Raw genomic sequence first — 230,686 nt, 5'->3', positions numbered from 1 at the left:
TACTGGTAGTGGCAAACAAGTACCTTACAGGGTTTGATCAAGCTAAGCTTTGCTCTATGTACGTAGACAAGAAACTTGCAGGTGTTCTGTGTGTTCAAGCATTATCCCGACTCAACCGTAGTGCACCTAAGTTGGGCAAGAAAACCGAAGATTTGTTTGTTTTGGATTTCTTTAATTCAGCAGAGGATATTCAAGCATCATTCAATCCTTTTTATACTGCAACGTCACTCTCTCAGGCTACCGACATTAATGTCCTGCATGAGCTGAAAGATGAAATGGATGATGTCGGTGTATATGAATGGTATGAAGTTGAAGATTTTGTGACTCGTTATTTTAATAATGAGGATGCACAAACCTTAAGCCCTATCATTGATACTGCAGTGGCTAGATTTGATGAAGAACTTGGTCTAGAGCCTGAAGAACAAGTTGATTTCAAAATTAAAGCCAAACAGTTTGTAAAAATTTACGGTCAGATGGCGTCAATTATGCCGTATGAAATTGTGGAATGGGAAAAACTATTCTGGTTCCTCAAATTTCTGATTCCTAAGCTGAAAGTAGATGATCCAGATGCAGATGCTTTTGATAAGCTTTTGGAATCGGTTGACCTGAGTTCATATGGGTTACAACGAGTTAAGCTTAATCAGTCGATTAAGTTGAGTGCAGATGAAACACCGGTTGATCCTCAAAACCCTAACCCTAGAAGTGCTCATGGGGGGGACTCTGAAACTGACGAGCTTGATGAAATCATCCGTACCTTTAACGAGCGCTGGTTCCAAGGGTGGAGTGCTACGCCAGAAGAGCAACGTATCAAGTTTATTAAAATTGCCGAGAGTGTCCGTCAACACCCTGATTTTGAATCGAAATACAAAAATAATCCAGACCCGGTAAACCGAGAGTTGGTGTATAAAAAAATACTGAAGGAAGTCATGCTTCGCCGCCGTAAAGAAGATATGGAGTTTTACAAGCTATTTGCTTCTGATACAGCATTCGAGACTGCGTTGATGCATAGTACGCAGCGTATGGTTGGTGGTTGATGAGAGCCTTATTGAAGATTTTTGTTTTAATGGAAATGAGTTGTTATAGATGGAAAAAATAGAAGATTTTTTAAATGTCTTGAGGCAGAGCTCAGGTACATCTTGGATGGCTGAGGAGATTGAAGATACTTTTTCTCAAGGTATATCAATGAAGGCCCAGGAAGCTGATACCGATAGTAGCTTCTTTAAATTAGTACCTCCCGATCAATTGCCAGCACCAGAAAAGAAGAAACGTCAAAAATATGAAACTAGTAGGCCCTTTACTCCTGATGAGAAAGTTGGTGTGATACTAAAATCTATCGAAGTTGCTTTTTTAGATGTACCTAAAATACGGCATTCTGCACTGGAAAATCTATTGAAGTTTGATGCGACTATTGAATCAATAAAGTTTGTGCCATCAGATAATGATGAAATATATCAAGAGGTTCTTCATGAAATTAAGGCGACTAGCATAAATGGGGATTTGACTGAAAGTCAATTCGCGTACGATGGCTTTAAAAGAATGTTAGAGAATGGCGATGACGACACTGAAAGATCTTGAAAACGCGTATAACCGACATTTAAAAAACAGGGTTCCTGTAACATCTTCTGGTGCGGCAAATGATGCTTTTGAAGTGTATGCGTTATCATTGGTGTTAGAAGCAGCTCGGCAAGAAGGAGCGTCGATATCATTTCAAACAGTTAATGGTACGAAATCTCCTAAGACATTATTTTTCAGATCATCTCCAGGGCGAATTTATTCGAAGGCTAATGATTATGCACATGCGATGATCGATTTTGGCAACGACCTGATTTTTGAAGGTCATGTCGGTGTGTATGTAGAAGGACTTGCCGGCGTTGTTCATGAATGTGATGTTTTAGTTGTTGATGCTTCTGAAGGCGAATTTTGTCGACGAAATATGGTCCATCCAAAGAAAAACCACACTGTTTTAACTGCTGAATGTAAATTTTATTCCGGCAATTTGGGGATCTCACTAGGTCGGGAATTTTTGGGAGCAACATTGGATTTAGGGAAGGAAGATCGGTTTTTCTTAAGTAACCGTGATGGAAAATCTCTTGATAGAGTACTTGCTCATCATAAAAGACAGCGTTTTCTTGGCTTGACGCCTTTAAATCCTGATTCAGAAGCACAAACAATATCACAGTTTAGAACGGCTTTTCGAAATCAAAAATCGCGTAGACGATGATGTTATATTTTTCGCGTTAATGATTAAAAAGAATTAAGTATACTGGTTTAATAAAAATATGAACCCTTTATAGTTTGATTACATTTTTGTCATAAAAAGTATCTATTAGTCTCTGGCTTTACCATACTGCTTTAAAATACAAAATGCCCGATGAAGTACAGTACATCGAGCGTTTTGACTAAAAATTATCATACCATACCAGAACGGTCAGTAAGATAATTTATACAACTTTTAGTTGATTTGTTTCCATTACTGATAAGCTCCTATGTGAAGCTTTTGCAATATCTCGCTCACCAGCACATCATGGGAATGCGATGTTCTAAGTAGTCTGTACGGTTCTACGAACCTGGTTGTCGTCTACGTGGGCTAACGCTGCTTCAACCAAATTTTGCTCATTGAGCATGGTACTGGCTAAAAACTGACTAAACGCCCTGCAAAGCCCATACGTTTTAAAATCATATTGGCAGTTTGGCTATTGCATCGCTTTTTAGGATCACGAGCTGATAGGAACACGTATTCACTGTGACTATGAATCGGCTGCATGACTTCCAGTAAAGTAAGCATCTTGGTTGGCGAGAGGGGCGGTGCTCTCTTTTTTGGATTTCTTTTAAAGCGTTATATAGCTAAACGTTGGGACTAGATAAAACCACAGTTAGCAACATGGCTTATTTTCTCATTCAAGCACTTAATATTTCCAAACTTAGCTTTCGATTCTTTAGTGAGGATTTGGACGCTTTCTTCAGAAAGCCTAACCCGACATTGAAGTGCTTTGTGGTATAATGTGTTTCTAACTTATTGATTTTTATATCTTACAGGCAAGAAAAAAGACGCTCGAAAGCGTCTTTTTTGTATTTGGTGGAGCTGGGGGGAGTTGAACCCCCGTCCAGAACCCTCTTACCCAGTGGCCCTACATGTTTAGTCGACCTTTAAATTCGCGATAATGCTGCGGGTCAACACGCCACACTATCACTAGCTTGAATTAGGTTTAACGGTTCAGCTCTCAAGCGGGAGCATCCACGCGATCCTGTTTGGGTTTGATCCCCTGTTGGTCCCCGTCTTACAGGCAGAAGCTGGGGCAGGAGAGCACTAGCAGGTTATTAAGCTGCTACTGCGTAGTTTTCGTCGTTTGCGACTATTTTTTTGCGGCTTTTAACGAGGCCAACCGCCCCTCGACATGCTCCACTGGACTCATTGATCCTGTCGAATCCTAAATCAGCCCCAGTGATTGAGCGCTAGTCTAGCACAATTACTTATCATGAAACTAGCGGCAATTTTGAGTTCGGTCTTTATTTGACCAATCTAACGATAAAAATACGATTTACCGTTCTTTAAACGTTAATTTTAATATGGGGATAGTTGCAGATTTTGCAATGGGGGCTGATTGACTGCTTTGTAAGCGGCGCAGAATATCGAATAGTTTGAATAAATGACACCTTATCATGCTACCTGATGATTGAGGCCAGACTTGATAGATATGAGCGTAGTTGAATCAGATGATTTCGAGGAAAAAATAAGCCTGTCACATTGGGACAGGCTTATATCATTTTTAACGCATTACATATTGTGTTTCATCACTCGCGCTTTGGCGCGTTGCCATTCACGTTCTTTGATGTCGCTGCGTTTATCATGTTCTCTTTTCCCTTTCGCCAGGCCTATTTCTAGTTTTACCCAAGAACGCTTCCAGTACATGCCTAAAGCGACAATGGTATATCCCTGACGTTCGGTTGAACCGATTAACTTATCTAATTCTCGCTGATTGAGTAACAATTTCCGACTGCGGGTTGGGTCTGCCACAACATGTGAGGAAGCCGCATTTAACGGATGAATAGTCGCGCCAATAAGATAAGCCTCACCGCGATGGATGATGACGTATGTATCACTAATGTTTACTTTGCCCGCGCGAAGCGATTTAACTTCCCAACCCTGTAGTTCAAGTCCGGCTTCGAATTTTTGTTCGATACTAAATTCGTGACGTGCTTTTTTATTGAGGGCGATAGTGTTGCCGCCGGGTTTCTTTTTTGTCGTTTTCTTAGCCATAGGGTGGCTATTATACCCATCTTTAAACACATGAAAACTGATATTCTTCGTCTTTATAGGTGATGATGGTAAAATTACTGTCATTATCGCGATGGGAGAGCTCATGACTAAAATTCAACGAAATGCCTTGGTCAATTATAGTGCTGAGCAGATGTATCATCTGGTCAATGATGTGGAGTCTTATCCACAGTTTCTGCCCGGTTGTGTCGGGGGAAAACTTTTGAGTCTGGAAAATAATGAAATGACTGCAACGGTCTCAGTTGCTAAAGCGGGGATTCGAGGCGAATTTACAACACATAATATCATGCATCCATATGATTGTATTGAAATTATGCTAGTGAAAGGGCCGTTTAAAAAACTCCACGGGGTATGGCATTTTAAGCAGTTTGATGAACATGCCTGTAAGGTGATCTTGGAGATGGAGTTTGAATTTTCGAATCGGCTGGTTAGTTTGGCCTTTGGCCGAATATTTAAAGAGCTGGCAGGGTCGATGGTGCAGGCATTTTGTGCTCGAGCTAAGCAGGTGTATAAGTAAATGAGTGAGCTCAATATCGAAGTGGTCTATGCGTTGCCAGAGAAGCAGACTTTGTTATCCGAAATCGTTGATGAAGGGACGACTATTGAACAAGCGATCGCTCAGTCGGGTATTTTTCAGTATCACCCAGAACTTAAGGGCCAAAAATTGGAAGTTGGCATTTTTAGTCGGGCTGCGAAATTAACCCATCAAGTGCGTGATGGTGATCGCATTGAGATTTATCGCCCGCTATTAGCTGATCCTAAAGAGTTACGCAAACTTCGAGCTCAGCGAGCTAAAAACAATGGCAAAGCGGATAAAGTGACCGGTGGTCGGCCGAATCCTCTGCGCCATAATGATTCTTAAATTAAACTAAATAAGACCGCTATATTGAATTTGCTATAGCTGAAGCAGGTGTTTGCCTCAGCTTGGCACAATTATTAGCTACTAATGTCGGACTGCACTGGCGCGTTAATTGGCGTATTAAACTGTGGGCTTGGCTTATAATCACCGCTCATGCTCGCCAGTTTATTGTCTTTAAAGGTAATAACCAGTTTTTTCTGAGTTAGTTTACCGTTACCCACCTGATAATGGTAAATATAATACCAAGTATGTGGTGTAAACAGATCAACTAGCATTGGCGGCCCCATCACATATTTTACTTGTGCAGGAGACATTCCAATACGTAATTGGTTGACCTCACTTTGTTCAATGTAGTTTCCCTGAGGGATATTAATTTTATAAACGAGCTTATCAAGCATTGAGCAGCCAGATAGCGCAAGTGTGGCCAGCATGGCCGAAAATAGCAATCGCACGCGCATCATTTTCATTCTTTTATCCTGTCTGAGGCTGCTCATAATACCAAGGACTGATTAAAAAAGAAGTCCTGATTGCCTAAATACTTAGACAGTTAAGCTTATTTTACTCATTTGAGGAGTTCTCTGGCATTGGCAAGGGTGACTTCGGTGATTTCATCTCCCGCTAGCAATCTAGCCAATTCTTCAACTCGCTGGTCACCGTTGAGCACATCCATCGTTGTTTCTGTACTCTGTTTCTGTTGTTTTTTACTGACCCGCAATTGCTGATGGCCATTCCCGGCCACCTGCGGTAAGTGTGTGACACATAGAACCTGATTGGTTTGTCCTAATAATCGCAACATCTGGCCAACAATCGCAGCGGTCGGACCGCTAATTCCCACATCAATCTCATCAAATATCAAGGTTGGAACCTGAATATTTTCAGCACAGATCACCTGAATCGCTAAGCTAATTCGTGATAATTCCCCCCCTGAGACGACTTTATTTAATGGTTGTAGCGGTTGCCCTGGGTTGGTCGTAACCAGTAGTTCGGCTTTATCCCAACCATTAGGGGAGGGATGTTCAGGATCAGAGATTATCTCTAACTGGCATTTGGCCTTAGGCATGCTAAGTTGCCGGATCGATTTTTCTAACAGATGGCTGAGTTGTTTTGCTTGGCGTTGGCGGCTTTGACTTAACCGAGCTGCAACGCTTTGATAGCTTTGCCAACTGGTTGTTATTTGCTCATCTATCTGTTTGAGTAACTCATCCATAGAAGCCATTTGCGCCAGCTCTTCGGCGAGTTTTAGGTGCAGATCGGGAAGCTGTTCCGGCGATACTTGATGCTTGCGTGCTAGATCAAGGCTGGTACTTAAACGCTGTTCTAACTGGGCAAATTCTTCAGGGTCAACGTCGAACTGATCGGCTGAATGGCTAAGTTGGTGACTGGCTTCTTCGACCTGAATAATGGCTTCTTGGATAAGATCATAAGCGCTTTGTAGTGTTGGTTCATATTCTAGGAGCTCGCTTAACTTTTTGCTGCCCTGCGAGAGCATCGCTAAGACATTCACTTCATCATCTTGACTGAATAGCATGGCGAGTTGCTGGCAACCATCGAGCAACTCTGAACTGTTTGATAAACGTTTGTGCTGTTGGTCTAATTGCTGATATTCCTCAGGTTGCAGCGCAAATTCATCAAGTTCTTGCACTTGATATTCTAATAGTTGCTGACGAGATTGCTGCGAAGCTTGTTGCGTCAATAAGCGGTCTTTTTCATGGCGCAAACTTTGCCATTGCTGAAAAGCTTGAGCGACTTGCTCTAACTGATTTTGATGGCGGCTATAGCTGTCAATAATGCGTAATTGTTCAGTTGGTTTTAGCAGTTGATGGTGGGCATGTTGCCCATGAATCGCGACTAACTTCGCACCAAGGTGTTTTAACTGACTAACGGGGACGGGGGTGGCATTAATGTATGCTTTAGAACGCCCTTCATGAGTCACTACGCGGCGTAGAATACATTCACCACTGCTGTCTAATTGGTTGTCTAGGAGCCATGTCTGGGCGGCCAGATTTTGGTGAATATCAAAACGAGCTGAGACCTCGGCGCGTTTTTCTCTGGGGCGAACCATTGCCGCTTCGGCGCGATCCCCTAAACATAGCCCCAAGGCATCAATAGCAATGGATTTACCAGCACCTGTTTCGCCGGTGATAGTGGTCATACCACTTGATAAATCAAGTTCTAAAAAACGGACAATCGCAAAATTTTGGACAGTAAGTTGGGTTAACATGCGCAATCCCCTTCGCAAAATAACATGTATATATATACAGTTGTTTTGCGAAAAGGGCAAGTTTTATACAATATTTTTAAAAGAGTGTGCTGCCCCAACCTAGTTTTTTACGCAGAACTTCAAAATAATTGTAGTTAGTCGGGTGAATCAGTCGCAGTCGCTGTGGATGTTGGCGGACAATCACCTCATCGCCCGGTTGAATAGCAATTGGAATATGGCTATCACAACTCATCATGCTGTCTGAGCGATTTTGCGGCGCAAACTTGATTGATACTTGCGATTTACCGTTAATCACCGTTGGGCGACTGCTGAGGGTGTGCGGATACATTGGAACCATGGCAATGGCTTCAAGATCTGGTGTCAAAATGGGGCCGCCGCCAGAAAGCGAGTAAGCGGTTGATCCTGTCGGTGTTGATAAAATCAGGCCGTCGGCGCGAAGGCCGAGCATAAAATTATCGTCAACATAAACATCCATTTCGAGCATATGGGCTACTTTACCCTGATGAATCACAACTTCATTCATCGCCCGGTGAACCTCTAATGTTCGACCATCACGAATGAGCTCGGCTTCTAGTAAAAAACGATGCTCGGTGATGAATTCGCCATCGAGTACTTTGGTTAGCGGCTCTTCAAAGTCGTCTGGATGAAGGTCGGTTAAAAATCCTAAATTGCCTCGATTGACCCCAATCACTGCAACATCGTGACCGCTAAATTCGCGAGCGGCGCCTAGCATATTCCCATCGCCCCCCACAACAATAGCCAAGTCGGCTTTTCTGCCTATTTCGCTGCGGCTTGCAATTTCACTGCAACAAATGGGAAGTTGCTTGGCAACTCGCTCTTCAACCAGTAAATAGTACCCTCTGTTATACAGAAAGTTATGCAACTGATTTAGGGTCTGATTTGCACCCTCATGGTTAGGCTTACCAATTAGACCGATTGTTTGAAAAATTTTATTCATAGGTAAAATTAAAATATGACATGAAGTCAGCTCACTATGAGCTATTGAGCTGACTTTATGTCACATCCTGAGTCATTATATCAAGGATAGATAATAATCAGGATTAAGCTAAGAATCCGACAGGTTTCCTTTTCAAATCGTTAACTTTGGGTTGAAACCCACAATATCATCCCCATAATAAGCCTCAAGTGTAATTTAGGCTAACTTTTTCGGAGTGTCGCATGAGTAGCGAGCAACCAAAGAACCAAACCGACCAGAATGTAGAGACGGCAGAATCTGTCGAACAAGCCACTGAAGCGCAAGAACATGCTGCTGTAGAACCTGAAGTGATCACCAAAGATGAAGCCGCTGAGCTAGATAATGCTGAGTTGGCAAGTGCTCATGCTCGTATCAGTGAGTTGGAATCACAGCTAGAAGCTGCGAACCAGAAAGTTCAGGATCAAAAAGATAGTGTCGTCCGAGCTCATGCTGAAGTTGAGAATATTCGTCGCCGTAGTGCTCAAGACGTGGAAAAAGCTCATAAATTTGCGCTTGAAAAATTCGTCAATGAACTGTTACCGGTGATTGACAACTTAGAGCGTGCTCTAGGTGCTGCGGATCAAGAAAATGAAACACTCAAGCCCATGATTGAAGGGGTTGAATTGACACTGAAATCATTCTTGAATGTGGTCGAAAAATTTGGTGTTCAGGAAATTAACCCGCAAGGTCAGACATTTGATCCGGCTAAACATCAGGCGATGGGGATGCAGGAGAGTGAAGAAGTTGCACCCAATACTGTTCTGTTGGTGATGCAAAAAGGCTATGAGTTGAATGGTCGCTTGATTCGTCCAGCAATGGTGATGATTGCTAAAGCGAAAGCATAAATTGCGGTGCTAAACTTTAAGCAATTAAAAGTGATATTCGGATCTCAGGGGCTTATGTAAGCCCCATTTTTTATGGTGTTGTTTTAGTCTCGTTGGGCTTTTGAGCGGCTTATTTGATTAGCTAGATACCTTTGGTCTGTTTAAGTGCTGAGGTGGTTCTTAGTCGTTGGTGTATTTTGGAAAGTTTCCCCGCCATCTTAAGTTATGATCGTGACCAGTTATTTTGTCGTTGCTGTTTAGTATCGAGTAAACGGATGTATAGATAATTAGAGTTGTCTATCGACTCGATGGTTTGTTATTCTTGAACAATTATTCAAACCGTAAGGAGAATACTTTGTCTAAGTTATTTACTCCATTAAAGCTTGCCGATTTAGAGTTGCCAAATCGAGTGATTGTTGCGCCGATGTGTATGTATAGCGCAGAGCACGGTAAGATGACTGACTGGCATATTCAGCATCTAGGTAGTTTATCGCAGTCCGGAGCAGGGATGCTCATTATCGAAGCGAGTGCTGTTGAGCCGCAAGGACGGATCAGTTATGGCGATGTTGGTTTATGGGATGACTTAACAGAGCAGGCTATGGGCCGGGTTCTTGAAAGTGTCCGTCGTTACTCGGATATCCCGATCGGGGTCCAGCTTGGTCATGCGGGACGTAAAGCTTCATGCGAAGTATCTTGGAAAGGCGGCGCTCAAATTGATCCGAATCATGAGTTGGGCTGGCAGACTATCGCTCCTTCTGACATTCCAGTCAATAAAGGGGATACCCCACCTTTGGCGATGACACTTGAAGATATTGAAGCGGTTAAAACAAACTTTGTGAGTGCCGCACAGCGAGCGGCTAAACTTGGGCTTGATGCGATTGAAATTCATGGTGCCCATGGTTATTTATTGCACCAGTTTTTGTCGCCGTTATCGAATCGGCGCGATGACGAATATGGTGGTTCGCTGGAAAATCGGATGCGTTTCGTGTTAGAGGTTTTTGAGGGGATTCGCGAAGTCTTTCCCAAAGAGAAACCTGTCGGCATTCGTATTTCGGCATCTGACTGGGTTGATGGCGGATGGGATATTGCTCAAAGTATTGAGCTGGCAAAAGCGCTTGAAGAACGTGGTTGTTCATATATCCATGTTTCATCAGGTGGATTAAGTGCAGCGCAAAAAATAGATATTGGCCCTGGATATCAACTCAAGTGTGCGCATCAAATTAAAGCGGCCCTTGAACAGATGCCGGTGATTGCTGTTGGCTTAATTACGGACGCTCATCAGGCTGAAAGCATCCTCATCAGTGGCCAAGCGGATGCCATTGCATTAGCTCGAGGTATATTATATGACCCGCGTTGGGCTTGGCATGCTGCTGCAGCACTAGGGGAGCATGTGACTCCCGCGCCTCAGTATTTGCGCTGTGCGCCGCACAATGCAAAAGATCTATTCAACGCTTAGATTGACGATCACCATTGTATGAGCCGGAAGCGCAAAGTGCTTCCGGCTTTTTTATGACGTTAGTAATGTTAATCGATTATAAAATACGCTAAGTTAAATGGACTGCTAGCCAATTTGTTATAACCGATGATGGGGATGAATGTGGCTCTGCAGCTAGACTGATTCATAAGACGATTCGTCGTAAGCTGAACTAGCCGTAGAGAGGTTGACTTATGCAACAGATCGAAATTTTCCCTATTCCAAGCCCTTGTATTGGCATTTGTCAGGTTAATGAAAAGGGGCTCTGTCGCGGTTGTTTTCGCAATCGCGATGAGCGCTTCTATTGGCAAAAATTAACACCTTCCCAACAACGAAATGTCATCCGTTTAGCGCATAATCGTAAATTGCGGTATCTACGTGCTAAAGCTCAGGCGACGCAATCATCAATACAACCGCATGAGCAGTCACTTGATCTTCCGTTTGATGAGTCATCTTCGTAATCCATTCAAGGGATTTAATTGATCTGTAAATGGGTTCGATACGAATCATTTCTTTTATTGATAGGAATATATCTATGCAAATTGAAACCGATACTCATACGCACACTATTAGTAGTGGTCACGCGTATAGTTCTTTGGCAGAAAATGTCGCAGCAGCAAAAGCTGCTGGTATTAAATTGATGGCTATGACCGATCATGCACCATCGATGCCGGGAGCTCCGCATCTCTGGCATTTTGGTAATTTAAAGGTTGTACCGCGGATTATCGATGGTGTTGGGGTGTTGCGTGGTGTTGAAGCCAACATCTGTCATATTGATGGTGAGATTGACGTCCCTGAGAAGCTCGTTAAACAGCTGGATCTGGTTATTGGTAGTTTACACGAACCTATTTTTGCACCAAATGATGAAAAAACAAATACACAGGCATTGATTAATGCAATGAAAAACGGGCTGGTGGATGTGATAGGCCATCCCGGAAATCCCAATTATCCCATCGATATTAATGCCGTTGTTGAAGCTGCTGCTCATTATCGGGTGCTCATTGAGCTGAACAATTCGTCGTTTTTGGGATCTCGTCGAGGGAGTCATAAAAACTGTTTAGCCATTGCAGAAGCTGCTCGGGATTCTGGAACATGGATTACCTTAGGGAGTGATTCGCACATTGCCTACACGGTGGGGCAGTTTGCTGAATGTATTGATATTATTGAGCAGGTGCAATTTCCCTTAGAGCGGTTGGTCAGTACTCATGCTGGAAAGCTGCTCGACTTTCTCGCTGAACGAGGAAAAACCACTATGGGGGAATATCATCAATTACGCTAATAAAATACAAAAAATGGATTAACTTGCAGTTAAATATAGCTATCTGATTTTAGGTAAAGGTTGGATTAATTTTATTGCGTTAAGTCTCAGGGGCTTGCCAATATTTTTGACTAAAAGTGCGGGAGTTTTAACAGCTATAAATTGGTTTTTAAGCAATATATACAAGCCTATATATAGAGAAAAAAGCTAATCAGTGATGTTGTTAGTCATAATTTTTATGACTGCATTTTATTTGTTGCAGTTTTTCTTAATTACTCAGATTATTTGCGAGCGATTTAGTCAGTGAATCGTGTAGCGCTGAAATAGAACGGAACTTGAGGGTTCGAGGCCATCGGGGAGCTTTTGGCAATGGCTGAGAGAAGCTATTCATCGCATTCATGCTAAACCATAACGGCTTACTCGAACCCTATAGGGCTAGTTCATGGTAGCTTTTTATTAAGGAAAATTACTAAATGAAAAAAACATTGATTGCTGCGTTACTCGGATTGATGGTCAGCCCTTTGGCATTAGCGGATAATGCTCCAGCGACTCAAAGTCAAACACCGGCAACCCCTTCTACCTCTGTTGCAAAAAAAGCAATGGCGCATAAAGCGGTTACTAAACCAACGATGCATAAACATAAAATGCATGCCGAATCACATAAGCTAGTTTCAGAGATCCAGAGTCAATTACATCGCTTAGGTTATAAAGTGGGTAAAATTGACGGCTTCAACGGTAAACGAACTCGGGCTGCTGTTCGTCAATTCCAGAAAGATCACCATCATAAAGTAACGGGTAAAATCAATACTCAATTATTAGCGCAATTAAAAGCAGCGAAATAATCTGACTAGAATTAAGGTGTGTTGTTTACAACACACCTTAATGGCTGAGTGAATGAAGTCAGGTTGGCCGAACAGCGGTGATGGTCTGATCTATGCCTTCAATTTTGCATCGGCATAGCTGATTGCTGTTTGTAGTCCACTCAAATAAGCGCTTAGCAGCGGGGTGATTGCAAGAAGGTGGTTATAAAAACCGAGCCAAATTAACGTGCAAATCGTTATGATCATTAAATCTTTATCGAATACTTTACTTTCGTCTGATACGTGCAGTCGTGCTCGGATCTCTTTTAAGGCGGTTTCTTCCTGAGGTCGGATATCGAGATTATTGAGCGCATCTTCGACATCGTGCATTAATGTGTCGAGTAATTTTTGGTCAAAATCAAACTGAAATCCGAGTGACTCAAAAAGATAAAATGCTGTGCAGGTCCGCAAGTTTTTCTCTTGCTTCGTGAGCCATGACGCTGCATTGGTAAATTCTGTACCGCCAAACTTCAAACCTATGGTGCTGGCAAAAATCTTATACGGATTTAAGCTGGGTTTTACGTTAGAGAAATAGTCACTTAGGATTTGCGAGACGGGCTCACTTTGCTTGTCTGATAGTTGGTAATGGTTAACGATAGTTTGGCCATCAACGTTAGCGATAGTTTTATAACCTGCGCCAAATTGGTCAATGATTTGTTGTTTGGTTTTGTTTTCTTTTTTGTAATCATTAATATAGAAGTTGCCAACAATCTCAGAGAGATCACCGAGCCAACCTGCTGCCATCAATCGATCATCCACCGTTGGCGCAATTTGCTTTAAAAATTTTGCCAAAAGGGTGGTGCTTTCTAATACTTTTTCGGGCAGCGGTGTTAGTGGTCCGTTGTGATTACTGGCATCCATAATGGCAAAGAGATGGGCAAAATCATACGCATCTTGCTTGTTATTAGTGAGGACTTCGTGGCTTCGCTTTAGAGCTTGAGTCGCCTTGCTGGTTGCAAACGGCGGAATATCTTCTGTACCTCGGATTAACTCGTGATTCCAGCCATGTGAATCGTAATATATTTTGCGAAATTTAGTGATCATGATGGCGGTGTTCTCGGTCGCCTTATTATCATTTTCGATGACTTTCATCTGTGCCAAATAATCATTAATCGCTAATGAACGAGCTTTAATGGCGTCGCTGGCTGGACATCCTGATGTCCCAAAGTCAAAGTTCAGTGAGGGATCTAGATGGTTTGCTGGCATAACACACTCCAAATTCTGTATGTCAAAATTGGAAAAGGAATTTAGCGTATGATCTAGCGCGCTAAACTATATTAAAAATTAAAACTCTCATCGAGAGGGCCAATTGAGTTTTGTTCAATGAGCAACGGTTGATTCCTCTTGCGAGAGAATGAATCGCATTTCTATAATTATTTATAACGCAATGTCTGTTGCATTCTTATCTCTTTTCATCTTTTTACTTAAGTTTGTGATGATTCAGAGTGCTTAAACGTCGACTTGGTAAAAAATTCTCCTGCTAAGAGCAAAATCTTTCGGGTCAGTCTGTTTAGCTTATATAGTTGCTTAATGCAGCTATTAAATTCATTTTTAATCAAATAGTTATAATAAAATAAAGAGATCTCTATACCCGCTTAAGCATTGCCTTTTACCATCCCGATGTCGGTTAAGTCTATTTGGTCGCGTTAGGGGAGCAGCATAAAATGAAATTTTTTTAGATTTTCCCTTGAAAAGATAAATCCGGGCCCCATCTTATTTTGCAAAGTCAATTAGTACCGAATTTGGAGACATCAATATGGGTAAAATTATTGGTATCGACCTGGGAACCACAAACTCATGTGTCGCTATCTTGGATGGCGATCGGCCAAAGGTAATTGAAAACGCTGAAGGGGATCGCACTACGCCTTCGATTATCGCATTCACAGACGATGGTGAAACATTGGTTGGTCAACCTGCAAAACGCCAGGCTGTTACTAACCCGCAAAATACCTTGTTTGCGATTAAACGTTTAATCGGCCGTCGTTTTGAAGATGACGAAGTTCAGCGCGATATCAAAATTATGCCTTTCGATATCGTTAAAGCTGATAATGGTGATGCTTGGGTTTCTGCTAAGGGCGATAAAAAAGCACCGCCACAGATTTCAGCTGAAGTGCTGAAAAAAATGAAAAAAACTGCCGAAGATTATCTCGGTGAAAAAGTGACAGAAGCCGTTATTACGGTCCCTGCTTACTTTAACGATTCACAGCGTCAGGCAACCAAAGATGCGGGTAAAATCGCAGGTTTGGATGTGAAACGTATTATCAACGAACCAACCGCTGCTGCGTTTGCTTACGGTGTTGATAGTGTCAAAGGTGATACCACTGTTGCAGTTTATGATTTAGGTGGTGGGACATTCGATATCTCGATTATTGAAATCGATGAAGTTGACGGCGAAAAAACGTTCGAAGTGTTGGCAACCAATGGTGACACTCACTTAGGTGGTGAAGACTTTGATAACCGGATGATTAACTATCTGGTTGACGAATTTAATAAAGAGCAGGGGATTGATATTCGCAATGACCCACTCGCGATGCAGCGCTTAAAAGAAGCGGCTGAAAAAGCAAAAATTGAACTGTCTTCAGCCCAGCAAACCGATGTGAATTTGCCATACATCACTGCTGATGCATCTGGTCCGAAACACTTAAATATTAAAGTGACTCGTGCCAAACTGGAATCTTTGGTTGAAGATCTGGTTCAGAAATCACTCGAACCGATGCGTGTGGCTCTTCAAGATGCTGACTTGTCAGTTTCTGAAGTAGACGAAGTGATTCTGGTTGGTGGGCAAACTCGTATGCCACTGGTACAGAAAGTTGTTAGTGAGTTCTTCGGTAAAGCACCTCGTAAAGATGTGAACCCTGATGAAGCGGTTGCCATGGGCGCTGCAATTCAAGGTGGCGTACTTTCAGGTGATAAAACTGACGTACTGCTGTTGGATGTTACACCACTGTCTCTTGGGATTGAAACCATGGGCGGCGTAATGACCAAAGTGATTGAGAAAAACACCACGATCCCAACGAAACAATCGCAGGTGTTCTCAACGGCTGATGATAACCAGAGTGCTGTTACTGTTCATGTCCTCCAGGGTGAACGTAAACGTGCCGGTGATAACAAATCATTGGGACAGTTCAACCTTGAAGGTATTCGTCCAGCGCCACGTGGGGTGCCACAAATCGAAGTGACCTTCGATGTGGATGCTGACGGTATCTTGCATGTGTCTGCTAAAGATAAAGACACGGGTAAAGAGCAGCAGATTACTATTCATGCATCGTCAGGTTTGTCTGATGATGAAGTCAGCAAAATGGTTTCTGATGCTGAAGCTCACGCGGATGACGATAAGAAATTCGAAGAGCTGGTCAGTGCTCGTAACCAAGCTGATGCATTGGTCCATAGTACTCGTAAACAGGTCGAAGAAGCAGGCGATGCTCTGCCAAGCGATGAAAAAGAGAAAATCGAGAAAGCGGTTAGTGAGCTTGAAAGTGCTTCTCGTGGTGAAGATAAAGCTGAAATTGACGCCAAAGTACAGGCCGTCGTTGAAGTTTCATCCAAACTGATGGAAATTGCCCAGCAGAAAGCGCAGGCTGCTCAAGGTGGTAGCGAGCAAGGTCAGCAACAGCAATCCGCGAATAGTGGCGACGATGTTGTTGATGCGGAGTTTGAAGAAGTGAACGACGATAAAAAATAATATCGCCTGACTTCCCTCTCCTATAGAATGCGGGCGTTGTAGTTTTACAGCGCCCGTTTGCTTTTTCACAACAGTTAAAGTCATTATGTCGAAACGAGATTACTATGAAGTGCTAGGTATCAGCAAAGATGCCAGCGAGCGAGAAATCAAAAAGGCCTACAAACGTATGGCTATGAAGTATCATCCTGACCGCACTAAGGGTGATAAAGCACTTGAAGATAAATTTAAAGAAGTAAGTGAAGCTTACGAAGTGCTCTGTGATCCGCAAAAGCGTGCGGCATACGATCAGTTCGGTCATGATGGCGTCGATCCAAACCGCGCGGGTGCGGGTGGTTTCGGTGGCGGAGCTGATTTCGGTGATATCTTCGGTGATGTCTTTGGTGATATCTTTGGCGGAGGCCGTCGTGGCGGTGGTCGCGGTCCACAACGTGGGGCAGATCTTCGTTACAATATGGAACTCACGCTGGAAGAGGCTGTTCGTGGAATAAACAAAGAGATCTACATTCCAACCATGGTGCATTGTGAACAATGCAATGGCAGTGGTGCAAAATCAGGCTCTGACGTCAAAACTTGCCCAACTTGTCATGGGCATGGTCAGGTTCAGATGCGCCAAGGATTTTTTGCGGTTCAACAGGTGTGTCCAACCTGTCATGGTAGCGGTAAAATTATCAAAGACCCATGTTCGAAATGTCATGGTGAAGGCCGTTATGAGCGGAACAAAAAACTCTCTGTTAAGATCCCAGCAGGCGTAGATACTGGCGATAGAATTCGGTTATCGGGTGAAGGTGAAGCCGGGGAACACGGTGCTCAAGCAGGTGACCTGTATGTTCAGGTAAATGTTAAAGAACATCCTATTTTTACCCGTGATGAAAACAATCTTTATTGTGAAGTGCCAATTAGTTTCACCCAAGCGGCATTAGGGGGTGAACTTGAAGTGCCGACGATTGATGGCCGCGTTAAACTTAAGATCCCCGCTGAAACACAGACGGGACGGATGTTGCGTATTCGCGGTAAAGGCGTGCAGTCGGTACGCTCAAACCGTATTGGCGATCTGATTTGTAAAGTTGTGATCGAAACGCCAGTGAAATTAAATGACGAACAGCGAGATTTGTTGCATCAGTTTGAGGCATCTCTTGATGGAACAGCGACAAAATCTGGCAAAAAACAACAACACAAACCCCGTTCTGAAGGTTTCCTTGACGGCGTGAAGAAGTTTTTTGATGATCTGACTAAATAGTCGCGTCGTGAGTTCATCGCCCATTAAAAAATCCAGCCATCAGTGCTGGATTTTTTATGCCTCAGGTCAGTTATATTTTCTGCAATTTTTACATTGTAAACTAATGTAAAGCCTATCTTGACGTTCACTTTATTGTCATCTTCGAAGACTAGTTTAGTTTGAGCCTCAAACTAATTTATTCTTAAAGACGGACGATTTTCATGAAGCTTTGCAAATTATCATTATTGGCGCTAGCTGTTGCAGGTCTTTTACAGGGATGTGCCGATCCGAGTTCAACCACAAATGCTTGGACTCAACCCAAAAAAACGGCCACACCGATTAAGCATGTGGTGGTGATTTTTGACGAAAATATTTCCTTTGATCACTACTTTGGAACCTACCCACACGCCACGAATCCTAAAGGTGAGCCGGCCTTTCATGCCAAGGCGGATACGCCAGCGGTGAATGGGTTGACTCCGGAGTTATTGACGCATAATCCAAATCAATATAATCCATTTCGGATGGTGCGAAATAAGGAGCCGTGTGATCAAGACCATGGTTATGAAGCGGAACAAGACGCTTATAATGGGGGACTCGTGAATCAATTCGTCAGTGCCACAGGGAACAAGAGTTCTCGACAATGTCAGCGTCAGGTGATGGGCTATTACGATGGGAATACGGTCACGGCACTGTGGAATTATGCTCAGAACTTTGCAATGAGTGATAACTCATACGGTACTATCTTTGGCCCATCGACTCCGGGTGCATTGAACTTGGTTGCCGGGCAAACAGGCCCCACTTATCCTTTGACAACCCCAGGTGTGGAACAGGGCAATCTGGTCACCGATATTGATCCCCGCTTTGATGACTGTTCATATAAAGATGTGGAAAAAGCGAAAGGGGCTGAATTGGCTACATCTGTGCAGAATGGCTTAGTTTATGTCAAAGGGCAGAATGTCGGGAATTTGTTAAATGCCAACAAAGTCAGCTGGGGTTGGTTTGAAGGCGGGTTCGACCCGACCAGTTACCATAATGGTGTGGCCCGTTGTGGCGCTAAAAGTACCAATGTTTTTGGCGGAGAAAAATCCGATTACATACCGCATCACGAACCCTTCCAGTATTATCAGTCCACCGCCAACCCTCACCATTTGCCACCAACGAGTATCGCTAAAGTTGGGCAAACTGACCAAGCTAACCATCAGTACAGTTTAAAAACGTTCTGGAAAGCGGCGCGGATGGGGAATTTACCTGCTGTAAGCTTTTTGAAACCCAAAGGTATTGAAGATGGCCATGCTGGCTATTCAAACCCAATCGATGAGCAGCACTTTTTGGTTCGCACGATTAACCGCTTGGAAAAACTACCGCAGTGGAAAAACATGGCGATTATCATCGCTTATGATGATTCGGACGGTTATTACGATCACGTTATGCCACCTAAAAACCACTTTGCTAATCAAACGGGACGTGCAGGTTATGGTCCACGGTTGCCATTGTTAGTGATCTCACCTTATGCCAAACAGAACTTTGTTGATCACACATTGACAGGGCAGAGTTCAATCATTCGCTTCATTGAAGATAATTGGCACTTAGGTCGTTTGAAAAACTCGATGGATTCACATGCCGGGGTTCTCAATAACATGTTTGACTTTAAAGATGGTGGCAAAGCCAAACCTATTTTCTTGAATGTTAAAACCGGTGAAAAAGCCTCTTAGTTAGTGGTACTGGTTTCAGTCAGAGCTTAACAACTCTGGCTGAAACTTAGGAGGGTCATGTGCGTGTTCTTCAAGCAAAATTGAGCCAGAAATTTGTCCAACTGGCTCGTTATACGCGTTATTTCCAGTTGGTTATGTTAGTTGCTTTGGCGGCGTTATTGATTGTTCCTCTGTTTTTGACGGTGCCTCAGTACGCCTGGCAAACCCCGTGGAATAACGCGCAGCTTTTTAGCGAATGGGCTTTATGGGCGATCTGGTACCCCGGGACATTGCTATCTGTTTTGCTGGTAGGACGACTTTGGTGTGGCTTTTTTTGTCCATTGGGCGCAACCAGCGAATGGGTCAGTCATCTGGGCGCTCATGTTCGTTTACCGCGCTGGCTGAAACATCCAATGACGACCGCTTGCAGCTTTTTAATCGTGACCATTTGGGCTCAGACTCTCGATGTGCGTGATGACCTGCATGCCGCATTGGTGTTGTTTGGCATTATTTTCGCGCTCGCGATTGGCTGTGGTCTGTTATTCGGCTCTGAAAAAGGGCGGGGCCGGCGAGTTTGGTGTCGTCACTTGTGTCCGATTGGTTCAGTCCTTGGAGTTTTTTCTAGGCTCGGTCGGCTGAATGTTTTCGCCAAGCAGCCTAGCGGCGGGGCAGAAGGTTATCGTGATGACGGTATGTGCCCGACCAATATTGAACTGCGCTCGAAACAAAGCTCACGTCACTGTATTAAATGTATGCGCTGTGTTAAGCCGCAATCTCGCGGTGGAATGGCGATTGAGGTGCGAGAGGTCGGCTCTGAGGTCGCCCATATTGAGCAACATGCCCCGTGTTTTTCTGAACTTTGGTTTATCTGGTTAGCGCCAGGGCTTGCTATTGCAGGATTTGTTTGGCCCAGTTCCCCCTGGTTCGTCAGCTGGCGTCAAGCGCTGGGGCATTGGGCATTAGCGCATCACTGGTTATGGGCGTTGAGGCCAGGCCCTAGTTGGTTAATGAATGAAAGTGATGTTCTGGGACAGCACTATATGTGGCTGGATTTTATCGCAATTAGTTCATTTATGTGCTCTGTCGCTGTTTTATTCGCGCTGTTCTTAATTGGGTGTAGTTACTTTGGGGCTAAATCACTAGAGAAGATTCATTCAGGAACCCTGATCGAGCGCATGAGTTTGTTTGGCTATCAGTTGGCTCCCCTAGCGATGCTGGGGATTTTGCTCGGTTTAGGGACTGCATTATTCAGTTCACTGAAAGTGGTTATCGGGCCAAGTGAGATCATTATCTTACTCATTCTGTTGGTCATTGCTTTTTCATTTAATGTGTTTAATGCAAACGGTTGGCTTAAGCAGTATCAGTTACCGGTACGGCCATTACTTTTGGCTTGGGTATCAGTGCTGGCTGGCTGTCTGTTGCTGGCCGTTGCCACGATGTGGACTATTTTTCCTTCGTTTACTATGAGTTGATTGGTTAAATCATGCGTTATTTTATTTATTGCGTCAGTTTCATGTTGGTTTTGTTCTCAAGTGGCGTTTTAGCCAAACAGTCGGTGACGCTTTCATCTAGTGATCAAGATGGTATGCATATTCAATCAGGCATTCGTTTTGAAACTAACCATTGGGTGTTATGGACTCGTCTAAAAGCACAGGCCTATAACCCAAATGGCTTTATTACCAACGATTTTATTCCCTATTGTCAGGTGAGTTATCACTTAAAGCGTTTAGCTACTAAAGCGCAAACTCAGGGACAACTGCCGATGCGACTGACGTTAACTGGGCCCGAGTATGGCCATGTCATTCAGCTCACGCAACCCGGACGTTACTTTCTGACGATTCATTATATTTCGCCTGAGCACAATGGCTTTTATCGCCATATAGATAAAGCCACTGGCGTAGCACCTTGGTGGCATCCATTTATACATAAATATCAGATGCAGGTTGCTGCCAATGGGCAAATCGTCGCTATCACTGCATTACAGGGAGTTCAACAATGATCCGTTTCTGCTTGTTGCTCATCACCGCATTGTTTTCGGGACAGATTATGGCAATGGATGTCGTATTCGGTCCCGATATCGGTATCCATGGGATGAAGGTTGGCGCCAGTTATATTCAAGGGGTCATTATGTCACCTAAGAAAAAAGGCATGCCTAAACACGCTGACATCCATCTTGAAACGGATGTTCATGCGTTGCCAGGAAATCCGCAAGGATTCCCAGCCACAGCTTGGATCCCAGGGCTTAAAATTCACTTTGTGCTCACGAAAGACGGCTCGAATTGGCGCGATGAAGGTGATTATTTGCCGATGGTTGCACAGGGCGGACCGCACTATGGAATGAATATCAAACTCGATGGTCCCGGGCATTACCGGCTGACCAACTATTATCAGCCACCCAGTGATCATGGGATGTTTTTGCTGAGCGAAGCGCAAAAAGGCGTTTATCCATGGTGGCAGCCATTTGTGCGCCATTACCAATTTGATTATTTAGGAACAGGCAAACATGGTGGGTATTAAACGTGGTTGGCTCGTATCGCTGCTCTTGGTTAGCTCATTTGCTAGGGCTGCTATGGCCGAAGCGGTGGCTACGCAGACGCCAATTAAGCATGTGGTGGTCGTGGTGCTCCAAGATGAAAGTTTTGATCGCTATTTTGGTATTTACCCTCATGCGCAGAATAATCCGACTGAAGTGGCTTTTCATGCGCGTAAAGATACACCGGCAGTGGCTGGTTTTACTCCAGCGTTACTGACACATAATCCGAACCTCACCAACCCCTATCGAATGGCGCCTGGTCAGCCGACCTGTGACCTTGGCTATGGCGTAATTGCACAACAGCGTGCCTATAACCACGGTCTCAATAATATGTTTATCTGGCAGGAAGATCAGGGACCGAATGCGATCAATGACGATGGTTGTTTTCCGCAGTCGGTGATGGGCTATTATGATGGCAATACGCTCAGTGCGATATGGGGATATGCCCAACACTATGCATTAGCCGATCACTTTTTTGCCAGCGAGTATGCAACTGTCACCGGAGGGCAGATAGACATTATTGCTGGGGTGAATCAAGGAATCATGCCAAAAGTCTTACCGGGGGTTAGTTATAAAGATGAACTGCTGGGGAATAATCCGCCGCTTTATGATGATGCTTCTAAAGGACGCTTTAAAGTATCATTACAACGCCCTAATATTGGTGATCTATTAAGCGCCCATCAGGTGAGTTGGGGCGCCTTTATTGGTGGATTTAAACCCAGTTCATATCGCGCTGATGGCACAATAGTTATGAATAAGCGAGTCATGAATCAGGCGGGATCCTTAGTAGCGGCTTATCGCAGTAACGACGATCCCTTTCAATATTTCGCATCAACTGCAAATAGGCACCATGTGCCGCCCAAGAGTCATGCTAATTTAGGCAATGATGGTCCCGCACATCACCAATATGATTTGTCACTGCTGTGGTGGGCTACTGAACATAACCAGTTGCCTGCGGTCAGTTTTGTGTTCGCTGATCATGCTCATAACGGTCATGTGGGAACCTCTTCGCCACTAGATGAGCAAGCTTTTTTGCGCCAAGTGATAAGTCATCTTAAAAACACTAAGCAATGGTCTACAACCGCAGTGATGCTGGAGTGGAGCAGTGCCAACGGTTGGTACGACCATATCACGCCTCCTCGCGCCGCTAAATCGATGTTAGGCAATGGCTACGGGCCAAGGTTGCCTTTTTTAGTGATCTCCAAATGGGCTAAACATAACTATGTTGAGCACAAGATGCTCGATCAAAGTTCAGTTTTGCGCTTCATTGAAACGAACTGGCAGCTGGGCTACTTGGGACAAGCTACGCCTGATCGCTATGCTCACTCGTTGCGCTCGATGTTTGATTTTAATCAAAAGCCATGAAGCGATAGATGACTTAGTTGTGAACAAGTGCAAACAGCAAGCTTAAATAGCTTAAGGCGATTGAGAGCAATTTATGTTTGTTCATGAGATTAAGCTTGTTATCATTAGTGCCAATTATTGATATCTTTCTTATTCAAATTGGACGATGTAGATTGCACATGAATACCTTTAAATTTTCGTTGGCTGGCTGCTTATTGGGTGTCCTTTTGCAAGGATGTGCTGCAAAAGATCCAAATGCCCCACAGGTTTGGTCGCAGACTCGTGCTACGACCACTCCCATTAAGCATCTGGTGGTGATCGTGGATGAAGGCACATCGTTTGACCGTTATTTTGCTACTTATCCCAAGGCTCAGAATCGTAAAGGCGAGCGTGTTTTTCATGCACAGCAGAACACGCCCCCTGTCAACGGATTGTCAAAGGCTTTACTGAGGCATAATCCGAATCAAATCGCGCCCTATCGGTTAAGCCGGGCCATCGTTCCTTGCGCGCAAAATAGTCAATATGATGCAAAAATTAGCGCTTATGATGGCGGCTTAGTCGATAAGTTTGTTCAGAATACGGCTAACAAAACATCGAAAGCATGTACGCGTCAGGTGATGGGTTATTACGATGGTAATACGGTCACGGCGCTGTGGAATTATGCACAGCACTATGCCATGAGTGATAACTTTTATACGTTGGATTTTGGTGCTGCTACGACAGGGGCGATTAATTTAATTGCGGCGCGTAGTGGCCCAGCATGGCCCGATGATACCAGAGGGTTAATGGCTAAACAGATCACCGATGATTTTGATCCACGTTTTGATGACTGTTCGTATGATCACATTGAAAATGCGCAAAATGCGCTATTGGCCCCGACGATTCGGGACGGGCGAGTGTACTTAAGTGGGCAAAATATCGGCAATCTGCTCGATAAGCATCATGTGAGTTGGGGGTGGTTTCAGGGCGGATTTGCGCCAACGAGTGTGAAAAATGAAGTGGCCCGCTGTGATAGTAAAAGTAAGAATGCCTTTGGTAAGCGTTCTTTTGATTATCTGCCGCATTTAAATCCATTTCAGTATTTTGAATCTACAGCGAATCCACATCATTTAAGTCCATATCATTTAGCTTCGGTAGGTTCTGCAGATCAAGCCAACCACCAATATGATCTTAAAGTGTTTTATCAGTTAGCTAAAAAGGATCAATTACCAGCGGTCAGCTTTATCAAAGCGAAATCAGCAAGTAATGGGGGCGCTGATTATTCCAGCCCATTGGATGAGCAAAAATTTCTGGTAAAAATAATTAATCAATTGCAGAAGTTACCGCAGTGGAAACACATGGCCATTGTGATTACTTATACTGATTCCGGTGGGTTTTATGATCATGTTAATCCGTTGAAAAATGCCAATAGTAACCAGAAAGGACAACAGGGATTTGGTCCCAGAGTGCCATTTTTGGCGATTTCGCCATATGCCAGAGTCAATTATGTGGATCATCATTTGTTAGATCAGCGCTCTATCATTCGTTTTATTGAGAACAACTGGCGATTAGGAACCCTTTCGCAAGGGGATGTCGCTGATGCTGGCTCACTATTAAGTTTATTTGATTTTACAAAGAGACAGGCTCAGCCACTCATTCTCGATCCGAATACGGGGCAGGTTGTTCAGACGAAAACTCATTCAGCAAACTAATGGCGTTTTGACCCATAAAGTGTGTTGAGTATGAAAAGAGGGCGAAATTACCCGTTAATTTTGTTAGTCTGGCCTTTTTAAAGCGCAAGCAAAGGAAAATTTTATGAGCGAACAGTATAACAGCGTTGAAGCGCAGGCGAGCTATGGCTACGGCATGCAGATTGGTCAGCAGATCAAGCAGGCCGCCTTTGACGGACTTGACGTAGAAGCGATGTTAAACGGGATCCGCGACATGATGACTGGTCAGTCTCCGGCTGTTGATGAGTCTTTAATCGCCGCTGCATTTGAACAGATTACATCCAAAATTGAAGCCAAGCAGGCTGAACAGCACAAAGAAAACAAAGAAGCTGGTGAGCAGTTCTTAGCTCAGAATCAGCAACGCCCTGAAGTGCAGGTAACCGCCAGTGGTCTGCAATATGAAGTAGTTGAATCCGGGGATGGCGCAACACCAAGTGAGAAAGATAAAGTTCGTGTTCATTATCACGGGACTCTGGTGGATGGCTCAGTATTTGACAGTTCAGTGCAACGTGGTGAACCGATTGAGTTCCCAGTTAATGGCGTGATTAAAGGTTGGACTGAAGCACTGCAGAATATGAAAGTCGGTGACAAATGGAAACTGTATATTCCGCAGGAACTGGCTTATGGTTCTCAGGGGGCAGGCGCTGCGATTGCACCTTATTCGGCACTGGTATTTGAAGTTGAATTGTTAGGTGTGATGTAATCCCACCTCGCTTTGAAAGCCGCCTCTTGTCAGGGCGGCTTTTTTATGGGTAAAGAAAATGGAGAATCAGCCTTTGCGCGCACATTACTCTGAGTTTTGGTATGCTCACACGGGTGATTCGGCAAAGGGACGTTATGGTAGATATTTTACAGGTACGGCGGTTAACTAAACGCTTTGACAACAAGGTCGCGGTTGATGGGATCAGTTTTTCGCTGAAAGGGGGCCAGTGTTTTGGCCTGCTCGGGCCAAATGGAGCCGGTAAAACGACGACCATTGAAATGCTTGAAGGAGTTTTAGCTCCAGATGAAGGTGAGATTTTGTTTCATGGTAAGCCTCGCTCATCCACTTTTCGTCAACTGATTGGTATTCAGTTTCAAAATACTGCGTTGCAAGAGCGTTTAAATGTATTGGAAACCTTGAAATTATTCTCTCGTTTGTATGAATCACCGCTACCAGAACGAGAACTGTTGCAGCGTTGTCAGCTCGATGAACTTGCTGAGCAAGACACCCATAAACTCTCAGGTGGTCAGCGCCAGCGATTGCTGCTAGCGATTGCCTTGATTAATGATCCACAACTCCTTTTTTTAGATGAACCAACAACGGGGCTTGATCCTCAGGCTCGGCTTAATTTCTGGAAGCTAGTTGAGCAAATAAAAGCATCGGGTAAGACGGTGTTATTGACGACTCACTACATGGATGAAGCCCATTATCTGTGCGATGAAATTGGCATCGTCGATCAAGGCCAACTTATTGCGCGAGATACACCGCAAAACCTATTGGATCAACATATTCCGGGGATTTATCTCAGTGTGAGTGCTGACTATGAGCCGTTATTGGATACGCTTGGGATTGGTTGTGAGCACCAATATGGTTGGTGTCGCTGGAAGAGCAATAATGTTAAGGCTCAAATTGAGCAGTTGCAACAAGCCGGTTTGCAATTGGGGGATATTCAAATCCAGCGTCCTAATCTAGATGATCTGTTTTTAAATCTTACTGGGCGTTCATTGAGGAGCTAGTATGTTCAATAGAATTTGGGCGCTTTTTCAGGCTCGTAATCTCGAGTCCATTCGTGATCGCAGCTCTCTTATTTGGAATATATTTTTCCCATTGGCATTACTGGTGGGGTTTTCTGTGTTTTTCTCTGGTCAAGGCAAGGTGCAATATCAGATTGGTGTGGTAGGCAAGTGGCAGCAACAAAGCCAATGGCAGCCTCTGTGGAACACCCCTTATCTGAGTTTTGATCATTATACCGACCAGAAGCAAGCCGAAAAACATTTGGCGCGTCATCAGTTGGACTTGGTTGTGGATCCAAGCCATAACCGATATTGGGTAAACCCTAAATCCCCTAAAAGTGTAATGGCCGAAAAAGTATTGGAAGGCGTGGTTAAAGTGCCGCTAACGACAGCTAAACTTTCATCTAGGCCTATTCGCTATGTCGACTGGTTTTTGCCCGGAGTGTTGGGGATGAACGTTATGTTTAGCGGTTTGTGGGGCGTAGGATATGCCATTGTTCGGTATCGCAAAAACGGGGTGTTAAAACGACTGAGCGCGACCCCGGTTCGCCCGATTGAGTTTTTGCTAGCCCAAGTTTGTTCACGATTGGTGCTGATTATGGCCATTACCGTGATCTTGTTTATCTGCGCCACACTGTTTCTGCATTTGACGATGCGTGGTAGTGTGTTGGTGTTATTTGTTATATTTATGTTAGGTGCAACATCCATGATTAGTTTAGGATTGTTGCTCGCCAGTCGCTCAAAAAGTGAAGAGTTAACCGCTGGACTGGTGAATCTAATCTCGTGGCCAATGATGTTCCTTTCACAAGTTTGGTTTTCTCTGGAAGGGGCTCCGCACTGGTTAAAATATGTTGCGGATCTATTGCCGTTAACTCAGGTTATTCATAGTGCCCGCCAGCAGATGCTTTTTGGAACCATGTCAGCCAGCGATTGGCTGGGGCTTGCTTATGTAGCGGTATTTACGGTGGTGTGTTTAGGGCTTGGAGCCTGGCGATTTCGTTGGCGTTAGTGGTGAGTCTAAAAGTTGATTATAAGAGCTGCCAGAGCAATAAATACATGGGCAGATTTTTAGCGATTCTTGAATGAGGAGAAGGATTATGTCGAAGGTGCGCATTGCGATTGTAGGATGTAATGGCCGGATGGGCAGAGTCTTACAGCAGGCAGTATTAGAACACGAAAGTGCGACTTTAGGGGCGGTCGTTGAGCGTCCTGGCTCTGATACAGTGGGTTTAGATGGCCCAGAATTGGCTGGCTTAGGTCAGCATGGGGTGTTGATCGTTGATAATTTAGATGCTGTACAAGACAGCATTGATGTCATTATTGATTTTACGCGTCCAGAAGTGACTATGAATAACTTGCATTGGGCGAAAGCAGCCGGTAAAAAATTGGTGATTGGTACCACTGGTTTTAGTGATGAGCAAAAGGAACAGATCCAGCAAGCGAGCGAGACCACAGCGATCATGATGGCGCCTAATATGAGTATTGGGGTAAACGTGATGCTGCAGTTACTCAAGCTGACCGCCAAAGTGATGGGGGAGTACACTGATATTGAAATTACCGAAGCTCATCACCGCCATAAAGTCGATGCGCCATCTGGGACCGCGTTGGCAATGGGTGAAGTGATTGCGGATGCATTGGGGCGGGATCTCAAAGAGGTGGCGGTCTATGGCCGTGAAGGTCACACCGGGGAGCGCGATAGTCAAACCATTGGTTTTTCGACGATTCGCGCGGGCGACATTGTCGGTGAGCACACGGCTATGTTTGCCGATATTGGTGAACGTATTGAAATTACGCATAAAGCGTCGAGCCGGATGACCTTTGCTAAAGGCGCTGTACGAGCGGCAGTTTGGTTAAGTGGTAAAGGAAACGGTTGCTACGATATGAGCGATGTATTGGGCTTAAAACAGCTTTAATCACACTGCACAGTCATTCCCCCGCAACGGGGGAATAGGCATGTTTTTGTCTCTTTTTTTAGCGGTCTATTTTTATTTTCAGTCTCTCTATTCCACCAGATGACAGGCAATCTTGTGTGTGTCTGGGGTCTCTGTTTTAGAGGTTAACTGCGGCAGAGATTGTGCACAAATTGGCTGAGCAAATCGACATCGGGTGCGAAACGCGCAGCCACTGGGCGGATTAATGGGAGATGGTACATCGCCCGTTAAGATAATCGCTTGTGATGGCTGGTGGGGGTTAGGCACTGGAATCGCTGACAGTAGTGATTGAGTATAAGGGTGCTTGGGATTGCGATAAAGTTCATCGCTATTAGCCTGTTCGACAATATGGCCCAGATACATCACTGCCACTTCATCGCAGATATGTTGAACGACGGCCAGATCATGGGCGATAAAAACAAATGAAAGAGCTCGCTTGTTTTTCAGATCGCTGATTAAATTCAGCACCTGTGCTTGTACCGAGACATCGAGGGCTGAAACTGGCTCATCGGCAATAATCAGTTTAGGTTCAAGCACTAGTGCTCGAGCGATTCCAATGCGCTGACGTTGGCCGCCGGAAAACTCGTGGGGGTAACGAGTTAAAATCTGCGGCCGTAATCCGACTTCTTGCATGATTTGCGCAATTTTTTCTTCGCGCTCTTGGACGGTCCCGATGTGATGGGTATCCAAGGGTTCACGTAAGATATCGTGAATGGTCATTCGCGGGCTTAACGAGGCATAAGGATCTTGGAAAATAATCTGAATGTCTTTGCGCATAGCGGTGAGCGTTTTAGCACTCATTGCGGTAAGATCTTTCCCATCAATAAGAACCTCTCCCGATGAAGGTTCCACCAAGCGTAATAAACAGCGGCCTAATGTCGATTTCCCACAACCAGATTCGCCGACAATCCCCAGTGTTTTGCCTTTTTGTAGCGTGAATGAGACATCATTGACCGCATTGAGTTGGGCGCGGTTGCGTTTTAACAAACTTTTTCCGATCAGAAAATGTTTGCTTAAGTGATTCACTTGCAACAGTGGTGTGCCGTGGCTGGATGGTTGCTCATGACTCATAGTTCACCTCACTGGCATAAAAACAAGCGACCTGATGACCCAATGGTGCAATCGAAGAAGGCTGCTCATCAATAACTTCGGTTAATTGTGGACTTTGCTGGCGGCATTTATCGCTCACATGGGGACAGCGGCTGGCGAAACGGCAGCCTTGGGGAAGATCAAATAGATCCGGTACCATGCCCTCAACGGTTGGCAATCTCGCTATTTTATTCTCTCTGATTACGGGGATAGAACGCAGTAGCCCCTGTGTGTATGGGTGTCGCGGGCTATCAAATATCGCATCAACTGTCCCTTGTTCAACGATTTCACCGCAATACATCACTACTACTCGTTGACAGGTTTCGGCCACAACGCCTAGGTCATGAGTCACCAGTACGACCGCCATCTCAAATTCTTTTTTAAGTCGCATGAGCTCACGCATCACCTGTGCCTGAATCGTCACATCTAGCGCGGTGGTCGGCTCATCGGCCAATAATAATTTAGGATTACACGATAGAGCCATGGCGATCATCACGCGCTGTCGCATGCCGCCAGAGAGCTCATGAGGGTACATGTGAACGCGTTTTTCTGGCGATGGAATACCGACTTTATCCAGCATCTGTATGGCTCTGTTTAGAGCCGCACGTTTAGAGCTTGGATTATGGTTTCGAATCACATCAATCATCTGGGTTGATATCTTTAATACCGGATTCAGCGCGGTCATCGGTTCTTGAAAGATCATCGAAATATCATTGCCACGGATCTTTCGGTAGGCTTTATCACTTAGTGAGCAAAGCTCTTGCCCTTGAAACTTGATACTGCCTTGGACGATTCTCCCCGGCGGCGATGGAATCAGCCCCATGACTGCTAATGAGGTCACTGATTTACCACAGCCAGATTCTCCCACAATCGCGAGAGTTTCACCCGGTTTGACCGAGAAGCTAATGTTGTTAATGGCCCGAGCTACGCCTTTATCGGTGCTAAATTCGACGGCTAAATGATTCACTTCCAGCAGCGAAGTGGTTGTATCTGTTTGAGTCATCACGAAACCTTCCTTGGATCAAGTGCATCCTGAAGTGAATCGGAAAACATGTTAAACGCTAGTACCAATACAAACAGCATGCCGGAGGCTGCAAAAAAGTTACAAAAATGGCCGCCGGTGACTTCTGTGCCAGCCGTGGCTAGCATGATGCCCCAACTCACCCCATTTTTAATGCCAATTCCCAAGAAACTTAATATCACCTCACTTTTGATCGCCGAGATAAACAAGAGTGTCATATCAACTAACAGAATGTGTGAGGTGTTGGGCAATAGGTGCTTAAAGATAATTTTGTACGTTGGAACACCCAATGCTCGAGCGGCTTCGGTAAATTCCATGCTTTTCAGTTTAATGATTTCAGCGCGGATCACGCGTGCCGTCCCTGTCCAGAAGGTGGTAATCATGGCGATATGCATTGAATAAGGGCTATTGGGAAGCGCAAAAGCAATGGCTGCCACTAACAGAAAATAGGGAATACAATCTAAGCAATTCATGATCCATTGGATCAGTTCATCGATGATGTTATTGGTAAAATATCCCATCATCGCCCCCATCAGTGCCCCGAGGATAGTGGCTCCTAACGCGACACTGATGCCTACTTCAAATGCTACTTTGGTGCTATAAATGGCTCGTTCAAAGATATCTTGACCGTTGATGTTGGTGCCAAACCAATGGGCGGCACTAGGTCCTTGGTAGCCGCTGGTCATCATTTGATCCCAGTTCTGGCCAATGACACCTAACCAAACCAGAATTGCGATTGCCAAATATACAAGCACAACAGCTAAACTCAGCATCCCGATTTTGTCGTGGGTAAATTTGGTGAAAGCTTTGCTCCACAGTGATTCGTGCTTTAATTTCATGCCCGAAGCTGTGACTGATGGTTGTAGTTGACTCACAAAGCCTCCTATTTCAGTGAAATTCGTGGATCGACCCATTTGTAGATCACATCTACAACACAGACGATGACAATGAATACCAGCGTGACCAGCGTGATGACCGCTTTGATAATGGGCAAATCGCCGGTTGTGATGGCGTTATAGGTGGTTAAACCAATGCCAGGAATACCGAAGAAACTTTCTAACAGCAATGACCCACCAATCAGCACAAACGGAATGGAAAAGATAATGCGCGTGATAATCGGAATGAGCGCATTTTTTAATATGTGCTTGATGAGAATTCGCACCGGTCCATGGCCAAAGGCTAAGGCGGTACGGACGTGATCTTTGTTCATCTCCTCAACTAAAATGGCACGGTAAAAACGGGTGCTATAGCCAATCGAGACTAAAACTGAGCAGAGTGTTGGGACGCTCACGTAGTAGAGATAGCTAGAAAATGAATGCACATCCCAACCATAGACCGGAAACCAGTTGAGACCGTAACTAGAGCAAAAAATCAGTTGCATGACAATAATGATGATGAGATACGAGATACTCATCCCTACAACCGACGAGGCGATCACTAATTTATCCAGCCATTTACCACGGTGATAAGCAGCGAATAACCCTAACGCCAGACTGACCAGATGACCGATAATAAAGCCAGGCACCCCCAGCTTGATTGAAATGGGAATCGTTCGGGCTAAGATAGAGGTTACTTTTTCGCCGGTTGAATCAGAGTAACCAAAATTAAAGGTGAGCATCTGTTTCAAATAATCATAATAACGTAACCAAAACGGATCGTCGTAGTGCAGCTGATGATGAATAGCCGCGATCTGGGCGGCCGTGGGATTTCGCCCTAGTAAATTGTAGGTTTGATCGGGTCCAAAGTAGACCATCAGCACGAAACTAATTAAGGTGACCCCCAATAATAGGGGGACACCGTAGGCAAGCTTGCGCAAGCAATATTGAAGTGTTTGCATAAAAAACTACTTATTCAGAACATCAATGTATTTAAACTTATCTCCGAGGAAATCATTGTTTGGCCATTGGATAACATTTTTATGCCACACATAGATATGGGTTCTGGAAAAAGAGCCAATTCCGACGCAATCATTGACCAATATCTGATTCATCTTTTTATAAATAGCGGTGCGTTCTGGCCCCGGTTGTAAGGACTCGGTTTTTTCATAGAGTGCGTTGTATTGAGGATTGTTATAGTTCGCCGCATTGGATCCTGGCGAGTGGTATGGGCCATAAAACAGTTGTAATGTATTTTGTGCATCGGGGTAATCTAACGACCATGCCATGGGGACTAACATCGTTTTACTATTTTTGACATCGCGATTAAAGTCGCCAAAACTTGCGTAAGTTTTGATTTTTATTTTATTGCTGGGGTAGCCAATTTTAATTAGGTTTCCTCGGAACTGTTCATAGAATTGGCGATATCGAACGGTGGCCATCGTGGGGTAGTATAATACGGGCAGATTATGAGCGTTCCAGCCATATTTTTTCAAAAGCCGTTTGGCACCTTGAATATCCTGAGTGATGGATGAGCGGTCCATATTTTTATCAAACCCTTCGGTTCCTGGGACAATAAAACCGGGGTAGGCATGTCCAATCCCTAAATAAAAACGGTTAATCCGCTGTGGCCAACTAAACGATTTAATAATGGCGCAGCGCAGAGCCTTATTTTGGGCATTAGTCTTCGGGTTTTTCGAAAAACCAAAGTAGTCATTGTCAAAGTTAAACAGGTTATAGACCATGCCGGATTCGCGTTTGACCAGATAGTTATATTTTTTGGCATATTCGGGTTTGAGTTTAACCGGATCTTTGGAGGCGAGGACTTCATTCATCTGGCTGACATCAACGACGCCATTGACGACTTCGTTACCTTTGGTAAACGAGTTCCAGGCTGCAGATGGCTCCTGAATCCAGTCGACTTCAACGCGGTCAACCATTGGCATGGTTTTGCCCTGCAATTTCTCTGCGCCAGAGCGAGACTCGGTTTTGGGGTCATACCCTTCACGTTTGAGATCAAAGACTTCATGACGATAGTTTTTATTGCGGACTAAAATGGTTTGGGTGCTATTGGTTGAGACCAGTTTAAATGGGCCGCTACCGACAGGATGCAACGCAAATCCTCGGCCATATTTGTCGACCACTTCATGTGGCACGATTCCAGAAAATCCCATCGCCAGGGTATAAAGCATCTGTGGGTAAGGCTGAGTTAGCTTGATTTGAATGGTGTAGCGATCGAGTGCTTTCAGGCCCGCAACGGGTTTTTGATAATCAGCGCCGTCTTTAGCCCATTGATCTAAGCCGACAATTTTACCCGCCCACAACCATTCGCCCTGCGAGTGAATCTTGGGATCAAAGTTGCGTTCTATGGAATAGACAAAATCTTGGGCGGTTACCTCCCGTCCTTTGCCATTTTTAAACGCTGGATCATCGGTAAAATGCACGCCATGTTTGATTTTAATGGTATAGGTTAAACCATCTTTTGATACGGTAGGCATACTCTGCGCTAAATCGGGTTCGAGTTGATAAGGGACTTTAAAATATTTGTATTGATAAAGCGTATCGTAAATCGATGTGACAATGTCATTACTGTACAGGGTTCCCGCTTGGGTTGGGTCAAGGGTACGAGGAGGACTGTCACCGGCATATCTGAGCACTCTGGGAGTTTGGGCAAATGCGCAGCTAGAGGCGACAATAACGGCAAGCGGCAGTAATTTTAATAATTTCATAAGCACATTCCATGTTATGGAACGGATTTATTATCCGTGTATGTTGGGGTTGTAATGATCTGATATTGACTGTTGTTATTAAGCCAGTGTGATGAAAGTGAGAAGAGCTTGAACCAATGGTGCGCAAGCAACAGCACCTTTGAGCAGGTCTCTGTCAGAGACAATGGCATTGCGATAACAATGAGTTATCAGAATTTTATTCTGATACTATTAAGCAAACAGGTTATTAGTTTGTCAATAGCCTTTAATAAAAAAATTAAATATCACTATTGCGCTTAGTCTGAATATGCAAGGAAATGATAACTGAGAGGTCAGTATTCAGCCTGTTTCACTAGGCTGAATACTGAGCAGAAACTAGGAACTAACTTCTGAAGTTGCAGCTGCTGGTTGGTCGGCCATATCACACACAAGCCCGTCAACAATGACAGCCGTTGCCGCATCGCCAGTAATATTAAGCGCGGTTCTGATCATGTCGAAAATCCGATCGAGTGCAAAAAGAAGGGGCAGCCCTTGAATCGGAATGTTGGCGGCCAATAGTACGGCGACGACCAAAAAGGTTGGCCCGGGGACACCGGCTTGGCCGACGGCACCAATGGTGGCGGTGGCAATAATGGCACAATACGCACCAAGGCCTAAGTGAACGTGAAAAAGCTGGGCGAAAAACATGGCGACTAGACCATAATAAATAGCTCCGCCAGTCATATTAATCGTGGCGCCCAGTGGCAGCACAAATGAAGTCGTAGAGTTGGAAACCTTCAGATCTTTTTCAACGGTTTCCATATTCACCGGCAACGTCGCCATTGAAGAGGCGGTTGACAAGGCTACGACCTGAGGTTTTTTCATGGCCTTAATAAATTGAATCGCAGAAGTACGACTGAGTAGTTGCACCATTAATGGATACACGATGAAGGCAAAAATGGCGATGCCTAAGACAAAAACCCAAAAAAGCTGTAAAACATCACTGAGCAGCGAAAATCCATAGTTGCCAACGGCTTTGGCCATCAATCCAAAAACCCCAATTGGGGCCACTAACATGACTTTATTAATCATCCAGATCAAGACATCACAGACCGCTTGAATGCCAGCGGTTAATGGCTCTCTACGTTGTTTGGGTAATTTGGATAGACCAATACCGAAGAACATACAAAAAACCAGAATCTGAATAATTTTGGCATGGCTCATCGCTTGAAATAGATTGGTTGGGATCATGGCGAGAATGGTTGGCCAAAAACCAGCAATCTCACCTTTATCGGCGTATTGTGTTGAAAAATGGGCATTAATCGTATGAATATCAATTCCTGCACCAGGCGTAAAAATCGCTCCCAATGCCAATGCCAGAGCAACCGCTAAAGCAGATGTTACGGCAAAGAATAATAAGGTTGTACCACCTACTTTGCCGGTGTTACTGCCACTACCTAAGCTGGCTGAGCCAACGATGATAGCGACCACAACCAGTGGAATCACCAACATTTGAATTAAGTTAATAAAGAGGGTGCCAAGTGGGGCAAACATTGCTGCTTTTGGCCCCATGACAAAACCGATCAGCGAGCCGACAATCATCGCAATGATGACCTGCACACCGACATTCTTTAAATATTTGCTCTTAAAAAACACAAAAACTCCTAGGGGGGATTTATTTTAATTTTATTCCGATTGACCGTATTGCCTTTCTTTATGTCGAAGGCTCGATAACGGCTTTGATATATTTAATAGTATAAAGCGGCCGAAATTTAGCACATAACCCTGTATAGGGACATGAGTTTCTTCCGATACTGATTAGTATGTTACTTTATCCGTCTTCAAAGTTGCGAACAATTAAACTAAAAATTGATCTGAATAGATGATTTATCGCCAAAGTTATGCATTATCGCCACTAGTTGGCGTTAAATAGCATATTAAATACTCCTTTAAGCGAGATATGGAAGAGCGGTAGATTAGCATTGATCATTTTATTAAAACAGTATATTTTTGACTATATATGCAAAAAAATAGCATTTAAATACATTCCGTCAAAAAAGTTTAAAGGTCTTTATAGGAATAAAAATGAGACAATAGAAGCGAGAAAGAGGTAGATATTTGCCATCTTCTCGTGTATATTCCGCGCAATTTGTCAAAATTTCATAACTGAATTTAGATTCAGTTCCACGTGTCGATGCTCTAGTCAGGAGGTTGCTTTGAGCAAGTCAGCATTGCTGGTCTTAGAAGACGGGACCGTTTTTCACGGCACTGCAGTTGGTGCCGGTGGACATGCGGTCGGAGAAGTTGTTTTTAATACTTCGATGACAGGATATCAAGAAATACTCACCGATCCTTCCTATTCCCGCCAAATTGTTACTCTCACTTATCCCCACATTGGAAATTACGGAACAAATACCGAAGACGAAGAATCCTCCAAAATTGAAGCTTGTGGCCTCGTCATTCGTGATTTACCCCTTCTTGCTAGTAACTTCCGATCTGAACAATCTTTAAGTGATTACCTAAACGAAAAACAAGTCGTTGCCATTGCTGATATTGATACCCGTAAATTGACTCGTATCTTGCGAGAAAAAGGTGCACAGCGGGGTTGCATCATCAGTGATGACAATATTGATGCTGAACAAGGGTTAGCTTTGGCGAAACAGTTCAGTGGTCTTAAAGGAATGGATCTGGCCAAAGAGGTGAGCACCACTGAGCCTTATGTTTGGCAGCAAGGAAGTTGGGAATTAGGTCATGGTTTTAAACAGCCAGAATCATTGCCATATCATGTGGTTGCGTATGATTTTGGGGCAAAGCGTAATATTCTGCGGCTGTTGGTGGATAGAGGTTGTAAATTAACCGTTGTTCCCGCACAAACGAGCGCGGAAGAAGTGCTTAAATTGAATCCCGATGGCATATTTTTATCCAATGGTCCAGGGGATCCAGAGCCGTGTGACTATGCGATTGCCGCGATCCAAGCCTTTTTAGAAAAATCGATTCCGATTTTTGGTATTTGTTTAGGGCACCAGCTACTGGGGCTCGCGAGTGGTGCTCACACCGTTAAAATGAAGTTTGGTCACCATGGCGGCAACCATCCGGTAAAAGACCTAAAAGCAAATCGGGTCATGATTACCGCGCAAAACCACGGTTTCGCGGTAGATGGTGAGCATTTACCAGAGTGTCTTGAGATTACTCATGTGTCATTGTTCGATGGCAGCTTACAGGGGATTCGGCGCAAAGATAAACCGGCCTTTAGTTTTCAAGGACATCCAGAAGCAAGTCCGGGCCCACATGATGCCGCGCCATTGTTCGATCACTTTATCGAGTTGATTGAATGCCATCGTCAGTCTCTGTCAGCTTAATCGAGGATTGCTCTTACTATGCCAAAACGTAATGATTTAAAAACGATTTTGATTCTAGGTGCCGGCCCGATTGTGATTGGTCAGGCATGTGAATTTGACTACTCGGGTGCCCAAGCATGTAAAGCACTGCGTGAGGAAGGATTCCGAGTGGTGCTGGTGAACTCCAACCCAGCGACGATTATGACTGACCCTGATATGGCTGATGCGACGTATATTGAGCCTATTCATTGGGAAGTCGTTGAACGGATTATTGAAAAAGAACATCCCGAAGCTATTCTGCCAACAATGGGCGGGCAGACTGCATTGAACTGTGCACTGGATCTGGAACGTCATGGCGTGTTAGCGAAACATGGCGTTGAGATGATTGGCGCAACCGCAGATGCGATTGATAAAGCTGAAGATCGGCATCGTTTTGATGAGGCGATGCGTCGAATTGGCCTGGAATGTCCGCGTTCTGGAATGGCCCATAACATGGATGAAGCAAATGCCGTGTTAGGGGAAGTGGGCTTTCCCTGCATTATTCGCCCTTCTTTTACAATGGGCGGCAGTGGCGGCGGGATTGCTTATAACAAAGATGAGTTCGAAGAGATTTGCGCGCGAGGACTGGATCTATCGCCAACCAACGAACTGCTGATTGATGAAAGCCTGATCGGTTGGAAAGAATATGAAATGGAAGTGATTCGCGATAAAGCGGATAACTGCATTATTATCTGTTCAATTGAAAACTTTGATCCGATGGGAGTGCACACGGGGGACTCAATTACAGTTGCTCCTGCACAAACCCTATCTGACAAAGAGTATCAGATTATGCGGAATGCTTCGTTGGCGGTTTTGCGTGAAATCGGAGTTGAAACCGGGGGATCCAACGTGCAGTTCGGGATTAATCCTGAAGATGGCCGGATGGTGATCATTGAGATGAACCCGCGGGTATCCCGCTCATCTGCGCTGGCCTCTAAGGCAACTGGCTTCCCCATCGCTAAGGTCGCTGCAAAATTAGCGATCGGCTACACTTTGGACGAACTGCATAATGATATCACTGGGGGACGTACGCCGGCATCATTTGAACCATCGATTGATTATGTAGTTACTAAAATTCCACGCTTTAACTTTGAAAAATTCCAGGGATGTAATGATCGCCTGACGACCCAGATGAAGTCGGTTGGGGAAGTGATGGCGATTGGGCGTAACCAGCAGGAATCGTTACACAAAGCGTTGCGAGGTTTAGAAGTCGGTGCCTCGGGGTTTGATCCCAAAGTGGATTTGAGCAGTGATGATGCCATGAGCGAAATTCGCCATCAGTTAATTGATGTTGGTGCTGAGCGAATTTGGTACATCGGCGATGCGTTCCGTGCCGGCATGAGTATCGAAGATGTCTTTCAACTGACGAAAATTGACCCGTGGTTCTTGGTGCAGATTGAAGATCTGATTAAAGATGAGCTCAAAGTTGAAAAAGCAGGCTTTGCTGGATTGACAGAGCAGGAACTGCGTCGACTTAAACGCAAAGGCTTTAGTGACCTCCGTTTAGGCATTTTAACCGGGGTTAGCGAAGGGGAAATTCGCAAACTGCGGCAACGGCATAGCATCTTGCCAATCTATAAGCGGGTGGATACCTGTGCGGCTGAATTTGCCACTGATACAGCCTATATGTACTCAAGCTATGATGACGAGTGTGAAGCTAATCCATCAGATCGTAAGAAAATCATGGTGATTGGTGGTGGGCCAAACCGCATCGGTCAGGGGATTGAGTTTGATTATTGCTGCGTCCATGCTGCAATGGCCATGCGTGAAGATGGTTATGAAACCATTATGGTCAACTGTAACCCTGAGACGGTTTCGACTGACTATGATACCTCCGACCGATTATATTTTGAGCCGATCACATTAGAAGATGTGCTAGAAATTGTTCGGGTTGAAAATCCAGTTGGTGTGATTGTCCAATATGGTGGGCAGACACCGTTGAAACTAGCGCGCGATTTAGAAGCGGCAGGGGTGCCGATTATTGGAACTTCACCGGATGCGATTGACCGGGCAGAAGACCGAGAACGTTTCCAGCAGGCAGTGCAACGGCTCAATTTAAAACAGCCGCAGAACGCCACGGTTACAGCGATTAGCGACGCTGTGTCTAAAGCGATTGAGATTGGTTATCCGTTGGTGGTTCGTCCATCTTATGTGTTGGGTGGCCGCGCGATGGAAATCGTCTACGATGAAGCGGACCTGCGCCGTTACTTTAACGAAGCCGTGAGTGTCTCTAATGAATCACCCGTGCTGTTAGACCATTTCTTAGATGATGCCATTGAAGTGGATGTTGATGCGGTCTGTGATGGTGAGTTAGTCGTTATCGGTGGCATTATGGAGCATATTGAACAGGCGGGTGTGCACTCTGGCGACTCGGCTTGTTCATTACCTCCTTATACATTGAGCCATGACATCCAAGAGCAAATGCGCGAGCAAGTGAAAGCGCTAGCTCTCGAGCTAGGCGTGATTGGCCTGATGAATGTCCAGTTTGCGGTTAAGAAACAAGATATCTACCTGATCGAAGTCAATCCGCGTGCGGCTCGTACTGTGCCATTTGTGTCCAAAGCAACGGGCGTCCAGCTGGCTAAGGTGGCTGCGCGAGTGATGGCGGGTACGAATTTGACCCAACAGGGCTTTACCAAAGAGGTTATTCCACCTTATTTTTCGGTTAAAGAAGTGGTCTTGCCATTTAACAAATTCCCAGGTGCTGACCCTATCCTAGGGCCAGAAATGCGCTCAACTGGTGAAGCCATGGGAGTGGGTGAAAGCTTTTCTCAGGCTTATGCGAAAGCTGAGTTGGGAATTGGTAACGACAATATGGCGGTTGGTCGGGTGCTGTTATCGGTCCGTAATTCGGATAAGAAACGGGTCGTTGACCTTGCACGCAAACTGCAGGCATTAGGTTATGAGCTTGACGCCACACATGGTACAGCGGTGATATTAGGAGAAGCGGGTATTTATCCACGATTGGTCAATAAGGTTCATGAAGGGCGCCCGCACATTCACGACCGGATTAAAAATGGTGAATATACCTATATTGTCAATACCACCGAAGGTCGTAAGGCGATTCATGACTCTAAGCAACTGCGCGCCGCTGCATTGCAAGGTAAAGTGAACTACTCAACCACGTTGAATGGTGCTTTTGCAACCTGTCTTGCCCATAATGCTGATAATCGCTCATCGGTAATGTCAATACAACAGTTACATCAACGCGTCAAACATCACGAATAAGTGGTGAGACTTGCGAGGGGGGCTTCACCCTCTCGCTGATTCACGCTAAACTAACTATCAAATTAATAAAATTCCATCTGGGGAATGGCAACATTCTCCAGATTTTTTGCATTTACAAGAAAGGGCATAACATGAATCAGATCCCAATGACGGTACGAGGCGCGCAAAAACTGCGTGAAGAGCTCGATCATTTAAAAACTGTTCGCCGTCCTGAAATTACCGCTGCGATTGCAGAAGCTCGTGAACATGGCGACTTAAAAGAAAATGCTGAGTATCATGCCGCTCGCGAACAACAGGGTTTTTGCGAAGGCCGTATTCAGGAAATTGAAGCTAAATTATCGAATGTTCAGGTCATAGACGTGAGTAAAATACCTAACAATGGTAAGGTGATTTTTGGTGCGACCATTTCGTTAGTCAACTTAGATACTGAAAAAGAAGTGGAATATCGCATTGTCGGTGATGATGAGGCGGATATTAAGCAAAATCTTATTTCGGTCAACTCACCGATCGCTCGTGCACTGATAGGTAAAGAACTTGATGATGTGGTTGAAGTGAAAACACCAGGTGGTGTGGTCGAATACGAAATTACCAACGTAGAATATATTGCATAATAAAGCGGCTTCGGCCGCTTTTTCGTGGATGCCTTTTTTTAACGCCATTTTTAATGGCGTTTTTTTATCCCATTATTGATAAGATACGTGACGGTTGAGTGATTCAGTGATTAAGCTAAATACGCTGAATCGTCAGAATTTGAGTTGATATTTAGTCAGTATCTATTAATAATAGCTAAATTGATAGGCTAGTGGAGTGTTTATCATGTCACTATGTCACTAGCTTTAAAGAGAATGGAGTGTTAATCACTTTCTTTTGCCAAAAAACAAATAGCTTCGACTATCTTTGTCATAGTTATATCAGAGTATGTGCGGTGGCTAAGCCACATGGAATATAGGGGACACAGTTGAAACAGACGTATCATCCTTCTGCTCATGAGCAAACTGAAAGTGAAGATGAAGAGTCGCGCATTCATACTGGGCGAGAAAAAGAGCGCTTAGTGGAAGATAGAGATTATGTGCCGGTTATCATTAAGCGTACCGACCAATCGCGACGTCATCCTGATGATATTTTAGAAAATGCGATTGATGAAGGGCTAGAGCAGTTAGAGCGGCCATTTTTCTCTTTGTTTCTGTCATCAATGGCTGCAGGACTGATTCTTGGGTTTACAGCGATGTCGGTTGCTATTTTGCAGCGGCAAGTGGATGAGATCCATTGGCTGATATCTGCTCGGTTGATTACCGCTTTTGTTTATCCGCTTGGCTTTGTTATGTGCATCATGAGCGGAACTCAGCTATTTACTGAACATACTGCAACGGCAGTTTATCCCGTATTGGACAGGCGAAGTAGCTTGATGAGGTTGCTTCGATTGTGGGCTATCGTTTTACTGGGCAATATTGTTGGGGCATTTATCATTGCCTGTATGCTGGATGCTGCAGAACCAGTGATTCAGGCTCATCAAGGATATATCGCCATTGGTCATCACTTAGTAGGCTACAGTGCGGGAGCCTTGATTGTGAGTGCCATTTTAGCCGGTTGGTTGATGGCTTTGGGGGCTTGGTTGATTATGTCTACGGCTCCTATGCTCTCCCAGATAGTGGTGATCTATATCGTTACATTTGTCATTGGCATTGGTGGATTGCACCATTCCATTGCTGGGTCGGTTGAAATATTTGCTGCTTATTTAATTGATCCTTCGTTAACAATTTATGAAGTTGTTCGGTTTATAACACTTGCGGTGTTCGGGAATCTGATTGGGGGTAGTGTTTTTGTCGGGGTGCTTAACTATGCTCATATTCGTAAGACTCAGTCGGTGGAATAATCCGGCCGACTGAGCTGATAAACAGGGCGAAAAATTAGCGAGGAAGCTCGATTTTTGACTCTTCATTCGCACGATAATAAACGGCAATATTGCCAATCGCCTGTACGAGAGTCGCTTGTGTGTTAAGTGCTATGGTCTCAGTAATTTGAGATTTCAGTTCGCGATCACTACTTGGAATTTTGACTTTAATTAGCTCGTGCGTGGTTAAGGCACTATCAATTTCAGCCAGAACGCCTTCGGTCAGACCATTGCTGCCGAGTAGAACAACTGGCTTAAGTTTGTGAGCAAGTGCTTTTAAGAACTGCTTTTGTTTGTTAGATAGTTGCATCTTTTTCCAATTAAGGGTTGAAAAGCGGTATTTTACCGCCATCTAATGAGACATCCAACCGGAAAAATAGCTGTAAGGCTTGAGCTCGACCTGACAAAAACGATAATCTACGACGATATCTGGTTGTATCGTAAAATAAAGGCAGCGGTTATTCGCCGGATGCTATTGATAATGATAAAATATGGCAAAGAAAAAACATTCTGCAAGTTCGCAGCGCTGGCTTAATGAACATCATGATGATCATTATGTCCAAGAGGCAAAACGTCAGGGACTTCGTTCTCGGGCAGTATTTAAAATTGAAGAGATTCAGGCGCGTGACAAACTGATTGCTCCAGGAATGACTATTGTTGATTTAGGGGCGGCTCCTGGCGGTTGGTCGCAGTATGCGGCGGGGACAATCGATGGTAATGGTCGAGTGATAGCTTGCGATCTATTACCGATGGATCCCATTGCAGGGGTTGATTTTCTGCAGGGCGATTTTCGTGAAGAGAGTGTCCTAAATGCGATTTTGCAGCGCGTTGGTGAAAATAAAGTTGATTTGATTATGTCTGATATGGCACCCAATATGAGTGGCAATCAGGGGGTTGATCAATCACGGGCAATGTATCTGGTCGAATTGGCGTTAGATATGTGTCGAGATGTGCTTGCTCCGAATGGCAGTTTTGTGGTCAAGGTGTTTCAAGGCGAAGGCTTTGAAGCCTACCTAAAAGATGTTCGGGACTTGTTCCAAACTGTGAAAACTCGTAAACCTGATTCCTCGCGTGCGCGTTCGCGCGAAGTTTATCTGGTTGCTAGCGGTTTTAAAGGTTGAGCAAGCTTATAAGCTGTTTATTTTAGGTGATTTTTCGCCAGTAATTTTTAGCAGCATGTATTGTTGAATTTAAATGAGTTCCGTCAGCCTGAGGTTTATACTATGGCTAGCGAATTCAATCTATAGTAGGCTACATTAATATTATGTAGTTTTTATTTCTTTACCCACCTACAGAGGTCTTAGTCTTGAGTGACATGGCGAAAAATCTGATTTTGTGGCTGGTTATAGCCGTGGTGCTGATGTCTGTTTTCCAAAGTTTCAGCCCGGATACCTCCAGCTCGCAGCAAGAGGACTACTCAACGTTCGTGAAGAACGTCTCGCAAGATCAAATCCGTCAGGTCCGGATTAATGGTCAGAAAATTCAAGGTGTTAAGCGTACTGGCGAACACTTTACTACCATTATGCCGATGCCCGATCGAGATATTCTTAATGACTTACTTAACCATAACGTGAAAGTGATTGGTGAAGCGCCTAAAGAACAGAGCTTGTTAACATCGATCTTCATTTCATGGTTCCCGATGATTTTGTTAATCGGGGTTTGGATTTTCTTCATGCGTCAGATGCAAGGCGGTGGTGGTAAAGGGGCGATGTCCTTTGGTAAGAGTAAAGCTCGCCTGATGAGTGAAGACCAAATCAAAACGACGTTTGCTGATGTCGCTGGGTGTGATGAAGCCAAAGAAGACGTCGCTGAATTAGTCGATTATCTGCGCGATCCGACACGTTTTCAAAAACTGGGTGGACGTATTCCAACTGGGGTGTTGATGGTTGGCCCTCCAGGTACGGGTAAAACGTTATTAGCCAAGGCTATTGCGGGTGAAGCGAAAGTTCCATTTTTTACCATCTCTGGTTCTGATTTCGTGGAAATGTTTGTTGGTGTTGGGGCTTCTCGTGTGCGTGATATGTTCGAGCAAGCTAAAAAGTCAGCGCCTTGTATCATCTTTATCGATGAAATCGATGCGGTTGGTCGCCAGCGTGGAGCTGGTTTAGGCGGAGGGCACGATGAACGTGAACAAACGCTTAATCAGATGCTGGTCGAGATGGATGGTTTCGAAGGTAATGAAGGTATTATCGTCATTGCTGCAACTAACCGTCCGGATGTGTTAGACCCGGCATTATTGCGTCCGGGCCGTTTTGACCGTCAGGTGACAGTTGGTTTGCCAGATGTGCGTGGTCGTGAGCAGATTCTTAAAGTACATATGCGCAAAGTACCTCTGGGTGAAGATGTCGATGCCAGTGTTATTGCGCGTGGTACACCGGGCTTTTCGGGGGCCGATTTAGCCAACTTAGTTAACGAAGCGGCGTTGTTTGCAGCTCGCGGTAACAAACGAGTTGTATCAATGGATGAGTTTGAGAAGGCTAAAGATAAGATCATGATGGGCGCTGAGCGCAAATCTATGGTCATGACCGAAGATGAAAAAGAGATGACTGCTTACCATGAAGCAGGCCATGCCATCATCGGTCGTTTAGTGCCTGATCACGATCCGGTTTATAAAGTAAGTATTATTCCTCGGGGACGAGCACTGGGTGTGACGATGTATTTGCCTGAACAGGATCGTGTCAGTCATAGCAAACGACATCTGGAAAGTATGATTTCGAGTTTGTATGGTGGTCGTCTAGCTGAGCAAATTATTTATGGCGTCGAAAAAGTGTCAACCGGTGCTAGTAACGATATCGAAAGAGCAACAGATATTGCTCGCAAAATGGTGACTCAGTGGGGGCTTTCAGAAAAAATGGGGCCACTATTATATGCCGAAGAAGAAGGTGAAGTATTTTTAGGTCGCAGTGCTGCGAAGACGAAACATATGTCAGATGAAACAGCGCGAGCCATTGATGAAGAAATTCGCTTGGTCATCGATCGAAACTACAATCGTGCTAAACAACTGCTTGAAGATAACATTGAGATTCTTCATGCCATGAAAGATGCACTGATGAAATACGAAACCATTGATGCTAAACAGATTGATGATCTGATGGAGCATAAAGAGCCGCGGCCACCAGAAGATTGGGAAAAAGATAAGAATAGTAGTGATAATAATCAGCAGCCACCGAGTGCAACGGCTGCTGAGGATAACACTACAACAGAAAAAGAAGATATGGATAAGTCTCATCCGCAGGACAACAGTAAACCGGATGAAACTCCTATTCCTTAAAATGAGTTAAGTAGTATCAGCCCTGTGGTTCTCCACAGGGCTTTTTTGTTTGAAAAGGTTGATCATGAAATTAACAATAGCCGGGAAGGTTTATCATCGCCCAATGGTTATGGGGATCTTAAATTGTACGCCAGACTCGTTTTCTGACGGCGGCAGATATCTTGCGGAAGACAAAGCGATTGAACATGCCCGAGCCATGATAAAAGATGGTGCCGATATTATTGATATTGGCGGGGAGTCAACGCGTCCGGGTTCGGCTGAAGTCTGCATTGAAGAAGAACTCAATCGTACCATTGGCCCAATTAAAGCGATCAAACAGGAACTCGGTTGTTTGGTTTCGATTGATACCCGTCACGCACTGGTTATGACCAAAGCATGTGAAGCGGGGGCAGATCTGATTAACGATATTAATGCCCTGAATGAGCCGGGAGCGATTGATGCGGCAGTGCAAGCCGATGTGGCGGTATGCTTAATGCACATGCAGGGCCAACCTGAGACTATGCAAAATTCCCCTTGTTACAATAATATTCTATCAGAGGTGATAAACTATCTAAATAATCGGGCTCAGATTGCGATCGCTGCCGGCGTGAAGCCCGAAAATATCATTCTTGACCCAGGATTTGGTTTTGGTAAAAACGTTGAGCATAATTTTTCTATGTTGCGCCATCTAGAGGACTTCCAAACGCTTGGATACCCTTTGCTGGTGGGCGTGTCACGGAAAAGTATGTTTGGTAAATTGCTCAACCGAGCGGTTGATGAGCGCCTGGCGGCAAGCTTAGCAGGCGCTTGTATCGCTGCAATGAAAGGTGCGGCTATCCTCAGGGTTCATGATGTCCGTGAAACGGCAGACGTTTTAAAAGTAACTTATCACTCGATGGATCACGAATAATAATATGAGTAGAAAATATTTTGGTACGGATGGCGTGCGTGGTCGCGTCGGCGAATTTCCTATTACACCTGATTTTGCGTTAAAACTAGGTTGGGCTGCAGGGCAAGTATTCAGTCAACAAGGGACCCGTAAGGTTCTGATCGGCAAAGACACGCGAATTTCGGGCTATATGCTCGAGTCTGCGCTTGAAGCAGGATTGGCTGCGGCTGGGATTAACGCCAGTTTTATGGGGCCTATGCCAACGCCGGCGGTTGCCTATTTAACCCGGACATTTAATGCTGAAGCTGGCATTGTCATTAGTGCTTCCCATAATCCATATCATGACAATGGGATTAAATTCTTTTCGGCGCAGGGCACAAAATTACCCGATGAAGTAGAGCATGAAATTGAAGCACAAATTGCTAAACCGGTGACCTGTGTCGAATCGGCTCAGTTAGGTAAAGCGTCGCGAATTGTGGATGCAGCTGGTCGCTATATTGAGTTTTGTAAGAGTACATTCCCTTCGGATATGAATTTGAAAGGGCTCAAAATCGTGGTGGATTGTGCCAATGGGGCAACTTATCATATTGCGCCGAATGTTTTTAAAGAACTGGGGGCTGAGGTCATTGCCTTTGCAGTAGAGCCAGATGGACTGAATATCAACGCTGGATGCGGCGCAACAGATACTAAAGCTCTTAGTGCTAAAGTGCTAGAACATGAAGCTGACTTGGGGATAGCTTTTGATGGTGATGGGGATCGCGTCATGATGATCGATCATCTGGGCCATCAGGTTGATGGTGATGAACTGATGTTTATCATTGCTGCGTTTTATCAGCGTCAAGGGTTGCTAAAAGGCGGTATTGTGGGAACTCAGATGACCAACCTAGCCTTTGAGCAGGCCGTTGAAAAACTGAATATTCCGTTTGTTCGAGCCAAAGTGGGAGATCGTTATGTTATGGAGCAACTACTTGAACATAATTGGATGCTGGGTGGTGAAAATTCAGGACATATTATCTGCTTGAATCACACGACGACTGGCGATGGCATTGTTTCTGCTTTGCAAGTGTTAGCCGCGATGCGTTATCATCATCAGTCGCTTCGCGAACAGCTCGGAGGTTTGCGATTGTATCCCCAGATTTTGATTAATGTTCGTTTTAAAGGTCAACAGGATCCGCTGGAAAGTGCAGCTGTTTTAACGGTAGTTGCAAAAGCTGAGCAGCAGTTAGGTCAAGGTGGACGAGTATTGCTTCGTAAATCGGGTACTGAACCATTGTTACGAGTGATGGTTGAAGGCGATAATCATACGCTGGTTGAACGCTTAGCTAACGAAATTGCAGATGAAGTTCGTCGTCAATGTGCCTAATTGCACATAATTTCAGCGAAAAAACACTAGGATAGAAATTTTCTGCAACATTCACTTGTCAATCTTCTGCGGGTCCGTTAATATTCAGCCCGCTTCGGTAATCAGTGGTCCGCTGATTAAAGTCTTGCTAGTGATAGTGAGCCCAAGGTTAAGGTATAGCAATGTACAACATTTTATTAGGTGTATATCTGCTAGTCGCAATAGGTCTGGTTGGCCTAGTGCTGATACAGCAGGGGAAAGGCGCCGATATGGGGGCCTCATTTGGGTCCGGAGCATCAAATACTGTATTTGGCTCCTCAGGTTCAGGTAATTTCCTGACCCGGTCGACCGCGGTATTAGCAACATTGTTTTTTATAATTAGTTTGGCATTAGGTAATCTATCTGCATCACATTCTTCCAGCAGCAGTAAATGGGAGAATTTAGGAAAAGAGCCAGCAGTAACAAAACAAGTTACGCAAAAAGCTCCAGCTAAGCAAAAAGATGCAGCCAAAGTTGCAAAAGATAAAAAAACAAGCAGCTCACCGGTTGACCAAGTACCAGAGTAATTTTTAGCCGAGGTGGTGGAATTGGTAGACACGCTATCTTGAGGGGGTAGTGCCTAATTGGGCGTGCGGGTTCAAGTCCCGCTCTCGGCACCAAATATATACAACTCTTTAAAAGCGGCTGGGGCAATGTTATAATTTTCCCAGTTTTCGGACGCGGGGTGGAGCAGTCTGGTAGCTCGTCGGGCTCATAACCCGAAGGTCGTTGGTTCAAATCCGGCCCCCGCAACCAATCTCGAGGTAAGCTCGGGTAGGCACAAAGAGTTCGGTTTACTCTAAGCCCCGTATTCGGGGCTTTTTGTTATCTTCATGATGCACTTTGTGTCTTGTCTCTGGGCTTTTAGGCCCTTTTTTCTTTTCTGGAGGGGAATTTGGCAACGATTGAGCAACGCTTGACTGAGATGCTCGAACCGGCTGTTGATGCGACTGGCTATGAATTGCTGGGCGTCGAGTTTGTGAGTGCCGGAAAACATTCTGTGCTGAGGATTTATATTGATCATCCGCAGGGTATCACAGTTGATGACTGCGCTGAGGTGAGTTATCAAGTGAGCGCGATTCTTGATGTTGAGGATCCAATCAGTACTGAGTATAACCTGGAAGTTTCATCTCCGGGAATGGAGAGACCTTTGTTTAAGGCCGCTCATTATGAAAAAGTGATCGGTGATGAAATCTTTTTACAATTGCGCATGCCGGTGGAAAACCAGCGTAAATGGAAAGGGAAATTAATTGCGCTTGAAGGTGAAATTATCACACTTGAAGCTAATAATAAGCAGCAACGTATTGCTCTTTCAAATATCAAAAAAGCGCATGTAATCCCTCAGTTTGACTAAAGAGGCTCGGGAATGAATAAAGAAGTCCTATTGGTTGTTGATGCTGTTTCTAATGAAAAAGCAGTCCCTCGGGAAAAAATTTTTGAGGCGTTAGAAATCGCACTCGCAACAGCTACTAAAAAGAAATATGAAGGTGATATTGACGTTCGTGTTGAGATCGATCGCAAAAGTGGCGATTTTGATACATTTCGCCGTTGGAAGGTCGTTCAAGATCAGGAGTCTTTAGAAGCACCTTATCGTGAAATTACATTAGATGCAGCCCGTATTGATGAGCCTGAACTGAATGTTGGGGATTACGTCGAAGAACAGATTGAATCGGTGACATTTGATCGTATTACGACACAAACGGCTAAGCAAGTGATCGTTCAGAAAGTGCGGGAAGCTGAGCGGGCGCAAGTCGTTGAGCAGTTCATTGATCAGGTCGGTGAGCTGCATACAGGAGTTGTGAAAAAAGTCAGCCGCGATAGTGTTATCGTGGATTTAGGTAACAACGCCGAAGGCGTGTTACATCGTGAAGATCTACTGCCTCGAGAAGCTTTTCGTCCAGGTGATCGAATTCGTGCTTTATTGTATGCTGTTAAGCCAGAAGCACGTGGTGCACAGCTGTTTTTGAGTCGCACTCGTCCAGAGATGCTTACCGAGCTGTTCCGTATTGAAGTGCCTGAAATCGCCGAAGAGATGATTGAGCTGAAAGGGGCTGCCCGGGATCCAGGAGCACGCGCTAAAATTGCGGTTAAATCTAATGATCGGCGTATTGACCCAGTGGGCGCTTGTGTGGGAATGCGTGGGGCTCGAGTTCAGGCCGTTTCTGGTGAATTGAGTAATGAACGAGTCGATATCGTACTTTGGGATGATAATCCTGCACAGTTTGTTATTAATGCCATGGCTCCTGCAGAAGTGTCATCCATTATTGTTGATGAAGATAATCACTCGATAGATATTGCTGTTGAGCCCGATAGTCTGGCACAAGCGATTGGTCGTAGCGGTCAAAACGTGCGCTTAGCCTCTCAATTGACTGGTTGGGAGCTGAATGTGATGTCGCTTGAAGATATGCAGAAAAAACATCAGGCTGAAACGCAAAAATCACTGGAATTGTTCCAAGAACGTTTAGGCGTTGATGAGGATTTTGCTGCCGTTTTAGTTGATGAAGGTTTTAGCAGCTTAGAAGAAGTCGCCTATGTTCCGGTCAGTGAATTGTTAACCATTGATGGTATGGATGAAGATATGGTCAATGAGTTACGTGATCGTGCTAAGGCTGCGCTGGTCACTGAAGCTTTGGCTAAAGAAGAAACTTTAGGGGATAAAAAACCAAGTGAGGATCTGCTTGGCTTAGAGGGTATGACCCGTGAGTTGGCTTATGAATTGGCCGTTCGTGGTGTTTCAACCTTGGAAGATCTGGCTGAACAAGGCGTTGATGATATCGTTGACATCGACGAGTTAAACGAAGCCAAAGCAGGTGAATTAATTATGGCCGCCCGACAAATCTGTTGGTTCGGTGATGAAGAATAATAACGTCGACGGAGGAATTTCGCTATATGACAGCAGTTTCAGTAAAACAACTCGCAGACGACGTGGGTACAACCGTTGACCGCCTGATTAAACAGTTTGCCGATGCCGGTATCAAAAAGCAGGCGGCTGATGATATAGTTGCAGAAGATGAAAAGTCGAAGTTACTTGATCATCTAAAGCAACAACACGGAGAAGAAGGTCAGCCAAGTCGGATGACCTTAAAGCGTAAAACTAAAAGCACCTTGAGTATTCAAGGGACGGGCGGCAAGTCTCGTGACGTTCAGGTCGAAGTACGCAAAAAACGCACTTATGTTAAGCGCAGTGTAATTGATGAAAAATCTAAAGCTGAAGAACAAGAACGTTTAGAAGCTGAAGAGAAAGCTCGTCAGGAAGCCCAAGCGAAACGAGAAGCTGAAGAAAAAGCGCGCCAAGAGGCTCAGGAAAAAGCAGCAGCCAAAGCCAAGGCAGATGCTCAAGCGAAAGCTCAGGCAGAAAAAGCTAAAGCTGAAAAAGAAAAGGCGCACAAAGAAGCACAGGCGAAAGCCGAGAAGGCAAAGGCGGAGGCTGATCCAGAAGTGGCAGCAGCAGAACAAGCGAAACGGGAAGAACAAGAGCGGCTCAAGACTGAACAAGAGCAAGCAGCGATTGTTAAGGCCGAACAGGAAGCTAAACGAAAAGCTGAAGAAGCAAAACGTCTAGCAGAGCAAAATGAGCAACGTTGGGAAGAGGAAGAGAAAAAGCGCAAGCAAGCTGAAGACTCTGACGATTATCATTTCACAACGTCCAGCTATGCCCGAGAAGCAGAAGACGAAGAAGCTCGTAAAGAAGAGCGTCGTCCTCGGCGTAAGAAGAAAAAGGCTGCGGCTAAAGAAGAAAATGGTGATAAAGCAAACGGGAATAACAACCGTCACCAACGGGGGCGTAAAGGCGGCAAAAATCGGCGCAATCGTCAGGTCTCCACACCAACTTCAATGCAGCATGGATTTAATAAACCAGCGCAACCTGTCGAACGAGACGTTCGCATTGGCGAAACGATTACAGTAGCTGAGTTGGCTAATAAAATGGCTGTCAAAGCAACTGAAGTCATTAAAACAATGATGAAGATGGGTGCAATGGCAACGATCAACCAAGTGATTGATCAAGAAACTGCACAATTAGTCGCTGAAGATATGGGCCATAAAGTGGTTCTGGTTAAAGAGAATGCGCTTGAAGAAGAAGTTCTGCAAGAAGCTTCATCTTATCAAAGTGACGCGACTTCGCGTGCGCCAGTTGTAACGATTATGGGGCACGTCGACCACGGTAAAACTTCATTACTCGATTATGTGCGTCGCGCTAAAGTGGCCGCCGGCGAAGCCGGTGGGATTACTCAGCACATTGGTGCATATCGAGTCAAAACTGACGAAGGTCAGATGATTACGTTCTTGGATACCCCTGGACATGCGGCGTTTACCGCAATGCGTGCTCGTGGTGCTCAAGCGACCGATATCGTCGTGTTAGTTGTTGCTGCTGACGATGGTGTTATGCCACAGACTATTGAAGCGGTTCAGCATGCAAAAGCCGCTGGTGTACCTATAGTCGTTGCAGTTAACAAGATTGATAAACCAGAAGCTGACCCTGATCGTGTTAAAAATGAACTGGCTCAGTATGATGTCATCCCAGAAGATTGGGGCGGTGATACACAGTTTGTGCATGTCTCTGCTAAAACTGGGGAAGGGATTGATAATCTGCTCGAATCGATTTTGTTGCAGTCAGATATTCTGGAACTGAAATCAGTATCAACCGGTCCGGCATCAGGCGTTGTAATTGAATCTCGTCTTGATAAAGGTCGTGGTTCGGTTGCTTCAATTCTGGTTCAGCAGGGTGAGTTGAACAAAGGTGATATCATCCTCTGTGGTCTTGAGTATGGCCGTATTCGGGCAATGAAAGATGAGCATGGTCAAGATATCGAAACTGCAGGTCCATCTATCCCTGTTGAGATTCTAGGTCTCTCTGGTGTCCCATCTGCTGGTGATGAAGCCACGGTTGTTCGAGATGAGAAAAAAGCCCGTGAAGTTGCACTATATCGTCAAGGTAAATTCCGCGATGTGAAACTGGCTCGTCAGCAAAAAGCGAAACTGGAAAACATGTTTGCGAACATGGAAGAAGGTGAAGTGAATGAGCTGAACATCGTTCTCAAAGCAGATGTTCAAGGGTCATTGGAAGCGATTGCTGACTCACTGACTAAACTTTCTACTGATGAAGTGAAAGTGAACATCATTGGTCGTGGTGTTGGCGGGATTACGGAAACAGATGCAACCCTTGCAGCGGCATCCAATGCGTTGGTCTTTGGTTTCAACGTTCGTGCAGATGCATCCGCGCGTCGTGTCATTGAATCAGAACACGTTGACTTGCACTATTACAGCGTGATTTACGACCTGATTGACGAAGTCAAAAAAGCAATGTCTGGTCTGTTATCACCTGAATTCCGACAGGAAATTATTGGCTTGGCTGAGGTGCGTGAAGTCTTTAAATCACCTAAAATTGGTGCAATCGCTGGTTGTATGGTGACCGAAGGGGTGGTTAAACGTAACAACCCAATTCGTGTCCTACGGGAAAATGTCGTGATTTATGAAGGTGAACTTGAATCACTGCGCCGTCATAAAGATGACGTAAACGAAGTTCGCAACGGCATGGAATGTGGTATCGGTGTTCGTAACTATAATGACGTTCGAGTCGGCGACCTGATTGAGGTCTTTGAAACCGTAGAAGTTCAGCGTAGTTTATAATTCAATAAAGCAATTGAGCAAAAAATGGGGGCTGATTTGCCCCCATTTATATGTTTGAGGTAAATACCATGGCAAGAGAATTTAGTCGACCACAACGCGTGGCTCAGCAAGTTCAAAAAGAAGTGGCGGTTATCTTGCAGCGTGAAATTAAAGATTCACGCCTTGGTTTGGTGACGGTATCGTCGGTTGATGTGACCCGTGATCTGGCATACGCCAAAGTTTTTGTAACCTTTCTTGATGACAGTGAAGAAGGGATTAAGCAAGGTTTAGAAGCTTTGGAAGATGCCAAAGCTTATATCCGTTTATTATTAGGTAAAGCAATGCGTCTGCGTGCTGTACCTGAGCTGCGTTTTGCTTATGATAAATCACTGGTTGAGGGGATGCGGATGTCAAGTCTGGCCACTCAGGCGGTTAATGAAGACCACCGTAAGCAGCAAAAACATAATCAGCATGATGAGGATAATTAATGGCGCGTAGGACCCGTGGCCGCAAAGTGGATGGTATTTTACTGGTGGATAAACCCACCGGTAAAACTTCAAATGCGGTACTGCAACAGGTAAAACGGATCTATTTTGCACAAAAAGCTGGCCATACAGGGGCGTTAGACCCTCTGGCAACGGGTATGCTGCCTATTTGTTTAGGTGATGCAACGAAGTTTTCACAATATCTGCTTGAGTCTGATAAACGCTATCAGGTTTGCGCAAAACTAGGGCAACGAACGACCACATCTGATGCGGACGGCGAGGTGGTTGAAACTCGTGAAGTCAATGTCACGATCGCGCAAATAGAACAAGCATTGGAGCGCTTTAAAGGTGTGATTGAGCAGGTTCCATCGATTTATTCAGCTCTTAAATATCAAGGCAAGCCGCTTTACTGGTATGCTCGCGAAGGGATTGATGTCCCGCGTAAATCACGGCCAATTACTGTTTATAGTATTGATATTATCAATTTTGAAGACGATTTGTTAAAACTTGATATCCATTGCAGTAAAGGGACCTATATTCGCACTATTGTTGATGATTTAGGTGAGTTACTAGGCTGCGGAGCTCATGTGGCGCAATTGCATCGCTCTCATGTCGGTGATTATCCATCGGATCAGGTGATTAGTTTACAGAGACTTGAAGCATTATTAGAACAGGCAACAGAGCAGGAGATTGTTCCCGCAGAGCTTCTTGACCCATTACTGCTTAAAATGGATAGTGCAGTCAGTTGTTTGCCGACTATCGATGTAAGTGAAGAGTTGGGGTTACTGCTGATGCAGGGTCGAGCTGTTGAACTTGACAATGTTGCTAAAGGGGCTTTATTGCGTCTTTATGTTGGAGATGAACGCCGCTTTATTGGTATCGGGATGGTGAATGAGGATGGCCTTTTAGCGCCGAAGCGATTAATCGCGCTCGATGCTTGATCTGGGCTATATTTATGTCTAAAATGGCGCGTCCTGTTGACGCTGAATTAGTGATTGGCGTTGACATTGTTAGACTTAATTAGGAGTAATTCCATGTCACTAAACAATGAAGAAAAAGCAAAAATCGTTGCTGAATTTGGCCGTGGTGAAGGCGATACTGGTTCACCAGAAGTACAAGTTGCGTTGTTGTCTGCTCAGATTAACCATCTGCAGGACCACTTCAAAACTCATATTCATGATCATCACAGCCGTCGTGGCCTGTTGCGTATGGTTAGTCAGCGTCGTAATTTGCTTGACTACCTCAAAGGTAAAAATGCAGAACGTTATCAGTCTCTGATTTCGCGCCTGGGTTTGCGTCGCTAAGCGTCGCCCCTTTACAGGTTAAAAAGAGGAGCTCAGGCTCCTCTTTTTTAATGAATTATTTTGATATGTATTTCAGTGACGGGTTGAAAACCCAATCAACTGGTACAGTGGACAGTAGTTAAAGACTGCACTGAGGATAGGTACGACGCCAATCCACCCCCATAGACCAATATAGCCAAGCGCCATTAAGCCTATCAATACGACACCGATTACAATCCGCAAGTATTTATCCCAACCACCGACATTTGCTTGTATCATATTCTTGTCCTGTTGTGATGTATCAGTACTATTCAGTCTTCATTATATAAGATTTTTCTAATTTAATGTTTTTATTTGTATCGTTATGGTTAGAAAATGTGCTGTGTGGCATTTATCGTGACAACCACTGTAATGCTGTCAATGCAGCAGAGGGTGTTGATACAATATATGGAAACGGCAATCGTGGTTAAGATTATCTTTTATCCAATAGATGCTTTATACTAGCCGCGAAATGAAAGAAAGATTAAAAAGCGCAAACGAAGGAAATTCACGTGAATCCTATTGTTAAAAAATTCCAATATGGCCAGCATAGTGTCACGCTGGAAACGGGCGCCATTGCTCGTCAGGCTGATGCAGCGGTCATGGTGACCGTTGATGACACAGCGGTCTTTGTTACTGTTGTTGGCAAAAAAGAAGCAAAACCAGGACAAGACTTCTTCCCGCTGACAGTTAATTATCAAGAACGGACATATGCAGCTGGTCGTATTCCAGGTGGTTTCTTTAAACGTGAAGGTCGTCCATCTGAAGGTGAGACTCTGATTGCGCGTTTGATAGACCGTCCTATTCGTCCGTTATTCCCTGAAGGGTTTGTTAATGAAGTGCAGGTCGTTGCAACTGTAATGTCTGTCAACCCTCAGATTCAGCCTGATATCCCTGCTCTGATTGGTGCTTCAGCAGCATTGTCTTTGTCAGGTATTCCTTTCCATGGTCCAATTGGCGCTGCTCGTGTTGGCTTTATCAATGGTAATTATATCCTTAACCCAATGGTTGATGAATTACCTGAAAGCAAACTAGATCTCGTTGTCGCTGGGACTGAAAAAGCTGTATTGATGGTTGAGTCCGAAGCTCAAGAGCTGCCTGAAGACGTTATGCTGGGGGCTGTCATGTACGGTCACGAGCAAATGCAAGTGGTAATTGAAGCGATCAACGAATTCGCGAAAGAAGCTGGCAAACCCGCTTGGGATTGGCAAGCACCTGCGAAAAATGAAGCTCTGAGCAGTAAAGTGAAAGAGTTAGCTGAGCAGAAGTTGGGCGAAGCGTACCGAATTACTGAAAAAGCAGCTCGTTACGATGCTGTTGATGCAATTAAAAAAGAAGTTACAGATCAGCTGATTGCAGAAAATGAAGAGTTAGATCCGATGGAAATCGGTGATGAGCTGGTTAAAATTGAGAAAGCTGTTGTACGAAGTCGTATTCTGGCTGGTGAACCACGTATTGATGGTCGTGAACCTGATATGGTGCGGGCATTGGATGTGGCAACTGGTGTTCTGCCGCGTACCCATGGTAGTGCTATTTTCACCCGTGGTGAAACTCAGGCATTGGTTTCTTGTACATTGGGGACTCAGCGCGATGCACAAATGATTGATGAGCTAACTGGAACGCGCACTGATCACTTCTTATTGCATTACAATTTCCCTCCATATTGTGTGGGTGAAACTGGCATGATGGGGTCTCCTAAGCGCCGTGAGATCGGCCATGGTCGTTTGGCAAAACGTGGTATTGCTGCGGTTATGCCTGATGAGAGTGAATTCCCATACACAGTTCGTGTGGTATCAGAAATCACTGAATCAAATGGGTCTAGTTCAATGGCGTCTGTTTGTGGCTCTTCGCTAGCACTGATGGATGCAGGGGTTCCGATTAAGTCATCGGTTGCAGGGATTGCAATGGGCTTGGTTAAAGAAGGCGATCAGTTCGTCGTCCTGTCTGATATCCTCGGCGATGAAGATCACCTTGGTGATATGGACTTTAAAGTAGCCGGTACCGAAAATGGTGTAAACGCGCTGCAGATGGACATAAAAATCGAAGGGATCACGAAAGAGATCATGCAGATTGCTTTGAATCAGGCCAAAGGTGCACGTATGCATATCTTGGGCGTGATGAATGAAGCAATCGGTGGTGCACGTCAAGATATCTCTGAATTTGCGCCACGCATCCATACCATGAAGATTAGTCCAGAAAAAATTAAAGACGTGATCGGTAAAGGTGGTGCGACCATCCGTGCGCTGACCGAAGAAACAGGAACTACCATCGAGATTGAAGATGACGGTACTGTTAAAATCGCAGCAACTGATGGCGATCAGGCAAAATATGCAATTGCGCGAATTGAACAGTTAACGGCTGAAGTAGAAGTTGGACAAATTTACCAAGGTAAGGTTGTTCGTTTGGCCGATTTCGGTGCTTTTGTTCAGATCCTGCCAGGTAAAGATGGTTTGGTTCATATTTCACAAATTGCCTTTGAGCGAGTCAACAAAGTGTCTGACTACTTGAAAGTCGGTGATGAAGTGAAAGTGAAAGTACTTGAAGTAGACCGTCAAGGACGTGTTCGCTTAAGTATGAAAGAAGCTATGCCTAAACCAGAGCCAAAAACTGAAGAACCAGCAGAAGATGCCAAAGCAGATTCAACCGATAACCAGTAAGGTTAACTCGGAGCGTTTGTTCAGATGAAAAGGCCCGCTTAAAGCGGGCCTTTTTACATTTGTAATTCTTCCAATACAATGAAATTCCCGCTTATAATTTGTTTATGGTAAGCTCAGATTACATCTAATTTGTGAGATAGCTTCATGTTGTTTAGAGTTTTTCTTTTATGCTTGGCCATGGTTAGTTGCAGTGTCTGGGCGAGGACTTATCCATTACCTGCTGATAACGGCCGTCTAGTAGGCCACAATCAGTATTATATTGTTAAGAAGGGGGATACCCTTGCATCTATTGCGAATCACTTTGATATTGGCTTTTTGGCCCTAAAAAGCGCTAATCCTAAAGTCGATCCATTCTTACCGACTCCTGGAACAAAATTATTGATCCCTTTGCTTCAGATGTTACCTGAAGGTGAACGCGAAGGCATTGTTGTGAATCTGGCTCAGTTGCGGCTTTTTTTCTTCCGACCTAAAGCACATGAGGTCGATATCTTCCCGATCGGAATTGGACGAATTGGTTGGAACACGCCCACTACTACGACCTATATTTCGCAGAAAATCCCCCACCCAAGCTGGACACCTACGCAACATATTCGTAAAGAGTATGCGGCTCAGGGCAGACCCTTGCCGGAAGTTGTCCCTGCGGGGCCCAATAACCCATTGGGGGATTATGCGATGCGCTTAGCCTATGGTGCAGGGGATTATTTGATTCATGGCACTAATAAAGATTTTGGTGTTGGGCTTCGGGTCAGCTCCGGGTGTATGCGACTTTTTCCAAGGGATATTAAATATTTATTTTCAAAGGCCAAAAGGGGAATGCGGGTAAGAATTATTAATCAGCCTTTGCAATATACTCGTCAACCTGATGGCAAACTCTATCTGGAAGTCACTCGACCACTGAGTCAAACGACTAATGATCAGAATGGGGTTGTTAACCTTCCTAGTAATCCAAAACTCATAAAATTTATTACGCAACGACAGGTTGATAGTAAGAAAGTGACTGAGGCATTAAGAAGACGAGCGGGTTATCCGGTATTAATTAGCCAGTAATGAGTTATATAAGGCGTGCTGAACTTATATATTGTTCAACACGCCGAGAAGACAACACTACTTGGTGTAAGACTTAGCAATGTGGTCAATACGTTGGTTGGCGCGAGCTGCTTCTGATTTAGCTTCCTGCGCAGCCATTTTCGCAGAGTTTACATCGCTTGATAGGGTGCTCTGTTCTGCTTGTAGTGCAGAAACTTGATCAGACAGAGAATCAAGTTTATTACTTAAAGTTTTGTTACTAGTGTTAGAGCAACCCGCTAATAACAGCGGTGCCGCCAACGCGCCAGCGATTAATAAAGTCTTTTTCATTTTTTCATCCTTTCGTGACTGAATACTTATATTATCGTAATACTATATGCCAATCATAGGTAACCCGCATATTTATTCTGTTCGTTCGAACAGCTACTAAAAGCACTATCACTATATAGTATAGATATAAATAATGGATCACCGAATGTGCTTATATGTAAATTAAAAGCACTGGCATTGATGATGATGTTTAAAGTCGGTAATGTCAATTTTATAGCAACGAAGGCCTTAATTTTCATGAATTAACGCGGGTTTCATCGGGCAATATCAGCAAATATTTTAGGAGAAAACCAACTGCTGACACACCTGTCATTATAGGTAGAACATGAGTGACAGGCTAAAAGGTATTGAAAGGTCTGTTTAAATCGGTAATGATAACGACTTCAATTATTCTCTGGGCTATCCTAAAGTGTCGCTTTGGGGAAGGCTCCGCTGTAACAGTTCATCATGAATCAAAATCGCGTAACGATGCAAAACAAAGCTGCAGGCTGGCTTATTTTATTAACTGCTATTTTCTATCTATGTGCTTCATTCTTGCCTCTTGGTTCGCTTTGGGCTGGTCTTTGTGCTTGGTCAGCCGTGGTAATGTGTTGGCCTGCGTTGACTCGTTCGTCGAAACAGCAATCAAGTATTTTATTTGGGATCGGTGTATTGCTGCTGATTTGGGCTCAGTTGGTCGGCGGTCCGGTTATATTAAAAGAAGCAGCTACCCGTAATTTGCCATTGCTGACAATGTTTGTAGCGGTCTCTTTTTTATCTTTGACTAATCCCAGTGAAGAAGATAAATCTCAGCCAACAGGGCGTAAAGGATTTTGGTCGACTCTTGGCGCTTGTCATCTGCTTGGTTCAGTGATTAACCTTTCTATCGTTTTTGTGGTCGGCGACCGGCTGGCACGTGGTGGTAAACTCTCTCAGCGCCAAACACAAGTTATTATGCGAGGGTTTTGTTCTGGCGCTTATTGGTCGCCTTTTTTTGTGGCCTCTGGTGTTGCGATGACTTATTCACCGGGTGCTCAGTGGCAACATACGATGATCCCAGGGGTGCTCATGGCGGTTGCAATGGCGCTGATCACATTCTGGGAAGTCAAACGTGGTGATATCGAAGCGTTTAAAGGTTATCCACTGAAAGTGGATAGTCTCATTATGCCGATTGTTTTAGCAACTATTGTGATGGTTTGTCATCATTTGTTTACGGGGATCCATATTCTGACACTGATCAGCATTGTGGCACCTATCGGGGCTGTTTTTTTTATGCCTGTTCGTCCGCGAGTTCAGGCCTTAAGTTATTATATCAATGGTCGGCTCTCTAATGTTGCCAGTCAGTTTGCTCTCTTTCTCGCAGCTGGAGTGTTTTCAACTGGGATAGGTTGTTTGATTCAAGTTTATCCATCTATGGTTGCGTTTCATGCTAGTTCATTAACGCCTTTGGTCTTTTTAGTGGTTAGCGGGGGGATGATCCTTATTTCATTGATTGGTGTCCATCCGGTTGTCAGTATTTCCTTAATGGCACCATTATTAGCGCCTTTAGGTGCGAGTGCCAATCAGCTAGCCTTTTTGTTTCTCTCTGTGTGGGGAACCGGAACAGCTTCTAGCCCTCTATCAGGGGTTGGTTTGGCGATGATCAGTCGCTATCAGGCAACCAGCCGTAGCATTCTAAAACTTAACTTCCGTTATATGATTTTATTGTGGTTAATTGCCACTGGTGTCGATTGGGCACTATTTTAATGATGGGATGTTAAATAAGTTTAATGATGGGATGTTAAATAAGAGATTTCTCTAAGAGGTAGGCGAGCTAACTTATAGCTGTCCTATAGCTGTTAAATATTAGCAGTTTGAGCAAAGCCACCTTGCTACTCAAGGTGGCTAATGTCTCTATTTAACGACGCGTAATACAGTTGTTTCTGCAACAACAACTTGGCCGGACATTTTCTGAAGCTCTTTGACTTCATCCATGTTAGAGATAACAACGGGTGTCAAAACTGACTTCGCCTTTTCTTCTAGCAGTGCTAAATCGAACTCGATGATAGTATCACCTTTTTTCACTGACTGGCCTTCTTCAGCGATGCGTTTGAAACCTTCTCCTTTGAGCTCAACAGTATCCACTCCAAAGTGAACAAAAAGTTCAATACCGTTGTCTGATTCCAGCGAGAAAGCGTGGTTAGTTTCAAAAATTTTACCGATAGTTCCATCACAAGGTGCAACCATTTTGTTCCCAGTTGGTTTAATAGCAATTCCATCACCAACAATTTTTTCGGCAAATACAACATCAGGAACTTCTTCAATTGGCACAATTTCCCCTGATAAAGGTGCGCCAATTTCATATCCTGCGTTATCTGAACTATCTTCTGAAACTAGTTTTTTCAGTTTATCGAACAGCCCCATGCTATAAGCTCCTCAAGTCAATGCGATTTTATCAATGGCGACTAGCAAACCGCTTTTTGTTTAATAAATTCATCCATCAGGCCTGCTATTTCATCTGCTGTTGCTGATGCAAGAGCCTGTTCAGCCAGTTGTTTCGCATCTTCAAAATTAATATTGCGAACTAATTTTTTTATGCGAGGGATAGATATCGCACTCATAGAAAATTCATCAAGCCCCATACCTAAAAGCAAAATAGTTGCATTTTCATCCCCAGCTAACTCCCCACACATCCCAGTCCATTTACCAGCCGCGTGAGAGGAATCAATAACCTGCTTAATGAGGTTAAGAACCGACGGCGTCAACGGATTGTACATCTGTGAGATAAGCTCATTTCCTCGGTCAACAGCCAATGTATACTGAGTTAAATCATTAGTCCCAATACTAAAGAAGTCAACTTCTTTGATCAAATGATGGGCAATCACGGCAGCTGCAGGTGTCTCAATCATGATACCCACTTCAATGCCTTCGTCAAACGATTTACCTTCACTGCGTAGTTCTTCTTTAAGTTTTTCAATTTCTTCTTTTAAAAAGCGAATCTCTTCTACAGCAATAATCATCGGGAACATAATCCGGATTTTACCGAATGCTGAGGCCCGAAGTAGCGCACGTAACTGAGTATGCATGATTTCTGGACGGTCAAAGAAGATACGTACAGCACGCCAGCCCAAGAATGGATTCATCTCTTTAGGAAGGTTCAAATAAGGGAGGTCTTTATCACCACCAATATCCATCGTACGAATAATGATTGGGTGATTAGGCATACTTTCAGCGACATCTTTATAGGCCTGGAACTGTTCATCTTCAGTTGGCAGACTCTCACGGTCCATGAATAAGAACTCTGTCCGGTATAGGCCAACGCCTTCGGCACCGTTACGGATAGCCCCTTCAACATCTTTTAAACTACCGATGTTTGAACATACTTCAACCTGATGACCATCTAATGTAAGTGCAGGTAAATCTTTTAACTTAGCGAGTTCTTCTTTTTCAGCTAAGAAGTCACTTTGACGTTGTTTATAGACGTCTAGTTGATTTTCTGTCGGTTTAACGACAATCTCATTATTCACTGCATCCACTACGATGAGGTCACCGTTTTTGACTTTCTTGGTGATATCGTTCGTACCGACAATTGCTGGTAATTCTAATGAGCGAGCCATAATTGACGAATGCGATGTCCGTCCACCGAGATCAGTGACAAAACCCAAAACCTTGTCTAGGTTAATCTGAGCTGTTTCTGATGGTGTTAAATCACTAGCGACAACAATAACTTCTTCTTTAATCCCGCTAAGTGAAACAATTTCAATACCTAAGGCGTTTTTGACTAAGCGAGTGCCGATATCGCGAAAATCGGCAGCTCGTTCACGCAAATAGGGGTCATCTAGATTAGCCAGCATTTCAGCGTTCTGTTCAATAACTTCGTGAATGGCTCGGTCCGCTGAAGCTAACTCATCCCGGATGAAGGTTTTGATATCTTCTTCCAGTTCTTCGTCTTCAAGTAACATGATATGTCCTTCGAAGATCGCCTCTTTTTCTTCGCCGAAAGTCGCTCCTGCCATTGCCTTGATATCTTCAAGTTGTTCGGAGGTCTTTTTTCTGGCGTCTAGGAAACATTGAATTTCCCGGTCGATTTCGCTGGATTTTATAGGGTGTTTGTTAATAACGATTTGATCTTCGCTTAACAACAGTGCTTTACCAAATGCGATACCTGGTGAAGCTGGAATTCCTGATATCATAATTTAAACCTTTTAACTGAGTGATAAAGATGGGCTGATGACTATTCTAATTCGTCCATCAGAGCAACCAATTTGGTTACGGCATCTTGTTCATCAGCACCTTCAGCACGGATAGTAATTTCAGTTCCTTTAGCTAAGCCTAAAGTCTGTAACTTGAATAAACTTTTAGCGCTAGCCGATTTACCTTCACTAATGACACTGATGTCACTGTTAAAGGATTTTGCTTCTTTAACAAACTGGGCGGCAGGACGAGTGTGCAAGCCGTTTTCAGCAGTAATAACAACGCGTTTCTCAAACATAGGTGTACCTCTTTATTTTAACTATGTACTTTATTTTTAGATTTAAATGAGCGATATAAACACTCATTTTGTGATTTAGTTTGTAGTAAAATAACGATCTTTAGCCTTGTAAGATTTAATCTATATCAAACTATAGGTCAGTCTCATACGAGCCAATTTACAATTTTGATACCTTGCCCTACATACGGCCCCAAATCTTAAGCTGATCATGCATTAATTATTTTTATGTCAGTAAGAAACCACTTTTACTTTATATTCTTGTGGCAGTGACGGCTGGGCGAAAAGTATAGTGATTATTGGAGCTAATCTCAAACAGTTTAAACCCGGTCATGTGCCAACCAAGGCTTTATGTTAACACAGCTATCGAGAGTGCGATAAGTGAATATTTTCGGCTGGTGGAAGCCCAAAGTTGCAAATGAAAAAGCCAGCTTAAAAGCTGGCTTTTTGATCATTTGATACAAAATTACTGAACATTTTCAGATTCTGAGAACATGTTGGCAAACAATGGCGTACTTAAATAGCGTTCTGCTGAACTGGGTAGAATGACGACGATAGTTTTATCGGCAAACTCAGGCAATTCAGCGAGGCGAGCGGCGACAGTGACAGCAGCCCCTGATGAAATACCCGCTAAGATCCCTTCTTCTTCCATGAGTCGGTGAGCCATGGCAAATGATTCATCATCGGTTACTGTTTCAACACGATCGACTAAATCAAGATCAAGGTTTTTAGGAATAAAACCTGGACCAATCCCCTGGATCTTATGAGGGCCGGGCTTAATTTCTTGTCCCGCTTTTGCCTGTGTGATCACAGGTGAAGTGGCTGGTTCTACAGCAACACTAATAATGTTTTTACCTTTCGTTTTCTTCAGATAACGGGAGGTTCCGGTTAAAGTCCCGCCGGTACCAACACCAGCAATGAAGACATCAACTTCACCGTCAGTATCTTCCCAAATTTCAGGGCCCGTTGTTTTTTCGTGGATCTCTGGGTTCGCAGGGTTTTCGAACTGCTGCAACATGACATATTTGCTGTCACTGTCAACGATTTCTTGGGCTTTTGCAATTGCTCCTTTCATCCCTTTAGGCCCCTCAGTTAATACCAAATTAGCACCGAGGGCTTTAAGTAGTTTGCGGCGTTCAAGGCTCATGCTTGCAGGCATTGTTAAGGTGATAGGATAACCGCGAGAAGCTGCAACAAACGCAAGTGCAATCCCCGTATTACCACTGGTTGGTTCAACGATCTCTTTGCCGGGCCCTAACAAGCCTTTTTTCTCAGCATCCCACACCATGTTGGCACCAATTCGGCATTTCACACTGAAACTTGGGTTACGCGATTCGATTTTGACTAAAACATTCCCTTTCGTTACCCGATTCAGTTTTACTAGGGGGGTGTGGCCAATGGTTAGCGAGTTGTCTTCAAAAATGTTGCTCATATGGTTTTACCCTTACATTAACGTTTATTGTTTACTCTCTAGGATATAGCTTCAATTATGAAATTGAAGGAAGCTTTAGTTATAATCTTATGTAATTAAGAGATAACCATTTACTCCCAAATACTATTTACCGCTGTGTTTGATCGATTTTTTCGTAAACATCGAGGTTAAGTGAACGATAATGGTCGACCCACAATGCTGTGGCTCCGCAGATAGCGGCTGGCATTACCACCCAATTCACGAGCGGGATGCCTGTTGCAATAGTCACTAATGCACCAAACCCCCAATTCTGAGAGCGGTGCTGTGACAGCTGTTTACGCATCACTCGAAAACTTATTTTATGGTTATCAAACGGATAGTCGATATATTGAATCGCCATCATCCAAGCACTGAAAACAAACCATAAAACGGGAATGACACTTTGACCGATCCCCGGAATGAAAAAAGCCAAAGAAAGAATTAGCACTCGGGGCAGCCAATAGCATAATTTTTGCCATTCTCGGGCAAACACTCGTGGCAGATCGGTAACGAGTTCTTTAAGTTGTCCATCGGGTAGAGGCTGACCGGTAAGTAGTAGTTCGGTGCGCTCGCTCAATAGCCCGTTAAATGGAGCGGCAATCCAGTTGCCAATACTGGCAAATATAAAAGAGAACACTACAATAATGGTCAGTATGGCTAAAGGCCACAATAGCCATTGCAACCAGTGCAGTCCATTCGGTAACCACTGTTCGAACTCTGTTATCCATATCTGCAAGCGCGCATACAGCCAGTAGAAAGCCCCGGCAAATAAGAGGGTATTAACCAATAGTGGGATAATGACAAACAAGCGCAATCCAGGTTGGCTAATCAGTCGCCATCCGTAGAGGAAATAATGAGCACTGTTCATACCGGAACGGGATAAATCCTGCATAATAATACTTTCTGTTAAGTAAAATGAATTATCATATTACAAACCATCAATGGCTTTGGTAAAGTCCATTGCCAATAGCTTACTGTATTAGGAACCGATGCGCTTAAAATCAATTCGATTAGCTGGTTTTAAATCGTTTGTTGAACCAACCAAAATTCCGTTTCCCCAACAACTGACCGGTGTCGTTGGTCCGAATGGGTGTGGAAAATCGAATGTCATTGATGCTGTTCGTTGGGTCTTAGGTGAGAGCTCAGCCCGCAACCTGCGTGGTGATGCGATGACGGATGTGATTTTCAATGGCTCAACTCGGCGTGCTCCGGCGTCTAAAGCATCGGTTGAATTATCGTTTGATAATCAAAGTGGGCGGCTTGGTGGTGAATATGGTGCTTATACAGAGGTGGCTGTTCGCCGTGAAGTGACTCGGGATGGGCAAAATCTGTATTTTTTAAACGGTACTCGCTGTCGTAAAAAAGATATCACCGATCTGTTTTTAGGAACGGGCTTGGGGCCTCGCAGTTATGCGATTATCGAGCAAGGGATGATTAGCCGTTTAATCGAGTCTAAGCCTCAGGAATTACGCGTTTTTATCGATGAGGCCGCTGGCGTATCAAAGTATAAAGAGCGTCGTCGGGAAACCGAAAATCGGATCAGTCATACCCAAGAAAATCTACAGAGACTTGCCGATATTGAAGCGGAGTTGGCCCAGCAGGTTGATAAATTGCGAATTCAAGCGCAAGCCGCATTACGTTATCGGCAATTGCGTGATAAACAGCGAGATTATCGTCGTCGGCAGTCGTTGTGTCAGTTGCAGCAATTAGACCGATCCTTAGATGAAAAATCGCACTCTCAACAAGAGCAAACTCACCAGTTAGAGCTGCTTAATGCTAAATTAACTGAACTTGATGACCATGAATTGCTCCTAAATGAACAAAGTTATGAGCTAGAGCAACAATCAGATCAACTTAGAGCGAAACAGTCGGAGCGAGGCGCACAATTAGCTCGCTTAGAAGAGCAACTCATCCATCACCAACAAGGGCATCAAGCGCGTCAGGCACAAAAAGATGAGTACCTGAGTCAGATCCAAGTGTTAAGTGAAAAGCTAGTTACAGAACGTAACAAATTACCCGTTCAGCAAGCAAAAATGACGCAGCTAGAGACGGAGCTGGAAGTCGCACAGCAGCAATTAGAACAGTTAAGTGAGTATTTGCAAAGTGCCGATGAGTCTTATCAAAGTGCCAGTGAACAATTTCAGCAGGTTCAACGCCAAACGCAACAAAGCGCACAACAAATGACGCAACGTCAAGAACAGTTGCGAGGCAGTCAGCGATTACTAGAACAAACGCGCGCACGTCTGGCTGAACTGGATGAACAGCTTTGCCAAGAGCAAGATGAAGCACCCGATTTAACGGTACTTGAAGCACGCCAACTCAGTCTCGAAGAGGATTTTGAACAGGGTCAAGCGCAAGTTAAGCTGCTGGAACGCCAGCTCAATGATGCGTTAGAGACTCAGGAGCAGTGTGTTCAACGCGTTCATAAACTAGAACAGCAGCAATTTGAAAATCAGACCCGCCAGAAATCCTTAGAGCAGTTAGTCGATTCGATGGCCGAACATCATTACAGTGCTGTGCGGGCGTTGCGGGAACAGCTTACAATTGAACCGGGGTGGGAACGTGCAGTTGAAAAAGTCCTTGGGCCTTGGCTTTATGCTGAAACCGATCCGGCTCGATGCAATGATGCTTTACTCGCCATTTGGTCAACATCGGATTCGGCAACGGTTGATGCCAATACGCTGTTGAGTAAAGTGCAGGGGGCACCTGCCGTGTTATTGGATAAAATTCAATGTGCAACGAATCAATCAGCTGCGCTTAATCTGCGTGCCACGCTTAAACTAGGGGAGTCGGTGATCACTGCTGATGGTGATTGGTTCGGTGCAAATTGGCAAAATTTATTGAAAGATAAACCGGAGCAATCAGTGCTTATTCAGCAACGTCAATTGACGGAATTAGCTGAGGAATCGATTAAACTAGCGGATTGTCTTGAGGATGCTCAGCAGCATGTACAAACTGCGCGCCAAGCCGTCGAGCAGAGGCAGCGACAACTAGCGAGTCAAACAGAAAGTCTGCGTCAAACTCAAATGCAGCTTCATCAAACAGAACAACAGTTGTTGCTTGCTCAACAGCAACTGAAGCACCAGCAAAGTGTGAGGGAAAATTTAGCTGCCCAAAAGAGTAAAGCGACACAAGCCTGTGACGAAGCTTTATCGCAGTGTGAGATGCAATCTGAGCAATTAGAACAGCTTGTTGAGCTTAATGAAGAAAATCAACAGCGACTGCTCGAAGCCGAGGAACGCTTGCAGCAGACGCGGGGAGAAAAAGAGCAGTTGTCTGCGAAAAGTCAACAACTTGAGCGACAGGTTTATCAGTTACAACTAGAGTTACAGAAGTGTTTGAGTGAGCATCAACAATTAAGTGGCTGGCTACACGAGCGTGAACAACAGCTCGCGCAATGGCAACAGCAATTAAAAAAACTAGAAGAAGCAGCTAAGCAGCAACTAGATACCAGTACATTGACCGCTCAGGCTGAGCAATTGCGTCAACAGCAGCTTGAAGCGCAAAAAGAACATGAGCAATTAGAATATCAACGAGCAACATTACGTGAGCAGATCAGTGCGATGGCGGTTGCGCGTAAGACGCAAGAGCAACAAAAAAGTCAATTGCAAGAAGCTTATCAGAATCAGCAGTTGGCGCATCAGGAGTTGTTAACACGGCGACGGATTTTGCTAGAGCAGTTGGCTGAAGACGGTGTGGAGCTCAATCCACAAACTCTGGAACAAGTTGATATGAGTGTTGATTATGCTAGTGAGCTTGAGAAAATCGATCGACAGATTAAACGCCTTGGGGGGGTTAATCTGGCAGCCGAACAGGAATATGATGAGCAGCAAAAGCGATTAACTGAGCTGACTGCTCAAATCAACGATTTGCGACAGGCTCTTGAAATGTTAGAGAGTGCTATCGCAAAAATAGATCGACAAACGCGGTCAAAATTTCGTGAAACTTTTGATAAAGTAAATACGGATTTACAACACTTGTTTCCACAGGTATTCGGAGGCGGAACCGCGTGGCTGGAATTAACCGAAGATGACTTGCTAGCCACAGGGGTGACGATTATGGCTCGCCCGCCCGGGAAAAGGAATTCTACGATTAGTCTTCTTTCCGGTGGCGAAAAGGCATTAACAGCATTATCGTTAGTTTTTGCTATTTTTAGGCTTAACCCGGCACCATTTTGTATGCTTGATGAAGTAGATGCACCATTAGATGAAGTTAATGTAGGACGTTTTGCGGATTTAATCGCGAGAATGTCTGAAACTGTGCAGTTTATTTTTATCAGTCATAACCGAGTTACTATGGAAAAAGCGGATCAGTTAGCAGGAGTCACCATGCACGAGCCTGGTGTTTCTCGATTAGTTGCGGTTGATATAGCCCAGGCAGTCGCACTGGCACAATAAGAGCAGAGAAGATATATGCACCAATTGCGCATTGTTTTAATTATTATCGGTATTATCGCCATCGTCGGATTGTTAGCGCATGGTTTTATGAGCAATCGGCGTAATCGTCCTGAGAGGCTGGTGACTAAAAAAGTCAAACCGCGACGGAAAAAAACGCGTGTCACTGAGCAGAGCATTGATGATGAGCCGTTAGCTGACGATCAGGATGATGGTTTTGCACCGAACACTCAAGAATTTGATGATCTTGGCGTGGGGGAAGTTCGTGTCGTTAATCGGGATGAATCGCAGGATAATTCGCCGCAACGAGTTGAACCACAGGTGAGCTTTGATGAATCAAGTGATGAGCTTGCGGAACAGAATTTTTCTGAAGCAGAGCCAGAGATAGTCGTTTCTGAGCCTGTTCCACAAGATGAGGCTCAAGTTGAACCTCAACCCAAGCAAGCAGCGGATGAGCCTCAAGCTAAACCGCAGAGCAAACCTGCAGCGCCTGATGATGTCTATATCCTTAATGTCGTTGCGCCCAATGGTCAGATATTTGATGGCCAGAAATTGTTGGAGTGTTTAACCGGGCTGGGCCTTAAGTATGGTGAGATGAATATTTTTCACCGCCATCAACAGGCCAATGGGCAAGGGCCAGTGCTATTTAGTGTCGCTAATATTGTTAAGCCAGGAACATTTGATCCGGACCATATGGATGAATTTACCACGCATGGCGTATCATTATTTATGACCGTGCCGTGTCCTGGTGAACCCTCTCGCAACTTCAATGTGATGTATAACGCTGCGGAACGAATTGTCCGAGATATGGACGCTATTTTGCTGGACGGTCATCGTAATCCATTTACTGCCCAAACGCTGCAGCATTATCAACAGCGTATTCGTGAATATGAGCGCCAGCAATTATTGCATTCTAGCCAGTAAACACACCTGTTCACCCTTTAATTGTTCGACAAGCCTCTGCGATAGAGGCTTTTTATTTCGGAAAGAGAGTTATGCCAGCAATTGAGTCGCAACTAGAGCAACTACGTCAGCAGCTAAACGACTACGCCTATCAATACTATGTACTTGATGATCCAACCGTGCCTGATAGTGAATATGATCGATTATTTAAACAGCTTCAGGCATTAGAACATGAGCATCCAGACCTAATTACAGCTGATTCTCCAACCCAGAAAGTTGGGGGGAAAGCCCTTAGTGAATTTACCCAGGTCAGCCATGAAATTCCGATGCTATCGTTAGATAACGTCTTTGATGATGACTCACTTCAGGCGTTCATTTTAAGAGTCTGTGAACGATTAGGGCAGTATGATTTAGCGTTTTGTGCCGAGCCGAAATTGGATGGCTTAGCCGTCAGTATTCTCTATGAACAAGGGCTTCTGGTACAAGCGGCAACCCGCGGGGATGGCCAGACGGGTGAAGATATCACTGAAAACGTTAAAACGATTCGGAATGTGCCGCTTAAATTGCGTGGTGATTATCCAGCGCGTATTGAGATTCGCGGTGAAGTCGTCATGCCTCATAAGGGGTTTGAAAAGCTGAATGAGATGCGGCTGAAAAAGCAGCAAAAACCATTTGCCAATCCACGTAATGCGGCAGCTGGCAGTTTACGTCAATTGGACTCAAAAATTACTGCACAACGGCCATTGATCTTTTATGCATATGCCATTGGTGTGTGTGAAGGGGCTCTGCCTGAGACACACTTTGAGCGTTTAATGCAATTACGCCAGTGGGGAATGTCGGTCAGTCAAGAAGTCCGCTTAGTCGAAGGGGACCAAGGGTGCTTAGATTTTTACCACTCTATTGGCACACGGCGTGATTCACTCGATTATGATATCGATGGCGTCGTTTATAAGGTCAACTCTATTGCAGCCCAAGAGCAACTGGGATTTGTCGCCAGAGCGCCTCGCTGGGCAATTGCGCATAAGTTTCCAGCTCAGGAACAGTTAACGATTCTAAAAGGCGTAGAGTTTCAGGTTGGGCGAACCGGTGCGATTACACCTGTTGCTCGCCTGGAACCAGTTGCTGTGGGTGGGGTGATGGTGAGTAATGCAACATTACATAACGCCGATGAGATTGACCGCCTTGGTGTGAAAGTTGGCGATACTGTAACGGTGCGAAGGGCCGGTGATGTGATTCCACAGATCACTGGCGTCGTGATGGATCGTCGCCCAAATGATGCTCAAGCGGTGGTGTTTCCGACTCATTGCCCGGTGTGTGGTTCTGATATAGAACGGATTGAGGGTGAAGCTGTTGCGCGTTGTGCGGGAGGTTTAAGCTGCGCTGCGCAACGCAAAGAGGCTTTGAGCCACTATGTATCGCGTAAAGCGATGGATATTGACGGCTTAGGCGGGAAGCTGATTGATCAGCTGGTTGAAAATAATTTCATTCATACGCCGGCTGATCTTTACCACTTGCGTGAAAAGGCTGTGGAGTTACTTAACCTTGAGCGAATGGGAGAGCGCTCGCTAGAAAAACTGCTTGATGCAATTGACAAGTCTCGTCAGACGGTTTTTAACCGGTTTTTATACGCACTTGGGATTCGCGAAGTGGGAGAGTCTACGGCACTGAATCTGGCCCAGTATTTTGGTAATCTGGATGCACTCATGCAAGCGCAAGTTGAGCAATTGCAAAAGGTATCGGATGTCGGGGAAGTTGTGGCGAAGCACGTTTATTATTTCTTCCGTCAAGAGGAAAATCTTAAGGTCGTAAGTGCACTGCGCGAAGAGTTGACCTGGCCTGATATGGTGGTTAAAAACGAGCAACAGTTACCATTAGCTGGTCAGACGTTTGTGCTAACTGGGACATTAAACCAGTTTAACCGTTCTGATGCGAAGGCCCGTTTGCAGGCATTAGGTGCCAAAGTGGCCGGGAGTGTCTCGAAAAATACCGATGTGGTTGTGGCTGGGGAGGCGGCTGGTTCAAAACTTGCTAAAGCTGAACAGCTCGGGATTACTGTCTATGATGAAGATCAGCTGGTTGAGTTATTTGCTCTGCATGAAGCTTGATCTTTAAGTTAATTTTAATATGGCATACCGCTTAATTAGCGGTTATGCCATTTATTTTTGGGCGTTTAATTTAATCTGAAAAATTGAGATGTTTAATAAAATAGCTCTTTGTCGATGCTGATTTAATAATCAGGGCGCGGCTTCCCCTCTGTTCAAAGCTCGCTTTGATGGCGACTTACCCAGTAGCCGCTTAAGGCTAATAAAAGCATAATGACGATATACCCCAATTGAACGCTTAACCAACTTCCACTGGTCTGATGTGCCCAACCAGCTAGTGTTGGGCCAACACAGGCAATGAGATAGCCTACTGTTTGCGCCATCGCCGAAAGTTGAGCCGCTGCTTGGCTGTCGTGAGCGCAGACACTCATAAAGGTCAACGCAATAATAAATACCCCACCGGCTAAATAGCCAAGCATCACACACCATAATAATGCCCACTGTGGATAGAAAATTAACCCACCGATAGCAACGATCTGTAACAGTGCATGGCTAACCGCTAGAGTTTTCAGTGAATAACGTTTAAACATAATCGCCATGGTTAGTCCTACTAAGGCACTAACCAGCTGCATGATGCTATCGAGAAAACCTGCTTGTGAATGACTATAGCCACTAGCATTAAGCATTGCTGGAAGCCAATTGACCATGATGTAAAAGCTTAAAGAACTCATTGCCATGTACATGGTGACGGCCCAAGCTAAGGGAGAGCGCCACAGTTTAGGTAGGCTTTTTCGCGTGACATTAACGGGTTGTTTTGGCGTTGGCGAGGGCAACCATGCAAGCAGTGCGATAATGGCGATAATTGCTGGACTCAACAGTGCAATTTGCCAGTTTCCCCAGTGTTCCAGTGGCACTGCTAAGGCGGTGAATACTGACCCAGCGATACCCATCATCATGGCATAGAGCGCTGTGATTGTTCCTAATTGGTGATGGCTAAAATTTTCTTTGACCCAGCTAGGAAGTAAGACATTCGCAATAGCAATACCGATGGCGCAGACTAATGTGCCAATATATAAACTACTGAGTGAACCACTAATCCGGATAAGTAGGCCAAAAACAATGGCCAGCAGTGCCCAACTTAGCGCATTTTTTAAACCTATTCTTTGTGCCAGTTTGGCCGCAAATGGTGAAAATAGGGCAAAGATCAGTAAAGGAATCGATGCAACCAAGCCAATGGATGCACTTGAGACATGCAGAATGTTAGCTAAGTCGCTGTACAACGGACCTATCGCTGTAATGGGAGTTCTTAAATTAGCTGCTAGCAATAACAGCGTTAACAATGGGTAGGAAAAACGCATAAAAAAACCTTCTTAATCACTGCTTAGGTGCTCATGGTAATGTTCTTAGAACATACAGTTGTCTCGGAGCATTTGTTATTGAGCAAGCCAAGTTTGATGTGATGGCCTTCCTCTCTCATTTAGCGCTATGTGCTGCTTCCGTGTCTTGTGGATGTTTTAATTACGGGCCAGAAATTGATTCTGGATTGGTCAAAATGTGCTTAGAATCATCTTACTCACTGGCCTAATTTGAATCAGTATATGCTGCTTGAACTATCTAATTGTGTATAGGGGCTCAGTCTGAGCCCCTTATTGTAAATGATGCCTGGATACAAATCATACCTAAACAAACCAGTGCAATATGTCATAAGGCAATATCGCACAATTATATTTAGTGTTGAGTTAATAGTAAGAGTTAATACTGATTGGTAAAACCTTGTTTAATCAGTGTTGGTGCAACATCTGGATAGTAGATGCGGCTATAATACCCAGCCACTGAATGACTCCAATGTTCACCGTCGCTTCGACCAATATTTTCCCAATGTGCGTTCAATCTCTGATTATACTGGCGGATCTGTTCAATTAAGTTCTCACTATGATAGTGCTCTTCGTGTCGGAAGGTATCAATGGACAAGCGTGGTTTTTGTTGAGCGGGTTGATCAACGTAGCCAATTGACAATCCAGCAATAGCAAATGTATTTTCGGGCAGCTTTAACTCATCAATGACTTCTTGAGGATTTAAGCGAATTCCGCCAATAGGGACTCCTCCCAGCCCTTGTGAGTGAGCAGCCACTAACGCACTATTTAGCGCAATTCCAACGTCGGTTGAGCCCGAGACAATACTTTCAATACTTTGTTGTGCCTTTTGACTTCGATTTTCCATCTGGATGCCTAGTTTGGTTTTATGCATATCAAAGACAAACACTAAAAATATGGGAGCGGTTGCTATCCAAGGTTGACCTCCACACAATTGTGACAGGCGTTGCCGGCGTGCTTTATCTCGAACCACAATCACTGATACTTGTTGAGAGTTAATCGAAGTTGGCGCGTGGTAAGCAGCATTAATCACATTATCTAATATGTCATCGCTAACCGGCTTATCCAAAAAGCTGCGATCACTTTTATGGTTAAATAAAGTGGTGAGTACATCATTCATAAATCTCTTCCCCATCAGGCCAATGTATGTAAGCTTCTAATTAAAGTTGGAAGCTTAGGGATTGTTGACCTTTTGTGATTCGTTTTGCAGAAATCTGAGAGGGATTTAGGCAAGGCAAACGTTGTGCCGTGTAGTTATTGGCCACAAAGAACGTTTAACGCTGGATAAATTCCTCTCAGACACTGCCCTTGGGGTTCATTTAAACGCATCCTGAACTTTGTTGCCCCCTGCTTGCTTCACTCATTAAGCGACGCAGGGGGCGCCGCGTTCAAAATGCGTTTAATTTGAACAAAATTCAACCACCAAAGGTCAACAGTCCCTAGTAGTTTAAATGTATTTAGCTAATAAATCAGCTGACTAGCTCTGATGGCGAAGTTATCAAATGCTAATACATCAAATTCGAAAGAATAAATTTCAGCAAAATTGTCTCACTTTGCAGTGGAATTGCTATCTTGTGTAGATGGGCTATGGGGTTGTTGAGACCCATGGTGTATTGCAATGAACAGCAATGGTTTAATCATGAAGTTATGGATTAATGTGCTCGCCTATCAGCTTTGCTGGTGGTTGTTGGTCTGTTTGGGCGTTTCTGTGTTATCTGTCGTTGCAGTGCTGTTGAGCGTTGGGCTTTATCTTAGTACTGAATCAGGGCGCAGAGCAAAGTGGTGGATTATACTCATTGTGCCAGCAATCGGTATCGGTTGTGACAGTGCTTTAGCTTATTGGGGAATTTATGGCCAAGCTTGGCAAGAGCATGGTATTGCGCTTTGGTTATGCTTATTGTGGGTTGTATTTTCAACTCTACTGAATGTTTCGTTAAAGTGGTTTCAAGAGCATTTATTTTTCGCCGCGTTGTGTGGCGCCATTGGCGGGCCATCAAGTTATTGGGCCGGTGCCAAATTGGCTAATATGACGGAATTATCCTTAGATTCGTTGCAAGTCTTAGCGGTGGTTTGGTTAATATTAACCCCCACTTTTTTGTATTTATGTCGGAGTCTCTTTCGCTTGGAAGACACAGATAGTAACCACAGAGGTGAGCAATGCTCGTGACTTTATTATTGGTGTCGGCAATGGCTGTGAGCACAAATAGCTGCACCGCACCTGCTCAGCAAAACCCCCTCGGCGAATATACATTCAGTAAATGGTGGTTTGACATTTACCAGGCACGCTTATATCAGAGCAAAGGTGCTCAAGCCGCTGTTCAGGCTCAGCAAGGGACTCTCTTACAATTGACCTATTTACGTGATATCAGCCACCAGGATTTGGTGAAGCAGACCCAGGAGCAATGGCAAGCAATGCCACTGGATCCCTCTTTACCTGTCAAGCAATGGTTAAAACGTCTTAATGCTATCTGGCCGAATGTGCAAAAGGGAGATTGTATTGCATTTAAGGTCACTCAAGAGGGGGCAGGGAGTTTCTATCTGGGCACACGATATTTAGGGGAGATAACCGATCCGCGTTTTGCCAAAGCTTTTTTAGCAATTTGGCTGGGCAAGCATAGTCAATATCCTGAGCAGCGAGCCAATTTATTAGGGGAATAACATGCGAATCATATTAATAGTTATATGCAGTGTTCTGTTGGGGTCTTGCAGTACCAGCATTGGGGAATATAAAGGCAGTAAACCCGATTTTGCGTTCCGGGAATTTTTCTCCGGCCATCTCAAAGCGTGGGGAATGGTGACTGACTATTCCAACAAATTAACTCGCCGTTTTACCACAGACATCGTAGCCAGTTGGAATAAAAATACGCTGACTCTAGATGAAACATTTCACTATTTAGATGGCAAACAACAGAAACGAATTTGGCATATTAAGCTCAATGGCCATGAAATTTCGGGGCAGGCTGGCGATGTTGACGGCGTGGCAAAAGGCTCAATCGCCGGTTCAGTCGTTAATTGGCATTATTTGCTAAATGTCCCCATCGATAATAAGCAATGGACATTCAAAGTGGATGACTGGTTATACCGGATTGATCATGAAGTTGTGATTAATACCAGCACCTTGTACAAGTTTGGTTTGCCTGTTGGGCACATCACATTAATGATTAAAAAAGAGAAAGACTAGAAAAATAAGAAAGGGCAGAGAATTTGGTGGTCGTTGCTGGGCTTGAACCAGCGACCCTCGCCTTGTAAGGGCGATGCTCTCCCAACTGAGCTAAACGACCATAATGGTGGTTGCTACTGGGCTTGAACCAGTGACCCTCGCCTTGTAAGGGCGATGCTCTCCCAACTGAGCTAAGCAACCAATTGTGGTGGTCGTTGCTGGGCTTGAACCAGCGACCCTCGCCTTGTAAGGGCGATGCTCTCCCAACTGAGCTAAACGACCACTTGGTGGTTGCTACTGGGCTTGAACCAGTGACCCTCGCCTTGTAAGGGCGATGCTCTCCCAACTGAGCTAAGCAACCACTTGTGGAGGCGTATTATAGGGAGCCTCAGCGTACTGTCAACGCAAATTTTACGAAAATAAGTGTAGTTGCTGGTTTTCTCAGCAAAAATGTCGATTTAGCTGAGTGATTGCCTGTTATATTTGGAGCAAAGAGATGTTCTTTCTACCTAATACTACTCAGAGATGATGATACGCTCCGCTTCATGTGTACTTTTTCTGTTTAGCCTGCCCATCAAATTTACCGGCAAAGATAAACACGATCGCTCTGCTATGGTAAGATTGCTGCCATCTTATATTGTTGAAACTGACTGGAAAGAGAGATTTCATGACTGTTCGAACTCGAGTTGCCCCATCACCCACCGGTGATCCTCATGTGGGGACTGCTTATATTGCACTGTTCAACTATGCGTTTGCTAAATCGCAAGGTGGTGAGTTTATTTTGCGAATCGAAGATACCGACCGCACTCGCAGTACTCGAGAGTCAGAGGCGGCTATCTTAGAAAGTCTGAAATGGACCGGATTGTCTTGGGATGAAGGTCCTGATATTGGTGGTCCAGCAGGGCCTTATCGGCAAAGTGACCGTATTGATATTTACCAAAAATACGCTCAGCAATTGGTGGATGAAGGCAAAGCGTTTTACTGTTTCGCAACGGCTGATGAACTCGCTCAGATGCGTGCTGAACAAACGGCTGCTGGCGTGCAACCGCATTACGATGGTCGTGGTTTGAAATTAAGTGAAGCACAAATTAAAGCGCATCTGGATGCGGGCGACCCATATGTGATCCGGATGAAAATTCCAGAATCAGGTAGCTTTAAATTCAATGACTATCTGCGCGGTGAAGTTGAAATTCCTTGGGAACAAGTGGATATGCAGGTGTTGCTGAAAACAGACGGCTATCCAACTTATTTTCTAGCAAATGTCGTCGATGATCATTTAATGGGGATCACTCATATTTTCCGTGGTGAAGAGTGGCTCAATTCAGCACCCAAATTGATTAAACTCTATGAAGATTTTGGTTGGCAAGCGCCTCAGTTAGGTCATATGCCACTGTTGCGTAACCCTGATAAATCCAAATTGAGTAAACGTAAAAACCCAACGAGTATTTTGTATTACCAAAAAATGGGCTTTTTACCTCAGGCACTCTTGAATTATCTCGGGCGGATGGGGTGGTCGATGCCCGATGGCCGAGAAAAATTCTCGCTTGAAGAAATGGTTGAGAGTTTCGATATGAAACGGGTTTCCCTAGGGGGACCGGTATTTGATGTTGATAAACTTAAATGGCTGAACGGTTTGTGGATCCGTGAAGAACTAAACGATGAACAGCTGGCCGATGAATTGCACAAATGGGCATATAATCGAGAAACCCTGATGAAAATTATTCCTCAGGTGAAAACCCGCATGGAAGTCTTTAGTGATTTAGCGCCGATCGCTGCTCATTTTGTCAGTGGTATTCCAGAATATGATCCAGCGCTGTTACTTCATAAACTAAGTGAAGAGCAGTTCCGCGAAGGAATGCAGTTCTTTATCTGGGAGTTAGAAGCACTGCGTGAATGGAATAAAGATAATATCTTCGTGATTGCGAAAGCCATTGCTGATTATCTGGAAGTTAAAGTTAAAGATTTCTTAGAGCCTGTGTTTGTGGCCATTACTGGCAAAACGAGCTCAACTTCTGTGGTTGATGCAATGGAGATCCTTGGCCCCGATATGTCTCGAGCTCGATTGCGTGTCGCGCTACAGACTGTTGGTGTGAGCAAAAAGGTTGCTAAGAAGCTTGATAAAGCCTTTAAAGCCTACAAAGCAGCGTAGTCAGCCCCAATAGGTGAATTTAATGGGAGCCATTTATTGGCTCCCATTTTTGTATCTGCGCTATTTGACTAAGACTAACGCATGGAGTTTAACAGCGCGTGATGGGGATTTTTTAAAAATTCTTATTAAAATTGATAATCGGCAGGACGGGAAGTGCGCCATTGGCGGCATAGTTCACGAGACCTATTTGTAACCCCTGTAAGTTTTGAGTGGCATTCACAAGGCCCAGTTGAAAATAAGTTTTAGCCGAGTAGTTAACGAGCCCTAAATCAACAGTCGATTGTTGGGTACTGATATTAACAACTCCAAAATTAGCCCCTTTTAAGGAGTGAGTGACGTTTAATAGGCCAATGTTAGCCCCCTGGTCATCGCCTTCATGCCAGTTGACTAAGTTAAATGCGACTCCTCGAAAATGTTGGCGAATATGTCCGATCCCTAGAAACGGCGAGAACTGAACGCCATAAAAATTGTCTATTTCTGAGAGAGATAATAAAGGGACATCGATTCCACTGACATTGTGGGTATTCCCATACAAGATGGATAATCTGGCGCCTTTAACCGTGTTGGCTTGGGGGAGTTGTTTCCCTGCGAAGTTAAATTGCGCATGTGTTGCCCCAATTGCCGAAAAACTAACCAAATAGCTCAACAATAGGGTAAAGCAAGCAATGGCTGACTTTTGCAAGATAGCGTTTCCTTAAGTGGCTCTGAATTTGTTAAAATAAGTTATCAAGTCACGATCACGGTAACTACTCGGGAAAGTCGATATTGCATTGGTTTTTTCCGGTACTGGTCAAGTCGCGCTAAAATTTGTACAATCCGGCGCTTTTTATTTTAAAGGATCGCAACGTTCATGAGTGAGCAAAAAACGAATCTGCTGAACCTCAATCGCCAAGCAATGCGGGATTTTTTCGCCGATATGGGGGAAAAACCGTTTCGAGCTGATCAAGTGATGAAATGGATATACCATTTTGGCGTTAGCGATTTCGAACAGATGACGAATGTCAATAAGCTTTTGCGAGCGAAGTTAACTGAGTGTGCTGAAATTAGGGCTCCTGAAATTTCTAAAGAACAGCGCTCATCCGATGGGACGATCAAGTGGGCGATGTTAGTTCATGGTCAAGAGATCGAAACGGTTTATATTCCAGATCATGATCGGGCGACACTTTGTGTTTCATCTCAGGTTGGGTGTGCATTGGATTGTAAATTCTGCTCGACCGCGCAGCAGGGTTTTAACCGTAATTTAAGTGTCAGTGATATTATTGGTCAGGTTTGGCGAGCAGCTGAGGTCATCGGTTTTAGCAAACAAACTGGTAAGCGGCCGATTACCAATGTTGTGATGATGGGAATGGGCGAACCACTACTTAATTTAAATAATGTCGTACCTGCCATGGAATTGATGATGGACGATCTGGCGTTTGGCCTCAGTAAACGACGCGTGACCATCAGTACTTCTGGCGTAGTGCCGGCGCTTGATATGCTCGGCGATCGAATTGATGTGGCTTTGGCCATTTCACTGCATGCACCAAATGACAAATTGCGTAGTGAAATTATGCCAATTAACGACAAATATAATATTAGCGAGTTTCTTAGTGCCGTGAAGCGCTACATTAGCAAATCAAACGCGAATCAGGGCAAAGTCACAGTTGAGTATATATTGCTAAATAAAGTGAATGATGAAATGGATCATGCTCATGAATTAGCCGCATTACTTAAAGATACGCCTTGTAAGATTAACCTGATCCCATTTAATCCATATCCTGAATCTCCGTATGATAAACCTTCGAATAGCCGAATTGATCGGTTTAGTAAGGTGTTGACATCCTATGGCATTACCGTCGTTGTGCGCAGAACGCGCGGTGATGATATCGATGCCGCATGTGGCCAGCTGGCGGGGGATGTTATCGATAGAACGAAACGAACTTTAAAACGTCGTGAGCAAGGCAAACCGATTGCCGTTTCTATTCAGCAATAGTATTTATCTGAAGGGACTTGTATTTATGCGTAAAAAGCTGGTATTAATGGTCTTCCTTCCTTGGCTATTAAGTGGCTGTGTGACTCAGACACTGGTTGATGGTGTGCCGATTGATCAAAATCAGAACCAGCATAAAAGCAAACAGCAGGCTGCTCGTTCACGTCTGGCTTTGGCGATTAATTATTTGCATGCGGGCAATAGCGATTTGGCTAAGCATAATATTACGCTTGCCCAACAAGATGATCCGAATTTGATTGATGTGGATCTAACCTGGGGGTATTTTTACTCACAGGTTGGTCAGGTTAGTAAAGCTATCACAGCTTATCAGAAGGCGCTAAAAAAAGATCCTAACAATGGGGATGCTCTGAATAATTTAGGCGTGATTCGTTGTCATCAGGGCCAGTATCAGCAGGCCCAAAAACTATTCGAAAAAGCGCTTGATAGCTCCGGTTATACAGCAATTGATAGTACGAATGAAAATGCCGGCTTGTGTGCCTATCGTGCAGGCGAGTATGATAAGGCAAAATCTTATTTTATAGCGGCACTTGCCTATAATGCCGAACGACCGCAATCGTTGTTGGGTTTAGCGAATGTGTTGATTAAACAGCATCAGTATGCAGATGCTCGATCATACTTAAAACGTTATAGCAAGATTGCATCGGCTTCACCGCAGAGTCTGTTAGCGTGGATTAAAGTTTCACGCGGTGAGGGTAACTTAACGCAGCAGGTCCTTTGGGGAAAAGAGTTAATTACACAGTTTCCTGATGCACCTCAAACTAAAAAATACTTAGCCAATGACTACTGAACCAACAAATAGCCATGATGAAGGTTTTTCTTCGCAAGAAGAATCCAATCAGCCTTCTGCTGGACAAAAATTACAGGCAGCTCGAGAAGCTGCAGGCCTGTCGATTCAAGAAGTCGCAACGCGCTTAAATTTGCGCAGGCAAGTTATTGTAGATATTGAAAGCGACAATGCACAGGCAAGTTTATCGCTCACTTATCGCAAAGGATATATTCGCAGTTACGCCAAGTTGCTCAATGTTCCCGAAAATGAAGTGCTAGATACGACTTATCATCATCAAGATGCAGTGAAGCCCATCAAACTTGATAATCTTGCGCAACCTCTTCTTGAAGAGCGGCGCCGTGATGGCAAATTAAAATGGCTCACTATTTTAATTATTCTCGTGGTGCTGGCTTCATTAGGAGCTTGGTGGTGGCAAAATCATTCACTTAAAGATATCTGGCCATCTTCATTGAGTAAGTCAGGTTCATTAAATATCAGTAGCATTTTGCCAGACGATGATAGCAGTCAGTCATCGAATACCAATGGTACAAACAGTGCTGATACACAGCAAGCCAAAAATGAGCAGTTGCCAACGGCTGCGATGCCGAGTCCACCTGCTAATGCCGCAGCCAAAGCGGAAAAAGTTGCTGCAGAGCTTGATAAACCCGGCAGTGATGAAACGCCAACCACTGATCGTGATCCTTCTGCTGAAACAGCATTAACCAGTTCCGTGATTACTTCGAGCAATTCTCAGACATCTGAATCTGAAAGTGCCGCTGGTGATAGCAATGCTGAGCAGGTTGCCGCTAATAAGCCTAATGCTGTTCAGGGCTTAGCTACGCCTGCGCATCAATTGGAATTAAAGTTTAGTAAGGCTTGTTGGATCCAAGTGAAAGATGCCGCAGGTAATCGCTTAGCGGTTGGAGTGAAACAGCCTGGTCAGGTGTTGCAATTAAATGGGCAACCGCCTTATAAACTTATTTTGGGCGTTCCAGATGGTGTTTCAATTAAGTATGGTGGAAAAGAGTTAGCATTTAATAACAACAGTGCCAATGGTAAAGCTGCCCATATAAGTGTTCCAAATTAATTAGAGGTTGATATGAGTGGTGCTAAGCCGATTAAACGGCGTGTATCTAAGCAGATCCACGTTGGATCTGTTGCTGTAGGTGGTGACGCGCCGATTGCGGTGCAGTCTATGACAAATACTCGTACGACTGATGTCGATGCGACCGTTGCACAAATCCACCGCATTGAACAAGCGGGAGCAGATATTGTTCGGGTTTCAGTCCCAACAATGGATGCTGCCGAAGCATTTAAATTGATTCGACAGCGCGTCAACATTCCCTTAGTAGCAGACATCCATTTTGATTATCGTATTGCGCTTAAAGTTGCCGATTATGGCGTAGATTGTTTGCGTATTAATCCGGGGAATATCGGTCATGAAGGTCGGATTCGTAGCGTGGTTGATTCGGCTCGCGACCATAATATACCGATTCGTATCGGTGTGAATGGCGGTTCATTGGAAAAGGATATCCAGGAAAAATATGGTGAACCTACCGCAGAGGCGTTGGTTGAATCGGCGATGCGCCATGTGGATATTCTCGATCGATTGAATTTCGATCAATATAAAGTGAGTGTTAAAGCTTCAGACGTATTTTTGGCAGTTGGGGCTTATCGTTTACTGGCTAATCAGATTGAACAACCGTTACATTTAGGGATTACCGAAGCTGGTGGACAACGCTCCGGTTCAGTTAAATCAGCCATTGGTTTGGGAATTTTACTCAGTGAAGGTATCGGTGACACATTACGAGTTTCACTGGCGGCTGATCCGGTGGAAGAAGTCAAAGTTGGGTTTGATATCTTAAAATCGCTGCGTATCCGCAGTCGTGGTATTAATTTTATTGCCTGCCCGAGCTGTGCCCGCCAGGAGTTTGATGTGATTGGAACCGTCAATCAGCTTGAACAACGCCTAGAAGATATTGCAACGCCAATGGATGTCTCGATTATCGGGTGTGTTGTCAATGGACCGGGAGAAGCGTTGGTTTCGGATATGGGAATTGCTGGTAGCGCCCGTAAAAGTGCTTTTTATATTGGTGGAACTCGGCAAAAAGAACGCTTTGATAATGATAAACTAGTCGATGAATTAGAAGCTAAGATCCGTGCTCGAGTCGCAATGCTTGATGTCAAAAATATTGATTAATTTTTATTGGGTTAGATATTTCGTTTAGGGAAGTCATTGTGTGAGCACAGACAAGCCTGCCCATAATAATTTACCTGATGAGAGTAAGCCCTTATAATCCAAGCATTAAGAAGATTAAAATTTAACAAAAATAGAGAATAACGTGGCCAAACAGATTCAGAAGATCCGAGGGATGAACGACTTTCTGCCTGAAGAAACGACTAAATGGCAGCAGGTTGAAAACTTAATTCGTAAAGTCGTCGCCGCATACGGATATAGCGAAATTCGTACTCCTATCATTGAAAGTACAGCTTTGTTTAAACGCTCTATTGGTGAAGTGACCGATATTGTTGAAAAAGAGATGTATACCTTTGATGATCGCGATGGAGACAGCTTAACTCTGCGTCCTGAAGGGACTGCATCATGCGTCAGAGCCGGGAATCAGCATGGGCTTATTTATAATCAGGAACAGCGACTGTGGTACATGGGGCCGATGTTTCGTTATGAACGTCCACAAAAAGGTCGGTATCGGCAGTTTCACCAATTTGGTTGTGAAGTCTTTGGCTTGAATGGGCCGGATATCGATGCTGAAGTCATTATCTTAACCGCCCGGTTATGGAAAGCCTTTGGGATTGCTGACAAAGTTAAACTTGAGCTTAACTCGTTAGGCTCTAATGAAGCACGGGCTCTTTATCGCGAAAAGTTAGTCGAGCATCTCAAAGCTCACGAAGATCAGCTTGATGAGGACTCAAAACGTCGTCTAGAGAGCAATCCGTTGCGCGTGCTTGATAGTAAAGATGCGAATGTGCAGGCAGCTCTTGAAAATGCACCGAAGTTAATCGATTACTTAGACGATGAAAGTCGCAACCACTTAGATGGGTTGTGTCAGCTCTTAGACGGTGCTGGAATCAAATATGAAATTAACCATAAACTGGTTCGTGGTTTAGATTATTATAACCGCACTGTGTTTGAATGGGTCACCAAAGATCTTGGCTCCCAAGGAACTGTTTGTGCTGGCGGACGCTATGATGGCTTGGTCGAACAACTAGGAGGGCGGCCTACTCCTGCGGTTGGTTTTGCCATGGGAATGGAGCGCATGGTTCTGTTGCTCGATGCATTAGGGCGTTTGCATCAAAGTGATGCAGTTGCTGATATCTACGTGCTTGGCAGTGGTAAACAGGCAGCGGTTGTCACGAATCAATTGGCTGAACAGGTTCGCGATCAGTTGCCACGTTTGCGAGTGATGAATCACCGTGGTGGCGGTAATTTCAAAAAACAATTTAAACGTGCTGATAAGTCTGGAGCACAGGTTGCATTGATTGTTGGTGAAGACGAAATCAACAATGAGCAGGTGACAATTAAGTACCTGCGTACCGGAACCGACCAAGTTACCATCAGTCAAGAGCAGTTAATTGATTACCTGAGCGAATATTTTGTTTAATATGACCGCTTGCTAAAACGCTTAAGCACGTAGCGAGTGTTTGTTAAAAACAAACTGATTTCTATTTGAGGGGGATGTGTGGAGATATATTCCACTGAAGAACAACAAGAGCAGGCGATTATTGGTTTCCTGCAGCGTTATTGGATTGCCTTAGTTGCTGTCATCATAATTGTTATTGCTGCCTCGGTGGGGTGGTTTTTATATCAAGATCATCAAAATAATACAGCGCTCCAAGCATCAACTGCATTTGAAGCAATCATGAAGTCTAGCTCAGATGACAAAGTTGTACAGTTGCAGTCATTTATTGATAAATATCCTAATGCGAAAAGTTATCCATACATGGCGCGGATGGTTTTGGCAAAATTGTTTGTGAATAACAATAAATATCAGCAGGCTGCAGATGCGTTGAGTGTGGTTGCGCAAAAAGCTGATGAGCCACTTCGTTCTTTGGCTATGTTGCGGCTAGCTCGGGTGCAGTTGGCTCTCAAAAAAGACCAAGCTGCATTGGCAACGCTGAATGGGATCACCGGAAAACCCTATAAAGGTTCAGTTGAAGCTTTGAAAGGGGATGTGTATGTTGCCAAGGGGAATATTGGAGAAGCACGCGATGCATACCAACAGGCAATTGCTGACGGTGATGGAAGCGATCCAAGCCTCCAGTTAAAACTCGATAATTTAGCCGGAGAATAGATTTATGGTCAAAGTCTTCCGACTATTATTTGCCAGTGGACTGCTCATGTTAGTTGTGGCTTGTAGTAGCGACAAACCCGTGCATAAGCCGGCTCCTACTCCTGAAGTTGTGAACAAATTTGAGCCACAACAAGTTTGGTCTGCCAGTATTGGTGATGGTGTTGGTAACTACTATTCGCAGCTGCAACCAACCGTCGCGAATAGTACTGTTTACGCGGCTTCTCGTGGCGGAGAGGTGAAGGCCTTCAGTCTGAAAGGTAAACAGCTTTGGGATACCGATGTCACCGAACTTAAAGGTCATAAGCAGTATACTGTTGATGGCTCAGCACGTTTATCGGGTGGAATTTTAGCCGCATTCGATATGGTGTTTGTTGGGAGTGAGAACGCTCAGCTATTTGCTTTGGATGCCAAAACGGGCAAACTCAAGTGGCGAACTGCAATGCCGGGTGAAGTGGTAGCTTCGCCATCGGTAGGCGAAGGAATTTTAGCAGTCGTTACCAATAATGGACACCTTGTTGCTGTCGATCCGCAAAGTGGAAATATTCTTTGGAATATTACACTGGATCTACCTTCGTTAACGTTACGGGGTAAAGCGGTGCCTGTGATTAGTAACGGCGTGGTGATTTTAGGCCGCAGTAATGGTTCCGTGTCGGTCTTTTCGGTGAAAAATGGCCAACAAGTATTTTCAACCCGAATTGGTCAATCCAATGGCAGTACGCAATTAGAACAGCTTGCTGATGTCGATAGTCAGCCGCTATTGTTGGATAATGAGTTATTTGCGATTTCTTATAACGGCTCATTAGTTGCGCTGAACTTGCAAAATGGTCGTACAAGCTGGAAGCGTAGCTATGCCGCGTATCGGGACATGGCTATTGCAGGTAGTGAATTGTTAATCAGTGATCGCAGTAGCCATCTTGTTGATTTGGATCGCTTTAGTGGTAGTGAAAACTGGCAGCAGACGCAACTTTCTTATCGTAATATTACCGCGCCAGCTGTGGTAGGAAATTATGTCTTAGTCGGTGATTCTGAAGGTTATTTGTACTGGATTAGCCGTGATACTGGCAAATTTGTTGCAAAAGTCGATATCGGTGGGGATGGACTCTATGTTGCCCCGGTGGTGACTGATAAATTGATAATTATTCAGACTCGTGATGGTAAACTGATCGCTTATAAACGCGCGTAATCGCATTTGATCCGTTACAATAAAGCTCATGGTCATTTGACTGTGGGCTTTTTGCTTATTTTTAGGAAACAGATTTCATGGTGCTTCCTGTAGTAGCCCTGGTAGGGCGCCCGAATGTGGGCAAATCAACATTATTTAACCGTTTAACCCGCACGCGTGATGCGTTGGTAGCAGATTATCCTGGGCTGACTCGTGATCGCAAGTATGGTCAAGCACAACTGAATGGGCAACACTATATTGTCATTGATACTGGTGGGATAGAAGGCCAAGAGCAAGGAATCGACAAAGTGATGGCCGAACAGTCATTGGCAGCGATAGAAGAAGCCGATGTGGTGATGTTCATGGTCGATGCTCGGGTTGGTGTGAGTGTGGGCGATCAAGTGATCGCAGATCACTTGCGACGTCTTGAAAAACCAGTTTTTTTAGTTGCAAATAAAACCGATGGTGTTGATTCGGTGGTGGCATCGAGCGATTTTTATAGTCTCGGATTGGGTGAGGTCTATGCGATTGCGGCGGCTCATGGTCGTGGCGTGAATCAACTATTAGAAAAAGCACTCAAACCGTTGTTTAACAGTTTGCCAGATGAAGAAGACGAAGCCGGGTTGCCAACAGAGCTGTCTGAAGAAGAAGCCCTTGCAGACCGGCAAGCCGAAGATCTAGCGAACTTGCCTATTAAACTGGCAATTATTGGTCGACCCAATGTAGGCAAATCGACGTTAATTAACCGTATCTTGGGTGAGCAACGCGTGGTTGTTTATGATATGCCCGGAACCACTCGCGATAGTGTTTATATCCCTATGCAGCGGGATGCGCGTGAGTATGTGTTAATTGATACAGCCGGGGTGCGTCGGCGTGGTAAAATTATTGATAAGGTTGAGAAGTTTTCCGTTATCCAGACGCTTAAAGCAATTGAAGATGCCAATGTCTGTCTGTTAGTCATTGATGCCCGTATGGGGATTTCTGATCAGGATTTAAGTTTGCTTGGATTTATTCTCAATGCTGGCCGGGCTTTGGTTCTGGCTGTGAATAAATGGGATGGTTTGGATACAGATGTTAAAAATGAAATTAAGCGTGAACTGGATCGTCGTTTAGGCTTTATTGACTTTGCCAATGTCCATTTTATTTCAGCTTTGCATGGGACTGGTGTTGGACATTTATATGAGTCTGTTGAGGGCGCGTATAGCAGTGCGACAAAACGTATCTCAACGGCGTTATTAACCCGGATTTTGGAGATGGCTCGTGAAGATCACCAGCCACCGTTGGTTCGCGGACGCCGAGTTAAACTTCGTTACGCTCATGCGGGGGGATACAACCCGCCACGAATTGTGATTCATGGTAATCAGGTCAATTCATTACCCGATTCTTATAAACGTTATTTAATGAACTATTATCGCAAAGCGTTGGAGATGACGGGGACTCCCATTCGAATTGAGTTTAGAGAAGGTGAAAACCCATACGCCGATAAGCCTCGGAAGTTGACATTGAGCCAGCAACGAGCCCGTAAACGAATTGATAAACAGCGCCAGAGTAAGAACAAGCAATGACACTTTTATGTCCAAACTGCCAGCGAGAACTTGAGCCATCGGCAACTGATAACCATGGAGGTTATTGTTCCCACTGCCACAGCAATTTTCACAGCGTTGCCTATTGCCCCCAGTGTGAGCAGCCTCTTGAGGTGCTTCAAGCCTGTGGGGCAGTTGATTATTTCTGTAATCATTGTAATGAGCTTAAATCTAAACGACAGGTGATCTATCGTTTAGAAGAAACTCATTAGTCTTCCAGCGTATTACTCTTTTTGATGCGATCTTTAAGATCTCGGATGATGTCTGGCCAGTATTGATAGATCAGTATATGGCCAGCATTTTCAATGATATTAATCTCGCTCTTTGGAATTTCACTGCGGATCTTCTCCGCTGTTGTTAATGACACATAAGAACTCTTCCGGCCATGCCACAACAACGTTGGCGTTTTAATTTTGGAATAATTAATTTGTTTTTCCTGAGTATAACGCCTGATTTCATCGACAAATGCATTGACGCCCTGACGTCCTACTTCGGCGCAGCTGAGCTGCACTAAGCGTTGAACGTGTGATTCGTTCAACAATATACGATCATATTCATTAATCTTAGAAGCTAAAAGATCAATATAATAACTCGGTGTTTTATGTAATCCGCGTTCAATGAGTACCAAAAATAGTCGATAAAGCTGCGGATAATGTTTAGCTAACTGAACCTGCATCATGAATAGCGGGGTGGCTTTGTGATAATCATCCGGAGTGGCTAATGGCGAACCTGCGGAGATAAGGATCATTTGTTTGATTCGTTCCGGCTTTTGCAACGCCAATTCACAGGCATAATTTCCGCCAACGGCGTAACCGATTAAGGAGAATCGCTCTATTTTGAGTTGATCCATTAATTCGATAGCATCTTCATGCCATTGTCTATAGCTCAGATTGGGATTCGGATCTGAATAGCCATAGCCTGGGCGATCTGGAATAATCAGTCGCACGCCAACTCGTTTGGCCCAGTCGTTACGTAAATCAAAGCATTCCATCCGAGAACCGATAATCGAGTGACATAATAGAACCGGTTCTCCATTTGCCTGACCGCGTTCGCGATAACACAGATTACGGCCATCACTTAAGGTGATGCTTTGGTCTAATGGGCTTAGTTGTTCTTCAGTGTCATCATTATTATGACACTGGAATAACATACTCGCTGGACCTGTTAAAATTCGATTTACCAACTCGCTTTGCTTATTGACCCCTACTTTTTGATAGATTGATTTAAGCTGGGTGCGCACAGTGTTATAGCTAACATGTAGCGTTTTAGCGATATTAGGGGGGGATATACCGCGAACAATATGCTCAACAATTCGGAGTTCTTTTGGCGTTAATTGGTAAATATCAGCCAGAGCCGATAATTCGAGTGAATTCTCATAATTACTGCTTGATAAAAAGACTGCTACTTTCGCTTGTTTCTCATAAATAGACAAGGCGTGCATATTTAATGGAGTGATTACTAGCATGGGACATAGCTGTGATTCGTGGGTTTTTATTAACATCCCGCGACTTTGTATATCAAATGCCCGAGTTTTAGAAAGCTCTTTGATCAAAGCCATCATTTCTTGGTTTTGGTGCGGGTCTTTCAAAGTTAGTTTGTTGTTTGAGTTGCCAAGATAATGCGACTTAATCAGCATCTCATTCCCTAATGAATTGCAACTTTGGATTGTGCCGTCTTCGCTCACTAAGATTAATCCCACAGGAATTCGATTCAGTAACGAATGCAGTAACTGGTGATTTTCTTCAGCCGCGTAAAGTTTTTTAGTAATTTTAATAGCAAGGGAAAGGTGGCGAAATACGCGCTTGAATTTTGGATTATCCTGCAGAGGATTACTGGGGGCATGCCCATCCAGTGCATCAAAAAGTGGGTAACCACTAATCTGAGTGGGTTCGGCAAATGGACTGTATTGAGTGAGAAGGTAAAGCTGTTTGAGAAGTTCGGGCCATAACTCTGGTTCGCTAGCAGCTTGGTATATTAGTTCGATCAACCTTTCATCATTTTCAGCTGCATCTGCAACTTTATTTTCGGAGATCATCATGATCTATCCTTATCTAAACTCATTAATCCACTCTTTAATGATAATATTATCATCATGGTGGGGCGAGTATATTTAAACAATAGTTGTACAAATGCAACTTTACGAACATTAAAATAGCTAACTGATTAATTTTTCAACGAATCTAGTTGGCTAGGTATTGCTTGCTCCTCAATTGACTGGACGATGGTATGGGCTTGGCCATCTTGCAGCGTAATGGTGACTGCTTGGTTAGGCTGAAACTCTTTGATATGGGTTAGCCAATGGCCTGAATCATCTTGAACGGTACTGTAACCACGAGAGAGCACGGCTAGCGGGCTAAGGGCTTGTAACTGATTAATGGTCCATGAAAATCTGTTTTGGGCATTCTCAAAACGATTGATACTGGCTAATGTGAGACGCTCAGCAAGCTGAGTTAGATAAACAGATTTTTGTCGCAATAATCGTTGTGGCGATGCCTGATACATCCTCTGAGTTAAATGCTGACAATGTTGCTGGCGATGTTGCAGATCTTTTTGTAAAGCACTTTGTAACCGCTCGGAGTATTCATCCAGTTGCTGTTGACGGACTTGTAGCTGGCGAAGCGGAGATTGATGATTTAGACGCTGTTTTAGATAGTGAAACTTTTGCTGCCAAATATTGCGATATTGCTCAGTTAACTGATGTAAGCGGGTGTCTAGTTGTTGGTAACTTTGAGCCAGCATATGAATGCCGTAGGCTATTTTTTCAGCGGCTGCTGATGGAGTCGGCGCTCGCCAGTCAGCCGCAAAATCGGTTAAGGTAAAATCAATTTCGTGTCCGACGGCAGAGATAATAGGCAGATGACTAGCTGCGACTAATCGAGCCAAAGGCTCATTGTTAAATGCCCATAAATCTTCAAGCGATCCGCCTCCGCGACCAATGATGAGAACATCAACTTCTTGACGCTGATTGGCAAGTGTTAATGCCTGACATAACCCTTTCGGGGCTAGTTCCCCTTGCACAGAGCTGGGGTAGAGCACCACTTGTATACTGGGGGCCAACCGCTTAAGCACTGCCGTAATATCATGAAATGCTGCACCACTGGCAGAGGTGATCACCCCAACGCGTTGGACGAGCTGTGGTAATGGTTGTTTATTTTGTTCACTAAAAAGGCCTTCAGCCGCTAGCTTGCTGCGCAGTTGCTCGTAAGCCAACTGCATCGCGCCAAGGCCGTCAGGTTGCATCGATTGCACAATGAGTTGATAGTCGCCTCGGGGTTCATAAACACTGATACGAGCCCTTACTAGAACTTGTTGTCCATCTACAACATCAAATCGAACTTTACGGTTCTGGCCTTTGAACATCGCACAGCGTACCTGCGAACGGCTGTCTTTAAGGCTGAAGTACCAGTGCCCGGAATAAGGTTTTGAAAGGTTGGATACTTCCCCTTTGAGCCAGATCTCGCCAAGAGCAGACTCGAGCATTTGACGAACTTGTGCATTGAGCTGACTGACAGAAAGAATATTCGGGTTGTTTAACAATGGGTCCATATCGGGCAATCTTGATGTCTCAAAAATTTAATCATTCAAAATACCACTTTTTATTTTACCTTGACTAGCTAAAAGCATATAATCCGTTCGCAATATTTACACCCCCAGACAGATTTTTAATTACGGTGAGATGTTGCAATGTTGAGAATTCAAAAAGAAGCTTTAACCTTCGATGATGTGCTGTTAGTACCCGCACATTCGCAGGTCCTGCCTAATACTGCGAAGCTAGAAACACAGTTAACCGCTAAAATTAAACTTAATATCCCAATGATTTCAGCAGCGATGGACACCGTTACTGAAGCGCGTTTGGCAATTGCTCTTGCCCAAGAAGGTGGCATTGGGTTTATCCACAAAAACATGTCAATTGAAGCTCAGGCATTAGAAGTACGCAAAGTTAAAAAACATGAAAATGGTGTTGTACTGAATCCAGTCACTGTTTCTGCGGATATGACGTTAAGAGAAGTGGTTGAGCTGACTGAACAAAATGGTTTTGCGAGCTATCCTGTTGTGACTGGTGATAATGAGCTGGTTGGAATTATCACCGGGCGTGATATGCGTTTTGAAAATAACCTCGATACATTGGTTAGCAAAGTGATGACGCCAAAAGAAAGGCTGATCACCACTACCGAAACCACTCGTGAGCGTGTTCAACAATTAATGCATACCAATCGCATTGAAAAAATGCTGCTTGTAGATGATGATTTCAAACTGCGCGGTATGATCACAGCCAAAGACTTTAAAAAAGCCGAAAGCAAACCGAATGCTTGTAAGGACGAACTTGGTCGTTTACGGGTCGGTGCCGCTGTCGGCGCTGGCGCTGGTAACGAAGAGCGAGTCGCTGCACTGGTTGAAGCCGGGGTCGATATATTGCTGATTGATTCATCTCATGGCCATTCACAAGGCGTGCTAGAGCGAATTCATGCGACACATTTAGCTTATCCTGATTTGCAAATTATTGGCGGTAATGTTGCCACTGCTGCCGGTGCTAAAGCGTTGGTTGAAGCTGGGGTGAGTGCAGTCAAAGTGGGGATTGGTCCGGGTTCAATTTGTACGACTCGAATTGTCACCGGTGTTGGGGTTCCACAGATTACTGCCGTTTCTGATGCCGTTGAAGCACTTGAAGGGACTGGGATTCCAGTCATCGCTGATGGTGGGATTCGCTTCTCAGGGGATATTGCGAAAGCATTAGCTGCCGGCGCCAGCTGTGTGATGGTTGGCAGCATGTTTGCGGGGACTGAAGAAGCTCCGGGCGAAATCGAATTGTATCAAGGCCGCTCTTTTAAATCATACCGCGGTATGGGTTCTTTAGGGGCTATGTCGAAAGGGTCATCAGACCGCTATTTTCAGAGTGATAATGCTGCCGATAAATTGGTCCCTGAAGGGATTGAAGGACGCATTGCCTATAAAGGGTTACTCAAAGAGATTATCCATCAGCAGATGGGCGGGTTACGCTCATGTATGGGATTGACCGGTTGTGCAACGATCAAAGAGCTCAATACCAAAGCCGAATTTGTAAAAATTACTAGCGCAGGGATGGGCGAAAGCCACGTCCATGATGTTACAATTACCAAAGAGTCCCCTAACTATCGTTCAGGTGGTTAGTAATCGTTGGCTGAGCCATCATAATGCGGCGAGGTTTTAAACCTCGCCGATTTATTTGCAGACACATTGATAGAGAATAGACAGGCTATGAGCAAAGATATCCATGACCATCGTATTTTGATCCTGGACTTTGGTTCCCAATATACACAGTTGATTGCCCGGCGTATCCGTGAGATCGGAGTGTATTGTGAACTGTGGGGATGGGATGTTGATGAAGATCAAATCCGTGAGTTTGCCCCTCATGGAATTATTTTATCCGGTGGCCCTGAGAGCGTGATAGAGGCCAATTCGCCCCGAGCCCCTGAATATGTCTTTACTGCGGGCGTTCCGGTGTTAGGGATCTGCTATGGCATGCAGACTATGTCTGTGCAATTAGGCGGTGAAGTTATTAAAGGCGTGGGTGAAGGCGAATTTGGTTATGCCCAAGTTGAAATGCAAACTCAATCCCCATTTTTAGCTGATATTCAAGATGCCCTAAGTAACGATGGCAAACCGTTGCTTGATGTGTGGATGAGCCATGGTGACAAAGTTTCTGCAATTCCAGAAGGTTTTGTGACGGTTGCTAACACAGAGACATGCCAGTATGCAGTGATGGCCAATGAAGCGAAACACTTCTATGGCGTTCAGTTTCACCCAGAAGTGACGCATACGACTCAAGGCAAGCAAATGCTTGAGAATTTTGTGCTGAATATCTGTCAATGCGAAGCGTTATGGACCGCGAGTTCTATTATTGATAATGCGGTTGCACAAATTAAAGCAGTTGTCGGCGATGAGCAAGTGATCCTAGGGTTATCGGGCGGTGTTGACTCATCGGTTGTTGCCATGTTGATTCACCAAGCCGTTGGTAAACAGTTAACTTGTGTCTTTGTCGACAACGGCCTGCTGCGTTTACATGAAGCCGATCAAGTCATGGAAATGTTTGGCGATAAATTTGGTTTAAATATTATCCGAGTCGATGCTGAAGAACGGTTTTTATCTGCTTTGGCAGGGGTTAATGATCCGGAAGAAAAACGGAAAACCATTGGTCGAGTATTCGTCGAAGTATTCGATGAACAAGCGAGCAAATTAGAGAATGCTAAATGGTTGGCCCAAGGGACTATTTATCCCGATGTGATCGAATCAGCAGGCTCTAAAACGGGTAAAGCTCATGTGATCAAATCGCATCATAATGTGGGTGGGTTACCTGAAGAGATGGAAATGGGCTTAGTTGAGCCACTTAAAGAGTTGTTCAAAGATGAAGTTCGTAAGATCGGTCTTGAATTGGGCTTACCTTACGATATGCTTTATCGCCATCCATTCCCTGGCCCGGGTCTTGGCGTTCGAGTACTTGGCGAAGTGAAAAAAGAGTATTGCGATCTGCTGCGCCGCGCCGATGCAATCTTTATTGAAGAACTCCACAAAGCTGATCTGTACAATAAAGTAAGCCAAGCCTTTACGGTGTTCTTACCTGTTCGCTCTGTAGGTGTAATGGGTGATGGCCGAAAATACGATTGGGTTGTTAGCTTACGAGCTGTTGAAACCATCGACTTTATGACAGCGCGCTGGGCACATTTACCATATGAATTCTTAGGCCGAGTGTCTAACCGTATCATTAATGAAATCGATGGTATTAGCCGTGTGGTTTACGATATTTCTGGTAAACCACCTGCGACGATTGAGTGGGAGTAGGGCTAACTATCAATAGTTGATAAAGCCTTTAGAAGATAATTGAAATGCCAGTCAGAAATACTGACTGGCATTTTTTATGGTTTTTTACTTTCCTAAAAACTTTGCGGAAATATTGGATTGCTTCGCAGTGATGTACATTGTGAGGCTGATCTTCTATTTTTTGATCGTGGCAGCACAACTGCACTACTCCGTAAACACAAAAATCACTGTAAACCAAAAATGCCACGCGTGCCGAATCTGCTTGAACAGTTCGTTATACAAAATTCCGCGCGACTTACTTTGAATCTTGACGCCTAATCCACTCTTGAGAAGCGTCACCTATTGTTAAACCCACCGAACTTTTAATCCATTGCATAAAGTCTCGGTCGAATTTAAATTGCTCACCAAATTTGGATTTAAAATAACGGCGAACGTTTTGAGTTGTCTTGTAGCTGTCCGTGATAATTGTACTGTCATCGATATCATTTTTATGCCAATCAACCTTTTCCATGGTCTGATTTCTCCATTTTTTATAACGCAAAGTTTATTTGCTGAGTGTCGCACGATATTTTGGGAACCAAAATTCGTGATAGCACGAGGTCAATTGGAACGTTTTGTTATGTGATTTTTGTCGCGGTCTGTTCTTAACGAATCAATAATCTCATCTATATCTTCTATATTTCCCCAACTACCTAAAACTGAGTCAAAAGATTTTGCATCTTTATTTTCATTAATAAGCCAATCAGCAAAAGAGTTTCCTTTATCCGATAATTCAATATAACTGTTGTTATCAGATAACAACTCAGTTCCATTTAACTTTTTCATTAAGTCCTGTCCTCCCATAGAACCAATACTCAATCCATTGTCCCGGGTAGCAAAACGGTAACTAATTATAGAAGAAATAGGAATTTTTTTAGATTGCCTTTTAAGCAATATTAAAATTTGTTTTTCATTGTTTGGTATTACGTTATCAAGTAATTTATAAAACTGCTTATCACCATATTTTTCAGACTCAGCTACCGCCTGAATAGTATCATCAGGCAACCCTTGTCCCTTAAGGGCTTGAATGAACATTTCTGGAGTAGTTTCTTTTCCATATTCATTAGGACCATAAAAGTTTTCCGGTTTAAACCATAAAAAGGCGAAGAATGTAGCTGTAACGACTGTTGCATAAGAAATGACAAATATAACCAATGCTGCTTGAGGCCAACCACTAATTTTTACGGCAGCAATACCAGCGGTAGCTTCCGCAAAAAGAATAAAGAAACCAATCAGCCATAATGGTGAATTTCTAAAGTTGTTCAATTATCACTCCCATGTTTATAGCTCTCCTCACATAACGCCGCCATAAACGGCGCGAGCTTGCGAGCGTCCGGCGACCGTAGGGAGCAAATTTGATGGCCTTGTTAGCACTACAGAAGCGCAGCCAAGCCGGAAATAAAAGGGGAAAATACAGTGATATGCGCAGAAACATTTTGCATGAAGTCCTTGTAAGCTTCTTTAAAACCGCCACTTTGGTGGCTAGCAGCCAAAGCTTGCACATTATCTATGAGTACTTTCTCAGTTTCATTGTCAAGATCATTAGACTTAATTGCAGAAATCATGTCTGCGAAAATTGTTGGCTCATTGTAATTTACTGTTACGCTTGCAGTGGCACCAGAAGAATTTATATTTATGCTAGATCCAGAATTACCGCTTACTTGAATATTTGCTTCTTGCTTCATAACCGGAATACCATTTTCCATTTTATAGAGGTCGCTATTCTGGAGCATTTGCAGCGTGACGCGTACTGCTGCCAATAACTGCTCTTGCTTTTTGAATAATGCCACCATCTGTTTTACAGACCAAAGATCAACATCATGCTCCACACAAACATCACTGGCCACATTTGGAACCTCAGGGTCGTAACTTCCATACACCCAAGTGTTTTTAAATGCTTCAACAATAGCTGTTAGTGTTGGATATCTGCTGAAATCGCTATTTATAGATAGCAGTGCATCATACATGTAAATAGCCATATCTCTGCCATCGGCATATACCGCTTCAACTTTATGACGCTTCTCGTACGGGACCCTCGAAACGAACCGAAAATCTTCTTGGTTTTTTAAATGACTCCAATCTTTATCGAAGGCCCTAAACTCTTCCCCGACTGATATTAGCCTAGATATGTAAGGAGCTACGGATTCCAAGTCTTTTCTAATTTCCAAACTGAGTTCTCCGAATTGCTAACATTTTTATATTGTGCGCGCTCAAAAACTGCCTGCACACTTTCATCCTAAATTTCTATAATCTTTATTATATCAGATAGATACATGATGCTACTGAAATACATCTCGAAATAAAGTGTGCGTGCACAATATCTTCCCAAGGCAATTCCATAACATTCTGATTTACTAGGTTTTATTCATACCATGGAAAACAAAGTGTGCACATAAAAGCAAAAAATCCTCGATCCCATCGCTCAGAGCAATAATACTGTTCATATATATATATTTCATTGTTGACTCTATCGTGACTCACAATCTCTTTAGGTTGATGCCCTTGGCGATACCCATCCACCACTGCGATTACTAGCAATCTGTAGTATGTAGTAGTCACTTTGTAGCATTACTAAAATTTAGTCAGTCTTTGGAGGTTAGAGTTAGCCAAATATCACGAGGCTAACTCTTTTAGGGGCAAAAGTGTGTTATGGATTTTAGCAACAAGATATAGATGATGAGCACATTTCTAACTAGCTGTTATATATGTTTATTTTCTTCTTATTGATATTCGAGAGAGAGTAGGGCTAGCTATCAGTAGCTAATCATGCCTTTGTAAAATCGATGAAATGCCAGTCAGTATTACTGACTGGCATTTTTTATGGATTTTTACTTTCCTAAAAACTTTGCGGAGATATTGGGTTTCTTCGCAGTGATGTTCATTGTGATGCTGGCCTTCTATTTTTTAGGGCAGTGGCTGCACAACACCGGATATGGCCTGCAGATGAAAGCCATTGTCGACAAAATGGAGGTATTCCAAAACAGGTTGGCCGAGCGTGCTTACAAGGACATGACGAGATCGGCCAATCAAATCGACAAAATGAGACGTTGGCCGTTTGGCCAACGCAAGTAGTTAGAGAGCATACGAGCCGGTGATGGTGCACCGGCCCGCATATATATCTGATCGATCTATGGTAAAATTGAGTTAGTGACCTTGCTAAATTAACAAAAGATAGATTAACTCAGATAGGCAAAAAGCAAGACCTGACACTGTTGAGCTTTACTCTTATGCAAAAAGAATAGGCCAAATTTGTCTAGGAGAGCGGTGGCAGTCCAAATTCAAAAACTCATAGTCTAGTAAATCGGTGGTGATTCATACCATATAATGATATTTTCAGACTCGCCTTTTTATTAAGTAAAAATTAATTTCTATAAGATAGTCGAATGTCAGGAATAAATGTAATACCGATGCAGGAGAAGGATTGGAATGCTGTCAAAACGATTTACCAAGCTGGTATCGATAGTGGTAATGCCACATTTCAGACTTTTGCACCGGAGTGGAGTGAATGGGATAAGAACCATATAGATATTTGTCGTTATGTCGCCTGTATAGATGATCAAGTCATCGGTTGGGTTGCGTTGTCCCCATATTCCAGCCGCCATGCTTATCGGGGGGTTGCTGAAATAAGTATCTATGTCAGCCCTCAACACCATCAACTCGGGGTAGGTAAACAACTCTTGTCCACAGTAATCAACGAGTCAGAAAAAGCAGGCTACTGGACGTTGCTATCAGGCATATTTCCTGAAAACTTAGCAAGTCTCCGATTACACCATAATCAAGGATTCAGGAAAGTCGGGCATCGCGAAAAAGTGGGTGAAATGCATGGCAAATGGCGTGATGTCATCATATTAGAAAGACGAAGTCAGAAAGTAAATTATTAATTTTAAATTTAGCCTCAGATATAAATAAATCGGAGGCTATTAAATATTTATATAACTATTGTTATAGTAGTTCAGTTATTCCTCAAATAGATTATAAATAGAGAACAAGATTCATCGAGATAGCCTATCACTATATTTCCTATCCGCACTGACTCTGTGCCAGAAAACTTGTTTGAAGGTGATCGCTAGTGCACAGGCTGATAAAGATCCTTTAGGCTGTATGACGAGGTTCGAAGGCAATAATGTAAAAGATCACGTTAGTCATATAAATCGTTGTCAGGTTTTAATTTAAAACATCAGTACCTATTAATGGTAAGTGCTGTCGATTTGTCGATTTCTTTAAACTGCCCCGGTGTTTGACCAAAACGTTCCCGGAATATCTCAATGTAAGAGCTGACATTGCTATAGCCGCTCAGATAGGCCACTTCGTTTACAGGTAATCCGGCAAAAATCCATTGAAGTGAGGAAAGTATTTTTGCCTGCTGACGCCATCGACTAAAGGTTAGCCCGGTTTCTTGATGAAACAAACGGCTAAGATTTCTTACACTTATTCCCCATTGATGAGCCAGCTGTGTCTGATCCAGTGCGCATCCGGGGTTTTTTAATAATTCATTCGCCACGTTTCTTGCCCGACGATCTTCTGGAAGTTTGAGTTGAAGTGGTAATTCAGGCAGTTGGTGCAGCTCATAGGTTAATACTTTCAGAAGTGAATTTCTGTAATCAACAGATCTGCTCAGAAAAAGGCGTTCAAGTAGCGCCAGGATAAAAATATCCCTCCCATAAACCCCTGAACAACGCAGAAAATCGATACCTGATGATTGTTCAAGATAAATACATTTTCCACTGACGGTCCCTGTACTCCGGGCTCTGTGGTACTGATTCGCCGGAAACCATCCCACCGTTCCGGGAGTGATAATCCATTGAATCAATTCCGTTTCAATTATCATCTGTCCTTTATCGAACCAAAATAACTGCCCTGATTCATGCTTGTGCCATTGCGTTGAATGCGTCACATCATGTTCAATTCGGGATGTTTTTATCTGCATGGCCGATTAGCCGTATATCTTGTCCTAATACCGATATTATACCGGTCAAGTACTGAAGTAAACTTCCTGTCATTGATCAGAAAGGTGAATTAACATGCAAAATATGAAGCAGACAGTGATTGCGGCACTACAGGTACTTATCATGGATCCGTTGCATGATGAGAGTAAAATTGAAGTATTTTTTGCTCCTGACTATCAACAGCGTGTGGATGGTAAGCAACTGGACTATCTTGAGTTTATCAGACATATGGAGGCCCTCAAATCGCATACAAAACGGATGAGCATTTCTATTAAAAGTATCGTGGCTGAAAATGATACGGTGTTCACTCATCACTATGTGAATGTAGAAAAAAATCAGGGAGAAAAGAGCAAATTTGAAGTTTTTGCCCGCTTTACTCTGTCATCTGGAAAAATTATCTGTTGTGAAGAGCTAACAAGAATGATTAATGGGTTACCCGGAGACAGCGATCTGGGGAGCAGAAGTTAATTTTTCCTTCAGTCTATAGTAAGAGGCTCGTGATAAAGCAGTTTTCTCCCTCACTTCTTTATTAGAATGTCCTTGCCGAGTTTGCATCTGAGCGGCGGCTGTTGACATGTGATGCTTACCTTCTATGTTTTGGGGTCATAGCTGCACAACAACAAACACGGCCCGAAGATGAAAGTCATTGCCAACAAAGTAGAGGTATTCCAAAACAGATTGGCCGGTCGGGCATGCAAGGATATAACGAGAACGGCCAATCAAATCGACAAAATGAGTCGCTGGCTGTTTTCCCGCAAGTAGTTAGAAATCATGCGGGCCGGTGATGGTGCACCGGCCCGCATTTTCATATACATATGGCTGATTAGGATGAAGCTGTAACTTGTTTCTGGACAAAAGCTCGTTAGAGTTTCTACTTAATTTAGAAAAATACGGATTAAATCAGGTATGGGAAAAGCCATAGTCGCAGTTGGAAAATGCAATTGTCTAGATAGCGTAGTCAAGATACGTGCAGTAGACAGACACAGTGATGTTTATTTTAACAGTATCCGAGTATCCGAGTATCCGAGTATCCGCTCATAATCCCATGATGCATTAGTGTTTCCTTCAGGGAAGAAGTGAGTCGACATCAGGTTCAGTCTGTACCAAGCCTTTCATATAGTTGACCATATAATCGTAGATTAATACTAGAACTCTCATCCGCATTGAATGAGAGTTCTATCGTATAAATTTTGTGGCTAGTTTTTAGAACAGGAATTTATAACCCAGCGAAATCATCAGTAGACTGAGTGATACTGAAATGGTTCGTTGAATCAGTTTCGCGCCATACTTCATTGCTGATGAGCTACCAACATGGTTCCCAAGTAAATTCATTGCTACTAAAGGCATTGCCAGCATATATAAGACGTTACCTGCAATCATGAAGGCGAATAATGCGCCGATGTTAGAGGAAAAGTTAAACAACTTTGAAGTCGCTGATGCTGAAACTAAATCGAACCTAAGTAAGTAGTGTAACGCCAGAATTAGAAAGCTACCGGTACCTGGACCAAAGAATCCATCATAGAAACCAATTACAAATACAGCAGTTGGAACGCCAAATAAAATGACTGTTTTATTAATTGGAGCTGAGTTATCTTCATTGCGATTCTTCTTCGGAATGAACGATAAAATTATTCCGAATGGGAGCATAAAGAGAATGATTTTACCGATAGTATCGGGATCAAAGTAGAGAATAGCTTGTGCACCCGCGTACGCACCGATGAGGCCTGCTGGGATACCTGTTGCCACGGCAGTCCAAATTACTTTTTTATTTCGTATAAAATTACGTATTGCTGCGATAGTACCTAATGTGCTGACAATTTTTTCTTGTCCAAGAGCTAATTGAGGTGGCAATCCAGCAAGGATAAAAGATGGAACTAAGATTAATCCTCCACCGCCTGCTACTGAGTCAATGAAACCGGCCGCAAAGGCCGATACCATTAATGCTATTAGTATTAAAAGTGTAATGTCGTTACCGAAGAGTTCCATACTGAAAATTCCTGTCGAAGTTATCGATCGTAGATTTTGAAAAGCACAGAAGTATCCATGCGACCAAAACCTTGTTGCTGTAGGGACTGATATTCACTGTCTACTTTTTCTGTTAACGGAAGCTCAACACCCATTTTATTTGCTTCATTTAGGCAAATGCTGAGATCTTTGTGCATCCAGTCAATTGCAAAACCAAAATCGAACTTATCTTGCGACATAGTTACGGTTCTGTTCTCCATTTGCCATGAACCCGCAGCTCCATGCTTTAACACATCAACTAACTGGTTTATATTTAGACCTGCTTTTTTTGCCAGAAGGAGGCCTTCGCTTAGCCCTTTCAATACGCCTGCAATACAGATTTGATTGACCATCTTACTGCGCTGTCCCTGGCCATTTTTTCCCATTAAAGTCGATTGCTTACCATAACTTTTCATCACGGGCTCTACGCGATCAAAAACAGTTTGTTCACCACCACACATAATTGTGAGAGCTGCATTTTCAGCTCCAGCCTGACCACCTGATACTGGAGCATCAATAAACGAAATGTTCTTTTCCATACATACTCTGGCTAATTCTTCTGCAAGTTCTGCAGATGTTGTCGTGTGGTCAACCAAAACAGATCCTGGGACCATGCTTGCGAGTACTCCGTCCTCGCCATATACAACACTTCTTACATCGTCATCATTCCCCACGCATAAAAACACAATGTCACAGTTTGTCGCAGCTAACCGAGGGGTTGGCTGGTATTCACCGGAAAATTCTTGAGCCCATAGTTTTGCTTTGCTTTCTGTACGATTAAACACTTTGGTCTTGTACCCTGCTTTTGCAAGATGACCCGCCATTGGAAAACCCATTACACCTAAACCAATAAAAGCGACGTTGTTTGATTTCATTTTATTTTCCTTAATCTTTTCCAATATGTTGAAATTCTGGGAAGGCTGGAACGATACGCTCTAACGTACTCATCCCAAACATGCGAGCTAACCAGCGGTCTGCGCCATCTGATCTAGATTTAAAACCTTCGCGACTATGTAGAAGCCGTTGATTTTTAATTATCAATACATCACCTGGCTGATATACCACGTGTTGTTTTAACGACTCGTTTTGTAGTTGTGCTTCCAGCATAACTAATGCTGCTGCGGCACTCTCGGTAAGAGGAGTGGTGTTTTCCTTGTCATAACGACATAGCATCACACCGTCTTCGCCAATTACTAAAATAGGAAGACGGCTCGAACGAGATTGACCGAATGAATCAGGCCGGTTAATACGGAAGTTAGGTTGGCATAATTCGTTGACTACGCCGCGGCTCAGTTGAGCAATCAAATTATCCAATAGAATAAAATTCGATCGAACCTTGAGATCAGAACGCAATGCCATCAGTGATAAAAATTCAGGGCAGCCACTTCGTTTTGTCAAGGGCTCACATGCTAATGGTAAATCTGGGTTATCAACATGATGACCAAAGGTAAAAGTGGAGCCATGAGATGACTTTTCATTTAGAGCATTGAGTGCAGGTACCACATACCTAAATAAGAACCCTTTATTTTCATTTTGGTATGATACAGGTTCAATTTGGGATAATTGATATATGCCAATATGGATAGCACTAGCTAAAGGAACTTTTGATGGTGGAACATAACCGTTGTAAGGTGTCGCACATAAATTGCCATCAACAGGTAAACCGCGGATAATCAGGGCGCATTGGTCATCATCTGACTTAAAACCTTGAATACTGTTGATCACTTCATCATTAAGACTGTGTTTGACTACGCTCCCAAGCCACTCTCTTACGTTAAGCCACTCATTGCCCTCTCTAAACCGTAAGTTACTTAATGCATTTTTTAACTTATTTGCAGCTTCATACGGTACATGTACTTCTTGAACACTTTGCTTTTTAAGTGTTTTTACCATTTCTTTTAGCATTTCTTAAGCCTGATTTGATGTCGTTATAGACTGCATTGAGTTGTCTCAATGTAGTTTTTTTTAGATTATGCTTGCATTTGAGCTATGTCAATAATTGTTTGTGTATTTATTTAAAAGAGTAAAAACCCAAAAGACATATGTTATAATCTTTTGGAAATTAGGATTGTCCTAGGAGGCTCCTTGTGAGTAATAGTAAGTTCATTCGTATAGCAGAAGTTATAGAGCAGAAAATTGAAACAGGTGAGTTCCCGCAAGGTTCAAAGCTACCCACCCATCGTTTACTCGCTGAGGAGCTTGGAACGACGCCTGCAACCGTTGCAAAAGCTTATAAGTTGCTTAATGACAGAGGGTGTTTGGAGTCATTTATTGGTCGTGGTACGTTTGTTAGAGCGAACTCGGAACTTGATAAAGCCATCCAAGCTCCCGATGAAGAAACAAACTTTAACTTCTCTATACTTCAACCTTGCCTGGAGAGAAATGTACCTGCATTGAAGAACGCCTACCGGCAATCTGCGGAGTTACTGACCCCGTCTGTAATTGGATATGTTGAGCATTCTGGGCATGAGGCCCATAGGGCGGCTGGTGTTAAATGGGCGAAGAAGTACGGCTTAGAGGGGGCAAACAGCGATAATATGATACTGACGAATGGGGCGCAGCACGCTTTGTCTTTACTCGTTGATACTTTGACTAAGCCAGGTGACACTATTCTAGTCGAACGACTCACCTACCCAGGTATTTTGGCGATTGTAAATATGTCTGACCGTCATGTAATTGGTGTAGATCTTGATGAGTATGGTTTATGTCCAGAAGCTTTGGCGAGTGCAATTGATGCACATCAAGCCGCAATGGTGATAGCGATTCCTAGTCATCAGAACCCAACAGGGATCTCAATGCCGGAATCCCGAAAAAAGGAAATAGCACGAGTTATCAACGATAAGAGAGTCTGGCTGGTTGAAGATGATATTTATTGCTTTTTAGATGATGAACCAGTGCCTCCAATAGCTAATTTTGCTCCAGATTATACGTTCCACATTTCTGCGTTATCTAAGGCAATTAGCCCTGCGATGCGTTGTGGTTACTTAAAAGCCCCGGAAAGTCAGATAATGGCTCTCAATGCAAATATTCGAACTAATATTTGGCTTGCGTCTCCAATTAATTTTATTGCAGCGACATTGTTAATTGAATCCGGTGATGCTTTTCGGTTAGCGGACCAACAAAGGGAAGTTGCGAATGAAAGACAGAAAATGGTAAGGGAGATTTTTACTTCCATAGAGTTCACGGCTTCTGGATACCATATTTGGCTACCATTACCTGCCCATTGGCAGCCAGATCGATTTGCTATGGAAGCAAAAAATCGAGGTGTAATAGTTACCAGTGGTAGTTACTTCTGCGCAAATAATGAAAGTACACCACATGTCAGATTGTCTTTGATGTCAATCGGGAATGAGGCTCGATTGAGAGATGGCTTGAATCAGCTCCAACGATTATTGGATTCTGACATTAATAGTTTTTTTCCATGCTAAAGGTTCGAACGAATGATTTTGAAGTAACTGAGGTGTGGATGAGCTTGGTGGAACCTCTCCCTTTTGAATAGCAAACATGTCAGTGGTCACAAGTCTATCCACATGATTAAACCTAAACCAAATTGAATCATTAGGGATATTTAGTTAAATATTGATACCAAAGAATGTATTGGGTAATAACTCTAAGCGGAAAAGGGGCAAAAGTGTGTTATGGATTTTAGCAACAAGATATAGATGATGAGAACATTTCTAACTAGCTGTTATGTAGATATTTTCTTCTCATTGATATTCGAGTGAGAGTAGGGCTAGCTATCAGTAGCTAATCATGCCTTTGTAAAATCGATGAAATGCCAGTCAGTATTACTGACTGGCATTTTTTATGGTTTTTCACTTTTCTAAAACCTTGCGGAAGTATTTGGTTTTTTCACGGTGATGCTTACCTTCTATATTAGCTGTATAACAACAAACATGGCCCGAAGATGAAAGCCATTGCCGACAAAATGCAAGCACTTCAAAACAGATTGGCCGATCATGCTTACAAGGACATGACGAGAATGGTCGATCAAACCGACCGATGATGATATACCCGGCCCATAAGTTGATATCCGTCACACGGATTATGATGAAGCCCCAATCCGCCTGATGTCAGGGATAGGCAGTGGTGTTTATTTAACCTATACTCGAATCTCACGTCCACATTTCAGTGGGATTACCGAAGATGCTTTTATGATAGAAGGAAGCAAAGAATGATCATGCCATCCAAACAAGCGCCCCCATCAGGCGTCGCAACAAATTTTCGTTGGATCGTTGTGGCGATGCTCGCTGCCATTATCCTCATCAACTACATTGACCGCTCGGCAATTTCTTATGCAATTGGACCCATGTCGAAGGAATTGAACCTCAGTGATGCGCAGCAGGGGATGATCCTTGGCGCCTTCGGTATCGGCTACGCCGTGACGACGCTTTTGGGCGGTATTCTGGTCGACCGATTCGGTGCACGGATTGTGCTGGCAGTGTCAGTTATCGCCTGGGCGGCGGCCACTGCTTTTGTCGGTGTTGCCAGCAGTTTTATTATGATCCTAGTCGCACGTGCGGCGCTTGGTCTCGCCGAGGGGCCAATGTTCCCCGGCCAGACGGGAGCCATTGCAAACTGGCTATCGGGACGGGAGCGCGGACGAGCGTTGGGATATTCGCTGGTGGCGGTGCCAATCTCGCTGGCCATCGGCGCGCCGATCGTATCTTATCTCACTGCAATTACTGGCTGGCGCGAGATGTTTGTCCTGCTGGGTGCCATTAGCCTCCTGTGGATGCCGCTGTGGTGGATCCTGTTTCGCAACCACCCCAAAGATAGTAACAGGGTGAATGAAGCCGAGATCGAGATTATTGCGGATCAGGAAACGCACGATCGCGATCCCAAAACCCCTGTTGTGGAACGTGGACCCACAAGTTGGGGAAGATTGTTGACGAACGGCACGCTTTTGGCAAACTACTGGGCGTTCTTCGTTTTCGGCTACTTCTTGTTCTTCTTCATGTCATGGCTGCCAGGCTATCTGGAACAGACCTTTAAACTGTCGATCACTAGCGTCGGATGGTTCTCAATTGCGCCCTGGCTTGCTGCTGCTGTCGCGCTGGTCCTGCTTAGCAACCTGTCGGATACGCTGTTGCGATTGACCGGTAAGTTGCGCATTGCCCGAAGCTATCTAATTGCGGCGACGCAAGCGCTAGCGGCGTTGGTGATCCTGCCTGTTGCTTTCACCAACAACCTGACGTTGGCCCTTATTCTGATCACTATTGCTGTTGCTTCGTCCATGAGTGCGAATGCCGCTTTCTACGCCGTTAATATCGACGTTGCCCGTGATCGTTCCGCCACTGCGCTCGGCATCATGGACTTCGGCTTCGCGATCTCCGGCTTTTTGGCACCGTCGTTGACCGGTTGGATCGTCGGCAAAAGCGGTGGCTTCGCCGAAGCGTTCATGCTGATGTCAGCGCTCGCAGCATCCTCCGTGATCGTAACTCTGCTCTTCCACCGCCCCGACAAGGCATAGAAAGGGTGATCACATCCCCGCGCCCGGCCATCGGGCGCGGGGTAAAAGGCGTTGAATGAGACGCTGGTCTATCTCTACGGTTTTTAGAAACGTTTTCGTAAGCCCGACAAAATATCGCCCGTTCTAGACAGCGAGACTGGCAGATGCTGCACAGGATGAAGTTTTTGATGTGGAAATTCTCAAGCGAAACCTACACGGTTGAGCCATTCACCCGACTAATTGCTCTCTATATATATCCTGACCATCAACCCCCAATAGATACAAACGCAGCATTACTAAAACTTGCAATGTGGCAATATGGCATAAATAAGCGGTATATTTTTGAGTAAGTGACAAAAACAGACATCCTTCTTTTATGATTCTGACACTTCTATGAGTAACGTGCGGATTTCTCAGTTTTCACTAACAAGTTTATACCCAAAGGAGCCAATACTTTGGAGTAAAAATGACGACTTTGGGTTAGTTCAAGGACCGAGAATCCAACGTGATCGATGATCATATCAAAGTTCTTTCGCCTGTTATAAGGCCATGGGATAAATGAACTGTCATGCAGTGGCTTCAATATCGCTTCTTGTGGCGTGTGGTAAGAGCAGTGTGACAACACTCGCCAGTGTAAAAATCAGCATAATCCAAGCCATTGTCCAAGGTGTGCCATCTTTAAAAAATGCCAATAGCAGAGAGGATACAATCCCACTGCCATATTGCAGTGCACCTATGACGGCCGATGCTGATCCTGTTAAAGAGGGGACAGAGTCTAATGCCGCCGTCGTGGTATTGGCCGCAATAATGCCATTCATTGAAAAGAATAGGAGAATTGCCATCGCCACAGCGATGATACCGCCGAATTTTATCTTCACTACAACCGCTAATATTAAGGCTGCAAGAGTCGCCACGATAACTGCGACCTTAAGGAGTTGTTTTAATGAATATCGTAAGACAAGGTGCCGGTTCATCATACTCATGGCCATCACACCCAGAATATTTAGTGCAAATAACCAACCAAAGTTTTGTGGCGCTACGCCAAAATAGCGGATGTATACGAATGGTGAACCAGCCATGTATGCATACGCAGCAACGTAGAAAAATGTCAGACAAAGTGTATATCTCATGAAGTTACGGTTCTTTACAAGCACTAGATAATTGTGGAATGTTCCCGTAAATGAAAACCTGACTCGGTTCTCTTTAGGTAACGTTTCCGGCAGAGCAAATAATGAGATAAACATTAGTCCACCGATGAGCATTAATACTTCAAAAATGACATTCCAGTGACAGAAGCGAATAATTTGTCCACCGATTAAAGGTCCTAAAATTGGCGCAACAGCCATAAAGAAGAATAGTGTGGAAAACATCCTCGCGGCCTGAGTTTGACTATATGAATCACGAATCATAGCTCTTGCCAACATGGGGCCGGTACACGCCCCGAATGCTTGAACGACTCGCCAAAAAACGATTTGTGCAATATTCATTGATAGCGCGCATCCTGCCGAGCCAGCTATAAACATCAACATGCCAATAAAGAGTGGCAAGCGACGCCCAAATGCATCACTGATAGGTCCCCAGATTAATTGAGCTATCGAGAATCCGATAAGAAAAGCGGTGACGGTTAATTCAACATTCCCATGGAGTTCTCTCTCCATTAATGGCATAGCCGGTAAATATAGATCGATAGACAAAGAGGCAAAGGCCATTAGCGTGCATAGTATGGCTAGAAAAAGTGGGCTGCTTAACTTATCATTCATAGGTTTATTTACTCTCAACTTGAGTGTTTAAACTCGTCTTAAGTCCTGCGATTAGAGCGAAGGTGGCCATTATGGGAGGGATGTAAAATCGTGCAAGTAAGTGTTTATATGTATATAAATTGTATAGGTTAAGTGGTCATGCAAGACGAGAATCTAAAGCTTTTGGGGGATTTTTTACGCGCAAAGAGAGCAAGCATTCAACCTGAAGCGATTGGGTTATCAAAAACAATTCGTTCTCGATCCAAAGGGTTGAGAAGAGAAGATGTGGCATACAAAGCAGGTATCAGTACCGTTTGGTATAGTCAAATAGAACGGGGTCAAGCCTCGGGGATCTCTAAGCAAGTGCTAACCGCTATATCAGATACATTGCTGTTATCTACATCTGAATATAAATATATTTGCAATTTAGCTCATTCAATACCGGATGATGCCCCCACTGTTCAAACGAATGTCATCACATCAAAAACTAAACAACTCCTGCTTCAACTGAACCCATTACCCGCATTATTACAAAATGAGTATCTAGATATTATCAGTTCTAATGCAGCATTTGACCGTATGGTTGGATTTCCTTTAATGGAAGTTGAACCTGAAAAGAGAAATTATTTATATCTCACCATCTCAAATACTGACTGGAAAAGATTTTTAATGCTTGATAGTCAATCTAAGTTTGAAAGGCAGATAGTTCGAATGGCTGGATTTTTGAGAAATACTCTTTCTGCGCATTTTGACGATGAAAAACTAAAACTAAAAGTTAAATCATTTATCGCACTATCGCCTATATTTGCGTTAGCTTGGAAAAATAATAACGTGTTACAACCTGAAGAAATCTCATATACATATCACCATGCTTTGCTAGGAAATATCGTGTTAGAAAAACAGATATGGTGGAATATCGATGGCGAATCGAATAGTCGCCTCAATATCTATTATCCTCCTAGAAGTGCTGATAAACAGCGTCTGGCTGAACAGTTTGTCTCCTAAATAACGGTGTCACCTCTGTCACTGGAGAATATGATTAAATTTGGTCAATAAGCGTTGATACGACTCATTCTGATGCAATATCGGTGGGCCAGTTCCTCACGGGTCATGTGGAGTGCAATTGACCTTATCAGCTAAAATGTAAGATAGGTTCTTGTGGATTCTATTGGAAGATCTTATATTGCGTGATGGTGCATTAAGTGGCGCATTTGTTCCGTGATCCAATCGGTGAGTTTATTGTTTGGACTATCAAGCCGTTTCACGATGCCTATTTCAATTAACTGCTCGGTTAAGAAATCACTTTTGGCGATTTTTATTTGTTCAAAAAACCAATCGGCTTTGGCGATATGTTCTGGCACAATCGCCCAACCCTGGTTCTGCGTCACCAATTCACAAATTAAATAGTAGCTGTCTAAATCCCAATGATTCGGGCTAAGAGCTTTTTCGCGGTTCTCACCTGAGCGGTTACAGAGGACAAATTGACGGTATTGCTGTAGCTGCGAAAGATTCAATACCTTTTCTTTAGCCAGCGGATGCTTGGTACCAACAATGAGGATTTTTTTAAAATATCCCAAAGACTGTAAAGTTAGTTTTTCAGGAATAGCACTATTGCTAATCATAAAACCAATGTCGGCTTTTTGATTCGCAATGGCAATGGCAATGTCGTCTTGTGAACCATTGGTGATCACCAAATGGGTGTTCGGAAATAAGTCCCCGACTTGAGAGAAAATAGAGTGGATCGCTTCTAATGGTAACGCTTCATCAAGAGCAATACGCAACGAAATCGGCTCTTTGTTCGCAGCGGATAAAGCTCGCGAATCTAAACGTAAGCATTGGTTCAGCACGGCGCGTGCTTCGGGAAGCATTTCGTGCCCCAGTGGGGTTAATACTGGAAATTTAGAGCTGCGATCAAATAACTCAAAACCTAAATCCACCTCTAAATTCGCGATGGCACTACTAATTCGTGATTGGGCTTTATGTAACTTCCTTGCCGCTGCCGAAAAAGAACCAAGCTCAGCGGCGGTTACAAAGGCCAGTAATTGATCCAATGTCCAGTTCATGTCTTTCCCCATTAAATAGTACTCTCACGACAGGTACTCTTATCTATCCTATAAACAGATAGTAACTAACTTTCTTATATCTTAATTAGATATAATATGCCTGCATTCTTATTTTCTGGATATTTAAGTTATGCAAGCCAGTTCGCAATTTAAACCTTCACAATCTGTCGCTGGTTCATTTTGGCGTTTTGCTATTCCGTCCATTATTGCCATGTTAGTCAGTGGCTTGTATCAGATCATTGATGGTTTTTTTGTGGGTCATTATGTGGGTGCTGATGGACTGGCTGGCATCAATATGGCGATTCCCTTACTGGGGCTGATCATGGGCTTTGGTCTTCTCATTGGAATGGGCGGCGGCAGTGTGTTATCTAATTATCGAGGTGAGAATAACTTAGCTGGCACTCAAGCGACGCTCGTCACGTCGCTATGTTTGATCATTTGGATCGGCTTATTGGCTACGGTGGTGTTTATTGTCTTTGGGCAGAGCTTACTTAATATGCAGGGGGCCACTGGCGTAACTTTAGCAATGAGCTGGGATTATGTACAAATCATGTCATTTGGTGCGCTGATTTCGATTGGTGCCAGTGCGATGCCGATGCTAGTCCGAAATGATAACAGCCCAAATCTGGCAACGGTATTCATTGTGGTTGGGGCTTTAGCCAACATTGTCTTGGACTATTTCTTCTTGGGCTATCTTGATATGGGCTTAAAAGGCGCAGCTATTGCCACCCTCATTGCGCAACTGCTCACTTGCGTGTTGTGTTTGCGCTATTTTATCTCGGCAAAAGCCAAAACCCAGTTAGCCATAAAACAAATTGATAAAGCCATTGCCATTCGTATCGTGCAATTAGGGGCGTCAAACTTAGTGATGTTTATCTACTTCAGCTTTGTGATGGCATTCCATAATATGCAATTTATGGCCTATGGAAACACCACGCAACTCGCCGCCTTCGCGATTGTTGGCTACTTAGCGAGTATTTACTATTTCTTTGCCGAAGGTCTAGTGAATGGTTTGCAGCCACCCGTGAGTTATTACTTAGGCGCCAAACAGTACCAACGGATTACTGAGACGGTAAAATTGGCTTTTTCTGTCACGGTTGGCTCGGGGATCGCCTTGGTCATACTGCTGAATCTTTTCCCAGAACTCTTTATTAGCATTTTCACCACTGGCAACGAGGCATTATTTCAAGCCAGCAAAAACGGGATTCGCCTGCACTTAATGGCCCTGTATTTAGATGGTTTCTTGTTCATGGCCTCCATCTATTTCGTCGCTGTGGGGAAAAGTGGACAAGCCCTGTTTGTTTCTGTCGGCAACATGTTGATACAGCTTCCATTTCTATTCATTTTACCGAAATATCTAGGTATTGATGGTGTTTGGTTAGCCGTTCCTCTATCGAATATTGCTTTTTCATTGATCGTACTGCCAATGTTATTGATTAACCTGAAAGGCCTGATGAATATGCATCAGCAACAGGATGAGTTGATTTTGAATAAGATTTCGGATGATCAATAAAAGACTAACAGAAATAGTTTTTGTATCGCCGAGCAGTAAAAAATAAGAAATTTTGAACATGGTAGAGATGATGACATTGAGAAAGACCGCCTTTATAACTAGCTGTTATTTAGCTGGTTGATATTCAAGTCGGTTTAGCGCTGGCTACAAGTAGCTCATCAGGTCTTCATAAAATAAAAATACCAGTCAGTCATATTATTGACTGGTATTTTTTATAGTAATCATTTGGTTAATGAGTCTTGCTTACTTTGAACTTAGCCACTAAGTGTCTATGACGACTGGCATCAATGGCCGGAGGCGTACTCACATATACCACTTATTAGCGGTGACTCAGGGTAATCCACACTAGAGCCAAAGCGTAATATAATTTTTTTATTTTTTAACCCGGATAACACTAAATAAAATAGCTAAAAATACTGCGCCAGAAGCAAACCAAAATCCTAGGTGTACCGTGCGTCCAGAAGATGAAGTCAGTGAATCTGACTGGGATAGAATGATGCCAATAACCGCAGTTCCAAGGCATTGGCCAAATGTTCTCATCATCGCGAGTACTCCTGACGCATAACTACTATAGTTTGCCTTTACATTGGCCATCATTTCACGATTATTAGGACTTTGAAATAAGCCAAAACCAATGCCACAGATTAAATTTCTCCAAACAATATCTAGAATTGATGGTGTTGGTGGCAGAGCGTTCAAGAGGACTAATCCAATACCAAAAATGATCAGTCCGAGCGTTGAAATGATTGCTGGATTTTTCTTATCAGCTAGTCTGCCGGCATAGGGTGCTGTAAAAACAATACCTACAGGCCATGGAAGAAAAAGTAATGCAGATGTCAGTGGGCTATAGCTATAAACACTCTCATATAAAAATGGCAGTGCAATAAAAGTAATCCCCTGAGCGATAAACGAAATGAAAGATGTAATCGCTGATAAAGAAAAACGGCGATTCGAAAATATTTCTAACGGCAATAGCGGGATCATAGTATTGCGCTGACGATAAACGAATGCCGCGCCACTGACTAACGCAGCTATGGCATAAAACAATGCCTGTTGTTCGTTATAACGGGTTGCATGATTAGAAAACGTGTTAGCGCACAAAATGGTACTGCCCAACATGATCACAGAAAACAATGCACCTATTTTATCGAGCGGACGAGTATCAAGTTGATCCGGTTTAGGAAGGTGTCGCTGTGAACAAACTACCGCGACAACCCCTAATGGGACGTTAATCATAAACAGCCACGGCCAGTTTAACGTCACTAACAACACGCCACTGATTAATGGTGATACAGCGGTACAGGTTGCAATTAATAATGCGTTAACTCCTAAAATTCTGCCAAGTAATCGGGTGGGGAAAATCCCTCTGAGCAGTGCTGGCGCGATACTGAGTGTTGCTGCGCCTCCAATTCCTTGAATAAAACGCATAACAACCAATTCTGATAATGACGATGATAGCGCACATCCCACAGACGACAGTGTAAAAAGGATTAATCCACCCATAAACTGTCTACGAAAACCGATACGAGTCGCCAATGCAGAAAAAATAGCGAGAGACATTGCAACCGCTAGTAAATAACCATTAGCAACCCAAACTGCGTCTGAAGCACTAACTCCTAGTGATTTTGACATCTGGGGCAACGCAATATTAATCATTGAACCATCAAAGACATTCATCGTCGTCGTAACCATGACGGCCAACATTGCAAATAATCGCTCTTTACCGGGTAACCCGTCATCGCCAGCTCGACTCATGAATAGTTCCATATGCTTTCACCTCTTTTCTTTGGATGATGAAAGTTTAAACTGTTACTATCTAAGGCGTAAGACGCATGGATTTCATTATATAGTTGCACAAAACGCCATATCATTGAGACGCAATATAAATGCAGAGGGAAAGTGATGAAAATTCCGGACATGAACTTGCTTGCCGCACTGGATGTTTTACTTGTGGAAAAAAGTGTCGCGAGGGCAGCGAGTCAATTATCGTTAAGTACCTCCGCGATGAGCCGAACACTAGCGCGATTACGTTTAATCACCGGTGATCAACTGTTGGTGCGTGCGGGAAGAAACATGGTATTAACGCCTTATGCTGAGTCGATTAAAGAGCGTACAAGACATACCGTGTTTGAAGCACGAAATATCCTTCAACCTAATATTCAACCTTTAGATTTGTCAGCACTTGAACAGACTTTTACCATTCGTGCGAATGATGGGTTTATTGAAACGTTTGCATCCAAATTGATTACTCACATGGCTAAACATGCGCCGAAAGTCCGGTTACGGTTTCTGCCTAAACAGCAAAAAAGTCCAGAGGCGCTTAGAGAGGGGAAAGTTGATTTAGAAATTGGTGTACTCAAAAATATGGGACCTGAAATCCGCATCAAAGCCTTGTTTTATGATCACTTCGTGAGTGTCGTCAGAAAAGGACATCCACTTGATCAGTGTAAAACGGTAACCATTGAACAATACTGCCAATTTAGTCATATTATTGCCTCCCGAAGAGGTGATTTTTCAGGACCTGTCGATGACGAACTTAAAGCACAAGGTATCATGCGACATATCGCGGCTACCGTCCCTAGTTTTCCTGCGGCACTTGAGGTTGCTAAAAATTCAGATTTAATTGCTTTAGTACCTGCCTCATTTTTGCTAAATGAGTCATTTCATTCTGATCACGCTAGTTTGTGGGTATTTGAGCTGCCCGTGCAGACCCATGATATTACGATCTCTATGATGTGGCATCCTCGCTTGCAACTTGATTCCGCGCATATCTGGCTCAGAGAACAAGTAGCAACAGTTTGTCACGAAGCCATGGAAAAGCGTGGATTTTAAATAAAGTGAATGAGGGCAAATGGTATTAATGAGGTTATGTTGAAAACAACTAACTGCATGACCTAAGTTTGCACACTGAATTATATTTAAGCAATTGTAATTTAATACTTTTTATCTTAATTGGTATTGGCAATATCGGGTAACGCCAAACACGGTTTGATCGGTGTGGCCTATACGTAGCCGTCACCATGTTTTTTCTCTTTTTGCGACAACAGCTCGAATCGGTCCAACGGATAATTGCCGATGGTATTGGAAAAGTAGCTGTTATAACTTGCTACAATCTAATGACTGCTAACTGCATTTCCAGAGCTGATGATTATTAGGAATAAATGAAAGACATGTCAGTTAATGATTGATTGGACCCAAAGGACTGTCTGCTTTCATACATATCAAAGTTGCCCCAACGCTACTACGCTACATGAACAATATTTTCAGATGAAAAGTTCTTAAAAACAAAACACTTATATTATTTGATAATTTCATTAATCTCTGCAACACTTAATGCGTAATTTGTTAGGGAATCAAGGCTGATTCTAGGTGTTAGCATGGAAGCTAAAGTATTATCTATATTCCTTATATTGTCTTTCCCTTCAGCCATCTGTATTGCTTCTCGCTAGTTTTTACTCTCTCTAAAGGAGTTTTTATGTCTTCGCGATTAGTGTTGGGGCGTACTGCATTGGCTGCGTTTATTTCTGTGGCTGTTGCAGGGTGTTCGGTGGTGCCAAAACCACTCACTCACCAAGAAGTGATGGCCAATGCTGTGGAAAATGCAGCCATTTTGAAAAAAGATGTCGCGCCGATCACTGGACCGATTGATTTGAATGAGGCTTTTGCTCGGACAATCAAGTACAACCGAGAAGCTCGACTTAAAACGTTTGAAGCGGTCGTTTCACAAGGCCAATTATCGGTTGATAAGTTTGACATGCTACCCAAGTTGGCTGTTGCCGCAGGTTATACTCGCCGCAATAATTATGACGCATCGGCATCGGTATCGTTTGATGGGGATAAACCTGCTCCTCTAAGAGATAATCCTAACTATTTCGTTTCATCGGATAAAAGTACGGTCAACGCTAATATTGGTGCGACGTGGGATGTGTTGGACTTTGGCTTGTCTTATTACCGTGCTAAACAGCAAGCTGATCGATTTATGATTGCCAAAGAACGAGAACGTAAAGTCGTCCATAATATCATGGAGCAATCACGCAGTGCATACTACCGAGCCGTTTCTGCTGAGCGCCTATTAGCGAAAATTAACCCTTTAATTACGAAAGCTCGCAAAGCTCTATCGGATTCAGAACGTCTTGAACAGATCCGCGCCCAATCGCCAATGGAAGCGTTAATGTACCAGCGGTCTTTACTGGAAACGTTGCGAACTTTACAAGATATCCGTAAGGATCTGATGCCGGCAAAAGCTGAATTAGCTACGTTAATGGGGCTTAACCCATCAACCAAATTTCAATTGGCTGATGTCAATAATCCGAACTTCATCACACCTAAGCTCAATATTAATATTAAAGACATGGAGCGCACAGCGCTTGTTCTACGACCCGAGTTACGAGAAGCCCAATACCAAAAACGTATTACTCAGCAAGAAGTCCATTCTGCTTTTCTATCCTTGTTTCCTAGCTTGAATTTAAACCTGAGTGTTAATTACAACGACTCAGATTACTTGAGAAATAACGATTGGCGATCAGCTGGCGTAGGCGTGAACTGGAATCTGATGAATGTATTTCGTTACGGCAAGATCAAGCAACTCAATAAACTGAAAATAGCGGCGAGTGAACAACAAGCACTCGCTACCGCAATGGCTGTTATCTCGCAAGTGCATATTGCGGATATTCAATATAAAGAAGCCATTTATACTTATCAACTTTCTACCCAGTATTTTGATGTCTCGCAGCGTATCAAAACACAAGTGGAGTCCAGCCGGACGGCACAGAGCATTGGTGATTTAACGGTGATACGGGAAGAGTTGAATGCGGTGCTGGCAGAGTTACGCCGCGATGTAGCCTATGCCAATCTACAAAACGACTACGGTAAGGTTTTAGTGTCTATGGGGTTAGACCCATTGCCAGCAGGATTTGGCAATATGAGTTTAGAGCAACTATCCAAAGCATTTAAAAAGTTACAAATGAAATGGCGGCAAGGTGGCATTAACGTAATTACTGAGCGAGCCATGCAGCCTTCGTTGACGGCTCAAAGAAAAGTGGAGAGCGAAAGCTAATAATACTCATGAATTCGTATCTTCGTTCTTTTTTAATGATAGCTTTATTAACGCAGGGAATAACAGCTCGGGCAGCTCAGGATAGTACCCAGGACAGTGCTCGGGGGATTCTTGTGGCGGTTCATCAAGCGACATTATCCAGTGAGTTAGCCGCGAAAGTTATTGCACTGCCAAAACAGATGGGTGAGTCCTTTAAAAAAGGTGCCATATTGGTTCAATTAGATTGCCGTTTATTTAACGCCCAGCTTAAAAAAGTCGAAGCACAAGAGAAAGTCGCACGGGCGAAGTTAGAGAATGCCCAGCAGTTGAATCGACTTAACTCCATTGGCACATTGGATCTCACCATTGCTGAAGCTGATTTACAAAAGGTGCAAGCAGAACGAACCATAACGCAATTAAATGTATCTCGCTGCAATATCAAAGCACCATTTAATGGCAGGGTAGAGCAAATGGATATTCACCCTTTTGAGGTCGTACAACAGCGCCAAGCCTTGATGAAAATCGTTGGACGCGAGCGTCTAGAAGCCGACATCATCGTCCCTGCTCAATGGATGGAATGGTTAACGATAAATAAGACGATTATTTTACAAGTTGAAGAAACCAACCAGAGTTTAACGGCAGTGATCCGCCATATAGGGCCCAGTGTCGACCCGACCAGCCAGACGGTTCAAATTCGAGCAACTATTAAAAATGTACCTGACAAAGTGCTGCCCGGTATGAGTGTAGTGGCTAAATTTCGATAAAAAATAATGCGCAAAAAGAGCATGGCAAAAGCGCAGCGATAAGTAACAGATTGATTCTTTTTCAATAAAGCAGAATGAATCTACTTATTAATGATGACCCATTGAGGTGGCGAATATGAGAAAGCAATATTCCAACAAATTTGGCAATAAACATCAGGCACGTAAGCCGCTGATTACGGCTTTGGAGCCTCGTCTGTTGTTGGATGGTGCAGCCGTCGCCACGGCGGTAGAGGTAATGAGTGATGCCCAGTTACACCATGACGTGGCACAAACCGATGCTAATCATGTTGTAAACGCCAGCGATAGCCATCAAGACACCAGCAAGCCCATTGTCATTGCCCCGACCGAAGTCCGAGCTGTTGATCCGGCGCAAAATAGCGGTCGTAAAGAAGCTGTTTTTATCGAAAGTAACGTGGCGGATTATCAAAATTTAGTTGATAACACAAAAGCCGGTGTGGAAGTCGTGTTGCTCGATTCTAGCCAAGATGGTTTGTCGCAGATGACTGAGTGGGCAAAAACTCATAGTGATTATGATGCCATTCATATTATTAGTCACGGTTCGGAAGGCAGCGTTAATCTTGGCGCACTGAATCTGGATCGTTCTGATATTAGTGGTCGTGCTTCAGATCTAGCGCAACTGGGCTCGGCATTGACTGAACAGGGGGATTTGCTGCTCTATGGTTGTGATGTGGCAAGTGGCAAAGGGCAAGCATTTGTTGATTCCATCGCACAGCTAACCCAAGCCGATGTGGCTGCGTCTAATGATCTTACCGGAGCGGCTGATTTACATGGCGACTGGAATTTAGAGTACCATCAAGGTCATATAAAAGAAGGGGCTATTTGGGATAAAGCGGTTTTAGATCATTATTACTCTGTTTTAGCAGAAACAAACTCAGATTTTAGTGGTAAGGACACTTCAGACAGTGGAGGGACAGGGTTTAAATCATTAACTAACGGTGATTTAGTGGTGGATAATGGAGCGACACTCTTTGGTGGAGAGATGTTCCTTGCCGATACCAATGATAATGATGCAACCATCACAATAAAGGCAGATGGTGTAGATGCTGCCTCTTTTGATGTCAGTGAGGTGAAGGTATATAACTATAATACTGCTGGTGAAATAGTCTTAGATTCTAGTTCCACAATTGTCTTTAAAGATAAAGATGGTGCTGTTTTACGCACCATGGCGTTAAATGGTAACACATCAATACCTTCAAAGACTACCAGTGGTGCCCCTACGGCGTCTTCTCCCTTAAATATTTTTACCTTATTTGATAATAATACAACACCTGTGACAGGGGTTGCGCAAATAGATTTCAATTTTAAATGTAACAATACATCTCAAGTTAATCTGGCTGACCTAACATTCACCGGCATTGCTTATGATAATGTGGTTGCCCCTTCCTCTGGACCGAGTGTCCCATCAACACCAGATTTGTCGGCCGCATCCGATACCGGTATATCCAGCACGGACCACATCACCAACGATACCACGCCGACTTTTACCGTTACTGGTGTCGCCAACGGAGCGACGATTACGCTGTTCAACGATGCCAACAATGATGGAGTGGTCGATACGGGAGAGACTCTTGCGACCGGAACTGCCAGCAGCACCAGCATTCAGTTGACCAGCTCGGCCCTGACCTCCGGAACCTACAACATCAAGGCGATCCAGAACGTCGGTGGGACCGACAGCGCTGCTACTTCTGCCCAGTCGGTAACGATTGATACAACAGCGCCAACAGAGACAATTGCCTCAGCGACATTTTCGGCTGATACAACGGCTAACGGCGGTACTAACAGCGATTTTATCACCAAGACGGCTGAGCAGACGGTCAGTGGCACCTTATCAGCTAACTTGGCATCGGGAGAGAGCGTTTATTTGTCCTTGGATAATGGAGCTAACTGGAGCGCAGCGACGGCGTCCGTGGGATCGAATACGTGGTCTTTAGCTGGACAAACGCTAGAGGCGGGATCCAATACCTTGAAAGTCAAGGTGACCGACACAGCAGGCAATGACGGTTCTATTTATAGCCAAAATTACGTACTTGATACGACAGCACCGACTATTACTTCGATTGCTCGCCAAACACCCACTGGCTCCTCTACTAATGCGGACTCGCTGGTTTATCAAGTGAGCTTTTCTGAAGCCGTCTCTAACTTAGATGCTACTGACTTTACGGTAGCAGGAACAACAGCAAGTGTGACCAGTGTGTCCCAAGTGGGTAGCACCAATGTCTATAATATTACGGTATCGGGTGGGGATTTAGCGGATCTCAATGGCACGGTCTCTCTTGGTTTTTCGGGCAGTCAAAATATTCAAGATACGGCAGGCAATGCACTCACATCAACCACACCTACAGGCACTAATAATGTAAGTTTCGATGTGGTTAATTCACTGACTGTGACGACAGGCGACAATACGAATGATAATGCCACTTTTTCTAATTATGCCACTGACCTCACTGATGGCGGTGGGTTGTCGCTGGCAGAGGCCATGCATTATGCGTCGGCGAATCAGACCGTGGCGTTTAATCTAGCCTCTGACTTTGTGGATATGAATGGTCAGACTATCAACCTGGTATCTGGTGTGACACTCGATACTGACTCGATGAATGCTTTGACAATATCCAACGGTACATTGAATCTTCAGGGCAGCGCGACTGTGACTAATGGCGTTGGTGATTCGTTAAATGTTGCAAGCATCATAACAGGTGATGGTCAAACGCTTACCAAAACGGGAGAAGGCCGCCTGACTTTGTCTAGCACGTTAAACAGTGGCTCCTCTTTTAGTACCCATGTGATGGATGGGAGCCTTTCCATTTCAGATAATGGCAACCTCGGCTCCGGGGAGCTGACCTTAGATGGCAGTTCGTTAATCTTGCAAAATTCGTCCGATATCTCACATGACATCTCTCTAGGTGCTAATGGGGGAACCATTACGGTTACTAACAGTGATGTGACCGTCAGTGGTGCTATTTCTGGCTCCGGCGCACTGACTCATACTGGAGAGCGTGCATTAACCCTTTCTGGAAATAATACGTTTACTGGAGGCTTTATGCTCTCCGGAAGTGGTGGTGTAGTCGTGGCCGATGGTGGCAATCTTGGTAGTGGCGCTGTCACTCTGTCACAAGGATTAACGGTCACAGGCCAATCCATTACTTTAGCCAATAATTTCGTATTCGACGGTGGTTCGATGACGAATGCGAATAATGTCACGATTGCGGGAAACATTTCCGGTTCCGGTTCGATGGAGAAGGCAGGGGCAGGGATTTTAAACTTGTCTGGCACTGGCAATTCTTGGTCTGGTGCCGCTACCGTATCGGCGGGAACTCTAAGTGGTACGACAGCGAGCCTAACGGGGAATATTGTCAACGATGCCGCTGTCATTTTTAACCAAAGCTCGTCAGGTTCTTATAGTAAGGTGATTAGTGGAACCGGAACCGTTACTAAATCCGGTTTAGGGGCTGTGACATTTTCTGGGGCAAATACCTATACCGGTAAAACCACCGTCTCGGAGGGTGAATTGGTGCTGGATAATCTTAATGGTATGGCGTTAGCAGATACCAGTGCAGTGGCATTAACGGGCACAGGGAAATTAAGCCTTTCCAGCAACGAGACGATTGGCAACTTGAGCGGTGTTAGCGGAACTAGTGTTGATTTAGGGGGCAATACGTTGACCGTTAATCAGACCAATAGCAGCTCGTTTGCAGGAGTAATGAGTGGTACGGGAGGGCTGATTAAGACCGGTGCTAGCATGCTAACCTTGGCGGGGGCGAATACCTATACGGGAGGCACGACGATCTCTTCAGGTAAGATTTTTGTCTCTGGCGGTAGTGCGATTGCCGATGACAGTGCGGTAACTGTTGCGGCAGGTGCCACGTTGCAATTATCAACTGATGCCTCTGAAACTGTAGGCTCGATTGCAGGTACAGGCAGTATTGTTGCCAATGGCGGAACGTTAACGGTTGGCGGAAATAATACGTCAACGACTTTTAGTGGTGTCTTTAATGGCGGTGTTGCAGGCGCTGCATTAGAGAAAGTTGGGTCGGGTACTTTAACGTTATCAGGCAATAATAATTACTCAGGGAATACAACCGTCTCTGGTGGCACTTTGTCTATCGCTTCTGATGCTAACCTTGGCTTTGGTACACTCGTCTTAAATTCTGGCGCTTTATCGGTTACGGGTAATGACACTATAGATAATGCCATTACGCTACAAAATAGCAGCTCGTTAAATGTGGCATCGAATATCTCTGCTGAGTTCTCTGCTGTGATTTCAGGCTCAGGTTCACTGCTTAAAACCGGAACGGGTACAGCGACTTTATCGGCAAACAATACCTATACAGGTGCGACAACCCTTAATGCCGGGACCTTGTCTGTCACCGGTTCATTGAGTGACACGTCTACGGTTGTCGTTAACTCTGGGGCAACCTTAGCAGGTTCTGGGTCTATTTTCGCAGCAAACTCAACCCATACATTAACTGTAAACGGTGGTGGTTTTCTTGCGCCGGGTGTCCCTGGGGTTAACAGTGGAGCTGGGGAGCTTACTGTTAATGGCGATCTCGTATTAAATGGCACTTTAAAAGCGGATATTACGGGGCCGACAGCCAAAACAGAGTATGACCAAGTGACTGTTAAAGGTGATGTCTCCTTGGGGGCAAGCAGTGCTTTTGATATCGCTTATTCAGTGAGCAATAGTGGTAACACGTTTGAACTGATTGATAACCAAGGCTCGAATGTGGTGACTGGAATGCTCAATGGTGTCGCAGAAGGCGGAGCGTTAACCTCTAATGGTCATAGTTTCCAGACGAGTTATGTGGGCGGGACAGGGAATGACATCACGCTAAAAGATAACGCGGCCCCTGTCATCACCTCTGGGACAACGGGAAGTGTTAATGAAAATGCGCCGACCAGCACGGTGATCTACATGGCAACGGCGACGGATGCAGAAAACGATACTTTAACCTACAGTCTAACTGGTGCGGATGCCGCATTATTAAGTATCAACGCCAGTACGGGCGTAGTCACACTGAAAAACGCTGCGGATTATGAGACAAAAGACATCTACAGCTTCAACGTTGTTGTCACTGATAATAGTACGGGTCATCTAACGGACAGCAAAGCGGTGACCGTGAGTGTGAATGATCTGAACGACAATCCCCCTGTCATCACCTCTGGGACAACGGGCAGTGTCAATGAAAATGCCCCGACCAGTACCGTGATCTATCAGGTCACTGCGACCGATGCCGATGGTACGGCAGCGAATAATACCTTGCAGTACAGTTTGTCCGGTGCGGATGCGAATTTATTAGATATCGATGCGGTGACGGGCATGGTGACCCTCAAAGCGTCGGCAGATTTTGAAACCAAGTCCAGCTATAGCTTTAATGTGATCGCGACCGATAACGGTACTAGTCATCTAACGGACAGCAAAGCGGTGACCGTGAGTGTGAATGATCTGAATGACAATCCTCCTGTCATCACCTCTGGGACAACGGGCAGTGTCAATGAAAATGCCCCGACCAGTACGGTGATCTATCAGGTTACAGCGACGGATGCCGATGGTACGGCAGCCAATAATACTTTGCGCTACAGTTTGTCCGGTGCGGATGCGAATTTATTAGATATCGATGCAGTGACGGGCATGGTGACCCTTAAAGCGTCGGCAGATTTTGAAACCAAGTCCAGCTACAGCTTTAATGTGATCGCGACCGATAACGGTACTAGTCATCTAACGGACAGCAAAGCGGTGACCGTGAGTGTGAATGATCTGAACGACAACGCCCCCGTGATCACCTCCAGCTCGACGGGCAGTGTCAATGAAAATGCCCCGACCAGCACGGTCATCTATCAGGCTACTGCGACGGATGCCGATGGTACGGCAGCCAATAATACTCTGCGCTACAGTTTGTCCGGTGCGGATGCGAATTTATTAGATATCAATACAGTGACGGGAGCAGTAACCCTCAAAGCGTCAGCAGACTTCGAAACTAAGTCTAGCTACAGCTTTAATGTGATCGCGACAGATAACGGTACTGAAAATCTAACGGACAGCAAAGCGGTGACCGTGAGTGTGAATGATCTGAACGACAATCCCCCCGTGATCACCTCCAGTGCGACGGGCAGTGTCAATGAAAATGCTCCGACCAGTACGGTGGTCTATCAAGTCACAGCGACCGACGCCGATGGTACGGCAGCGAATAATACCTTGCAGTACAGTTTGTCCGGTGCGGATGCGAATTTATTAAATATCGACGCCATGACAGGCGCAGTCACACTGAAAAACGCTGCAGATTATGAGACGAAAAACACCTATAGTTTCAATGTTGTTGTTACCGACAGCGGTACTAGTCATCTAACGGACAGCAAAGCGGTGACCGTTAGTGTAAACGATTTGAACGACAATGCCCCCGTGATTACGTCAAGCGCGACGGGCAATGTCAATGAAAATGCCTCGACCAGTACGGTCATCTATCAGGTTACCGCGACGGATGCCGATGGTACGGCAGCGAATAATACTCTGCGCTACAGCTTATCCGGTGCGGATGCGAATTTATTAGATATCAACGCAGTGACTGGCATAGTAACCCTCAAAGCGTCGGCTGATTTTGAAACCAAATCCAGCTACAGCTTTAATGTGATCGCGACAGATAACGGTACTGAAAATCTAACGGACAGCAAAGCGGTGACCGTGAGTGTGAATGATCTGAACGACAATTCCCCTGTGATCACCTCCAGCGCGACAGGCAGTGTCAATGAAAATGCCCCGGCCAGTACGGTGATCTATCAGGTCACAGCGACGGATGCTGATGGTACGGAAGCCAATAATACTCTGCGCTACAGTTTGTCCGGTGCGGATGCGAATTTATTAGATATCAACGCGGTGACGGGCATGGTGACCCTCAAAGCGTCGGCAGATTTTGAAACCAAGTCCAGCTACAGCTTTAATGTGATCGCGACCGATAACGGTACTAGTCATCTAACGGACAGCAAAGCGGTGACCGTGAGTGTGAACGATTTGAACGACAATGCCCCCGTGATCACCTCCAGCGCGACGGGCAGTGTCAATGAAAATGCCCCGACCAGTACAGTCATCTATCAGGTTACCGCGACGGATGCCGATGGTACGGCAGCCAATAATACCCTGCGCTACAGCTTATCCGGTGCGGATGCGAATTTATTAGATATCGATGCGGTGACGGGCATGGTGACCCTCAAAGCATCGGCAGATTTTGAAACCAAGTCCAGCTACAGCTTTAATGTGATCGCGACCGATAACGGTAGTAGTCATCTAACGGACAGCAAAGCGGTGACCGTGAGTGTGAATGATCTGAACGACAACGCCCCTGTGATCACCTCCGGTGCGACGGGCAGTGTCAATGAAAATGCCCCGACCAGTACCGTGATCTATCAGGTCACTGCGACGGATGCCGATGGTACGGCAGCCAATAATACCTTGCAGTACAGTTTGTCCGGTGCGGATGCGAATTTATTAGATATCAACACAGTGACGGGAGCCGTAACCCTCAAAGCGTCAGCAGACTTCGAAACTAAGTCTAGCTACAGCTTTAATGTAATTGCGACCGACAACGGTAGCGGTCATCCAACGGATAGCAAAGCGGTTGTGGTCAATGTGAATAATGTGAACGAAGCTCCCGTGCTCACCTCGGGCGCGACGGGAAGCGTGGATGGAAATGCTCCAAGCAGCACGGTGATCTATACAGCGACCGCTACAGATACCGATAGCGACACATTAACATACAGCCTAACGGGCGCGGATGCTGCATTATTGAACATCAATGCCAGTACAGGCGCTGTTACGCTGAAAAGCTCGGCTGATTATGAGACGAAAAACACCTACAGTTTCAACGTTGTGGTTACTGATAACGGCTCCGGAAATCTAACGGATACGAAAGCCGTTGTCGTTAGTGTGAATCAGGTCGTTCCACCTGTTATAGCAGAACCACCCACTGCGCCAGCTAGTACTGCACCCCGTGTTGAATCGGTTGACAGAACATCAACTTCGCCCGATATGCCAACAATACCTCTAACTCCGTTACCTGCAGGAACCATTGCATTGGATAGAGGAGCAAGCGGCTTTGTGGGAGAAACGGTTATGCGTAGTGTCAGTATGAATACGACAGACAACGGCCGTATAAATGTGGGTAACACCGAGCCAAATGCCATTGGTACTAGTCAGCCCGCGGCTGTTATATCGACATCCCGAGTTGCTGTGAATGTGGGTGCGGATGGACAAGTTCAGGTAACCCCCGCATCTGGTGTGGCGGCAAATACGACAGGCTTAAGCATTGCCAATTTGGCCACTCAACCAGATAGAGTATCCATTGCTATAGCGGATTCAGGGGCGGCGAGTAACTACAGTGCCACATTATCGGATGGTTCGACGCTACCAAGTTGGGTGCAAATCGATCCGGTCACGGGGGAAGTCTCTATGACGCCTCCTCCGGGACAAGAAAAGATCTCGTTGAAAATTAATGCAGTGGATGCCAATGGTAATGTTCGTGTACTTGAAGTTGATCTGGACCTAGATAAATTACCAACTTCTTCGCCAAGTCAGCCATCGGCGGAGGTATCTCCTGCAAATGCGGTAAATAATGGAGGCGATTTCTTGTCATTAAATGAACAACTTAATAGAGCAGCAAGTCAACTTGATTATTATGGCCACGATTTAATGAAATTACTGGTGTCTTAATACATTATGTCAGATCAAGTTGTAGCGCAGTTATTGCAGATCGAGCAGCAGGTGAGATGCTGTGAAAAATTAACGGAACTGAGTTTTATTATAGTCAATATGACTAAAACACTCGTTTCCTATGAACAATCGGCCTATTTAATGGGCAGCGAAATTGAACATTTAACGGTCAATGCGTTGAGTGATCTTTCTCTAGTTGATCGCACCACGCCATTTTGTGCTTGGTTGGAGCAAATTGCTAAGCGTGAGGACCAACTTGACTCAGCGGCCAAGACGCATGTGATAGACATTGAGTCTTGGCCTATCGAGTTGAGAAATGACCTGAGTGAGTTTTCGCCCAACTGTATGCTTTGGTTGCCGCTACTTATTCCTTCTAAACCGAATCAGAGAGTGGGGGTACTGTGGTTAGCAAAGTCCCAACCATGGACCGCGAAAGAGATTGGTTTGTTAGAGCATCTAGCATCAAGCTATGCTCATGCCTTGCAATATTTTGTTACCCGTTCTGGATGGCGTTATTGGTTAAAACGATTTTTCTCTAAACGAATGCAATGGGGGCTTTTAGCCGCGCTTGTGTTGTTGAGTTTTATTCCCGTTCGTTTAACGGTGCTTGCTCCTGCGGAAATTGCGGCTAAGGATCCTGTTTTAATTATGGCTCCTTTGGCAGGAGCCGTCAGTAAAGTATTCGTGAAACCTGGCGATGCTATTACTCAAGGAGAGCAGGTCGTCCAGATGGATCAAACAGAGTTTAAAGGGCGTTTTGACGTGGCGCAGCGTGAACTGGAGCGAGCGCAGGCGGAGTTAAGAACCGCAGAGCAGGCAGGTTATGTTGATCGTAGAAAAAAATCTAAATTGTCTGAGTTGGAATCGCAAGTTGAGTTAAAAACCATTGAACGTGATTATCTGAAAAAAAAGCTGACGCAAACAGATATTTTGGCTGATAAAGCCGGAATCGCCGTATTGGATGACCCTGAAAAATGGAAAGGTCGCCCGGTGGTGGTCGGAGAACGCATTTTATCCATTGCCGACCCAAGTAAGGTGCAGCTTAACATTATGTTGCCAGTTAAAGATGCCATCTCCTTGACGCATGGTAATAAGGTGACGTTTTACCTAGATACGGATCCCCTGAATCCAATTCCTTTTAGTGTGAACTATTCGTCTTTTGAGCCAAGTCTAACACCTGACCAAGTGGTAGCATATCGGATTGTAGCGGATATTGAAGATGACCATCTTCCCCCTCGGATTGGGTTACGAGGGACTGCAAAATTGTATGGTAAACAAGTCTCCTTAGCCTATTATTTGTTGCGACGCCCGATTACTTTTGTCCGCCAGCGTTTAGGTTTATAGATGTTTACCGATCCGATGAATGGGCCTAGAGAGTTACCACGGTTACGTCAGAACTTACGTTTAATGACGGCTTCTCCAGATGAAGATGGGGAGCCTCGTTGGCAGATTTTAGACCCGCTTTCCAATAAGTTTTTTTTTCTATCTCGTACTGGCTTTTATTTATTTCGAGAATGGCAGCATGCGAAGACAGCTAAAGAACTACTCGCGCTTGTCAATGAGCGAGATTTGGACATTGATGCCAATGATCTGGATTTTTTTATTCGCTTTTTACAATTAAACCATCTTATTGAAATTCACACACAGCGAGATGTCGCGCGACTACAACAGGAAGTAACAAATCGCAAACAGAATGCTTTAATGTGGCTGTTACATAATTATCTATTTATTAAGATTCCCTTAGTCAGACCCGACTTATGGTTGAGTCGGTGCTTTTCAAAAATAAAATTTCTATTTAGGTTACGTTTGCACTGGGTGGCTTTTCTATTGGGGGGTATGGGCCTTGTAATGGTGTTACGTCAATGGGATACCTATACACACACCTTGCAAAATTTTTTCAATATATCTGCGATTATTTATTATGTGGGCGCTTTAGTCGTGGTGAAAACGGCTCATGAATTAGGTCATGCATTTGTTGCAAAACGTTATGGTTGCCGAGTGAGTTCCATGGGACTCGCTTTTTTGGTGATGACGCCGATTTTATATACAGATACGACGGATGCTTGGCGCTTACGCTCCCGATTCCAGCGGCTAAGTATTGTCACCGCAGGTATGCGGGTGGAAATCTATATTGCCTGCGTGGCGACCTTTCTCTGGGGTATCGTACCGGATAGTAGCTTGCGCAGTGTCTTGTTTTTTGTGGCAACGACCAGTTGGATTTCGTCACTGCTGATTAATACCAGCCCTTTTATGCGTTACGACGGTTATTACGCTTTGTCGGACTTTCTTGGTATGGAAAATCTCCAACCTCGGTCTTTTTTAGTGGGAAAATGGTTTTTGCGAGAAAGACTATTCGGATTAGGCATTGCTCCGCCTGAGCCTTTAAATCGTAAAAAATGCCTATTAATGGTTGCCTATGCGTGGAGTACTTGGGTTTATCGGTTTTTCCTCTTCATGGGGATCGCCGTTTTAGTGTATTACTTCGCGTTTAAATTGCTTGGGATCATATTGTTTTTAGTGGAGATTTTGTGGTTTTTAGTATGGCCTATTATCAAGGAGATAGGATGGTGGTTCAGGTTGAGGGAAAAAATGACGATAAATAGAACCAGCATAGTGACCTTTTGTTTAAGTCTGCTTATTTTGGGGGCTTTGTTAATCCCTTGGCAGAGTCAGATCAGTGCCCCTGCCGTCGTTACTTTTGAACGACATCAGACTTTTTACCCCAGTGAATCAGCTCAAGTTGTGGCTTGGCAGATAACGCCTGATGAAAAAGTGGAGAAGGGGCAGCCACTTATCTTATTAGAGTCCTCCGACATTGAGCAGGATATTCATTCTATTCAAATCAAGTTAGCGGCTTTGCAAACCCAGTGGCAAAGAGCCAGTTCGGGAGCCTTATCTCGTGATGCACAATTAACGTTGCAAACACAAATATCACGAGAACAATCGCGCTTATTATCATTATTAGAACGACGCGAGCGATTAGTCGTGCGGGCGCCTTTTAGTGGTTACATTGGCGAAGACCGATTGCTCAAAAAAGGGGATTATGTCAATGAAAAGATGCCGTTAGCGACCCTCTACGATCCTCAAAGTGGCATCGTCAAAGCCTATATCAAGGGGCAATCGGTGAGTCGTTTGAAAATAGGTAGTCAGGCGAGTTTTATGGGTAACGATGGGAAGCCGTTAGCGACTAAGTTAGTGGTGGAAAAAGTACTCCCTACCGCCATTACTCATCTTAGTTATCCTGGTTTATCTTCTGTATATGGTGGCCCTATTGCAGCACAGAAAATGCAACAGCAAATGATTCCAGACGATTCTATTTATGAAGTTATTCTATCCTTCCAAAGTAAATTGCCCATAACCCGACAAGAATATGGTCGCGTGGATTTATCCGTTAAACCAAGCAGCTACTTAGTCAATGGGGTACGCTATATTTATGGTATTTTAATCAGAGAGTCAGGGTTTTAATGAATCATTTGACGGGGGACACTCAGTGGGATGAAAAACAAATTAATACGATTGCGAATGATTTAGCATATTTACGCTTAAAGGTGGATTTAAAACTCGCGAATGATTATCCGGTATTTTTAGATAAAGCTTATCCTTTAGGGCGTTGTAAAGAGATCCGTGATGAAGTGTTTACTCTTTTGCAGAAAGCGTTACCTAAAGCGACAGAGCCTGGATTGGTGTTAATCCGCGAGGCGTTAGCAAAAGGCGCGACACTTGAGAAAGTTTGGGGATCGCTTCGTGGTGAATATTTTCAAAATGCTATGATTTTGGGTGACTGGTATGTTGATGTCTCTAACGATACCGTTCATCCCAATAAGCCCAGAGTAGAAATTTTGCCTCTTACCCAGTCTCATTTTTCGAGCATTGCCAGCTTTGAGCAGTTTATTAAGATCGCACGATCTTATTGGGATGTTGAGGTTTATGGTAATGATATTTGCCCTGCATTAGCCCCGTTTTTGCCGCTGATCTATGTTGACCGTAAAGGTGATAGTTGGATGGGGGAGGCGAATGATGACATGCTTGCGATGACGATGGATAGTCAATTTCTTCTCTCTGAGCGTATATTGGCAACGCTTCCCACCGTACCCATTGCCTTGAGAGGGGAATGGGATAACAAACTTAGTGCGATAAAGGCTAATCTGCTGATTCATACGCAAGGACAACCAGTCGATTTTTGCCAAGCATATCGTCAAAAGCAAAGACATCTTGATCAGTCATTTCGAGATCGCGTTGTGATGGCTTATTTATCCCTACCCAAACGCGGTTGCTAATGAGCCTCGATGGCCAAAGAAAACCGTTAGCTAGGTTGAGTATTGAATAATAAACACAAGAAGGTATCTACTCAGTGATCTATGACACTGTGATTGTTTTTGACGATGCAGATTACGTTTGGATCTCGCAGCCCATTCAACTGTTGTTTTAAATTCGTTGGTGTTCAGCCAAATCAAAAATGCTGAGCATCGTACAGACGATGATATTGAGAAATATGATTGTTCTAATCATTTATTTATTTTTCATTGATATTCGACTGTTTTTTATCAGTAGCAATATCTGACTCTTACTTAAATTTTTGAGCCCGTATCATTGCGGGCTTTTTTGTGTTGCGGTTTCACTTTGTGCGTAAACGACTAATCGTAAATGACGGTCTGCATCAATAATTAAAGAGGTGTGTTCAAACGTGGTTCTTTCGCCATCGATTTGTAAATAGCGAGTGCCATTGCATGGCGCATGTACATCGTGCTGTTTCCACCAGGTATTAAAATCAGGCGATATTTTCTTTAATTCATCCACTAATTCTTTAATGACTGTTTCCTGGTTAGAGCGCGCATAGTCACGGCGAAAACTGGATAATATTCGCGGCGCCTCAATTTCCCAGTCGATCAATAGCTCGCGCATGGCTGGGTCGGTAAATAACATCCTTAAGAGATTTCGTCTTTCGCTAGGGTGTTGCTTGAAATGAAATAGCTGGTTGGCTGTGTGGTTATAAGCTAGAACATCCCAGCGTAGATTTAATACATAAGCAGGATGTGGTGCGAGATCATCCATAAGCCGCCGAATCAAAGCGGGGACAACACACCAGGTTTTACCTGGCTCAGTGGGTGGGCGTTCATGGGCTAATAAAAACAGATGTCTGCGTTCAGCGGCATCCAGCTGAAGAACCTTTGCTAGATTATCTAAGAATGTTGCAGATACACCGATATCGCGACCTTGTTCCAGCCACGTATACCAAGTTAAACCCACACCGGCGAGTGCTGCTACTTCTTCTCTACGTAACCCGGGTGTTCGCCGTCTTCCTCCGCTTGGTAAACCTACATCATTGGGTGAGAGACGTTCACGACGAGAGCGTAAAAAAGTGGCAAGCTCGTCACGAGTTCGTTTCATGGTTCGCATCGATGTTCTCACGAATGGTATCACTAATAGTAATAGTATAATGTTTTAAATTGTAACAGTCTAATGAAGTTATAGAATGATATTTTCATAGTTTCGGAGATCCAATATGAGAACTCATTCTCAACCTTTCATTATCGATAAAATCCCTCCTGAATCGCCTCCTTGGCGCGGTTTATATGTGTTGTTACTCGCTGGTTTCGTGACTATTTTTGATTTATTTGTGGTAAATGTTGCCATTCCGAGTATGCAGAGCGGGTTGAATGCGAGTTTTTCACAAATTGAATTGATTGTGGTTGGTTATGAGTTAGCGTTTGGGATTCTACTCATAACGGGAGGCAGGCTCGGTGATATGTACGGCCGCCGCCGCTTGTTTATATTAGGTATGGCCGGATTTACCTTGGCTTCATTGCTTTGTGGAATTGCACCTCATGTCGATATGCTTATCGGGGCAAGAGTACTGCAAGGGCTTGCGGCGGCGTTGTTGTTTCCGCAAGTTTATGCCTCGATTCGGGTTAACTTTGTTGGCAATGATAGTCGGCGAGCTTTTGGTTTATTAGGAATGACTCTCGGCATGGCGGCCATCGCAGCCCAGGTATTAGGTGGATGGATTGTGCATGGAAATTTCTTTGGACTGGGCTGGCGCAGTATCTTTCTGATTAATATTCCTGTCGGAGTTATTGCCATCATGACCGCCCGTTTTATCCCGGAATCTTATGCCAAGGTACGACCCGATCTTGATTGGAGTGGGGTGGCTTTGGTTAGCCTGGGGTTGGCACTGCTGCTGATTTCTCTGCTTGAAGGTCCGGGAAAGGGGTGGCCAGAGTGGAGTCTGTGGTCGCTGGGGGGCGCTGCATTGATGCTGATATTGTTCTATCGACAACAAGAACATAATCGGCGTTCAGGCAAGTTACCGCTGGTGGATATGCAACTTCTTTTGCAAAGACGTTTCGCGTTAGGAACGTTACTCGTATTACTGGTTTACTCGACATCCAGCTCATTTTTCTTGAGTTTTGCTTTATTGGTGCAAACCGGGTTAGGCGTGGATCCATTTGTCGCGGGAAGCATTTTTGCACCGTGTAGTGTTGGCTTTGTTTTGGCGTCACTAGCGGCACCCAAACTAGTTGCCCGGTGGGATGAAAGAGCGATTGTTGTTGGCGCGTTTATCTATGCTGTGTCGATTGGTTTCTTGATTTTACAGGTGCATGAAGCCGGCGGGAAGCTAATAGCAGAACGCCTTATTCCGATCTTATTCATTGTCGGGTTTGGTCAAGGATTTGTCATGACGCCTCTGCTGAATTTAGTACTCAGTTTTGTTCAGGAAAAACAAGCTGGAATGGCTTCCGGCGTTATTTCTACCATCCAGCAACTTGGCGCCGCCTTGGGGGTTGCTGTGATCGGCATTCTGTTTACTGCAGTGCTATCGGCAAGTCATGCACAGACGCAATTAGCCGATCAGTATGCGTCTGCTTTTGTGACAGGAATGCTTTATAACTTGGGTGCAGCGGTCATCGTTTGTTTTCTGTTGCTAAGGTTGGTAGCGGCGAAGCTCCCCGCTGCCTGAGAGTGTAGCAGCTAAAATTAAAGAGCTTGAACTAGAGAATCGGGAGTTTACCGCTAAGTGCTCTAATCAACTTTGGGTGGCCGATATGACTTATGTGGCCACCTAGTCTGGCTCTATATATGTGGCGTTTTTAACGGATGTTTTTTCACGCAAGATGGTGGGTTGGCGCGTGGTCAAGTCGATGCAAACTCAATTGGTCTTGGACTGGAGCAAGCCTGGTGGGCACGCGGTCAACCGAAAGGTGTTATTCAGCATAGCTATCATGGCAGTCAATACGTGTCCACGCACTACTCTGAACGACTATCTGAAGCTGGCTTCAATGCCCTGTTGGCCGTGTCGGTGATTCATACGACTGAGACTATAAACGGACTGTACAAAACAGAAGTCATCGGCCCTGGAAAGGGGTAGAACAAGTTGAACTTGCCACATTGGCCTGGTTGTTGACTGGTTCAACAACAAACGCCTGCTTGAACCTATCGGTGACATGCCACCTGTTGAATATGAGAAAAACTATGATCGACAACTAGCCGAAGACTCGGCAGCATGACTCAAACAAATCCGCCTCCGAATATACCGATGTGAGTCACTTTACATAAATTTACATATGGCAATAGTTATATATAGCAAATGTTCGGTATGATTTAATTGCGGTCTTGATGATGCACGGGTATAACGAAGCCTGCGCGGGTTAAAGCTGCTGTTGCTGGTTTTTTCTCTGGGGTGTGTTGTTTATAGCCTTGGTGGAAAGAATTGCCTGAGATAGCTAAACATAACTCAAAAATTGACTAGGGTAATGCTCTCTATCAAGGTTTTTCCACTGATTGAGCTCATATTAAAAAGGAATCTGATGGTGTCTCGAAGAGCTCCCCCATAATCATCTTTGTCACCTTGACGATGGACTAGCCACTGTGCTGTGGAATGATCTAAATGCGCTCTCGGCTTTTGAAAAATGGGCGTTAAGATTGGGGCAGTTGTTCAAAGAGCATGGAGCAAATACGAAAAGTGTCTCTCTGCAACTGCCTAGGATGAAGTTAAGCACAAACAAGCCTCGAACCACGGCAATTATCATAAGAGCACTGATTAGCGTAGATCGTGATATGGCGCAATGAAATATAAGTATGTCCAAGGTGTACTAATGTAGACTTGATCTGACGGTGTTCTGCATAACTAAATTGCCATCTCAAGATTAAAAGTGTCTAGCAAAGTTTGGGACGTTTATACCGCTGCATTCTGAACCCAGATATAAATCATGGTATAGACTTATTTTAGGATATATTAAATAAGGGGTTCGCCCTTCATGACTCTGACTAAGAAACTACTCATTATTAGTGGGTTGATCGTTGCTGCTCTTGCGTGTGTTCAGGCCAGCATCTCTTTCTATTCGATTCGAACACAAATACTCAATAGCATCACCTCTTCAAATACGCTTTATAGCAAAAGTAGTGCTAGAACAATAAGCGAATGGTTGAATGAGAAGAAGAGTATGGTTTCGGCCATGGCAGATGCATTAAGCCGAACGGATACCACCGAGAAAATTATCAGTCAGATTAAGACGATTGATATGGCTGGTGGTTTCGGTTCGGTTTTATATGGTACCGTTGCTGGGGATACTTATCGGCCGAATGGGTTGAATACCAAAGCCGGTTATGACCCACGCGTTCGGCCTTGGTATACACATGCTATCAATAGCTCACAAGTGTACCTTAGTGAGCCTTATGTCGGAGCATCAAGCGGTGAGTTAATCACGACTGTTTCAAAGCAAGTCGTGATTGATGGCAAAGTCACTGGGGTGGTCATGGCGACTTTGCCACTTAATAAGATCAAAGAAGATATTCTCTCAATTAAGGTTCCGGGTAATGGCACTGCCTTTTTACTTTCCGCAACTGGCAAGATAATCGCTCATCCAAACTCACAGCTAGAAAATAAAGACTTTACTGAACTGACTCATGATGTCTCAGCAAATGAATTAATTGAGCATGCCGATCAAGTTAATTTGCTGGATACTAAAGTCAACGGTGTTCCGTACCTATTGACTGTATCCCGCGTGAAGGGAACCAACTGGTATCTGGTTCTCATGAGTCAAAAGAAAGTGCTGTTTAAGCCGGTGCAAAAGCAACTGACATACCAAATCATAACTGCTGTCATTATGTTTATATTGGCAATTATTATTTTGGGTGGTGCGCTCCGTTATATGCTTTCAGACTTGTTTTCAGTATCGGCTGCACTTAGCGATATTGCTGAGGGGGAAGGTGACCTAACGGTACATATTGATGCCAAAGCCAATGACGAAGTGGGCGATTTGGCCAGAAGCTTTAATCAGTTTGTTGAAAAGCTGCGCGGCATTATCTCGACTGTGAATCAGATATCCCACGAAGTACTTAACCAGTCAGATATTAGTGCCCGTTGTTCAAGTGAGCGACAGTCAAGCATTGCTAATCAACAGAATGAAGTCACGATGGTTGCAACCGCTATGACGGAAATGTCGACCACGACCGGTGAGATAGCTAATATTGCCGAAGAGACGTCTCAAAGCGCTACAAATACGGTCGAGGTTAGTAATAGAGGTAACCAGCTGTCACAAAAAAGCGAGGAATCTATTCATAAGCTTTCTGAAGAGGTCAAAAGTGCAAGCAAGGTAATCGAAGACCTTAACCAGCAAGGCGAACAGATCACTACGATAGTCTCATCAATTAATGATATTGCCGAACAAACTAACCTGCTGGCGCTGAATGCCGCTATCGAAGCTGCTCGTGCTGGAGAGCAAGGGCGGGGGTTTGCTGTTGTGGCGGATGAGGTGCGCTCGCTCTCCGCAAGAACTCGAACTTCGACAGAAGAAATAAGCCAAATGATCAAAAAACTTCAAGGAACAACATCCGAGGCGGTTGAGGTCATGAATCAGTGTCACAATTTGGCTATCCAGAGTGTTGAGGATACCAGTAATGCTGCCGATAGCTTCAAAGAGATCAAAAAATACACCGAAGCAATCAATAACATGGCCGCTCAGATTGCTACCGCAGCAGAAGAGCAAGCTGTGGTTAGTAGAGAGATTAATGCTAACACTGAGTCTATTAAGGTTATTTCTGAGCGTTTAAATGAGGATTCAGAGGAAGGTTCTATGCAGGCGAAGCACTTAAATGAGATGTCTCAGAAGCTGATTGTACAAGTTAGAAAATTTAAGCTTACGAAATAGCTTGTATTGCGATGTTAGTCGTTAAGCGTAGGCTTTTTAAGGCACCTTTGGGTGCCTTTTTAATGCGATTGCACAATGCTCTCTAAATTGTGCAACTGGAGTCATAAACTCCTGTTCGATAGACCGTCAACTTTTATTGCCAAACACCTAGGGACTGTTGACCTTTGGTGGTTGAATTTTGTTCAAATTAAACGCATTTTGAACGCGGCGCACCCTGCGTCGCTTAATGAGTGAAGCAAGCAGGGGGCAACAAAGTTCAGGATGCGTTTAAATGAACCCCAAGGGCAGTATCTGAGAGGAATTTATCCAGCGTTAAACGTTCTTTGTGGAGAATAACTACACGGCACAACGTTTGCCTTGCCTAAATCCCTCTCAGATTTCTGCAAAACTAATCACAAAAGGTCAACAGTCCCTAGCAAGCAAACCGCAATCATTCGGGTGTTTTCTTCAAGAACTGTTATTTTTGCCAATAAATGTGAAGAATATGTTCAAACTCATAGAATATCAATAAGATAGGGACTACTATATGTAAGTAATTTGTGAACTAACGAGGAACATAATATGACGCCACGATCCGTCACATCACCTAAAAAGTTTGTTATTGGCACTAATTTATTGGCTCAGCTACCTGACTATGTCAAAGATTTTGGCAATAATGCATTTATCATCTGTGATGAATTTATTCTTTCTAAAGTTGAACAGGAAGCTATTTCTGCGATTGAAAATACCGAGGGCTTGACTGCGGTAGCTGAAAAATTTCAGTATGAGTGCACGCAACAAGAAATCGATCGTAATATTGCTTTGGCAAAAGAAACGAACGCTAATGTCATCGTGGGGATTGGCGGTGGTAAAACGTTGGATACAGCCAAAGCGACCGCATATCACCAAAAATTACCAGTCATCTTGTATCCTACCATTGCTTCTACAGATGCGCCATGTACGGCTTTATCGGTGATTTATACCCAAGAGGGTGAGTTCGATCATTACCTATTCTTACCTCAAAACCCTGATGCAGTGATTGCCGATACCGATATTTTGGCGGGAGCCCCGGTGCGTTTCTTCGCGGCTGGAGTTGGGGATGCGTTAGCAACCTACTTTGAAGCCCGCGCTTGTTATGCGTGTGACGGTGTGAATTTGGTATTGAAAAAACCATCACGAACCGGTCTGGGTTTGGCTCGCTTATGTTATGAGGTTTTGAGTGAAAACGTGGCTGCTGCCATGGACGCTCTGAAAAATAAAGTGACGACACCGGCACTTGAACAAACGATAGAAGCAACCATTTATTTAAGTGGTGTTGGTGCTGAGTCTGGCGGTCTTGCTGCGGCACACGCAGTGAACAATGGGATGTCAGCAGTTCCCGATCTGCACAAAGCACAGCATGGTGAGAAAGTGGTATTTGGCCTGCTGACTCAGCTAGTGCTGGAAAATGCGCCTAAGGAAGAGATCGATAATGTTGTCCGCATTATTAAAACCGCAGGATTGCCGTTAACACTCGAGGATATGGGTCTACAAAAATTTGTGGAATCAGAGTGGCGTAAAGTTGCCGCGATTGCCTGTGATAAAGACGATACGATGGGCAATATGGTCAAATCTGTGTCTGAAACGGATGTCTATAATGCGATGGTTGCTGCCAATAACATGGCGCATCGTTATAAAGAGCAAGGCTAGTTAGCTTTGCTGCTATAAATGCCAATTGTTTTGGTTCAATTGGCATTGTGATGCTCATTATGGTGGGTTGGGGCAATTTCGACCCACCATTAATATTGCCTATCAAAATATAAACCTCTCTAATATCCAACCTGAGTTCTGGCTATTGGCGTTGGCGTGAATAAGCCAAAGACAATTGAGTATCTATTCTGCCAGCCTATTCATATCGTACGCCATATTTTTATATTTGTTTCATGACCTAAATAGAGGGATCCAGAGTAACTATTTTCATTGATGATATTGTGATGCTCTATGACGTTCATGAGCCCAGCGATAATGCTTTGAGCCGACAATCCATAACAATCGAAATTCTGTAAGCCCTTTTCTGATAAATGTTGAAATGCTGCACCTATCAAAGCCTGACTATTCGTTGCTACATAGGGAATGTGAGGGTGATCATCCGTTCATTCATAAGAGCATTTTATACCGACAATTGGAATATCGAGTGAAGATATCGCTTCTTCCATATAGATATTTCACTCATTTCTTTGAGCCTGAATATATTCACCAACCTCTTGAATGATTGGCTTGTCATAGTTTTTATTAGAATTAAATAGAATCGTTATATTAATTTTTACTTATCGTTATGTTAGTGATTAATTTATTCATTAATTGATTGGGAAGCTACTTATTTGGTGTTTTTAAAATAATTAGTATTATATTTTGATTTCTACTATTTTACAGATAAGAATAATATTCTTAGTCATACTTTTAACATATTGATTCCTAATATATAAGCTGATGCATCATAACCATCGAAGATTCATGACAGTAATAGAATTAATCACGTTAGAGAGTATAAAAATAACGTTTTAGTGAGTTACTTTGCCAAGAGGAGTACTGATCTGTATTGTATATGTACTTACTATGTCTGTGGGTTTAAAGCTTATATGTTGATAGCAGTGTCATTTATATAGTTTATTTTTAAGATTGAATGGTGATAGTCTTATTATCTCAAATCAGAGCAACGTTGCCATAAGATTGCTATGTGCTTTAAGCAAATACATTACACGAGGCCTGTTGCTAAGCGTATTATCACTTAAAATTTCTTTATTTTGTGTGGCTATAGCACTTATTTTATACGCTTTACAGAAATAAGTTATAGCGTTTATCAATCTTTTATCTATTTGTTTTATAAGGGTATAATGAGAAAAATATTTTGTTCGGGATTTGGACGAGACTCCATAGTGACAAGTTGTTATATTATTTCTTTTATATCAGTCTAGATGTCTATTCGGAATGCTTTACCTGAGATCTAAAACGGTAGCCAGACAAGTGCGGGTGCAGCTTGTCTGATCCAATGATCGAGTAGGTCAAGGTACAATCAGTAATCGAAATGACTAATATTATATAGATTAAATTGGAATTAACCCATAAAATGCACCTAAATTAAACATATCTTATGTATTGTAGCTATTTAGTTTTAGCAATATCAGCTTGATGGTATCATTACAACTTTATTAGAGCTAAGCAAACGGTGAATACTGAGTTGCGTAAGTTGGCAATTAGACCGTATAAAATAACCCGTTAATTAATCTAAATGTTTAATAAAACCTGATCACAAATAAAATAATAGTGATCATTATTTACATCAATTTTGGTTTATATGTTTTATGGATATTGTTGACTACGACTTCTTAAATGCAGCTTTTGACACGTTATCTGATAACATTTGTATTATCAATGCGTCAGGGGATATTGTGTACGTCAATGCATCATGGATACAGTTTGGGTGTGATAATGAACTCGTACTAGAGCGCTCACACTGGATAGGGGTAAATTATTTAGACGCTTGTCATGACGCCCCTCAAGAGGATCTTGTTTCAAAACGGATTATTGAAGGTATAGAGCAAATGCTAGCGGGGAAGGTGGAGTATTTTGAATGTGAATATCCATGTCATAGCCCAGAAGAGAAACTATGGTTTATTGTTTCATTAAAACGTATGTATTTTGCTAAACGATGTTATTTAGTGATTTCTCACCACAATATCACTCGGCGTAAGCTTGCCGAAGACGAAGTTAAACGGCTGGCGAATACCGACTTTTTGACAGGGGCGCTTACCCGAGCTGCTTTTGACCGGCATGCTAATTCAGTTTGGGATCAGATTTGCCATCTTTCGAAAAAATTTTGTATTGCCATGTTAGATGTGGATGATTTTAAGTCGATTAATGATAATTATGGTCATATATTTGGGGATGACTGTTTACGCCATATTGGGGTGGTTATTAAATCGATCCTGCCTGCGAGTAATGAAATCGTTTTTGCGCGATACGGCGGTGAAGAATTCATTCTATATACAACCCGGCCATTTTCTGAAACCCGTTTGCTTGTTGAACAGATAAGGCAACGATTAAGCTCCGCGGTTATTGATAGTGAGCAAGTGGATGACATTCCCGAGTTAAGTGTGAGTATTGGACTGGTTGAATTAAAACCTTGTGATTATGATAATTTGAATCAAGCGATAGATCTTGCCGACCATTTTTTATATCAAGCTAAAAAACAAGGTAAAAATTGTGTTATTTCCGTCGATTGTAAAACCCTGAGCGCTAGTCAGTGATAAAGTCAGGCTGTTCTCCCTCACTGCCATATATTGTCATTCTTGATATTTTTTAGCATGTTACATCATACTCATTTCTATTGGCTATTGTTGCAAAATAGTACAGGTTTATAGGGTTCTGATTCCGCCATCTATGAGCAGTTCTGAACCTATTTATAAATATTGCTTCAGGTAAATGGGCAATCCCGATTTTATACCGATTGATTGTCACGAATGATGTGATCCGTTTTGGCTAGCTACAAAGAGCGATAGGCGCAATTACTCAGAAGGAACTTACAAAACAATTACGTGCATTTGAAAAGATTGGTCTTGTCAGTCGAACTGTCTACCCAGAGATGCCACCGCGAGTTGAATACCGCATAACCGATTTAGGCATAACGTTAAAACCAACGTTGGATTCACTCGCTCACTGGATGATGCAGTATCGCAATGAGTTAGTTTCGCCGCTGCGTAGTGGTTCTATTTAGACAGAATCTTTAGACCTTTTGTAGCAAGGTCAAACGTGGGTAAACTTGTGGGTCAGTATTCTGCAAAGAAATACTTAATTGTGGATCAGGCCATTAAGAGACTCTGTTTTTATTTTGTCGGTTATTAAGTTGATTCAACAATTTTTATAGCATATCGATTGAAGAGTACCTTAGTCCCGTAGATACCTGATAAAGGCTGGAGAATACTGAGTTCTTGGAAAATAACAGAGCAACGTGTTGAGCATGTTGGTTGAACGAAGTCATAAATCCTATTGGATAAAACGGTAGGGGATAAACCCGATTTCAGCCTTTGGAAATTGGCAATTGCAGTCTCTGAAATGGCTAAAAGGGAAGTGTCACCGATATATCGTAAGTTGAAAAGAAACCGAACTAGCCGCCACTCTTGCCTCAAGTATATTGCTTTTGGGAACGAGGCAGCAATCACAACGCAAATGGCCTGTTGATACAATCTCTGAAAAACGACGGGCTGGAGAGAGCAGTCACGATTGGTAACACTCATTTTGCTCAATCAAGGATGAATCACTGTCCAAAAAGTGTTTAACGTTCAAGCCGCCAGCTGTTATTTTCAAAGAAATGGCAACAGGTGTTTGATAGTTGAGCGTGTCACACTTTGAAGTTAAATTCAGGGATGAGCAATTTTGTACAAAACACCAAGGACAGTTTGCAGTAAATTGAAAATTCATTGTGCTAAGAGTGGATTATGGACCAACAAAGTGCCTTAAAATCAAAAGAAAGAGCGAGGTTTCAGGTAGCAGATGAACTTGGCGGCATAGAACTGCTGGATGCCCAGTATGAGCGGCAGAACTTTTCTCGCCACAGTCATGAAGGTTATACGATCGGTGTCATTGAACGCGGTGCTCAGTGTTTCTACCGAACGGGAAGTAATCATGTTGCCCCACAAGACGCAATTATTCTGGTGAATGCCGATGAGATGCATACTGGTCATTCAGCGGTAGAAGGTGGCTGGGCTTATAAAGCGATGTACCCATTACCCGAACAGTTTCAGGCTATTAACCAAGAATTAGGCAATGCCAGTTATGGAGCGCCTTATTTCCCTAATGCTGTGGTGTATGATCCGGAACTGGCCAATCAATTTCGTTTGGTTTTTAATACGTTAGCGCAATCGGAAAACCGTATGCTAAGAGAAACGCTCGTGTACGCCAGTTTAGTGAAGTTAATGCTGCGTTATGGTAAAACACCGCCTAAGCTTGTTGAAACATCTAAATCTCAGCAACAATTAATGCGGGTGAAAGAGTTTCTCGATGATTATCCGCAGGCCGATGTGTCGCTGGAAGAGCTGGCTAAATTGGCGAACATCAGTCCATTTCACCTGGTTCGAGCATTTCAAAAGCAGTTTGGTTATCCGCCCCATGCGTACCAAATCCAGACCCGACTGCGTTATGCCCGTAAGCTACTTAAAGCGGGGCGTTCCATTTCGGATACCGCACAGGATTGTGGTTTTCACGATCAAAGCCATTTCCATCGCCATTTTAAAAAAGCGATGGGAATCACGCCTAAGCAATACATTCAACATTAAATCGCAAAAATTATTCTGAGCAATTTTATAGAAGAATCGGCCTCATGGTGGTAATACCATTATTTAAGCAATTTTAACTGCAATCCCTCTCTGTTACTTCAGGTAAAGAACTAGTGTTATTGGTCATTGCGTACCAGAAAAAACGATATTTAACGTTTTTTCTGGTATACACGCTCGGGGCGTCCCACTTTCCCATGCACTATTTGCGCTTCAAGAAAACCACTGTTCACGCAATACTCTAAGTAGCGACGAGCAGTAGTTTTACTGATGCCGATGGCTTTGCCTAATGATTCTGCGGTATACGCTTGATCATGCTGAAAATAAATCTCTTTAAGTTTTTCTAGCGTTAACTCATCGATGCCTTTGGGCAGGGCTTCGAGGTGCTGAGTTTTAGCCTGAAAGTTAAAGAGCTCATCTACATGACGCTGGTTCACATTATCATTAGCTTTGAGTGAGCTGATATATTTCAAATAGCGCTCTAGTGAGTCTTCCAATCGGTCATAAGCAATGGGTTTAAGCAAGTAATCAAATACCCCACAACGCACAGCTTCACGTACGGTATCCATATCGGATGCTGCGGTAATGAATATTACATCCGCAGGGTGGGTAACTGATGTTAGCTCTTTTAATAATTCAATCCCTTTGCCATCGGGTAGAAAGTTATCAAGCAAAATCAGCTTAGGTTTAAGAATTCGAATCATGTTACGAGCATCAGCCACGGTCTTAGCGACACCAACTGGCCTGAATCGATTCATACGCTGTAGATAAAAGTTATGTATTTCAGCGATATTGGGCTCATCTTCAATGATCAGTACATCAATTTGTTCCATCATATTCAGCTCTCATATTCAGCTTTTATTGGGTATAAAAATTGAAAATATTGTTCCTTGAGGCTCTGCTTCATCGAGCAATATGGTCCCTTCCGCTTGGGTCACGTATTGGTGGACTAAATACAATCCAATGCCGTGACCGGGTTGATTTTTACTGGAGACGCCTTTGGAGAAAAGAGTTTCAGAAATATCGTGGGCAATACCAGTGCCATTGTCAGCCACTTCTATCACAAGTTCTTCCCCAGAAGAAGTTAATAGTAAAGTAATCACCTTATTACTGCGTGGGTTTTTGAGTGTTGCTTCAAATGCATTATCCAATAAGTTACCTAAAATAGCGGCTAATTCATTTGACGTCATACACGTCGGTTCCTGCTCTAACTGGCAGGTTGGGTCAAATTCTAAATTGAGTCCGAGCTCTTTAGCCCGGGTATATTTTCCAAGTAACAGTCCCGCAATCACCTTGGATTGAAAAGTTTTGGCGATAAAGTCGACCAATTTTTGCTGTTGCTGGGCTTCTTGACGAATGGTGCTAATTGCTTGGTCGTAGGCACCAATCTGAATTAATCCCCCAATCACTGAAAGCCGATTCGCAAACTCGTGGCTCATCACTCTTAAATTTTCATTGTGTTGGCGGATCTGTGAAATTTGCGACGTGAGCGCATTGAAATCATTGCGCTCTCTAAAACTGACGACCCAACCGATATGTGCATCACCATCTTCGATATTAACGCGGTTGGCAACTAATGTTTCACCATTACAGGTGATCAATTCATCTTGCATGAGTTCTTCGGTTTTTGATTCATACTTACCGAAGGCATTGGCACCCAGGAAAAACTCACAAGGTGTGACATACTCTTCAATCGGTTGACCAATTAGAAATTCCGGTGGGTGGGGGATCCCCAATGTATTGAGAGCCTTGGTATTGACCGAAAGAATCTCACCTTGTCGACTCACAGCGATGGTTCCTTCATAAATACTTTGTAAGATTGATTTTTGCAGATGCAAGCTCATGGCAATTTCTTCTGGTTCCATATCAAACATTTGCTGCTTAATATGGTGAGTAAGTAACCATGCCCCAAGCGAAGAAAAGATCATCAGTACGATAAGAGCAAAGATGACGGGGTAGGAATAGAACAGTAACCAGTAGCTTACGCTATCCAGTAAATATCCAACCGAAACTACGCCAATGATCTTTCCGTTTGGCAATTTAATGCCTGCTTTTCCACGAATCGAAAGACCTAAACTACCCTTCTTTATGGTGGTATAACTGGTACCATATTTGAGTGCTTTAATATTATCGCCGCCTACCATTGGTAACCCAATTTTATATTTTTCAGGGTGAGCGAGACGAATCCCTTTTTGATTGCCAACAACAATAAAATCAGCATCAGTTATTTTCTGGAGCCTGGCCACATCTTTCTGAATTTTAGGGATATTTTTCTCTTTAAGTAATGTAATGAAGTCTGGGTCACTAGCAATCTCTTGCGCTTGAATCAGTGCTTTGGTTTTGATCTGATACTCAAGGCTGCTACTCAATGAATGGTGGAAGAATATCGCTACCAACAATAGCTGAGCTGCAACAACCGCAAGAAGTAAAAAAAATACCCTTCGCTGGAAAGAAAGCTTCTGAAAGATATATGTCTGTAAAGAAGATAAAAGTTTGATCGCCATGACGAGAGTATGCGGTGGTTATAAAATATAAAATTTGACTGGAGTCTATACCCCAGTCAAATATATTAAAATTTTCAAAAAAATATGGTGTAGATCAACCTAATACGTATTTGATCATAACCCCGGCAGCAACAGCAGAGCCGATTACACCAGCTACGTTAGGGCCCATTGCATGCATCAATAAGAAGTTTTGAGGGTTTGCTTCAAGACCAATTTTGTTGGATACGCGAGCGGCCATCGGGACAGCAGAAACGCCGGCAGAGCCAATCAATGGGTTGATCGGATCTTTACTAAAGCGGTTTAGCAACTTGGCCATTAAGACACCAGCTGCAGTACCCACACAAAAAGCGATGATCCCTAAACACAAAATACCGATGGTTTGCGGTTGCAAGAATTTATCGGCCATCAATTTAGAACCGACAGATAGGCCTAAGAAGATAGTTACGATATTGATCAATGCATTCTGTGCAGTATCTGATAAACGCTCGACTACGCCACATTCACGCATCAAATTACCGAAACAGAACATGCCTAGTAATGGTGTTGCCGAAGGCAGTAACATCGCGATTAAAATCAATAACATCAATGGAAAAAGGATTTTTTCCAATTTATGGACTTGACGTAACTGACGCATTTGAATTTGACGCTCGGCGTTAGTGGTTAATGCGCGCATGATGGGGGGTTGGATCATCGGGACCAACGCCATATATGAATATGCAGCAACTGCAATCGCTCCGAGTAGTTCAGGGGAGAGCAAGCTGGATACGTAAATTGCTGTTGGGCCGTCAGCGCCACCAATGATACCGATAGCCGCCGCTTGAGGAACACTGAAGTGCATCACTCCTAACGAGCTTAAACCTAATGCCCCAAGAATAGTGGTAAAGATACCGAATTGGGCCGCAGCTCCTAGCAGTAAGGTTTTGGGGTTTGCCAATAACGGGCCAAAGTCAGTCATGGCACCGACTCCCATAAAGATCACTAATGGGCCTGCACCAGATGCAATGATCACACTATAGAACTGATATAACATTCCGTTTGTGTAAGAGAATTGCTCTGCCAACAGATGTAAATTAGCTAGCTGAGCAGGGGTTGCTGAATGAATCGCAGCTTTGAGTGCAGCGACGCTAGTCGCGCTCCCCACATGGAGTACCTGTGCAAATGTGGCAAGGACATCGGGTTTGGCTGCATGCAGCGCATTTTCTACGGCCGACATAGCAAGTCCTGCATCCGGCAGATTCGATAAAATGCCGCCAAAACCAATTGGAACGAGCAGTAATGGTTCGAATTTTTTCACAATAGCAAGATAGAGCAACAAAAGCCCGATCACTATCATGATGGCTTGTCCCCAATTCAGGTGGAAGAAGCCAAAGTCATTCACCATTGCGATGATATTATCCATCATAGTGGTAACTACCTTACCTTAAATTATGCTAAAACCAGCAGAGAATCCCCGACTTGAACTGAGTCGCCTTCGTTCACGTCAATACTACTTATGGTGCCGGTGTGAGGAGCGCGGATTTCGGTTTCCATTTTCATCGCTTCAAGAATTAACAGCACATCACCTTCAGTGACTTTTTCACCTGGTTTGGCGTTAATTTTCCAGATGTTACCAGCAAGAGGCGCATTCATGGCTTCACCTGGGTCAGCCGTTAATGTTGCAGGCGTTGGCGTTGGAGCCGCTGCCGGGAGCGATGCCGTTGACACTTGGCTAATATCACCCCCTTCGGTGACTTTTACCACGTAGCTTTGGTTGTTAACCGTAATGGTATAAACATCGTTGTCAGTTGGAGCTTTAGCGTTCGCCACGGGTTTTTCATCCTTATTTTTGGCTTGAGGTGTAGGTTCAAATGCATCTGGGTTGTGACGATTAGCGAGGAATTTCCATGCAACCTGATCAAATAGAGCGACCATTAATACGTCATCAATGGTGTTTTCGCTCAGTTGAATGCCTTTTTCTTTGGCTTGTTGGGCAACACTTTGCTGTAACTCAACCATTTCCGGTGCGAGTTTATCGGCAGGACGACAAGTGATGGCTTCCTTACCATTAAGAACACGTTCTTGTAGAGCGGTGTTAACAGGTGCCGGAGTTCGGCCATATTCGCCTTTTAAAACGCCGGCTGTTTCTTTGGTGATGGTTTTGTAACGTTCACCCATTAACACGTTAATAACTGATTGCGTTCCAACAATTTGTGAGGTTGGAGTGACCAAGGGAATAAAGCCTAGATCTTCACGAACGCGAGGGATCTCTTCTAATACTTGATCCAGTTTATCTAGTGCATTTTGCTGTTTTAACTGACCTTCCATATTGGTGAGCATGCCGCCCGGAACCTGCGCAATCAAAATGCGAGAGTCAGAACCTTTCATCTGGCCTTCAAATTGATGATATTTCTTGCGTACTTCTCGGAAGTAAGCTGCGATTTTTTCCAGTTGATGAAGATCTAATCCCGTGTCGTAGCCAGAGTTCTGTAATGCTGCGACTAAAGATTCGGTTGCTGGGTGGCCATAAGTACCACTCATGCTTGATATCGCGGTATCAATGCGGTCAACGCCAGCTTCTATCGCTTTAAGTAACGTCATGTCTGCCATGCCGGTGGTCGAGTGACAGTGTAGGTGCAGTTCAACATCGACTTGTTTTTTCAATGTGGAGACTAATTCTGCTGCTTTATAAGGTGTTAAAATCCCCGACATATCTTTAATTGCAATAGAATCAACGCCCTCTTTAGCCAACTCTTGCGCCACGTTGACCCATGTCTGTAAATCGTGCGCAGGGCTGGTGGTGTAGCTCAATGTGCCTTGTGCATGAGCCCCTTGTTTTTTTACAGCTCGAATCGCTTGTTGCATGTTGCGTGGGTCATTCATCGCATCGAATATGCGAAAGACATCCATCCCATTTTTCACCGCACGCTCAACAAATGTATCAACTACATCATCAGCATAGTGTCGGTAACCCAGTAGGTTTTGACCACGCAGTAGCATTTGTAGTGGTGTTTTAGGCAAGGCTTTTTTCAATGCTCGGAGGCGTTCCCATGGATCTTCGCCCAGGAAGCGAATACAACTGTCAAAGGTTGCACCGCCCCAACATTCGAGTGACCAGTAGCCGATATCATCGAGTTGCTGAGCTATAGGAAGCATATCTTCTATGCGAAGACGAGTTGCAAATAGAGATTGGTGAGCATCGCGTAATACGACGTCAGTGATACCAATATGCTTGGTTGCCTGAGTCATCTAAAAATTCTCCTTTGTGATATTTTTGTATTATTTTAATTAGCTTGTCTTTGCGCTCGGTGGTGATGTACCGCGCTAGCCAATACGGCAATTAATTGGTCGCTGGGTATAGGATTAGATACAGGTGCAGACTGAATTTTTGTTTTTGCTTTGGGCTCTGAAGAGGGGGCATATCGTATAATAAGCTTCGACATTGCAGTGGTTGCAAAGACCAAAAAGATAAGGAAGATGAAGACAAATCCCATTCCGAGAGTGAGCAGGTTAATACCCTGCATAAGTAACGATGTTTCTTGCATAGCTATTTTTTCCGACAGCGAGAGAAAAGGCGCGCATCGCGCGCCAGAGGAGTGGTTACATCATCATCCCAAATACCACACTTGCAATGACCAGTACGATACCGCCACCCAGACGAGAGGACATTTGAGCGTAAGATAAAAGGTTCATACGGTTCGAAGCGGCCAGTACCTCTAAGTCACCTGAACCTCCACGGTTCGCCATGCACAAACCCGCGCTAATTGAAGATTCCACGGGATAGAAGCCCATCGTCCAGCCTGCTAGAGATGCACCGACAATAGCACCTAGTACGATAAGTGCAGCTAGAATGACATTCGTGAAGGTAATGGCACTGACTACCGCTCCTAGGTCCGTATAAGCAATACCAACACCGACCATGAGTAACCAGAGAAGTTGTTTGGAGAAGAATGAAGATAAGCGTTTTGCTCCTTCTTTTATTTCATCTGGACATAAGCCAATCCCATTTATAATGGCAACAATAATCACCATATAGGCAAAGGTATGGATTTTGACATTACCAAAGCCGGGCAATATATGTTTTGACAGTGAATATGAGAGCGTATAAATACAAGCTGCGAGCATTAGGCCAATCGCAATATCGCGTGGTGTGACATTGAGACTTTTTTCTTCTGCTTTAACATCAAATTTTGAATTACGAATTAATTCGCCATTACCCGTTATGCTCGGATATTTTTGACCTAAACCATTTAAAACTGCTGCCGCGATAATCGCAATGACGTTTGCGATGGTCAGAATCGCAATCGCAACAGAGTAATACTGTTCTTTTGAGCCACCGGTTACAGAAGCATAAATTTCTGATAAGGGAATTGCCCCTGCGCCGTTACCGCCACCCATGATGGGTAGGACATACATCATCATCATTTTGGATGGGGTAATCCCAAAAGCCAAACCGCCTAGTACACCCAGTAAAGATGCACCAGCCACGGCTGCAAGGATGGTTGGAATGTAGCCAGCGAATGAGCGCAGCAGCAGTTTACGGTTTACCGCAAGAATAGAACCGGTGATTAAGACGGCGATAAAAAGGTTTAAAAACCCGGTTTTTTTCATGACGAGGCTAACGGTTGTGACCTCACTTTGATGCAACCAACCCATTTGTACGAACCAAGCTGCAACTAAGAAAATCATCACCGGTGCACCACCGATATATTTATTAAAAATAGGTAGTCGTTTGCCTATTTCACCAAATATAGCTCCCACCACAAACATAAAACCAAAGCCACCGACGATATTGTTTGGAAGGGTATTCGTAAAGTGTGCAATGACGATAATGGCTGTCAATACAGCAAAAAGTGGTAGAGGGATCCCAAACACTTTAAAGCTTGTGAATGACAATCCGCTTGAAGTCGATGCATTTGTACTTATATGTAGGGTTTTTTCGTTCATTTTTATTATCCAGCAGGTTAAGGACACCCCATTAATGTATGGGATTAATTTTTGTATATTTGTGAAAGTAGTCATTGATTAAAGTGGAGTTTAAACACTCAATGAATTTTATGATTTTTAAAAAAATTATTTTTTTTTCAGTTAGTTACAAATTAAAGACATTAAAATCATAAAGTACTTTTACTCTGAGTAAGAAAGTGATTTAGCTCGATATTTTTATGGCTCAAACCACGCACTATTGCTCCCGTAAAGAGATAGGTGAGGTATGTGATGGTGATGTGGCAGAGTTACAGTTTTTCTAGAATATCCATCAAGCAGAGCAAACAAATACGCTCTGTTAGGCAATTTTTGTCTCTACATCATTTAGAGATTGATAAAGACGAAGATCGATTCCTTGTCGCTTATCGGCAAGGTATGAGCATTATTGCTTGTGGGGGGATAGCCGGTAATGTTTTAAAGTCCATTGCTATTTCCTCCGAATTGCAAGGAACTGGGTTTGCACTGACGTTAATGAGCGAATTGACCAACTGGGCATATGAGTTAGGTCGATTTAACCTTTTCCTGTTTACCAAACCCTGCAATGTGCCTATGTTTCGTCGATGTGGCTTCTTCTTGGTCGAAACAGTAGAGCCGAATGTGGCGTTAATGGAAAACAGCCCTAAACGGATTAGCACCTATTGTCGGGAGCTTGCGACTAAAAAAGTGCAAGGACAGAGTATTGGGAGCATTGTGATGAATGCCAATCCATTTACTCTGGGCCATCAATATTTAGTTGAGCAAGCGTGTGAGCAGTGTGATTGGGTTCATCTATTTGCTGTTCAAGAAGAAGGGAATGAATTCTCCTTTGAGAGTCGCTTAGCGATGATCTGTTCTGGCACTCATCATTTAAAAAACCTGACAATTCATATCGGATCTACTTACATTATTTCGAAAGCGACGTTCCCAACTTACTTCATTAAAGATCAACAAGTCATCAACGATGCCCAGACCGGGCTTGATCTAAAAATTTTCCGCAACGCGATCGCTCCTGCGCTTGGAATAACCCACCGTTTTGCAGGTAGTGAGCCCTTTTGTCCGGTGACCCGACATTACAACCAAGCTATGCATCAATGGCTGGAAAAAGATCTTAAAGAAGCCAGCGGGCCGGCAATAGAAGTGGTGGAGATTGAACGGTGTCAGAAAGGGAATGCACCTATCTCGGCGTCAAGAGTTCGTGACCTACTGCGTAGCGCAGATATTCCTGCGGTGCGCAGTCTTGTACCACAAACGACGTATTCCTACATCAATCAGCACTACAGTGTTCAGAGTGAAAAAGCACCAAGTTATGTTTGTGCTTAGGCGCTAATACTCTTGTGAATGTAGTGCTGGTGATATTTTACAAACTATTCATCAAGGTCGAACCCATGAAAATTTCTCATCCCGCTTTTGCGGGAACACTGGAATCCAGTGATCTTCAGGTCCGTATCGAACCAAATGTGAATGGCGGCATTGACTTGTCTCTAGACAGTCCCGTCGAGCAGCAGTTTGGTAAGAAAATTCGTCAAGTTGTATTGGCAACTTTGTCGAACATGAAAGTGGCCAATGCCAAGATCATTATTGAAGACAAAGGGGCGTTAGATTGTGTCATCAAAGCGCGCGTGCAAGCCGCGGTATTACGTGCTTGTGCTGAACAAGATATTGATTGGAGTGTTATGTCATGAGTAAACTTCGTCGCAGTATGCTGTTTGTTCCCGGCGCTAATGCAGCCATGCTGAGCAACACGTTTATCTATAAGCCAGATACGTTAATGTTCGACTTGGAAGACTCTGTTTCGCTACGTGAAAAAGATACGGCCCGGATGTTGGTTTTCCACGCTTTGCAACACCCAATGTACCAAGACATTGAAACCGTTGTTCGTGTGAATCCTTTGGAATCAGAGTTTGGTTTAAAAGACTTGAATGCGGTTGTTCGGGGTGGGGCCGATTGTGTTCGCCTGCCTAAAACCGACACCGCAAACGATGTTATTGAAATGGAAAAAACCATCGAACAGATTGAGGCTGCTTGTGGTCGCGAAGTCGGTAGTACTCAGTTATTGGCGGCTATTGAGAGTGCCCAAGGGATCAATAATTGTGTGGATATCGCGCATAGCTCAAAACGTTTGATGGGTATTGCTCTTGGCGCCGAGGACTATGTTCGCAATTTAAGAACGCAACGCTCGCCTGAAGGGATAGAGTTGTTATTTGCGCGTTGTTCAATTCTCCAAGCCGCTCGCTCCGCTAGCATCATGGCATTTGATACGGTTTATTCAGATGCCAATAACGAAGCTGGCTTCATCCAAGAAGCTGAGCTGATCAAACAATTGGGCTTTGATGGTAAATCACTGATTAATCCCCGCCAAATTGACCTAGTTCACAATGTTTTTTCGCCTACCCAGAAAGAAGTTCATTATGCAAATGCGGTGCTCGAAGCCGCAGAAGAAGCGGCTGCAAAGGGCTTAGGGGTAGCATCCCTAAACGGTAAAATGGTCGATAGTCCAATTATTGAACGTGCACGCTGGACACTTCAACGTGCTGAATCTGGTATCAAACAGTAAAGGTAGTGTCATGAGTGTTAGTACTTTAAATAATCCCCTCACTGTTGAAGAGATGGAACGTTATTCTTTAACTCCTTATACTGAAGCGTTGAAATTGACGCCACATTTAGTCAATGAGGCTGATAAAAAAAGTCGGAAAATGCAAGCATCGCTTCCTGAAGCGATCCAAGCATTGGGCTTAAAAGATGGGATGACGATCTCTTTTCATCACGCATTCCGTGGCGGAGATAAAACCATTAACATGGTGATGGATGTGATTGCTGAGTTAGGTATTAAAAACCTCACCTTAGCTCCCAGTTCATTAACTGATGTTCATTCTCCTTTGGTGAAGCACATCAAAAACGGTGTGGTATCGAAAATTTATACCTCAGGTATTCGTGGACAATTAGCCGAAGAAATTTCCCGTGGTCTGCTTGACGAGCCGGTACATATCTATTCTCATGGTGGTCGTGCCCACCTCATCCAATCAGGAAAAATCCACATCGATATGGCGTTTATTGGCGTCCCTTGTTGTGATGAGTTTGGTAATTCCAACGGTATTAAAGGCAAATCTATTTGTGGTTCTTTAGGCTATGCCAAAGTAGATGCTGAGTACGCAGACAAAGTGGTGATGCTTACTGAATCTTTGGTTGAGTATCCAGCCTATCCTGCGTCTATCCATCAAGATAATGTGGATGCGGTGGTAAAAGTTGATGAAGTGGGGGATCCGAGCAAAATCGGGGGAGATGCGACTCGCATGACGACGAATCCTCGCGAATTGCTGATTGCAAAATACTGTGCTGACGTCATCGAAAATTCGGGATATTTCTATAACGGGTTCTCAATGCAAACGGGTTCTGGTGGTGCGTCTCTGGCGGTCACTCGTTTCCTGAAAGATAAAATGATTCGTGATAATATTCGTGCTTCATTTGCGTTAGGTGGCATCACCGCGACGATGGTAGACTTGCACGAACAGGGTTTGATCGATTATCTGATGGATGTACAATGTTTTGACTCAGTGGCTGCAGATTCTCTATCTCGCAACCCTCACCATATTGAGATTTCAGCTAACGAATACGCAAACCCATCATCAAAAGGTGCCGTTGTGGATCGGCTCGATGTGGTGGTCTTGAGTGCGTTAGAAATTGATACTCAATTTAACGTTAACGTGATTACTGGTTCTGACGGTGTGATTCGTGGGGCATCAGGTGGTCATAGTGATACAGCAGCAGCTGCTAATCTTGCTATTATTGTTGCGCCACTCGTTCGCGGCCGTATTCCAACCGTCGTTGAGAAAGTCACTAATGTGGTCACTCCCGGTTCAACGATCGATGTATTGGTGACTGACCAAGGAATTGCGGTAAACCCTAACCGCCCTGAGGTGAAAGAGCGCTTTGTTGCTGCGGGTCTACCCGTGTTTGAGATATCTGAACTTCAACAGCGCGCTGAACTTCTAACAGGCAAACCTGAACCACTCGAGTTTGAAAAGCGTACTGTCGGTTTCGTGCATTACCGTGATGGTTCTATCATTGATGTGATTAAGCAGGTAAAAGTATCATGACATTTTCAGTCGGTTCTGAGGTAAGCTTAAATGAAATGCTTGCTCGTAAAGAAACTCGGGTGAAACAACAACAAGAGTGGCTTAAATGCCACTCTCTTCCTCTTGTTTCATTTACTGTCAATATCCCCGGTTCCGTTAAAATGAATTCATCCAGTCAGATTGTCATGAAGGCTGGACTCAAAGCAATCAAGAAGATGAGCCAACAGCAAGGTTGGCTGATTGTTGACTGTCAAAAAGTAATGGAGAATACCGGTCCAGAAGCTTTCATTGTTATCCAAGCTCCGTCTGTTCAGCTGCTGAAAAAAGCCATGATGACCATTGAGACTGACCACCCTCTTGGACGGCTAATGGATCTCGATGTCATTGATGTGGATGGAAAAATTATCTCTCGAGAAGACGAACAGATTGCAAAACGTCGCTGTTTAATCTGTGACGAGGACGCAAAAGTGTGTGCTCGCTCACGTCGCCATGATTTAGCGACGCTATTGGCGAAGATAGAGCAAATGACTCATGACTATGAATGTTATGATTGACTCATTATTCGATCTTCCCCAAGAGGCGACGGTGGTCGTTCCTTCTTCTCCAAGTACACAGACATTCAGCTTACCCAAGCTTGTCTCGCGTTTGGCCTACCATGCCATGATGTTAGAAGTTCATCTTACCCCGAAACCCGGTCTGGTTGATGCCCTCAACAATGGTTCTCACGATGATATGACATTGGCGACCTTTGTTGTCAGTGCCAATGCAATTGTTCCTTACTTTGCGCAGTTTGTTGATACTGGAACGGCTCACGCTCATCTTCCTGTGACGGCGCTGTTAAGTGGATTACGTCCCATTGGTGTTGAAGCTGAGCAGGCGATGTTCAGCGCGACACATGGGGTAAATACACATAAGGGAATGATCTTTAATTTAGGCTTAATCTGTGGAGCTGTGGGTTGGCTGCAAGGCAATCATCTTCAAGTGGATGAATTGCATATCAAAGAGGTGATTCGTCAATCTTGTCAGTTCTTGGTTTATGACGAGTTAAAACGCTGTACGCAGCATGCAGCGGCAACTGCTGGTGAGCAAATGTATCAGCAATATGGTTTGACGGGAGCTCGTGGTGAAGCTGCATCAGGATTAACTACGGTAATGAATTATGCACTTCCTGCCTATCGTGAATGTTTGATTGAAGGCGTTGCTACTGAGCAAGCGCTATGGCACACCTTGTTGGTGATTATGGCCAATAATGATGATAGTAATTTAGTTCATCGCGGTGGCATTGAGGGGTTGCGTTTCGTTCAGGATAGGGCGAGCTATTTACTGAAATTAGGTGGGTATCGTTACCCTAATCTTGAGAGCGAACTCATGGCGTTTGACCGAGATTTAATTGCTAAACATTTAAGTCCGGGCGGCAGTGCTGATCTGCTGGCTGCCGCATGGCTGGTTCACGAGTTAGTGCAACTTTTTGAGAATGAATCGTTTGGTTAGATCCCTGATTGCAGGGACACTGACACACTGTCTTCGCCTTGGTATATATTGCTTATAGCTTTGCTTGCCCTCTTTATTTTCCCTTTTTTGATGTGCTTTATCTTTCCTTAACTTATTTTATATGTTGTTTGCGACAACTTAAAAATAAGCAGCTCGTAAGTGTGATTGTTTGGTGGGTCTTCGGCGTATGCGTTCATGAGCAACACGCCCATCAAATAATGAAGCGGAATGAAAGGACGAGAAAGCAATAAACGACTATGGCGCATCGACTATTCCTACTAAGCGGCGGAAATAACACCCCAGTTTGTGTTCCGTGAAGTGGTGGAAATCATTTTAGATCGCAATTTTATACAAGAATGTGCCTCAGGGATGGATGTTATGATTTAATCGATTTCGGCTGCAAACCGCATCCGTCGTATATAATGCAGAGTGCAAAGTCAGGATGATTTTATGAATAGTTCCATTTCTCCGAAGTATTCTTTCAGTGAATCTAAATTGCGTTGTCTCTGGCAAGGAACCATTGCCATGTTGCCGTTGAGTGTGGCTGTTTTGCCTTGGGGAGTGCTCGCTGGTTCATTCGCTATCGATGCTGGGTTGAATCCATTTGAAAGTCAGGGATTATCTGCGATTTTATTTGCTGGCTCAGCACAATTAGTTGCGATCGGTATGATCAAAGCAGGAGCAGGGCTGATGACACTATTGCTCACAACGCTGTTTATAACCTCACGTCATTTTCTCTATAGCGTGTCGATGCGCGATAAAATAAGCCCGCTGCCCATCCGTTGGCGACTTATTCTCGGTTTTTTGTTAACCGATGAACTGTTTGCTGTATGTAGTCACCGGAATGAACAACAATTTAACCGATGGTTCGCGCTCGGGGCTGGTTTAAGTTTCTATCTGGTTTGGAACTTCGCAACGTTATTTGGCATTGTGGTGGGGAGTCAAATCAGTGCGTTGAACGAATTCGGACTAGATTTTGCGGTTGCTGCGACGTTTATAGCCATCGTCGTGCCGAATATCAAGAGCTTACCAGTCGTTGTGTCGGTCTTGGTCGCAATGGTGCTGTCTGTAGGCCTAACTGTGGCCCATGTGAATGGGGGGCTAATCATTGCGAGTGTTGGTGCAATGATTGCAGGTTACGCGACTGAACGACTGCAAGAGGAACGGTCATGATTATGTTATCCATACTGGCTATGGCTGCATTGGTTTTCCTCAGCCGTTATCTTTTTCTAGAACCTAAATTGCCTGTACGCTTAAGGCCTAGCTTACAGCGGCTATTGAGGTATTCGGGACCGGCAGTGCTGACAGCTATCTGGGCACCGATTGTATTTACGCATGACAAACTGTTGTGGCTAGATCGAACGAATCCGTATATCTGGGCTGCTCTGTTAGCTGGATTTTTGGCGTGGAAAACGAAGAATGTGTTGCTCACAACGGTCGTTAGTATGGCGGTATTTTTACTGCTCAATCTGGTGGTATTTCGTGCTTAGGTAGATTTGTTTAAGTTAATTGCATTCGTTGATCCGCAATATTGACTTGCAAGCATTAAGGATTGAAATATTCCGGTTTTATCCTCTTATTTTGAATTTATCCGTACTGTGTCCATTTCTAACGGCTATTTAACACGTGAGCTATTCAACCGATCGCTCAAAACATCAATAATCATTGGGGGGCAATGGTTCGTCTTGGTTTGAATGGCATGGGTTATACTGCCGCATTATTTTTATTATGATCGTCGCCCGTGTCAGGGCACAACTTGACCGGGAAGTCTATTTGATTGAGCAGATGTTCGGCTCGAGTGTGCCTGTCATTGGCGTTTACATGGTGAACATTCATAGTTTGGGACTTGAAGGATATAAGGTATCCATCATCTCAATGTCTTGCCATGGGTGTCAGTTGAGCAATACAAGATCCTGTTTTAAATGGGAAAATCTTGCAATTGCATCGTGAAACATCAAACAATCATTCCCCATCCATCGTGCAACATGAAGAAAATTTTTATGCTTTGGCTATGCAGCTAAGATAATAGTTTATACGCCAAAGCGTTGAATTTGCTGTTTTAAAGTACCCACCTGTACTAAAAGTTGTTCTTTCACTTCGACACAGGCTTTTGTTAAATCTGCATTTTCGCTGGCATTGCTAGCGATATTATCAATTCGGTGATTCAAATCGAGAGATAATTGGCTTTGCTCATTGGTTTTCGCAGTTATGTCTTGGTTCGATTGGCTAAAGTCATTAATCGCAGCGATAATTTCATCGAATAATACCATGGCACTTTGTGCCTCTGATGATACTTTATTGGTTAATTCTTGCGAGTCTCTCATTGCAGTAGCTGCACTACTTGAACCTTTTTGAATGCGTTCAACAACGGTTTGAATCTCAATGGTTGAAGTATGGGTACGATTGGCCAGGTTGCGAACTTCATCTGCGACAACCGCAAAGCCACGTCCAGATTCCCCAGCTCGTGCGGCTTCAATTGCAGCATTGAGCGCCAGTAAATTGGTTTGTTCAGCAATACTTCGAATCACCTCCAAAACTGAGCCAATATTTTGCCCATCTTCTTCCAGAGTACTGATCACACCTGAGGCTTGCGTCATTGAACTAACGACTTCATCCAGAGATTTGACGGTACTTTCTAGCGTTTTTTGCCCTGTGGCTGAACGTTCTTGTACTTGGGTTGCACTATTGAGTGTCTGATTGGTTGATTCTGCCACTTCACTTAATGAGCGGCTCATATCTTGTATCGATGTGGCTACTTGACTGGTATCGTGGTTCTGTCTGCGGGCTCGTTCATCAATTTGATGGAGGTTATCGCCGATGGAATCGGCAAGCCGAGTTGTGTTTCGGATGGTTTCATCAACGGTGTTAACGATTTTAAAAACCACATCGATAAAGTGATTGATATGGCTTGCTAATATGCCAATTTCATCATTACTTTTGACTTCTAACTTAGTATTCAAATTACCACTTGAACTGCCTAGTGAAGCAATTCGGGTAATCATTAAGTGGAGTGGTTTGATCACTAATTTTTTGACAGTTATCACGACCGCAATCGCAATTAAAATGGCTGCGCCTAACACCAGAAGAGAATAGTTTTTTATGCTAGCTATCGTGCTCTGCAGCTCGACAGCTGTTTTCTCAACTTTTGCATCGCCGGATTCCTCTAGGTCACCGATAAAATGTTGCATATCGTCAAAATGAGTGAGTAGTGTACTTAAAGCTTCATGTCTATTTTTATCACTGGCATTGAGTAAAGTATTTTTACTACTTTCAAATTTGTCCAAGTAAACATCTAACTGCTTGGTTTTACTGGGCTCAATTAACCCCGCTTCCTTTAACCGCTGGAAAGATTCAGTGGTTAAAGCGGTGGGTTCACTTAATGACTCTAAAGTTTTAGATTTGGTTATTTCACCAGACGCGAATCGTTGTAATTCGATTAATTGACCTTGTAAGCCAATAGTTCCTTCCATGGCGCCGTCAGCAGTTGACCACGCTGGACCAGTCACAAACTCAATCGCATTAATTAATTTGCTGATGCCTGAGTAACTTATCCAATAGTTAACCACCACTAGAGAGATAAGAATGCTAATACTAAGGTAGAGTTTCGAGCTGATTTTCATCATATATTTTTAAACCATGACATCCATTGTTTACCTAACTATAGAATTAATTATGATTTCTGCCCAATGAAGAGGGCTAAGATATTTGTTGAATAGAGAAAGGGTTGAAGTGTTAAGCACTCTCTCTGTTCATTGATGAGGGAGCAAAGGTCGTTCCGGTTCCGCCTGATAGATGTCACAGGAATGTAAGCAAGTGACTTTAGTGATTATTCAGAGCGATCCATCACTTTCTCAAACATGAAGAATTCATATTCATACAGGTCAGTCGGGCCATAGTTGCTAAGATCGGTCGGAAAGGTGGTATCGGGGTGATATCGATTGTAAAATTCAACGATCTTGAAACCACACTTGTTAAGATAGAAGTGGATGTTCCTCTTTTCAAAATAGGGGGTTGCTGTGCGCCAGATCTTTGTGGCGGGGTAGGCGGCCTCTATGGCTTGCCAGGCAGCAACGCCTAGCCCTTGATTATGATGGTCTGAGTCAATAAAAAACCACTCGAGCGAATGATGTTGCCTTTTTTTATCAAGTAGTAAAACTGCACCACCGACAGGTTTGCCATCCGCGAAAATATGATAGATAGCGGTGTCTTTGACTTGGAATGTCGACCAGATGTCTTCATTAGTAGGAATTGGTTTGCCGTGCTGCGAGCCAAACTCTTTAACCACTGCCTCCGTAAATGCCGACTTTAACTGGTCTCTGAAGGCAAGTCGCTCATCAGGGTGAACTGGCATTAATGTAACGTCTTTGGAGTGCATCATTATACCCTTTTACGCGTATCCTTGATGAGGATGGAAATCCATCCATTTGAGATAGTTGCAACTAAATCGACTATATCACACGGCCCAACGAACTCTTAAGAATAGTATGCCTCTTTATCGATATGTCCGTAAAATGCGGGTAGAACCCGATTGGCTGCAAGTGGAATATGGGCCACATCTATTGATGCATATTTTCATGCTCCACTTTATCGAAACAATCGGGATGGATATCAACGATATATGGATATTTTAACCGTTTGGGTTGCTCTACAATTGGTAAAATGTTTGTCCAATATCATTGAAGCATCTTAGCGTGGATGGCGGCGTGCTCGAGGAGCGGCCTGAATGATAGCGACAAAAATAAAGAGTGCACCTAATAGTTGCAACCAAGTTAGGGTTTGATCGAGCACGATATAACCCAATATACAGGCTGATACGCTACTGAGAAAACCAATAAATGAGATAGTGATGGGTGGGAGTTTTTCTATCCCTCGAAACCATAGGGAATAACTGACGATTGCCCCGATGATACACAAATAAAGGTAGCCCATATAATTGGATAGACTTAAATGTTCTGGTAACCCTTCGACTTCTAATGCTACCGGAAGTAGCATCGTGCCGCCTAATAGTAACTGCCATCCAGTAAAGCCCAGTAGTGTCATATTGTTGGGTCTTCCCCATTTTTTAGTCAGAACCACACCAGAGGCCATACTTAGTGTGCCGACTGAGGCGACCGATACGCCTATTAAATTAATCTGAGCGGTGTTGTTGGTGACCAATAAAATGACCCCAGAGATCCCGAATAGACAGGCAAGCAGCTGATTGGATGAGAGCTCAGAATTAAGCCATTTCCAGCTCAGTAGGATCACGACAACCGGTTGCATCGACATCACGATCGCGGCAATTCCTCCCGGTAAATAAGTTGCCGCAAAAAATAGGCAGTAGAAGAATAACCCAATGTTTAAAAAGCCAAGTAATGCTAGCCGTAGTAACCATTTTCGACTCGGAAATGCTTTGCTAATCAGAACTAAAAATAAACCTGCTGGCAGTGCACGAAGAGTGGCAGCAAGCAATGGGCTATCTGGTGGCAGTAGCTGTGTGGTCACAATATAAGTGCTGCCCCATACCAGTGGAGCAATCGCGGTTAAACCGATGTTCTTAAGTTGATTAAATGCTTGCATATTTGCACCTTAATAAATCTTCTAAAAAAGTATTTCACGTAAAAGATACTTTTTATAAAGTAATTTGCTTTTTGTTTATGATCAAGTATCTTTTTAAAAAGATTTTTACCAAGGAGACAAAATGCCAGCAGATAGTGTCGATTCCATTCTTAAGCAATGGAAGCAGGCTCGGCCTGATCTGGATTGTTCTGTGATGGGCGTGGTTGGTCGTTTACAGCGCACCAGCAAGATTTGGGAAACGAAATTGGATCGGGTCTTTAAAGATCATGGATTGAGCCGAATCGAATTTGATATCTTAGCTACGATCCGGCGCAGCAATCCGGCCGGTATCACACCCACAGAGTTATATAAAACATTGATGCTTTCTTCTGGCGCAGTCAGTACGCGTTTGGAGCAATTGGTAAAAGAAGGGGCAGTTCAGCGTCTCTCAAGTGAACATGATCGACGCAGCTGTAAAGTTATTTTGACGGCAGAAGGGAAAGCATTGATCGATACGGCGTTAGATGCTCACGTCGCTAATATGACCCACATGCTCACGAGACTGACCGCTCAAGAACAAGGGCAACTCGCCGATTTGCTGCGCAAGGTTTTGGTACACGAAGAAAACGAACCAGAGCAATAAGGCTGGTTATGTGTACGATTTCGATGACTCGACAAATAAATCGGATGATTAAGCCGATAGCATTGTGTGAGAGCGCCACTTAAGGCTTGGAAGTGGCGCTCTATTCACCTAGGGGCGCGGACTAATTTTAATATCAACCGAACCAAGTTCTAGTTCATAGTGTTCGCCTTCGTCTTGGTTTTGTAAATCAAAATCGAGAGCGAGTGTTAATGTCTCACGTTTTAGATACGCTTCGTGTGTTTCAATCCATTGGCGGATTTGGGGCGAGGTTTGGATCGAGACTTCGATTTTGTCAGTTACATCTAACGCTAATGATTTCCGAGTTTTTTGGATCCGACTGATGATTTCTCTGACCATGCCCTCAGCAATGAGCTCTTCGGTTAGTTCAGGGTCAATCGTCATGGAAATGTATCGGTCTGAGACGGCGTTAACTCCCTCTTTGGCTTTACGATAAATCATGATCTCTTCTTCGTTAAAGCACTGCCCATCAATCATTAATTGCCCTTGTTGTTGCAACTGATTAATCTCTTCTTCACCCAAATTCGCTATTAAATGAGCAAAGTGTTTCATTTGCTTACCAAGGCGCCGACCTAATACAGAAAAGTTAGCCTTCGCGTATAGCTCAATGAATTGGCTCTCTTGGAGACTAAAATCCAGCGACTTGATGTTAAGTTCAGATTGGATGTAAGGCGATAGACGTTGTATATCTTGTAACACCGCTGCGTCTCGATGCAATACAGTGGCTTGTTTGAGCGGTGTTTTGAGTTTTATTTTCAGCTCATTACGTTTTTGTCGACCCATGACTACCAGATGTTGTAAACGCTGCACACTTTGCTCAAGCCCCAGATCTTTTCGCTCTGCATTGGGTTGTGGATAATCACATAAGTGAACCGATAGGGCGGGCTCTTTCTCATGGGTATAGGCTTTGAGTTCTTGATAGATATATTCCGATAGAAAAGGCGTAAAAGGGGCCATGAGCGTCGAAAAAGTATTGAGACAGTCGTAAAGCGTCGCGTAGGCACTTTCTTTGTCTGGGTTCATCTGTGACTGCCAGAAGCGGGGACGATTTAACCGAATATACCAGTTGGTCAAATCTTCTAGAAACTCAAACAGCGGGGGAACAACCTCATACAAACGGTAAGCTTGCATTTGGTTATTCACTTTCTCTTTTAGCGTTTCAAGACGCGAGATAATCCATTGGTCCAATATATTCTCTGGGGCTAGATTCCCAGTGGATTGCCATTGATCGATATCCGCGTAGGTTTTAAAAAATTTAAACCCGTTGTACCAAGGTAGTAATACCTGCCGAACCATCTCCTGAACTCCCTTGTCGGAGAATCTTTGTTCTTCGGCTTTCACGAGTCCCGAGTTGATTAGATACAAACGTAATGCATCGGCACCATAGTCTTCCATGAGAATGTCCGGGGCCGTATAGTTCTTTAAGCGTTTCGACATCTTTTTGCCGTCTTCAGCCATGACGATGCCGTTGACGATGACATTTGTGAATGCCGGTTTGCCAAATAAACTTTCACTGAGCACTTGTAAGGTATAAAACCATCCCCGCGTCTGATCGACACCTTCGGCAATGAATGAAGCGGGGAAATTGGCTTCAAACTGTTGCTTATTCTCAAACGGATAGTGGGCTTGGGCATAAGGCATGGAACCCGATTCAAACCAGCAATCAAATACCTCGGGGATCCGTCGATATACGCCTTCTTCATGCGCTAAGGTGAAGGTCAAATCATCGACATGGTCGCGGTGTAAATCAGCAACTTTTTGCCCGGTGAGTTCAGCAAGCTGCGCCATTGAACCGATGCAAATTTGGTTGCCTGTCGTCTCGTTGATCCAGATAGGCAGCGGGGTTCCCCAGTAGCGGTTTCTGGAGACAGCCCAGTCGATGGCATTTTCTAACCATTTTTCCATGCGACCTCGTTGAATATGGTCAGGCACCCATCTTATTTGTCTATTATTTTCAACCAGTTTATCCCGTATAGCTGAGACTTTGATATACCAAGAAGGGATGGTGCGGTAGATGATCGGTGTATCCGAACGTGGACAAAATGGGTAGCTGTGCTCTATCGTCTCTTGGCGATATAACAGCCCCTTTTCTTTCAGCGTTGTGATAATGGTCTTATCGGCATCTTTGACATAACTGCCACATAAATCCCCGACTTCTTGAGTAAAACGCCCTCGACCATCTAATGGACAAACACTCGCCTCTACGCCATGTTCACGGCACACCCGTTGGTCATCTTCGCCAAATGCAGGCGCCATATGGACAATCCCTGTACCGCTCTCAACGGAGACGTAACCATCTGATAATACGCTAAAGGCGCCTTTTTCTCGTTGATCTGAAAAATAGGGAAAAAGGGGCTGATACGTTTTACCGGCTAACTCACTTCCTTTAGCGGTCGCTACTACTTTAAAATCATGACCTTTTAAAGCAGTTTCCAGTCGCTCTTGCGCTAGCCAAATGACTTTCTCGATGGTTTCATCTAATACTTTGACATAGTGGATGTCAGGATGAACACATAGAGCTAAATTGGAGGGTAGCGTCCAGGGCGTTGTCGTCCAAGCAGCCAGATAGGCCTCTTCATCTTCTAGTTTAAACAGGACAGTGATCGCTGGATCTTGTACATCTTTATAGTTGGATGAAGCTTCAAAGTTAGATAAGACGGTTTCCAGTTCGGTTGAATAGGCAACGACTTTTTCGCCTTGATACACCATTCCCTTATCCCATAACTGTTTGAAAACCCACCATACCGACTCCATGTACCAAGGCTCCATGGTGCGATAATCATTCTCGAAGTCGACCCAACGCCCTAAGCGAGTGATAGTTTTCTGCCATTGTTGGGTATAACGCTGGACGATCCCCCGACATTCATCGTTGTATTTGGTGATCCCATATTTGGCGACGGTTTCTTTAGCCGATAGGCCAAGCGTCTTATCGATTTCATGTTCAATGGGTAAACCATGACAATCCCAACCGAATCTGCGTTCAACGTGATAGCCAAGCATACTCTGATAGCGGGGAACAATATCTTTAATCGTCGATGCGACAAGGTGCCCATGGTGGGGTAGTCCTGTGGCAAATGGCGGGCCATCATAGAAAACGAATTTGGGCTTTTCTTTGGATTGATCGAGCGAGCGACGAAAGATTTGGTTGTTCTGCCAAAACTCCAGTATCGCATGTTCAGCTTTGACGAAAGAGAAGTCCGTCACATGCGTGGGTTGGTTTTGTTCCGTAGACATACTGACCTCTATGGTATTTCCTAAGAGGTGAAGTTATAAAAAACCCGCCTCTTAGGCGGGTTTCGAATGAGTTATTAGATGCGCAAACTATCCCACCATTTCGTAAGAAATGATGCTAATAATTCGTTGGATAAAAGTTTGCATATTCATACCCCGAAATTTACATGATTTAATCTGTATGTCAATAACTACGCGTTACCGTTGATGTGGCCTCGGGCAATATACCCCAGCGCATAAAGCGGTTGTGTTGGGCTGGCATGCAGGTAAGCGTCGCTAATCCATGTCACATGAAGTGGTTGCCAAGTATGGTAATCGATGCCATGGATATCCGCTGGCTGACTTGCATCATGAGTAATGGCTGCGAAATGGTGTTGATCGGTGGGGGGCGTCGGGGGTTCATCAATAAACCATGTTTTGACTTGGGGACGGCCAAAATGCTCGCACAATGCTTTAAATCCAGCACTGTTGAGAAAGGCCATCATGGCATGATGATCTTGCCACACATACAAGGGGGCGTAACAATTTACCGGACTGTGGTAGTTCGTCGCATCCTTGCGCGCATATAAGTAAGCCTTGAAGACTAATCCCGGCCAACCATTTAATAAATGGCCTTTCTCTGTGATCCGCTGCTCTATGAGTGTCATGTCGTAATCTGCGGGGAGTACGAACGTGTATTGCATTGCGATCATAATCATTTTTCCTATAAATCGGTGGCGGGAATCCCGCAAGCAAAAGACCAGTCTTCGCTCTGATTGAATTGAATGATGACCATAATGTCTTGTTCATCCAAGGGCAGAGTCTGCGTTAGGCGTTTATTCAATGCCTGATATAAAGCGCGTTTTTGCGCCTGACTACGTGGCTTGCCGGCAAAAATGTGCAAAAAAATCCCTGATTCATTGCGTTTTTGGCGTAAGTTGGGGTAATAGCCATCAAACACAATGTGCTGAGGGGCTTGCACATCAAAGATCTGAAAGCAATCGCCACTGGGGACATCAAAATGCGTCTCTAAACACTGCTGTAAAATGGTCGAAATTTCCTGATGGCCTATTTCAAATAAAGCTGGGGTGAGTGTGATTCGTGTTAAAGGCATTTGATTTATACTCCTATGAATTGTATTGAGATTGGCTGGCATCGAGGCGTTCAAGTGCCGAGGCAGCGACCGGCCAGCCCCCATAAAAGGCTAAGTGGGTGATGGCCGCGCTCAGCTCTTTGCGACTTAAGCCATGGTCTAACGCACGCTTTAGGTGGCCAGGTAATTGTTCCATCCGGTTCAAGACCACCAGAGCCGCCACTGTGATCAAACTGCGGTCTCTTGGGCTTAATGTGTCATCCGGCCAAACTTGTCCAAATAGCACTTCAGTCGTGAGCTGATGGAATTCAGGGGCGAGCCGAGCAATCATCGCCATGAATTGTGTTTCTTGGTGGGTCATTGTTTTTCCTCGTCTGATTGAATGGTTAAGAAAATAATAAGTTGTAATTTATGTTTAAAAAATCAAAACTATTTGTATTAACTGTTTTGATTTTCAGGATGATCTATTGATGCGTAGTTTTGATTTAGATGCTCTGCGGTGTTTTGTCTTGGGGATGGAATTGGGCAGTTTTGCGCTTGCTGCCGAGCGTCTGAATCGCTCAGCTTCTGCCGCTAGTGCGCAGTTGAAAAAACTTGAGCAGCACTGCCATACGTCGTTAGCCATGAAGGTTGGGCGGCATCTTGAACCGACCGAAGCGGGTGAAGTAGTGCTCGGATATGCCCGGCGTATGCTGCAAATCAATGACGAATTGATGAACCGATTGCAGGGTAATCAGCTCGCTGGCAAAGTCACCTTTGGTTTACAAGAAGACTTTAGCGATGTGCTCTTGCCCCAGTTATTGGGCGTCTTTTCTCGGAGCCATCCACAAGTCCAGTTGCAGTCCATTGTCGGGCGTCACCAAGAGTTGCTTGATGGTATCACATCGGCTGAGTTGGACTTCTCGTTGGGCTGGGCTGGTGAGAAAAGTGCCCCTTATAGCGAGTTTTTAGCAGAGTTGCCCATGCACTGGTATGGTCCCGCTAACCCGCATCTTCGAGAATCCGTACTGACGGCAAAGCCGTTGCCATTAGTGATGCTGGACGGTTCATGCTTGCTTCGTAAACAAGCAATAGCCGCGTTGGATCACCAGGGCATTCCCTGGAAGATTAACTTTGTGGGCCGCAGCTTAAGCAATTTATGGCGTGCCGTCGAAGCTGGATTAGGCGTCACTGTGCGATCCTCGTTTAGCCATCCTGAGAGCATTACCAAATTGAGTGGTTTACCGCTATTAGGGACGCTTAAATTGTGTCTAGATAGAAAGCAATACCAGCTTGATGAAGTGCAAGCGCAGTTATATGAAGAACTCAAGCAGCAATTATTGCAGTATCTTGGCGCGTAAGGTGATAGACAGCAGTGAATATACGAGTAAGAAGTTAATATCATACCTCGATAGCACAGTATGCTATCGAGGATGATCAGCAACTTATTGATTGCCCAATGGCTCAGGGTTGAGAAGATACGACAGGAGCTTGTTTCAAGCGAAGAATATGCGGTAATAGCAAGCCTGTAATAACCACTATAATTCCTAATAGTTGTAGCCATGTCACTATTTGACCCAGCATAAATGAGGTCAATACCGAGAAGATGGGAACAAAGTTGAAAAATAGTGCGGCATTGGCAGGGCCCAGATGACGGACTCCGTTGAGCCATAATAAATAACCGGCTACTGTCCCAAAGACACCGATATAGACCACTTCGGAGATCCCGAACATGGTGCTATGGAACAATTCAGTGAACGGTTTCACTTCTGGAGAGGCTAGGCACACTGCACCAATGACTGAAGCAGCACTGACCATGCCGACAAATGTATAAGGGATCATCGGCATCCAGCGGCCAATTCCTTGGCTGAAATAGGTATAGAGGCTCCAAGCGAGCATGCCACAGAAGATAAGCTCATCCCCGCGATTAATCTGCATGGACAGTAAGGTGTTGAGATGACCATTGGTGATCACTATCAGCACGCCAGTTAGACTCACGAGTAGACTGAAGCTTTGCATTAATGAAGGAGATTTGCGCGAGGCAATGCAGGTGATTAACGAGGTTATCATGGGACTCAACGCCATGATAAGCGCGCCATTAGTGGCTTGGGTGTGGGTCAGTCCGGTAAATAGACAGAGGTTAAACCCGCCTACACCCACGACACTCACTGCAATCACCCACAGCCACTGACGTTTGCTCAAGTTGAGCTTGGGCATTCGTGCGAGCTTAAGGTATAGCCCCAGACAGATGGCGGCTATGATAAAGCGCCAAAAGACCAAGGTTAGTGCATGTACTTCGCCTAACACTTGCTTCCCAATAGGAAAACAACTGCCCCAAAAGAAGGTACAGAGGATCAGTAGTGGGATCGCTTTCAGGGTTGGATTTGATTTCATTATCACTCCGTGTGACTTGTCAGCAGGTATTCGCTAGTATATTGATTCCAATATTTGTATAAATAGACAAAAATAAGAAGTTAAATGCCAAAAATGAAATCTAATTATTCCTTAGATGACCTCCGCTGTTTTTGTTGGGTTGCTCGCTGCAGCAGTTTTAAAGAGGCTGCGCAATCGTTAGACATGCCACTTTCAACATTGAGCCGACGTATCCGTCAGTTAGAATCCGATATAGGACTTCGGTTGCTCAACCGCGATGCTCACCGGGTGGTCCTGACTCGTATTGGTGAACAATATTTCCAGCGTTCTAGCCCCCTGTTTGATGAGCTCCATGATATTGATGAAGCGCTACATCGAGACCGCTATCAGCCGCAGGGCAAGATTCGTATTTGTGCGCCAATCAATGCGGGGTTATATTTTTTGAGAAATCTGTTTTATGAGTTTTTGCAGCAATACCCCGAGATTCAATTGGATCTTCATTTCTCCAATTCACTGATTGATATTGAAGCCGAAGGGATTGATGTGGCCTTTCGGGTGGGCAATCCCATGGTTGAAAACTGGGTCGTCCGGCCGTTAAAGGATATTTACTTTATGTTGTGTGCTCATCCTGATGCTGAGGTCGCTGATATTGCTACGCCAGAAGATCTACGCGGCCATGACACCATCATTTGCCGACCGATGCTCCCGTGGCGGTTGGTGCATAAAGAGAGCGGGCAGGCATGCGAATATTATCCGCATCAAGATGCTCGATTAGAAGTTGATGAAATTTTGATGCTGACTCATGGGGTTAAAACTGGGCTAGGTATTGGCTATATTCCTGATTACTTTGCGTTGCCCATGGTAGCGCAAGGCGAGATTCAACATGTGCTCCCCGATTGGCGTAGCCAAGCCCGTACACTGTCTATGCTATACCGTGATCGTGACCACCTACCAATGCGGGTGCGCCTATTCATTGAATTTATCATTGAGCATTTTGCGCGGAACTAAAGCGCTAAAACAATGGGCCGATCATTTCTCTGTCCACTTCTTTCATGGATTTATGAATCAACATTCGGTAAATTTCAACCAAAAGGGTATCGGCTGGAATTTTCAGTATTGTGTAAGAAACTATTGAATCATCCGCGGTAGTCTAACTGTGTCGTTATAAGGGGAATTATGGAAATTTCATTACTAGCCGATCATCCAGATGAGGCACCCAAAATAGCCAAATGGTATTTTAATGAGTGGTCACATCATGCCCCAAATATGACTGAAAGTCTGGTTCTTGAAAAAGTGCTTGAGAAAACACATAACCGCGACCGATTACCGATGGTGTTAGTCGCCCATATAGATCATGAATTAGTGGGCGTCTTAGAGTTGAAGTTACGTGAAAATAATCATTACCCTGAATATGAACATTGGATTGGCGGGGTATATACTAATGCCGCTCATCGCGGGCAGGGGGTTGCAAGCCAACTGCTAGAGAAAGCAAAAGGTTTGGCGGTTGGGTTAGGTATTCAGGATTTGTATCTACAATGTGAACGCTTTAATGTGAATTTTTATCTAAAGCACGACTTTAAAGCGCTACATCAAGCTCAACATGGTAACGTTGTAACGACAATCATGCTATGGCGCTCATCCATTGCCTCTTGATTCATTGCGCGTGGCCATAATAACAATCGTCAACCACACAAACTCAGGTCACCGCAGGCAAGTGAAGCTTCCTTCTTAAAAATGTTCCTCTCCTATTAGTTCGAAAGAATAAAATGATGAGAGGGCATTATCTAACACCAACTCAGTTTTTTAATCGCACTGATGCTATGTGATGCACTGGATGAACAGCCGATAGGGTCTTTAATGGAGCTTGAAGTTTGAGCACATTTTGTAGCTATTTACGCATTATTTTATTTTTTATCGAGTTATAACTGCCATATTAATTCAAAGGGGATGGTGCGCGCACAATAAAAATGTGAATGCCAATGCTAAAGGTAGGGAGCTCAACAAATGAACATAAACTATAAAGATCTATTAGGGACCGATTTACCGATTATTCAAGCCCCGATGGCAGGCGTCCAGGGGAGTTCTTTGGCCATTGCGGTGAGTCAAGCGGGTGGATTGGGGTCGTTACCTTGTGGGATGTTGAGTACTGACAAAATTGTGAGCGAGATTGCTTTAATAAAGGCGTCGACTCGTCAGCCATTTAACCTTAATTTTTTCTGTCATGAATTGCGTCCTTACGATGCAAAACGTCAAAAAATCTGGCGCAGTAAACTGAAACCCTACTTTACTGAGTTAGGCCTTGATATGGATGTTGCCACGGGGGGAGCGAGCCGAGTCCCGTTTAGTCATGATATAGCGGATGCTATTGAACCGTTTGCTCCAGAATTTATTAGTTTTCATTTTGGTCTACCCGACAAAGATTTATTGCAGCGGGTGATGGGGTGGGGAACGACGGTCATCTCATCGGCAACCACCGTGGAAGAAGCCATTTGGTTAGAGTCGCGAGGCGTGCATGGCATTATTGCTCAAGGGCTTGAAGCGGGGGGACATCGCGGCATGTTTTTATCGAGTAACCTCTCGACACAAATGGGATTAATTTCGCTTGTTTCTCAGGTGGTAAAACGAGTCAATATTCCAGTTATAGCGGCAGGTGGCATTAGTGATAACAATACAGTGAAAGCTTGTATGCAATTGGGGGCAACCGCGGTGCAAATTGGAACCGCTTATTTATTATGCAGCGAAGCTCAAACTTCCCCAATACATCGACAGGCATTAAAAAGTGAAAAATCGTTACACACAGCAGTAACGAATATTTTTTCAGGCAAACCTGCTCGGGGTATTGTGAATCGGGTGATGGATGAGCTTGGTTATATGTCTGAATTTGTACCTGAGTATCCGTATGCGTCAATTGAAATGGCACAATTACGTCAAGGGGCTGAAAAGCAGGGCATTGATGACTTTTCTTCGCTATGGTGTGGTCAAAATACCCAAGGGTGCCAAGAAATTTCAGCCAAAGAGCTGACCCGTCAGTTGGCTGGAAAATGTTAAAAAATATAAATGAACCCCAAGGGCAGTATCTGAGAGGAATTTATCCAGCGTTAAATGTTCTTTGTGGAGAATAACTACACGGCACAACGTTTGCCTTGCCTAAATCCCTCTCAGATTTCTGCAAAACTAATCACAAAAGGTCAACAGTCCCTAATGCTTGGCTGTTTTAATCTTTGGTTGGGATGAGAGACTGTATAATCATTAAGAGAAAACCCAGTGAAAAGGGCTGTCCGTTCAGCAGCCCTACGGGTATTTTATGCTTAAATATCGCTTAAGGCGCAGCACCCTTTCATGCTTCGGTCATGCGTTGTGGTCATTGGGATAAGCAAACCATATAGGCTTATGTTATGCACTTTGTTGAACGGATAGGCTGCGAATTTGCCGATACATCCCCATCCCGGAGAGGGTGCCAAGCAGTGCCAGGGCCAACCAAATCCAATTATGGTTGAGACCGTCTAATGATAACAGCCAGCCGATAATAACGTTACCCAGAAAGGCCGCTATTCCCCCCACACAGGAATAGAGCCCGTAGTAACTCCCCAGCTCAGATTTATCACAAAAGAGTGGAATGTGTGCGCCTAATAGCGGTAACAGCAACATGGACCCCAAACTAAATATGACACCGTAAGCAATAAAACTGAGCCAAGAGAAATCGGCTACATCGACTAAAAAGCACAGAAATGACCCACCCATGAGCAATAGCCCTAATCCCATTGCTTTAGCACTACCGAGGGTACGAGAGACCCAACGACTGATCGGCATTTGCAATGTAATACCTAAAATCGACGTGGTCATAAATACCCATGTAATCACATCAGAGCCAAGACCTCGTCTTGATATTTCATTCGGCAGAGACAAATACAATTGCTGAAAAAATAGATGAAACGCACAGGCGCAGAGGATAAAGCCCATAAAATGCTCATTTTTTATCATGCTCGACCATTGTTGCCAAAAGCGTTGCTCCGTAGCAGAACGTTTTACTTGCTCACTCAGCTCCGGTAAAAAGCACCACTGAATGAAAAACAGGGCCAGAAACAACAACGCTGAAACTAGGCCAACCCACATAAAGCTGACGGCCATAAAGGAAACACCGACCAAAGGTCCAAGCAGCAGTCCTCCTTCGCGCGCCCAGTTTTGCATCGCAAAAATACGATTTCTTTGCACTTGATCGGGGGCCTGATAAGCCAAATACGCGTTGCTAGAAGGCGTAAATAGCGCCCCTGCAAAGCCCGTAAAAAAAGCCCCCAACAACAACAGCGGCAAATTTTGTGCGAGCCCCAATAGAGCAAAGCCCAATACGCGAATCAAACAGCCTAGCAAGATCAAACGCTTGTAACCTAAGTAATCTCCTAGGGTTCCCCCAATCAGGAACAGGCCTTGCTGGCTGAGTACGCGCAGACCAATGACCAGTCCAACATACCAAGGGCTCAATCCCAGCGAACGCTGCAAATGATCCGCAAGGTAAGGCAACAGCATGTAAAAACCTAGGTTGAAGGTAAAGCTGTTAAGAATCAATACGCGACTGGCGGCTGACAAGCGACGCCAGTTATTAAGAAAGTCCGAAGTATTCATGAATAATCTATTGGATACTCTCAGCTAAGAAGACGGTGAAATAAGGAATGGACAGCAAGGGCTACACCACTGCCGCTAAAGGTGCTTCATGGCCATTGCGTTGTGTTCGAATAAAGGGGATGCCGGAACTGTCAAGAATGACATCGGCTTTGACACCATAGACCGCTTTTACTAACTCTGGGGTCAGGACGTTTTTAGGTGACCCATGCGCCACTAACTTACCGTCCTTTAACACTAACAAGTTATCGGCATATTGTGCTGCCAAGTTTAAATCGTGCAGGACCATCACCGAAACCCAGTCTTTCGCTTTAGTTTGTGAATCTAAATGATCCAGCATCACTTGCTGAAAGTGTAGATCCAATGCACTGACTGGCTCGTCCAGCATAAGAATTTTGGGTTGACGCATAAGCGCTTGCGCAAACAATACCATCTGGCATTGTCCGCCACTTAATGTCCGTACATCACGATTGGCAAGATGTACAAGCCCAATTTGATGCAACGCACTCAGTGCTTCTTTGAGTAAACTATCGCCAAGTTTTAAGGATAAAGCATCAAGCTGACCCAACAACACCACTTCTAATACACTCAATCCCACATCAAGACGAATATCTTGGGGCATATAACCAAAGTGTTGACGCCAGTTGCCGAGATGTTTGCGGTCTATTTCCTGATCCTGAAAGAGAATACGCCCATGCTGAGGCACTAAATCGCCAAATAAGGCTTTCAGCAACGAGCTCTTGCCGGTGCCATTGGGGCCGATGATCACATGAGTTTGCCCAGCTTTGAGGGTAAAACTCATATCATCAGCCAGTATTAAATCATCAAAGGCGAGATGTAGATGACGAACTTCTAACATATTTAGCGTCTCTTATTTATGATCAACCAGAAGAAAAACGGCACTCCGATGATGGCCGTTACAATACCAATAGGAAACAGAGACCCTGGTACAATCACTTTGGATAAGACCGAGGCACTGGATAATAAAAACGCTCCCACGAGAAAGGATAAAGGCAAAAAGTAGCGTTGGTCTTCTCCTACTAAGATACGGGCAATATTGGGCGCAACAATACCGATAAAGCCAATGATGCCAACGAAACTAGTGACAGTTGCGGTCATAACTGCGACAACAACCAAAACTTTCATACGCAGGCGCATCACATCAACCCCTAAACTTTTGGCTCTTTCTTCTCCTAACCTTAAGGCCGTCAGCTTCCACGCATCTTTTATTAACATGCCCAAACACAGAGTGATTATCCCTGTGGTAATCCCGACATTCGTCCAACTAGCTTTGGTCAAACTGCCAAACAACCAAAACAGAATTTGTTGGCTCAACTCTGGTGAAGAAAGAAATTGCACCAAAGACAGTAGTGATTGAAATAAAAATAACAGTGCAATTCCTGCTAGAATCAACTGTCCAGAGGTAATATGACGCATCGTTGCCAGCCCAAACAGCAAACTTGCTGACAACATACAGCACACAAATGCCCCAACAGGCACCGCCACATTCGCCTCTAAGCCCAGGGAGCCTAAATACAATACTAAAGCTGCACCAAAGCCAGATGCAGCAGCCATTCCTAAGGTGTAAGGGCTGGCCATTGGATTATTCAGTAAGGTTTGCATTTCAGCCCCACCGACCCCTAACGAACCACCCACGACCACCGCCATGACAGCTATCGGTAAGCGCAGATTAGACACGATAATTTCAGTCGTATGCGATACTTCTAAGTGGAAGCCAAATAAATGCGCTAACGCATGTGTCACATCCATAACATTGATCATGGATGGGCCAGTGGCTATATCGAAAACAAAAGATAATAGCAATATCAGGGCCAACACACTGATTATCATAAAACGTCGTCGTTCATAGCTTCGCTGAGCTTTAAGGGCACTGTGAACTATATTTGAATCTATCATGTATTTTTATCCTACATTGCCCATGAACAGTGCATGACACCGTTGTAATCTAAGGCACTCCATCTTTTATCAAGGAAAATCATTGTTAAAACGCCTTGTTCTTTGCTTCTCACATAACACCAATTACTGCGCATCTGAGAACCACTAAAGAGCTATTCGCAATATAATCTTAAAAAGCAATGATAATGATTTGCATATGTATTGCAATTAAACGTAATATTCGCGCAAGTGATTATTTTGTTGTTACGGTTTTGCTAAAGCCGCTTTTGTTCGTAAGTTAAAAATATGTTGATGATGCCTTAAGGATATTTTTCATGCTTAAAAAACTATTTTGTATTGCCGCTCTGCTGTTCTCGAGTCTCTGCTTTGCTAAGACCACTACGATTACCGATGTTTTAGGACGACATGTCACCTTTGATGCACCTGCAAAACGCGTCATTGTTGGGTTTTATCCTGAGGACTATATGGCCATCGGTACCGAAGCTGCCTATGATCATGTGGTTGGCATGTCAAGATACATTTGGCAAGCCCGCAAAGCGAATTGGGACATGTATGTCAAACATCGCCCTTCACTAGCCAAAATTCCTGCCATTGGTCGAGTGGATACGAAAACTTTCTCGGTGGAAAAGGTCATCAGCCTAAACCCCGATCTTGTTATGCTAGCGGCATGGCAATACAAAGCCCTTGGTGATGATGTAAAACGCTTGGAAAACGCTGGTATTCCTGTTGTGGTTGTCGACTATAATGCCGAAACTTTAAAGCGTCATATGTTAAGTACCAAAATCATTGGGGTGATAACGGGCCAACAGAAGCGTGCTGAAGAAATCGCCAACCAATATGCTCATACCATCCACATGATTAAGAGTCGACTCGCTAAAGCGAACTTACCTAAGCCCAAAGTCTACACTGAGTTTGGCGCCTCTGGAGTCAATGACATCGGTTATACCTTTGGTAAAAACATGTGGGGAGCCATCAGCACCATTGCCGGGGGGGATAATATTGCCGCCCCTTATGTGGAATGGTGGGGAAAAATGAACCCAGAACAAATCATCGCCTCTAACCCTGACGTCATCGTGATAACAGGATACGAAGTCGGAAAAAGCGATAGCATGCTGATGGGGCAGGGGATTTCTAAAAAAGTGGCCAGAGAGCGTTTAGCCGGATTCAAAAATCGTACTGGCTGGTCGACTCTATCCGCCGTCAAAAATAATCGGATGTATGGTGCCTATCATGGCGCTTGTCGTACCATTATGGATGGAGCCATGATCGAATTCTACGCGAAAGCCCTGTATCCCAAGCTGTTTAGCGATTTGCACCCACAGCAGGATTATATAAACTTCTATAAGAAATACCTGCCAGTTGTGCCAAAAGGCACCTTTATGGTTAAGATATAACCGAGTAAAGTACCGGCCTCTTTAATTGAGGTTGTCGCCAAAGGTAGTGAACGAAGGTCATTCTGCGACAACCTTAATCTAGGTGAGCCATCCCCAAAGCCTGAGTAACCATACTACTCAGGCTTTTTTATAGTGTAGCCGCAATCGACTATTTAAAACGACTGTGTACGTCATATTAGAGAGAGCAACTGGTTAATCGAGGTGACTATGATCATCCCTGATTGAGGTTACCGTGATGGAAAACACTCGGCCTTGATATGGTGAAAGGTTAGTTCATAAAGAACGAGATATATTGCTTGCACTCAGTTGTGAAAATTTAAGTCATCAACGGGGGCCGCAATTGAGTTACAAATAGCTTGAATGGCTCGGAGTCGAAATTTTATATCGAATTTGGAAATAATTAAGCGGGTATTAACAGCAAAAAACTCTGATAGTTGAATGGGTAAAATGTATAACCCCGTAGCAAATCACAATGAATAATTTTGTTATAAAAGCATCGGAAAGAGTGTAACAGTCTCTAGGGACTATTGACCTTTTGTGATTCGTTTTGCAGAAATCTGAGAGGGATTTAGGCAAGGCAAACGTTGTGCCGTGTCGTTATTCTCCACAAAGAACGTTTAACGCTGGATAAATGCCTCTCAGATACTGCCCTTGGGGTTCATTTAAACGCATCCTGAACTTTGTTGCCCCAGCTTGCTTCACTCATTAAGCGACGCAGGGGGCGCCGCGTTCAAAATGCGTTTAATTTGAACAAAATTCAACCACCAAAGGTCAATAGTCCCTAGAGCGAGCGGTTACATATGGAGATCTTTGTCGTAATTCATATCGTACTGTACCTCGCTAAACGAGGAACTATTAAATGCATAAATTTTGTATGATCGCATGGAGCTTGTTTTTATTATCTGGATGCGCCTCATTTGGGCAAATGAAAGATGGTCTCAATACGTTAAAAGGAAAAAAAGTAAGAGTAGCAATTGATGTTCTAGGTAAGCCTTCAGATAAGCAAATAAATGCGAATAAAACGATCTATACTTGGTCGCTAAATCAGCGGGGGAGTATTGTTATTCCGCATATATTACCTGGTAATGGCAACCATACTTACTATCAAGTTATTCCTGTCAACCATCATTGCTCAATTAAGCTTATCGCAGACACCAATAACGAAATTATTAAATGGGGATATAACGGCGATATCGGAGGTTGTGCAAATTACATTAATCGGCTTAAAGCTTATCGTGAAAATACCCATCGTCGGTTAAATATACTGGTCCCTCAGGGCTCAAGTGAGTAATACAGAATTGCAATAGAAACCTGTCAATTTGGCGACGTATCGCCGATGAATGCTGTTTTTTGCTATGAGGAAGATGGCGCTATGGCTAATTGTTCAAGATAAAGATTTAGCTCGATTGATCATTTAAGGACTGATAAATTAGATCAATCAGCATGCGCTCGATACAGTTTTTGTGAGCGTGCCTGCCGAGCATGGCAATTTTTGCAAAAAATCAGCTAATAATCTAGCTGAAAAGCTCAGTCAGTTTTTTGAGTATTGGCTACCTCGTATTATTGAATAGGTGAGTCATTGGCCATTCAAATGGGTTAGATTTTTAAGTGGGTTTGCCTGGCCTTGCCTTATAAAGACACCGGTGAGATCTTTTTGGTGGTCAAAGGAACAATGGGCAGTGAATTTCGTGAGTGTGTTGTGACGGCGAAATATGTGTTGTTCCCAAAGGTGTAGAGCATCGCTTTTTTGCTGAAAGTGAATGCTATGTTCTGTTAATCGCGTCTCAGGATGTTGTTAAAACGGGAGAGGCTGGTGGAGCGCTTCAAGCGGAAAATGATATCTGGGTATAACATTTAACTGTTTTGTTTTTTTACCCTGATGGACGTTAGGGTAAATGGAGTACTCATGGAATATTCATTGAGAAGAGCGTTAGATTCAGACATTAAATTTTTGCTTAACCTTCGCAGTCTAACGATGGGCACCTACCTTAAAGAATGTGGTATGCCAACCACCGAAGATGCTTATTTAGCCCGCGTGTTATATGAATTTGAGCATGCGAAAATTATTGAAGTGAATGGTTGTCCAGTTGGCTTGTTCAAAACAAAATTTAGAGAAGATTCTAATCAATGGTATCTTATCCAAATTCAGATCCATCCCAACTATCAAAATCAAAAAATTGCAACGTCTCTTATAGAAACGTTAATTAATACCGCTAATATTACGGGGGATAGCGTAGGACTGAGTGTGGTAAAAACAAATCCAGCTCAGTATTTGTATGCAAGGCTAGGGTTTGTACAAGTTTGTGAAAATGAATTTGAATACTTTATGCAATATACCCCCCCGATTAATAGGTGCGACACACATGGCAAGGTGTAGAAGAGGAAGTCAACTACTGAAAGTGGTACGCTCTTCTTGCCAAAGAAATAAGCAATTCAACCATGAATGATCAGTAGTTGACCGCGGGTAGACGATCCCACATTTCTGCTCTTATGGAACTGGGTATTTCGGTTTCTGAAATAGCGAAATAGTTCAGAGCCATCGCCCGACGGTGTATCGGGAGCTTAACCTCAGCCACAAGGGTGGCCATTATTGCCCAAGAGAAGCCCACTAGGTGTTATTCATCAAAAAACGCACATCAGCGCGTAAATACCGGATCCCTCAGGAGCGAGTTGATTTTATCTGCCTCCTTTTAGAAGCAGATTGGAGTCCAGAACAGATTTCCAATGTATTAACTAAAGTCGGTGCTGCTGTCAGTCATGAGTGGATCTACCGATTTGTAGCGCAGGATAAATGCCTGGGTGGTAAGTTATATCGCCACTTAAGGCAAGGCCACAAGCGGTATCGGCGCGGTAAAAAGGAAATGGCTTTGTCTTGTTGATATTGCGAGTGTCGCACTTGGCAGTTGATTCGGGCCTAATCGGTGATTGGATCTAAAAAATTGCTCACGGATCCATGAGCGCTATAAATTTATATTTGCTGCCTCGGCCTGTCGACAATGTGGCTGGCTAGTTCGCCCTTTTTTACTAATTTTATGTTTAGAATTAGCTCAGGTTATAAAAACCTTGAATAGTGTAAATCATCTTGCTTTTCAAAGGAGAGTCCAACATCTTTTTGTAGGTAAGGTGATATCGTTTTGAAATGCCTATTTTTTTGATTAAATGGGGATTTAAATTTAATAAATTTCAATAGATTATGAAATTTTCTTGTATGGTAGGATCTCATTACCCTCATCTTGTTATCCTTGATTAGCTATCAGATGTAGTTATTATCAGGGCAAACGAGCTGTCTTACGAACAACGATTTGTTACAGGAACTATAATCTCTGCTTATGGATAGTCGACTACGTTATCTTTCAGCACTGTGCTTTTTTGAATCAGCTGCTCGGCTAAAAAGTTATAGTAAAGCTGCAGAAGAGCTACACGTCACGCAAGCTGCCATTAGTCAAAAATTGCGTCAACTTGAGGAACGCTTGGGATGTAAATTATTCATTCGTCGCGGGCGTGAAATGCACTTAACTGACAAAGGGCAAATACTGCACAAGCATGTTAATGATGGTTTTAATAATATAATAACTGGACTCAATAGAATTCAAAATGAACCTCTTGAGGGCGTATTAAATGTGAGTGCGCCACGTTCATTTTCAACACGGTGGTTAATGCCTAGACTATGGAAGTTCACTACGGAATTTCCTCATGTTCCAATTCGAGTACAAGCTATTAAGGAGATTGATATTCGGCATACTCAAACTGATGTCCTAATTTGGCAAGGTGATGAAAGTGTCGCACATCTTGATTTAGAGCAGGAGACGCTATTTGAAGAAGCTATTTATCCTTATTGTTCCCCCGAACTTGCTAACGCGATGAAGTTTACTTCTCCAGAACAACTACTTAAATGTTGGTTGATTGACTTTCATTCGGCTTCTTTTAGCTGGGAGAAGTGGTTTGAATATGCAAATGTCGGAGCTAAAAAAGAAGGGATTCAATGGATGGAAGTGGGGACTTTTGATATGGCAATTAATGCAGTAGTTGCTGGACATGGTGCATGTTTAGCAACGGAAAGTATTTGTGCAGATTTTGTTGAGCGAGGTCTGTTAGTCAGGCCTTTTAATATCGGTTTAAATCCGGGGATTCGCTATTCGGTAATTAGTGATCCTTCTTCTTCGAGAATTTTAAGAATCAATGCATTTAAATCATGGTTACAACAAGAATTAAATTTTTAGAGGGTTAAGTGTGTCATGAAAGCTAAGCAGCCCAATTCCATGTCTCACTAGCCTCTGCAAGAAATACTTGTAGAGTAGGAGTGTCATATACTCTTTTATTTACTGCTGATAATGGCAGTTAATTCCTATAAATGGAGCTCAATATCGTTGATCCATGTTCCTTTTGAGAGTTATAATTGAGTTAACAGTCATTAATAATGGTTATTTAAAAGCCATTAATTGTATTCGAAAAGTTATTTGTTAATATTAATATTATCAATATAAGTGATTCAAAGTTGAGCTCCCACTACCACCATTATAAGATGGCTTTAAATTAAATGTTTTATGAAACGATGTTAAATGTCGCGTTTCGAGTTGGTTTGATAGTCGTATACAATGCTCGTGGAAAAACATAAAAATATGATTTTCAATTATTTTTAATGCGGGTATAAACATAATGGCAACAAGCAGCTGCTTCTCGAATACTCCAAGCCAGGCTTTAGTTAAAACAGTTGTATATGAACTTAAGTCAAAAGGGATTCAACTTAATTGGCATCGTTTAGAAAAAGATCAAGTATACGATTTGCTCGTTTCCACTTTTGAATCTGGTTTAAGTTGGCTCTCTGATATTGAAAAGAGTCAGTTAATTAATTATATTTACACTGAGATAAAGAAAAGTGATAAACCCTATAAAGAGGACATATTGAATCAAGACGAGATAGATTTTATCTCGAATATGATTCGTAATGGTGACTTATGATCCATGAAAGTGAGTGATGGAAAAGCAAAGCAATATAATACTTCCTTATGTGAGTGTTAGTCAGGATAATATTGGTGACAATGAAGAAATATTCGAAATCTGGCGTGCGAGTGTTTCACCTTATTTTGAATGTTATCCTGTTTCAAATTTTGTTGAAAATCTGCAACAATCTTTTACGCAAATAAATTCTGGCAAGTTCCTCTTTTCAGAAATCACAATGGCTGCTCAACAGTACACGCGTAGTCATAAAACCCACAAAGATTTTAGTGAAGCTGACCACATATTACTGGAAACATTTGAATCTGGGTATAATTGTACCCGTAATGGCGATTCTCATTTTATTGAGAATGGTGGTATATCAGCCATTAATTTGAGTCAACCAGTTGAGGCCGTTTGTAGTGAAAATGCCAAAGCTAGTATTTTTGTCCTACCTCGACAGTGGTTGCTGGAAAATATCCCGCGTTTGGCCGTTGCAACAGGACCTATTTTTGAACGTCACAGCATTCATGAGCGGTTATTCAAAGACTTTATAAGCAGTATAAAAAAGCAGCTATTAACAGCAGGCGCTCAAGAATCTTCGGTTATATCGGATAGTTTAATTGCAATGTTGGATGTACTCTGTTTGAAAAGTGACTTTGATGTCTCTGAATCGATTGATGACAATATAAAATCGTCTATCAAAAAGTATATAAACGAGAATATTGGGAATTTATCGCTAACGGCTGATACGATTTGTAATCAATTTTTTATGTCGCGATCGACATTATATCGACTCTTTAAAGAAGATGGTGGGGTGACTTCCATCATACGAGAGTACCGGTTAGCGGCCTGCTTTAAGGCCCTTCATGATCCAATTAATGCTAAAAGTAGTGTTGCTGAAATTGCGTTAAAATGTGGTATACCTAATAGCAATTATTTAAGTAGTCAATTTCGAGATCGATATGACCTGACGCCACGACAAATTCGAGAGAGACAGCGTGAGGCTGAGTGGTCTGATAAATATCGTATACCAGCAGATAAAAAAACTGATTATATTATCAGTAATATGGTGAATTGGGCTCGATATTTAACTTAACCCATTTTCTAGGTCTGCTGGAAAATAGGGTGCAAGCAGCCTTTGTCCTAAATCATAACCCTCAAAAACTCGTATACCCGATCATCATCCTAACCTGCTTTTTTTAACGTTTCTGTCAGATTTGGAGTGCTATGTGATATCGCTGGAACAGGTTGGTTGAAATAGGTTTTATTACAAATTAACCGGACAATATGCTTATGTAGCAGTGATTAGTGCTCTTCAACGAATGAATTTATAAATTCTAACAGAGTGACTCACAAGCATTGGTTTATCCATCTTGTATTAAGCACATTTGTGTCTCGTTTGCTTGATAATCAAGGCTCGTTCCTTTAAAACGAGGATCATCCAAATTGTAAACATGAATCCCCCCATACCGCCAGCGGACCACCATAGGAACGCAGGTAGACCAAAAATGCATTGTACAAGAATAATCCCAGCGACCGGACCGATTAAAAAAAGTCCCATGGCTTTTAGGTGCCATACAGCTTGTACACTCGGTGATGAAAATTTGAAGGCGGCCTTCATCAAAGGCCTCCTTCAATAGTGACACTAGGCGTGGCTATCATAACCTGCCAATTTACTCAGTCGAGCACGGAAAACCCATGCTTGATAGAAGTTATAGCAAAGCATGACAGGGACAAAAACAAGCATGGTATAAGTAAATGCACCTGATGAATTTGAAGGATTTGCTGCATCAAATATTGTCATGGTATCAGGTACAAACCAAGGGAAGATGGTTACCATCATAATTGCAAAATTAATGAATACGATCACAGCCAGCCACAGCATTGCACTTACATCTCGTTTTTGATGTGAGGCATGTCGCATCGCCCAGGTGGCGTACAGAACGACAGCACCAGCCAGCACGAATGCCCACCAATAAGGCCCAATCCACTTATTTCGAGCCCATGGAAACTGAATAAATGACCAGATAACAGTACTGAGAATAGCCAACAATGCTAGGTAGAACATCACATTGGTCCATTTGAGTGCCTTATGGTAAATATCACTCTTCCGATCAAAACGAGCCCGCAGATAGACGCCACCCGCTAACGATGCAGCAATGGTTGCGGTCACGCCAGTCCAAACACTAAATGGGGTGAGAAATGCTAGATAGCTACCAGTAAATGTCGGCACCGTTGTTTGCGACACGGGGAATCCCTGAAGAAATGCCCCTAAAGAGACGCCAGCAAAAAACGCGACTATCAGGCTCCCCAGACCAAATCCCCAATCCCAATAGACTCGACTGCGCTCTGAGTAGTGATGGAATTCTAAAGATACCGCCCGCATAATGATCCCCCAAAGTACCAACATCAGCGGAATCATTAGATAGTGGAACAGTGAGCCATAAGCTATAGGAAAAGTCCCAAAAAGTGATCCTCCGACTACGACCAGCCAGGTTTCATTTGCATCCCAAGTGCCCGCCATGGAGGCCATGATGGAACCTTTTTCTTCACTATCAGCGTGAAATAAAGAATAAATGCCAGCTCCTAGATCGGAACCATCAAGAATGATGTAAATCACGACAAACAAGCCAATTAAAATCCACCAAACCAGCGTGATCCATTGGTAGTCGTGTGTAATGTTCATAATATGTTGCATATTCACATTCTCTTCTATGTCGATTAGACGGTAGGCCGTACAAACAAAGGTTTTCCTTCAGAGGCCTCTTCGTCGGGCATATCCCCCAAATGCATCGTCTCTGGAGTAACACCATGGATAACAGCTGTTTTCATATCGGGTCCTTTGTGGATCACTTTGGAAAAAAAGTACCAAGCGCCAAACCAGACAAGCAGGTCAAAGAACACAAAACCAATAAACCAAATTATCTCTGCCGTAATACTCATTTGACTCACGCCTTCTGAGGTACGCATCAATCCGTGAATAATCCAAGGTTGACGAGCAATTTCACGCGTCCACCAGCCAGTCCAAACAGCGATATAAGGCAACGTAGAACTTAAGATAACAGCGCGCAGAAACCAACGATGCTGCTGTAGCTTTGTTGCTGAGAACTGTCCGCGAATGCGTAAGTAGAGTGCCCAGAAAGCCAATAACATCAGCGCCATACCGGCCACCACCATAATACGAAAAGAGTAGAAGGGGATGAGCACGGGTGGCCGGTCTGCTTTCTTAAATTGATCCAGCCCGGGGACAGTACTCACCCACTTATGATCTTCCAGTAGACTGAGAACATGTGGGATTGCAATTTGAAAATCGTTTGTTCCTTTCTCTTCATTCGGCCATGCGAGCATATTCCAGCTGGTATTGGGGCTACCATCTGCATTATATGTATGCCAATGCCCTTCCATTGCAGCTAATGCTGCCGGGTCATATTCAGCAACGGTTCGTCCTAATGCATCTCCCATATAAACTTGCAAAGGCGCAACAATAACTAAAGCCATCAAAGAGGTGGTCAATGTGCGAATAAACAGTTTAGTGTGGCGATTTTTATAAATCATCCAAGCGGAAACACTGGCTACAAAAAACAGTCCAATCTCAAAGCAGGCGATGAGCATATGCGGGAATGCGGTCAAAAAATTAGGGTTAAAAATGGCATCTGTCCAGCTATCAACGACAAACAACCCTTTTTCAAGGTGAACGCCTGTCGGTGTTTGCATCCAGGAATTGGCATCCAAAATCCACATTGCCGATAGCATTGAAGAAAACATTACATTAAACGTGGCAAAAAGATGCATTTTCTTGCCGATTTTGCCCCAGCCAAAAATCATCAGTCCAATAAAACCCGCTTCATACATAAACGCGGTAATCGTTTCGTAACCGAGAATATTGCCAAAAAAAGGTCCGGCGGCTTGAGAAAAGGGTCCAAAGAGGATACCAAAGGCCATTTCCATGGTGATCCCCGTGGCTACACCAGCACCAAAATTGATGATGAAGAGCTTTTCAAAAAAACGGGTCAGTCGATACCACTCGTCATGGTTTGTCTTGAGCCAACGCCATTCACTAAAAAATAAAAAAGCGGCCAAACCAATCGTTAATGGGGGGTAGATTATGTGCATTGTCGTAATCCACCCAAAATCTAATCGGGCAAGGCCAATCATGAGGGAAGGGTCTGTCATTCTATTTCTCCAGACGGTTAAAAATTAATAACTGTCATGAGGCAGTTATTGGCATTTTTTGAACCAGAGCAGGTTATTTTCCCTACAACTTGCTAGTATCAGGCGTATCTTGTGGTGCTTCGTCAGTCCATGTTTAGCTTTTAAAGCGGTGGGGTTACTTATTTCGCTTATCTCAAGGTTTATCGAAACTTAAAGTACAATAGATCCTTGTTCGATGCTAGAGCAGCTTTTCCCCGACAACTTGTTAATATTATGACGCGCTTATGATGCTTATTCAATCCATCTTTAGCTTTTACTAATATAAGAATATGGAATCGATTCTTTTTTGTTCATCTGTAAACGTATTGAAATTTAAGGGACGATACTTCCTTTATCGATGAGCAAGTGATGATCGGCTAATGTTAGTAATTGCGGGCGGTGAGTAATGATGATGGCGGTGCGCCCCTGCAATAGCTTAGCTAATGCTTGGATGACTTGTTGTTCTGTGCCCGCATCCAGTCCTTCGGTGGGTTCATCTAAAATGACAATAGGTGCATCTTTAAGGAGTGCTCTGGCAATACCAAGACGCCGAATTTGCCCACCGGATAAACGCGTCGCGGCTTCTCCGACCTCAGTATTAAATCCTTCTGGTAAAGCCTGGATATCATCAAGAATCGCTGCGGCCCGGCAAGCCTCGCGTACTTCTTCATCTGTGGCATCGGGTTTAGCGAGATATAAATTAGCCGCGAGCGTGGTATTAAATAAGTGGACATGTTGCGAGACAACGGCGCAGAGTTTACGGACCGTGTCACCTTTTAAATCCTCGAGTCCTGTGCCACCAATGGTAATTTGTCCACTGTCGGCCGCCCAAAACTTAAGTAATAATTGTGTCACACTGGTTTTTCCAGAACCACTGGCGCCTTGAATCGCCAGTTTTTGCCCCTGTTTTAAGCAAAAGCTGATGTCGTGAAGTGCCGGATGTTTAGTTTGTGGGTAGGTGAAACACACTGCCTCAAAGCGAATATCAAATTGTTGTGGCGCAGCGCTAGGATGGCGTGGATCGGTCACTGCTGGCTCAGCATCAACTAAATCCAGAATGCGACTCGCAGCTCCCCATGTTTCACCTAATGCTCGAAACGCGATGGGCAATGTCGCCACAGCCTCAAAGCTGGCCATCCCAAAAAAAGCCAACATAACGAGTTCTGGCCCATTGAGTCGACCACTTTGTAATAAATAGATGGCAATCACAATCATCACCAACCAAGTGAATTGACTCACCAGTCCCGTTAACGCAGTACTACTGGCATCAATGCGATTTTGTTGTCGTTGGGGGATGACTAGGGCTTCGTTTTCCTCTTGAAGGGTTATCATGCGTTGCTGTGGGTTGCCATAGAGCGTGATTTCAGCCAACCCTCGGACCGTTTCACTGATTCGTTGGCGCAAAACTGCCCTCGCTTTGACGATATTCCGGCCGCTGTTGATGCCCAAATACAGAGCGGCCCATGGTAAAGCAAGGCCGACCATCAGCAAACCAATTAAGTTGGTCAACGCAATTGCCGGGCTCCAAAACCACAGAAACAGGATCATCAGAAAACTCGCCAACAAGGCAGCGAAGGTGGGGGTCAATATTCGCAAATAAGCATTTTCTAAGCTATCAATGTCAGCACTAATTCGGCTTAATAAATCTCCCCCTTGGTAATGCTGAATCCGTGCTGGAGCCAAGGGTTCTAATCGTTCAAAAAACCATTGGCGTAACCCCGCCAGTAGTCGAAATGTCGCTTCATGGGTCACTATTCGTTCAAAATATCGGCCAGCGGTGCGCAAAATGGCCAAGCCTCGAATCGCAGCAGCTGGAGTAAAATAATTGACAACGATAGCCCCCAGGCCACTCAAGGCCATAGCGGTGATAAACCAGCCAGATACCGCAAGTAGGGCAACATTAGCAAGAATCACTGTGGTGGCGAGTAAAATCCCAGCCAACATCCAACCCAGATAGGGACGACTGATCGCGAATAGCCAGCGGAGTTCTCTATTTTTTCTTCGTTTCATCATCCAGCCCTGCAATACTCGTGATAGCGTTGCGCGTAAGCGCCGTTTAAGGACATTAATTCCTCGGGTGCGCCTTGTTCGATGATTTTGCCTCCCTCAAGCACCACAATTTGGTCACTCTGCTCAATTGTGGTCAATCGATGGGCAATAGTGAGCAGCGTTCGGCCAACCGCCAGTCGGGCAATCGCATCGGTAATTAACCGCTCACTCTGTGGATCTAAACTGGCTGAGGGTTCATCAAGTAGAACAACCGGCGCATTCTTGTAAAAAGCACGAGCCAAGGCAATCCGCTGAATTTCCCCCCCAGAAAGCCCTTGTCCGTGCTCGCCGAGCACCGTTTGAACGCCGTGCGGCAACTGTTCAATAAAATCCAGCGCGTGTGCATCGCGCAGCGCTTGTTGGAGCGCCTGCTCATGACCGTGCTGGCGGCGCGATAGGGCAATATTTTCTTCAATAGTGCCATAAAATAAAGTCGGGTTCTGGGGCAGCCATGCCACATGCTGATACCAACTGTTCGGAGAAATCTGCGTTAACGGGGTTGTATTAATGATAATATCCCCTTGTATCGGGCTTAAAAAACCCAGTAGCAATTGCCCCAATGTCGACTTTCCGGCCCCGCTGGCACCAATTATGGCCGTGCGACTGCCTGCTGGCAGCTTAAGGCTCACGTCGCGAATCACAGGGTCCCGCTTGGGATAGGCAAACACAAGATTCGACAAGGTAATGTCTGGAGCTTGGTTGAGACACAGTTCAATATTTCCATGATGCTCAGCAGGTATGGGGGTGTTCAGTAATTCGATGATGGGTTCGACAGCCCCCAGTGCGTCCATTCGCGCGTGAAACTGAGTCCCCATACTGCGCAAAGGCAGATAAAATTCTGGGGCCAGTAACAGGACAAAAATGCCATTCAGGTAATGGATATCCGTTCCCATTAAGCGAAACCCTACATACACAGCCACCATTGCAATACTAATTGCCGCAAAAAACTCTAAGACCATCGAAGACAGAAAAGCGACTCGCAATACTTTCATTGTTTGCAAGCGATAATCTTCTGCTATTTGGCCGATAAAACGGGCTTCTCTTTGGGCAGCATGAAAAAGTTTAAGTGTTGTCAGCCCTTCGATCATGTCAAAAAAGTGGGCTCCCATTCGCGTCAGGCTGCGCCACTGCTTCTGATTGAGCTTTTCTGTTTGACTGCCAATGAGGATCATAAACACCGGTAACAACGGCGCCGTTATGGCTAGAATCAGTCCAGATATCCAATCAAATGGAAAAACAAACACCAAAATGGCCACAGGAATAATGATGGCTAATTGCCTCTGTGGTAGATACAAACTGAAATACTTCTCAAGTGCTTCGACACCATCGACCAGTTCGGTGGCTCGAGCACCGGAGCGTTGTTCACGACTCCAGGCGGGACCTAATTGATTTATCTGTTTAAATAGACGGGCTCGCAAATCGGTGCGCAGTCGCGCAGCCGCTTCAAAGGTGAATCGTTGGTTGCCGTAATTAAGCAGAGCACGGACACCAAAGATACCCACCATACAGGCTAAATATCCCCAGACAGCTTGAATGGATTTGTGCTCAATTGCCGTCGCATTCAGTACCTGGGCTAACATCCAGCACTGCGCAATTAAAAAGAAACCATTAATACTACCGATGATAATCGCGATATTAAGCGGTTTTTTTACCGTTTTCGCTTGGTTTTTGAGCCAACGTTCGAATTCAAGAGTCTTTTCTTTATCTTGTAAAGGGGCGGGGTTTGCCATGCATTAATGCTCTTTATATGCTCAAATTACTAAGACACATGATTGTGTAGAAAAATCTAATATACTCCAATTGTACTAAATAATCATAAACATGTAGATAAAATCCATTTAATGATAAATGAAATATGATTGCAAACTGGTGCTGATTTCTAAATTGATGATGGGCTAGGGAGAGGTTATTTTTCTACAGATAGCGTCTTAAATCTGTTTATCGCATCGTTCCTTGATGCGGTGTTATAAAGCAAAATGGGAACAACATCTGGAAATTGAGGATCTGCAAGGAGGTATTTTGCATGACCCTACTTGTTATCAAATTAGCTGATTTGTTCCCGAAATTTTTTGGGGCTAACTCCGGCGATACGCTTAAAAACACGGGAGAAATACAAGGGATCGCTGTAGCCAATCATACGACTGATTTTATTGATGGAATGGTTTGTGGCCAATAGTAACTGTTTTGCACGGGTTATGCGTTGATCATCGCGCCACTGGGTGATTGTCATCCCCATTTCAGCACTGAAAAGATGCCCTAGTCTTGATGATGAAATACAAACCATAGCAGCTAGCTCATCGTTGCTAAAATCCTCATTTAAGTGCTGCGACATATGTTGAACCACATCAAGAATACGAGGATCGATCCGCCGAGACATTACATTAGGTTGCAATGTCTTGCAGCGGATTAACAGTTGTTCCAGCAGGTTTAAAGCTAGATCATTATGGTATGGGTTATCACTTTTTGCCGAATGCTCAATATCAACAAATAGTGGCTCAAGATTCGTCATCATTTCTGGTTCTAGGTCGCGGGTTACAAAAACCCCATGTTGGTTATTCTGCCAATTCAGCCAATCAGACCAGAACGCTCTTGGTCGAAAATAGATCCAGCGATGGAACCAGTTTGAGCAATTAGGATGACGCCGATAATAGTGAGCTACGCCAGGTGGAAATAACAAAAGGTCTCCTTCTTTGACTTCAAAGGCATTTTCTGCGGAGAAAATACGACCTTGTCCTTTTATGGTTAAATTAATGATATAGCCTTTCATCCCCCCAGGGCGATCAATGGTAAAGTCTAGATCATTGCCTTCAATAATAGACGTTAAGCCAGCGACCAGATGGGCATCAAAGTTATAACCAGGTTTTAATGGATCAGTCTGTTCCATGAACATTCAACATTGCATTAATTTATTGGGGTAAGGATATAAAATTCTGGATTCTCTCGCATAAAGCTAAGTCACATTCTGGTTAAATGATATGGATAATGTCGCTGCGAAATGATCGGAAATAAAAAGGGATTCCGGAATTCGGCTAAAGCGGCTTCGCGAGCTGTGTACGAAATAAGCATGGTCGGTTAAATAAAATGTTGAAGGCTTTCTATCATATTGTGCAAAGTTCAACTGATGCTGGAGCTGAATATGGGCCGGACTTTCAGTTCTGGCCACGTAATCAATGGTTAGTTGCGTTGCTGATAAAGTAAACGTGAGGCTCAGAGAAAGCTGATCTGTGGGGGAAAAGCTCCATATTTCATGGTGTGATCCATGACTTCTGTGATGCCATGAGAGAGTTTCTGGAAAGACTGCAAGATGATTGAGCTGGATATCTAATGTTGCGCTAAGTGCCTCACTATTGGGACCATACAGCTTAAATTCACCATTATCAGATAAATAAAGCAGATGATGGTCATTACTAAGACAAGGAAGGTTAGGTGTCTTGGGCGGGGGAGATTTATTATCAGTGCTTAGCATAACCAATGGCTCCTTGTGAGTGATAAAGAAGAACATCAAGCCCTTTCTTTAAGAGCTTGATGTTTTTATGGTATCGGAGAGATTAGATCCCTTGTTTCAGACGATAATATAAGCTGTTTTGACGCAATTCGTTTTTAAAGCCTTGAACGGTCGTATCATTGTTAATAATCACTATTTCAGTATCAACTAACTCAGCATAGTTAATTAATGTATCAAGGCTGACATCGTGACTGCTTACCGTATGGTGGGAGCCGCCGGCGTAGATCCATGCTGCCGCAGCTGTTTCTAGATTAGGTTGAGGTTGCCATAGCGAACGACCCACTGGCAATTTAGGCAGGTCATGTTCAGGTGTAACGCAGTCGATCTGGTTGACTACCAACCGGAAACGATTCCCCAAATCAATAGGTGCGACATTTACTGCAGGACCTTTTTTCCCATTGAAAATAAGGCGAGCGACATCGCAGTCACAACCGATGGTGTGGCGATGAATTTCCAAGCTTGGTTTCGCATCGGCAATACTTGGACATACTTCTAACATATGGGCACCTAAAACTTGGTCAGTTGAACCAAAGTTATACGTGTAATCTTCCATAAACGAAGTACCGCCAGTCCGGCCCTGACCCATGACTTTCATGATGCGGGTCATGGCCGCGGTTTTCCAGTCACCTTCACCACCATAGCCATAACCTTTAGCCATCAGACGTTGTGTTGCCAGACCAGGCAAGTTAGTCAATCCATCGAGGTTTTCGAAGTTGTTAGCAAATGCTTTAGCTCCCACATCGCTTAAAAATGCTTCCATCCCCAATTCAAGGCGGGCATCATTGGCAATGATTTTCCGTGTTGTGCTGTCAGTCAAAAGGCCAGATGCAACATTATATGTCGTTGCATATTCTTCAAGTAGTGTGTTGACGTCCGCATCTGCAACTGCGTTAACCGCTTCGGCGAGTTCACCCAAGCTGTAAGCGTTGACTTCGTAGCCAAATTGAATTTGAGCACCGACTTTATTGCCTTCAGTGACAGCAACTTGACGCATATTGTCGCCAAAACGAGCCACTTTTAGCTGATGGCCTTCAGCCCAGCCAAGTGCAGCACGAGCCCAGTCATCTAACTGTTGATGAACGCGTTTATCTTGCCAATGGCCAACAATGACTTTGCGATTGAGATCGAGACGAGTGCCGATGAATCCAAACTCGCGGTCCCCATGAGCACTTTGATTGGTGTTCATGAAGTTCATGTCTATTTCGCTCCATGGCAGTTCAGAATTGAACTGAGTATGAAGATGAGCCCACGGTTTGTTTAACTCAGTCAGTCCTGCAATCCACATTTTGGCAGGAGAAAAAGTATGCATCCATAGAATTAATCCGGCGCAGTTTGGATCATTATTGGCTTGACGACAGACGGCGAGAATTTCATCCGGGGTTTTTACGGTTGGTTTATAGACCAGCGGTAATAGAATATCGTTACTTTCATTGAGGCCTTTGACAATCTGTTCACTGTCAGTTGCGACCTGTTTCAAAACTTCTGGCCCGTATAAATGCTGAGAGCCTGTGACGAACCACAGTTGCTGTTGTTGAGTCGAATTCTTCATAGTGACCTCATATATTATTTGTTGGTAGATTGGCCGTAATAAGCATTTTTGCCATGTTTGCGTAGATAATGTTTATCCAGTAACCCCTGATTTACAGGTGTTGTCGCGGCATTAATTTGCAGGGTATAAAGTGCCATGCGTGCGACTTCTTCAAGGACGACAGCATTATGAACGGCGTTGGCTGGGGAAGTGCCCCATGCAAATGGCCCATGTTCTTTAACGACAATTCCGGGAATTGCCATCACTTGACTTTTGTCGATGTGTTCGGCGATGACCTTACCAGTGTTGAGCTCATAAGCTTCGTCAATTTCTTGCTGCTTTAAAGCTCGAGTACACGCAATTGGCCCATAAAAATAGTCGGCATGAGTAGTCCCAAAGGCAGGAATATCCATACCTGCCTGAGCCCAGGCTACCGCATGTGTTGAATGGGTGTGGACAATTCCCTGAATTTCTGGAAACTGTTGATAAAGCTCCAGATGAGTGGCGGTATCAGAAGATGGCTTCATTTGACCATCAGCCACTGAACCATCTTCTAAACTGACTTCTACCATGTTTTCAGCACTTAATTCAGAGTACGAAACACCGCTGGGTTTTATCAGCATAACGCCTCGTTCGCGATCGATTCCGGAGACATTTCCCCAAGTGAATGTCACCAAATGATAACGTTCAAGATCCATGTTCGCTTGCCAGACTTGATGACGTAATTGTTCAATCGATACATCACTCATTCCAATTACTCCTCTGGTACATTAGCCTGTGATTCAACATATTGCCCCAGAGTTTGGTAACTCTGATGGCGTTTAAGGTAAAACGCATGGCGCTGTTCATCGGGGTGATAATGTTCGCAAATTCGGCTGGCCATGGCTGATTGGGCTGTTTTGCTATCGGTATAGATACCTGCTGCGGTTGCGGCAAAAATAGCCGCCCCTAGTGCGCAGCATTGGTCGGATTCGACGACGGCGATTGGCTGACCCATGACGTCTGCACAGACTTGCATAACAAATGGCGATTTTTTAGCAATCCCGCCAATCGCTATCACTCGTTGAACCGCCATTCCCTGATCGGTCATACAATCCATAATTGCCTTGGCGCCGTGAGCGGTTGATTCCACCAATGCGTGGAAAACAGCTGGTGCATCACTGCCTAGATTTAATTGAGTAATGGCACCGGTGACACGCTGGTTGGCGTAAGGTGTTCGGCGACCACTGTGCCAGTCAACAGCCAGCGGTGAATGCATGTCAGGCTGATAAGCTTGGGCTGCTTCGCTCAGTTGTGGAATCAGTTGCTCGGTAATTATGCCCATCAACTGCTGAGTGTCTGTTGGACCATTCGTTAAACTGGTGAGTGGCCAGAGCAGCATATTTTTAAACCAAGCATAGATGTCCCCAAAGCCTGATTGACCGGCTTCCAGTGCGACCATATCGGGTCTTGAGCTACCTTTCACTTGGCCACAAATGCCTTTGATGGTTTTGTTACCAATTTCACTTTGCGGGGCCATCAAAATATCGCAGGTAGAGGTTCCCATTACTTTGACTAAATCGGCTTCGCCTGCACCTGCTCCTACTGCGCCCATGTGGCAGTCAAATTCGCCGATAGCAATGGCAATTCCTTCGTTTAATCCGAGTTTTTCAGCCCATTCTTTGCTCAACTCTCCGGCTTTTTCTTCCGCGGTATAAACTTTGTCGAACATCCGCTCACGAATGCCGTCAAATGTTGGGGAGATAGCACTTAGAAAATCCTGATCAGGAAGGCCTTGCCAGCTGTCATGCCAGAGTGCTTTATGGCCTGCGGCACAGATCCCGCGTTTGAGTTGGTGAGGAGCTGTACTGCCACTCAGTAGAGCAGGAACCCAATCGGCGAGTTCAACCCAGCTGTAGGTGGCTTTTGCGACTGATGCATCACTTTCCATAATGTGTGCCGCTTTAGCCCAGAACCACTCTGAAGAGTAAACACCACCGACAAAATTAGTGTAGTCAGGGAATTCTCCACCGTGAGCCAACTCATTAATGCGTTCTGCATGCGCAATACTGGTGTGGTCTTTCCACAAGATAAACATTGCGTTTGGATTCTCAGCAAACTCAGGGCGAAGTGCCAAAACTTGCCCATCAGCATCAATAGGTGCCGGCGTTGAACCCGTCGTATCGACTCCAATGCCCACAACGTAAGAAGCTGCTTCTTTGGGTAACTCACTCAGAGCGATCTGGATCGACTGCGTCATCGACTCTATATAATCCAAAGGGTGATGGCGAAATTGAGTATGGGGGGCGTCGCAAAATAGCCCCTTTTGCCAACGGGAATAATAACTGACGCCGCTACTAAGCTCTTCGCCGTTGGCTGTATCAACCACGAGTGCCCGGACTGAATCCGAACCAAAATCGAGGCCGATGACATAAGCTTTAAGTTGAGTCGCTGCCATGTGATGCTCCACAAAACATAAATAATCAATGTGTTTAATTAAAAGCATCTTAAGCCGTTATTCCCATACGATATCTAGCTACAAACATGGATGTAAGCGCTACTATGAATTAAATGAGATCTAGGCAACATTCTGGAGAGTGGAGAGATATTTTTTAAGTAAAACCAGTTGAGTGCCTAATTTATGGCATAAAGCGGTGATTAATTGATTTGATTGTGAATATTTATTAAAGAATTGAGATTTTAATCATAGTTAATATTGCTATAAATATGGATTTCGTTGCTATCTTATTGAGTTGTGATAGTGGTCACTTCCCTTAATTTTAATCTTCGACTAAAAAAGCTATGACTCGGTATGGATGATATTTGGAGTAACAACAATGAAAGCTTTGACCAAGGGATTGATTGCCGCAGCTCTGGCAAGTGCTGCGTTATTGAGCCAATCAGCAAATGCGTTCTGGGGAAGTAGTAAGGATGATCAACTTAAGCTTGGATATTTAGTAAAACAGCCTGAAGAAGCCTGGTTCCAGACTGAATGGGCTTTTGCCGATAAGGCAGGTAAAAAATATCATTTTGATGTTCTAAAAATGGCAGTGCCTGATGGAGAGAAAACCTTAAATGCGATTGATACGCTGGCTGCTTCAGGTGCCAAAGGTTTTGTGATTTGTACACCGGATCCGAAACTCGGTCCAGCCATCATGGCAAAAGCTAAGAGTTATGGACTGAAAGTTGTAACGGTGGATGACCAGTTTTTAAATGCCAAAGGCAAACCGATGACTAATGTGCCATTGATTATGATGGCTGCTAGTGAAATAGGTGAGCGCCAAGGTCAAGCCCTCTATCAAGAGATGCAAAAACGTAAATGGGATGTCAAAACGACAGCGGTTATGGCAATTACTGCTGATGAGCTTGATACCGCTCGGCGTCGTGTTGATGGTTCGATTAAAGCACTGAAAGCATCAGGGTTCCCCGCCGCCCAAATTTATCGGGTCCCGACTAAATCAAATGATATCCCAGGCGCGTTTAATGCTGGTAACTCATTGTTAGTGCAGCACCCAGATGTCAAGCAATGGTTAGTTGTTGGAATGAATGACAATACTGTACTAGGGGGTGTTCGAGCGACTGAAGGACAAGGATTTAATGCATCGAACGTGATTGGTATTGGGATTAACGGGGTCGGCGCTATTTCTGAACTTTCTAAAAAAGAGGCCACAGGGTTTTATGGGTCTTTGTTGCCAAGCCCTGATATTCACGGATTTAAAAGTATTGAAATGCTTTATAAATGGGTCGAGGACGGCAAACGTCCACCGAACATGACCAAAGTGAAAGATGTTGTGCTTATTACTCGTGATAATTTCCGTGCTGAGCTTAAGAAAAAAGGCTTAGGTAACTTGTTGAACAATTAACTCAGAACAGGTGCCTTGTTAGGCACCTTCATTCGATGAGTGCCATGAGGTTTACTATGGGCAGCAAGCAAAATTACTTCCTTGAGTTTGACCATGTCACCAAGGTTTTTCCTGGCGTAAAAGCGTTAAGTGATATTAGTTTTGGGACTGGTGAAGGGCATATTCACGCGTTATTAGGAGAAAACGGAGCCGGAAAATCAACACTACTGAAAGTCTTAAGTGGTATTTATCAACCGACGAGTGGGAGTTTGAAAATTCAAGGTGAAGAGGTCGCATTTAATAATGCTTCTGATGCGTTAAATGCTGGCGTTGCCATTATCTATCAGGAACTGAATTTAGTGCCTGAATTGAGTGTGGCTGAAAATATATTTATCGGTCAGCTTCCGACCCATTCTGGCATGATTGATCGCCACAACCTTTATGAAAAAGCACGTTCGCAATTAGCTCGCTTAGGTGAACATTTTGATCCCTCCATGTCATTAAAGAACTTATCAATTGGTCAGTGGCAGATGGTTGAGATTGCCAAGGCATTGAGTCGTAACGCAAAAATTATCGCTTTTGATGAGCCCACAAGCAGCCTGTCTCAGCGGGAGATCGAAAGCTTATTTAAAGTGATCCGCGAACTGCGTGATGAAGGCAAGGTTATTTTATACGTGTCGCATCGAATGGAGGAGATTTTCGAGTTGTGTGATGCGATTACCGTCTTTAAAGATGGCTCTCATGTTGCCACTCTCAATGAGATCGACAACGTAACTCACAATCAACTCGTCAAGCTTATGGTGGGTCGTGAAATTCACGATATTTTTCATTATCGTCCGCGCGAATATGGACAAATTGGCTTAGAACTTAAACAACTTGAAGGGCCTGGATTAAAATCTCCTATTTCTTTAGAGGTAATGCAGGGGGAGATTTTAGGATTATTTGGGCTAGTTGGGGCAGGGCGCACCGAGCTAACGCGGTTAATTTTTGGGGCGGAGAAGGCGACTTCAGGAGAAATTAAGGTTCATGGCAAACTTGTTCACATTCACACTCCCACGGATGCGATTCATGCCGGAATAACCTATTGCCCTGAAGATCGTAAAGTCTCGGGAATCGTGCCGGTATTATCGGTTCTTGAAAACACTAATATTAGTGCGCGCCCTGACCATTTGTCGATGGGCTGTGTTATCGATAACCATTGGGAAAATGGTAATGCAAGAGAGCAGGTCCGTTCGCTAAATGTTAAAACACCCTCGATGAGCCAGCTAATTGGTAACTTGTCAGGAGGAAATCAGCAAAAAGTTATTTTAGGGCGTTGGTTGTCGACCGAAATGAAGGTGATTTTACTCGATGAGCCAACTCGCGGTATCGATATTGGTGCTAAGTCAGAAATCTATGAACTGATTTTTGCGTTGGCTGAACGTGGTGTCACTGTTCTGGTGATTTCAAGTGACCTGCCTGAAGTCATCGGTATTTCTGATCGCATTATGGTGATGAAAGATGGACAGTTAACCGCTGAGCTTGAGCGCAGTGAATATAGCGAAGAGCGTATTCTTGAGTTTGCCATGCTTGGTAAATCTCAGGCAGCCTGAAGTATGAAAAGGAGAGCTAGAAATGGCTATATCAGTCTCTAAAACGGATAAACACGATTCAAATTCACCAACGCATCGAAAAGTCGATTTTAACCGGCTCTGGGATAGTTTTGGCATGCTGATGGTCTTTGTCGCACTGTTCATTTTGTGCTGCATTTTTGTGCCAAATTTTTCCTCATTTATCAATATGAAAGGCTTAGGTTTAGCCGTTTCTATGAGCGGCATGATCGCTTGTGCCAGTTTATTCTGCTTAGCGTGCGGGGACTTAGACTTGTCCGTAGCCTCGGTTGTTGCTTGTGCTGGGGTTGTAACGGCAGTTTCAATCAACATGACTCAGAGTGTGAGCCTAGGTATTTTAGCTGGCGTTTTAAGTGGGGTTTTCTTTGGCTTAATTAACGGCTTTGTTATTGCCAAACTAAAAGTGAATGCGCTGATTACAACACTTGCAACCATGCAAATTGCTCGTGGACTTGGCTATATCATCTCAGATGGTAAGGCAGTTGGCATTACTGAAGAAAAGTTCTTCGAGTTGGGTAATTCAAATATATTAGGGATTCCCACGCCGATTTGGTTAACCATTATCTGTTTTATTGTTTTTGCTTTTTTGCTGAATAAAACAGTATATGGCCGTAATACACTTGCCATTGGTGGTAACGAAGAAGCCGCTCGCCTAGCCGGTGTGAATGTTGTCAAAACAAAACTAATTATCTTCACCGTCTCCGGCGCTATATCAGCGCTAGCTGGCGTTATTCTGGCATCCCGTATGACCAGTGGTCAGCCGATGACCTCTATTGGATTTGAATTAGTGGTTATTTCGGCATGCGTGTTAGGGGGCGTGTCACTTAAAGGTGGGATCGGCAAAATTTCTTATGTTATTGCTGGGGTGCTCATTTTAGGAACCGTTGAAAATGCGATGAATTTATTGAATATTTCACCGTTTGCCCAATATGTTGTCCGCGGTACTATCTTACTGTTAGCCGTGATTTTTGACCGCTATAAACAGATGAAACAAAATCACTAACTGGCGGAATAATAGAAAAGTGGCTGCGATCTGCAGCTACTTTTGAGTGTCTTAATAGATATAGAAAGTGAGTTAAGAAAGAAGGGTTTGTTTATACCTTCTTTCTTTTTGTTTGAGCCGGCCTAAAAAATAGGGTTGATCTTTTTTCATTGATGAATACAAAAATGTTATGAAAGCAACAGTTAGATGATTGGCACTTCAATGACGATTCGACACTTGGGACTGTTTTTGAGAAATTTTTGCTTTGGTAAATATTGTTGATGTTTGTATGGGGAATATTGCTTTGGTAGGTTGCGGTTAATCGCAGAGAGCACTGAGGGCCTGAGTCGACTCATCATGTGAGATGCAGGCATAGTGACGTCGATAACAAGCCGATTGAAGAATTGCTCAAAATATAAATTTGCTATTCTGTGTATAAATAATCATTTTATCCTAGGGACTGTTGACCTTTGGTGGTTGAATTTTGTTTAAATGAACCCCAAGGGCAGTATCTGAGAGGAATTTATCCAGCGTTAAACGTTCTTTGTGGAGAATAACGACACGGCACAACGTTTGCCTTGCCTAAATCCCTCTCAGATTTCTGCAAAACTAATCACAAAAGGTCAACAGTCCCTAGCTTTCTTTAAACGAGCAGCTTTGCTCAGGTTGCTTCCCCCCTCTATACAGCATAAAGATTTTCTATTCCATTTTAGGGCGAATGTTTGTTAGTATCTGCCCCCTTTCTCATACTCTGATTTTCCAGCCTAACTCGTGCTACTGGCTAGCATCCGCTGGGTTGGTGCTACGGAGTGTGGTAAATAGGGAACGAAATATGTCAAAAAACGTAAATTAATAATTTATTGAGAATATTTACTGCATACTTATTGAAGTAAATATCAATGCTTTTGTTGCTTATAAATTATTGTGGAAACGTTTACATTTTAATTATTAGTTAAAATGTTATCTGTGTATCTTTTTAAAGATATTTTTATCATTAAAATGTGATGCAGTTTAAATTTTTACATTTTCATGTCAAAAACTATACGAATGGGTTTGAATTATGTGTAATCGGTTACAAATATGTGATCAAACGCACTTTTTGACAATGGAATAACAAATATCATAATGCGCATATTTTTGTAGTTAATTTATAGGTTATTTGGAGGCAGGATGAGCCAAACGATGTCGTCTTCAGCGACGAATAGTTCATCGAAGAGAGTGACTTTCTTTGTATGTTTTTTAGCTGCGTTGGCTGGACTTCTATTCGGGTTAGATATCGGTGTAATTGCTGGTGCTCTCCCATTTATTAAACAAACGTTTACCCTAACCGATCATCAACAAGAGTGGATTGTTAGTTCGATGATGGCTGGCGCAGCCATTGGCGCCATTGGTAGCGGTAAGTTAAACGTTATTTTAGGTCGTAAGCAAAGTTTGATGATTGGTGCGATCTTATTTGTGATTGGTTCTTTAGGATCTGCGTTCGCAACATCCCCGGAAATGTTAATTGTCATGCGGGTTTTGCTAGGGCTGGCTATTGGGATTGCTTCGTATACAGCTCCGCTTTATCTGTCTGAAATTGCACCTGAAAATATTCGCGGTAGTATGATTTCGATGTATCAGCTCATGATTACTATCGGTATTTTAGTTGCTTATGTTTCAGATACACTTTTCAGTTACCATGGTGCGTGGCGCTGGATGTTAGGGATCATTACTATTCCTGCGATTGTTTTATTGATCGGGGTATTTTTCCTTCCTGACAGTCCTCGTTGGCTTGCCGCTCGAGGTGATGATAATAAAGCTCGCCGTGTTTTAGAAATGCTACGTGATAGTAGTGAAAAAGCGAAACATGAGCTTGATGAAATTCGTAATAGTCTGAAAGTGAAGCAGGGTGGTTTTGCGCTATTTCGTGCGAATCGGTATTTCCGTAAAGCTGTCTATTTGGGCGTTTTATTGCAGGTTATTCAGCAATTTACGGGTATGAATGTGATCATGTATTACGCACCTAAAATCTTTGATTTATCTGGTTTTACCAGTACTTCAGAACAGATGTGGGGAACAGTAATCGTGGGAGCTACGAACGTACTAGCAACATTCATTGCTATTGGTTTAGTTGACCGTTGGGGACGTAAACCAACCTTGAAACTGGGCTTTTTAGTGATGGCCATTGGCATGGGTGTCTTGGGAGCTATGCTGAATATGGGCGTAGCGTCTATGGACATGAATGCTAAGTATTTCGCAATTGCAATGTTACTGATGTTTATTATTGGTTTTGCCATGAGTGCGGGCCCACTGATTTGGGTTCTGTGTTCAGAAATCCAGCCTCTTAAAGGACGTGATTTTGGGGTGACGGTTTCAACTGCGACGAACTGGATTGCCAATATGATTGTTGGTGCAACGTTCCTGACTATGTTACAGAGCTTTGGGAATGCGAATACATTCTGGATTTATGGCTCGTTAAACGTTGTGTTTATTATACTCACCTTTATGTTGATTCCAGAAACGAAAAACGTTTCGCTTGAACATATTGAAGCTAATTTGATGAGTGGTACAGCGTTAAAAGACTTGGGTAAATGATAGTAAATTAGCAGTTATTCCAAGTATGAAAAGCCGGTCTCTAGACCGGCTTTGTTATATCTGAAATAAAGCATAAGTGATTAAACCGTAAAAGCGCTCATAGAATCGACGAGTTGTTTAGATAACTGATTAAGCTTCTGGCTTTGTTCTCGTGTGTCACTAACCGCCTGCATGGCTTGTTGAGACTGATGATGCATTTGCTCACTGGTTTGTGCAACTTGGGTTGATGTGGCATTTTGTTCTTCTGCCATTGCTGCAATTTGATCAATTAATTGGCCAAGTGAGTTGACGGCCTGGCTAACATTTTGCCGAATATTTTCCTCTTCTGATAGTTCTTCATTGGACTCTTTAGCTCGTTGCGTTGCTTGAGCCATGGCTTGGGCAGCACTTTTAGCTCCCTCAGTTAGTGCATCGATACTATTTTGTATTTTTCCAGTTGAGTCTTGGGTTTTTGCAGCTAGCTGGCGAACTTCATCGGCAACGACTGCAAATCCTCGACCATGTTCGCCTGCTCGAGCCGATTCGATGGCAGCATTCAGAGCCAGTAGATTGGTTTGCTCGGCAATGGTTTGGATTACATTTAAGACAGTGGCTATTTCATCACTTAAATTCACAAAATTAGAGACTTGCTGGTTAGCACTTGCAATTTCATGATCTAACTGGTGGATCAGTGAGGATACGTGCGCTGAAACCTGTTGATTCTGTTGGTTTGTTTGGCGCAACGTGTCCACATGATGTTGAATATCTAACACGGCTTGAGTTTGTTCATCGATAGCTTGAGAGGATTCACGCATAGCTGCATTAATTTCCTCTAAGGATTGGTTTTGATGTGAAACCAAGTCAAATGCATGATCGCTGCGCACACTGAGCTGATCGATGCTTTGTTGAGATGACAAGCCGTTTTCATTCACCTTTTGAATTAAATTACGAGTTGTTTGCAGAAACCGATTAATCGAGTTTCCCATTTGGGCAATTTCGTCTTCGCCATAAGTGGGGATGGCTTGAGTTAGGTCGCCGCCACCCTGAGCGAGTTTGGAAAGACTCGTACTTAAATTTTGAATCCTTCTCTGGACTTTGATGACCAGCAAGATGCCAATAGCGGCTAATAATAATAAGCCGCCACCGATTTGAATCGCGATTGTTTTCTGAGTCATTTGATGAGATAGGCTAGTCAGCGCATTATTTAATTCAGTAGTGTTTTTCTGATTCATTTTTAATAGTGAATTGGCTAGCACATTCATCCCTTTTTGGCTGGACTGGCTCATCTGAGTAAGTAACTGTTGGCTATGGGCAACGATGGCTTGGCGTGCTTTGGCTGATTGAAGTTGTATTTTTTTCTGCTCAGCCATGAAATGGCCCATATTATAGGCAACATCCAGTTGTCCAATAACTTCCCCCTGAAATTTAATAGGTGTCTTTGTATAGTAAACTTCAGGGTCTTGTGATGCTGCATTGATGACTCGTTCTAAAGCGCGTTTCCCTTTCCCTTTTATATCGAGTTGTTCAACTCTAGGTTTAGATCGGTCTAACGAGTGTGTTAGCAGTTGTCCTGTGGGGGAAGCAAAAGCTGCTACAATGATGTTTGGGTTTTTTTGCGCGGCCAGAATGAGGTCGGTCATCTGCCCTAGATTATTATCTAAAACAGCTTCAATTGAGCTCGTTACAATTAATTGGTTATAGTTGTTAGCCTCATCTTTGAAGGCCTTAATTTGTCTTTGACTTTGGCTCTGTTGCTGTTCGTTGAGTAACTGTGTTAGAGATTGATTAAGCTCTTTGGAAAGGTTTTGTGTCGTGTGGCTCAAGTCTGTAATTTGTTGTTTTTGGTTTTGTTTTAAGGTTGCTTGCATCAGCTGAGTCTGTTGACTCAGAGAATGTTGAATAGAAGCTTGCAGTTGTTTGATCTGCATAAATGAATAAAAGCCAAGCGCTATCGTTTGTACGGCAATCAAGACAGCCGTTGCCAGTAGAATTAAGCGTAGCAAGGATTTATTAAACCTCTTTAACATCATAACGTCCCTATTTTCTAAATTTACATCGATCTGATTAACTGGCAGACACAAAAAATTAATTTCATTATGACGAGAATGTCTATATTGAACTGAGGTGCAAAGCACATATTTTATTGATAGAACTAATCTTATCTAATATTGTGTACGTCTGAATCTTCTTGAAGATGGCTTTTGTTGCCATGTTTTACAGCTGCGATTAAATTTCACCAGAGATTAATTGGAACAAATACCGACGTTAACGCATAATAATTGGATGAATTTGTTAATCGCATACGACAAGGACGGTAGATGAAAAATACACGAGTTATTTCCACTGATGATATTTTGCTGACGCTCTGTAATTCGGTCACCAAAGTATTGAGTGCCGCCACTGGCAGCGACGTGAACTATTCGGCGATGGTACAAAAAATCCATAAAACTTGTTTAAAACCAGATATTGGTTGTTTTGTTTTATTTGATGGCGGTTTCTCTGGGCTCGTTTTGATGAATTTTACTTCTCAGGCTGCTCTTGAGATCTATCAGACTTATATGAAAAATATGGGGATTTCAGAGAATGAATTAGCAACTCAACACACCTCCGATGAAGTGGCGAATGTGATGGGAGAGCTGATGAATCAAAGTATCGGTGATTTTACTGGCAAGATTGGTCGAGAGTTGCACACCAGCATTACGCAAAACCAGCCTAAAATGTTGGCTATTAACAAACAGGTGTTGATCTCTGTTGATACGAATTTAGACAGGCCTCAAGCTCGTCGAGTGACCTTTATTACCGCTCGTAACAATATCTTTTATTTGGAATTAGCGATGGATAAAACCGAATTTATTCAGATTGCTGATATTGCTGAGTCTGAAGAGACAGACCCTGATCAGATCATTGATGAAGCTAACCAACAGGCGGAGAAACCAGTGGCGCAAGTGGTTGATCAAGATCTATTGGATGAGCTGGGAATTTGAAATTTTTGATAGTTTGTTCTGGTCCATAGAATGTTACAATGATGTTTTGACTCGGGAGTGACGGTTGAGTACGCCACAAGATCATCATTTTATGGAGCAGGCTTTATTGTTAGCTAAGCAAGCTGAACAGCATGGCGAAATTCCTGTCGGTGCGCTGCTCGTTTATAAGGGGACGATCATTGGCCGAGGATGGAATCATTCGATCTCCAGTCATGATGCCACTGGTCATGCGGAAATTATGGCACTTCGCGAGGCAGGACGCTATTTGGAAAACTATCGCCTGATCGATACCACTTTATACGTTACCTTAGAACCATGTCCAATGTGTGCCGGGGCGACCGTACATGCGCGAGTCTCAAGGCTAGTTTTTGGCGCATATGATCAAAAGACAGGGGCAGCTGGCAGTGTATTTAATCTGACTTGTGATGAGCGTTTGAATCATCAATTGGATGTTGAGGGGGGAGTGGAACAAGAACGTTGTTCCGCTTTATTGAGTGAGTTTTTTCGCAACAGGCGAAAAGCCATTAAAGCCGCGAAAAAACTCAAGACTTCTCAGCAAGACTGAGATTTTTTAATTTTCGCTTTCACCAATCAGTTCAGTTAAAGCAAAACTGCGCTGACGCCATAGGGTTTTTTTATGTTGGCGCGCAAGTTGAATGCGCCGGCGAGGTGAATGCGTGGCATGATGACGTTTTTTAACCATCTTCATCCCTCCTTCTATTGTTATTTTTGTATAATGTTTTTCGCTTTTAAACCTATCAATTTTGTATGACATGTATATGACAGTCAATAAATTTTTATCAATTTATCACTTTTTTTTAATATTTTTAGCGAACCTCTTTAACCTGAGTCCAGCGCTTTTGCGCATCTAAAAGTACAAGGCTTTGATAATACTGACGAATATTGTTGACATAGTTATACGCTTCGCTACCTCGGGCGTAGCCATACTGTGTCTTTCTATACCAGCGTTTTTGCATCAATAGGGGCAAACGTTCTTTGACATCAGACCAACTGTTGGGATCAGCTCCTTGCAGTTTAGTGATTCGACGTGCATCAAGCATGTGGCCAAAGCCCATATTATAGGCGGCTAGAGCAAACCAAATTTTTTCATCATTGTGGATACTATCAGGGACCAGTGAGATCAGTCGTTGCAAGTAATCGGCTCCCCCGCGAATACTCTGCTGTGCATTTAAGCGGTTTGTAACTCCCATTAGATGCGCGGTTTTAAGTGTTAACATCATCATGCCGCGAACCCCTGTGTGGGAACGTGCGCGAGGATCCCAATGGGACTCTTGATAAGAAACAGCCGCAATGAGGCGCCAGTCTAAATTACCGCTATAACGTTTAAACCAGTCTTCATAGCGTGGCAATACTGTTTTAATCGCTCGTAAAAACGAACGGGTATCCACATAATCAAATTGTTCTATATGGCCAAAATATTTCTCTACGAGTTTGGCAATGGTTCCATCTTCATGTTTTTTACCAAAAAAATCGATTAGTACCGCATAGAATGCATCATCTTTAGAGCGATTGATTGCCCAGCTAATCGGCACGTTTTTACGCAGAACGAAGGCACTTGTAAGTTTGGGATAGTAGCGCTGTGTTAAGGCTAGAATTTTGTTGTCGACAACCGCATATTTGAGTTTGCCTTGATGGACCTCCCGCAATAAGTCTTCATCATCAAGCTGGGCATCGGCATCGATTTTAAGATTTGTAAAGCGTTTACTGAGTCGCTTTAGGACTACTTCATGAAAACTTCCGGCAGTTACGCCAATTGGGGCATCAACATCTGCTAACGATTGCGGAGGTGAAGTGCCTTTTAGATAAACCAGAACGCTGTTGACATCATAAAATTCGGGGGAAAAACGAAACTGTTCACGACGTCGCGCGGTGGGGATTAAAGATGCCGCAATCAGATCCACTCGCTTTTGCTTGAGCGCATTATAGAGGTCCTCTTGACTATACAGCGGGATCATTTTCAGTCTTAAGCCCAGTGAGTGGGCAAAGTCATGTAGTAACTCGTAATCAATCCCTGTAGGTTGATCGTTTTGGTCATAATAGAAGTTACGGGACGAATAGAGTGTCCCCACTCGGAGTTCTTTGTGATATTCGATTTGCTCAAGTTCAGAGCGAGGTTTATTCAGCGGATGACATCCGGCGAGTACCAAGAAAAGAATCAAAACCACTGTCTGTTTTAACAGACCGATAAAAGGGTGTAAGTTTATTTTTACATCCGTTTTATGCAACTGAACGCCCTAATCCTAAAAATATCGAGCTTGTTAGTTTAGCATTGATTTTTGCTTCGATCTTGTAATGAAAAAACATATATTTCAATAAATTATAAATTTTTTACTGCTTGGCTGGTTGGAGACACATAAAAATTAGCCATTACCGATGACCTCCTGTGGGGGAGCGCTATTTTCGACGAGATGTTGAAAAGTCGCTGGAGGTTAGCAATGCTTTGAGTTAATTCATCGAGTTTGTTCTTCCAAGGCGGTGACTTTAACCCTTATTATTCTTTATAATAGAGACTAATTTACCCCCCACGGTTAAATTTGGATGCTTTATAAGCATAACGTTTAGCCACAAGACGCATACGAGTACACAATTTATGGAAATCTTGCGCGGTGCTCCGGCACTTTCTGAATTTCGCATCTCTCAGTTGTTAAAGCAGGCACGTGAGCAATCGTTACCGATTGTTGATATCTATGCTGAATTCGTTCACTTTGCTGATTTAAAAGATAGTTTAAGTCAGGAGCAACATCTCGTTCTGGAAAAGTTGTTACATTATGGCCCAACGATGGTGGAACATGCCGTTGATGGTGAGCTATTTTTGGTTGCACCTCGGCCTGGAACTATTTCTCCATGGTCATCAAAGGCGACTGATATTGCTCATAATTGTGGCCTAGATACTATTGGGCGTATTGAGAGAGGAACCGCTTTTTATGTCCAATTTAGTCAGCCATTAGATGAACAGCAACAAGCGCAGTTTAAAGCACTGATTCATGATCGCATGGTCGAATCGGTATTCTCATCATTGGAACAGGCCAGTGCATTATTTAGTCATGCAACCCCAGCATCGGCTGTTAGTGTTGACGTTCTCGGTCAGGGTCGTGATGCGCTGGAAAAAGCAAATCTTGAGTTAGGGCTTGCGTTGGCTGAAGACGAGATTGATTACCTAATTGAAAACTTTGTTAAGCTCAATCGCAATCCAAATGACGTTGAACTGATGATGTTTGCTCAGGCGAATTCAGAGCACTGTCGCCATAAAATTTTTAACGCTGATTGGACTATCGATGGCGAAGTCCAGCCAAAATCATTGTTTAAAATGATTAAAAACACCTTTGAATGTCACAGTGATGGTGTGTTGTCGGCATATAAAGATAATGCATCAGTCATGGAAGGCTCTGTGGCTGGTCGTTTTTTCCCGAATAGTCACAGTTATCAGTATGGTTATCACCAGGAACCGATTCATATCCTGATGAAAGTTGAAACACACAACCATCCAACGGCTATTTCACCATTTCCGGGCGCTGCGACAGGCTCCGGTGGTGAAATTCGCGATGAAGGAGCTACGGGACGAGGGTCTAAACCGAAAGCTGGTTTAGTTGGCTTTAGTGTTAGTAACTTGCGTATTCCCGGTTTTGTGCAGCCTTGGGAAAGTGATTTTGGTAAGCCATCACGTATTGTCAGTGCACTAGATATAATGGTTGACGGTCCCTTGGGCGGAGCGGCATTTAACAACGAGTTTGGCCGACCCAATTTATTGGGGTATTTCCGCACGTACGAAGAACAAGTCAATAGCTTTAATGGTGTTGAAGTCCGTGGTTACCATAAACCTATTATGATGGCTGGTGGTGTGGGGAGCATTCGCGGCGAACATGTTGAGAAAGGTGAAATTCCTGTTTCAGCCAAAATCATTGTGCTGGGTGGCCCAGCGATGAATATTGGTCTTGGCGGCGGAGCCGCTTCTTCAATGGCATCAGGGCAGTCAGCCGAAGATTTGGATTTTGCTTCTGTTCAGCGTGGTAACCCGGAGATGGAACGGCGTTGTCAGGAAGTGATTGACCGTTGTTGGCAAATGGGAGAGCAAAACCCAATTTCGTTTATCCACGATATTGGTGCTGGGGGGCTGTCCAATGGCTGCCCAGAACTGGTCAATGATGGTGGACGCGGTGGAAGCTTCCAGCTCCGGGAGGTTCCCAATGATGAACCGGGAATGTCACCACTAGAAATTTGGTGTAACGAGTCTCAAGAACGCTATGTACTGGCGGTTCCCGCCAACCGAATTGATGAATTTGATGCCATCTGCCAGCGTGAGCGTGCACCATACGCGGTTATTGGTGAAGCAACTGAGCAGCGCGATCTTATATTGCACGATGAGCATTTTGCTAATGAGCCGATTCAATTGCCGCTAGAAGTGCTTTTAGGTAAGCCGCCAAAAATGCATCGTGATGTCCAACGCTTATCCTTTTTGGGAACGGCGCTTGATACTAGTGCAATGAGTTTAACCGATGCCGCTGAGCGCATCTTACGCTTGCCTGCGGTTGCTGAAAAAACTTTCTTGATTACCATTGGTGATCGCTCCGTCACTGGATTAGTTGCACGTGATCAAATGGTAGGGCCTTGGCAGGTGCCTGTGGCAGATTGTGCGATTACTGCTGCAAGTTATGATACCTATGCCGGTGAGGCTATGTCGATAGGTGAGCGCACGCCAACGGCGTTGATTAATCATGCAGCCAGTGCTCGCTTAGCTGTCGCCGAAGCAATAACGAACATCGCCCCTGCACCTATTGGGGCAATGAGTCAGATTAAACTCTCTGCCAACTGGATGGCAGCAGCTGGGCATCCAGGTGAAGATGCCGGATTATATGATGCGGTTAAGGCGGTCGGTGAACAGCTCTGTCCAGAACTTGAATTGACCATTCCGGTTGGTAAAGACTCAATGTCGATGAAAACTAGCTGGCAACAAGAGGGAGTCGAAAAAACAGTTACTGCACCGTTATCACTGATCATTAGTGGTTTTGCCAAAGTGAGTGATGTTCGCAAAGCGGTGACTCCACAGCTGAAAAACGATATGGGGAGCCTGCTGATCTTGATTGATTTGGGGCAGGGGAAAAACCGGTTAGGCGGCTCTTCTTTAGCACAGGTTTATAAACAATTAGGCAATATTGCTCCCGATGTCGATGATCCAGCATTGCTGCGTGGCTTTTATCTGGCTATTCAGGAACTGTTAGGTAAGGGCAAGTTGTTGGCGTACCACGACCGTAGCGATGGTGGTTTATTTACCACTGCAGCGGAAATGGCCTTTGCCGGACACTGTGGGGTGAACATCGCATTAGATCAATTGGTTGATGATGACCTCGGTGTATTGTTTAACGAAGAACTTGGTGCATTGATTCAAGTCGCTGGTGAAGATAAAGAATCGGTAATGACAACTTTGGCCGGACATGGTTTGGTCAACTGTAGCTTTGTGGTTGGCCGTGTCAATGACGATGATATGATTCGATTTACCCGTAACGGTGAGGTCGTGCTGGCTGAAACGCGAACTTATTACCGTCAAGTTTGGGCTGAAACCACTTATCAGATGCAGTTACTGCGAGATAACCCTGAATGTGCTAAAGCTGAATTTGTAGCCAAGCAGGACGTAAAAGATCCCGGGCTTCATGCTAATTTAAGTTTTGATGTGCATGAAGATGTTGCTGCACCGATGATAGCAACAGGGGTTCGCCCGCCGATCGCTATCTTACGTGAACAGGGCGTAAACTCTCATTCAGAAATGGCAGCTGCGTTTGACCGAGCTGGATTTGATGCCTTTGATGTCCATATGAGTGATGTGCTTGCAGGTCGGGTGACATTGGATAAATTTAATGCTCTTGTTGCTTGTGGTGGCTTCTCTTATGGGGATGTATTAGGTGCTGGGGAAGGGTGGGCAAAATCTATTCTTTTCAACCCGCGGGCCCGTGAGCAGTTTGCTCAGTTCTTTGAACGTTCCGATAGCTTCGCGTTAGGCGTTTGTAATGGGTGTCAGATGCTTTCAACTTTAAGTGAGTTGATTCCTGGGGCATCGCATTGGCCGCGTTTTGTTCGTAATCAATCCGAACAATTCGAAGGGCGTTTTAGTTTGGTTGAAATTCAGCCATCGCCATCGTTATTTTTCAGCGATATGCAAGGCTCGAGAATGCCGATTGCTGTTGCTCATGGGGAAGGTCAGGTTGAAGTACGCGATAGCGCACATTTGAGTGAGATTGAACGAAGTAATACGGTTGCGATGCGTTTTGTTGACCATTATGCTCAAGCGACTGAAGCTTATCCGTTTAATCCGAACGGCTCAGCAAACGGGATTACTGGTTTGACGACGACTGATGGTCGAGTCACTATCATGATGCCTCATCCTGAACGGGTGTTCCGCACCGTTGCTAACTCTTGGCATCCAGAAGATTGGGGTGAAGATAGCCCTTGGATGCGGATGTTTAGAAACGCCCGTAAACAGTTAGGATAATCCATTCGCTAAGAGTCAGTTACTCTTGTCTTTGGTGAAAACCTGTTAAAAAGTGCCAGATAGTTAAATAGATTATCTGGCACTTTTGTTTTGAATAAGCACCAGCTAGTCCGTTATGGAGCATTACTTTTTTCGGTGCAAAATCGTTGACCGAGATGATATTTAAAATTTATGTTTATTCTCTTAACTTTACTTTTGTGTTTATGTTAAAAGCGAAGAACTCCTCCTGTACCTCTTTTTGTGCAAAAAAGCTTCATCTTCGGGCAATCACTAAATCTTGATAACTGTTTGATAACTTCGTCTCGTTTAGTAATCAGTAAGTTATAAATTCTTTGAATAGTTGACTTATTATATGCCTGTATATACATGCATATAATTAATGTTGCTGTTAGTAAGGAATAATAGTTATGACTGAAGCTTTATCGTTTAACCGAAAGCTGCCCATAGCGGCTGTTGCTCTGAGTTTGTTGGTCGGTGGAAGCTTTGCTGCACAAGCAAAAGAATGGACATCGATCAAAATAGCAACAGAAGGAAATTATGAACCCTGGAATTTGACTCTTCCGGGAGGAAAAGTGTGGGGATTTGAACCTGAACTTATGGCGAATCTGTGTAAACGTATCAAGATTAAATGTGAATTAACGACGCAAAATTGGGACGGCATGATCGCTGGTTTAAATGCTGGGAAATACGATGTCATTATGGATTCAATCGTCATTACTCCAGAACGTAAAAAAGTGATTAACTTTTCTATCCCTTATGCTGCGACCCCGGCCAGCTTTATCACTAAGAAAACCGATTTATTAAGTAAAGCTCAAGATAACGTTATTAAAATTCCGGCGGGTAGCTCGAAAATAGATGCCGTTGTTGCACCACTGCAAAAAGCGTTAGAAGGGAAAATTATTGGGATTCAATCAGGTAGCGTTTATACCGATTTCATTGATAAATACTTTGCTAAGTCAACTGTGCGTGAATATAGCTCAGCTGCAGCTGCAATTTTAGATTTACGTTCCGGTCGTATTGATGCGGTTTTTGATGACGTTACTTTCTCTAATGCTTTTTTGAGCAAACCAGCTAATAAATCAATTCATTTTGCGGGCCCTAAAATTGGTGGATCAATTTGGGGTGCCGGTGAAGCCTTAGGTTTTCGTAAATCAGATACCGATTTGACTGCTAAATTTGATGCTGCGATCAAGGCTGCATTAAAAGATGGAACCGTTAAAAAATTAAGTCTGAAATGGTTTCACACTGATGTTACCCCATAGGCGGTAATTATGAATGTACTGATTCAATCTATATTTGGGGAAAACAGTTGGAGTGGCTTGATTATTCAGGCCACGATTACCACTTTGCTGTTATCCATCGTTGCGATGATTGTTGGCGCGGTTATAGGGGCATTGGTAGCTTTATGTAAATTGTCTCCTCGTCGTTTATTTAATCAAATTGGCAGTGGTTATTCGATTATCTTTCGTGGCGTTCCTGAGTTATTAATTATCTACTTGTTTTATTTTGGTGGTTCTGGATTCGTTAGTTATTTTGCAAAGATGTTTGGGCATCAGGGATTCGTCGAAATTCCTCCTTTTTTAGTGGGGGCATTAGCTATTGGACTGATTAGTGCCTCCTACCAAGGCGAAGTATTTCGAGCGGCTAAAGCGGCTCAACCAGCCGGACAAATCGAAGCAGCTCTTGCTATTGGCATGAATAGAAAGTTTATTTTTCTTCGTATTATTGTTCCACAAGTCATTCGTTATGCACTTCCCGGTTTAGCGAATGTTTGGCAAATGAGTCTGAAAGACTCTGCGCTGATCTCAGTTACCGGGGTTATCGAAATTATGCGTGCAAGCCAAATAATTTCGGGTTCGACTGGCGAATATCTGCGTTATTACATGGTTGGTGGTGCTTGTTATTTGATTTTGACATTTATCACGAACCAACTATTTGAACGTATGGAAAAAAGAATGAACCACGTTCGTTCTAAATCAGCGGCGGAGGTGGCGGCCTAATGGATATCCAATTTATCTATCATACGGCCATGAAATTGCTGGCTGCTTTACCTATCACTTTAGAACTTTTTATCTGTTCGCTGATTTTAGGTTTGTTTTTGGCACTGGTTATTTTAGCTCTTAGGATTAACCAAAATTCTCTATTAAGCTATTTTGCGCGGGGATATATTTTAGTTTTTCGTGGTACGCCATTGTTGATTCAATTATTTGTCGTTTACTACGGTTTAGGTCAACTGGAGTGGATCCAAAATAGTTTTTTGTGGCCTATTTTTCGTGAACCTTTTAACTGTGCGGTGTTATCGATTTCGCTTTGTACGGCAGGCTATACCGCAGAGATCTTTCGGGGTGCATTGCTCTCTGTTCCAAGTGGACAAATTGAAGCAGGCAAAGCCTGTGGGATGAGTCGGGCATTGTTAATCCGCCGTATTATCGCACCGATCATGATCCGTTATGCATTACCTGCGTATTCAACCGAAGCAATTATGCTAATCAAATCAACGACACTTGCCAGCCTTGTTACGGTTTGGGACGTCACCGGTGTGGCGCAGCAAATTATTCAAAGAACATACCGAACTATGGAGGTATTTATCTGTGCGGCGGTCATTTACCTCATCATCAATTATGTCATTGTGAAAATCTATGGCTGTATCGAAAAGAAACTAACGGTGCATACTAAACCGGCTGACCAAATGGCTGAATCTAAGGCCATATCTGAGGAGTCTTGTTAATGAATTCTGTTCTTCCCACGACCTTAAATGTGTCGTCATTACATAAATCGTTTGGTGCAAATCAGGTTCTCAAAGGCATTTCGTTAGAGGCTAAAAAAGGTGATGTCATCTCCATTTTAGGCTCAAGTGGCTCTGGGAAAAGTACTTTTTTACGCTGCTTAAATTTTTTAGAACAGCCTGATTCTGGAACCATTCATGTTGCCGGTGAAAAAGTTATTTTTGAGCGTGAAAAAAAGATGCATCAGAGTATTTCCAATAAGCGTATAGAATACATTCGCACACGTTTAGGGATGGTCTTTCAAAGCTTTAATTTGTGGTCTCATTTAACGGTAGAACAGAATGTACTTGAAGGCCCAAGATATGTTCTAAAGCGCTCTAAAACTGAATGTGTCGAACAAGCTCATAGTCTACTTAACCGTGTGGGAATGTTTGAAAAGCGTCATTTTTATCCTGAACAACTCTCTGGTGGTCAGCAGCAGCGAGTTGCGATAGCCAGAGCCTTGGCGATGGAGCCTGATGTGATGTTATTTGATGAACCTACGTCAGCTTTAGATCCTGAATTAGTGGGGGAGGTTTTAAAAGTGATGCGAAGTCTTGCTGACGAAGGTCGGACAATGTTGGTTGTGACTCATGAAATGGGATTTGCTCGTAACGTGTCAAATCAGGTGATCTTTATGCATCAAGGGGTTATCGATTGTAAGGGAACGCCTGATGAGATGTTTAAGCAAGGTGGCTCTCATCGATTTAGTCAGTTTATTTCTAATAGTCACGAGTGATATATGAGCGAATCGAAAAATACCGTGCTGTGGCAGGGCCAAGAAATCATTTGGCAAGATGTGGTTAAAGTTGCTCGTCACCACTCAGTTTTACAGCTTTCTGAGACTATTTGGCAACGAATTCATCAATCTCACGATATCGTTCAGCAAATTGTGACAAGTCAAACCCGGGCCTATGGTATTACCACCGGGTTAGGGGCTCTAAGTGATGTGGTGTTGGATTCAGATAAGCTTAGTCAGTTATCGCATAATACGATTCAAAGTCATGCATGTGGTGTTGGCGAGCCTCTAACCGATGAACAAACAAGAGCGATTATTTGTGCGGCTATTGCTAATTATAGCCATGGACATTCGGGGATTTCTGCGGATGTTGTAAAAGCATTGCTTGCACTGCTTAATCTGCAAATTACACCCATAGTGCCTTCCCAAGGCTCTGTTGGCTATTTAACACATATGGCACATATCAGCTTGGCATTAATTGGCATGGGTGAGGTTCATTATCAAAATCAAAGAATGAGTGCCGAGCAGGCTTTACAACTTGCTGGATTAAAACCAGTTACGCTTGGGGCCAAAGAAGGGTTAAGTCTGGTGAATGGCACGCCATGTATGACTGGGCTGGCAAGTCTGGCATTGGCCGATGCAAGTATGCTCCTTAATTGGGCGGATATTATAGGTGCTATGAGTTTTGAATCGCTTAAAGGGCAGTTAGATTGCTTGGATGAACAGATGCTTGCGCTTAAACCAAATCCTGGTATTCAAACGGTAGGTAAGCGCATTCGAGAGTGTCTTAAAGGAAGTCAAATTTTAAGCCAATGTCAGGGGATTCGAACACAAGATGCCCTAAGTATTCGCTCTATGCCGCAGGTCCATGGGGCTTGTCGGGATCAGTTTGAACATTGTGAAAAACAGATTAATTGTGAATTAAATTCGGTAACGGATAATCCATTAATTCTGGGATCTGCTCAGCAGTGGCGTGTTATTTCACAAGCTCATCCTCATGGTGAATCTATAGCAATGGCAACGGATTTACTGGCCATTGCACTCGCTGAAATTGGCTCAATGAGTGAGCGACGCCTTGACCGATTACTCAACCCACTAGTGAGCCAGTTACCCGCCTTTTTAGTTGCAGAGCCAGGCGTAAATTCAGGTATGATGATTGCTCAATATACCGCTGCGTCTTTATGTGCGGATAATAAAGCGGCTGCTCAACCCGCCGTATTAGATAATTATGTCACTTCAGCCTTACAGGAAGATCATTTAAGCTTTGGGACAAGATCTGCTTTGAAATTGCATTCGGTGGTTGCCAATACTCGTCATATTTTAGCAATTGAATATATTTTGGCAGCACAGGCAGTTGAGTTTATCGGTCCTGACCTGATGGCAACTGGTACTTTTGTCGCTTGGCAGCATATAAGAGAGAAGGTACCGAGCTGGCAATCTGATCGCTGGTTAGCGCCGGATATTGATAGTGCGACATCGCTATTAAACTATCCGTCAATGATGTAGTTAGCGAAGACATTGTTTGTGTGCCGAGATGAAATTGGAGACTGTATTGAAAGGTGCAGAGGAACAAGCTGACGCAGTGTCAGCTCATCATTGATTATAAACTGAAATTAAGGTGGATTTGCCCTGGAGTAATTTCAATGTCATCGGCAAAACGTTTCACTAACCACTGCTTGGTTTTGTCCGGGTTGAGTTTATAAATCGGTTTGTTCTTGAGGTAGATAGCCAAAGATTTCTGAATTTTAGGTAAAAATCGTTTAACAATGGGGGATAGTTTAGCAGGCTGTATATCTTTAAGTTCAATATGAAGATTCGTCAGATAAATTGCGCCTTCTTTTTTATTGTAAACAGGTTTAGAGCTGAAGATCCCCTGGCTGGTGACTTCAAAATCTTTAATAATGCTATTGATACGAATTTGGATCTGACCTGTTAGTACCACTTGTTGGGTTTTATTGCGGCCAATTTGCACGTGCAATTGACTTAATTTCGAGTCAACTTCTGCCAGAGCACCAATGTTGTACGATTGTTTATAGTCATTATGTTTTTGAAGATAATGACTAATGTCAGCTTCTGATAGTTGATAACCACATCCGCTAACAACGGTGCAGGTTAGGGTGATTAAAAGTAGTAAGAGCGTTTTTTTCAAAGTAACTCCCCTCTGTGATAAACGATGCGCGTCATTCTACCAATATTTATCAGTAAAACTATCGAGGTTTTCTTATCTGTTCTTTAAGACAGTTCATTTTGTAATTCATCCAAGCATTAAACACCATTATTGAGCTAAATATTGAGTAACAAGAATCAAAAAGTGCTGGAAAAATGACTCGTCTAAGCAGTATTATCGTTATATATATTTATATATAACGAGTAGATAACGATCATCCGGTTCGGATACGGACACTAATTTTATCGGATGAACAATATAAAATTTATTATTTACAATAAAATCAAAATCTTACAGTCTATCCAATTCTTCTTCTGTCATGTTTATTGGCAATCTTAGGAAGATTCAACACTATTTTAAAAATGGAGTTTCGATGAATCGGTTAATTTTTCGCGCGTTTCGACATCACTATATAGCGATAGTGGCTTCAGCCATGGTATTAAGCTGTGGCGTGCAAGCTGCTGAAAATGTCCATGTGACTTACGCTGGCTCAATGGGCGTAGTGATGGATAAGGTCTTAGGGCCCGCGTTTGCTAAACAAAATGGCGTGCATTTTCAGGGGCAGGGACAAGGTGCTTATGGGATGGCACATTTGTTGGCATCGAAAAAAATTGTGGCTGACGTTTTTGTTTCTATTACTCCCGGACCGATTGAGATCCTTCAAAAAGCTGGATTAGTCGACCATGCGGTCCCTATCGCAAGTACCAGTATGGTGATCGCATACAATCCTAAAGGGAAATATGCGAAACAATTTGCTCAGGCTGCAAAAGATCCTAATCAGTCATGGTGGTCGGTGTTAGAAAAACCAGATGTGCATTTTGGCCGTTCTGATCCTAAAACGGATCCACAGGGACGAAATATTATTTTTACGATGCAGTTAGCCGGATTATATTATCACCATCCTAAGCTGGCGGAAAAAGTCTTAGGTGGCATACAGAATCCTAAACAAGTCTTTACTGAAGGTGGTTTATTAACGCGTCTTGAAGATGGACAAATTGACGCTTCGTCGGGTTATGAAGCTTCGGTCAAATCGGCTGGTTTGCCATTTATTAGTTTGCCTGATCAAATTAACCTGAGTAACCCAGAGATGTCTGCTAAATGGTATAGCAAAGCAGGTTTCGATATCAAAGATGCGCAAGGTAAAATGAAACATATGCGTACTCAGCCCTTGGTCTATTACGCTGCGGTACTTAAAAATGCACCCAATCCAAAAGAAGGGAGGGCATTTATTAAGTTTATGCGCAGCAATGAAGGATTAATGATGTTGGAAAAAAGTGGTTATAGTGCGCCTAAGGGTGGCAAAATTTAGGTGCGTTCATTTTCTCTGTCTATCCCTGCGCTAGCACTGCTACTAGCCCCGTTTGTGACCTTATTAGGCATCACGCCTTGGGGGCATTTTCACCTTGATTATGGTGACAGCCAGTCGATTGTTGTATCGCTGGGATTGGGGGCTATCGCATTAGCATTTATTTTTGTTCTTGGGACGCCACTGGCATGGTGGTTGGCTCGCAGCGAATCGCATTGGCGAAAAGCTGCTGAAATCATCGTGCTAGTGCCGCTATTAACTCCGCCTTTAGCAATGGGGATGCTGCTTGTCTCTGCCTATGGTCCATATAGTTCATTGGGGCAGTTATTGCATATAGTTGGTGTATCATTAAATAATAATCCTCCGGCGTTTGTACTGGCGCAGATCTATGCCGCTATGCCATGGTATGTGTTAACTGCTAGAGCTGCATTTGAACATATTCCCCGAGATATTGAAGATGTTGCAAAAACGCTAGGTGCCAACGGGCGACAAATCTTTGTTCGATTATCACTTCCTTTGTCTGCGCGAGGATTAGCAACAGGAGCCGCGTTAGCGTGGAGTCGCATTATCGGGGAGTTTGGGGTAGTGATGGTCTTTTGTTATTTTCCGCAAGGAATACCCGTCAAATTATATATTAACTTACAAGATAGTGGGGTGAATTCCGTTTATACCTTGTTATGGTTACTATTAGTGACTGCGTTGCCATTACCATTATGGTGCCTGATGCGCCATCGAACCAATCCATCACTCACGTGATGGATCACTTTGCTCCCTCTTTTCTGCCTTGTATTTATAAATCCCAGAACTTGTTTTTCTGACACTTATCGCCATATTAGATAAGGTGTGCCGCATTTAAATATCATTATACGGTAAACTCATCTAGGCTTTTTATAAGTAAGCTAGAGCACATAACAAGTTATTCCGAGTATGGAGAAGTTCTCATCATATCGAAGAATTATAAAAGATTATGGTGGATCATTGCTATTGTAGGCATGTTTGGTAGTGTCATGACAGTAGCGTTATATTTTGATATCCCACAGAAGACGAATGTTATGACAGTGCAACAGCAGCGTTATGCAGCTGAGTGTCCCGGTTGGGTTAAGTTAGCTGACGAGCAGGTATCTACCTTGCCCAAGCAATTTAGTATTGCCAGCTGGAATATCTACAAAACGCAAAACCTAGGTTGGAATAAGGTGTTAGGGAAGCTATCTCGCCAGGCGGATATTATTGCCTTGCAAGAAGCCCGAGAATCAACGACACAGGACTTTTGGCGCCAGTTGGGATGGTCTGCGACCATGCTTGAGGCCTTTTCGATGGGGCGGAAGAGCGTTGGTGTTCAGTTGGCTTCAGCCAAACCGCCAATGCAAGTTTGTGGTAGCCGCCAGCGTGAGCCACTTATTCAATTGCCAAAATCGCTGATTATCGGTGTTTATCCACTTGCTAATCAGACCGATGAATTATGGGTTATTAGTCTTCATTCGATTAACTTTTCGTTGCAGATAGCACCATATTTACAGCAATTAAATGAGATAGCGCGTTTGATTGAACAGCATAATGGCCCGTTGGTGATTGCCGGTGATTTTAATACTTGGAGTAAGCGCCGCCAACAGGTTCTGTTGGAATGGATGTCACAACACAAGTTAATTCCAGTGCGCTTTAAAAATGACAAGCGCAGCCGTTTCTTTGGCCACGCTTTAGATCATATGTTTTATCGGGGATTGAAATTGGTGCGCAGTCGTGTGATTACAACTAACGCATCCGATCATAATGCACTACTTGCTACATTCCAATCTATACGCTCAAACGAGTAATATCGACATAGACGCGTAATTTCTGGCCTGGTTGCAGATAACTATGGCGTTTTAAATCATTCCATTTTACCAAGTCAGTCACATGTACTTTAAATTTATTAGCAATCACTGACAGTGAGTCACCACTTCGTACCTTGTAAACAATTTTGCGTGTCACACCCGTTTTCTTAGCCGATATTTTTTGCCAAATAACCAGCTTTTGACCTTTGTGCAGAGCATCTTTGGGCGATAAACCATTCCACTTGGCTAGAATATGATAATCGACATGAAATTTACGACCGATTGTCCATAAGCTGTCACCGGATTGTACTTGGTAGTGCATTTTAATTGTCGAAGGATGTGAGCGGGATTGAATCTTAGCCAACCGCTGAGTTTCGCTTAAAATATACTGACTCGGTTTTCGTACTGAAACGGGAACAACTAGGTGTTGGCCAACTCGAATCAGGTTGGATCTGAGATGGTTAACACTACGGAGCATCTTGGGAGTTGTATGATAATAGGCCGCAATTTTATTTAAGCTATCCCCTGATTTTACTAAGTGGCGTTTCCACTGCACACGCTTACTTTTAGGGAGTTTCTCTAAAGCCTCTTTAAATTTATCGACTTTATTCATGGGGATCAATAAATGATGCGATCCATTCGGATCGGTTGCCCATCGATTAAACCCTGGATTAAGCTGATACAACTTAACTAGCTTCATGTCAGCCATTCTAGCTGCTAACGCCAGATCGATTTGACTGCCGATATTAACCGATTTTAGATAAGGCTTGTTCGCGATTGCTGGCAATTGAACCCCATATTTACTCGGATGTTTAATGACTTCACATAACGCGAGTAGTTTAGGAACATAAGCTTCTGTTTCAGAGGGGAGATCCAGATGCCAGAAATCTGTCGGACGATGATGGCGCCGGTTATAGCGAATGGCATCTAATACTCGACCTTGACCTGAGTTATAAGCAGCAATCGCATTAAGCCAGTTACCATCAAATAATTTATTGAGCCATGCCAGATAATCTAGAGCGGCATCAGTAGATGCGACGACATCGCGACGACCATCGTACCACCAGTTTCGGCGAAGCCCTAAATGGGTTGCGGTATCAGGAATAATCTGCCACATGCCTGAGGCTTGCCCATGTGAATATGCAAAAGGGTCATAGGCGCTCTCTATCACCGGTAATAAAGCCAGCTCCATTGGCATTTGGCGTTTTTGCAGTTGCTCGACAACCCAATACATATAAGGCGTTGCTCGTATAGAAACACGCTTCAAATAAGAAGGATGGTGACGGAACCAGTTAAGTTGTGACTGGACGCGTTTGTCATGGAGCGGAATCTTAAAGTGCATATTATCAGCTAAACGATTCCAGATATTGGTATAAACAACTGGCTGAGTATCCTCAGCATTTTCTACCGGCACAGTCGGCTGAGACTTTGTCGCGTCAACATTGGTCGTTGTCGAATCGGGCTCAGGTTGCTTCTGCGGCGACTTTACGGCTTGAGTCGGGGTATCTGTTTGATGATGCAACCGGGTCATTTGACATCCAGTTAAAGCCATCACCATCAAACTGACCAATGTTAAACGCATTGTCTTTTCTGCCACCTTGAAAAAAATGCTGCTATGGTACGGATAGTTTTTAATCTATTCAAGTCAGAATCGGTCTTTATAGGCTCTTAATTGGGTAAAAGTGGTCATTTCAGTGCTACAGTTTATTTGTAAAAGGTGGCTAAGTGCTTGTTGCAGTGAGATTTCATGGCAACGCATAAAGGGATTAAGCTTTTTTTGTGATGCTAAAGAAAAAGGCACAGTCGGTAGTCCTTGGGCACGTTGTTTGAGCATGTTTGTTTGATATTGTTGTAATAATGGGTTGTGAGGCTCGATTGTCAGGGCAAATTTGAGATTTGCCATTGTGTACTCATGAGCTGCGTAAACTTGTGTCTCTGAATTAAGCTTAGCGATATTTGATAGACTTTCTAGCATCTGCTCAACGCTACCTTCAAAAAGTCGCCCACAACCACAATTGAACAAAGTATCGCCACAAAATAACATTTCATCAGTATAATAGACAACATGACTGATTGTATGTCCGGGAGTCGCCATCACTTTGAGTGAGCAGTTTAGTTCATCAAGTGAGACAACATCACCATCGTTGACTCGCGTAGCGTTAAAAGGCAGTTTGATATTGGCTCCGGCAATGACCTGACATTCAGGGGCATATGCTTTTAGCTTTTTCACCCCGCCGATGTGATCCATATGATGGTGGGTGAGTAAAATATATTTAAGTTGCAAATCGAGTGCTTGAAGTCGCTCGATGACTGGCCCTGCTTCTCCAGGATCGACGACTGCACAGGCTGTCTCATTCGGTTGGTGAAGTAACCAAATGTAGTTATCATCAAATGCGGGGATTGTTATAACTTGCATGGTAACGTTTCCCTTATATTGTGAAAATTATGGAACATTCTATTGATAGTATGCCAGAAACAACGGAAGGAGTCCGATGAAGCCAGCAAAAATTAGCTATAAAATCATAAGCCCTTTGCATTGGCAGGACTTCAGTGGTGGAGAATGGCTAAAAGAGCAGGAACAAATACTTCTAGATCGTTATCTAGCTAAAATCTATGGTTATTATTTGATCAAACTTGGTCACCTCAGTACGGAAATGGATTGTCAACAATCGATGATTCGTAATCATATTAATGTTGCTGCTGCGCCCAATATTGCTCGAGGAATCGTTGCTGAATTAACAGCCTTACCTATTCAGCAGAGTAGTGTTGATTTATGTTTGCTGAGCCATACCCTGGATTTTGCCAGCGATCCCCATCAAATTTTACGGGAAGTTGAGCGAGTTCTCACCAGTGATGGCTATATTATTCTCAGTGGCTTTAATCCACTCAGCTTAATGGGAGTACGTGGATATCTAGGGCGTCGTCGCGTGATCCCTTGGGCATGTCGCATGTTTGCACCAATGCGGGTAAAAGATTGGTTGCATTTATTAGGATTTGAAGTCTTACATGATGAGCGATACGCATTTACCAGTTTTTCTGGCGTCAAGCCTATCGGTGATTGGTTGGAAAATGGCGGGCGAAAATATGCCCGAACATTTTCATCTTGTTATTTTATCGTGGCTCGTAAACGAACCTCTTTTTTAACGCCTATCAGCAATAAGTGGCGTTTAAAAAAAGCGATTTCCGTCACACCGTTAGCTAGCTGATTGTTCATAGCCTGCATCGATGCCCAATTCATTTGAATTGGCGGCATTGCGGGCTAATTCATCACAGCGTTCGTTTTCCTCATGTCCGGCATGCCCTTTGACCCAGTGCCATTGAATTTGATGACGTTTTGCTGCTTGATCCAAACGTTGCCATAAGTCGACATTTTTGACTGGCTGTTTGTTTGCTGTTTTCCAGTCGCGTTTTTTCCAGTTATGGATCCACTGAGTGATGCCTTGACGAACGTACTGACTGTCCGTGGTTAAAACCACTTCACATGGGCGGGTGAGCGTCTCTAGACCAACAATAGTTGCCAGCAGCTCCATTCGGTTATTGGTGGTCAAACGAAACCCTGCGGATAATTCGCGCTCTTTGTCGGCATATTGTAGGATAGCGCCGTAACCTCCTGGACCAGGATTGCCCAGACAAGAACCGTCGGTAAATAGTTGCACTGATTTAGTCATGTTTTGATAAAATATTAGCTAAGTTATCTTTAGTTTCGCATAGGTGAACGAGTGAGCCAAATTCAACAGAAGCGATTGATCGTTTTCGATACAGAAACCACCGGTATGAACAATGATGGTCCTGTTTATCTAGGGCATCGGGTTATCGAAATTGGTTGTGTAGAAGTTGTTGATCGAAAATTAACCGGTCGAACTTATCATGTTTATATTAAGCCCGATCGCCCAGTCGATCCTGAAGCGATAGAAGTTCATGGCATTACGGATGAATATTTGGCGGATAAGCCAGAATTTAAAGAAATCGCCGATGAATTTATTGCTTTTATTCGCGGTGCCGAAATTGTTGCGCATAACGCTGGATTTGACGTGAGTTTTTTGAATCACGAATTTTCGATGTTGCAGCATCTCAATGAAACGATTGAAGATATTTGTCAGGTGACCGATTCTTTGATGGTCGCAAGGCGAGGTGAATATCTGGGGCGCGAAGTCCAGCAAGTTCTTGGTAAACCTTTACCTTCACGCAAAAACCTAGACTCGTTATGTGATTATTACGGTGTGGATAGTAGCTCAAGGACCTACCACGGCGCGTTACTTGATGCGGAATTGCTTGCTGAAGTTTTTCTAAAAATGACAGGGGGACAAAGCCGGTTAAATTTAACTGATGATCAGGGCAGCGGTGCCGATAGTTATATTCAGCGCTTAACAAAAAATCGTCCACGACTTAACGTTGTTCAGCCTGATGCGGACGAATTAAAGGCTCATCAACAGCGACTCGAACTGGTTAAAGAAAAAGGTGGTCATTGCCTCTGGCTTGAAAATGAGCAAGAAGCATCCATAAGGGAGTAGCGGTGTGCAAAGCTTGCAACGATGGTTTGTTTTAATACTGATTGGTCTGGGAATATCACAGGTTCCATCTGTGTGGGCGGTTAATAGTAAGCCTCTTATCGATGTGTATCGTAATCACAATATTCCACTGATCGATAACCGTTTTCGCATTGACCCAAAAGTAAAAAAAGCCACGTTTCTATTGCATCGTCGACCCGGTTCGCCTTCGGGAATACTCGTGCGTCCGGATGGCAGCAAAGTCTATTCTTGGAATTTGCCAAAGAATGTGGATTGGTTGGAAAATCGTAATTTAGATATTGTCACCATTACTCATCCTATGCCCGGGCCTTGGCAGGCACTTGTTGAAACAAACAGTGATAAGAATGCCGTGCAGGTGATGAGTGATGTGGCGCTGCATGTTGAGCCTTTCCCGGTTGAAGTTTTTGTTGGAGAACGGCTCGTTCTAAAAGCAAGCTTATTGGAAAATGGCAAGCCGATTGTCTTTGGTCCTTATATGGACAATGTTTTGTTGGGCGTTAGTGTCGATAGTCAGGGGAGCGTTCAGGATGTGAACTATACGGTGGGGCATAAGAAACTGACTGCCCTTGCTGATAATGGTAAGGCATATGATGGTTATCCTCGCGATGGCATATACACCGGATATGTTAAATTGGATATTCCACCTGGCAAATATGACTTTAAAGTCTCAACTGCAAATGATGTATTCACTCGGGCGTATCAGCAAATTTTACTAGTAGCTCATCAGCCCTATTCCACGGAGCTCATTCTCCCTCAAGATGATCATCCCCTGGAGCTAAAGTTAAAAATTAACCCGGATGAAATCGCGCCTGATTCAGTCATTATCGATGGCCGGATTTATAATAATATCGATTTAAATCATCATTTTGAAATCCGCACTCGAAATGCACCTAAAAATTTGATTTTTGATCTGCCAACTCCCAAAAAACCCGGGACTTATCGCATGAACGCAACGGTTTATGCGAATACGCTCGGAGGGCGGCCGGTGGTAATGGATATGCCTGAAAAGAATTTTTATCTGGCACCTAAAAAAGCACCAGTGACAGAGGCGGATGAAAAAGTTGTTGAACCACCACCACCACCGCCAGCGAAATCGCATTGGTTAGGTTGGACCATAGCTATTGTGACTATATTGTTGATTTTGATTGGGAGCGGTGTGGCTTGGATATGGTGGCGTAAACGTAAGGCCTTTAAAAAAGCACTGGAAGAAGCTTCGATTAAAGCGGATGAAAATATTGAGCTTGAGCCTCAGACGAGCGCAGTGGATAATACGACTATAGCTCCGGCAGATTCGGCAGCTCCTGGGATGGAGGAGGATGAGCCTGATTTAACTCAGGATGATGAAAAAGAGTCCCCTAAAGAGCCACCTCCTCAATAAGTTGGCTGTTTATAGAGCAGTTGACACATTTTTTACAGAAAAAAGAGAAAAGCTAGTTGACTCGCTCTGCGCAGATACGTATTATCTGCGCCGCAGCTGAGGACAGATGCGGAGTGGTAGTTCAGTTGGTTAGAATACCGGCCTGTCACGCCGGGGGTCGCGGGTTCGAGTCCCGTCTACTCCGCCAATTTCTCCTTTTTGCTGTATATTTCGATACGGAGTGGTAGTTCAGTTGGTTAGAATACCGGCCTGTCACGCCGGGGGTCGCGGGTTCGAGTCCCGTCTACTCCGCCAATTTTGTTTCGAAATAGTAAGTTGATAGTCGCGGAGTGGTAGTTCAGTTGGTTAGAATACCGGCCTGTCACGCCGGGGGTCGCGGGTTCGAGTCCCGTCTACTCCGCCAACTTCAACATCTTTACAATGAATTGCAGTCTATTGCGGAGTGGTAGTTCAGCTGGTTAGAATACCGGCCTGTCACGCCGGGGGTCGCGGGTTCGAGTCCCGTCTACTCCGCCAATTGTACTGTGATTGAGCTTTATGCGCGGAGTGGTAGTTCAGTTGGTTAGAATACCGGCCTGTCACGCCGGGGGTCGCGGGTTCGAGTCCCGTCTACTCCGCCAATTTTAAAGTTCTGATCTTCATCTCTTATATTGATATATCCTGCAAGTTTTACTTAATCCTCCCATGCTTGGCTAATGGCAGCTTTTGGTGTCTGCTCATGTTATTTCTTTCTGCCTTTTTGTGTCATCCCTGACAAAAAAATCATTATTTACTACGAGGTGATTGCGTCGATTTCTCACTTTGCTGTTGGTAGAGCGCCTTAACTGTTAGTCTAACTTGATTCGCCAAAATGGGGTCAGGTTGACCGATTAAGGCCGAGCTCTTATTCGCATTGATAATTTGGGTGGCGATAACTTGCCGTGATCTGATGTCATAGATTGCGATTTTTAAGCTTGGATGCTGAGTTTTAGGATCGGTTGCATTCCAGAATACCCATTGCGGTGAAACATAATAATAATATCCTTGAGATTTAGGACCTGCGAGACAGTCGACACTATTGCAGGCTGGGCTATAGGTTACTTTTGCCTTGCTATAGTGTTTAAAAGCTTGGGTCAGTGCCAAAGAGCCTTCATCATTCATTTGCTGGTTCTGGTTTGGGCCGTTAATCGGTTGGCGAATCCGACTAATTAAGACATTATGATGTTCTTTTAATGGTGTTGCCCAAAGAGGAAAGCTCAGAGCACTTAAACAAGTGTAAATCAGGATACAAAAGAGTTTTCTCATTGTTTACCGGTTCAGTCATTATTTTGTTTCATCATGGCGGATAACCAGTTTTGATACAACCAACTCTAAGTGACCATTTTTTGCCTACTCGATAAAAATACAAGTTTCTAGTAAATCAAAATGATTAAATTTATGGGAATAATTTCATCAAATAAGACTAATTATAAAGTATGATATTTTTAATATAATCCATTGAAAATAATGAGGTTTGTATTGCTATTATGTATAATGCATCTACCTGTGGGGTTGGGAAGTGGAAAGTTTTGTTTACATTTTTTGTAGTGATATTTCGTACCCGCTTAGGGGTAAGTATATAGTTCTACTAATTTCCTGATAAAATCCCCCTATTAAGTCAGTTACATAGCGTAGCTTGATTCGTTTTTTTAATAAATTTTGTCCGGATTAGTAATGTTTTAGCAAGTATTGAGGGAACTCGTTCATACTCGCTTGATTAGATAGAGGCCGGAATAGGGGGATATCATGGCAAATAGGCTGATTTTGATCTCATCTGGTGGTGTATTTTCATCGGCATTAATGAATCATCTGTCTTCTACATTATCAATGGACTACGAAATTTGTGTGTCACCCAGTGACTTTCCTCGTGAGAATGACCATTTCGTAGTATTAGTCGATTATCAGACGGTGCGTGCTGTAAATAGTCCATGGTTTGAATTTTTCACACCATTTAATCAGCAAATTAAAGTGTTATTACTTGATTACCCAGAAAAAGAACCCTTGGATATCGTCAGTAGTTTGAACAATGTTTGTGGCGTATTTTTCAGTTCTGATTCATTAGAAACCCTTGAAAAAGGGATCCGTAAAGTGATGGAAGGGGAAATGTGGTTTGGCCGACAGTTAGTCGGGGAATTATTGCAATTATATAAACGCAAAGTTGGGGAATCAAAACCTACTAAGCAGATTAAAATATCACCCCGAGAAGTCGAAGTTTTACGTTGTCTGTCGGTTGGTTATTCCAATCACGATGTTGCCCAAAAACTACACTTAAGCGAAAATACAGTTAAATCACATTTGTTTAATATTTTTCGCAAACTCAATGTGAAAAATCGCACTCAGGCTGTCTCTTGGTTTAATAGCCATTACAGCATGTAATATCGATAGGGTGATTCTCTTGGTCACCTTCCGTTTATTCGCTTATTTCGCAGCGGTTCATGACATGATGTTTAACGTCATGTCTTACCCTCTATCGATAGATTGACTGTTTTATCAAATATATGTGATTTGTTGCCCAACAAGGTGTATTGCTTAGTGAGGCTACGTGAAAAATCCAGTATAGTGAAGCCAGTTAAGTCAATTGAGTAGAGTTTTATGAGCCATAAA

188 protein-coding genes, 11 tRNA genes, 1 other RNA gene and 4 pseudogenes (2 of these 204 cut by a window edge) are annotated in these 230,686 nt (G+C 43.8%); 126 read left to right on the top strand and 78 right to left on the bottom strand.

The features are described from left to right. The 3 genes in view from EV690_RS05205 to EV690_RS05195 are tightly spaced (at most 49 nt apart) and all read left to right on the top strand, a layout consistent with a single transcriptional unit that may run on beyond the window. Window positions 1-1,034, top strand: the final stretch of a protein-coding gene (locus EV690_RS05205) for a type I restriction endonuclease subunit R (protein WP_396022831.1). It extends 1,885 nt beyond the left edge of the window; only the last 1,034 of its 2,919 coding nucleotides appear in the window; its start codon lies off the left edge, out of view; it ends in the stop codon at window positions 1,032-1,034. A 49-nt stretch (window positions 1,035-1,083) separates the two neighbouring features. Next, a complete protein-coding gene (locus EV690_RS05200) occupies window positions 1,084-1,575 on the top strand; it encodes a hypothetical protein (RefSeq protein WP_131911849.1) in 492 nt (163 codons plus the stop codon). Beyond that, the gene (locus EV690_RS05195) at window positions 1,547-2,221 is read left to right on the top strand and encodes a hypothetical protein (RefSeq protein ID WP_131911848.1); all 675 of its coding nucleotides are present in this window, start codon (window positions 1,547-1,549) and stop codon (window positions 2,219-2,221) included. The genes EV690_RS05200 and EV690_RS05195 overlap by 29 nt, the downstream gene beginning before the upstream one ends. 220 nt (window positions 2,222-2,441) lie before the next feature. Here the strand turns inward: EV690_RS05195 and EV690_RS18380 are convergent. The 3 genes and pseudogenes from EV690_RS18380 to smpB all read right to left on the bottom strand — a co-directional run. Continuing rightward, window positions 2,442-2,836, bottom strand: a pseudogene (locus tag EV690_RS18380) (integrase); the annotation flags it as partial. 238 nt (window positions 2,837-3,074) lie between these two features. Continuing rightward, window positions 3,075-3,441: a transfer-messenger RNA gene (ssrA, locus tag EV690_RS05185) on the bottom strand. A 334-nt stretch (window positions 3,442-3,775) separates the two neighbouring features. Beyond that, window positions 3,776-4,258 (bottom strand): SsrA-binding protein SmpB, encoded by a 483-nt coding sequence (smpB, locus tag EV690_RS05180; RefSeq protein ID WP_131911847.1) that lies wholly within the window; start codon window positions 4,256-4,258, stop codon window positions 3,776-3,778. 103 nt (window positions 4,259-4,361) lie between these two features. On the opposite strand from smpB, the gene EV690_RS05175 reads away from it, so the two are divergent. Then, a complete protein-coding gene (locus EV690_RS05175; protein WP_131911846.1) occupies window positions 4,362-4,793 on the top strand; it encodes an SRPBCC family protein in 432 nt (143 codons plus the stop codon). Continuing rightward, window positions 4,794-5,138, top strand: a complete 345-nt coding sequence (locus EV690_RS05170; protein ID WP_131911845.1) for an RnfH family protein — start codon at window positions 4,794-4,796, stop codon at window positions 5,136-5,138. It abuts the gene before it with no gap. Between the two features lie 74 nt (window positions 5,139-5,212). Here the strand turns inward: EV690_RS05170 and bamE are convergent, their stop codons facing one another. From bamE to nadK, 3 genes are all read right to left on the bottom strand, one after another. Then, window positions 5,213-5,602 carry an outer membrane protein assembly factor BamE gene (bamE, locus tag EV690_RS05165; protein ID WP_396022802.1) on the bottom strand — a complete coding sequence of 130 codons (390 nt, stop codon included), beginning with the start codon at window positions 5,600-5,602 and terminating at the stop codon, window positions 5,213-5,215. 95 nt (window positions 5,603-5,697) lie between these two features. Further along, entirely contained in the window at window positions 5,698-7,356 is a 1,659-nt protein-coding gene (gene recN / locus EV690_RS05160; RefSeq protein WP_131911844.1) for a DNA repair protein RecN, read from the bottom strand. Window positions 7,357-7,432: 76 nt separating this feature from the next. Beyond that, window positions 7,433-8,314, bottom strand: coding sequence for an NAD(+) kinase (gene nadK / locus EV690_RS05155; RefSeq protein ID WP_131911843.1), 882 nt, complete (start codon window positions 8,312-8,314; stop codon window positions 7,433-7,435). A gap of 221 nt (window positions 8,315-8,535) precedes the next feature. Between nadK and grpE the strand changes: the two genes are divergently transcribed. The 5 genes from grpE to EV690_RS05130 all read left to right on the top strand — a co-directional run bounded on the left by grpE (window position 8,536) and on the right by EV690_RS05130 (window position 12,730). Continuing rightward, complete coding sequence (gene grpE / locus EV690_RS05150) at window positions 8,536-9,177, top strand: nucleotide exchange factor GrpE (protein ID WP_131911842.1); 642 nt, start codon at window positions 8,536-8,538, stop codon at window positions 9,175-9,177. A 334-nt stretch (window positions 9,178-9,511) separates the two neighbouring features. Next, a complete protein-coding gene (locus EV690_RS05145; RefSeq protein ID WP_131911841.1) occupies window positions 9,512-10,612 on the top strand; it encodes an NADH:flavin oxidoreductase/NADH oxidase in 1,101 nt (366 codons plus the stop codon). A 212-nt stretch (window positions 10,613-10,824) separates the two neighbouring features. Then, window positions 10,825-11,091: a DUF1289 domain-containing protein gene (locus EV690_RS05140; protein ID WP_131911840.1), complete on the top strand. Its 267-nt coding sequence runs from the start codon at window positions 10,825-10,827 to the stop codon at window positions 11,089-11,091. A gap of 74 nt (window positions 11,092-11,165) precedes the next feature. Beyond that, window positions 11,166-11,909: a phosphatase gene (locus tag EV690_RS05135; RefSeq protein ID WP_131911839.1), complete on the top strand. Its 744-nt coding sequence runs from the start codon at window positions 11,166-11,168 to the stop codon at window positions 11,907-11,909. A gap of 452 nt (window positions 11,910-12,361) precedes the next feature. Further along, on the top strand, window positions 12,362-12,730 hold the full coding sequence (locus EV690_RS05130; RefSeq protein ID WP_131911838.1) for a peptidoglycan-binding domain-containing protein: 369 nt from the start codon (window positions 12,362-12,364) through the stop codon (window positions 12,728-12,730). Window positions 12,731-12,820: 90 nt separating this feature from the next. Here EV690_RS05130 and EV690_RS05125 read toward each other — a convergent pair whose 3' ends face one another. Further along, window positions 12,821-13,954, bottom strand: a complete 1,134-nt coding sequence (locus EV690_RS05125; RefSeq protein ID WP_131911837.1) for a hypothetical protein — start codon at window positions 13,952-13,954, stop codon at window positions 12,821-12,823. Window positions 13,955-14,504: 550 nt separating this feature from the next. On the opposite strand from EV690_RS05125, the gene dnaK reads away from it, so the two are divergent. The 12 genes from dnaK (at window position 14,505) to dapB (ending at window position 28,552) form a co-directional block, all read left to right on the top strand. Beyond that, window positions 14,505-16,430, top strand: a complete 1,926-nt coding sequence (gene dnaK, locus EV690_RS05120) for a molecular chaperone DnaK (protein ID WP_131911836.1) — start codon at window positions 14,505-14,507, stop codon at window positions 16,428-16,430. A gap of 85 nt (window positions 16,431-16,515) precedes the next feature. Next, window positions 16,516-17,667, top strand: a complete 1,152-nt coding sequence (dnaJ, locus tag EV690_RS05115) for a molecular chaperone DnaJ (RefSeq protein WP_131911835.1) — start codon at window positions 16,516-16,518, stop codon at window positions 17,665-17,667. 200 nt (window positions 17,668-17,867) lie between these two features. After that, window positions 17,868-19,358 (top strand): phospholipase C, encoded by a 1,491-nt coding sequence (locus tag EV690_RS05110; RefSeq protein WP_131911834.1) that lies wholly within the window; start codon window positions 17,868-17,870, stop codon window positions 19,356-19,358. Between the two features lie 59 nt (window positions 19,359-19,417). Next, the gene (locus EV690_RS05105) at window positions 19,418-20,809 is read left to right on the top strand and encodes a 4Fe-4S binding protein (protein WP_131911833.1); all 1,392 of its coding nucleotides are present in this window, start codon (window positions 19,418-19,420) and stop codon (window positions 20,807-20,809) included. 11 nt (window positions 20,810-20,820) lie between these two features. Then, window positions 20,821-21,336 carry an iron transporter gene (locus EV690_RS05100; RefSeq protein ID WP_131911832.1) on the top strand — a complete coding sequence of 172 codons (516 nt, stop codon included), beginning with the start codon at window positions 20,821-20,823 and terminating at the stop codon, window positions 21,334-21,336. Next, a complete protein-coding gene (locus EV690_RS05095) occupies window positions 21,333-21,854 on the top strand; it encodes an iron transporter (protein WP_131911831.1) in 522 nt (173 codons plus the stop codon). The genes EV690_RS05100 and EV690_RS05095 overlap by 4 nt, the downstream gene beginning before the upstream one ends. After that, the gene (locus EV690_RS05090) at window positions 21,841-23,235 is read left to right on the top strand and encodes an alkaline phosphatase family protein (protein ID WP_131911830.1); all 1,395 of its coding nucleotides are present in this window, start codon (window positions 21,841-21,843) and stop codon (window positions 23,233-23,235) included. Before EV690_RS05095 ends, EV690_RS05090 begins: the two co-directional genes overlap by 14 nt. A 158-nt stretch (window positions 23,236-23,393) precedes the next feature. After that, the gene (locus EV690_RS05085; protein WP_165872661.1) at window positions 23,394-24,905 is read left to right on the top strand and encodes an alkaline phosphatase family protein; all 1,512 of its coding nucleotides are present in this window, start codon (window positions 23,394-23,396) and stop codon (window positions 24,903-24,905) included. Window positions 24,906-25,008: 103 nt separating this feature from the next. Next, window positions 25,009-25,626, top strand: coding sequence for an FKBP-type peptidyl-prolyl cis-trans isomerase (locus tag EV690_RS05080; RefSeq protein ID WP_131911828.1), 618 nt, complete (start codon window positions 25,009-25,011; stop codon window positions 25,624-25,626). Between the two features lie 134 nt (window positions 25,627-25,760). Continuing rightward, window positions 25,761-26,642 (top strand): ABC transporter ATP-binding protein, encoded by an 882-nt coding sequence (locus tag EV690_RS05075; protein WP_131911827.1) that lies wholly within the window; start codon window positions 25,761-25,763, stop codon window positions 26,640-26,642. A 1-nt stretch (window position 26,643) separates the two neighbouring features. Next, window positions 26,644-27,648 (top strand): ABC transporter permease, encoded by a 1,005-nt coding sequence (locus EV690_RS05070; RefSeq protein ID WP_131911826.1) that lies wholly within the window; start codon window positions 26,644-26,646, stop codon window positions 27,646-27,648. A gap of 88 nt (window positions 27,649-27,736) precedes the next feature. Further along, window positions 27,737-28,552: a 4-hydroxy-tetrahydrodipicolinate reductase gene (dapB, locus tag EV690_RS05065; RefSeq protein ID WP_131911825.1), complete on the top strand. Its 816-nt coding sequence runs from the start codon at window positions 27,737-27,739 to the stop codon at window positions 28,550-28,552. Window positions 28,553-28,639: 87 nt separating this feature from the next. Here the strand turns inward: dapB and EV690_RS05060 are convergent, their stop codons facing one another. The 6 genes from EV690_RS05060 to EV690_RS05035 all read right to left on the bottom strand — a co-directional run bounded on the left by EV690_RS05060 (window position 28,640) and on the right by EV690_RS05035 (window position 35,898). Continuing rightward, on the bottom strand, window positions 28,640-29,641 hold the full coding sequence (locus tag EV690_RS05060; RefSeq protein ID WP_131911824.1) for an ABC transporter ATP-binding protein: 1,002 nt from the start codon (window positions 29,639-29,641) through the stop codon (window positions 28,640-28,642). After that, window positions 29,631-30,662: an ABC transporter ATP-binding protein gene (locus EV690_RS05055; RefSeq protein ID WP_131912153.1), complete on the bottom strand. Its 1,032-nt coding sequence runs from the start codon at window positions 30,660-30,662 to the stop codon at window positions 29,631-29,633. The genes EV690_RS05060 and EV690_RS05055 overlap by 11 nt, the downstream gene beginning before the upstream one ends. Then, complete coding sequence (locus tag EV690_RS05050) at window positions 30,662-31,555, bottom strand: ABC transporter permease (RefSeq protein WP_165872660.1); 894 nt, start codon at window positions 31,553-31,555, stop codon at window positions 30,662-30,664. The genes EV690_RS05055 and EV690_RS05050 overlap by 1 nt, the downstream gene beginning before the upstream one ends. 8 nt (window positions 31,556-31,563) lie before the next feature. Then, window positions 31,564-32,517: an ABC transporter permease gene (locus tag EV690_RS05045; protein ID WP_131911822.1), complete on the bottom strand. Its 954-nt coding sequence runs from the start codon at window positions 32,515-32,517 to the stop codon at window positions 31,564-31,566. Between the two features lie 6 nt (window positions 32,518-32,523). Beyond that, window positions 32,524-34,284, bottom strand: a complete 1,761-nt coding sequence (locus EV690_RS05040; protein WP_131911821.1) for an ABC transporter substrate-binding protein — start codon at window positions 34,282-34,284, stop codon at window positions 32,524-32,526. A gap of 354 nt (window positions 34,285-34,638) precedes the next feature. Beyond that, window positions 34,639-35,898 carry a dicarboxylate/amino acid:cation symporter gene (locus EV690_RS05035; RefSeq protein ID WP_224054898.1) on the bottom strand — a complete coding sequence of 420 codons (1,260 nt, stop codon included), beginning with the start codon at window positions 35,896-35,898 and terminating at the stop codon, window positions 34,639-34,641. A gap of 560 nt (window positions 35,899-36,458) precedes the next feature. On the opposite strand from EV690_RS05035, the gene carA reads away from it, so the two are divergent. The 4 genes from carA (at window position 36,459) to EV690_RS05015 (ending at window position 42,720) form a co-directional block, all read left to right on the top strand. Next, a complete protein-coding gene (carA, locus tag EV690_RS05030) occupies window positions 36,459-37,601 on the top strand; it encodes a glutamine-hydrolyzing carbamoyl-phosphate synthase small subunit (RefSeq protein WP_131911820.1) in 1,143 nt (380 codons plus the stop codon). Between the two features lie 18 nt (window positions 37,602-37,619). Then, window positions 37,620-40,847 carry a carbamoyl-phosphate synthase large subunit gene (carB, locus tag EV690_RS05025; RefSeq protein WP_131911819.1) on the top strand — a complete coding sequence of 1,076 codons (3,228 nt, stop codon included), beginning with the start codon at window positions 37,620-37,622 and terminating at the stop codon, window positions 40,845-40,847. A 131-nt stretch (window positions 40,848-40,978) separates the two neighbouring features. Next, complete coding sequence (gene greA / locus EV690_RS05020; RefSeq protein WP_131911818.1) at window positions 40,979-41,458, top strand: transcription elongation factor GreA; 480 nt, start codon at window positions 40,979-40,981, stop codon at window positions 41,456-41,458. Window positions 41,459-41,805: 347 nt separating this feature from the next. Continuing rightward, window positions 41,806-42,720 carry a formate/nitrite transporter family protein gene (locus EV690_RS05015; RefSeq protein WP_224054897.1) on the top strand — a complete coding sequence of 305 codons (915 nt, stop codon included), beginning with the start codon at window positions 41,806-41,808 and terminating at the stop codon, window positions 42,718-42,720. Between the two features lie 34 nt (window positions 42,721-42,754). On the opposite strand, the gene yhbY is transcribed toward EV690_RS05015, so the two are convergent. Next, a complete protein-coding gene (gene yhbY / locus EV690_RS05010; RefSeq protein WP_131911817.1) occupies window positions 42,755-43,048 on the bottom strand; it encodes a ribosome assembly RNA-binding protein YhbY in 294 nt (97 codons plus the stop codon). Between the two features lie 181 nt (window positions 43,049-43,229). On the opposite strand from yhbY, the gene rlmE reads away from it, so the two are divergent. From rlmE to rpsO, 13 genes are all read left to right on the top strand, one after another. Next, window positions 43,230-43,859, top strand: a complete 630-nt coding sequence (rlmE, locus tag EV690_RS05005) for a 23S rRNA (uridine(2552)-2'-O)-methyltransferase RlmE (RefSeq protein WP_131911816.1) — start codon at window positions 43,230-43,232, stop codon at window positions 43,857-43,859. Between the two features lie 185 nt (window positions 43,860-44,044). After that, window positions 44,045-46,009 carry an ATP-dependent zinc metalloprotease FtsH gene (gene ftsH, locus EV690_RS05000; protein ID WP_131911815.1) on the top strand — a complete coding sequence of 655 codons (1,965 nt, stop codon included), beginning with the start codon at window positions 44,045-44,047 and terminating at the stop codon, window positions 46,007-46,009. A gap of 64 nt (window positions 46,010-46,073) precedes the next feature. Then, the gene (folP, locus tag EV690_RS04995; RefSeq protein ID WP_207907507.1) at window positions 46,074-46,898 is read left to right on the top strand and encodes a dihydropteroate synthase; all 825 of its coding nucleotides are present in this window, start codon (window positions 46,074-46,076) and stop codon (window positions 46,896-46,898) included. 4 nt (window positions 46,899-46,902) lie between these two features. Continuing rightward, complete coding sequence (gene glmM / locus EV690_RS04990) at window positions 46,903-48,240, top strand: phosphoglucosamine mutase (RefSeq protein WP_131911814.1); 1,338 nt, start codon at window positions 46,903-46,905, stop codon at window positions 48,238-48,240. Window positions 48,241-48,401: 161 nt separating this feature from the next. Then, window positions 48,402-48,785, top strand: coding sequence for a preprotein translocase subunit SecG (gene secG / locus EV690_RS04985; RefSeq protein WP_131911813.1), 384 nt, complete (start codon window positions 48,402-48,404; stop codon window positions 48,783-48,785). 6 nt (window positions 48,786-48,791) lie between these two features. Continuing rightward, a tRNA-Leu gene (locus EV690_RS04980) sits at window positions 48,792-48,878 on the top strand. Window positions 48,879-48,937: 59 nt separating this feature from the next. Continuing rightward, window positions 48,938-49,014: transfer RNA gene (locus tag EV690_RS04975), tRNA-Met, on the top strand. Window positions 49,015-49,153: 139 nt separating this feature from the next. After that, window positions 49,154-49,612: a ribosome maturation factor RimP gene (rimP, locus tag EV690_RS04970; protein WP_131911812.1), complete on the top strand. Its 459-nt coding sequence runs from the start codon at window positions 49,154-49,156 to the stop codon at window positions 49,610-49,612. Between the two features lie 12 nt (window positions 49,613-49,624). Continuing rightward, window positions 49,625-51,121: a transcription termination factor NusA gene (gene nusA / locus EV690_RS04965; RefSeq protein WP_131911811.1), complete on the top strand. Its 1,497-nt coding sequence runs from the start codon at window positions 49,625-49,627 to the stop codon at window positions 51,119-51,121. 26 nt (window positions 51,122-51,147) lie between these two features. Beyond that, window positions 51,148-53,886, top strand: coding sequence for a translation initiation factor IF-2 (gene infB, locus EV690_RS04960; RefSeq protein WP_131911810.1), 2,739 nt, complete (start codon window positions 51,148-51,150; stop codon window positions 53,884-53,886). 68 nt (window positions 53,887-53,954) lie between these two features. Then, a complete protein-coding gene (rbfA, locus tag EV690_RS04955; RefSeq protein WP_131911809.1) occupies window positions 53,955-54,353 on the top strand; it encodes a 30S ribosome-binding factor RbfA in 399 nt (132 codons plus the stop codon). Further along, window positions 54,353-55,291: a tRNA pseudouridine(55) synthase TruB gene (truB, locus tag EV690_RS04950; RefSeq protein ID WP_131911808.1), complete on the top strand. Its 939-nt coding sequence runs from the start codon at window positions 54,353-54,355 to the stop codon at window positions 55,289-55,291. The genes rbfA and truB overlap by 1 nt, the downstream gene beginning before the upstream one ends. Before the next feature lie 93 nt (window positions 55,292-55,384). Further along, on the top strand, window positions 55,385-55,654 hold the full coding sequence (gene rpsO / locus EV690_RS04945) for a 30S ribosomal protein S15 (RefSeq protein WP_131911807.1): 270 nt from the start codon (window positions 55,385-55,387) through the stop codon (window positions 55,652-55,654). Window positions 55,655-55,726: 72 nt separating this feature from the next. Here rpsO and EV690_RS04940 read toward each other — a convergent pair whose 3' ends face one another. Further along, a complete protein-coding gene (locus tag EV690_RS04940; protein ID WP_396022801.1) occupies window positions 55,727-55,912 on the bottom strand; it encodes a YgaP family membrane protein in 186 nt (61 codons plus the stop codon). Window positions 55,913-56,184: 272 nt separating this feature from the next. Here EV690_RS04940 and pnp point away from each other — a divergent pair, with 272 nt between their 5' ends. Further along, window positions 56,185-58,329 carry a polyribonucleotide nucleotidyltransferase gene (pnp, locus tag EV690_RS04935; RefSeq protein WP_131911806.1) on the top strand — a complete coding sequence of 715 codons (2,145 nt, stop codon included), beginning with the start codon at window positions 56,185-56,187 and terminating at the stop codon, window positions 58,327-58,329. 177 nt (window positions 58,330-58,506) lie between these two features. Beyond that, window positions 58,507-59,376: a L,D-transpeptidase family protein gene (locus tag EV690_RS04930; protein WP_224054896.1), complete on the top strand. Its 870-nt coding sequence runs from the start codon at window positions 58,507-58,509 to the stop codon at window positions 59,374-59,376. A gap of 57 nt (window positions 59,377-59,433) precedes the next feature. Here EV690_RS04930 and EV690_RS04925 read toward each other — a convergent pair whose 3' ends face one another. Beyond that, the gene (locus EV690_RS04925; protein WP_131911804.1) at window positions 59,434-59,685 is read right to left on the bottom strand and encodes an Lpp/OprI family alanine-zipper lipoprotein; all 252 of its coding nucleotides are present in this window, start codon (window positions 59,683-59,685) and stop codon (window positions 59,434-59,436) included. Between the two features lie 447 nt (window positions 59,686-60,132). Between EV690_RS04925 and EV690_RS04920 the strand changes: the two genes are divergently transcribed. Then, complete coding sequence (locus EV690_RS04920) at window positions 60,133-61,410, top strand: hypothetical protein (RefSeq protein WP_131911803.1); 1,278 nt, start codon at window positions 60,133-60,135, stop codon at window positions 61,408-61,410. A gap of 147 nt (window positions 61,411-61,557) precedes the next feature. On the opposite strand, the gene crr is transcribed toward EV690_RS04920, so the two are convergent. From crr to cysZ, 5 genes are all read right to left on the bottom strand, one after another. Beyond that, window positions 61,558-62,067, bottom strand: coding sequence for a PTS glucose transporter subunit IIA (gene crr / locus EV690_RS04915; RefSeq protein ID WP_131911802.1), 510 nt, complete (start codon window positions 62,065-62,067; stop codon window positions 61,558-61,560). A 41-nt stretch (window positions 62,068-62,108) separates the two neighbouring features. Continuing rightward, the gene (gene ptsI / locus EV690_RS04910) at window positions 62,109-63,836 is read right to left on the bottom strand and encodes a phosphoenolpyruvate-protein phosphotransferase PtsI (protein WP_131911801.1); all 1,728 of its coding nucleotides are present in this window, start codon (window positions 63,834-63,836) and stop codon (window positions 62,109-62,111) included. A 41-nt stretch (window positions 63,837-63,877) separates the two neighbouring features. After that, the gene (locus EV690_RS04905) at window positions 63,878-64,135 is read right to left on the bottom strand and encodes an HPr family phosphocarrier protein (RefSeq protein ID WP_131911800.1); all 258 of its coding nucleotides are present in this window, start codon (window positions 64,133-64,135) and stop codon (window positions 63,878-63,880) included. Between the two features lie 463 nt (window positions 64,136-64,598). Then, window positions 64,599-65,564: a cysteine synthase A gene (gene cysK, locus EV690_RS04900; protein WP_131911799.1), complete on the bottom strand. Its 966-nt coding sequence runs from the start codon at window positions 65,562-65,564 to the stop codon at window positions 64,599-64,601. Between the two features lie 127 nt (window positions 65,565-65,691). Further along, the gene (gene cysZ / locus EV690_RS04895; RefSeq protein WP_131912148.1) at window positions 65,692-66,450 is read right to left on the bottom strand and encodes a sulfate transporter CysZ; all 759 of its coding nucleotides are present in this window, start codon (window positions 66,448-66,450) and stop codon (window positions 65,692-65,694) included. 121 nt (window positions 66,451-66,571) lie between these two features. On the opposite strand from cysZ, the gene smc reads away from it, so the two are divergent. From smc to ligA, 3 genes are all read left to right on the top strand, one after another. Next, on the top strand, window positions 66,572-69,979 hold the full coding sequence (smc, locus tag EV690_RS04890; RefSeq protein WP_131911798.1) for a chromosome segregation protein SMC: 3,408 nt from the start codon (window positions 66,572-66,574) through the stop codon (window positions 69,977-69,979). Between the two features lie 15 nt (window positions 69,980-69,994). After that, complete coding sequence (gene zipA / locus EV690_RS04885) at window positions 69,995-70,900, top strand: cell division protein ZipA (RefSeq protein ID WP_131911797.1); 906 nt, start codon at window positions 69,995-69,997, stop codon at window positions 70,898-70,900. A gap of 71 nt (window positions 70,901-70,971) precedes the next feature. Further along, on the top strand, window positions 70,972-72,984 hold the full coding sequence (gene ligA / locus EV690_RS04880) for an NAD-dependent DNA ligase LigA (protein WP_131911796.1): 2,013 nt from the start codon (window positions 70,972-70,974) through the stop codon (window positions 72,982-72,984). Window positions 72,985-73,136: 152 nt separating this feature from the next. On the opposite strand, the gene EV690_RS04875 is transcribed toward ligA, so the two are convergent. Both EV690_RS04875 and EV690_RS04870 read right to left on the bottom strand, forming a co-directional pair. Continuing rightward, complete coding sequence (locus EV690_RS04875) at window positions 73,137-74,279, bottom strand: MFS transporter (protein ID WP_131911795.1); 1,143 nt, start codon at window positions 74,277-74,279, stop codon at window positions 73,137-73,139. A 394-nt stretch (window positions 74,280-74,673) separates the two neighbouring features. Next, complete coding sequence (locus EV690_RS04870) at window positions 74,674-75,414, bottom strand: NADPH-dependent oxidoreductase (protein ID WP_131911794.1); 741 nt, start codon at window positions 75,412-75,414, stop codon at window positions 74,674-74,676. Between the two features lie 519 nt (window positions 75,415-75,933). Between EV690_RS04870 and EV690_RS04865 the strand changes: the two genes are divergently transcribed. Genes EV690_RS04865 through EV690_RS04855 form a run of 3 tightly spaced genes read left to right on the top strand, consistent with a single transcriptional unit; the run spans window position 75,934 to window position 77,475 of the window. Then, entirely contained in the window at window positions 75,934-76,461 is a 528-nt protein-coding gene (locus EV690_RS04865) for a DUF2878 domain-containing protein (protein ID WP_165872659.1), read from the top strand. Continuing rightward, complete coding sequence (locus EV690_RS04860) at window positions 76,452-76,952, top strand: chalcone isomerase family protein (RefSeq protein WP_131911792.1); 501 nt, start codon at window positions 76,452-76,454, stop codon at window positions 76,950-76,952. Before EV690_RS04865 ends, EV690_RS04860 begins: the two co-directional genes overlap by 10 nt. Before the next feature lies 1 nt (window position 76,953). Continuing rightward, the gene (locus tag EV690_RS04855; protein ID WP_131911791.1) at window positions 76,954-77,475 is read left to right on the top strand and encodes a DUF3833 family protein; all 522 of its coding nucleotides are present in this window, start codon (window positions 76,954-76,956) and stop codon (window positions 77,473-77,475) included. Window positions 77,476-77,499: 24 nt separating this feature from the next. Here the strand turns inward: EV690_RS04855 and EV690_RS04850 are convergent. The 4 genes from EV690_RS04850 to EV690_RS04835 form a co-directional block, all read right to left on the bottom strand. Next, window positions 77,500-77,575, bottom strand: a tRNA-Val gene (locus tag EV690_RS04850). Window positions 77,576-77,579: 4 nt separating this feature from the next. Continuing rightward, window positions 77,580-77,655: transfer RNA gene (locus EV690_RS04845), tRNA-Val, on the bottom strand. Window positions 77,656-77,660: 5 nt separating this feature from the next. Next, window positions 77,661-77,736: transfer RNA gene (locus EV690_RS04840), tRNA-Val, on the bottom strand. Between the two features lie 3 nt (window positions 77,737-77,739). Next, window positions 77,740-77,815, bottom strand: a tRNA-Val gene (locus EV690_RS04835). Between the two features lie 306 nt (window positions 77,816-78,121). Between EV690_RS04835 and gltX the strand changes: the two genes are divergently transcribed. Next, a complete protein-coding gene (gene gltX, locus EV690_RS04830; protein WP_131911790.1) occupies window positions 78,122-79,603 on the top strand; it encodes a glutamate--tRNA ligase in 1,482 nt (493 codons plus the stop codon). A gap of 112 nt (window positions 79,604-79,715) precedes the next feature. On the opposite strand, the gene EV690_RS04825 is transcribed toward gltX, so the two are convergent. Beyond that, window positions 79,716-80,285 (bottom strand): VC2662 family protein, encoded by a 570-nt coding sequence (locus EV690_RS04825; protein ID WP_131911789.1) that lies wholly within the window; start codon window positions 80,283-80,285, stop codon window positions 79,716-79,718. Window positions 80,286-80,453: 168 nt separating this feature from the next. Here EV690_RS04825 and EV690_RS04820 point away from each other — a divergent pair, with 168 nt between their 5' ends. From EV690_RS04820 to EV690_RS04780, 9 genes are all read left to right on the top strand, one after another. Beyond that, a complete protein-coding gene (locus tag EV690_RS04820) occupies window positions 80,454-81,575 on the top strand; it encodes a bifunctional tRNA (adenosine(37)-C2)-methyltransferase TrmG/ribosomal RNA large subunit methyltransferase RlmN (protein WP_131911788.1) in 1,122 nt (373 codons plus the stop codon). A gap of 25 nt (window positions 81,576-81,600) precedes the next feature. Beyond that, a complete protein-coding gene (gene pilW / locus EV690_RS04815; protein WP_131911787.1) occupies window positions 81,601-82,380 on the top strand; it encodes a type IV pilus biogenesis/stability protein PilW in 780 nt (259 codons plus the stop codon). Further along, window positions 82,370-83,446, top strand: coding sequence for a cytoskeleton protein RodZ (gene rodZ / locus EV690_RS04810; RefSeq protein WP_131911786.1), 1,077 nt, complete (start codon window positions 82,370-82,372; stop codon window positions 83,444-83,446). Before pilW ends, rodZ begins: the two co-directional genes overlap by 11 nt. A gap of 12 nt (window positions 83,447-83,458) precedes the next feature. Continuing rightward, a complete protein-coding gene (gene ispG, locus EV690_RS04805; RefSeq protein WP_131911785.1) occupies window positions 83,459-84,559 on the top strand; it encodes a flavodoxin-dependent (E)-4-hydroxy-3-methylbut-2-enyl-diphosphate synthase in 1,101 nt (366 codons plus the stop codon). Window positions 84,560-84,701: 142 nt separating this feature from the next. Beyond that, window positions 84,702-85,979, top strand: a complete 1,278-nt coding sequence (gene hisS, locus EV690_RS04800) for a histidine--tRNA ligase (protein ID WP_131911784.1) — start codon at window positions 84,702-84,704, stop codon at window positions 85,977-85,979. A gap of 78 nt (window positions 85,980-86,057) precedes the next feature. Next, window positions 86,058-86,669, top strand: coding sequence for a YfgM family protein (locus tag EV690_RS04795; RefSeq protein ID WP_131911783.1), 612 nt, complete (start codon window positions 86,058-86,060; stop codon window positions 86,667-86,669). Window positions 86,670-86,673: 4 nt separating this feature from the next. After that, the gene (gene bamB, locus EV690_RS04790) at window positions 86,674-87,852 is read left to right on the top strand and encodes an outer membrane protein assembly factor BamB (protein WP_131911782.1); all 1,179 of its coding nucleotides are present in this window, start codon (window positions 86,674-86,676) and stop codon (window positions 87,850-87,852) included. 80 nt (window positions 87,853-87,932) lie between these two features. After that, window positions 87,933-89,396: a ribosome biogenesis GTPase Der gene (gene der, locus EV690_RS04785; protein WP_131912146.1), complete on the top strand. Its 1,464-nt coding sequence runs from the start codon at window positions 87,933-87,935 to the stop codon at window positions 89,394-89,396. Then, window positions 89,393-89,626, top strand: coding sequence for a zinc ribbon domain-containing protein (locus EV690_RS04780; protein ID WP_131911781.1), 234 nt, complete (start codon window positions 89,393-89,395; stop codon window positions 89,624-89,626). Before der ends, EV690_RS04780 begins: the two co-directional genes overlap by 4 nt. Here the strand turns inward: EV690_RS04780 and EV690_RS04775 are convergent. Together EV690_RS04775 and xseA are read right to left on the bottom strand one after the other, a co-directional pair. After that, a complete protein-coding gene (locus EV690_RS04775; protein WP_131911780.1) occupies window positions 89,623-91,452 on the bottom strand; it encodes a bifunctional helix-turn-helix transcriptional regulator/alpha/beta hydrolase in 1,830 nt (609 codons plus the stop codon). The two genes, EV690_RS04780 and EV690_RS04775, sit on opposite strands and share 4 nt — an antisense overlap. A 125-nt stretch (window positions 91,453-91,577) precedes the next feature. Then, window positions 91,578-92,960 (bottom strand): exodeoxyribonuclease VII large subunit, encoded by a 1,383-nt coding sequence (gene xseA / locus EV690_RS04770; protein ID WP_131911779.1) that lies wholly within the window; start codon window positions 92,958-92,960, stop codon window positions 91,578-91,580. Between the two features lie 138 nt (window positions 92,961-93,098). Between xseA and guaB the strand changes: the two genes are divergently transcribed. Together guaB and guaA are read left to right on the top strand one after the other, a co-directional pair. Then, window positions 93,099-94,562, top strand: a complete 1,464-nt coding sequence (gene guaB / locus EV690_RS04765; RefSeq protein WP_131911778.1) for an IMP dehydrogenase — start codon at window positions 93,099-93,101, stop codon at window positions 94,560-94,562. Between the two features lie 87 nt (window positions 94,563-94,649). Beyond that, window positions 94,650-96,230: a glutamine-hydrolyzing GMP synthase gene (guaA, locus tag EV690_RS04760; protein WP_131911777.1), complete on the top strand. Its 1,581-nt coding sequence runs from the start codon at window positions 94,650-94,652 to the stop codon at window positions 96,228-96,230. Window positions 96,231-96,504: 274 nt separating this feature from the next. Here the strand turns inward: guaA and EV690_RS04750 are convergent, their stop codons facing one another. The 3 genes from EV690_RS04750 to EV690_RS04740 form a co-directional block, all read right to left on the bottom strand. Beyond that, entirely contained in the window at window positions 96,505-96,720 is a 216-nt protein-coding gene (locus EV690_RS04750; protein WP_131911775.1) for a DUF6434 domain-containing protein, read from the bottom strand. Window positions 96,721-96,809: 89 nt separating this feature from the next. Next, entirely contained in the window at window positions 96,810-97,514 is a 705-nt protein-coding gene (locus tag EV690_RS04745; RefSeq protein ID WP_131911774.1) for a hypothetical protein, read from the bottom strand. Window positions 97,515-97,621: 107 nt separating this feature from the next. Further along, window positions 97,622-98,416: a hypothetical protein gene (locus tag EV690_RS04740; protein WP_131911773.1), complete on the bottom strand. Its 795-nt coding sequence runs from the start codon at window positions 98,414-98,416 to the stop codon at window positions 97,622-97,624. 652 nt (window positions 98,417-99,068) lie between these two features. Between EV690_RS04740 and EV690_RS04735 the strand changes: the two genes are divergently transcribed. Together EV690_RS04735 and EV690_RS04730 are read left to right on the top strand one after the other, a co-directional pair. Beyond that, on the top strand, window positions 99,069-99,320 hold the full coding sequence (locus tag EV690_RS04735) for a hypothetical protein (RefSeq protein ID WP_131911772.1): 252 nt from the start codon (window positions 99,069-99,071) through the stop codon (window positions 99,318-99,320). Between the two features lie 335 nt (window positions 99,321-99,655). Then, window positions 99,656-100,129 carry a GNAT family N-acetyltransferase gene (locus tag EV690_RS04730; RefSeq protein WP_396022800.1) on the top strand — a complete coding sequence of 158 codons (474 nt, stop codon included), beginning with the start codon at window positions 99,656-99,658 and terminating at the stop codon, window positions 100,127-100,129. A gap of 296 nt (window positions 100,130-100,425) precedes the next feature. Here EV690_RS04730 and EV690_RS04725 read toward each other — a convergent pair whose 3' ends face one another. Further along, on the bottom strand, window positions 100,426-101,175 hold the full coding sequence (locus EV690_RS04725) for an AraC family transcriptional regulator (protein ID WP_131911770.1): 750 nt from the start codon (window positions 101,173-101,175) through the stop codon (window positions 100,426-100,428). 94 nt (window positions 101,176-101,269) lie between these two features. Here EV690_RS04725 and EV690_RS04720 point away from each other — a divergent pair, with 94 nt between their 5' ends. Beyond that, window positions 101,270-101,662 (top strand): nuclear transport factor 2 family protein, encoded by a 393-nt coding sequence (locus tag EV690_RS04720; protein ID WP_131911769.1) that lies wholly within the window; start codon window positions 101,270-101,272, stop codon window positions 101,660-101,662. 735 nt (window positions 101,663-102,397) lie between these two features. On the opposite strand, the gene EV690_RS04715 is transcribed toward EV690_RS04720, so the two are convergent. From EV690_RS04715 to EV690_RS04705, 3 genes are read right to left on the bottom strand one after another with little or no spacing between them, the layout of a single operon-like run. Continuing rightward, the gene (locus EV690_RS04715) at window positions 102,398-103,180 is read right to left on the bottom strand and encodes a sulfite exporter TauE/SafE family protein (RefSeq protein WP_131911768.1); all 783 of its coding nucleotides are present in this window, start codon (window positions 103,178-103,180) and stop codon (window positions 102,398-102,400) included. Between the two features lie 20 nt (window positions 103,181-103,200). Next, on the bottom strand, window positions 103,201-104,073 hold the full coding sequence (locus EV690_RS04710; RefSeq protein ID WP_131911767.1) for an NAD(P)-dependent oxidoreductase: 873 nt from the start codon (window positions 104,071-104,073) through the stop codon (window positions 103,201-103,203). A 10-nt stretch (window positions 104,074-104,083) separates the two neighbouring features. Beyond that, a complete protein-coding gene (locus EV690_RS04705) occupies window positions 104,084-105,103 on the bottom strand; it encodes a TauD/TfdA family dioxygenase (protein WP_131911766.1) in 1,020 nt (339 codons plus the stop codon). 182 nt (window positions 105,104-105,285) lie between these two features. Between EV690_RS04705 and EV690_RS04700 the strand changes: the two genes are divergently transcribed. Together EV690_RS04700 and EV690_RS04695 are read left to right on the top strand one after the other, a co-directional pair. Further along, the gene (locus EV690_RS04700; RefSeq protein WP_131911765.1) at window positions 105,286-106,626 is read left to right on the top strand and encodes an aminotransferase-like domain-containing protein; all 1,341 of its coding nucleotides are present in this window, start codon (window positions 105,286-105,288) and stop codon (window positions 106,624-106,626) included. A gap of 746 nt (window positions 106,627-107,372) precedes the next feature. Next, the gene (locus EV690_RS04695) at window positions 107,373-108,671 is read left to right on the top strand and encodes an MFS transporter (RefSeq protein WP_131911764.1); all 1,299 of its coding nucleotides are present in this window, start codon (window positions 107,373-107,375) and stop codon (window positions 108,669-108,671) included. Window positions 108,672-108,878: 207 nt separating this feature from the next. On the opposite strand, the gene EV690_RS18540 is transcribed toward EV690_RS04695, so the two are convergent. Continuing rightward, a complete protein-coding gene (locus EV690_RS18540) occupies window positions 108,879-109,007 on the bottom strand; it encodes a hypothetical protein (protein ID WP_263433809.1) in 129 nt (42 codons plus the stop codon). Between the two features lie 209 nt (window positions 109,008-109,216). Then, window positions 109,217-110,410, bottom strand: coding sequence for a multidrug effflux MFS transporter (locus EV690_RS04690; protein ID WP_131911763.1), 1,194 nt, complete (start codon window positions 110,408-110,410; stop codon window positions 109,217-109,219). Between the two features lie 138 nt (window positions 110,411-110,548). Here EV690_RS04690 and EV690_RS04685 point away from each other — a divergent pair, with 138 nt between their 5' ends. Next, the gene (locus EV690_RS04685; RefSeq protein WP_131911762.1) at window positions 110,549-111,394 is read left to right on the top strand and encodes a helix-turn-helix domain-containing protein; all 846 of its coding nucleotides are present in this window, start codon (window positions 110,549-110,551) and stop codon (window positions 111,392-111,394) included. A gap of 173 nt (window positions 111,395-111,567) precedes the next feature. Here the strand turns inward: EV690_RS04685 and EV690_RS04680 are convergent, their stop codons facing one another. Continuing rightward, window positions 111,568-112,452, bottom strand: a complete 885-nt coding sequence (locus tag EV690_RS04680; protein ID WP_131911761.1) for a LysR family transcriptional regulator — start codon at window positions 112,450-112,452, stop codon at window positions 111,568-111,570. Window positions 112,453-112,582: 130 nt separating this feature from the next. Between EV690_RS04680 and EV690_RS04675 the strand changes: the two genes are divergently transcribed. Next, window positions 112,583-113,965 (top strand): MATE family efflux transporter, encoded by a 1,383-nt coding sequence (locus EV690_RS04675; protein ID WP_131911760.1) that lies wholly within the window; start codon window positions 112,583-112,585, stop codon window positions 113,963-113,965. A gap of 372 nt (window positions 113,966-114,337) precedes the next feature. On the opposite strand, the gene EV690_RS04670 is transcribed toward EV690_RS04675, so the two are convergent. Continuing rightward, entirely contained in the window at window positions 114,338-115,720 is a 1,383-nt protein-coding gene (locus EV690_RS04670) for an MFS transporter (RefSeq protein ID WP_224054895.1), read from the bottom strand. A gap of 147 nt (window positions 115,721-115,867) precedes the next feature. Here EV690_RS04670 and EV690_RS04665 point away from each other — a divergent pair, with 147 nt between their 5' ends. Next, window positions 115,868-116,797: a LysR family transcriptional regulator gene (locus EV690_RS04665; protein WP_131911758.1), complete on the top strand. Its 930-nt coding sequence runs from the start codon at window positions 115,868-115,870 to the stop codon at window positions 116,795-116,797. 466 nt (window positions 116,798-117,263) lie between these two features. Here EV690_RS04665 and EV690_RS18535 read toward each other — a convergent pair whose 3' ends face one another. Further along, window positions 117,264-117,395: a hypothetical protein gene (locus tag EV690_RS18535; RefSeq protein WP_263433808.1), complete on the bottom strand. Its 132-nt coding sequence runs from the start codon at window positions 117,393-117,395 to the stop codon at window positions 117,264-117,266. 45 nt (window positions 117,396-117,440) lie between these two features. Here EV690_RS18535 and EV690_RS04660 point away from each other — a divergent pair, with 45 nt between their 5' ends. From EV690_RS04660 to EV690_RS04635, 6 genes are all read left to right on the top strand, one after another. Continuing rightward, complete coding sequence (locus EV690_RS04660; RefSeq protein WP_131911757.1) at window positions 117,441-119,021, top strand: TolC family protein; 1,581 nt, start codon at window positions 117,441-117,443, stop codon at window positions 119,019-119,021. A gap of 8 nt (window positions 119,022-119,029) precedes the next feature. Next, complete coding sequence (locus EV690_RS04655; protein WP_131911756.1) at window positions 119,030-119,764, top strand: efflux RND transporter periplasmic adaptor subunit; 735 nt, start codon at window positions 119,030-119,032, stop codon at window positions 119,762-119,764. 115 nt (window positions 119,765-119,879) lie between these two features. Further along, window positions 119,880-128,480: a cadherin domain-containing protein gene (locus EV690_RS04650; protein ID WP_131911755.1), complete on the top strand. Its 8,601-nt coding sequence runs from the start codon at window positions 119,880-119,882 to the stop codon at window positions 128,478-128,480. A 6-nt stretch (window positions 128,481-128,486) separates the two neighbouring features. Then, the gene (locus tag EV690_RS04645) at window positions 128,487-129,824 is read left to right on the top strand and encodes an efflux RND transporter periplasmic adaptor subunit (RefSeq protein WP_131911754.1); all 1,338 of its coding nucleotides are present in this window, start codon (window positions 128,487-128,489) and stop codon (window positions 129,822-129,824) included. Beyond that, entirely contained in the window at window positions 129,825-131,945 is a 2,121-nt protein-coding gene (locus EV690_RS04640; RefSeq protein WP_131911753.1) for an HlyD family efflux transporter periplasmic adaptor subunit, read from the top strand. Beyond that, window positions 131,945-132,757 (top strand): hypothetical protein, encoded by an 813-nt coding sequence (locus tag EV690_RS04635; RefSeq protein WP_131911752.1) that lies wholly within the window; start codon window positions 131,945-131,947, stop codon window positions 132,755-132,757. The genes EV690_RS04640 and EV690_RS04635 overlap by 1 nt, the downstream gene beginning before the upstream one ends. 310 nt (window positions 132,758-133,067) lie before the next feature. Here EV690_RS04635 and EV690_RS04630 read toward each other — a convergent pair whose 3' ends face one another. Beyond that, a complete protein-coding gene (locus EV690_RS04630; protein WP_131911751.1) occupies window positions 133,068-133,877 on the bottom strand; it encodes a helix-turn-helix transcriptional regulator in 810 nt (269 codons plus the stop codon). Window positions 133,878-133,983: 106 nt separating this feature from the next. Between EV690_RS04630 and EV690_RS04625 the strand changes: the two genes are divergently transcribed. The 4 genes and pseudogenes from EV690_RS04625 (at window position 133,984) to EV690_RS04610 (ending at window position 140,296) form a co-directional block, all read left to right on the top strand. Then, a complete protein-coding gene (locus EV690_RS04625; RefSeq protein WP_131911750.1) occupies window positions 133,984-135,438 on the top strand; it encodes an MFS transporter in 1,455 nt (484 codons plus the stop codon). 28 nt (window positions 135,439-135,466) lie between these two features. Next, window positions 135,467-135,985: pseudogene (locus EV690_RS18375) on the top strand (DDE-type integrase/transposase/recombinase); the annotation flags it as partial. A gap of 750 nt (window positions 135,986-136,735) precedes the next feature. Further along, a complete protein-coding gene (locus EV690_RS04615) occupies window positions 136,736-138,628 on the top strand; it encodes a methyl-accepting chemotaxis protein (RefSeq protein ID WP_131911748.1) in 1,893 nt (630 codons plus the stop codon). A 561-nt stretch (window positions 138,629-139,189) separates the two neighbouring features. Then, window positions 139,190-140,296 (top strand): glycerol dehydrogenase, encoded by a 1,107-nt coding sequence (locus EV690_RS04610; RefSeq protein WP_131911747.1) that lies wholly within the window; start codon window positions 139,190-139,192, stop codon window positions 140,294-140,296. A 515-nt stretch (window positions 140,297-140,811) separates the two neighbouring features. On the opposite strand, the gene EV690_RS18700 is transcribed toward EV690_RS04610, so the two are convergent. Then, window positions 140,812-140,895 carry a hypothetical protein gene (locus EV690_RS18700; RefSeq protein ID WP_396022830.1) on the bottom strand — a complete coding sequence of 28 codons (84 nt, stop codon included), beginning with the start codon at window positions 140,893-140,895 and terminating at the stop codon, window positions 140,812-140,814. Between the two features lie 1,053 nt (window positions 140,896-141,948). Between EV690_RS18700 and EV690_RS04605 the strand changes: the two genes are divergently transcribed. From EV690_RS04605 to EV690_RS04595, 3 genes and pseudogenes are all read left to right on the top strand, one after another. Further along, window positions 141,949-142,893: a sensor domain-containing diguanylate cyclase gene (locus tag EV690_RS04605; RefSeq protein ID WP_131911746.1), complete on the top strand. Its 945-nt coding sequence runs from the start codon at window positions 141,949-141,951 to the stop codon at window positions 142,891-142,893. Window positions 142,894-143,036: 143 nt separating this feature from the next. After that, a pseudogene (locus EV690_RS04600) lies at window positions 143,037-143,360 on the top strand (winged helix-turn-helix transcriptional regulator). Window positions 143,361-144,081: 721 nt separating this feature from the next. After that, on the top strand, window positions 144,082-144,918 hold the full coding sequence (locus tag EV690_RS04595) for an AraC family transcriptional regulator (RefSeq protein ID WP_131911745.1): 837 nt from the start codon (window positions 144,082-144,084) through the stop codon (window positions 144,916-144,918). 149 nt (window positions 144,919-145,067) lie between these two features. On the opposite strand, the gene EV690_RS04590 is transcribed toward EV690_RS04595, so the two are convergent. The 6 genes from EV690_RS04590 to citS form a co-directional block, all read right to left on the bottom strand. Then, window positions 145,068-145,751, bottom strand: coding sequence for a response regulator (locus EV690_RS04590; RefSeq protein ID WP_131911744.1), 684 nt, complete (start codon window positions 145,749-145,751; stop codon window positions 145,068-145,070). A gap of 15 nt (window positions 145,752-145,766) precedes the next feature. Further along, the gene (locus EV690_RS04585; RefSeq protein WP_131911743.1) at window positions 145,767-147,419 is read right to left on the bottom strand and encodes an ATP-binding protein; all 1,653 of its coding nucleotides are present in this window, start codon (window positions 147,417-147,419) and stop codon (window positions 145,767-145,769) included. A 94-nt stretch (window positions 147,420-147,513) separates the two neighbouring features. Further along, on the bottom strand, window positions 147,514-148,818 hold the full coding sequence (locus tag EV690_RS04580) for a sodium ion-translocating decarboxylase subunit beta (protein WP_131912144.1): 1,305 nt from the start codon (window positions 148,816-148,818) through the stop codon (window positions 147,514-147,516). Between the two features lie 26 nt (window positions 148,819-148,844). Then, window positions 148,845-150,644, bottom strand: a complete 1,800-nt coding sequence (oadA, locus tag EV690_RS04575) for a sodium-extruding oxaloacetate decarboxylase subunit alpha (RefSeq protein WP_131911742.1) — start codon at window positions 150,642-150,644, stop codon at window positions 148,845-148,847. 35 nt (window positions 150,645-150,679) lie between these two features. Further along, a complete protein-coding gene (locus EV690_RS04570) occupies window positions 150,680-150,940 on the bottom strand; it encodes an OadG family protein (protein ID WP_131911741.1) in 261 nt (86 codons plus the stop codon). Between the two features lie 55 nt (window positions 150,941-150,995). Beyond that, a complete protein-coding gene (gene citS, locus EV690_RS04565) occupies window positions 150,996-152,342 on the bottom strand; it encodes a citrate/sodium symporter CitS (protein ID WP_131911740.1) in 1,347 nt (448 codons plus the stop codon). A gap of 276 nt (window positions 152,343-152,618) precedes the next feature. Between citS and citC the strand changes: the two genes are divergently transcribed. From citC to EV690_RS04525, 8 genes are all read left to right on the top strand, one after another. Then, window positions 152,619-153,680: a [citrate (pro-3S)-lyase] ligase gene (gene citC, locus EV690_RS04560; protein WP_131912142.1), complete on the top strand. Its 1,062-nt coding sequence runs from the start codon at window positions 152,619-152,621 to the stop codon at window positions 153,678-153,680. A 65-nt stretch (window positions 153,681-153,745) separates the two neighbouring features. Continuing rightward, entirely contained in the window at window positions 153,746-154,042 is a 297-nt protein-coding gene (citD, locus tag EV690_RS04555; RefSeq protein WP_131911739.1) for a citrate lyase acyl carrier protein, read from the top strand. Next, complete coding sequence (gene citE, locus EV690_RS04550; protein WP_165872658.1) at window positions 154,039-154,914, top strand: citrate (pro-3S)-lyase subunit beta; 876 nt, start codon at window positions 154,039-154,041, stop codon at window positions 154,912-154,914. The genes citD and citE overlap by 4 nt, the downstream gene beginning before the upstream one ends. Window positions 154,915-154,924: 10 nt before the next feature. Then, window positions 154,925-156,454: a citrate lyase subunit alpha gene (gene citF / locus EV690_RS04545; protein ID WP_131911737.1), complete on the top strand. Its 1,530-nt coding sequence runs from the start codon at window positions 154,925-154,927 to the stop codon at window positions 156,452-156,454. Continuing rightward, window positions 156,451-156,987, top strand: a complete 537-nt coding sequence (gene citX / locus EV690_RS04540; RefSeq protein ID WP_131911736.1) for a citrate lyase holo-[acyl-carrier protein] synthase — start codon at window positions 156,451-156,453, stop codon at window positions 156,985-156,987. Before citF ends, citX begins: the two co-directional genes overlap by 4 nt. Next, window positions 156,965-157,924 carry a triphosphoribosyl-dephospho-CoA synthase CitG gene (gene citG, locus EV690_RS04535; RefSeq protein WP_131911735.1) on the top strand — a complete coding sequence of 320 codons (960 nt, stop codon included), beginning with the start codon at window positions 156,965-156,967 and terminating at the stop codon, window positions 157,922-157,924. The genes citX and citG overlap by 23 nt, the downstream gene beginning before the upstream one ends. A 450-nt stretch (window positions 157,925-158,374) precedes the next feature. Further along, window positions 158,375-159,097, top strand: coding sequence for an AzlC family ABC transporter permease (locus EV690_RS04530; RefSeq protein WP_207907506.1), 723 nt, complete (start codon window positions 158,375-158,377; stop codon window positions 159,095-159,097). After that, window positions 159,094-159,414 carry an AzlD domain-containing protein gene (locus tag EV690_RS04525; RefSeq protein WP_131911734.1) on the top strand — a complete coding sequence of 107 codons (321 nt, stop codon included), beginning with the start codon at window positions 159,094-159,096 and terminating at the stop codon, window positions 159,412-159,414. The genes EV690_RS04530 and EV690_RS04525 overlap by 4 nt, the downstream gene beginning before the upstream one ends. A 540-nt stretch (window positions 159,415-159,954) precedes the next feature. On the opposite strand, the gene EV690_RS04520 is transcribed toward EV690_RS04525, so the two are convergent. The 3 genes from EV690_RS04520 to EV690_RS04510 form a co-directional block, all read right to left on the bottom strand. Beyond that, on the bottom strand, window positions 159,955-161,547 hold the full coding sequence (locus tag EV690_RS04520; protein WP_131911733.1) for a methyl-accepting chemotaxis protein: 1,593 nt from the start codon (window positions 161,545-161,547) through the stop codon (window positions 159,955-159,957). Window positions 161,548-161,750: 203 nt separating this feature from the next. Further along, a complete protein-coding gene (locus tag EV690_RS04515) occupies window positions 161,751-162,302 on the bottom strand; it encodes a GNAT family N-acetyltransferase (protein ID WP_224054894.1) in 552 nt (183 codons plus the stop codon). A gap of 308 nt (window positions 162,303-162,610) precedes the next feature. After that, window positions 162,611-163,483 (bottom strand): EamA family transporter, encoded by an 873-nt coding sequence (locus EV690_RS04510; protein WP_131911732.1) that lies wholly within the window; start codon window positions 163,481-163,483, stop codon window positions 162,611-162,613. 121 nt (window positions 163,484-163,604) lie between these two features. Between EV690_RS04510 and EV690_RS04505 the strand changes: the two genes are divergently transcribed. Next, complete coding sequence (locus EV690_RS04505; protein ID WP_131911731.1) at window positions 163,605-164,105, top strand: MarR family winged helix-turn-helix transcriptional regulator; 501 nt, start codon at window positions 163,605-163,607, stop codon at window positions 164,103-164,105. Between the two features lie 108 nt (window positions 164,106-164,213). Here EV690_RS04505 and ileS read toward each other — a convergent pair whose 3' ends face one another. The 4 genes from ileS to EV690_RS04485 form a co-directional block, all read right to left on the bottom strand. Then, window positions 164,214-167,357, bottom strand: a complete 3,144-nt coding sequence (gene ileS, locus EV690_RS04500; RefSeq protein ID WP_131911730.1) for an isoleucine--tRNA ligase — start codon at window positions 167,355-167,357, stop codon at window positions 164,214-164,216. A gap of 188 nt (window positions 167,358-167,545) precedes the next feature. Next, window positions 167,546-168,046, bottom strand: a complete 501-nt coding sequence (locus tag EV690_RS04495) for a DUF4865 family protein (RefSeq protein WP_131911729.1) — start codon at window positions 168,044-168,046, stop codon at window positions 167,546-167,548. A gap of 11 nt (window positions 168,047-168,057) precedes the next feature. Next, a complete protein-coding gene (locus EV690_RS04490) occupies window positions 168,058-168,447 on the bottom strand; it encodes a tautomerase family protein (RefSeq protein WP_131911728.1) in 390 nt (129 codons plus the stop codon). A gap of 13 nt (window positions 168,448-168,460) precedes the next feature. Then, window positions 168,461-168,787 carry a carboxymuconolactone decarboxylase family protein gene (locus EV690_RS04485; protein WP_131911727.1) on the bottom strand — a complete coding sequence of 109 codons (327 nt, stop codon included), beginning with the start codon at window positions 168,785-168,787 and terminating at the stop codon, window positions 168,461-168,463. A gap of 109 nt (window positions 168,788-168,896) precedes the next feature. Here EV690_RS04485 and EV690_RS04480 point away from each other — a divergent pair, with 109 nt between their 5' ends. Next, on the top strand, window positions 168,897-169,766 hold the full coding sequence (locus EV690_RS04480; protein ID WP_131911726.1) for a LysR substrate-binding domain-containing protein: 870 nt from the start codon (window positions 168,897-168,899) through the stop codon (window positions 169,764-169,766). Between the two features lie 103 nt (window positions 169,767-169,869). On the opposite strand, the gene EV690_RS04475 is transcribed toward EV690_RS04480, so the two are convergent. Next, complete coding sequence (locus tag EV690_RS04475; protein ID WP_131911725.1) at window positions 169,870-170,799, bottom strand: DMT family transporter; 930 nt, start codon at window positions 170,797-170,799, stop codon at window positions 169,870-169,872. Between the two features lie 93 nt (window positions 170,800-170,892). Here EV690_RS04475 and EV690_RS04470 point away from each other — a divergent pair, with 93 nt between their 5' ends. The 3 genes from EV690_RS04470 (at window position 170,893) to EV690_RS04460 (ending at window position 173,826) form a co-directional block, all read left to right on the top strand. Beyond that, window positions 170,893-171,786 carry a LysR family transcriptional regulator gene (locus EV690_RS04470; protein ID WP_131912136.1) on the top strand — a complete coding sequence of 298 codons (894 nt, stop codon included), beginning with the start codon at window positions 170,893-170,895 and terminating at the stop codon, window positions 171,784-171,786. Between the two features lie 168 nt (window positions 171,787-171,954). Then, window positions 171,955-172,431: a GNAT family N-acetyltransferase gene (locus tag EV690_RS04465; protein WP_131911724.1), complete on the top strand. Its 477-nt coding sequence runs from the start codon at window positions 171,955-171,957 to the stop codon at window positions 172,429-172,431. 351 nt (window positions 172,432-172,782) lie between these two features. Then, window positions 172,783-173,826: an NAD(P)H-dependent flavin oxidoreductase gene (locus EV690_RS04460; RefSeq protein ID WP_131911723.1), complete on the top strand. Its 1,044-nt coding sequence runs from the start codon at window positions 172,783-172,785 to the stop codon at window positions 173,824-173,826. Window positions 173,827-174,171: 345 nt separating this feature from the next. Here EV690_RS04460 and EV690_RS04455 read toward each other — a convergent pair whose 3' ends face one another. The 3 genes from EV690_RS04455 to EV690_RS04445 all read right to left on the bottom strand — a co-directional run bounded on the left by EV690_RS04455 (window position 174,172) and on the right by EV690_RS04445 (window position 177,312). After that, a complete protein-coding gene (locus EV690_RS04455) occupies window positions 174,172-175,398 on the bottom strand; it encodes an MFS transporter (RefSeq protein ID WP_131911722.1) in 1,227 nt (408 codons plus the stop codon). A 61-nt stretch (window positions 175,399-175,459) separates the two neighbouring features. Continuing rightward, window positions 175,460-176,254: an ABC transporter ATP-binding protein gene (locus EV690_RS04450; protein WP_131911721.1), complete on the bottom strand. Its 795-nt coding sequence runs from the start codon at window positions 176,252-176,254 to the stop codon at window positions 175,460-175,462. Between the two features lie 2 nt (window positions 176,255-176,256). Continuing rightward, the gene (locus tag EV690_RS04445; protein ID WP_207907505.1) at window positions 176,257-177,312 is read right to left on the bottom strand and encodes a FecCD family ABC transporter permease; all 1,056 of its coding nucleotides are present in this window, start codon (window positions 177,310-177,312) and stop codon (window positions 176,257-176,259) included. 314 nt (window positions 177,313-177,626) lie between these two features. On the opposite strand from EV690_RS04445, the gene EV690_RS04440 reads away from it, so the two are divergent. The 7 genes and pseudogenes from EV690_RS04440 to EV690_RS04405 all read left to right on the top strand — a co-directional run bounded on the left by EV690_RS04440 (window position 177,627) and on the right by EV690_RS04405 (window position 184,740). Continuing rightward, on the top strand, window positions 177,627-178,706 hold the full coding sequence (locus EV690_RS04440; RefSeq protein WP_131911720.1) for an ABC transporter substrate-binding protein: 1,080 nt from the start codon (window positions 177,627-177,629) through the stop codon (window positions 178,704-178,706). An 859-nt stretch (window positions 178,707-179,565) separates the two neighbouring features. After that, window positions 179,566-179,997 carry a hypothetical protein gene (locus EV690_RS04435; protein ID WP_131911719.1) on the top strand — a complete coding sequence of 144 codons (432 nt, stop codon included), beginning with the start codon at window positions 179,566-179,568 and terminating at the stop codon, window positions 179,995-179,997. A 615-nt stretch (window positions 179,998-180,612) separates the two neighbouring features. Then, on the top strand, window positions 180,613-181,083 hold the full coding sequence (locus tag EV690_RS04425; protein ID WP_131911718.1) for a GNAT family N-acetyltransferase: 471 nt from the start codon (window positions 180,613-180,615) through the stop codon (window positions 181,081-181,083). A gap of 113 nt (window positions 181,084-181,196) precedes the next feature. Further along, window positions 181,197-181,573, top strand: a pseudogene (locus EV690_RS18370) (transposase family protein); the annotation flags it as partial. Between the two features lie 462 nt (window positions 181,574-182,035). After that, window positions 182,036-182,926 carry a LysR substrate-binding domain-containing protein gene (locus EV690_RS04415; protein ID WP_131911717.1) on the top strand — a complete coding sequence of 297 codons (891 nt, stop codon included), beginning with the start codon at window positions 182,036-182,038 and terminating at the stop codon, window positions 182,924-182,926. Window positions 182,927-183,362: 436 nt separating this feature from the next. Beyond that, the gene (locus EV690_RS04410; RefSeq protein ID WP_131911716.1) at window positions 183,363-183,665 is read left to right on the top strand and encodes a hypothetical protein; all 303 of its coding nucleotides are present in this window, start codon (window positions 183,363-183,365) and stop codon (window positions 183,663-183,665) included. A gap of 16 nt (window positions 183,666-183,681) precedes the next feature. Next, window positions 183,682-184,740, top strand: coding sequence for a helix-turn-helix transcriptional regulator (locus EV690_RS04405; protein WP_131911715.1), 1,059 nt, complete (start codon window positions 183,682-183,684; stop codon window positions 184,738-184,740). Between the two features lie 549 nt (window positions 184,741-185,289). Here EV690_RS04405 and cydB read toward each other — a convergent pair. The 9 genes from cydB to EV690_RS04360 all read right to left on the bottom strand — a co-directional run bounded on the left by cydB (window position 185,290) and on the right by EV690_RS04360 (window position 197,354). Then, window positions 185,290-186,342, bottom strand: coding sequence for a cytochrome d ubiquinol oxidase subunit II (gene cydB / locus EV690_RS04400; RefSeq protein WP_224054892.1), 1,053 nt, complete (start codon window positions 186,340-186,342; stop codon window positions 185,290-185,292). A 23-nt stretch (window positions 186,343-186,365) separates the two neighbouring features. Next, a complete protein-coding gene (locus EV690_RS04395) occupies window positions 186,366-187,817 on the bottom strand; it encodes a cytochrome ubiquinol oxidase subunit I (protein ID WP_131911714.1) in 1,452 nt (483 codons plus the stop codon). Window positions 187,818-188,168: 351 nt separating this feature from the next. Next, entirely contained in the window at window positions 188,169-189,848 is a 1,680-nt protein-coding gene (gene cydC, locus EV690_RS04390) for a thiol reductant ABC exporter subunit CydC (RefSeq protein ID WP_131911713.1), read from the bottom strand. Further along, complete coding sequence (gene cydD / locus EV690_RS04385; protein WP_131911712.1) at window positions 189,845-191,614, bottom strand: thiol reductant ABC exporter subunit CydD; 1,770 nt, start codon at window positions 191,612-191,614, stop codon at window positions 189,845-189,847. Before cydD ends, cydC begins: the two co-directional genes overlap by 4 nt. A gap of 314 nt (window positions 191,615-191,928) precedes the next feature. After that, complete coding sequence (gene araC / locus EV690_RS04380) at window positions 191,929-192,768, bottom strand: arabinose operon transcriptional regulator AraC (RefSeq protein WP_131911711.1); 840 nt, start codon at window positions 192,766-192,768, stop codon at window positions 191,929-191,931. A gap of 66 nt (window positions 192,769-192,834) precedes the next feature. Beyond that, a complete protein-coding gene (locus EV690_RS04375) occupies window positions 192,835-193,350 on the bottom strand; it encodes a hypothetical protein (RefSeq protein ID WP_131911710.1) in 516 nt (171 codons plus the stop codon). 82 nt (window positions 193,351-193,432) lie between these two features. After that, window positions 193,433-194,938, bottom strand: a complete 1,506-nt coding sequence (gene araA / locus EV690_RS04370) for an L-arabinose isomerase (protein ID WP_131911709.1) — start codon at window positions 194,936-194,938, stop codon at window positions 193,433-193,435. A gap of 14 nt (window positions 194,939-194,952) precedes the next feature. Further along, a complete protein-coding gene (locus EV690_RS04365; RefSeq protein WP_165872680.1) occupies window positions 194,953-195,651 on the bottom strand; it encodes an L-ribulose-5-phosphate 4-epimerase in 699 nt (232 codons plus the stop codon). Window positions 195,652-195,671: 20 nt separating this feature from the next. Then, complete coding sequence (locus tag EV690_RS04360) at window positions 195,672-197,354, bottom strand: ribulokinase (RefSeq protein ID WP_131911707.1); 1,683 nt, start codon at window positions 197,352-197,354, stop codon at window positions 195,672-195,674. A 379-nt stretch (window positions 197,355-197,733) separates the two neighbouring features. Here EV690_RS04360 and EV690_RS04355 point away from each other — a divergent pair, with 379 nt between their 5' ends. The 4 genes from EV690_RS04355 to EV690_RS04340 all read left to right on the top strand — a co-directional run bounded on the left by EV690_RS04355 (window position 197,734) and on the right by EV690_RS04340 (window position 203,904). Then, a complete protein-coding gene (locus tag EV690_RS04355; RefSeq protein ID WP_131911706.1) occupies window positions 197,734-198,759 on the top strand; it encodes an arabinose ABC transporter substrate-binding protein in 1,026 nt (341 codons plus the stop codon). A 44-nt stretch (window positions 198,760-198,803) separates the two neighbouring features. Next, complete coding sequence (araG, locus tag EV690_RS04350) at window positions 198,804-200,330, top strand: L-arabinose ABC transporter ATP-binding protein AraG (RefSeq protein WP_317986174.1); 1,527 nt, start codon at window positions 198,804-198,806, stop codon at window positions 200,328-200,330. A 22-nt stretch (window positions 200,331-200,352) separates the two neighbouring features. Then, entirely contained in the window at window positions 200,353-201,351 is a 999-nt protein-coding gene (araH, locus tag EV690_RS04345; protein ID WP_131911705.1) for an L-arabinose ABC transporter permease AraH, read from the top strand. 1,149 nt (window positions 201,352-202,500) lie between these two features. Further along, entirely contained in the window at window positions 202,501-203,904 is a 1,404-nt protein-coding gene (locus EV690_RS04340; RefSeq protein WP_317986173.1) for a sugar porter family MFS transporter, read from the top strand. A gap of 80 nt (window positions 203,905-203,984) precedes the next feature. On the opposite strand, the gene EV690_RS04335 is transcribed toward EV690_RS04340, so the two are convergent. After that, window positions 203,985-205,913 carry a methyl-accepting chemotaxis protein gene (locus EV690_RS04335; protein WP_131911704.1) on the bottom strand — a complete coding sequence of 643 codons (1,929 nt, stop codon included), beginning with the start codon at window positions 205,911-205,913 and terminating at the stop codon, window positions 203,985-203,987. A gap of 288 nt (window positions 205,914-206,201) precedes the next feature. On the opposite strand from EV690_RS04335, the gene EV690_RS04330 reads away from it, so the two are divergent. Both EV690_RS04330 and tadA read left to right on the top strand, forming a co-directional pair. After that, a complete protein-coding gene (locus EV690_RS04330) occupies window positions 206,202-206,867 on the top strand; it encodes a DUF3334 family protein (RefSeq protein WP_131911703.1) in 666 nt (221 codons plus the stop codon). A gap of 64 nt (window positions 206,868-206,931) precedes the next feature. Further along, entirely contained in the window at window positions 206,932-207,432 is a 501-nt protein-coding gene (tadA, locus tag EV690_RS04325) for a tRNA adenosine(34) deaminase TadA (protein WP_263433807.1), read from the top strand. Between the two features lie 6 nt (window positions 207,433-207,438). On the opposite strand, the gene EV690_RS18530 is transcribed toward tadA, so the two are convergent. Continuing rightward, on the bottom strand, window positions 207,439-207,570 hold the full coding sequence (locus tag EV690_RS18530) for a hypothetical protein (protein WP_263433806.1): 132 nt from the start codon (window positions 207,568-207,570) through the stop codon (window positions 207,439-207,441). A 124-nt stretch (window positions 207,571-207,694) separates the two neighbouring features. Next, a complete protein-coding gene (gene mltF / locus EV690_RS04320) occupies window positions 207,695-209,113 on the bottom strand; it encodes a membrane-bound lytic murein transglycosylase MltF (RefSeq protein ID WP_131911702.1) in 1,419 nt (472 codons plus the stop codon). Between the two features lie 365 nt (window positions 209,114-209,478). On the opposite strand from mltF, the gene purL reads away from it, so the two are divergent. From purL to hutH, 6 genes are all read left to right on the top strand, one after another. Further along, the gene (gene purL, locus EV690_RS04315) at window positions 209,479-213,369 is read left to right on the top strand and encodes a phosphoribosylformylglycinamidine synthase (RefSeq protein ID WP_131911701.1); all 3,891 of its coding nucleotides are present in this window, start codon (window positions 209,479-209,481) and stop codon (window positions 213,367-213,369) included. A 407-nt stretch (window positions 213,370-213,776) separates the two neighbouring features. Then, window positions 213,777-214,631 carry a transporter substrate-binding domain-containing protein gene (locus EV690_RS04310; protein ID WP_131911700.1) on the top strand — a complete coding sequence of 285 codons (855 nt, stop codon included), beginning with the start codon at window positions 213,777-213,779 and terminating at the stop codon, window positions 214,629-214,631. Window positions 214,632-214,640: 9 nt separating this feature from the next. Then, window positions 214,641-215,369 carry an ABC transporter permease gene (locus EV690_RS04305; protein WP_131911699.1) on the top strand — a complete coding sequence of 243 codons (729 nt, stop codon included), beginning with the start codon at window positions 214,641-214,643 and terminating at the stop codon, window positions 215,367-215,369. Beyond that, complete coding sequence (locus EV690_RS04300; protein WP_131911698.1) at window positions 215,369-216,097, top strand: ABC transporter permease; 729 nt, start codon at window positions 215,369-215,371, stop codon at window positions 216,095-216,097. The genes EV690_RS04305 and EV690_RS04300 overlap by 1 nt, the downstream gene beginning before the upstream one ends. Beyond that, window positions 216,097-216,873 carry an ABC transporter ATP-binding protein gene (locus EV690_RS04295; RefSeq protein WP_131911697.1) on the top strand — a complete coding sequence of 259 codons (777 nt, stop codon included), beginning with the start codon at window positions 216,097-216,099 and terminating at the stop codon, window positions 216,871-216,873. The genes EV690_RS04300 and EV690_RS04295 overlap by 1 nt, the downstream gene beginning before the upstream one ends. 3 nt (window positions 216,874-216,876) lie before the next feature. Continuing rightward, window positions 216,877-218,379: a histidine ammonia-lyase gene (gene hutH, locus EV690_RS04290; RefSeq protein WP_131911696.1), complete on the top strand. Its 1,503-nt coding sequence runs from the start codon at window positions 216,877-216,879 to the stop codon at window positions 218,377-218,379. Between the two features lie 94 nt (window positions 218,380-218,473). On the opposite strand, the gene EV690_RS04285 is transcribed toward hutH, so the two are convergent. Then, window positions 218,474-219,022, bottom strand: a complete 549-nt coding sequence (locus EV690_RS04285) for a DUF1439 domain-containing protein (RefSeq protein WP_131911695.1) — start codon at window positions 219,020-219,022, stop codon at window positions 218,474-218,476. A 391-nt stretch (window positions 219,023-219,413) separates the two neighbouring features. Between EV690_RS04285 and EV690_RS04280 the strand changes: the two genes are divergently transcribed. From EV690_RS04280 to EV690_RS04270, 3 genes are all read left to right on the top strand, one after another. Next, complete coding sequence (locus EV690_RS04280; RefSeq protein WP_131911694.1) at window positions 219,414-220,349, top strand: extracellular solute-binding protein; 936 nt, start codon at window positions 219,414-219,416, stop codon at window positions 220,347-220,349. Then, window positions 220,350-221,102 carry a molybdate ABC transporter permease subunit gene (locus tag EV690_RS04275; protein ID WP_131911693.1) on the top strand — a complete coding sequence of 251 codons (753 nt, stop codon included), beginning with the start codon at window positions 220,350-220,352 and terminating at the stop codon, window positions 221,100-221,102. An 80-nt stretch (window positions 221,103-221,182) separates the two neighbouring features. Then, window positions 221,183-222,157 (top strand): endonuclease/exonuclease/phosphatase family protein, encoded by a 975-nt coding sequence (locus tag EV690_RS04270; RefSeq protein WP_317986200.1) that lies wholly within the window; start codon window positions 221,183-221,185, stop codon window positions 222,155-222,157. On the opposite strand, the gene EV690_RS04265 is transcribed toward EV690_RS04270, so the two are convergent. After that, on the bottom strand, window positions 222,138-223,739 hold the full coding sequence (locus tag EV690_RS04265) for a LysM peptidoglycan-binding domain-containing protein (RefSeq protein WP_131911691.1): 1,602 nt from the start codon (window positions 223,737-223,739) through the stop codon (window positions 222,138-222,140). The genes EV690_RS04270 and EV690_RS04265 overlap by 20 nt on opposite strands. A 63-nt stretch (window positions 223,740-223,802) precedes the next feature. Then, a complete protein-coding gene (gene gloB / locus EV690_RS04260) occupies window positions 223,803-224,573 on the bottom strand; it encodes a hydroxyacylglutathione hydrolase (RefSeq protein ID WP_131911690.1) in 771 nt (256 codons plus the stop codon). 76 nt (window positions 224,574-224,649) lie between these two features. Between gloB and EV690_RS04255 the strand changes: the two genes are divergently transcribed. Beyond that, complete coding sequence (locus EV690_RS04255) at window positions 224,650-225,363, top strand: class I SAM-dependent methyltransferase (RefSeq protein ID WP_131911689.1); 714 nt, start codon at window positions 224,650-224,652, stop codon at window positions 225,361-225,363. Here the strand turns inward: EV690_RS04255 and rnhA are convergent. Beyond that, window positions 225,352-225,825: a ribonuclease HI gene (rnhA, locus tag EV690_RS04250; protein WP_131911688.1), complete on the bottom strand. Its 474-nt coding sequence runs from the start codon at window positions 225,823-225,825 to the stop codon at window positions 225,352-225,354. The genes EV690_RS04255 and rnhA overlap by 12 nt on opposite strands. A 51-nt stretch (window positions 225,826-225,876) precedes the next feature. On the opposite strand from rnhA, the gene dnaQ reads away from it, so the two are divergent. The 7 genes from dnaQ (at window position 225,877) to EV690_RS04215 (ending at window position 228,684) form a co-directional block, all read left to right on the top strand. After that, window positions 225,877-226,668 (top strand): DNA polymerase III subunit epsilon, encoded by a 792-nt coding sequence (dnaQ, locus tag EV690_RS04245; RefSeq protein ID WP_131911687.1) that lies wholly within the window; start codon window positions 225,877-225,879, stop codon window positions 226,666-226,668. A gap of 4 nt (window positions 226,669-226,672) precedes the next feature. Beyond that, window positions 226,673-228,064 carry a hypothetical protein gene (locus EV690_RS04240; protein WP_131911686.1) on the top strand — a complete coding sequence of 464 codons (1,392 nt, stop codon included), beginning with the start codon at window positions 226,673-226,675 and terminating at the stop codon, window positions 228,062-228,064. Between the two features lie 110 nt (window positions 228,065-228,174). After that, window positions 228,175-228,251, top strand: a tRNA-Asp gene (locus EV690_RS04235). A gap of 30 nt (window positions 228,252-228,281) precedes the next feature. Further along, window positions 228,282-228,358, top strand: a tRNA-Asp gene (locus EV690_RS04230). Between the two features lie 32 nt (window positions 228,359-228,390). Further along, window positions 228,391-228,467, top strand: a tRNA-Asp gene (locus EV690_RS04225). Window positions 228,468-228,503: 36 nt separating this feature from the next. Continuing rightward, a tRNA-Asp gene (locus tag EV690_RS04220) sits at window positions 228,504-228,580 on the top strand. 27 nt (window positions 228,581-228,607) lie between these two features. Beyond that, window positions 228,608-228,684: transfer RNA gene (locus EV690_RS04215), tRNA-Asp, on the top strand. A 145-nt stretch (window positions 228,685-228,829) separates the two neighbouring features. Here EV690_RS04215 and EV690_RS04210 read toward each other — a convergent pair. Next, window positions 228,830-229,348 carry a DUF4823 domain-containing protein gene (locus tag EV690_RS04210; RefSeq protein WP_131911685.1) on the bottom strand — a complete coding sequence of 173 codons (519 nt, stop codon included), beginning with the start codon at window positions 229,346-229,348 and terminating at the stop codon, window positions 228,830-228,832. 480 nt (window positions 229,349-229,828) lie between these two features. Between EV690_RS04210 and EV690_RS04205 the strand changes: the two genes are divergently transcribed. Both EV690_RS04205 and lpcA read left to right on the top strand, forming a co-directional pair. Then, window positions 229,829-230,458, top strand: coding sequence for a LuxR C-terminal-related transcriptional regulator (locus EV690_RS04205; RefSeq protein WP_131911684.1), 630 nt, complete (start codon window positions 229,829-229,831; stop codon window positions 230,456-230,458). Window positions 230,459-230,674: 216 nt separating this feature from the next. Further along, window positions 230,675-230,686 carry the 5' portion of a D-sedoheptulose 7-phosphate isomerase gene (gene lpcA / locus EV690_RS04200; RefSeq protein WP_131911683.1) on the top strand. The gene runs 567 nt beyond the window's last position, so only the first 12 of its 579 coding nucleotides appear in the window; its start codon is at window positions 230,675-230,677; the stop codon falls past the right edge of the window.

This window comes from Celerinatantimonas diazotrophica (assembly GCF_004339545.1).
GTDB lineage: Bacteria > Pseudomonadota > Gammaproteobacteria > Enterobacterales > Celerinatantimonadaceae > Celerinatantimonas > Celerinatantimonas diazotrophica.
The sequence above is the reverse complement of the archived record's forward strand: the minus strand, read 5'-3'. Positions and strand labels throughout refer to the sequence as shown.

Coding starts and splice junctions, on each gene's coding strand:
- EV690_RS05125 (WP_131911837.1), bottom strand. CDS start 13,954: ATGCCAGCAAACCATCTAGATCCCTCACTGAACTTTGACTTTGGGACA.
- EV690_RS05075 (WP_131911827.1), top strand. CDS start 25,761: ATGGTAGATATTTTACAGGTACGGCGGTTAACTAAACGCTTTGACAAC.
- EV690_RS04515 (WP_224054894.1), bottom strand. CDS start 162,302: ATGATGCACTCCAAAGACGTTACATTAATGCCAGTTCACCCTGATGAG.
- EV690_RS04705 (WP_131911766.1), bottom strand. CDS start 105,103: ATGCTAAAAGAAATGGTAAAAACACTTAAAAAGCAAAGTGTTCAAGAA.
- EV690_RS04640 (WP_131911753.1), top strand. CDS start 129,825: ATGTTTACCGATCCGATGAATGGGCCTAGAGAGTTACCACGGTTACGT.
- EV690_RS04695 (WP_131911764.1), top strand. CDS start 107,373: ATGATCATGCCATCCAAACAAGCGCCCCCATCAGGCGTCGCAACAAAT.
- citX (WP_131911736.1), top strand. CDS start 156,451: ATGACATTTTCAGTCGGTTCTGAGGTAAGCTTAAATGAAATGCTTGCT.
- dnaJ (WP_131911835.1), top strand. CDS start 16,516: ATGTCGAAACGAGATTACTATGAAGTGCTAGGTATCAGCAAAGATGCC.
- EV690_RS04780 (WP_131911781.1), top strand. CDS start 89,393: ATGACACTTTTATGTCCAAACTGCCAGCGAGAACTTGAGCCATCGGCA.
- recN (WP_131911844.1), bottom strand. CDS start 7,356: ATGTTAACCCAACTTACTGTCCAAAATTTTGCGATTGTCCGTTTTTTA.
- EV690_RS04465 (WP_131911724.1), top strand. CDS start 171,955: ATGGAAATTTCATTACTAGCCGATCATCCAGATGAGGCACCCAAAATA.
- EV690_RS04860 (WP_131911792.1), top strand. CDS start 76,452: ATGCTCGTGACTTTATTATTGGTGTCGGCAATGGCTGTGAGCACAAAT.
- cydC (WP_131911713.1), bottom strand. CDS start 189,848: ATGATGAAACGAAGAAAAAATAGAGAACTCCGCTGGCTATTCGCGATC.
- EV690_RS04905 (WP_131911800.1), bottom strand. CDS start 64,135: ATGTTTGAGAAACGCGTTGTTATTACTGCTGAAAACGGCTTGCACACT.
- araG (WP_317986174.1), top strand. CDS start 198,804: ATGAGGTTTACTATGGGCAGCAAGCAAAATTACTTCCTTGAGTTTGAC.
- EV690_RS04335 (WP_131911704.1), bottom strand. CDS start 205,913: ATGATGTTAAAGAGGTTTAATAAATCCTTGCTACGCTTAATTCTACTG.
- smpB (WP_131911847.1), bottom strand. CDS start 4,258: ATGGCTAAGAAAACGACAAAAAAGAAACCCGGCGGCAACACTATCGCC.
- EV690_RS04865 (WP_165872659.1), top strand. CDS start 75,934: ATGAAGTTATGGATTAATGTGCTCGCCTATCAGCTTTGCTGGTGGTTG.
- EV690_RS04475 (WP_131911725.1), bottom strand. CDS start 170,799: ATGAAATCAAATCCAACCCTGAAAGCGATCCCACTACTGATCCTCTGT.
- EV690_RS05140 (WP_131911840.1), top strand. CDS start 10,825: ATGCAACAGATCGAAATTTTCCCTATTCCAAGCCCTTGTATTGGCATT.
- EV690_RS05100 (WP_131911832.1), top strand. CDS start 20,821: ATGCGTTATTTTATTTATTGCGTCAGTTTCATGTTGGTTTTGTTCTCA.
- EV690_RS04495 (WP_131911729.1), bottom strand. CDS start 168,046: ATGATCGCAATGCAATACACGTTCGTACTCCCCGCAGATTACGACATG.
- EV690_RS04925 (WP_131911804.1), bottom strand. CDS start 59,685: ATGAAAAAGACTTTATTAATCGCTGGCGCGTTGGCGGCACCGCTGTTA.
- EV690_RS04610 (WP_131911747.1), top strand. CDS start 139,190: ATGACGCCACGATCCGTCACATCACCTAAAAAGTTTGTTATTGGCACT.
- EV690_RS05085 (WP_165872661.1), top strand. CDS start 23,394: ATGAATACCTTTAAATTTTCGTTGGCTGGCTGCTTATTGGGTGTCCTT.
- EV690_RS04870 (WP_131911794.1), bottom strand. CDS start 75,414: ATGAATGATGTACTCACCACTTTATTTAACCATAAAAGTGATCGCAGC.
- EV690_RS04690 (WP_131911763.1), bottom strand. CDS start 110,410: ATGAATGATAAGTTAAGCAGCCCACTTTTTCTAGCCATACTATGCACG.
- EV690_RS04725 (WP_131911770.1), bottom strand. CDS start 101,175: ATGCAGATAAAAACATCCCGAATTGAACATGATGTGACGCATTCAACG.
- EV690_RS04415 (WP_131911717.1), top strand. CDS start 182,036: ATGGATAGTCGACTACGTTATCTTTCAGCACTGTGCTTTTTTGAATCA.
- araA (WP_131911709.1), bottom strand. CDS start 194,938: ATGAAGAATTCGACTCAACAACAGCAACTGTGGTTCGTCACAGGCTCT.
- EV690_RS04680 (WP_131911761.1), bottom strand. CDS start 112,452: ATGAACTGGACATTGGATCAATTACTGGCCTTTGTAACCGCCGCTGAG.
- EV690_RS04480 (WP_131911726.1), top strand. CDS start 168,897: ATGCGTAGTTTTGATTTAGATGCTCTGCGGTGTTTTGTCTTGGGGATG.
- EV690_RS05170 (WP_131911845.1), top strand. CDS start 4,794: ATGAGTGAGCTCAATATCGAAGTGGTCTATGCGTTGCCAGAGAAGCAG.
- EV690_RS04360 (WP_131911707.1), bottom strand. CDS start 197,354: ATGGCAGCGACTCAACTTAAAGCTTATGTCATCGGCCTCGATTTTGGT.
- araH (WP_131911705.1), top strand. CDS start 200,353: ATGGCTATATCAGTCTCTAAAACGGATAAACACGATTCAAATTCACCA.
- truB (WP_131911808.1), top strand. CDS start 54,353: ATGGCGCGTAGGACCCGTGGCCGCAAAGTGGATGGTATTTTACTGGTG.
- EV690_RS04505 (WP_131911731.1), top strand. CDS start 163,605: ATGCCAGCAGATAGTGTCGATTCCATTCTTAAGCAATGGAAGCAGGCT.
- EV690_RS04670 (WP_224054895.1), bottom strand. CDS start 115,720: ATGAGTCGAGCTGGCGATGACGGGTTACCCGGTAAAGAGCGATTATTT.
- EV690_RS05070 (WP_131911826.1), top strand. CDS start 26,644: ATGTTCAATAGAATTTGGGCGCTTTTTCAGGCTCGTAATCTCGAGTCC.
- EV690_RS04730 (WP_396022800.1), top strand. CDS start 99,656: ATGCAGGAGAAGGATTGGAATGCTGTCAAAACGATTTACCAAGCTGGT.
- zipA (WP_131911797.1), top strand. CDS start 69,995: ATGCACCAATTGCGCATTGTTTTAATTATTATCGGTATTATCGCCATC.
- EV690_RS04470 (WP_131912136.1), top strand. CDS start 170,893: ATGAAATCTAATTATTCCTTAGATGACCTCCGCTGTTTTTGTTGGGTT.
- EV690_RS04205 (WP_131911684.1), top strand. CDS start 229,829: ATGGCAAATAGGCTGATTTTGATCTCATCTGGTGGTGTATTTTCATCG.
- EV690_RS04510 (WP_131911732.1), bottom strand. CDS start 163,483: ATGCAAGCATTTAATCAACTTAAGAACATCGGTTTAACCGCGATTGCT.
- rnhA (WP_131911688.1), bottom strand. CDS start 225,825: ATGACTAAATCAGTGCAACTATTTACCGACGGTTCTTGTCTGGGCAAT.
- EV690_RS04665 (WP_131911758.1), top strand. CDS start 115,868: ATGAAAATTCCGGACATGAACTTGCTTGCCGCACTGGATGTTTTACTT.
- folP (WP_207907507.1), top strand. CDS start 46,074: ATGAAATTAACAATAGCCGGGAAGGTTTATCATCGCCCAATGGTTATG.
- EV690_RS04340 (WP_317986173.1), top strand. CDS start 202,501: ATGAGCCAAACGATGTCGTCTTCAGCGACGAATAGTTCATCGAAGAGA.
- EV690_RS04655 (WP_131911756.1), top strand. CDS start 119,030: ATGAATTCGTATCTTCGTTCTTTTTTAATGATAGCTTTATTAACGCAG.
- EV690_RS04820 (WP_131911788.1), top strand. CDS start 80,454: ATGAGTGAGCAAAAAACGAATCTGCTGAACCTCAATCGCCAAGCAATG.
- EV690_RS04530 (WP_207907506.1), top strand. CDS start 158,375: ATGAATAGTTCCATTTCTCCGAAGTATTCTTTCAGTGAATCTAAATTG.
- EV690_RS04710 (WP_131911767.1), bottom strand. CDS start 104,073: ATGAAATCAAACAACGTCGCTTTTATTGGTTTAGGTGTAATGGGTTTT.
- dapB (WP_131911825.1), top strand. CDS start 27,737: ATGTCGAAGGTGCGCATTGCGATTGTAGGATGTAATGGCCGGATGGGC.
- smc (WP_131911798.1), top strand. CDS start 66,572: ATGCGCTTAAAATCAATTCGATTAGCTGGTTTTAAATCGTTTGTTGAA.
- secG (WP_131911813.1), top strand. CDS start 48,402: ATGTACAACATTTTATTAGGTGTATATCTGCTAGTCGCAATAGGTCTG.
- EV690_RS04920 (WP_131911803.1), top strand. CDS start 60,133: ATGAATCAAAATCGCGTAACGATGCAAAACAAAGCTGCAGGCTGGCTT.
- cydB (WP_224054892.1), bottom strand. CDS start 186,342: ATGCAACATATTATGAACATTACACACGACTACCAATGGATCACGCTG.
- EV690_RS04525 (WP_131911734.1), top strand. CDS start 159,094: ATGATTATGTTATCCATACTGGCTATGGCTGCATTGGTTTTCCTCAGC.
- EV690_RS05195 (WP_131911848.1), top strand. CDS start 1,547: ATGGCGATGACGACACTGAAAGATCTTGAAAACGCGTATAACCGACAT.
- EV690_RS04460 (WP_131911723.1), top strand. CDS start 172,783: ATGAACATAAACTATAAAGATCTATTAGGGACCGATTTACCGATTATT.
- EV690_RS04750 (WP_131911775.1), bottom strand. CDS start 96,720: ATGGAAAAGGTTGATTGGCATAAAAATGATATCGATGACAGTACAATT.
- gloB (WP_131911690.1), bottom strand. CDS start 224,573: ATGCAAGTTATAACAATCCCCGCATTTGATGATAACTACATTTGGTTA.
- EV690_RS04375 (WP_131911710.1), bottom strand. CDS start 193,350: ATGCTAAGCACTGATAATAAATCTCCCCCGCCCAAGACACCTAACCTT.
- oadA (WP_131911742.1), bottom strand. CDS start 150,644: ATGACTCAGGCAACCAAGCATATTGGTATCACTGACGTCGTATTACGC.
- EV690_RS05200 (WP_131911849.1), top strand. CDS start 1,084: ATGGAAAAAATAGAAGATTTTTTAAATGTCTTGAGGCAGAGCTCAGGT.
- citG (WP_131911735.1), top strand. CDS start 156,965: ATGACTATGAATGTTATGATTGACTCATTATTCGATCTTCCCCAAGAG.
- EV690_RS04585 (WP_131911743.1), bottom strand. CDS start 147,419: ATGGCGATCAAACTTTTATCTTCTTTACAGACATATATCTTTCAGAAG.
- rodZ (WP_131911786.1), top strand. CDS start 82,370: ATGACTACTGAACCAACAAATAGCCATGATGAAGGTTTTTCTTCGCAA.
- citE (WP_165872658.1), top strand. CDS start 154,039: ATGAGTAAACTTCGTCGCAGTATGCTGTTTGTTCCCGGCGCTAATGCA.
- EV690_RS05055 (WP_131912153.1), bottom strand. CDS start 30,662: ATGACTCAAACAGATACAACCACTTCGCTGCTGGAAGTGAATCATTTA.
- EV690_RS04775 (WP_131911780.1), bottom strand. CDS start 91,452: ATGATGATCTCCGAAAATAAAGTTGCAGATGCAGCTGAAAATGATGAA.
- EV690_RS04265 (WP_131911691.1), bottom strand. CDS start 223,739: ATGCGTTTAACATTGGTCAGTTTGATGGTGATGGCTTTAACTGGATGT.
- EV690_RS04685 (WP_131911762.1), top strand. CDS start 110,549: ATGCAAGACGAGAATCTAAAGCTTTTGGGGGATTTTTTACGCGCAAAG.
- cysK (WP_131911799.1), bottom strand. CDS start 65,564: ATGAGCAACATTTTTGAAGACAACTCGCTAACCATTGGCCACACCCCC.
- EV690_RS04395 (WP_131911714.1), bottom strand. CDS start 187,817: ATGACAGACCCTTCCCTCATGATTGGCCTTGCCCGATTAGATTTTGGG.
- EV690_RS04735 (WP_131911772.1), top strand. CDS start 99,069: ATGGATTTTTACTTTCCTAAAAACTTTGCGGAGATATTGGGTTTCTTC.
- EV690_RS04435 (WP_131911719.1), top strand. CDS start 179,566: ATGCATAAATTTTGTATGATCGCATGGAGCTTGTTTTTATTATCTGGA.
- EV690_RS04490 (WP_131911728.1), bottom strand. CDS start 168,447: ATGCCTTTAACACGAATCACACTCACCCCAGCTTTATTTGAAATAGGC.
- EV690_RS05135 (WP_131911839.1), top strand. CDS start 11,166: ATGCAAATTGAAACCGATACTCATACGCACACTATTAGTAGTGGTCAC.
- EV690_RS04675 (WP_131911760.1), top strand. CDS start 112,583: ATGCAAGCCAGTTCGCAATTTAAACCTTCACAATCTGTCGCTGGTTCA.
- guaB (WP_131911778.1), top strand. CDS start 93,099: ATGTTGAGAATTCAAAAAGAAGCTTTAACCTTCGATGATGTGCTGTTA.
- EV690_RS18530 (WP_263433806.1), bottom strand. CDS start 207,570: ATGGTTAAAAAACGTCATCATGCCACGCATTCACCTCGCCGGCGCATT.
- EV690_RS04355 (WP_131911706.1), top strand. CDS start 197,734: ATGAAAGCTTTGACCAAGGGATTGATTGCCGCAGCTCTGGCAAGTGCT.
- carB (WP_131911819.1), top strand. CDS start 37,620: ATGCCAAAACGTAATGATTTAAAAACGATTTTGATTCTAGGTGCCGGC.
- EV690_RS05110 (WP_131911834.1), top strand. CDS start 17,868: ATGAAGCTTTGCAAATTATCATTATTGGCGCTAGCTGTTGCAGGTCTT.
- EV690_RS04310 (WP_131911700.1), top strand. CDS start 213,777: ATGACTGAAGCTTTATCGTTTAACCGAAAGCTGCCCATAGCGGCTGTT.
- EV690_RS04445 (WP_207907505.1), bottom strand. CDS start 177,312: ATGATAGATTCAAATATAGTTCACAGTGCCCTTAAAGCTCAGCGAAGC.
- bamB (WP_131911782.1), top strand. CDS start 86,674: ATGGTCAAAGTCTTCCGACTATTATTTGCCAGTGGACTGCTCATGTTA.
- EV690_RS04210 (WP_131911685.1), bottom strand. CDS start 229,348: ATGAGAAAACTCTTTTGTATCCTGATTTACACTTGTTTAAGTGCTCTG.
- citS (WP_131911740.1), bottom strand. CDS start 152,342: ATGAACGAAAAAACCCTACATATAAGTACAAATGCATCGACTTCAAGC.
- EV690_RS04300 (WP_131911698.1), top strand. CDS start 215,369: ATGGATATCCAATTTATCTATCATACGGCCATGAAATTGCTGGCTGCT.
- hutH (WP_131911696.1), top strand. CDS start 216,877: ATGAGCGAATCGAAAAATACCGTGCTGTGGCAGGGCCAAGAAATCATT.
- araC (WP_131911711.1), bottom strand. CDS start 192,768: ATGGAACAGACTGATCCATTAAAACCTGGTTATAACTTTGATGCCCAT.
- ispG (WP_131911785.1), top strand. CDS start 83,459: ATGAGTGGTGCTAAGCCGATTAAACGGCGTGTATCTAAGCAGATCCAC.
- EV690_RS04660 (WP_131911757.1), top strand. CDS start 117,441: ATGTCTTCGCGATTAGTGTTGGGGCGTACTGCATTGGCTGCGTTTATT.
- infB (WP_131911810.1), top strand. CDS start 51,148: ATGACAGCAGTTTCAGTAAAACAACTCGCAGACGACGTGGGTACAACC.
- EV690_RS04405 (WP_131911715.1), top strand. CDS start 183,682: ATGGAAAAGCAAAGCAATATAATACTTCCTTATGTGAGTGTTAGTCAG.
- ileS (WP_131911730.1), bottom strand. CDS start 167,357: ATGTCTACGGAACAAAACCAACCCACGCATGTGACGGACTTCTCTTTC.
- ligA (WP_131911796.1), top strand. CDS start 70,972: ATGCCAGCAATTGAGTCGCAACTAGAGCAACTACGTCAGCAGCTAAAC.
- rbfA (WP_131911809.1), top strand. CDS start 53,955: ATGGCAAGAGAATTTAGTCGACCACAACGCGTGGCTCAGCAAGTTCAA.
- EV690_RS04280 (WP_131911694.1), top strand. CDS start 219,414: ATGAATCGGTTAATTTTTCGCGCGTTTCGACATCACTATATAGCGATA.
- EV690_RS04720 (WP_131911769.1), top strand. CDS start 101,270: ATGCAAAATATGAAGCAGACAGTGATTGCGGCACTACAGGTACTTATC.
- EV690_RS04455 (WP_131911722.1), bottom strand. CDS start 175,398: ATGAATACTTCGGACTTTCTTAATAACTGGCGTCGCTTGTCAGCCGCC.
- EV690_RS04630 (WP_131911751.1), bottom strand. CDS start 133,877: ATGCGAACCATGAAACGAACTCGTGACGAGCTTGCCACTTTTTTACGC.
- EV690_RS04295 (WP_131911697.1), top strand. CDS start 216,097: ATGAATTCTGTTCTTCCCACGACCTTAAATGTGTCGTCATTACATAAA.
- guaA (WP_131911777.1), top strand. CDS start 94,650: ATGAGCAAAGATATCCATGACCATCGTATTTTGATCCTGGACTTTGGT.
- pilW (WP_131911787.1), top strand. CDS start 81,601: ATGCGTAAAAAGCTGGTATTAATGGTCTTCCTTCCTTGGCTATTAAGT.
- EV690_RS04855 (WP_131911791.1), top strand. CDS start 76,954: ATGCGAATCATATTAATAGTTATATGCAGTGTTCTGTTGGGGTCTTGC.
- greA (WP_131911818.1), top strand. CDS start 40,979: ATGAATCAGATCCCAATGACGGTACGAGGCGCGCAAAAACTGCGTGAA.
- nusA (WP_131911811.1), top strand. CDS start 49,625: ATGAATAAAGAAGTCCTATTGGTTGTTGATGCTGTTTCTAATGAAAAA.
- xseA (WP_131911779.1), bottom strand. CDS start 92,960: ATGGACCCATTGTTAAACAACCCGAATATTCTTTCTGTCAGTCAGCTC.
- EV690_RS04650 (WP_131911755.1), top strand. CDS start 119,880: ATGAGAAAGCAATATTCCAACAAATTTGGCAATAAACATCAGGCACGT.
- EV690_RS04450 (WP_131911721.1), bottom strand. CDS start 176,254: ATGTTAGAAGTTCGTCATCTACATCTCGCCTTTGATGATTTAATACTG.
- nadK (WP_131911843.1), bottom strand. CDS start 8,314: ATGAATAAAATTTTTCAAACAATCGGTCTAATTGGTAAGCCTAACCAT.
- rpsO (WP_131911807.1), top strand. CDS start 55,385: ATGTCACTAAACAATGAAGAAAAAGCAAAAATCGTTGCTGAATTTGGC.
- citC (WP_131912142.1), top strand. CDS start 152,619: ATGTGGCAGAGTTACAGTTTTTCTAGAATATCCATCAAGCAGAGCAAA.
- EV690_RS04930 (WP_224054896.1), top strand. CDS start 58,507: ATGGTTAGTTGCAGTGTCTGGGCGAGGACTTATCCATTACCTGCTGAT.
- EV690_RS18535 (WP_263433808.1), bottom strand. CDS start 117,395: ATGGCTGAAGGGAAAGACAATATAAGGAATATAGATAATACTTTAGCT.
- EV690_RS04485 (WP_131911727.1), bottom strand. CDS start 168,787: ATGACCCACCAAGAAACACAATTCATGGCGATGATTGCTCGGCTCGCC.
- EV690_RS04715 (WP_131911768.1), bottom strand. CDS start 103,180: ATGGAACTCTTCGGTAACGACATTACACTTTTAATACTAATAGCATTA.
- EV690_RS05040 (WP_131911821.1), bottom strand. CDS start 34,284: ATGAAATTATTAAAATTACTGCCGCTTGCCGTTATTGTCGCCTCTAGC.
- EV690_RS04875 (WP_131911795.1), bottom strand. CDS start 74,279: ATGCGTTTTTCCTACCCATTGTTAACGCTGTTATTGCTAGCAGCTAAT.
- dnaK (WP_131911836.1), top strand. CDS start 14,505: ATGGGTAAAATTATTGGTATCGACCTGGGAACCACAAACTCATGTGTC.
- EV690_RS05060 (WP_131911824.1), bottom strand. CDS start 29,641: ATGAGTCATGAGCAACCATCCAGCCACGGCACACCACTGTTGCAAGTG.
- EV690_RS04570 (WP_131911741.1), bottom strand. CDS start 150,940: ATGCAAGAAACATCGTTACTTATGCAGGGTATTAACCTGCTCACTCTC.
- rlmE (WP_131911816.1), top strand. CDS start 43,230: ATGGCAAAGAAAAAACATTCTGCAAGTTCGCAGCGCTGGCTTAATGAA.
- EV690_RS04590 (WP_131911744.1), bottom strand. CDS start 145,751: ATGATGGAACAAATTGATGTACTGATCATTGAAGATGAGCCCAATATC.
- citF (WP_131911737.1), top strand. CDS start 154,925: ATGAGTGTTAGTACTTTAAATAATCCCCTCACTGTTGAAGAGATGGAA.
- EV690_RS04645 (WP_131911754.1), top strand. CDS start 128,487: ATGTCAGATCAAGTTGTAGCGCAGTTATTGCAGATCGAGCAGCAGGTG.
- EV690_RS05080 (WP_131911828.1), top strand. CDS start 25,009: ATGAGCGAACAGTATAACAGCGTTGAAGCGCAGGCGAGCTATGGCTAC.
- EV690_RS05045 (WP_131911822.1), bottom strand. CDS start 32,517: ATGCAAACACTTCAATATTGCTTGCGCAAGCTTGCCTACGGTGTCCCC.
- EV690_RS04605 (WP_131911746.1), top strand. CDS start 141,949: ATGGATATTGTTGACTACGACTTCTTAAATGCAGCTTTTGACACGTTA.
- yhbY (WP_131911817.1), bottom strand. CDS start 43,048: ATGCAACTATCTAACAAACAAAAGCAGTTCTTAAAAGCACTTGCTCAC.
- cydD (WP_131911712.1), bottom strand. CDS start 191,614: ATGGCAAACCCCGCCCCTTTACAAGATAAAGAAAAGACTCTTGAATTC.
- crr (WP_131911802.1), bottom strand. CDS start 62,067: ATGGGGCTGTTCGATAAACTGAAAAAACTAGTTTCAGAAGATAGTTCA.
- EV690_RS04255 (WP_131911689.1), top strand. CDS start 224,650: ATGAAGCCAGCAAAAATTAGCTATAAAATCATAAGCCCTTTGCATTGG.
- EV690_RS04635 (WP_131911752.1), top strand. CDS start 131,945: ATGAATCATTTGACGGGGGACACTCAGTGGGATGAAAAACAAATTAAT.
- EV690_RS04595 (WP_131911745.1), top strand. CDS start 144,082: ATGGACCAACAAAGTGCCTTAAAATCAAAAGAAAGAGCGAGGTTTCAG.
- bamE (WP_396022802.1), bottom strand. CDS start 5,602: ATGAAAATGATGCGCGTGCGATTGCTATTTTCGGCCATGCTGGCCACA.
- EV690_RS04330 (WP_131911703.1), top strand. CDS start 206,202: ATGAAAAATACACGAGTTATTTCCACTGATGATATTTTGCTGACGCTC.
- EV690_RS04520 (WP_131911733.1), bottom strand. CDS start 161,547: ATGATGAAAATCAGCTCGAAACTCTACCTTAGTATTAGCATTCTTATC.
- EV690_RS04625 (WP_131911750.1), top strand. CDS start 133,984: ATGAGAACTCATTCTCAACCTTTCATTATCGATAAAATCCCTCCTGAA.
- EV690_RS04440 (WP_131911720.1), top strand. CDS start 177,627: ATGCTTAAAAAACTATTTTGTATTGCCGCTCTGCTGTTCTCGAGTCTC.
- EV690_RS04410 (WP_131911716.1), top strand. CDS start 183,363: ATGGCAACAAGCAGCTGCTTCTCGAATACTCCAAGCCAGGCTTTAGTT.
- EV690_RS05130 (WP_131911838.1), top strand. CDS start 12,362: ATGAAAAAAACATTGATTGCTGCGTTACTCGGATTGATGGTCAGCCCT.
- EV690_RS05095 (WP_131911831.1), top strand. CDS start 21,333: ATGATCCGTTTCTGCTTGTTGCTCATCACCGCATTGTTTTCGGGACAG.
- EV690_RS04940 (WP_396022801.1), bottom strand. CDS start 55,912: ATGATACAAGCAAATGTCGGTGGTTGGGATAAATACTTGCGGATTGTA.
- ptsI (WP_131911801.1), bottom strand. CDS start 63,836: ATGATATCAGGAATTCCAGCTTCACCAGGTATCGCATTTGGTAAAGCA.
- EV690_RS04580 (WP_131912144.1), bottom strand. CDS start 148,818: ATGGATAATATCATCGCAATGGTGAATGACTTTGGCTTCTTCCACCTG.
- EV690_RS04425 (WP_131911718.1), top strand. CDS start 180,613: ATGGAATATTCATTGAGAAGAGCGTTAGATTCAGACATTAAATTTTTG.
- cysZ (WP_131912148.1), bottom strand. CDS start 66,450: ATGAACAGTGCTCATTATTTCCTCTACGGATGGCGACTGATTAGCCAA.
- glmM (WP_131911814.1), top strand. CDS start 46,903: ATGAGTAGAAAATATTTTGGTACGGATGGCGTGCGTGGTCGCGTCGGC.
- EV690_RS05175 (WP_131911846.1), top strand. CDS start 4,362: ATGACTAAAATTCAACGAAATGCCTTGGTCAATTATAGTGCTGAGCAG.
- EV690_RS04305 (WP_131911699.1), top strand. CDS start 214,641: ATGAATGTACTGATTCAATCTATATTTGGGGAAAACAGTTGGAGTGGC.
- EV690_RS05090 (WP_131911830.1), top strand. CDS start 21,841: ATGGTGGGTATTAAACGTGGTTGGCTCGTATCGCTGCTCTTGGTTAGC.
- citD (WP_131911739.1), top strand. CDS start 153,746: ATGAAAATTTCTCATCCCGCTTTTGCGGGAACACTGGAATCCAGTGAT.
- EV690_RS04615 (WP_131911748.1), top strand. CDS start 136,736: ATGACTCTGACTAAGAAACTACTCATTATTAGTGGGTTGATCGTTGCT.
- gltX (WP_131911790.1), top strand. CDS start 78,122: ATGACTGTTCGAACTCGAGTTGCCCCATCACCCACCGGTGATCCTCAT.
- purL (WP_131911701.1), top strand. CDS start 209,479: ATGGAAATCTTGCGCGGTGCTCCGGCACTTTCTGAATTTCGCATCTCT.
- grpE (WP_131911842.1), top strand. CDS start 8,536: ATGAGTAGCGAGCAACCAAAGAACCAAACCGACCAGAATGTAGAGACG.